The sequence below is a fragment of the Pseudonocardia asaccharolytica DSM 44247 = NBRC 16224 genome (genome assembly GCF_000423625.1).
Lineage (GTDB): Bacteria > Actinomycetota > Actinomycetes > Mycobacteriales > Pseudonocardiaceae > Pseudonocardia > Pseudonocardia asaccharolytica.
Genome location: NZ_AUII01000001.1, coordinates 1 through 227,742 on the forward strand (window position 1 = coordinate 1; position 227,742 = coordinate 227,742).

Annotated in this window: 221 protein-coding genes and 4 pseudogenes (1 of these 225 only partly in view); 154 read left to right on the plus strand and 71 right to left on the minus strand. The window is 72.7% G+C overall.

Features of this window, described 5'->3' with window-relative positions; genetic code table 11:
• The 3 genes from G567_RS0100005 to G567_RS0100015 form a co-directional block, all read left to right on the plus strand.
• Window positions 1–2,995 (plus strand): NAD-glutamate dehydrogenase domain-containing protein (locus G567_RS0100005; protein WP_028928334.1); only part of this gene is annotated, 2,995 nt, incomplete at its 5' end.
• A 175-nt stretch (window positions 2,996–3,170) separates the two neighbouring features.
• Window positions 3,171–3,308 (plus strand): hypothetical protein, encoded by a 138-nt coding sequence (locus tag G567_RS36765; protein ID WP_307724177.1) that lies wholly within the window; start codon window positions 3,171–3,173, stop codon window positions 3,306–3,308.
• 7 nt (window positions 3,309–3,315) lie between these two features.
• A complete protein-coding gene (locus G567_RS0100015; protein WP_245585479.1) occupies window positions 3,316–3,972 on the plus strand; it encodes a DUF8185 domain-containing protein in 657 nt (218 codons plus the stop codon).
• A 39-nt stretch (window positions 3,973–4,011) separates the two neighbouring features.
• Here G567_RS0100015 and G567_RS0100020 read toward each other — a convergent pair whose 3' ends face one another.
• The 4 genes from G567_RS0100020 to G567_RS0100035 all read right to left on the minus strand — a co-directional run bounded on the left by G567_RS0100020 (window position 4,012) and on the right by G567_RS0100035 (window position 9,281).
• Window positions 4,012–5,595 (minus strand): glycoside hydrolase family 13 protein, encoded by a 1,584-nt coding sequence (locus G567_RS0100020; protein WP_037055190.1) that lies wholly within the window; start codon window positions 5,593–5,595, stop codon window positions 4,012–4,014.
• Between the two features lie 15 nt (window positions 5,596–5,610).
• Entirely contained in the window at window positions 5,611–5,994 is a 384-nt protein-coding gene (locus tag G567_RS0100025) for a globin (RefSeq protein WP_028928337.1), read from the minus strand.
• Window positions 5,995–6,078: 84 nt separating this feature from the next.
• The gene (locus G567_RS0100030; RefSeq protein ID WP_037055193.1) at window positions 6,079–7,101 is read right to left on the minus strand and encodes a mechanosensitive ion channel family protein; all 1,023 of its coding nucleotides are present in this window, start codon (window positions 7,099–7,101) and stop codon (window positions 6,079–6,081) included.
• Between the two features lie 2 nt (window positions 7,102–7,103).
• The gene (locus G567_RS0100035) at window positions 7,104–9,281 is read right to left on the minus strand and encodes a prolyl oligopeptidase family serine peptidase (protein WP_028928339.1); all 2,178 of its coding nucleotides are present in this window, start codon (window positions 9,279–9,281) and stop codon (window positions 7,104–7,106) included.
• Window positions 9,282–9,535: 254 nt separating this feature from the next.
• Between G567_RS0100035 and G567_RS25860 the strand changes: the two genes are divergently transcribed.
• Genes G567_RS25860 through G567_RS0100050 form a run of 3 tightly spaced genes read left to right on the plus strand, consistent with a single transcriptional unit; the run spans window position 9,536 to window position 13,823 of the window.
• Window positions 9,536–10,423, plus strand: a complete 888-nt coding sequence (locus G567_RS25860) for a slipin family protein (RefSeq protein WP_186814220.1) — start codon at window positions 9,536–9,538, stop codon at window positions 10,421–10,423.
• On the plus strand, window positions 10,420–11,403 hold the full coding sequence (locus G567_RS0100045) for a universal stress protein (protein ID WP_084795602.1): 984 nt from the start codon (window positions 10,420–10,422) through the stop codon (window positions 11,401–11,403). The genes G567_RS25860 and G567_RS0100045 overlap by 4 nt, the downstream gene beginning before the upstream one ends.
• A gap of 38 nt (window positions 11,404–11,441) precedes the next feature.
• Window positions 11,442–13,823: a xanthine dehydrogenase family protein molybdopterin-binding subunit gene (locus tag G567_RS0100050; protein WP_084795701.1), complete on the plus strand. Its 2,382-nt coding sequence runs from the start codon at window positions 11,442–11,444 to the stop codon at window positions 13,821–13,823.
• 20 nt (window positions 13,824–13,843) lie between these two features.
• Here G567_RS0100050 and G567_RS0100055 read toward each other — a convergent pair whose 3' ends face one another.
• Window positions 13,844–14,539, minus strand: a complete 696-nt coding sequence (locus G567_RS0100055) for a pyridoxamine 5'-phosphate oxidase family protein (protein ID WP_028928342.1) — start codon at window positions 14,537–14,539, stop codon at window positions 13,844–13,846.
• A 70-nt stretch (window positions 14,540–14,609) separates the two neighbouring features.
• Between G567_RS0100055 and pdxR the strand changes: the two genes are divergently transcribed.
• Window positions 14,610–15,977: a MocR-like pyridoxine biosynthesis transcription factor PdxR gene (pdxR, locus tag G567_RS0100060; protein WP_028928343.1), complete on the plus strand. Its 1,368-nt coding sequence runs from the start codon at window positions 14,610–14,612 to the stop codon at window positions 15,975–15,977.
• Window positions 15,978–16,086: 109 nt separating this feature from the next.
• On the plus strand, window positions 16,087–16,443 hold the full coding sequence (locus G567_RS0100065; RefSeq protein ID WP_028928344.1) for a hypothetical protein: 357 nt from the start codon (window positions 16,087–16,089) through the stop codon (window positions 16,441–16,443).
• 21 nt (window positions 16,444–16,464) lie between these two features.
• Here G567_RS0100065 and G567_RS0100070 read toward each other — a convergent pair whose 3' ends face one another.
• Complete coding sequence (locus G567_RS0100070; RefSeq protein ID WP_051231989.1) at window positions 16,465–16,929, minus strand: MarR family winged helix-turn-helix transcriptional regulator; 465 nt, start codon at window positions 16,927–16,929, stop codon at window positions 16,465–16,467.
• A 57-nt stretch (window positions 16,930–16,986) separates the two neighbouring features.
• Here G567_RS0100070 and G567_RS0100075 point away from each other — a divergent pair, with 57 nt between their 5' ends.
• From G567_RS0100075 to G567_RS0100090, 4 genes are read left to right on the plus strand one after another with little or no spacing between them, the layout of a single operon-like run.
• Window positions 16,987–17,649: a maleylpyruvate isomerase family mycothiol-dependent enzyme gene (locus G567_RS0100075; RefSeq protein WP_028928346.1), complete on the plus strand. Its 663-nt coding sequence runs from the start codon at window positions 16,987–16,989 to the stop codon at window positions 17,647–17,649.
• 46 nt (window positions 17,650–17,695) lie between these two features.
• Complete coding sequence (locus tag G567_RS0100080; protein ID WP_084795604.1) at window positions 17,696–18,559, plus strand: PaaX family transcriptional regulator; 864 nt, start codon at window positions 17,696–17,698, stop codon at window positions 18,557–18,559.
• Between the two features lie 34 nt (window positions 18,560–18,593).
• Window positions 18,594–19,496: an isocitrate lyase/PEP mutase family protein gene (locus G567_RS0100085; protein ID WP_028928348.1), complete on the plus strand. Its 903-nt coding sequence runs from the start codon at window positions 18,594–18,596 to the stop codon at window positions 19,494–19,496.
• Window positions 19,497–19,524: 28 nt separating this feature from the next.
• A complete protein-coding gene (locus tag G567_RS0100090) occupies window positions 19,525–20,628 on the plus strand; it encodes a D-alanine--D-alanine ligase family protein (protein ID WP_147201146.1) in 1,104 nt (367 codons plus the stop codon).
• A 242-nt stretch (window positions 20,629–20,870) separates the two neighbouring features.
• On the opposite strand, the gene G567_RS0100095 is transcribed toward G567_RS0100090, so the two are convergent.
• A complete protein-coding gene (locus G567_RS0100095) occupies window positions 20,871–21,467 on the minus strand; it encodes a DUF3515 domain-containing protein (RefSeq protein WP_051231990.1) in 597 nt (198 codons plus the stop codon).
• On the minus strand, window positions 21,467–21,703 hold the full coding sequence (locus tag G567_RS0100100; protein WP_028928351.1) for an Lrp/AsnC ligand binding domain-containing protein: 237 nt from the start codon (window positions 21,701–21,703) through the stop codon (window positions 21,467–21,469). The genes G567_RS0100095 and G567_RS0100100 overlap by 1 nt, the downstream gene beginning before the upstream one ends.
• Window positions 21,704–21,859: 156 nt before the next feature.
• Here G567_RS0100100 and G567_RS0100105 point away from each other — a divergent pair, with 156 nt between their 5' ends.
• A complete protein-coding gene (locus G567_RS0100105; protein ID WP_028928352.1) occupies window positions 21,860–22,819 on the plus strand; it encodes a thiamine-phosphate kinase in 960 nt (319 codons plus the stop codon).
• Here G567_RS0100105 and G567_RS25865 read toward each other — a convergent pair.
• The 6 genes from G567_RS25865 to G567_RS0100135 form a co-directional block, all read right to left on the minus strand.
• Window positions 22,777–23,382 carry a DinB family protein gene (locus G567_RS25865; protein ID WP_084795606.1) on the minus strand — a complete coding sequence of 202 codons (606 nt, stop codon included), beginning with the start codon at window positions 23,380–23,382 and terminating at the stop codon, window positions 22,777–22,779. The genes G567_RS0100105 and G567_RS25865 overlap by 43 nt on opposite strands.
• Window positions 23,383–23,419: 37 nt before the next feature.
• The gene (locus tag G567_RS25870; RefSeq protein WP_051231991.1) at window positions 23,420–24,256 is read right to left on the minus strand and encodes an NAD(P)H-dependent flavin oxidoreductase; all 837 of its coding nucleotides are present in this window, start codon (window positions 24,254–24,256) and stop codon (window positions 23,420–23,422) included.
• Window positions 24,253–24,561 carry an ATP-binding protein gene (locus G567_RS31635; protein ID WP_028928353.1) on the minus strand — a complete coding sequence of 103 codons (309 nt, stop codon included), beginning with the start codon at window positions 24,559–24,561 and terminating at the stop codon, window positions 24,253–24,255. The genes G567_RS25870 and G567_RS31635 overlap by 4 nt, the downstream gene beginning before the upstream one ends.
• Window positions 24,562–24,843: 282 nt before the next feature.
• Window positions 24,844–26,163, minus strand: a complete 1,320-nt coding sequence (locus G567_RS0100125; protein ID WP_028928354.1) for a (Fe-S)-binding protein — start codon at window positions 26,161–26,163, stop codon at window positions 24,844–24,846.
• Window positions 26,160–27,317: an FAD-binding oxidoreductase gene (locus G567_RS0100130; RefSeq protein ID WP_028928355.1), complete on the minus strand. Its 1,158-nt coding sequence runs from the start codon at window positions 27,315–27,317 to the stop codon at window positions 26,160–26,162. Before G567_RS0100130 ends, G567_RS0100125 begins: the two co-directional genes overlap by 4 nt.
• On the minus strand, window positions 27,314–28,768 hold the full coding sequence (locus G567_RS0100135) for an FAD-linked oxidase C-terminal domain-containing protein (RefSeq protein ID WP_028928356.1): 1,455 nt from the start codon (window positions 28,766–28,768) through the stop codon (window positions 27,314–27,316). The genes G567_RS0100130 and G567_RS0100135 overlap by 4 nt, the downstream gene beginning before the upstream one ends.
• Window positions 28,769–28,958: 190 nt before the next feature.
• Here G567_RS0100135 and G567_RS0100140 point away from each other — a divergent pair, with 190 nt between their 5' ends.
• Together G567_RS0100140 and mbhE are read left to right on the plus strand one after the other, a co-directional pair.
• A complete protein-coding gene (locus G567_RS0100140) occupies window positions 28,959–31,139 on the plus strand; it encodes a malate synthase G (RefSeq protein ID WP_245585480.1) in 2,181 nt (726 codons plus the stop codon).
• Between the two features lie 39 nt (window positions 31,140–31,178).
• Complete coding sequence (mbhE, locus tag G567_RS35800; RefSeq protein ID WP_245585481.1) at window positions 31,179–33,539, plus strand: hydrogen gas-evolving membrane-bound hydrogenase subunit E; 2,361 nt, start codon at window positions 31,179–31,181, stop codon at window positions 33,537–33,539.
• Window positions 33,540–33,676: 137 nt separating this feature from the next.
• Here the strand turns inward: mbhE and G567_RS36965 are convergent.
• Window positions 33,677–34,675, minus strand: a pseudogene (locus G567_RS36965) (RNA-guided endonuclease InsQ/TnpB family protein); the annotation flags it as partial.
• On the opposite strand from G567_RS36965, the gene G567_RS0100155 reads away from it, so the two are divergent.
• Genes G567_RS0100155 through G567_RS0100190 form a run of 8 tightly spaced genes read left to right on the plus strand, consistent with a single transcriptional unit; the run spans window position 34,605 to window position 39,582 of the window.
• Entirely contained in the window at window positions 34,605–35,183 is a 579-nt protein-coding gene (locus G567_RS0100155) for an MnhB domain-containing protein (RefSeq protein ID WP_051231992.1), read from the plus strand. The pseudogene G567_RS36965 and the gene G567_RS0100155 overlap by 71 nt on opposite strands.
• On the plus strand, window positions 35,180–35,656 hold the full coding sequence (locus tag G567_RS25885) for a Na(+)/H(+) antiporter subunit C (protein ID WP_261763862.1): 477 nt from the start codon (window positions 35,180–35,182) through the stop codon (window positions 35,654–35,656). The genes G567_RS0100155 and G567_RS25885 overlap by 4 nt, the downstream gene beginning before the upstream one ends.
• Entirely contained in the window at window positions 35,653–37,185 is a 1,533-nt protein-coding gene (locus G567_RS0100165) for a Na+/H+ antiporter subunit D (RefSeq protein WP_028928360.1), read from the plus strand. The genes G567_RS25885 and G567_RS0100165 overlap by 4 nt, the downstream gene beginning before the upstream one ends.
• The gene (locus G567_RS25890; RefSeq protein WP_084795608.1) at window positions 37,182–37,727 is read left to right on the plus strand and encodes a Na+/H+ antiporter subunit E; all 546 of its coding nucleotides are present in this window, start codon (window positions 37,182–37,184) and stop codon (window positions 37,725–37,727) included. Before G567_RS0100165 ends, G567_RS25890 begins: the two co-directional genes overlap by 4 nt.
• Window positions 37,724–37,990 carry an MrpF/PhaF family protein gene (locus tag G567_RS0100175; protein ID WP_028928361.1) on the plus strand — a complete coding sequence of 89 codons (267 nt, stop codon included), beginning with the start codon at window positions 37,724–37,726 and terminating at the stop codon, window positions 37,988–37,990. The genes G567_RS25890 and G567_RS0100175 overlap by 4 nt, the downstream gene beginning before the upstream one ends.
• Window positions 37,987–38,364 (plus strand): monovalent cation/H(+) antiporter subunit G, encoded by a 378-nt coding sequence (gene mnhG / locus G567_RS25895; protein WP_037055202.1) that lies wholly within the window; start codon window positions 37,987–37,989, stop codon window positions 38,362–38,364. The genes G567_RS0100175 and mnhG overlap by 4 nt, the downstream gene beginning before the upstream one ends.
• A gap of 9 nt (window positions 38,365–38,373) precedes the next feature.
• A complete protein-coding gene (locus tag G567_RS0100185; protein ID WP_028928362.1) occupies window positions 38,374–38,898 on the plus strand; it encodes a gamma carbonic anhydrase family protein in 525 nt (174 codons plus the stop codon).
• A 3-nt stretch (window positions 38,899–38,901) separates the two neighbouring features.
• Window positions 38,902–39,582: a uracil-DNA glycosylase gene (locus tag G567_RS0100190; RefSeq protein WP_028928363.1), complete on the plus strand. Its 681-nt coding sequence runs from the start codon at window positions 38,902–38,904 to the stop codon at window positions 39,580–39,582.
• Between the two features lie 162 nt (window positions 39,583–39,744).
• Here the strand turns inward: G567_RS0100190 and rpmB are convergent, their stop codons facing one another.
• The gene (rpmB, locus tag G567_RS0100195) at window positions 39,745–39,936 is read right to left on the minus strand and encodes a 50S ribosomal protein L28 (protein ID WP_028928364.1); all 192 of its coding nucleotides are present in this window, start codon (window positions 39,934–39,936) and stop codon (window positions 39,745–39,747) included.
• A 124-nt stretch (window positions 39,937–40,060) separates the two neighbouring features.
• Here rpmB and G567_RS0100200 point away from each other — a divergent pair, with 124 nt between their 5' ends.
• The 3 genes from G567_RS0100200 (at window position 40,061) to G567_RS33790 (ending at window position 44,719) form a co-directional block, all read left to right on the plus strand.
• A complete protein-coding gene (locus G567_RS0100200; protein WP_037055204.1) occupies window positions 40,061–41,719 on the plus strand; it encodes a DAK2 domain-containing protein in 1,659 nt (552 codons plus the stop codon).
• Window positions 41,716–43,923 carry an ATP-dependent DNA helicase RecG gene (gene recG, locus G567_RS0100205; RefSeq protein ID WP_028928366.1) on the plus strand — a complete coding sequence of 736 codons (2,208 nt, stop codon included), beginning with the start codon at window positions 41,716–41,718 and terminating at the stop codon, window positions 43,921–43,923. Before G567_RS0100200 ends, recG begins: the two co-directional genes overlap by 4 nt.
• 340 nt (window positions 43,924–44,263) lie before the next feature.
• Window positions 44,264–44,719 (plus strand): glutathione S-transferase family protein, encoded by a 456-nt coding sequence (locus G567_RS33790; RefSeq protein ID WP_245585482.1) that lies wholly within the window; start codon window positions 44,264–44,266, stop codon window positions 44,717–44,719.
• Here G567_RS33790 and G567_RS31640 read toward each other — a convergent pair.
• Window positions 44,656–45,408, minus strand: coding sequence for a hypothetical protein (locus tag G567_RS31640; RefSeq protein WP_028928368.1), 753 nt, complete (start codon window positions 45,406–45,408; stop codon window positions 44,656–44,658). The two genes, G567_RS33790 and G567_RS31640, sit on opposite strands and share 64 nt — an antisense overlap.
• A 240-nt stretch (window positions 45,409–45,648) precedes the next feature.
• Between G567_RS31640 and G567_RS0100220 the strand changes: the two genes are divergently transcribed.
• From G567_RS0100220 to mutM, 9 genes are all read left to right on the plus strand, one after another.
• Window positions 45,649–49,035 carry a pyruvate carboxylase gene (locus G567_RS0100220; RefSeq protein WP_028928369.1) on the plus strand — a complete coding sequence of 1,129 codons (3,387 nt, stop codon included), beginning with the start codon at window positions 45,649–45,651 and terminating at the stop codon, window positions 49,033–49,035.
• A 53-nt stretch (window positions 49,036–49,088) separates the two neighbouring features.
• Window positions 49,089–49,649 carry a 16S rRNA (guanine(966)-N(2))-methyltransferase RsmD gene (gene rsmD / locus G567_RS0100225; RefSeq protein ID WP_037055208.1) on the plus strand — a complete coding sequence of 187 codons (561 nt, stop codon included), beginning with the start codon at window positions 49,089–49,091 and terminating at the stop codon, window positions 49,647–49,649.
• A 25-nt stretch (window positions 49,650–49,674) separates the two neighbouring features.
• Entirely contained in the window at window positions 49,675–50,157 is a 483-nt protein-coding gene (gene coaD / locus G567_RS0100230; protein ID WP_028928371.1) for a pantetheine-phosphate adenylyltransferase, read from the plus strand.
• A 103-nt stretch (window positions 50,158–50,260) separates the two neighbouring features.
• Window positions 50,261–51,004, plus strand: coding sequence for a F0F1 ATP synthase subunit B (locus G567_RS25910; protein WP_037055210.1), 744 nt, complete (start codon window positions 50,261–50,263; stop codon window positions 51,002–51,004).
• Between the two features lie 75 nt (window positions 51,005–51,079).
• Window positions 51,080–52,123, plus strand: coding sequence for a MinD/ParA family ATP-binding protein (locus G567_RS25915; protein WP_051231993.1), 1,044 nt, complete (start codon window positions 51,080–51,082; stop codon window positions 52,121–52,123).
• Between the two features lie 25 nt (window positions 52,124–52,148).
• Complete coding sequence (locus G567_RS0100245; RefSeq protein ID WP_051231994.1) at window positions 52,149–52,727, plus strand: YceD family protein; 579 nt, start codon at window positions 52,149–52,151, stop codon at window positions 52,725–52,727.
• A gap of 47 nt (window positions 52,728–52,774) precedes the next feature.
• Window positions 52,775–52,957 (plus strand): 50S ribosomal protein L32, encoded by a 183-nt coding sequence (rpmF, locus tag G567_RS32605; protein ID WP_084795610.1) that lies wholly within the window; start codon window positions 52,775–52,777, stop codon window positions 52,955–52,957.
• A 10-nt stretch (window positions 52,958–52,967) separates the two neighbouring features.
• Window positions 52,968–53,717, plus strand: a complete 750-nt coding sequence (gene rnc, locus G567_RS0100250; RefSeq protein ID WP_051231995.1) for a ribonuclease III — start codon at window positions 52,968–52,970, stop codon at window positions 53,715–53,717.
• Window positions 53,718–53,730: 13 nt separating this feature from the next.
• Window positions 53,731–54,603 carry a bifunctional DNA-formamidopyrimidine glycosylase/DNA-(apurinic or apyrimidinic site) lyase gene (gene mutM, locus G567_RS0100255; RefSeq protein ID WP_028928374.1) on the plus strand — a complete coding sequence of 291 codons (873 nt, stop codon included), beginning with the start codon at window positions 53,731–53,733 and terminating at the stop codon, window positions 54,601–54,603.
• Window positions 54,604–54,698: 95 nt separating this feature from the next.
• Here mutM and G567_RS0100260 read toward each other — a convergent pair whose 3' ends face one another.
• Window positions 54,699–55,730, minus strand: coding sequence for a magnesium and cobalt transport protein CorA (locus G567_RS0100260; protein WP_028928375.1), 1,032 nt, complete (start codon window positions 55,728–55,730; stop codon window positions 54,699–54,701).
• A gap of 495 nt (window positions 55,731–56,225) precedes the next feature.
• Window positions 56,226–56,897 carry a CAP domain-containing protein gene (locus G567_RS0100265; protein WP_028928376.1) on the minus strand — a complete coding sequence of 224 codons (672 nt, stop codon included), beginning with the start codon at window positions 56,895–56,897 and terminating at the stop codon, window positions 56,226–56,228.
• Between the two features lie 22 nt (window positions 56,898–56,919).
• Between G567_RS0100265 and G567_RS0100270 the strand changes: the two genes are divergently transcribed.
• The 6 genes from G567_RS0100270 to G567_RS25925 all read left to right on the plus strand — a co-directional run bounded on the left by G567_RS0100270 (window position 56,920) and on the right by G567_RS25925 (window position 66,842).
• Window positions 56,920–57,210 carry an acylphosphatase gene (locus G567_RS0100270; RefSeq protein WP_028928377.1) on the plus strand — a complete coding sequence of 97 codons (291 nt, stop codon included), beginning with the start codon at window positions 56,920–56,922 and terminating at the stop codon, window positions 57,208–57,210.
• Between the two features lie 43 nt (window positions 57,211–57,253).
• Window positions 57,254–60,826, plus strand: coding sequence for a chromosome segregation protein SMC (smc, locus tag G567_RS0100275; RefSeq protein WP_028928378.1), 3,573 nt, complete (start codon window positions 57,254–57,256; stop codon window positions 60,824–60,826).
• 67 nt (window positions 60,827–60,893) lie between these two features.
• A complete protein-coding gene (gene ftsY / locus G567_RS0100280) occupies window positions 60,894–62,513 on the plus strand; it encodes a signal recognition particle-docking protein FtsY (RefSeq protein WP_028928379.1) in 1,620 nt (539 codons plus the stop codon).
• 250 nt (window positions 62,514–62,763) lie between these two features.
• A complete protein-coding gene (locus tag G567_RS25920) occupies window positions 62,764–64,164 on the plus strand; it encodes an ammonium transporter (RefSeq protein ID WP_051231996.1) in 1,401 nt (466 codons plus the stop codon).
• A gap of 3 nt (window positions 64,165–64,167) precedes the next feature.
• Window positions 64,168–64,506: a P-II family nitrogen regulator gene (locus tag G567_RS0100290; protein WP_028928380.1), complete on the plus strand. Its 339-nt coding sequence runs from the start codon at window positions 64,168–64,170 to the stop codon at window positions 64,504–64,506.
• Window positions 64,506–66,842, plus strand: coding sequence for a [protein-PII] uridylyltransferase (locus G567_RS25925; RefSeq protein ID WP_037055215.1), 2,337 nt, complete (start codon window positions 64,506–64,508; stop codon window positions 66,840–66,842). Before G567_RS0100290 ends, G567_RS25925 begins: the two co-directional genes overlap by 1 nt.
• Before the next feature lie 20 nt (window positions 66,843–66,862).
• Here G567_RS25925 and G567_RS31645 read toward each other — a convergent pair whose 3' ends face one another.
• Window positions 66,863–67,549, minus strand: a complete 687-nt coding sequence (locus G567_RS31645; RefSeq protein ID WP_028928381.1) for an FAD-binding oxidoreductase — start codon at window positions 67,547–67,549, stop codon at window positions 66,863–66,865.
• 43 nt (window positions 67,550–67,592) lie between these two features.
• Window positions 67,593–67,781, minus strand: a complete 189-nt coding sequence (locus G567_RS34705; protein ID WP_028928382.1) for a hypothetical protein — start codon at window positions 67,779–67,781, stop codon at window positions 67,593–67,595.
• Between the two features lie 124 nt (window positions 67,782–67,905).
• On the opposite strand from G567_RS34705, the gene G567_RS25935 reads away from it, so the two are divergent.
• The 7 genes from G567_RS25935 (at window position 67,906) to rimM (ending at window position 73,578) form a co-directional block, all read left to right on the plus strand.
• Window positions 67,906–68,517, plus strand: coding sequence for an AAA family ATPase (locus G567_RS25935; protein WP_051231997.1), 612 nt, complete (start codon window positions 67,906–67,908; stop codon window positions 68,515–68,517).
• 2 nt (window positions 68,518–68,519) lie between these two features.
• Window positions 68,520–70,076 (plus strand): signal recognition particle protein, encoded by a 1,557-nt coding sequence (gene ffh / locus G567_RS0100315; RefSeq protein ID WP_028928383.1) that lies wholly within the window; start codon window positions 68,520–68,522, stop codon window positions 70,074–70,076.
• Window positions 70,076–71,173, plus strand: a complete 1,098-nt coding sequence (locus G567_RS0100320) for an amidohydrolase family protein (protein ID WP_028928384.1) — start codon at window positions 70,076–70,078, stop codon at window positions 71,171–71,173. The genes ffh and G567_RS0100320 overlap by 1 nt, the downstream gene beginning before the upstream one ends.
• A 49-nt stretch (window positions 71,174–71,222) precedes the next feature.
• Entirely contained in the window at window positions 71,223–72,041 is an 819-nt protein-coding gene (locus G567_RS0100325; protein ID WP_084795614.1) for a CPBP family intramembrane glutamic endopeptidase, read from the plus strand.
• A gap of 187 nt (window positions 72,042–72,228) precedes the next feature.
• Complete coding sequence (gene rpsP, locus G567_RS0100330) at window positions 72,229–72,693, plus strand: 30S ribosomal protein S16 (RefSeq protein ID WP_028928386.1); 465 nt, start codon at window positions 72,229–72,231, stop codon at window positions 72,691–72,693.
• A 74-nt stretch (window positions 72,694–72,767) separates the two neighbouring features.
• On the plus strand, window positions 72,768–73,007 hold the full coding sequence (locus G567_RS0100335) for an RNA-binding protein (protein WP_028928387.1): 240 nt from the start codon (window positions 72,768–72,770) through the stop codon (window positions 73,005–73,007).
• Complete coding sequence (gene rimM, locus G567_RS0100340; RefSeq protein WP_051231998.1) at window positions 72,985–73,578, plus strand: ribosome maturation factor RimM; 594 nt, start codon at window positions 72,985–72,987, stop codon at window positions 73,576–73,578. Before G567_RS0100335 ends, rimM begins: the two co-directional genes overlap by 23 nt.
• 18 nt (window positions 73,579–73,596) lie before the next feature.
• On the opposite strand, the gene G567_RS25940 is transcribed toward rimM, so the two are convergent.
• The 3 genes from G567_RS25940 to G567_RS0100355 are packed head-to-tail and all read right to left on the minus strand — an operon-like array spanning window position 73,597 to window position 75,049.
• Window positions 73,597–74,064 (minus strand): type II toxin-antitoxin system VapC family toxin, encoded by a 468-nt coding sequence (locus G567_RS25940; protein ID WP_051231999.1) that lies wholly within the window; start codon window positions 74,062–74,064, stop codon window positions 73,597–73,599.
• On the minus strand, window positions 74,061–74,309 hold the full coding sequence (locus G567_RS0100350) for a hypothetical protein (protein WP_211223804.1): 249 nt from the start codon (window positions 74,307–74,309) through the stop codon (window positions 74,061–74,063). The genes G567_RS25940 and G567_RS0100350 overlap by 4 nt, the downstream gene beginning before the upstream one ends.
• Window positions 74,310–74,368: 59 nt before the next feature.
• On the minus strand, window positions 74,369–75,049 hold the full coding sequence (locus G567_RS0100355) for an alpha/beta fold hydrolase (protein ID WP_028928390.1): 681 nt from the start codon (window positions 75,047–75,049) through the stop codon (window positions 74,369–74,371).
• Between the two features lie 118 nt (window positions 75,050–75,167).
• Here G567_RS0100355 and G567_RS0100360 point away from each other — a divergent pair, with 118 nt between their 5' ends.
• On the plus strand, window positions 75,168–77,282 hold the full coding sequence (locus G567_RS0100360; protein WP_028928391.1) for an alpha/beta hydrolase: 2,115 nt from the start codon (window positions 75,168–75,170) through the stop codon (window positions 77,280–77,282).
• On the opposite strand, the gene G567_RS0100365 is transcribed toward G567_RS0100360, so the two are convergent.
• Window positions 77,219–80,536 (minus strand): ATP-binding protein, encoded by a 3,318-nt coding sequence (locus tag G567_RS0100365; RefSeq protein ID WP_028928392.1) that lies wholly within the window; start codon window positions 80,534–80,536, stop codon window positions 77,219–77,221. The genes G567_RS0100360 and G567_RS0100365 overlap by 64 nt on opposite strands.
• 112 nt (window positions 80,537–80,648) lie before the next feature.
• Between G567_RS0100365 and G567_RS0100370 the strand changes: the two genes are divergently transcribed.
• Both G567_RS0100370 and G567_RS0100375 read left to right on the plus strand, forming a co-directional pair.
• Window positions 80,649–80,864: an HTH domain-containing protein gene (locus G567_RS0100370; protein ID WP_028928393.1), complete on the plus strand. Its 216-nt coding sequence runs from the start codon at window positions 80,649–80,651 to the stop codon at window positions 80,862–80,864.
• Between the two features lie 10 nt (window positions 80,865–80,874).
• A complete protein-coding gene (locus G567_RS0100375; RefSeq protein WP_028928394.1) occupies window positions 80,875–81,096 on the plus strand; it encodes a Clp protease N-terminal domain-containing protein in 222 nt (73 codons plus the stop codon).
• Window positions 81,097–81,122: 26 nt separating this feature from the next.
• Here the strand turns inward: G567_RS0100375 and G567_RS0100380 are convergent, their stop codons facing one another.
• Window positions 81,123–81,779, minus strand: coding sequence for an MgtC/SapB family protein (locus tag G567_RS0100380; protein WP_051232077.1), 657 nt, complete (start codon window positions 81,777–81,779; stop codon window positions 81,123–81,125).
• 105 nt (window positions 81,780–81,884) lie between these two features.
• On the opposite strand from G567_RS0100380, the gene trmD reads away from it, so the two are divergent.
• The 9 genes from trmD (at window position 81,885) to G567_RS0100425 (ending at window position 90,064) form a co-directional block, all read left to right on the plus strand.
• Entirely contained in the window at window positions 81,885–82,637 is a 753-nt protein-coding gene (trmD, locus tag G567_RS0100385; RefSeq protein ID WP_028928396.1) for a tRNA (guanosine(37)-N1)-methyltransferase TrmD, read from the plus strand.
• 170 nt (window positions 82,638–82,807) lie between these two features.
• A complete protein-coding gene (gene rplS, locus G567_RS0100390) occupies window positions 82,808–83,167 on the plus strand; it encodes a 50S ribosomal protein L19 (RefSeq protein ID WP_028928397.1) in 360 nt (119 codons plus the stop codon).
• Between the two features lie 157 nt (window positions 83,168–83,324).
• Complete coding sequence (gene lepB, locus G567_RS25945) at window positions 83,325–84,665, plus strand: signal peptidase I (protein WP_211223819.1); 1,341 nt, start codon at window positions 83,325–83,327, stop codon at window positions 84,663–84,665.
• 56 nt (window positions 84,666–84,721) lie between these two features.
• On the plus strand, window positions 84,722–85,483 hold the full coding sequence (locus tag G567_RS25950; RefSeq protein ID WP_051232000.1) for a ribonuclease HII: 762 nt from the start codon (window positions 84,722–84,724) through the stop codon (window positions 85,481–85,483).
• Entirely contained in the window at window positions 85,480–85,803 is a 324-nt protein-coding gene (locus G567_RS0100405) for a DUF2469 domain-containing protein (protein ID WP_028928398.1), read from the plus strand. The genes G567_RS25950 and G567_RS0100405 overlap by 4 nt, the downstream gene beginning before the upstream one ends.
• 185 nt (window positions 85,804–85,988) lie before the next feature.
• Window positions 85,989–86,345, plus strand: a complete 357-nt coding sequence (locus G567_RS0100410; RefSeq protein WP_028928399.1) for a YraN family protein — start codon at window positions 85,989–85,991, stop codon at window positions 86,343–86,345.
• Complete coding sequence (locus tag G567_RS0100415; protein ID WP_028928400.1) at window positions 86,345–87,856, plus strand: YifB family Mg chelatase-like AAA ATPase; 1,512 nt, start codon at window positions 86,345–86,347, stop codon at window positions 87,854–87,856. The genes G567_RS0100410 and G567_RS0100415 overlap by 1 nt, the downstream gene beginning before the upstream one ends.
• A complete protein-coding gene (gene dprA, locus G567_RS0100420; RefSeq protein WP_051232001.1) occupies window positions 87,853–89,025 on the plus strand; it encodes a DNA-processing protein DprA in 1,173 nt (390 codons plus the stop codon). The genes G567_RS0100415 and dprA overlap by 4 nt, the downstream gene beginning before the upstream one ends.
• A 115-nt stretch (window positions 89,026–89,140) precedes the next feature.
• A complete protein-coding gene (locus G567_RS0100425; protein ID WP_051232002.1) occupies window positions 89,141–90,064 on the plus strand; it encodes a tyrosine-type recombinase/integrase in 924 nt (307 codons plus the stop codon).
• A 36-nt stretch (window positions 90,065–90,100) separates the two neighbouring features.
• Here G567_RS0100425 and G567_RS25955 read toward each other — a convergent pair whose 3' ends face one another.
• Window positions 90,101–90,697: a M23 family metallopeptidase gene (locus G567_RS25955; RefSeq protein WP_084795620.1), complete on the minus strand. Its 597-nt coding sequence runs from the start codon at window positions 90,695–90,697 to the stop codon at window positions 90,101–90,103.
• 376 nt (window positions 90,698–91,073) lie between these two features.
• Here G567_RS25955 and rpsB point away from each other — a divergent pair, with 376 nt between their 5' ends.
• From rpsB to G567_RS0100460, 6 genes are all read left to right on the plus strand, one after another.
• On the plus strand, window positions 91,074–91,988 hold the full coding sequence (rpsB, locus tag G567_RS0100435) for a 30S ribosomal protein S2 (protein WP_028928403.1): 915 nt from the start codon (window positions 91,074–91,076) through the stop codon (window positions 91,986–91,988).
• A gap of 99 nt (window positions 91,989–92,087) precedes the next feature.
• A complete protein-coding gene (gene tsf / locus G567_RS0100440) occupies window positions 92,088–92,921 on the plus strand; it encodes a translation elongation factor Ts (protein ID WP_028928404.1) in 834 nt (277 codons plus the stop codon).
• Between the two features lie 17 nt (window positions 92,922–92,938).
• Window positions 92,939–93,703: a UMP kinase gene (gene pyrH, locus G567_RS0100445; RefSeq protein WP_028928405.1), complete on the plus strand. Its 765-nt coding sequence runs from the start codon at window positions 92,939–92,941 to the stop codon at window positions 93,701–93,703.
• Complete coding sequence (frr, locus tag G567_RS0100450) at window positions 93,700–94,257, plus strand: ribosome recycling factor (RefSeq protein ID WP_028928406.1); 558 nt, start codon at window positions 93,700–93,702, stop codon at window positions 94,255–94,257. The genes pyrH and frr overlap by 4 nt, the downstream gene beginning before the upstream one ends.
• 69 nt (window positions 94,258–94,326) lie before the next feature.
• A complete protein-coding gene (locus G567_RS0100455) occupies window positions 94,327–95,181 on the plus strand; it encodes a phosphatidate cytidylyltransferase (protein ID WP_028928407.1) in 855 nt (284 codons plus the stop codon).
• The gene (locus G567_RS0100460) at window positions 95,178–95,924 is read left to right on the plus strand and encodes a class I SAM-dependent methyltransferase (protein ID WP_028928408.1); all 747 of its coding nucleotides are present in this window, start codon (window positions 95,178–95,180) and stop codon (window positions 95,922–95,924) included. Before G567_RS0100455 ends, G567_RS0100460 begins: the two co-directional genes overlap by 4 nt.
• Window positions 95,925–95,959: 35 nt before the next feature.
• Here the strand turns inward: G567_RS0100460 and G567_RS0100465 are convergent, their stop codons facing one another.
• Entirely contained in the window at window positions 95,960–96,421 is a 462-nt protein-coding gene (locus G567_RS0100465; protein ID WP_028928409.1) for a QcrA and Rieske domain-containing protein, read from the minus strand.
• Window positions 96,422–96,545: 124 nt separating this feature from the next.
• On the opposite strand from G567_RS0100465, the gene G567_RS0100470 reads away from it, so the two are divergent.
• Window positions 96,546–97,097 carry a hypothetical protein gene (locus tag G567_RS0100470; protein ID WP_147201004.1) on the plus strand — a complete coding sequence of 184 codons (552 nt, stop codon included), beginning with the start codon at window positions 96,546–96,548 and terminating at the stop codon, window positions 97,095–97,097.
• 49 nt (window positions 97,098–97,146) lie between these two features.
• Entirely contained in the window at window positions 97,147–98,262 is a 1,116-nt protein-coding gene (rlmN, locus tag G567_RS0100475; RefSeq protein WP_028928411.1) for a dual-specificity RNA methyltransferase RlmN, read from the plus strand.
• A 55-nt stretch (window positions 98,263–98,317) separates the two neighbouring features.
• On the opposite strand, the gene G567_RS0100480 is transcribed toward rlmN, so the two are convergent.
• Window positions 98,318–98,746, minus strand: a complete 429-nt coding sequence (locus G567_RS0100480; RefSeq protein ID WP_028928412.1) for a MarR family winged helix-turn-helix transcriptional regulator — start codon at window positions 98,744–98,746, stop codon at window positions 98,318–98,320.
• 17 nt (window positions 98,747–98,763) lie between these two features.
• Here G567_RS0100480 and G567_RS0100485 point away from each other — a divergent pair, with 17 nt between their 5' ends.
• Entirely contained in the window at window positions 98,764–99,177 is a 414-nt protein-coding gene (locus G567_RS0100485) for a hypothetical protein (RefSeq protein WP_037055217.1), read from the plus strand.
• Window positions 99,178–99,223: 46 nt separating this feature from the next.
• Complete coding sequence (locus G567_RS0100490; protein ID WP_028928414.1) at window positions 99,224–100,291, plus strand: ATP-dependent DNA ligase; 1,068 nt, start codon at window positions 99,224–99,226, stop codon at window positions 100,289–100,291.
• A gap of 11 nt (window positions 100,292–100,302) precedes the next feature.
• Here G567_RS0100490 and G567_RS25960 read toward each other — a convergent pair whose 3' ends face one another.
• Both G567_RS25960 and G567_RS0100500 read right to left on the minus strand, forming a co-directional pair.
• Window positions 100,303–100,959, minus strand: coding sequence for a hypothetical protein (locus G567_RS25960; RefSeq protein ID WP_147201005.1), 657 nt, complete (start codon window positions 100,957–100,959; stop codon window positions 100,303–100,305).
• A 99-nt stretch (window positions 100,960–101,058) separates the two neighbouring features.
• On the minus strand, window positions 101,059–101,433 hold the full coding sequence (locus tag G567_RS0100500) for a hypothetical protein (RefSeq protein WP_147201006.1): 375 nt from the start codon (window positions 101,431–101,433) through the stop codon (window positions 101,059–101,061).
• 148 nt (window positions 101,434–101,581) lie between these two features.
• Between G567_RS0100500 and mug the strand changes: the two genes are divergently transcribed.
• A complete protein-coding gene (gene mug, locus G567_RS0100505) occupies window positions 101,582–102,187 on the plus strand; it encodes a G/U mismatch-specific DNA glycosylase (RefSeq protein ID WP_186814197.1) in 606 nt (201 codons plus the stop codon).
• A 32-nt stretch (window positions 102,188–102,219) separates the two neighbouring features.
• Here the strand turns inward: mug and ligD are convergent, their stop codons facing one another.
• Window positions 102,220–103,152: a non-homologous end-joining DNA ligase gene (ligD, locus tag G567_RS0100510; protein ID WP_028928417.1), complete on the minus strand. Its 933-nt coding sequence runs from the start codon at window positions 103,150–103,152 to the stop codon at window positions 102,220–102,222.
• Between the two features lie 15 nt (window positions 103,153–103,167).
• The gene (locus G567_RS0100515; protein WP_051232004.1) at window positions 103,168–103,428 is read right to left on the minus strand and encodes a DUF2631 domain-containing protein; all 261 of its coding nucleotides are present in this window, start codon (window positions 103,426–103,428) and stop codon (window positions 103,168–103,170) included.
• 70 nt (window positions 103,429–103,498) lie between these two features.
• Here G567_RS0100515 and dxr point away from each other — a divergent pair, with 70 nt between their 5' ends.
• From dxr to map, 8 genes are all read left to right on the plus strand, one after another.
• Window positions 103,499–104,674 carry a 1-deoxy-D-xylulose-5-phosphate reductoisomerase gene (gene dxr, locus G567_RS0100520; protein WP_037055219.1) on the plus strand — a complete coding sequence of 392 codons (1,176 nt, stop codon included), beginning with the start codon at window positions 103,499–103,501 and terminating at the stop codon, window positions 104,672–104,674.
• Window positions 104,668–105,873, plus strand: a complete 1,206-nt coding sequence (locus tag G567_RS0100525) for a M50 family metallopeptidase (protein WP_028928420.1) — start codon at window positions 104,668–104,670, stop codon at window positions 105,871–105,873. The genes dxr and G567_RS0100525 overlap by 7 nt, the downstream gene beginning before the upstream one ends.
• Entirely contained in the window at window positions 105,873–106,415 is a 543-nt protein-coding gene (locus tag G567_RS0100530; RefSeq protein ID WP_245585483.1) for a phosphatase domain-containing protein, read from the plus strand. Before G567_RS0100525 ends, G567_RS0100530 begins: the two co-directional genes overlap by 1 nt.
• Window positions 106,416–106,474: 59 nt before the next feature.
• Window positions 106,475–107,617, plus strand: a complete 1,143-nt coding sequence (gene ispG, locus G567_RS0100535; RefSeq protein WP_028928422.1) for a flavodoxin-dependent (E)-4-hydroxy-3-methylbut-2-enyl-diphosphate synthase — start codon at window positions 106,475–106,477, stop codon at window positions 107,615–107,617.
• Between the two features lie 105 nt (window positions 107,618–107,722).
• On the plus strand, window positions 107,723–108,556 hold the full coding sequence (locus G567_RS0100540) for a GNAT family N-acetyltransferase (RefSeq protein WP_028928423.1): 834 nt from the start codon (window positions 107,723–107,725) through the stop codon (window positions 108,554–108,556).
• 248 nt (window positions 108,557–108,804) lie between these two features.
• On the plus strand, window positions 108,805–110,637 hold the full coding sequence (locus tag G567_RS0100550; protein WP_245585484.1) for a penicillin-binding transpeptidase domain-containing protein: 1,833 nt from the start codon (window positions 108,805–108,807) through the stop codon (window positions 110,635–110,637).
• Between the two features lie 20 nt (window positions 110,638–110,657).
• Window positions 110,658–111,044 (plus strand): DUF3054 domain-containing protein, encoded by a 387-nt coding sequence (locus G567_RS0100555; protein WP_028928425.1) that lies wholly within the window; start codon window positions 110,658–110,660, stop codon window positions 111,042–111,044.
• A gap of 95 nt (window positions 111,045–111,139) precedes the next feature.
• Window positions 111,140–111,997: a type I methionyl aminopeptidase gene (gene map / locus G567_RS0100560; protein ID WP_028928426.1), complete on the plus strand. Its 858-nt coding sequence runs from the start codon at window positions 111,140–111,142 to the stop codon at window positions 111,995–111,997.
• Here the strand turns inward: map and G567_RS25965 are convergent.
• Window positions 111,984–112,700, minus strand: a complete 717-nt coding sequence (locus tag G567_RS25965; protein ID WP_483826397.1) for an alpha/beta fold hydrolase — start codon at window positions 112,698–112,700, stop codon at window positions 111,984–111,986. The genes map and G567_RS25965 overlap by 14 nt on opposite strands.
• A gap of 143 nt (window positions 112,701–112,843) precedes the next feature.
• Here G567_RS25965 and G567_RS25970 point away from each other — a divergent pair, with 143 nt between their 5' ends.
• Window positions 112,844–113,686, plus strand: coding sequence for a lysophospholipid acyltransferase family protein (locus tag G567_RS25970; RefSeq protein ID WP_147201007.1), 843 nt, complete (start codon window positions 112,844–112,846; stop codon window positions 113,684–113,686).
• Between the two features lie 135 nt (window positions 113,687–113,821).
• A complete protein-coding gene (locus tag G567_RS36970) occupies window positions 113,822–114,382 on the plus strand; it encodes a type IV toxin-antitoxin system AbiEi family antitoxin domain-containing protein (protein ID WP_161631648.1) in 561 nt (186 codons plus the stop codon).
• Here the strand turns inward: G567_RS36970 and G567_RS0100575 are convergent.
• Both G567_RS0100575 and G567_RS0100580 read right to left on the minus strand, forming a co-directional pair.
• Complete coding sequence (locus tag G567_RS0100575; RefSeq protein ID WP_051232005.1) at window positions 114,294–115,250, minus strand: acyl-CoA desaturase; 957 nt, start codon at window positions 115,248–115,250, stop codon at window positions 114,294–114,296. The genes G567_RS36970 and G567_RS0100575 overlap by 89 nt on opposite strands.
• Before the next feature lie 77 nt (window positions 115,251–115,327).
• Window positions 115,328–116,716, minus strand: coding sequence for a mycothione reductase (locus G567_RS0100580; protein WP_028928428.1), 1,389 nt, complete (start codon window positions 116,714–116,716; stop codon window positions 115,328–115,330).
• A gap of 104 nt (window positions 116,717–116,820) precedes the next feature.
• On the opposite strand from G567_RS0100580, the gene G567_RS0100585 reads away from it, so the two are divergent.
• From G567_RS0100585 to G567_RS0100595, 3 genes are all read left to right on the plus strand, one after another.
• Window positions 116,821–117,270, plus strand: coding sequence for a GNAT family N-acetyltransferase (locus tag G567_RS0100585; RefSeq protein ID WP_028928429.1), 450 nt, complete (start codon window positions 116,821–116,823; stop codon window positions 117,268–117,270).
• A 102-nt stretch (window positions 117,271–117,372) separates the two neighbouring features.
• Window positions 117,373–117,831 (plus strand): LapA family protein, encoded by a 459-nt coding sequence (locus G567_RS35805; RefSeq protein WP_084795628.1) that lies wholly within the window; start codon window positions 117,373–117,375, stop codon window positions 117,829–117,831.
• Window positions 117,831–118,928 carry a class I tRNA ligase family protein gene (locus G567_RS0100595; protein ID WP_028928431.1) on the plus strand — a complete coding sequence of 366 codons (1,098 nt, stop codon included), beginning with the start codon at window positions 117,831–117,833 and terminating at the stop codon, window positions 118,926–118,928. The genes G567_RS35805 and G567_RS0100595 overlap by 1 nt, the downstream gene beginning before the upstream one ends.
• A gap of 6 nt (window positions 118,929–118,934) precedes the next feature.
• Here G567_RS0100595 and G567_RS0100600 read toward each other — a convergent pair whose 3' ends face one another.
• From G567_RS0100600 to G567_RS0100610, 3 genes and pseudogenes are all read right to left on the minus strand, one after another.
• Window positions 118,935–120,281, minus strand: a complete 1,347-nt coding sequence (locus tag G567_RS0100600) for a DEAD/DEAH box helicase (protein ID WP_028928432.1) — start codon at window positions 120,279–120,281, stop codon at window positions 118,935–118,937.
• A 330-nt stretch (window positions 120,282–120,611) separates the two neighbouring features.
• Window positions 120,612–121,572, minus strand: a pseudogene (locus G567_RS25980) (serine protein kinase RIO).
• Window positions 121,573–121,754: 182 nt separating this feature from the next.
• Window positions 121,755–122,471, minus strand: a complete 717-nt coding sequence (locus G567_RS0100610) for a helix-turn-helix transcriptional regulator (RefSeq protein ID WP_051232006.1) — start codon at window positions 122,469–122,471, stop codon at window positions 121,755–121,757.
• Between the two features lie 118 nt (window positions 122,472–122,589).
• Here G567_RS0100610 and G567_RS0100615 point away from each other — a divergent pair, with 118 nt between their 5' ends.
• Together G567_RS0100615 and G567_RS0100620 are read left to right on the plus strand one after the other, a co-directional pair.
• Window positions 122,590–123,153, plus strand: a complete 564-nt coding sequence (locus G567_RS0100615) for a DUF2231 domain-containing protein (RefSeq protein WP_028928435.1) — start codon at window positions 122,590–122,592, stop codon at window positions 123,151–123,153.
• A 52-nt stretch (window positions 123,154–123,205) separates the two neighbouring features.
• The gene (locus tag G567_RS0100620) at window positions 123,206–123,673 is read left to right on the plus strand and encodes a hypothetical protein (RefSeq protein WP_211223805.1); all 468 of its coding nucleotides are present in this window, start codon (window positions 123,206–123,208) and stop codon (window positions 123,671–123,673) included.
• A gap of 4 nt (window positions 123,674–123,677) precedes the next feature.
• Here G567_RS0100620 and yaaA read toward each other — a convergent pair whose 3' ends face one another.
• Window positions 123,678–124,427: a peroxide stress protein YaaA gene (gene yaaA / locus G567_RS0100625; RefSeq protein ID WP_028928437.1), complete on the minus strand. Its 750-nt coding sequence runs from the start codon at window positions 124,425–124,427 to the stop codon at window positions 123,678–123,680.
• A 389-nt stretch (window positions 124,428–124,816) separates the two neighbouring features.
• Here yaaA and metX point away from each other — a divergent pair, with 389 nt between their 5' ends.
• From metX to G567_RS0100645, 3 genes are all read left to right on the plus strand, one after another.
• Entirely contained in the window at window positions 124,817–125,968 is a 1,152-nt protein-coding gene (gene metX / locus G567_RS0100635; protein WP_028928438.1) for a homoserine O-acetyltransferase MetX, read from the plus strand.
• A gap of 69 nt (window positions 125,969–126,037) precedes the next feature.
• Complete coding sequence (locus tag G567_RS0100640) at window positions 126,038–127,792, plus strand: proline--tRNA ligase (protein WP_028928439.1); 1,755 nt, start codon at window positions 126,038–126,040, stop codon at window positions 127,790–127,792.
• Between the two features lie 34 nt (window positions 127,793–127,826).
• Window positions 127,827–129,347, plus strand: coding sequence for a PucR family transcriptional regulator (locus G567_RS0100645; protein ID WP_028928440.1), 1,521 nt, complete (start codon window positions 127,827–127,829; stop codon window positions 129,345–129,347).
• Between the two features lie 36 nt (window positions 129,348–129,383).
• Here G567_RS0100645 and gabT read toward each other — a convergent pair whose 3' ends face one another.
• The gene (gene gabT / locus G567_RS0100650; RefSeq protein ID WP_028928441.1) at window positions 129,384–130,754 is read right to left on the minus strand and encodes a 4-aminobutyrate--2-oxoglutarate transaminase; all 1,371 of its coding nucleotides are present in this window, start codon (window positions 130,752–130,754) and stop codon (window positions 129,384–129,386) included.
• Window positions 130,755–130,927: 173 nt separating this feature from the next.
• On the opposite strand from gabT, the gene G567_RS25985 reads away from it, so the two are divergent.
• From G567_RS25985 to G567_RS0100670, 4 genes are read left to right on the plus strand one after another with little or no spacing between them, the layout of a single operon-like run.
• Window positions 130,928–134,185 (plus strand): NAD-glutamate dehydrogenase domain-containing protein, encoded by a 3,258-nt coding sequence (locus G567_RS25985; protein WP_051232007.1) that lies wholly within the window; start codon window positions 130,928–130,930, stop codon window positions 134,183–134,185.
• Window positions 134,182–135,693, plus strand: a complete 1,512-nt coding sequence (locus G567_RS0100660; protein ID WP_051232008.1) for an aldehyde dehydrogenase family protein — start codon at window positions 134,182–134,184, stop codon at window positions 135,691–135,693. Before G567_RS25985 ends, G567_RS0100660 begins: the two co-directional genes overlap by 4 nt.
• Window positions 135,693–136,865 (plus strand): CaiB/BaiF CoA transferase family protein, encoded by a 1,173-nt coding sequence (locus tag G567_RS25990; RefSeq protein WP_037055225.1) that lies wholly within the window; start codon window positions 135,693–135,695, stop codon window positions 136,863–136,865. The genes G567_RS0100660 and G567_RS25990 overlap by 1 nt, the downstream gene beginning before the upstream one ends.
• Window positions 136,862–138,034 (plus strand): acyl-CoA dehydrogenase family protein, encoded by a 1,173-nt coding sequence (locus G567_RS0100670; RefSeq protein WP_028928443.1) that lies wholly within the window; start codon window positions 136,862–136,864, stop codon window positions 138,032–138,034. Before G567_RS25990 ends, G567_RS0100670 begins: the two co-directional genes overlap by 4 nt.
• 159 nt (window positions 138,035–138,193) lie before the next feature.
• Here the strand turns inward: G567_RS0100670 and G567_RS35810 are convergent, their stop codons facing one another.
• Together G567_RS35810 and G567_RS35815 are read right to left on the minus strand one after the other, a co-directional pair.
• Window positions 138,194–138,676 carry an AAA family ATPase gene (locus G567_RS35810; protein ID WP_245585485.1) on the minus strand — a complete coding sequence of 161 codons (483 nt, stop codon included), beginning with the start codon at window positions 138,674–138,676 and terminating at the stop codon, window positions 138,194–138,196.
• Entirely contained in the window at window positions 138,670–138,954 is a 285-nt protein-coding gene (locus G567_RS35815; RefSeq protein ID WP_245585486.1) for an AAA family ATPase, read from the minus strand. The genes G567_RS35810 and G567_RS35815 overlap by 7 nt, the downstream gene beginning before the upstream one ends.
• Window positions 138,955–139,279: 325 nt before the next feature.
• Between G567_RS35815 and G567_RS32620 the strand changes: the two are divergent.
• Window positions 139,280–140,109: pseudogene (locus G567_RS32620) on the plus strand (transposase family protein).
• A gap of 199 nt (window positions 140,110–140,308) precedes the next feature.
• Here G567_RS32620 and G567_RS0100685 read toward each other — a convergent pair.
• From G567_RS0100685 to G567_RS0100695, 3 genes are all read right to left on the minus strand, one after another.
• On the minus strand, window positions 140,309–141,895 hold the full coding sequence (locus G567_RS0100685) for a purine-cytosine permease family protein (RefSeq protein WP_028928444.1): 1,587 nt from the start codon (window positions 141,893–141,895) through the stop codon (window positions 140,309–140,311).
• Between the two features lie 137 nt (window positions 141,896–142,032).
• The gene (locus G567_RS0100690) at window positions 142,033–144,024 is read right to left on the minus strand and encodes a hydantoinase B/oxoprolinase family protein (RefSeq protein ID WP_051232009.1); all 1,992 of its coding nucleotides are present in this window, start codon (window positions 144,022–144,024) and stop codon (window positions 142,033–142,035) included.
• A 3-nt stretch (window positions 144,025–144,027) separates the two neighbouring features.
• Window positions 144,028–146,064, minus strand: a complete 2,037-nt coding sequence (locus G567_RS0100695; RefSeq protein WP_028928446.1) for a hydantoinase/oxoprolinase family protein — start codon at window positions 146,062–146,064, stop codon at window positions 144,028–144,030.
• Window positions 146,065–146,234: 170 nt separating this feature from the next.
• Here G567_RS0100695 and G567_RS0100700 point away from each other — a divergent pair, with 170 nt between their 5' ends.
• Window positions 146,235–147,827, plus strand: coding sequence for a PucR family transcriptional regulator (locus G567_RS0100700; protein ID WP_084795630.1), 1,593 nt, complete (start codon window positions 146,235–146,237; stop codon window positions 147,825–147,827).
• A gap of 33 nt (window positions 147,828–147,860) precedes the next feature.
• Here the strand turns inward: G567_RS0100700 and G567_RS0100705 are convergent, their stop codons facing one another.
• Entirely contained in the window at window positions 147,861–148,667 is an 807-nt protein-coding gene (locus tag G567_RS0100705) for a DUF8017 domain-containing protein (protein WP_028928448.1), read from the minus strand.
• Between the two features lie 25 nt (window positions 148,668–148,692).
• Window positions 148,693–149,103, minus strand: a complete 411-nt coding sequence (locus tag G567_RS0100710) for a secondary thiamine-phosphate synthase enzyme YjbQ (protein ID WP_028928449.1) — start codon at window positions 149,101–149,103, stop codon at window positions 148,693–148,695.
• A 34-nt stretch (window positions 149,104–149,137) separates the two neighbouring features.
• Between G567_RS0100710 and G567_RS0100715 the strand changes: the two genes are divergently transcribed.
• Window positions 149,138–150,157 carry an aminotransferase class V-fold PLP-dependent enzyme gene (locus G567_RS0100715; protein WP_028928450.1) on the plus strand — a complete coding sequence of 340 codons (1,020 nt, stop codon included), beginning with the start codon at window positions 149,138–149,140 and terminating at the stop codon, window positions 150,155–150,157.
• 141 nt (window positions 150,158–150,298) lie between these two features.
• On the opposite strand, the gene G567_RS0100720 is transcribed toward G567_RS0100715, so the two are convergent.
• Window positions 150,299–150,760 (minus strand): ferritin-like domain-containing protein, encoded by a 462-nt coding sequence (locus G567_RS0100720; protein ID WP_037055231.1) that lies wholly within the window; start codon window positions 150,758–150,760, stop codon window positions 150,299–150,301.
• On the minus strand, window positions 150,757–151,272 hold the full coding sequence (locus G567_RS0100725) for a hypothetical protein (RefSeq protein WP_186814196.1): 516 nt from the start codon (window positions 151,270–151,272) through the stop codon (window positions 150,757–150,759). The genes G567_RS0100720 and G567_RS0100725 overlap by 4 nt, the downstream gene beginning before the upstream one ends.
• Before the next feature lie 135 nt (window positions 151,273–151,407).
• Here G567_RS0100725 and rimP point away from each other — a divergent pair, with 135 nt between their 5' ends.
• The 18 genes from rimP to G567_RS26020 all read left to right on the plus strand — a co-directional run bounded on the left by rimP (window position 151,408) and on the right by G567_RS26020 (window position 169,643).
• Window positions 151,408–151,953, plus strand: coding sequence for a ribosome maturation factor RimP (gene rimP, locus G567_RS0100730; protein WP_037055369.1), 546 nt, complete (start codon window positions 151,408–151,410; stop codon window positions 151,951–151,953).
• Complete coding sequence (nusA, locus tag G567_RS0100735) at window positions 151,950–152,990, plus strand: transcription termination factor NusA (RefSeq protein WP_028928454.1); 1,041 nt, start codon at window positions 151,950–151,952, stop codon at window positions 152,988–152,990. Before rimP ends, nusA begins: the two co-directional genes overlap by 4 nt.
• A 95-nt stretch (window positions 152,991–153,085) precedes the next feature.
• Window positions 153,086–153,367, plus strand: coding sequence for a YlxR family protein (locus G567_RS35820; RefSeq protein ID WP_261763829.1), 282 nt, complete (start codon window positions 153,086–153,088; stop codon window positions 153,365–153,367).
• 94 nt (window positions 153,368–153,461) lie between these two features.
• Window positions 153,462–156,428, plus strand: a complete 2,967-nt coding sequence (gene infB / locus G567_RS26005) for a translation initiation factor IF-2 (RefSeq protein ID WP_037055236.1) — start codon at window positions 153,462–153,464, stop codon at window positions 156,426–156,428.
• 61 nt (window positions 156,429–156,489) lie between these two features.
• Entirely contained in the window at window positions 156,490–156,786 is a 297-nt protein-coding gene (locus G567_RS0100745; RefSeq protein ID WP_028928456.1) for a DUF503 domain-containing protein, read from the plus strand.
• Window positions 156,787–156,807: 21 nt separating this feature from the next.
• Window positions 156,808–157,266, plus strand: coding sequence for a 30S ribosome-binding factor RbfA (rbfA, locus tag G567_RS0100750; protein ID WP_028928457.1), 459 nt, complete (start codon window positions 156,808–156,810; stop codon window positions 157,264–157,266).
• A gap of 62 nt (window positions 157,267–157,328) precedes the next feature.
• Entirely contained in the window at window positions 157,329–158,330 is a 1,002-nt protein-coding gene (locus tag G567_RS26010) for a DHH family phosphoesterase (RefSeq protein ID WP_051232087.1), read from the plus strand.
• Between the two features lie 77 nt (window positions 158,331–158,407).
• The gene (locus G567_RS0100760; protein WP_028928458.1) at window positions 158,408–159,016 is read left to right on the plus strand and encodes a class I SAM-dependent methyltransferase; all 609 of its coding nucleotides are present in this window, start codon (window positions 158,408–158,410) and stop codon (window positions 159,014–159,016) included.
• On the plus strand, window positions 159,013–160,383 hold the full coding sequence (locus G567_RS0100765) for an MATE family efflux transporter (RefSeq protein WP_028928459.1): 1,371 nt from the start codon (window positions 159,013–159,015) through the stop codon (window positions 160,381–160,383). Before G567_RS0100760 ends, G567_RS0100765 begins: the two co-directional genes overlap by 4 nt.
• 83 nt (window positions 160,384–160,466) lie before the next feature.
• Window positions 160,467–161,348: a tRNA pseudouridine(55) synthase TruB gene (truB, locus tag G567_RS0100770; RefSeq protein WP_028928460.1), complete on the plus strand. Its 882-nt coding sequence runs from the start codon at window positions 160,467–160,469 to the stop codon at window positions 161,346–161,348.
• Window positions 161,349–161,403: 55 nt separating this feature from the next.
• On the plus strand, window positions 161,404–162,330 hold the full coding sequence (locus tag G567_RS0100775) for a bifunctional riboflavin kinase/FAD synthetase (RefSeq protein ID WP_028928461.1): 927 nt from the start codon (window positions 161,404–161,406) through the stop codon (window positions 162,328–162,330).
• A 171-nt stretch (window positions 162,331–162,501) separates the two neighbouring features.
• A complete protein-coding gene (locus G567_RS0100780; protein ID WP_051232010.1) occupies window positions 162,502–163,074 on the plus strand; it encodes a helix-turn-helix domain-containing protein in 573 nt (190 codons plus the stop codon).
• Between the two features lie 177 nt (window positions 163,075–163,251).
• Window positions 163,252–163,521 carry a 30S ribosomal protein S15 gene (gene rpsO, locus G567_RS0100785; RefSeq protein WP_028928463.1) on the plus strand — a complete coding sequence of 90 codons (270 nt, stop codon included), beginning with the start codon at window positions 163,252–163,254 and terminating at the stop codon, window positions 163,519–163,521.
• Window positions 163,522–163,735: 214 nt separating this feature from the next.
• On the plus strand, window positions 163,736–165,997 hold the full coding sequence (locus G567_RS0100790; protein WP_028928464.1) for a polyribonucleotide nucleotidyltransferase: 2,262 nt from the start codon (window positions 163,736–163,738) through the stop codon (window positions 165,995–165,997).
• A gap of 5 nt (window positions 165,998–166,002) precedes the next feature.
• Window positions 166,003–167,349: a M16 family metallopeptidase gene (locus G567_RS0100795; protein WP_051232089.1), complete on the plus strand. Its 1,347-nt coding sequence runs from the start codon at window positions 166,003–166,005 to the stop codon at window positions 167,347–167,349.
• 24 nt (window positions 167,350–167,373) lie between these two features.
• On the plus strand, window positions 167,374–168,144 hold the full coding sequence (locus G567_RS26015; RefSeq protein WP_147201266.1) for an alpha/beta hydrolase family protein: 771 nt from the start codon (window positions 167,374–167,376) through the stop codon (window positions 168,142–168,144).
• A gap of 9 nt (window positions 168,145–168,153) precedes the next feature.
• On the plus strand, window positions 168,154–168,921 hold the full coding sequence (gene dapB / locus G567_RS0100805) for a 4-hydroxy-tetrahydrodipicolinate reductase (protein WP_028928466.1): 768 nt from the start codon (window positions 168,154–168,156) through the stop codon (window positions 168,919–168,921).
• Between the two features lie 125 nt (window positions 168,922–169,046).
• Window positions 169,047–169,643, plus strand: coding sequence for a rhomboid family intramembrane serine protease (locus G567_RS26020; protein ID WP_245585487.1), 597 nt, complete (start codon window positions 169,047–169,049; stop codon window positions 169,641–169,643).
• 68 nt (window positions 169,644–169,711) lie between these two features.
• On the opposite strand, the gene G567_RS0100815 is transcribed toward G567_RS26020, so the two are convergent.
• Complete coding sequence (locus G567_RS0100815; RefSeq protein WP_028928467.1) at window positions 169,712–170,269, minus strand: GNAT family N-acetyltransferase; 558 nt, start codon at window positions 170,267–170,269, stop codon at window positions 169,712–169,714.
• Between the two features lie 167 nt (window positions 170,270–170,436).
• Here G567_RS0100815 and G567_RS32630 point away from each other — a divergent pair, with 167 nt between their 5' ends.
• Both G567_RS32630 and G567_RS0100825 read left to right on the plus strand, forming a co-directional pair.
• Window positions 170,437–172,065 carry an RNA-guided endonuclease TnpB family protein gene (locus G567_RS32630; RefSeq protein ID WP_425414232.1) on the plus strand — a complete coding sequence of 543 codons (1,629 nt, stop codon included), beginning with the start codon at window positions 170,437–170,439 and terminating at the stop codon, window positions 172,063–172,065.
• A complete protein-coding gene (locus tag G567_RS0100825; protein ID WP_037055237.1) occupies window positions 172,062–173,318 on the plus strand; it encodes a winged helix-turn-helix domain-containing protein in 1,257 nt (418 codons plus the stop codon). Before G567_RS32630 ends, G567_RS0100825 begins: the two co-directional genes overlap by 4 nt.
• 32 nt (window positions 173,319–173,350) lie before the next feature.
• Here G567_RS0100825 and G567_RS0100830 read toward each other — a convergent pair whose 3' ends face one another.
• Window positions 173,351–174,295, minus strand: coding sequence for a DUF4097 family beta strand repeat-containing protein (locus G567_RS0100830; RefSeq protein WP_028928469.1), 945 nt, complete (start codon window positions 174,293–174,295; stop codon window positions 173,351–173,353).
• A 5-nt stretch (window positions 174,296–174,300) separates the two neighbouring features.
• Window positions 174,301–174,810 carry a toxin-antitoxin system HicB family antitoxin gene (locus G567_RS0100835; protein WP_028928470.1) on the minus strand — a complete coding sequence of 170 codons (510 nt, stop codon included), beginning with the start codon at window positions 174,808–174,810 and terminating at the stop codon, window positions 174,301–174,303.
• A 76-nt stretch (window positions 174,811–174,886) separates the two neighbouring features.
• Between G567_RS0100835 and thyX the strand changes: the two genes are divergently transcribed.
• From thyX to G567_RS0100855, 4 genes are all read left to right on the plus strand, one after another.
• Window positions 174,887–175,639 carry an FAD-dependent thymidylate synthase gene (gene thyX, locus G567_RS0100840; RefSeq protein WP_028928471.1) on the plus strand — a complete coding sequence of 251 codons (753 nt, stop codon included), beginning with the start codon at window positions 174,887–174,889 and terminating at the stop codon, window positions 175,637–175,639.
• A 30-nt stretch (window positions 175,640–175,669) separates the two neighbouring features.
• On the plus strand, window positions 175,670–176,296 hold the full coding sequence (locus G567_RS0100845) for a TIGR03085 family metal-binding protein (protein ID WP_028928472.1): 627 nt from the start codon (window positions 175,670–175,672) through the stop codon (window positions 176,294–176,296).
• 53 nt (window positions 176,297–176,349) lie between these two features.
• Window positions 176,350–177,357 carry a 4-hydroxy-tetrahydrodipicolinate synthase gene (gene dapA, locus G567_RS0100850; protein ID WP_028928473.1) on the plus strand — a complete coding sequence of 336 codons (1,008 nt, stop codon included), beginning with the start codon at window positions 176,350–176,352 and terminating at the stop codon, window positions 177,355–177,357.
• Between the two features lie 136 nt (window positions 177,358–177,493).
• On the plus strand, window positions 177,494–179,191 hold the full coding sequence (locus tag G567_RS0100855; protein WP_051232011.1) for a ribonuclease J: 1,698 nt from the start codon (window positions 177,494–177,496) through the stop codon (window positions 179,189–179,191).
• 43 nt (window positions 179,192–179,234) lie between these two features.
• On the opposite strand, the gene G567_RS0100860 is transcribed toward G567_RS0100855, so the two are convergent.
• Window positions 179,235–179,924 carry a TetR/AcrR family transcriptional regulator gene (locus G567_RS0100860; RefSeq protein WP_084795638.1) on the minus strand — a complete coding sequence of 230 codons (690 nt, stop codon included), beginning with the start codon at window positions 179,922–179,924 and terminating at the stop codon, window positions 179,235–179,237.
• The gene (locus G567_RS26030; RefSeq protein WP_373865921.1) at window positions 179,893–181,038 is read right to left on the minus strand and encodes an RNA-guided endonuclease InsQ/TnpB family protein; all 1,146 of its coding nucleotides are present in this window, start codon (window positions 181,036–181,038) and stop codon (window positions 179,893–179,895) included. Before G567_RS26030 ends, G567_RS0100860 begins: the two co-directional genes overlap by 32 nt.
• Here G567_RS26030 and G567_RS36975 point away from each other — a divergent pair.
• Window positions 180,929–181,507 (plus strand): annotated as a pseudogene (locus tag G567_RS36975) (FAD-dependent monooxygenase); the annotation flags it as partial. The gene G567_RS26030 and the pseudogene G567_RS36975 sit on opposite strands and share 110 nt — an antisense overlap.
• Complete coding sequence (locus G567_RS36980) at window positions 181,428–181,754, plus strand: aromatic-ring hydroxylase C-terminal domain-containing protein (RefSeq protein WP_425414230.1); 327 nt, start codon at window positions 181,428–181,430, stop codon at window positions 181,752–181,754. The pseudogene G567_RS36975 and the gene G567_RS36980, both read left to right, overlap by 80 nt.
• Before the next feature lie 15 nt (window positions 181,755–181,769).
• On the opposite strand, the gene G567_RS0100875 is transcribed toward G567_RS36980, so the two are convergent.
• Window positions 181,770–183,350, minus strand: a complete 1,581-nt coding sequence (locus tag G567_RS0100875; protein ID WP_245585488.1) for an aldehyde dehydrogenase family protein — start codon at window positions 183,348–183,350, stop codon at window positions 181,770–181,772.
• A gap of 41 nt (window positions 183,351–183,391) precedes the next feature.
• Window positions 183,392–184,699: an L-lysine 6-transaminase gene (gene lat, locus G567_RS0100880; protein WP_028928478.1), complete on the minus strand. Its 1,308-nt coding sequence runs from the start codon at window positions 184,697–184,699 to the stop codon at window positions 183,392–183,394.
• Window positions 184,700–184,780: 81 nt separating this feature from the next.
• Here lat and G567_RS0100885 point away from each other — a divergent pair, with 81 nt between their 5' ends.
• Both G567_RS0100885 and G567_RS26040 read left to right on the plus strand, forming a co-directional pair.
• A complete protein-coding gene (locus tag G567_RS0100885; RefSeq protein WP_161631650.1) occupies window positions 184,781–185,221 on the plus strand; it encodes an Lrp/AsnC family transcriptional regulator in 441 nt (146 codons plus the stop codon).
• 78 nt (window positions 185,222–185,299) lie between these two features.
• On the plus strand, window positions 185,300–187,864 hold the full coding sequence (locus G567_RS26040) for a DNA translocase FtsK (protein WP_051232014.1): 2,565 nt from the start codon (window positions 185,300–185,302) through the stop codon (window positions 187,862–187,864).
• A gap of 24 nt (window positions 187,865–187,888) precedes the next feature.
• Here G567_RS26040 and G567_RS0100895 read toward each other — a convergent pair whose 3' ends face one another.
• From G567_RS0100895 to G567_RS0100905, 4 genes are all read right to left on the minus strand, one after another.
• Window positions 187,889–188,368, minus strand: coding sequence for a tRNA (cytidine(34)-2'-O)-methyltransferase (locus G567_RS0100895; RefSeq protein ID WP_028928480.1), 480 nt, complete (start codon window positions 188,366–188,368; stop codon window positions 187,889–187,891).
• A 26-nt stretch (window positions 188,369–188,394) separates the two neighbouring features.
• Complete coding sequence (locus tag G567_RS34710; protein ID WP_161631658.1) at window positions 188,395–188,556, minus strand: VOC family protein; 162 nt, start codon at window positions 188,554–188,556, stop codon at window positions 188,395–188,397.
• Window positions 188,557–188,640: 84 nt separating this feature from the next.
• A complete protein-coding gene (locus G567_RS0100900) occupies window positions 188,641–189,468 on the minus strand; it encodes a helix-turn-helix domain-containing protein (protein WP_037055240.1) in 828 nt (275 codons plus the stop codon).
• A gap of 78 nt (window positions 189,469–189,546) precedes the next feature.
• The gene (locus tag G567_RS0100905; protein ID WP_147201080.1) at window positions 189,547–190,044 is read right to left on the minus strand and encodes an amino-acid N-acetyltransferase; all 498 of its coding nucleotides are present in this window, start codon (window positions 190,042–190,044) and stop codon (window positions 189,547–189,549) included.
• Window positions 190,045–190,178: 134 nt separating this feature from the next.
• Between G567_RS0100905 and rimO the strand changes: the two genes are divergently transcribed.
• The 4 genes from rimO (at window position 190,179) to G567_RS0100925 (ending at window position 193,814) form a co-directional block, all read left to right on the plus strand.
• The gene (rimO, locus tag G567_RS26045; RefSeq protein WP_037055383.1) at window positions 190,179–191,621 is read left to right on the plus strand and encodes a 30S ribosomal protein S12 methylthiotransferase RimO; all 1,443 of its coding nucleotides are present in this window, start codon (window positions 190,179–190,181) and stop codon (window positions 191,619–191,621) included.
• On the plus strand, window positions 191,618–192,232 hold the full coding sequence (pgsA, locus tag G567_RS0100915; protein WP_147201079.1) for a CDP-diacylglycerol--glycerol-3-phosphate 3-phosphatidyltransferase: 615 nt from the start codon (window positions 191,618–191,620) through the stop codon (window positions 192,230–192,232). The genes rimO and pgsA overlap by 4 nt, the downstream gene beginning before the upstream one ends.
• A 137-nt stretch (window positions 192,233–192,369) precedes the next feature.
• Window positions 192,370–192,774, plus strand: coding sequence for a helix-turn-helix domain-containing protein (locus G567_RS26050; protein WP_037055243.1), 405 nt, complete (start codon window positions 192,370–192,372; stop codon window positions 192,772–192,774).
• A 224-nt stretch (window positions 192,775–192,998) separates the two neighbouring features.
• Window positions 192,999–193,814 carry a PspA/IM30 family protein gene (locus tag G567_RS0100925; protein ID WP_028928484.1) on the plus strand — a complete coding sequence of 272 codons (816 nt, stop codon included), beginning with the start codon at window positions 192,999–193,001 and terminating at the stop codon, window positions 193,812–193,814.
• Window positions 193,815–193,875: 61 nt separating this feature from the next.
• Here the strand turns inward: G567_RS0100925 and G567_RS0100930 are convergent, their stop codons facing one another.
• Window positions 193,876–194,712 (minus strand): DNA-formamidopyrimidine glycosylase family protein, encoded by an 837-nt coding sequence (locus G567_RS0100930; RefSeq protein WP_028928485.1) that lies wholly within the window; start codon window positions 194,710–194,712, stop codon window positions 193,876–193,878.
• A 114-nt stretch (window positions 194,713–194,826) separates the two neighbouring features.
• Between G567_RS0100930 and G567_RS0100935 the strand changes: the two genes are divergently transcribed.
• From G567_RS0100935 to yidC, 6 genes are all read left to right on the plus strand, one after another.
• Window positions 194,827–195,732 (plus strand): ABC transporter ATP-binding protein, encoded by a 906-nt coding sequence (locus G567_RS0100935; RefSeq protein ID WP_028928486.1) that lies wholly within the window; start codon window positions 194,827–194,829, stop codon window positions 195,730–195,732.
• The gene (locus G567_RS0100940; RefSeq protein WP_028928487.1) at window positions 195,729–196,466 is read left to right on the plus strand and encodes an ABC transporter permease; all 738 of its coding nucleotides are present in this window, start codon (window positions 195,729–195,731) and stop codon (window positions 196,464–196,466) included. Before G567_RS0100935 ends, G567_RS0100940 begins: the two co-directional genes overlap by 4 nt.
• Window positions 196,467–196,479: 13 nt before the next feature.
• Complete coding sequence (locus G567_RS0100945; RefSeq protein ID WP_028928488.1) at window positions 196,480–197,742, plus strand: sensor histidine kinase; 1,263 nt, start codon at window positions 196,480–196,482, stop codon at window positions 197,740–197,742.
• Window positions 197,739–198,404: a response regulator gene (locus tag G567_RS0100950; RefSeq protein WP_028928489.1), complete on the plus strand. Its 666-nt coding sequence runs from the start codon at window positions 197,739–197,741 to the stop codon at window positions 198,402–198,404. The genes G567_RS0100945 and G567_RS0100950 overlap by 4 nt, the downstream gene beginning before the upstream one ends.
• Before the next feature lie 125 nt (window positions 198,405–198,529).
• Window positions 198,530–198,823, plus strand: coding sequence for a DUF6412 domain-containing protein (locus tag G567_RS26055; protein WP_051232015.1), 294 nt, complete (start codon window positions 198,530–198,532; stop codon window positions 198,821–198,823).
• A 154-nt stretch (window positions 198,824–198,977) separates the two neighbouring features.
• Window positions 198,978–199,970, plus strand: a complete 993-nt coding sequence (yidC, locus tag G567_RS26060; protein ID WP_037055247.1) for a membrane protein insertase YidC — start codon at window positions 198,978–198,980, stop codon at window positions 199,968–199,970.
• Window positions 199,971–199,990: 20 nt separating this feature from the next.
• Here the strand turns inward: yidC and G567_RS36985 are convergent, their stop codons facing one another.
• Window positions 199,991–200,218 (minus strand): GAF domain-containing protein, encoded by a 228-nt coding sequence (locus G567_RS36985; RefSeq protein WP_028928490.1) that lies wholly within the window; start codon window positions 200,216–200,218, stop codon window positions 199,991–199,993.
• A 162-nt stretch (window positions 200,219–200,380) separates the two neighbouring features.
• Between G567_RS36985 and G567_RS26065 the strand changes: the two genes are divergently transcribed.
• Window positions 200,381–200,962: a hypothetical protein gene (locus tag G567_RS26065; protein WP_051232016.1), complete on the plus strand. Its 582-nt coding sequence runs from the start codon at window positions 200,381–200,383 to the stop codon at window positions 200,960–200,962.
• A 299-nt stretch (window positions 200,963–201,261) separates the two neighbouring features.
• Window positions 201,262–201,678 (plus strand): hypothetical protein, encoded by a 417-nt coding sequence (locus tag G567_RS0100980; protein ID WP_028928491.1) that lies wholly within the window; start codon window positions 201,262–201,264, stop codon window positions 201,676–201,678.
• 49 nt (window positions 201,679–201,727) lie between these two features.
• On the opposite strand, the gene G567_RS0100985 is transcribed toward G567_RS0100980, so the two are convergent.
• Window positions 201,728–206,458, minus strand: a complete 4,731-nt coding sequence (locus G567_RS0100985) for an ATP-dependent helicase (RefSeq protein WP_028928492.1) — start codon at window positions 206,456–206,458, stop codon at window positions 201,728–201,730.
• Between the two features lie 106 nt (window positions 206,459–206,564).
• Here G567_RS0100985 and G567_RS26070 point away from each other — a divergent pair, with 106 nt between their 5' ends.
• A complete protein-coding gene (locus G567_RS26070; protein ID WP_245585489.1) occupies window positions 206,565–207,818 on the plus strand; it encodes an MFS transporter in 1,254 nt (417 codons plus the stop codon).
• A 9-nt stretch (window positions 207,819–207,827) separates the two neighbouring features.
• Here G567_RS26070 and G567_RS35055 read toward each other — a convergent pair whose 3' ends face one another.
• A complete protein-coding gene (locus G567_RS35055; RefSeq protein WP_169338700.1) occupies window positions 207,828–207,965 on the minus strand; it encodes a hypothetical protein in 138 nt (45 codons plus the stop codon).
• 406 nt (window positions 207,966–208,371) lie between these two features.
• Here G567_RS35055 and G567_RS0101000 point away from each other — a divergent pair, with 406 nt between their 5' ends.
• The 3 genes from G567_RS0101000 (at window position 208,372) to recX (ending at window position 210,852) form a co-directional block, all read left to right on the plus strand.
• Window positions 208,372–208,566 carry a DUF3046 domain-containing protein gene (locus G567_RS0101000; RefSeq protein ID WP_028928493.1) on the plus strand — a complete coding sequence of 65 codons (195 nt, stop codon included), beginning with the start codon at window positions 208,372–208,374 and terminating at the stop codon, window positions 208,564–208,566.
• Between the two features lie 195 nt (window positions 208,567–208,761).
• The gene (recA, locus tag G567_RS0101005) at window positions 208,762–209,808 is read left to right on the plus strand and encodes a recombinase RecA (RefSeq protein ID WP_028928494.1); all 1,047 of its coding nucleotides are present in this window, start codon (window positions 208,762–208,764) and stop codon (window positions 209,806–209,808) included.
• A gap of 48 nt (window positions 209,809–209,856) precedes the next feature.
• Window positions 209,857–210,852, plus strand: a complete 996-nt coding sequence (gene recX / locus G567_RS36770; RefSeq protein ID WP_307724141.1) for a recombination regulator RecX — start codon at window positions 209,857–209,859, stop codon at window positions 210,850–210,852.
• 217 nt (window positions 210,853–211,069) lie between these two features.
• Here recX and G567_RS0101015 read toward each other — a convergent pair whose 3' ends face one another.
• The gene (locus G567_RS0101015; RefSeq protein WP_028928495.1) at window positions 211,070–212,014 is read right to left on the minus strand and encodes a LysR family transcriptional regulator; all 945 of its coding nucleotides are present in this window, start codon (window positions 212,012–212,014) and stop codon (window positions 211,070–211,072) included.
• Window positions 212,015–212,102: 88 nt separating this feature from the next.
• Here G567_RS0101015 and G567_RS0101020 point away from each other — a divergent pair, with 88 nt between their 5' ends.
• The 6 genes from G567_RS0101020 (at window position 212,103) to G567_RS0101045 (ending at window position 219,257) form a co-directional block, all read left to right on the plus strand.
• Window positions 212,103–212,813, plus strand: a complete 711-nt coding sequence (locus G567_RS0101020) for a succinate dehydrogenase cytochrome b subunit (protein ID WP_261763843.1) — start codon at window positions 212,103–212,105, stop codon at window positions 212,811–212,813.
• Window position 212,814: 1 nt separating this feature from the next.
• Window positions 212,815–214,758 carry a fumarate reductase/succinate dehydrogenase flavoprotein subunit gene (locus G567_RS0101025; RefSeq protein ID WP_028928497.1) on the plus strand — a complete coding sequence of 648 codons (1,944 nt, stop codon included), beginning with the start codon at window positions 212,815–212,817 and terminating at the stop codon, window positions 214,756–214,758.
• Window positions 214,755–215,510 carry a succinate dehydrogenase/fumarate reductase iron-sulfur subunit gene (locus G567_RS0101030; RefSeq protein ID WP_028928498.1) on the plus strand — a complete coding sequence of 252 codons (756 nt, stop codon included), beginning with the start codon at window positions 214,755–214,757 and terminating at the stop codon, window positions 215,508–215,510. The genes G567_RS0101025 and G567_RS0101030 overlap by 4 nt, the downstream gene beginning before the upstream one ends.
• 243 nt (window positions 215,511–215,753) lie before the next feature.
• Window positions 215,754–216,554 carry a hypothetical protein gene (locus G567_RS0101035; RefSeq protein WP_028928499.1) on the plus strand — a complete coding sequence of 267 codons (801 nt, stop codon included), beginning with the start codon at window positions 215,754–215,756 and terminating at the stop codon, window positions 216,552–216,554.
• Between the two features lie 13 nt (window positions 216,555–216,567).
• Window positions 216,568–218,511 (plus strand): fumarate reductase/succinate dehydrogenase flavoprotein subunit, encoded by a 1,944-nt coding sequence (locus G567_RS0101040; RefSeq protein WP_028928500.1) that lies wholly within the window; start codon window positions 216,568–216,570, stop codon window positions 218,509–218,511.
• Entirely contained in the window at window positions 218,508–219,257 is a 750-nt protein-coding gene (locus tag G567_RS0101045; RefSeq protein WP_028928501.1) for a succinate dehydrogenase/fumarate reductase iron-sulfur subunit, read from the plus strand. The genes G567_RS0101040 and G567_RS0101045 overlap by 4 nt, the downstream gene beginning before the upstream one ends.
• Window positions 219,258–219,311: 54 nt before the next feature.
• Here the strand turns inward: G567_RS0101045 and G567_RS0101050 are convergent, their stop codons facing one another.
• On the minus strand, window positions 219,312–219,536 hold the full coding sequence (locus G567_RS0101050) for a hypothetical protein (RefSeq protein ID WP_028928502.1): 225 nt from the start codon (window positions 219,534–219,536) through the stop codon (window positions 219,312–219,314).
• A 245-nt stretch (window positions 219,537–219,781) separates the two neighbouring features.
• Here G567_RS0101050 and G567_RS0101055 point away from each other — a divergent pair, with 245 nt between their 5' ends.
• The 6 genes from G567_RS0101055 to G567_RS0101080 all read left to right on the plus strand — a co-directional run bounded on the left by G567_RS0101055 (window position 219,782) and on the right by G567_RS0101080 (window position 222,758).
• The gene (locus G567_RS0101055; protein ID WP_028928503.1) at window positions 219,782–220,540 is read left to right on the plus strand and encodes a hypothetical protein; all 759 of its coding nucleotides are present in this window, start codon (window positions 219,782–219,784) and stop codon (window positions 220,538–220,540) included.
• A 1-nt stretch (window position 220,541) separates the two neighbouring features.
• On the plus strand, window positions 220,542–221,060 hold the full coding sequence (locus tag G567_RS0101060; RefSeq protein ID WP_028928504.1) for a hypothetical protein: 519 nt from the start codon (window positions 220,542–220,544) through the stop codon (window positions 221,058–221,060).
• The gene (locus G567_RS0101065; protein WP_028928505.1) at window positions 221,057–221,668 is read left to right on the plus strand and encodes a hypothetical protein; all 612 of its coding nucleotides are present in this window, start codon (window positions 221,057–221,059) and stop codon (window positions 221,666–221,668) included. The genes G567_RS0101060 and G567_RS0101065 overlap by 4 nt, the downstream gene beginning before the upstream one ends.
• A complete protein-coding gene (locus G567_RS0101070) occupies window positions 221,665–221,862 on the plus strand; it encodes a hypothetical protein (RefSeq protein ID WP_028928506.1) in 198 nt (65 codons plus the stop codon). Before G567_RS0101065 ends, G567_RS0101070 begins: the two co-directional genes overlap by 4 nt.
• Window positions 221,863–221,967: 105 nt before the next feature.
• Window positions 221,968–222,429, plus strand: coding sequence for a hypothetical protein (locus G567_RS26080; RefSeq protein WP_161631651.1), 462 nt, complete (start codon window positions 221,968–221,970; stop codon window positions 222,427–222,429).
• Window positions 222,426–222,758: a hypothetical protein gene (locus G567_RS0101080; RefSeq protein WP_028928507.1), complete on the plus strand. Its 333-nt coding sequence runs from the start codon at window positions 222,426–222,428 to the stop codon at window positions 222,756–222,758. Before G567_RS26080 ends, G567_RS0101080 begins: the two co-directional genes overlap by 4 nt.
• Window positions 222,759–222,786: 28 nt before the next feature.
• Here G567_RS0101080 and G567_RS0101085 read toward each other — a convergent pair whose 3' ends face one another.
• Entirely contained in the window at window positions 222,787–223,698 is a 912-nt protein-coding gene (locus tag G567_RS0101085) for a helix-turn-helix domain-containing protein (protein WP_028928508.1), read from the minus strand.
• 78 nt (window positions 223,699–223,776) lie between these two features.
• Between G567_RS0101085 and G567_RS0101090 the strand changes: the two genes are divergently transcribed.
• Both G567_RS0101090 and G567_RS26085 read left to right on the plus strand, forming a co-directional pair.
• A complete protein-coding gene (locus tag G567_RS0101090) occupies window positions 223,777–224,472 on the plus strand; it encodes a M50 family metallopeptidase (protein ID WP_028928509.1) in 696 nt (231 codons plus the stop codon).
• A 17-nt stretch (window positions 224,473–224,489) separates the two neighbouring features.
• Window positions 224,490–225,428 carry an EamA family transporter gene (locus G567_RS26085; protein ID WP_051232018.1) on the plus strand — a complete coding sequence of 313 codons (939 nt, stop codon included), beginning with the start codon at window positions 224,490–224,492 and terminating at the stop codon, window positions 225,426–225,428.
• A gap of 43 nt (window positions 225,429–225,471) precedes the next feature.
• Here the strand turns inward: G567_RS26085 and G567_RS0101100 are convergent, their stop codons facing one another.
• The 3 genes from G567_RS0101100 to ppdK all read right to left on the minus strand — a co-directional run.
• Window positions 225,472–226,257 (minus strand): alpha/beta fold hydrolase, encoded by a 786-nt coding sequence (locus tag G567_RS0101100; RefSeq protein ID WP_028928510.1) that lies wholly within the window; start codon window positions 226,255–226,257, stop codon window positions 225,472–225,474.
• Window positions 226,258–226,268: 11 nt separating this feature from the next.
• The gene (locus tag G567_RS0101105) at window positions 226,269–227,519 is read right to left on the minus strand and encodes an LLM class flavin-dependent oxidoreductase (RefSeq protein WP_028928511.1); all 1,251 of its coding nucleotides are present in this window, start codon (window positions 227,517–227,519) and stop codon (window positions 226,269–226,271) included.
• A 202-nt stretch (window positions 227,520–227,721) separates the two neighbouring features.
• A protein-coding gene (gene ppdK / locus G567_RS0101110; protein ID WP_028928512.1) for a pyruvate, phosphate dikinase crosses the window boundary here: on the minus strand, window positions 227,722–227,742 show its 3' end. 2,715 nt of this gene lie beyond the right edge of the window; the window shows 21 of its 2,736 coding nt (coding positions 2,716–2,736); its start codon lies off the right edge, out of view; its stop codon occupies window positions 227,722–227,724.

Sequence of the window (227,742 nt, forward strand, 5' to 3'; positions counted from 1 at the left end):
CCGGTGCTGGTTGTACGACTTCGGGTTGCGGTTGGACGAGGCGACCCGCCGCGGGCTGGCCGGGCGGGAGGCGGCCGGGGTGGCGGCCGGGTTCTGCGCGGCGTTTCGGGCGGCCTGGGCGGGGGCGGCGGAGTCGGATCGGTTCAGCGCGCTGGTGCTGCGGGCCGGGCTGGACTGGCGGGAGGCGGCGCTGCTGCGCGCCTACGGGCGCTACGCCCGCCAGCTGGGGAGCCGGTTCGGGCTGGGGTATGTGGCCGAGGTGCTGGCCGCGCACCCGGGGATCGCCCGCGGGCTGGTCGGGTTGTTCCGGGCCCGGTGCGACCCCGCGGTCGCGGACCGTGCCGCGGTCGTGGACGCCGCGCTCGCCGAGGTCGGGGCGCTGATCGACGCCGTCGTCGGGCTCGACGCCGACCGCATCCTGCGGGGGTACCTCGCCCTGATCACCGCGACACTACGCACCAATTGGTTCCGCGGGCGCGAGTTCTTCTCGTTCAAGATCAACCCGGCTGCGGTGCCGGACATGCCCGCGCCCCGGCCGCGGTTCGAGATCTTCGTCTACGCGCCGCGGGTGGAGGGGGTGCACCTGCGGTTCGGGCCGATCGCGCGGGGCGGGCTGCGCTGGTCGGACCGGCCGGCCGACTACCGCACCGAGATCCTGGGGCTGGTCAAGGCGCAGGCGGTGAAGAACGCGGTGATCGTGCCGGTGGGCGCCAAGGGCGGGTTCGTGGTGCGCGCGCCCGCGCCGGGGCCCGAGGAGGTCAAGGCCGGCTACCGCAGCTTCATCGCGGGCCTGCTGGAGGTCACCGACAACCTGGTGGACGGCACGACCGTGCCGCCGCCGGACGTGGTGCGCCACGACGGCGACGACCCCTACCTGGTCGTCGCGGCCGACAAGGGCACCGCCCGGTTCTCCGATCTGGCCAACGCGGTGGCCGCGTCCTACCGGTTCTGGCTGGGCGACGCGTTCGCCTCCGGCGGCTCGGTCGGCTACGACCACAAGGCCATGGGGATCACCGCCCGCGGCGCCTGGGAGAGCGTGCGGCGGCACTTCGCCGAGCTCGGCGTCGACACCCAGAGCCAGGAGTTCACCGTCGTCGGCATCGGGGACATGTCCGGTGACGTGTTCGGCAACGGCATGCTGCGCTCGCGGCACATCCGGCTGCTCGCCGCGTTCGACCACCGCCACGTGTTCCTCGACCCGGACCCGGACCCGGCGACGAGCTACGCCGAGCGGGCCCGGCTGTTCGGGCTGCCGGGCTCGTCGTGGGACGACTACGACCGGGCGCTGATCAGTGCCGGCGGTGGGGTGTGGCCGCGCACGGTCAAAACGGTGCCGCTGGCCCCGGCGGCGCGGGCGGTGTTGGGGCTGGACCCGGACGTGGAGGCGCTCAGCCCGCCGGAGCTGATCGCCGCGATCCTGGCCGCCCCGGTGGATCTGCTGTGGAACGGGGGGATCGGCACCTACGTCAAGGCCGGTACCGAGACCCACGCCGCGGTCGGGGACAAGGCCAACGACGCCGTCCGCGCCGACGCCCGCGACCTGCGGGTCAAGGTCGTCGCCGAGGGCGGCAACCTCGGTTTCACCCCGCGCGGGCGGATCGAGTTCGCCCGCCGCGGCGGGAAGATCAACACCGATGCGATCGACAACTCCGCCGGGGTGGACTGCTCCGACCACGAGGTCAACCTCAAGGTCCTGCTCGACCGCCTCGTCGCGACCGGCCAGCTCGACCGCGCGGCCCGGGACCGGCTGCTGGCCGCGATGACCGAGGAGGTGGCCGGGCTGGTGCTGGCGCACAACCGGGCCCAGAACGCGGTGTTGGGGGTGGCCCGGGCGCACACGCCGGCGATGGTGGGGGTGCACGCCCGGCTGGTCGGCGAGCTCGTCGCCCGGCGCGGGCTCGACCGCGAGCTGGAGGCGCTGCCCGACCCGGCCGGGTTCGCCGCGCTGGCAGCCGCCGGCCACGGCCTGACCGGCCCGGAGCTGGCCACCCTGCTCGCGCATGTCAAGCTCGACCTCACCGCCCGGATCCTCGAGACCGAGCTGCCCGACGCGGCGGCGTTCGCCCCCCGGCTGGCCGAGTACTTCCCGCGCCCGGTGCGCGACCGGTTCGGTGCCGCGCTGGCCGGCCATCCGTTGCGCCGCGAGATCCTGACCACCCTGCTGGTCAACGAGATGGTCGACGGCGGCGGGCTCAGCTACGCGTTCCGGCTGGGCGAGGAGCTGGCCACCGACGCCGCCGACGCGGCGCGCGCCTACGCCGTGACCACCGCGGTGTTCGAGCTACCCGGGCTGTGGGCGACGGCCCGGTCCGCCGACATCCCCACCGCGCTGGCGGACCGGATCGTGCTGGAGTCGCGCCGGCTGCTCGACCGGGCCTCCCGCTGGTTTCTCACCAACCGCCCCCAACCACTCGCCGTCAACGCCGAGATCACGCGCTTCGCGACGGCCGTCGCCGAGTTGCGCAAACAGCTGCCCGAACTGCTCCGAGGCCGGGAGCGCGATGCCGTTGAGGCGCATGCCGAGGAGCTCGCCGCCGACGGCGCTCCTCCGGAGCTGGCCCGGCAGGCGGCGCAGCTGGTGTACAGCTACGGGCTGCTCGACGTCATCGACGTGGCCGAGCTGTCCGAACGCGACCGGGAACCGCGGGAGGCCCGCGAGGTCGCCGCGCTGTACTACGCACTCTCCGAGCATCTGGGCATCGACCTGGCGCTCACGTCCGTCACGGCCCTGGAGCGCGGGGACCGCTGGCACCAGCTCGCCCGGCTCGCGCTGCGCGACGATCTGTACGGCTCGCTGCGCGCGATCACCCTCGATGCGCTGCGGGAGACCGCGCCCGGCACACCCACGGTGGAGACGATCGGGCAGTGGGAGCGGGCGAACACCTCCCGGCTGCTGCGGGCGCGGGCGGCGCTGCAGGAGATCGGCACGGGCGGACAGCTGGACCTCGCCACGCTCTCGGTGGTGTCCCGGCAGCTGCGCGGGCTGGCCCGCTGACCTGGGCGTCCCTCGTGGTTCGAGAGGGTGTCCGGTGTGGCTCGCTACGTCGCACGGGTCCCGCTGCGCTGGACCGACCAGGACTCCTTCGGCCACCTCAACCAAGCCCGCGCGGTGACGTTGCTGGAGGAGGCCCGGATCGGGCTGTTCTTCGACCGAGGCCTTGGCCGCGGGCGTGACGAGCTTCGCCGCCGGGATCGTCGTGGCCGTCGGTGCGCGTACCCGGATGGCACTCTTCGATCTTGTCGCGCAGCGGCCCCGCCGCATCACCGCCGAGGAGCGCGCGTTCCTCGGCCGTTGGGCAGAGGCATGATGACGGCATGATGACCGCGACGGCCCTGCGCCTTGCCGACACCGTCGAGCGCGACGACCTCGGTGCCTTCACCGCGCGGGCGGTGCGGCTGGACCCGACCGCGCAGGTGCGGTTGCGGAGCGCGGGCGAGCGGGTGACAGCCTGGGCCTCGACCCCCTTCGACGTGCTGGCCACCCGATCGGTCCGGGGCACCATGAAACCCGAGGACGTGACGGTGCCGGGGTCGGCGCTGCTCACGGCGTTGGCGGTGGAGCGCGCCGAGACGATCGACCCAGGCCCGAGCGGCGGCCCGTGGCAGCCGTCGTTCCCGCCCGACGAGGGTTGGTCGATCGTCGGCGACGTCCCCGCGGCCGAGCTGGAGCGGCTCACCGAGCGCGGGCTGGCCTTGGCTCGTGAACACGCGGGCCCGCTCGGTCCGCCGACATCGCTACTGGACCAGACGGTGCTCACGGTGCAGGGCGAGTCCGGGCCCGCGGTGAAGGTACCGACGCGCTGCCTGTTCGCGCTGTCCGGGATGGGATTCCTCGGCGCCGCCGAGACCTGCGCACCGGAGCTGGTCCGGGTCTCCGCGACCCCGTCCTGGCTGCGTCTCGACGCGCGCTATGGCGCCGTGGTGCGCCGCCGGATCACGGCGCTGCCGCTCATGCCGCTCCGTAACCCGTGAGTGCGTAACAGTGTTCGAACACTGTTACGCACTCACGGGTTACGCTAGCCAAGCGGCGGTATTCGGGGGGAGCAGGCCGTCGGGGGCGAGCGGGCCGCTGGTCAGCAGCACGTCGCCGGGGGGCAGCGGGACCGGCGACTCGGAGGCGTTGAGCGCGCACACCAGCGTGCTGCCCGGTCGGCGGAAGGCCAGGCAACCCGGTGGGGCGCCGTACCATTCGAGACCGCTGTGGTTCGTGGCGAACCCGGCGTGGCTGTGCCGCAACTCCAGCGCGCGCCGGAACATCGACAACGTCGAGTCGGCGTCCTCCAGCTGGGCCGCGGCGGTCAGCTCGGACCAGCCGTCGGGCATCGGCAGCCACGGCTTGCCTTCGCTGAACCCGTATCCGGGTGGGCCGCCCTCCCACGGCACCGGCACCCGGTAGCCGTCGCGACCGCGCTCGGTATGCCCCGAGCGCTCCCACACCGGATCCTGCAGGGCCCAGCCGGGCAGATCGACGTCGGGCAGCCCGAGCTCCTCGCCGTTGTAGAGGTAGACGACGCCGGGCAGCGCGAGGGTCACCAGCGCCATCGCCCGGGCCCTGGCCAACCCCACCGCGCCCCCGCCGAAGCGGGTGACCGGCCGGGAGACGTCGTGATTGGACAGCGTCCACGTCGGACGGGCCCCGACCGATTCGACGGCCACGATCGAATGCTCGATCGCCGTGCGCACCGCGGTGGCGTCGAACGGGGTCTGCAGCAGCCGGAAGTTGAAGCCGAGATGCAGCTCGTCTGGGCGCACATAGCGGGCGAACCGCTCGTCGTCGTACACCCAGACCTCGCCGATCGCCATCCGCCCCGGGTAGTGATCGAGCACCGCGCGAATCATCCGGTGCACGTCGTGGACACCGTCGTCGTCGAAGCGGGGGTCGTCGGTGGTGTCGCCGAGCAGCCGGGCCTGTGCTCCGTCATCGTCGGGCAGCCCCTCGGGCTTCGCCATGCCGTGTGCGACATCGATGCGGAATCCGTCGACGCCGCGGTCGCACCAGAACCGCAGGGTCTTCTCCAGATCGGCCCAGACCTCGGGATTGGTCCAGTTCAGGTCCGGCTGCTCGGCGGCGAACAGGTGCAGGTACCACTCCCCGCCGGAACCGTCCGCACCCGACAGCCGGGTCCACGCGGGTCCGCCGAACACGCTCTGCCAGTTGTTCGGCGGTTCGGCGCCGTCCGGGCCGCGGCCTGGCCGGAAGTGGTAGCGCGCCCGCTCCGGGCTATCGGGGGCGGAGTCGAACGCCGCCCGGAACCATTCGTGCTCGCTGGAGGTGTGGTTGGGCACCAGATCGATGGTCACCCGGATCCCGTGCCGGTGCGCCTCGTCGACCAGTGCGTCGAACGCCGCCAGATCGCCGAACGTCGGGTCGACGTCGCGTGGATCGGCCACGTCGTAGCCGTGGTCGGCCATCGGGGACGGGTAGAACGGCGTCAGCCACACCGCGTCGACGCCGAGCAGCTCGAGATAGCCGAGCCGGCTGCGGACCCCGTCGAGATCACCGACGCCGTCGGCGTCGGAGTCACAGAAGCTGCGGACGTAGACCTGGTAGATCACCGCATCCCGCCACCACTCCACGGGAGGCCATCCTGCCATCCGCGGCACGGATCCTCAGAAGTCGGAATTGACCATGCTGGCCGCGGCGTAGGTCAGGTAGTTCCACAGCTGATCGCGGTGCGCCGGGTCCAGCCCCGCCTCGTCGATGGCGATCCGCATGCAGCGCAACCAGGCGTCGCGCTCGATCGGCCCGATCCGGAACGGGACGTGGCGCATCCGCAGCCGGGGATGCCCGCGCCGCTCGGAGTAGGTGCGCGGCCCGCCCCAGTACTGCTCGAGAAACATCCGCAGCCGGTCCTCGGCCGGGCTCAGGTCCTCCTCCGGGTAGAGCGGGCGGAGCACCTCGTCCTCGGCAACCTGCTCGTAGAACCGCGAGACGATCTTGGCGAAGACCGGCGCGCCGCCCACCTCGGCGTAGAAGTTCTGCGGGCTGCTCACGCCGGCTCCTCGCGGATGTTCGTGGTCGGGACTCGCCCGACCGCCGTGCCGGACGAGGAACTCACGTGCGTGTTCATACCCCCACTATCCCTTGCCCACACCCTTGTCGGCGGCGGGGGACTGCGGATCCAACATCGGCAGATGACTCAGTGGGCGGGGCACGCCCGCCTCGTCGAAGGCGTCGGTGATGGCGGCGTTGAGCGCCCGCTGTACCGCGAACTGCTGGCCGGGGTTGACCCGGACCGTCAGCCGCAGGACGACGCCCTCGGTGGTGACCTTGTCGACGCCGAGTACCTGCGGCGGCTCGAGCACGTCATCGGCCACGTCCTCCTGCTGCAGGCGTTCGGTCACGGTGCGCGCGGCGAGCTCGGTGGCCTGCGCGGTGTCGGCGGTATGCGCGAGCGGCACGTCGACCACGGCGACGGCGTAGCCCTGGCTCATGTTCCCGACCCGCAGGATCTCGCCGTTGCGCACGTACCAGACGGTGCCCTTGATGTCGCGCATCGTCGTGATCCGCAACCCGATCGCCTCGACCGTGCCGCTGATCCCGCCGAGGTCGACGACGTCGCCGACCCCGTACTGGTCCTCCAGCAGCATGAACATGCCGGACAGGAAGTCGCGCACGAGGTTCTGCGCGCCGAAGCCGACCGCGACGCCGACGATCCCGGCCGAGGCCAGGATCGGCCCGACCGCCACCCCGAACTCGCCGAGCACCATCGTCGCGGCGACGAGCAGCACGACCGCCGAGGTGATCGAGCGAAGCACCGAGCCGATCGTGCGGGCCCGCTGGGTGCGGCGCTGGGAGGCCGCCGGCGTGCCGGCCCCGCGCAGCCGCGCGGGCGCCCTGCGCAGCAGGGCGCGGGAGACCCGGCCGTTGGTGGCGCCCTCGATCAGCCGGGTGATCGCGCGGTGGATGAGCCAGCGAACCGCCAGCGCGACGATGATGATGAGCACGATCGCCGAGCCCTTGCTCATGATCGCGTCGGCGGACGTTGCCAGGAAGTCGTTGTTCGTCCACCGGTAGAAGCTGGCGCACCAGGTGCCGGGTTCGTTGACGCAGGAGGGCTGCATCGGCAGCAGCCCCGGAGGAGCGGGAATGATATCCATGATCAGCGCAGCTCCAGTCCGACATGAGCGGCGAGGAAGGACAGCTGGTCGACGGTCAGGCCGACGGTCCGGGAGACCGAGCGGCCGCCGTGCCCGACGTCGGTCTCCCGACGCAGCAGAACCGGGCGGCCGGCGATGTCGCCGGTCGTCGCGAACTGGAGAGCGGCACACGTCTTGCGGGCGTGCACCGGATCGACGCGGGTATCGGACTCGAACACGGTGAACAACACCGCCGGGTACCGGGTGCCCGGCCGGACGTGATGGTAGGGGGAGTAGGACAGCAACCAGCCGAGCTCCATCGGGTCGGCCGCCGTGCCGTACTCGTCGTTCCAGGTCCGGCCCAGCGCGAACTCCTCGTAGCGCACCATGTCCAGCAGCGGTGCGGAGCAGACGACCGCGCGGTAGCGCTCCGGCCGCTGCACCAGCGCGGCGCCGACGAGCAGGCCGCCGTTCGAGCCGCCCATGAGCGCGAGCTGCCCGGCGGTCGTGGTGCCGCCGTCGATCAACGCCGCCGCGGCGGCGTGCAGGTCGTCGAAAACGTTCTGCTTGTTGCCGCGGTTGCCGGCGAGGTGCCACGCCTCGCCCTCCTCGCCGCCGCCACGCAGCGACACCAGGGCGAACGCCCCGCCCGCCGCCACCCAGGCCAACGCCGCCGGGGTGTAGGCCGGTTCGCGGCTGATCCCGAACCCGCCGTAGCCGGTGACCAGCGCCGGGACCGGTCGCGCTGGCGCCTTCCCGACTGTGTCCCCGCCCGGGGTGAGGACGAACATCCGCACCGTGGTGCCGTCCGCGGAGCTGAACGCGCGCTGCTCGGTGCGTGCCGGGGGCACCTCGACGGCGCCTGGTGCTGCGGTCTCGAGCCGGGTTGCGTTCAGGGCGAGGTCGAAGCGCTGCACCTGCGGCGGGGTGACGAGGTCGGTCCAGCCGATCCAGACGCGTCCGCGCTGGTCGGGGGTGTCGCGGTCGGCGGTGCTCAACCCGGTGAGCGATCCGGTGCCGGGAAGGGGGATGCTGCCGCGCGGGGCGCCGTCGGCCGCGCTGTGCAGCGCCAGCTCGGCCACCGCGTGCCGGGACCGGGCCAGCACGAGCAGCGCAGCTCCCCCGTCCGCGGGTTCCAGCCAGCGCACGCCGTCCAGCACGGAGCCCGGATCCTCGGCGACCAGCTCGCGCCAGTGCTCGCGCTGCGGGGTGCGCGGGTCGGCCACGCACAGCCGCCAGCGCGGGGCGCTGTCGGTGGTGCGCAGGTAGAGCCGCCCGTCGCGCTCGACCCATGCGGTCGCCTGCACGTCGTCGGTCCGGGTCAGCACCGGGGTGAGCGGGCCGATCTTGCCGTCGGCCAGCTCGGCGAGCCAGAGGCTGTCGCGACGCGCGGTGCCGACGTTCGCGGTCACGACGAGCCAGCGGCCGTCGCGGGAGACCCGCACGCCGTAGTAGGTGTGCTCGTCGTAGAGCCCGGGGCCGTCGACGAGCTCGTCGCCGGCGGGATCGGCGCCGACGCGGTGCCGCCAGACGCGGCGGTGGAAGTCCTCCTCGCCGGCGGGCACCTCGCCCGGGGCGACCTTGCGCACGAAGAACAGCTCCTCGCCGCCGGGCAGCCAGGCGATATCGGAGTAGCGGCAGCGATCGATCGGGCCGTCGACCGGCTCGCCTGTCGCGACGTCGAGCACATGCAGGACCGACTGCTCGTCCCCGCCCCGGGAGATCTGGTAGGCCAGCAGCGTTCCCTCCAGGCTGGGTACCCAGGCGTCCAGCGTGGTCAGCCCGGTCGGATCGAGCTCGACGGGGTCGAGCAGCACCCGTTCACGGACCCCGCCCGCGCCGTCGGCCTCGCGGACCAGCACGGCGGCATGCTCCTGGTCGGGCCTGCGGCGGGCGAAGAACGCCCGACCCGCCCGCCACAGCGGCGCCGACACCGAACCCGACGACAGCAGCGCCCGCACCGTCTCGGTGAGCTCCGCGCGGCCGGGTAGCGCGTCGAGATGCTCGCGGGCGAGGCGGTCCTGCGCGGCGGACCAGGCGCGGGTGCGCGGGTCGTCGGGGTCCTCGAGCCACCGGTAGGGGTCGGCGACGTCGTGGCCGTGCAGCCGTTCGACCAGATCGAGACGCTCGGCCTCGGGGTAGATGGGGTGCGGGTGCGCGGCGGTGCTCGGCGGTCCGGTTTTCTCACTGCGCTCGCTCACGCGCGAGAAGATTACGGGACGGTCTCGGCCCGCGTGCCGACCGCTTCTGACCAGGTCGGACGCGGAGGAGGTGGGTGGCCGGGCTGAATACCGGGCGGCCGGAGTCGGCGCCGGATCCCGGCCGTGGCCGGTTCGGCGGTTCCGAATTTTATATCGTGCTACGATATAAAGTGCGGCTCGCCTCCGGACCGTGCTCCGGGATCTCGCGGTGGCGCGCCGTCCGGCCCGAACGGAGCGGGAACGCGGAGGGCATGATGATCGTCTCCTGGGTCCTGGTCACCGTCGTGGCACTCGGCCTGGTCGCGGCCGGCGTGCGCATCGTCCAGGAGTTCGAACGCGGGGTGGTCTTCCGGTTCGGCCGGGTCCGCCGCGAGACCCGCGGCCCCGGTCTCGCCCTGATCGTGCCGTTCGTCGACCGGCTGCAGAAGGTCAACCTGCAGATCGTCACGCTGCCGGTGCCCGCCCAGGACGGGATCACCCGCGACAACGTCACAGTCCGCATCGATGCCGTGATCTACTACCGCGTCGTCGACCCGGTGCGGGTGATCGTCGACGTCCAGGACTACGACGCCGCCATCCTCCAGGTCGCGCAGGCCTCGCTGCGGTCGATCATCGGCAAGAGCGAGCTGGACGACCTGCTGTCCAACCGGGAACGGCTCAACCAGGGCCTCGAACTGATGATCGACAGCCCGGCCGTGGGATGGGGCGTGCACATCGACCGCGTCGAGATCAAGGACGTGGTGCTGCCCGAGACGATGAAACGCTCGATGTCGCGGCAGGCCGAGGCGGAACGCGAACGCCGCTCCCGGGTGATCACCGCCGACGGCGAGCTACAGGCGTCCGCGCAGCTCGCGCGGGCCGCCGAGGTGATGGCTCGGCATCCGGCCGCGCTCCAGCTGCGCCTGCTGCAGACCGTCGTCGAGGTCGCCGCTGAGAAGAACTCCACCCTCGTGCTGCCGTTCCCGGTCGAGCTGCTGCGCTTCCTCGAACGCTCCACGCCTGCCGAGGGTGACGCGCGCCCGGCGGCCGGCGTCGCGACCACGGCTCCGGCGGACGGGCGAACGACATCCGGTGCGGGGACGGACGGGGGCCGACCGGCCGGGGACGGCGGCCCGGTCCCGGCCGTCGTGGTCGAGCGATGAGCCGCCGGAGCCGGGGCAACGACGCCCAGAGGCGACCCATCCCCGTCGTGGTCGGTGTCGACGCCGAGGCCACGACCGGCGACGCCGTGGCATGGGCGGCGGCCGAGGCGGCCGCCCGGCACTGCCCGCTGCGCCTCGTCCACGCCCTGCGCTGGACGCTCAGCGCGGGTCCCTTCGGCCTCGCCCTGCCGTCGGAGAACCTGTCCCTGGCCCAGGAGGCCGCCGAGCGACTGCTGGCCACCACGCTCGCCCGGACCCGCGAGGTCGTCTCCGACCTGTGCGTGTCGACGCGGCTGCTGCCCTGGCCGCTCGCCCGCACCCTGCTCGAGGAGAGCCGGCACGCCCAACTGCTGGTCCTGGGGGGTCGCTTCGACGGCACCGGCGAGCGGCGGACCCGGTCGGCCGCGGGCCGGATCGCCGCGGCCGCCGCCTGCCCGGTGGCCGTCGTCCGCGCGTTCGGGGACGTGCGTTCCGCCCGCTCGGCGCCCCGCGTGGTGGTGGGCGTCGACGGGTCCACCTCGGCCACCGACGCGCTGCGGTTCGCGTTCCACGCGGCCGCGCAACGCGGGGTCCCGCTCGTCGCGGTGCACGTGCGAGCACCGCGCGGGCCCGCCGACCTCGCCGCGGCCCGCGGCGTCCGGGCCGCCACCGAGGCCGCCGCACGCCGGACGCTGCAGAGCGCGCTCGCCCGCTGGCGGGACGAGTTCGCCGAGGTCCCCCTCATCGCCTGGGCCGGCTGCGGCGACCCCGCTCAGGCCCTGGTCGAGGAGTCCCGCGGCGCCGCCCTGACCGTCATCGGCAGCCGGAGCCGCGGGCGCTTGCACACGACGCTCGGCCCCGTCGCCCGCGCGGTCCTGCAGCGTGCCCGCGGTCCGATCGCCATCGTCCGGCACGACCGCCGTCCCGCGGTGCCGCGGCGGTCCTCCGCCCCCGCCCGATCAGTGTCCGAAGTGGATTCGAGGATGCCTGGCACGAGGTGAACGATGCCTGGCACGAGGTGAACAAGGAGCCACCACAGATGTCAATCACCATGGAACACTCGGGAACGACCGAGATCGGCTCGTCCCGGCGGCGCAAGGAGGACGCGCACCTGATCACGGGGCAGACCGTCTGGACCGACAACATCCGCCTGCCCGGGATGGTGCATCTGGCGTTCAAGCGCAGCCCGATGGCCCACGCCCGGGTCCGCGGCCTGGACGTCTCGCCCGCGCTCGGCCGGCCGGGCGTGCTCGCCGCCTACGCGGCCGCGGACCTGGCCGCCGACACCATCAACCTGCCGTGCGCCTGGCCGGTCACCCCGGACATGGTCCATCCCGACCACCATCCGCTGGCCCCCGATGAGGTGCGCCACGTCGGCGACCCGGTGGCGGTCGTCGTCGCCGCCGACCGGTTCGCCGCCGCCGACGCCGTCGAGGCGATCGAGGTCGAGTTCGACCCATTGCCGGCGGTGGTGGACATGGAAGCCGCCGTCGCCGACGGCGCGCCGCTGGTTCACGGTGACGCGGGGACGAACGCCTGCTACCGGTGGCCGTTCGCCACGGGGGACTACCAGGCGGCGAGGCGGGCCGCCGACGTGGTGGTCTCCCGCCGCTACGTCAACCAACGGCTGATCGCCTCGGCGATGGAGCCTCGTTCGGTGGTCGTGGTCCCGACGCCCGCGACCGGGGAGTTCACGGTCTACTCCGCCACCCAGGTGCCGCACATCCTGCGGCTGATGCTCTGCCAGCTCTGCGGGATCCCCGAGCACAAGCTCCGCGTCGTGGCCCCGGACGTCGGCGGCGGGTTCGGTTCCAAGCTCGACGTGTACGCCGAGGAGGTCGTCGCCCTGCTCGTCGCCCGCGAGCTGGGCGTGCCGGTGAAGTACACCGAGACGCGCAGCGAGGGCTGCCAGACGACGGTGCAGGGCCGCGACCAGATCCAGCGCATCGAGGTGGCCGCGCGGCGCGATGGGACGCTGCTCGGGCTCAAGGTCGACCTGCTGGCCGACATGGGCGCCTACCTGCAACTGGTCACGCCCGGAATCCCGGTGCTGGGGGCGTTCATGTATCCCGGCATCTACAAGATGGACGCCTACTCCTTCGACTGCACCGGCGTGTTCACCACCAAGACCCCGACCGACGCCTACCGCGGGGCCGGGCGCCCGGAGGCGACGTTCGCGATCGAGCGGGTGATGGACGATCTGGCCGCCGAACTGGGCATGGACCCGATCGAGCTGCGCCGCAAGAACTGGATCGCGCACGAGGAGTTCCCCTACACCACGATCGCCGGGCTGACCTACGACTCGGGGAACTACGAGGCTGCCACCGGCAAGGCGCTGCGGATGTTCGGCTACGACGAGCTGCGCGCCGAGCAGCGGCAACGACGCGACCGCGACGACCCGGTGCAACTGGGGATCGGGGTGTCGACCTACACCGAGATGTGCGGCCTGGCGCCCTCGCGGGTGCTCGGCTCGCTGTCCTACGGCGCCGGCGGCTGGGAGGCCGCCACGGTGCGGGTGCTGCCCACCGGCAAGGTCGAGGTCGTCACCGGGATCAGCCCGCACGGGCAGGGTCACGAGACCGGGTTCAGCCAGGTCGTGGCCGACACGCTGGGGGTGCCGTTCGAGGACATCGAGATCATCCACGGGGACACCAGGAGCGCCCCGCAGGGGATGGACACCTACGGCTCGCGCTCGCTCGTCGTCGGCGGTGTCGCGGTCTACCAGGCGGCGCGGCGCGTGCGGGACAAGGCGCGGCGGATCGCCGCGCACCTGCTGGAGGCCAACCCGGACGACGTCGAGTTCGCCGACGGAACGTTTCGGGTGAAGGGCGCGCCGGGGCCCGCGACGACCATGGCCGAGGTCGCGCTGGCCACGTTCACCGCGCACAACCTGCCCGACGGGGTCGAGCCGTCGCTGTTCGCCGAGTGCGTGTTCGACCCGGAGAACTTCTCGTTCCCGCACGGCACCCACCTGTGCGCGGCCGAGGTGGACACCGAGACCGGGCGGGTCACGATCCGCCGGTACGTGGCGGTCGACGACTGCGGCACCGTGGTCAACCCGCTGCTGGTCGAGGGGCAGGTCGTCGGCGGCATCGCCGAGGCGATCGGCCAGGCGCTCTACGAGCACGCCGTCTACGACGCCGACGGCAACCTGCTCACCGGCACCTTCGCCGACTACCTCGTGCCCGGGGCGCCCGACCTGCCGGCGATCGACACCGGGCTGACCCAGACGCCGGCCACGAGCAACCCGCTCGGGGTGAAGGGGGTGGGCGAGGCCGGCACCATCGGCGGCACCCCGTGCGTGGTCAACGCGATCGTCGACGCGCTGCGCCCCTACGACGTCACCGACGTCCCGATGCCCGCCACGCCGCAGACCGTGTGGCGGGCCATCCAGCAGGCGAAAACGGTGGGAACGCACTGAGAAAGGGTGGCCGCCCGCCCTCACACCCCTTGCGGACCGGCGGCGGGAGGGGCGGCGGCCCGGGAGCGCACATGCGCCGGAACCGGGACGCCGGGGGCGAGCCGTGGACACGGTTCGGGGGCGCCCCACATGGTGCGCAACGGCAGCACGCCCGCCCAGTACGACGGGTCGGCGACGTCGCGTTCCTCGTCGCCGGGAGGTCCGGTGCGGATCTTGACGCTGGACTCGGTGAGGTCGACGGCCAGCACGGCGGTCGCCGCCATCTCCTTGCCATCGGGCAGCCGGGCGTGGCTCCACGAGCCCGGGGCCAGGTGCTCGACGATCGCGCGCAGCCCGGCCATCCGCTCGGCCGGGTCGGTGACCAGCCGGGCGGCGCCGTGCACAACGGCGCTGCGGTAGTTCATCGAGTGGTGGAACACCGAGCGGGCGTAGACGATCCCGTCCAGCAGGGTGACGGTGACGCATACCGGGGCGCCGGCCATCGCGGCGCGTAGCGTGCCCGCCCCCGTGGAGCCGTGCAGGTAGAGCTCGTCACCGAGGCGTCCGTAGCCGGTGGGCAGCACGATCGGCGCGCCGCTCACGACCACCCCGAGGTGGCAGACCAGACCGGCATCGAGAACGGCGTGCAGGTCGGCGCGGTCGGTGCGCGCCCGGTTCTTGCCCCGTTTGAGAGTGCTGCGCTCGGTGGGGGAGAGCGATCGTTCCGAGACGGTCACACACTCAGCCTGACCCGAGAAGTGGCATCCTGGGAGAGCCAATTCGCGTCGATATCGGAGGGCCGATCGAGTGAGGGGTCCCGAGATCCCACCGATCGTTCTCGATCGCGCCGCCGCCGTGTCGCTCGGGGTCCAGCTCGCCGCGGCGCTGCGCGAGGCGGCGGCCACAGGGACGCTGCGGGCCGGCGACCGGCTCCCCTCCACCCGTGCGCTGGCCGCGACCCTCGGGATCAGCCGGACGGTGACGGCCGCGGCGTATGAGCAGCTGCTGGCCGAGGGCTGGGTCGCCGGGCGGCGGGGTTCGGGCACCTACATCACGGCCGCGCCGCCGTCCGCGCCGCCGGGCCGGACCACCCGGACCCCGTCCTCCGCCGGACCCGACGGCCTGATCGATCTGCGCGCAGGATCGCCGTGCGTCGAGGTGCTGGACCGGTCGGCCTGGCGGCGGGCCTGGCGGGCCGGGGCCGATCTCGCCCCCGATTCCGCCCCGCGGCCCGACGGCGACCCGGCGTTCCGCGCGGCGGTCGTCGAACATCTGCTTCGCCATCGCGGGCTGCCCGCCGATCCTGCCGACGTGCTCGCCACTGCGGGCAGCACCGCCGCGATCGGGGAGCTGGCGCGTACCCTGCCGCGCGGCGCCGCGGTCGCCGTCGAGGAACCGGGATACCGGCGGGCCGCCGCGGCGCTCGCGGCCGCCGGACTCGTGGTCGTCCCGGTGCGCGTGGACGGGCACGGCCTCGATGTCGAGGCGCTGCCGGTGGGCCTCGCCGCCGTGTACTGCACACCGGCCCACCAGTTCCCGCTCGGCGGGCGGCTCCCGGCCACCCGGCGGGTCGCGCTGGTCGAGCGGGCGCGCACCGAGGGTTTTCTCGTCATCGAGGACGACTACGACGGCGAGCTGCGCTACGACGTCGCGCCGCTGCCGCTGCTCGCCGCGCTCGGGCCGGACGTGGTGGTGCATCTGGGCACGGCCAGCAAGTTGCTCACCCCGACGCTGAGTGCGGGCTGGCTGGTCGCCCCGCCCGCCGTGCGCGCCGCCGTACTGGAGCACCGCGACCGCGCGGGCTCGCGCCCTTCGCCCGCCGGGCAGCGGGTGTTCGCCGCGCTGGCGGCGCACGGTGATCTCGCCCGCCACCTGCGGCGGCTGCGCCACGAACTGGCCGACCGGCGGGTCCGTGCCGTCACCGCCCTCACCGACGCCGGACGGGAGCCGCGCGGGGACGCGGCGGGCGCACACCTGGTCGTCCCGCTCCCGCATCCCGGCGCCGAGGAGGCGGCGCTGGCCGCGGCCGCCGCCCGCGGGGTGGTTCTCGACGGGCTCATCCGCCATTACGGTGGGTCAGCACCGCGCGCGGGTCTGGTGCTCGGCTACGCCGGGCCCGCGCGAGCCGATCTGGAGCAGGCCCTCACCGTCGTCGCCGACGTCCTGCGCCGTTGACCAGCTGCGGCCGTTTCCGCCGTTGCTGGTCCGGCGAACCGGATGGCCCGACAATGGTCGGCCTGGTGCAGCGATGCGGCCCGACGGAGTCGGCTGTGAGGAGGACGGCATGGGTCTGACCGGACTGTGGATCAAGACTCTGCACGACGGACTGGTCCGCGCCGACCAGGTCATCGGCATCGAGTCACACAGCACGCCCGAGCTCGCCGGGAAACCCCCACACTGGCTGTTGAACGTGGTGCTGGCGGTGCCGACAGGCTGCGGCGGCCGGCACGGCTGGGACATCACCGCGTTGCATCGCACGCTCGTACAGTCCTCGACGGAGGCCGTCGATGCGCCGGTCGAGCTGGCCAAGGTGCTGGCGCAGCTGGGGACCAGCACCGCGTGCGGGGTGGTGACGGCGTCCGAACGGAGCGGAACGGTGCGGTTCGCCTTCGAGCCGTTCGAGGTGCCGGCGCCGGTATAGCGGGCCTCCGCGCGGAGTTCCTCAGCGGTAGGGGTCGGTGATCTCCCGCAGCCGGGTGAGCGCCGCGCGTAGCTGTGCCATGCGTCGCTGCCCGAGGTGCGCGGCCCACTCGGCCTCGATCTCGGCGATGACCCTCGCCCCGATAGGGATCGTCGCGGCACCGCGCTCGGTGACGCGGACCAGCCTGGCGCGGGCATCGGTCGGGTCGGGGATCCGCTCGACGTACCTGGCGCGCTCGAGCCGGTCGACCAGGAAGCCGGCGGTCTGCTTGGTGATCTGCGCCGCCGCGGCGAGGTCGGTGAGCCGACTGCCGTTCGGGCCGATCCGCTGGAAGACCCGGGCCTGCGCCGGGGTGACGTCGCCGTAGCCCGCCTCGGCCAGCGCCGCGAACACCCGCTCCTCCAGGGCGCGGTACGGGATGTAGAGCAGTAGGCCGATGTTGAGTTCATCGGCCGGGACGTCCTCGGGCACGGCACTCCTTGACATTTCAGTCAGTGTAACTGACCATATTAGTCAGAGAAGCATACTAGATGGGGGTGTGAGGTGGAGCGCGCCAGGAGGTGGCAGGCCCTCGACGCCGAGCGGGCCGGCATCGCGGACCTGCTCGCGTCACTGACCCCGGTGGAATGGGCGCACCCGTCGCTGTGCGTCGGCTGGACCGTGCGGGAGGTCGCCGCGCACCTGACGCTGGCGCCGCGCACGAGCGTCGCGGCGGCGGCCGTCGAGTTCGTGCGGGCCCGCGGCAGCTTCGACCGGATGATCGACGCCTCGGCTCGCTGGCACGCCACCCGGGGCACCGACCAACTCGTCGCCGACCTGCGCGGGATCGTCGGCTCGCGTCGGCTCGCGCCCGGCCAGCGGCTCGCCGACGCGCTGATGGACGTGCTGGTGCACGGCCAGGACATCGCGCTGCCGCTCGGACGGCGCCGCGAGATGCCGGCCGAGGCGGCCCGCGCCTCGGCCGATCACCTGTGGCGGATCGGGTTCCCGTTCCACGCGCGCCGGCGGCTGCGCGGGTTCCGGTTGCACGCTCCCGATGTCGACTGGACCGCCGGCGAGGGAGCCGAGGTCAGCGGTCCGATCACGGCGATCCTGCCACTGCTGGCCGGACGCAGCGCGACCGTGCCACTCCTGGCAGGCGACGGCGCCGTCGAGCTCGCCGCGCGCCTGGCCCCACGGCCTCGTATCGGCCCCGGCGGCGGGTGAGGGAACGGGGCCACGGGCTACGCGCAGCGGCGGCTATCGTGGATCGGTGACCGTCGTCGAGGATCCGGTGCGCGGCGGGCGGGCTTTCGCCGCGAACCAGCCGTGGCAGCTGATCGTGACCCTCTACGGGCTCTACGCGCGGCAGAACGAGGGTTGGCTGTCCATCGCCTCGGTGGTGCGGCTGATGGCCGATCTCGGGGTCGACGGGCAAGCGGTCCGGTCATCGATCTACCGGCTCAAACGGCGCGGCCTCCTCGTCGCCGAGAAGGTCGGCGGGACCGCGGGCTACACGCTCTCGCCCACCGCCCGGCACATCCTGGCCGAGGGGGACGCCCGCATCTTCGGACGCAGGCGGGCGACGCTCGACGACGGATGGCTGCTCGTCGTCTTCTCCGTCCCGGAACCGGAGCGCGACAAGCGCCACCAGCTCCGTTCGCAGCTCACCCGGCTGGGCTTCGGCACGGTCGCGCCGGGGGTCTGGGTGGCGCCCGGCCACCTGGAGACCGAGGCGCGCGAGGTACTGGAGCGGTGGCGGCTCGGCGTGTTCGCCGAGGTCTTCCGCGCGCAGCACGTCGCGTTCCGAGACCCGCGGGAGAACGTCCGCAGCTGGTGGGACCTCGAGGCCCTGCGCCGGCTCTACACCGACTTCATCGAGCGGTACCGGCCGGTGCGGGAGCGCTGGTCGCGCGGGCCCGAGCGGGACGCGGCGCGGGCGTTCGCCGACTACGTGGAGGTCCTGACGGCCTGGCGCAGGCTACCCTACGCCGACCCCGGCCTGCCGCTGGAGCTGCTGCCGGCCGACTGGAACGGGTTGGCGGCCGAGACGCTGTTCACGGCGCTGCGCGAACGGCTGGCCGGCCCGGCGGGTGAGCACGCCCGGGCGGTGCTGATGCGGCCGGCGCGGGCATAGCGTGCGCGACGATGCCACGGTGGGGTGAGGATCGGTGGCGGATCTGCTGAGCAACCCGGGGGCTGCCCGGGCTCGGCTGCGCGAGCTGCTGCGCACCGCGTCCGACGACGCGCCGCTCGTCGCGCCCGGCGCCTACGACGCGCTGTCGGCCCGGCTCGTCGAGCAGGCCGGGTTCGCGGTCGTCTACATGACCGGTTTCGGCACCACGGCGTCGCTGATCGGTCGCCCCGACGTCGGCCTGCTCACCGCCACCGAGATGATCGACAACGCGCGACGCATCGTGGCCGCCGTCGACGTCCCGGTCATCGCCGACGCCGACACCGGCTACGGGAACGCGATCAATGTGGTGCGCACCGTGGCCGGCTACGAGCAGGCGGGGGTGGCCGGCATCCACCTCGAGGACCAGGTGACGCCGAAGCGGTGCGGACATCTGAGCGGCAAGCAGGTGATCCCCGCCGGGGAGATGGTCGGCAAGATCCGGGCGGCGGCCGCCGCCCGCCGCGACCCCGACTTCGTCCTGATCGCCCGCACGGACGCCGCGGCTGTGCACGGGCTCGACGAGGCGATCAACCGGGCGCGGGCCTACGCCGACGCGGGGGCCGACCTGCTGTTTGTCGAGGCTCCCACCAGCGAGGACGCACTCAAGACGGTGGCGTCGCAGCTGCGGGGGCTGGCGCCGCTGGTGTTCAACTGGGCCGAGGGCGGACGAACGCCGCCGTTGTCGCTGGAGCGGATCGGGGAGCTCGGGTACTCCCTCGTCCTGTTCCCGATCGGCACGCTGCTCGCGGCGACATCGGGTATCCGGGCGTTGCTGGAGACCGTGCGCCGGGACGGGACGCCGGCCGCGGCGTTGTCCGGTTTGCCGACCTTCGAGGGTTTCACCGACCTCGTCGGGCTGCCCGAGATCGGCGCACTGGAACAGCGCTTCGGGTCCTGACTCAACGGCGCCGCTACCCTCGGCGCCCATGAGCGCAGTGGATCGCAAGGTGCGGGTGGCCATCGTCTTCGGTGGCCGCAGTAGCGAGCACGCGATCTCGTGCGTCTCGGCCGGGAGTGTGCTGTCGCACCTGGACAGTGAGCGCTTCGAGATCGTCCCGGTCGGCATCACCCGGGAGGGCGCCTGGGTGCTCGGTTCCCGCGACCCGGCGCGACTGGCGATCAGCGGCCGTCGGCTGCCCGCCGTCGACGCCGCGGGCACGGCGCTCGCGCTGCCCGGCGATCCGACCCGCGGCGGGCTGGTGCGGCTCGACGCCGGCCGCCGCGGCGAAGTCTTCTCGGGCGTCGACGTCGTGTTCCCGGTCCTGCACGGCCCCTACGGCGAGGACGGCACGCTGCAGGGGCTGCTGGAGATGGCCGGCGTCCCCTACGTCGGGGCGGGTGTGCTGGCCAGCGCCGCAGGCATGGACAAGGAGTTCACCAAGAAGCTGCTCGCCGCCGAGGGCCTGCCGGTGGGCGACCGGGTTGTGCTGCGGCCCGGTGCCACCACCCTCACCGGCGCCGAGCGCGAACGGCTGGGGCTGCCGGTCTTCGTCAAGCCGGCCAGGGCCGGCTCGTCGGTGGGGATCACGAAGGTCTCTGACTGGGCTGATCTCGCCGACGCCGTCGAGGCAGCCCGGGCGCACGACCCCAAGGTGCTGGTGGAGGCCGCGATCGTCGGTCGTGAGGTCGAATGCGGGGTGCTGGAGTTCCCCGACGGCTCGGTCCGGGCCAGCGTTCCGGCCGAGATCCGGATCGTGGGGCCCGGGCCGGAGTTCTACGACTTCGAGGCGAAGTACCTCGACGACGTCTGCGAGTTCGATATCCCGGCCAAGCTCGACGACGCCGTCACCGAGCAGGTGCGCGAGCTTGCGGTCGCCGCCTTCCGGGCGCTGGACTGCCAAGGGCTCGCCCGCGTCGACTTCTTCGTGGGCCCCGACGGCGAGCTGACGATCAACGAGATCAACACGATGCCGGGCTTCACCCCGATCTCGATGTACCCCCGGATGTGGACGGTCACCGGGGTGGACTACCCGACGCTGCTCGCCACGCTGGTGGAGACGGCGCTCGCGCGGGGGACCGGGCTGCGCTGAACCCGCCCGGGGCCGGGCCGCGCTGAACCCGCCCGGGACCGGGCCGCGCTGAACCCGCCCGGCGGGCGGGCGGCCATTCTCGGGCCACTCCGGAGCCATGATCGGCAATTCGGCGGGCGCAACCGTGCTGCGCGCGGCTCGTGCCGCCCGAACGCTGATCATCACCCTGGACGGGTCCCCGCCCCGAGGCACGTGACCACCCCGCCTCGCGCCCAGAAATACCCCGCCTCGCGGGGAGGGGATCAGCGGACGGCGATCGGGGTGGCGGGCAGGGTTGCGCGGACCGCGTCCGACACCGCTTGCAGCGGACCGCTTCCGACCGAGGACGGGGCGGTGAGCACCACGTAGACCGGGCGGTCGACAGCCACGTAACTGCTCACGACCGGCTCCGGGGCGTCATCGGGGAGCTGCAGCCAGTTCACCCCGTTGATCTCGATGAGCGGCGAGGTCGGGGTGAGCTCGACGGGGCGCGGCAGCCCGCAGCGCAGCACGACGGGGCGCGGCGCAGCCACCCAGGCTCGCACCCCGGCCGGGGCCGGGGCCGACAGCGGTCGGGTCGGCAGCGGTTCATCGGCGCCCGGGAGCTCCGCCGGGACGGCGCCCAGTAACGCCGTGCACTCCGAGGTGCCCGCATCGGGTGCGTCGACCGGCGCGACGGCCAGCGGCCCGGTCTCGGCGGGAGGCGCGGTGTCGGCGCCGTCCACGCCGAGGATCCGGACGACGATCGCGATGGACGCGACCACGACGGCGAGCAGCACCGGCAGCGTGATCGCGACGATGATCGCAGGCCGGGGCCGCTCCCGACGTTCGGTACGGTTCTCGGGCGCCACCATCGGCATCAGCTCAGCTTGACGACGGGGCAGGTCAGGGTGCGGGTGATGCCGCTGACCCCCTGCACCTGGGCCACCACGAGCTGTCCGAGCTTGTCGACGTCGTCGGCCTCGGCCCGGACGACGACGTCGTATGGTCCGGTGACGTCCTCGGCGGAGATGACCCCGGGGATACCGGCGATCGAAGCGGCCACGGCGGCCGCTTTGCCGACCTCCGTCTGGACCAGGATGTAGGCGTGAACCACGGCGTGTTCCTTCCGCGTCGGGATATTCGTCGCGTCATCCGATGGCGCGGCGGTCGTGTTGGGTAGGAAAGTCGGAAGCCGAACGTACCGGAGGTGGCCGCTGTGCCTATATCGTCGAGGGCCTCATCCGGGGGACCCGAGGGGGTGAACCCCGCGATCACCCCCTCGGACACGCTTGCCGAGCTGGGCGAGTTCGGCCTGGTCGCGCGGGTCACCGCCGGTCGGTCGCATCCGCCGGGCACGCTGCTCGGCCCTGGCGACGACGCCGCGGTCGTCGCGGCGCCCGACGCCCGGGTCGTTGCCTGCACGGACGTGCTCGTCGAGGGGGTCCACTTCCGGCTGGACTGGTCCACCCCGGAACAGGCAGGCCGCAAGGCCGCGGCGGCGAACCTGGCCGATATCGCGGCGATGGGCGCGGTACCGACGGCACTGCTGGTCGGGCTGGCGTGCCCGGTCTCGACGCCGGTCGCGACCCTGGAGGGCCTCGCCGACGGGCTCTGGGCCGAGGCCAGGGCGTCGGGGATCGGCGTGGTCGGCGGGGACGTGGCGGCGTCGACGGCGCTGGTGATTTCCGTCACGGCGCTCGGCTCGCTGGAGGGCCGCGAACCCGTGACCCGCGGGGGCGCCCGCCCCGGTGACCTTGTCGCGCTGTGCGGGCGGATCGGCTGGGCCGCCGCCGGTCTGGCCGTCCTGCATCGCGGGTTCCGTTCGCCGGTGGCGGTCGTGGGGGCGCATCGGGTGCCCGAGCCGCCCTACGCCGCCGGGCCGGCCGCGGCGCTGGCCGGGGCCACCGCGATGATCGACGTCTCGGACGGGTTGCTCGCCGACCTCGGGCATGTCGCGGAGGCGTCGGGGGTGCTCGTCGACGTGCGCGGCGCCGCGCTCGAGGTGCCGATGCGGCTGCGTGAGGTGGCGTCCGCGCTGGGCACCGACCCGCTGCACTGGCTGCTCACCGGCGGCGAGGACCATGCGCTGGTCGCGACCTTCCCGCCGGGGAGCACGCTGCCGTCGGGCTGGACGGTGATCGGCACGGTCCGCGAGGGGGTCCCGGCCGTGCTCGTCGACGGCCGCCCCTACGCGGGCCCGGGGGGCTGGGACCACTTCACGCGCGGCTGACCGAGGTACTCAGCGCGCTCCCGCCGGAACAGGTCGCGCAGCAGGAGAACCTCCGCCCCGTGATGGATCGCCTCCCGGTTGATGTGCAGCACGAGCTCGGCCATGGGGCGGTCGGCCCACGGACCCTCGGCGGGCCCGACCGGGGCGGCCAGCGCGTCCGGGCCGAGGCCGCGGACACCCGCCGTCCACGCGCGATAGACCTCGTCGAGCTGGCGAAGCGCCTCGGCCGCGGTGCCCGCGTAGCCGAACGTGGGGTACTCGACCGGCGGACCGCCGAAGTGGTTGCCCACCCGGGCCCCGAAGACCCCGACGATCAGGTGCGCGAGCCGCCACGAGATCGTCGTGACCGGCGGCGGATCGGGCTCCGGGAACGCGAAGTCGATCGTGAAATCGCCGCTGCCGGCCTGCACGGGTGCGGTGGACGTTCCGCGCGGGCGCACGTTCCACGCGCCCGGCGCGGGCTCCCAGAAGTACTCCGCGTTGGTCAGGCCCTCGAACTTCGGGCGCACCTGCCCGGTCCAGTGCCGGTCGAGCTGGGTGACGAGCTGCTCGGTCCAGTCCATGCCTGCAACGCTAGAACCGGGCACCGACGGTTCCGGGTCACTTCACGTGCACGGCCGCGTCGGCGAGCGCCGCCTCGGCCTCCTCGACGACCCGGCGGACGATCTCGGCGGCGGGCAGCAGCTCGTGGATCAGCTCGACCGACTGGCCGGCGAACGGCAGGTACTCGTCGCCGCGGCCGCGGCGGATGGCGGCCAGCAGCTCGGGCCCGGCGACGGCGGGATCGACCTGTTTGGGGTGCTCCCGCAGCAGGTCGATCAGCGGGGTACGCCGCGCGCGACCCTCGGTGCGCACGCCCGGCCGGCTGTAGGGCGGAAGCAGCGCATTACCGTCGACGACCTTGACGGCGTCGAGCGCGTCGGCGGCGAGGATGCGCTGCTTCCGGTCCCGGTGCACGGATGCCTCGGTGCTGGCGAGGAACCGCGTCCCCATGCTCACTCCCTGCGCGCCGAGCGCGAGGGCGGCGGCCAGCCCGCGCCCGTCCGCGATCCCGCCCGCGGCCAGCACCGGGACGGCGCCGGCGACATCGACGACCTGCGCAACCACGACCATGGTCGACACCCAGCCGCCGTGCCCGCCCGCCTCGCTGCCCTGGGCGATGAGTACCTCGACCGCCGCCTCGGCCTGGGCCCGGTCCATCGCCGGGTCGAGCTCGGCGAGCGCGGCGGCGTGGCGCAGCGGTGTCGCCGAGCCGAGCAGCGCGACCGCGCGGGCCAGTCTGCCGGCGTCCGGGCCGAGGCGGCGCAGCACCGCCGCCGACACCGACGCCGGCCCGAGTTCCCGGACCCGGTCGGCATCGGCGCGCTCGATGTCGACCCCGTCGGCACGCAGCGCCGCGAGCAGCTCGCGCAGCAGGTACGGGTTGCCGACCCTCACCGCGTGGCAGGCCGCGACGAACTGCGGGGTGGGCGGGCCCGATCACCGCCCGGACTCCGCCCGGGGGTGAGCGGCGCGGGGCGTAGCGCGGCGTCACCCCGGGCGGCCCGCAGCGCCGCACCGCTCCCGGTCGCGGTGGGCCGGGCGGCCACCACGAGCAGCACCGTCAACCCGTCGAGCCTGCGCGCGAGATAGTTGAGAAACCGCAGGGACGCCGGATCCGCCCAGTGCGCGTCGTCGACGGCGATCAGCAGCGGGTCGCGGGCGGCGAGGTTCGCCGTCAGCCAGTACAGCCCGTGCAGCATCGGCCGTTTGAACAGCTGCAGGACGACGCCGGAGGCGAGGTCCCCTCGAGCTCGCCGCCCAGGGCGCGCAGCATCCGCAGCCCCCGGTGCCGGGCCGTCGCGACGGTCGCCGCGACCAGCTCGGTCTTGCCGATCCCGAGAGGACCTTCGACGTCGAGGACACCGCCGTGACCCGCGGCCGTCGCGGCGGTGTCCTCGACATCGTCCGAGCGCGTTATGGCTCCATAACGCACTCGCCCGGCCCTCCCGCGCGACAGTATGGCTCCATAACGTCGTCGGACGTCACCTCACGGGCACCGCCGTCCCACGGATCGAGGCGTCCAGCAGCTGCATCGGGTGCAACAGCGGCAGATCGGTGCCCAGGTGCCGGCCGATCTGCAGCAGGCAGCCCGGGTTGGCGGTGACGACCACCGTCGGCCCCACCGACCGCACGTTGGCCGCCTTGCGCTCCCCGAGCTGCGCCGCGGCCTCCGGGGCGACCAGGTTGTAGATGCCCGCCGAGCCGCAGCACAGCTCCGCCTCGGGAAGCTCGACCAGCTCCAGCTCCGGGATGGAGCGCAGCACCGCCCGCGGCTGGGTGCGGACCCGCTGCGCGTGCCCCAGATGGCAGGCGTCGTGGTAGGCGACCCGGCCGCGGAACGGATGCCGCGGGGCCCGCGGGCCGCCGTCGTCGAGCAGGTCGGCCAGCACCTCGTGCACGTCGCGCACCCGGGCGCTGAACACCCTCGCGCGCTCGACCCACTCCGGGTCGTCGGCGAGCAGGTGCGCGTACTCCTTCATCGACGAGCCGCAGCCGGCCACGTTGGTTACCAGGTGGTCGACGTCGAGCCGCTCGAAGGTCTCGATCGTGCGTCTGGCCCGTCCGAGCGCGGGGTCCTCGCGGCCGGCGTGCAGCTCCAGCGCCCCGCAGCACACCTGGTCGCGGGGCACCAGCACGTCACAACCCTCCGCGGCGAGCACCCGGACGGTGGCCTCGTTGACCCGGTGGAAGAACACGTCCTGCACGCAACCCGACAGCAGCGCGACCCGCGCCCGACGCTCACCGACGGCCGGGGTGTGGGCCGGAAGGGTCGCGAACGCCTCGCGCACGTTCACCGGTGGCAGCAGCGACTCCAGCGCGCCGAGCCTGCCGGGCAGCCTCGCGGCGAGCCTGCGCACCGCGGGCACCCCGCGCAGCCGCTGGTACAGCGCACCCGGTAGCGCGGCCGCGCGCAGTCTGCGCTTGTACGGGAACAGCGCGAAGATCGCGTTCCGGAAGAGCCGGTCGCCGCGTGAGCGTTCGACGTTGCGCTCCAGCTGCGGACGCACCGACTCCAGCAACCGGTCGTACTGCACCCCGGACGGGCAGGCCGTCACGCAGGCCATGCAGCCCAGGCAGCGGTCGATGTGCTCGTGGAACGGGCCCTGCAGGCCGATCTCGCCCTTCTCCGCGAGGTTCATCAGGTAGATCCGGCCGCGCGGGGAGTCCATCTCCTCGCCCCACAGCTGGTAGGTGGGGCAGGTGGGCAGGCAGAACCCGCAGTGCACGCAGTCGTCGAGCAGGTCGCGCTCGGGTGGGCGGTGCGCGTCGAACGCGCCGCGCCCGGCGGGGGCGGTGGTCATATCCAGGGGTCGAAGCGGCCGGGCCCGAGCCGGGCCTCGGGATCGAGTGCGGTCTTGACGGCCTTGAACACGCGCAACGCGGACGGCGGCGGGCCCCAGGCGGGCGCACCGAGCCCGGCGGGCCGGTCACGCAGCACCGAGGTCCCGCCGGCGGCGTGCACCGCGTGGTGCGCGGCCACCACGTCCTCGGCGGAGGCGGGCAGCGCCGCGGTGGCGACGCCGGTGCCGACGCCCAGGGTGAGGGCGGCGGCGTCGGTGGCGGCGCCGGGCAGCGCGGCGAGCAGGCCGGGGAGGGTCGAGGGCCGGGCGCCGAGGCGCAGCACGGCCTGCTCGGGGCGTCCCCGCACGCGTTCGGCGTGCGCGGCCCACTCCTGCGCTCCGGCCTCGGTCGCGCCGGAACCCAGCGCCCGCAGCAGCCGCCGCGCCCGCGCGCCCAGCGCGTCCGGGGTGGCCTCGATGCGTACCAGGAGCCTGCCCGCCTCGGTGGCGGCCGGTCCCGAACCATCCCCGCTCGAATGCGACCGCCACTCCACGGCGACCGGCTCGTAGGGGCCGTCGAGAACCGGGGCGGCACGCCCGGCGGCCTCGGCGAGCGGGCAGTCCAGGGCGAGCGTCGCGGTCTGCTTCGGAACCGGATGCAGCCGGAGCACGACCTCGACGAGCACCCCGAGGGTTCCGTAGGAGCCGTGCAGGAGCTTCGCCAGGTCGTAGCCGGCCACGTTCTTGATCACATGTCCGCCGCTGCGGGCGACGGTGCCGTCGGCCAGCACCACGGTGGCGCCGATGACGAGGTCGCGCATCGAGCCGCGGGCCAGCGCGGCCGGGCCGGCGTCGGCGGTGGCGATCAACCCACCGATCGTCGCGCCGCGCGCCACCCTGGCGGCGTCGAGGGCCACACGCTGCCCGTGCGCCGCCAGCGTCTCGTTCAGCTCGCGCAACGGCGTGCCGGCGTACGCCGAGACGGTCATATCACCGGGGTTGTGCGCGATCACCCCGGTGAGACCGGTGGTGTCGAGCACGGCGTCGACGGGGTGCAGGTCACCGGCCCAGGCGGCGGTGCCTGCCCCGGCGATGGCGAGTGGACCCGCGGAGTCGAGGACGGCGTCGCGGACGCCGCGCAGATCCGTGGGCCGCAGCGCGGTCGGCGTACTCACAGGCGCTCGATCACTCCTGCCTCCTCCAGGGGGTGGGGTCGGTAGGGTCCCGGGCGTTCGCCGCACAGCCGCGGCGTCGGCAGCACCTTGCCCGGGTTGCACAGGCCGTCCGGGTCGAAGGCGTCCCGGACCCGCTGCATGACGGCGAGATCGTCGCGGGAGAACATCTTGGGCATCGAACACGCCTTGTCGGTGCCGATGCCGTGCTCGCCGGACAGCGAACCGCCCAGCTCGACACACAGCTCGGCGATCTGGGCCGAGAGCCGCTCGGCCCGCTCGGTCTCGCCGGCAGCGGCGTTGTAGAGCACCAGCGGATGCAGGTTGCCGTCGCCCGCGTGAAACACGTTCGCCACCCGCAGCCCCGCGGCCTTGCCCATCGCGGCGATCCGGTCGAGCACCTCGCCGAGCCGGGTGCGGGGGACGACGCCGTCCTGCACGAAATAGTCGGGCGAGATGCGTCCGACCGCGGCGAAGGCCGCTTTGCGCCCCCGCCAGATCGCCGCCCGCTCCTCGGCCGAACCCGCGATATGCAGCCGGGTGCAGCCGTGCCGGTCGCAGATCCGCTTGACCTGGTCGAACTGGACCTCGCACTCCTCGACCGGCCCGTCGAGCTCGACGACGAGGGCCGCGGCCACCCCGACCGTGTAGCCCGCGTGCACCGCCTGTTCGGCCGCCTCGATCGCGAGGGTGTCCATCATCTCGACCGCGGCCGGGACGATCCCGGCGGCGACGATGTCGCTGACCACGTCCCCCGCGGCGCCGATCGACGGGAAGTCGGCGAGCAGCGTGCGCACCGTCTCCGGGGTCGGCAGCAGCCGCACGGTGATCTTGGTGGTGATGCCGAGGGTGCCCTCGGAACCGACGAACACCCCGCGCAGGTCGGGCCCCGCCTGCTCGGGCGAGTCGCCGCCGAACGTGACGATCGAGCCGTCGGGCAGCACGACCTCGGTCGCCAGCACGTGGTTGGTGGTGAAGCCGTACTTGAGGCAGTGCGCGCCACCGGAGTTCTCCGCCACGTTGCCGCCGATGGTGCAGACCTGCTGGCTGGACGGGTCGGGCGCGTAGTACAGCCCGTGCGGCGCGGCGGCCGCGGTGATCTCCAGGTTGGTGACCCCGGGCTCGATGACCGCCCGCCGGTTCACCGGGTCGATCTCCAGGATCCGCCGCAGCCGCGAGAGCGAGATGACCACCCCGTCGGCCACCGGAAGCGCCCCGCCGGAAAGACCGGTGCCGGCGCCGCGTGCCACGAACGCCACCCCGTGTTCCGCGCAGACCCGCACCGCGGCCGCCACCGCCGCGGCGTCGCGGGGCAGCAGCACCAGATCGGGTACCACCCGGTAGCCGGTCAGCCCGTCGCATTCGTAGGCTCGGCAGCGTACCGGGTCGTCGATCACGTTCTCCGGCCCGGTCGCGCGGGCGAACGCGCTGTGGATCGTCTTGTCGAGCGCCACCGGTACACCTCCACTCACGTTGCCCGCGCTCAACGTAGTCCCTGCGGGACGGTCGGTGCGGCGGTGAACGACCGGCCGCGGGAGGAGCGACGGGGATTCGACCGGGACTGGTTCCGCTATGCGGAAGGGGCGCCACCGGGCTGATACAAAGGTACTGCTCAACGAACGGTGATCTGGGATGGTGAATACGGTGAGCGCCGATCAGGCGACCGGCGGGCTGCGGGTCGACGCTGCGCTGCGGGCCTTCGTGGCCGATGAGCTGCTGGCGGGGCTCGATGACCTGTCGCCCGAGCGGTTCTGGGCGATGCTCGCCGGGTTGCAGCACCGCTTCGCCGGGCGGATCAACCAGCTGCTGGCGCGCCGCGACGAGCTGCAGGCCCGGATCGACGCCTGGCACACCGCGCATCCGGACGCCGATGCGGCGGCCTGCGAAGCCTTCCTCACCGAGATCGGCTACCTGGTTCCGCCGGTCGAGGCGCGGATCGAGGTCGCGGGCGTCGATCCCGAGATCGCCGAGGTCGCGGGGCCGCAGCTGGTGGTTCCCGCCACCGTCCCGCGGTATGCGCTCAACGCCGCGAACGCGCGGTGGGGCTCGCTGTATGACGCCCTCTACGGAACCGATGAGCTGCCGCTCGACCATGAGCCCGCACCCGGATACGACGAGCGGCGCGGTGCCCAGGTGATCGCCGAGGCCGATGGGCTGCTCGACGAGCTGTTCCCGCTCGCGCAGGGGAGCCACGCCGAGGTCACCGCGTATGCCGTCACGGGCGGGGCACTCGTCGCCGAGATGGCTTCCGGGCAGACCGCACTCGCCGATCCGGCGCAGCTCGCCGGGCACCGGGAGGCGAGCGCCGACCAGGGGGCCGCCGTCCTGCTGGTCCGCAACGGCCTGCACGTCGAGCTGACCATCGACCGCGAGCATCAGGTCGGCCGCCAGCACCACGCCGGCGTCACCGACGTCGTGCTGGAGGCCGCGGTCACCACGATCGTCGACCTGGAGGACTCGGTCGCGACGGTGGACGGCGAGGACAAGGCGGCCGCCTACCGCACCTGGCTCGGGCTGATGACCGGCGAGCTCGTCGCCGTCTTCGACTCCGGCGGCCGGAGGGTCGAGCGCCGGATGCATCCTGATCGGCGCTACACCGCACTCGACGGGTCCCCGCGCACATTGCCGGGCCGGTCGCTGCTGCTGCTGCGGACCGTCGGCCATCACATGACCACCCCCGCCGTGCGCACCGCCGAGGGCGCCGAGATCGCCGAGGGGCTGCTCGACGCGCTGGTCGGGGCCGTCGCGGCCCTGTATGACCTGCGCGGGCGCGGTCGCCACCGCAACTCCCGTGCCGGCAGCGTCTACCTCGTCAAGCCCAAGCAGCACGGCCCGGACGAGGTCGCGCTGACCGTCGAGACCTTCGCCGCCGTCGAGGAGGCGCTGGGCCTCGCGCCGGGCACCCTCAAGATCGGCATCATGGACGAGGAGAAGCGCACCTCGGTCAACCTGGAGTCCTGTATCGCGGCCGCCGCCGACCGGGTCATCTTCGTCAACACCGGATTCCTGGACCGCACCGGGGACGAGATCCACACCTGTTTCGCCGCCGGTCCGGTCGTGCGCAAGGCCGAGATGAGGTCGACGACCTGGCTGGGCGCCTACGAGGACCGCAACGTCGACGTCGCGCTGCGCGCCGGGTTCGCCGGTCGCGCGCAGATCGGCAAGGGCATGTGGACCAAGCCCGCGGCGATGGCCGACATGATCGCGCAGAAGATCGCGCACCCGCGGTCGGGCGCGAGCACCGCCTGGGTGCCCTCGCCGACCGCCGCGACGCTGCACGCGCTGCACTACCACCGCGTCGACGTGCGGGCCCGGCAACGCGAGGTGGCGGCGCGCCCGCTGACCGAGCGCCGCAGGCTGCTGGAGATCCCGGTGCTGAGCGCGCAGGCCGCCGCCGGGCTCACGGCGGCGGCGCGGCGGCACGAGCTGGAGACCAACGCGCAGTCGATCCTCGGCTACGTGGTGCGCTGGGTGGGCCTGGGCATCGGCTGTTCCACGGTGCCCGACCTGGACAACGTCGGGCTGATGGAGGACCGCGCCACGTTGCGGATCTCCAGCCAGCACATCGCCAACTGGCTGCACCACGGCCTCGTCGATGAGGAGGCCGTGCGCGAGACCTTCGCCCGGATGGCCGCGCTGGTCGACGAGCAGAACGCCGGGGAGCCCGGCTACCGCCCGATGAGCGCCGACCTGCAGGGAAGCGAGTCCTTCCAGGCCGCGCTCGAACTGGTCTTCGCGGGCCGCACCGAACCAGGCGGCTACACCGAACGCATCCTGACCAACTGGCGGCAAATGGCCAAGAAGACGAGGCCTGTGAGTGCGTAACAGTGTTCTAACACTGTTACGCACTCACAGGTGGGGGAGGTGTGCGTGCTCGGTCTCGTCGTCGCGCATCTGGTGATGGCCGCGGTTCTGCCCGCTGTCTCGGCGCGAAACCGACGAGCCGCCTTCGGAGTGGCCGCTGTCCTCCCCGCGGTGACGCTGGCCTGGGCGCTGGGCAACGCCGGGCAGGCCCTCGGCCCGGGTCTGGACTCGACGACGTCGTGGGCGCCCGAACTGGGCCTGGCGTTCGACTTCCGGCTCGACGCGCTGGGCCTGGTGATGGTCGTGCTGGTGTCCGGGCTCGGCGCGCTGATCCTCGCCTACAGCGCCTGGTACTTCGGCCGGCGCAGCCGCGACGCCACGCGCACCGCCGCCCTGCTGCTGTTCTTCGCCGGCGTGATGCTCGGCCTCGTCCTCGCCGATGACCTGCTGACTCTGTATGTGTTCTGGGAGCTGACGTCGATCGCGTCGTTCCTGCTGGTCGGGCAGAGCGGCGAGCACCGGGCCAACCGGCGCGCGGCGTTGCAGGCGCTTCTGGTCACCGTGTTCGGCGGGCTGGCGATGCTGCTGGGCATCGTGCTGCTCGGCACGGCCGCGGGCACCTACCGGATCTCCGAGATCGTCACCGATCCGCCTACGGGTTCCGCGGTCACGGCCGCGCTGGTGCTGATCCTGCTCGGCGCGCTGACCAAGTCGGCCCAGCTGCCGTTCCACCCGTGGCTGCCCGCGGCGATGGCGGCGCCGACGCCGGTCAGCGCCTACCTGCACGCGGCGTCGATGGTGAAGGCCGGGGTGTTCCTGGTGGCGCGGTTGTCACCCGCCTTCGCCGAGCGGGCCGTGTGGTGGGTGCCGATCGTGGCGCTCGGGCTGGGCACGATGCTGGTCGGCGGCTGGCGCGCGCTGCACGAGACCGACCTGAAACGGCTGCTCGCCTTCGGCACCGTCAGCCAGCTGGGCTTTCTCATGGTGCTGTTCGGCACCGGTGGGCGGATCGCCGCGATGGCCGGGCTGGCCCTGCTGCTCGGGCACGGTCTGTTCAAGGCGCCGCTGTTCCTGGTCGTCGGTATCGTCGACAAGGTCACCGGAACCCGGGACGTCGGGAAGCTCTCCGGGCTCGGTCGCCGGCTGCCGTCGCTCGTGGTGGCCTCGGTGCTGGCGGCCGCGTCGATGGCGGGGCTGCCGCTGCTGCTCGGTTTCCTCGGCAAGGAGGCCGCGTTCGAGGCGTTTCTGCACGACGGCGGGGTCCGCAACTGGCTGGTCGCTCTCACGCTGCTCGCCGGCTCCACCTTCACCGTGGCCTACAGCGCCCGGTTCCTGTGGGGCGCGTTCGCCACCAAGCCGGGCCTACCCGCGACCGAGGCGGACCAGCCGTCACGCGGGCTCACCGTACCGGTGTGGATCACGGCGCTGTCCGGGCTCGTACTGGGCACCCTCGCCCCGATCGTCGACGGGCTGGCGCGCCGCTACGGCGCGGCCTACCCCGCGCAGGACGCCGTCGAACGCGACTACCACCTTGCGCTCTGGCACGGGTTGAACCTGCCGATGCTGTTCTCCGCGGCCGCGGTCGGACTCGGCGTGCTCGCGCACCTGCGCCGCGACGCGCTCACCGCGCTGCACCGGCGGCTGTCCCACCCGGTCAGCGCGCAGCGCGGCTACGAGCTCGTCGTCGCGGGCCTCGAACGGTTCGCGGTGCGGGTGACCGGCCGGCTCCAGGTCGGCTCGCTGCCCGCCTATCTCGGGTTCATCCTGCTCACCGTGCTGGCTCTGCCGGGCGGCGCGCTGCTCGCCGGCGGCTCCTGGCCCGCCGACCAGGCCGCGTTCCACACCGCGATCCAGCTGCCGCTGGGCCTGATCGTCGTCATCGCGGCGCTGGCCCTGGTGCGCGTCCACCGGCGGTTCACCGCGGTGCTGCTGGTCGGGGCGATCGGCTACGGCATCGGCGGGCTGTTCATCGTCGACGGCGCCCCGGACCTCGCGCTCGCGCAGTTCCTCGTCGAGACGCTCACCCTTGTCGCGTTCGTGTTCGTACTGCGCCGCCTGCCCGCGCATTTCACGGAGAAACGGCCGCCGCGCCGGGTGATCGTGCCCAAGGCGGTGCTGGCCACGACCGCCGGGATCCTGTTCGCCGTTCTCGGCGTGGTGGCCAGCGGCGCGCGGACGGCGCCCGCCACGGCGAGCGAGGAATTCGCCCGGCTCGCCCCGGAAGCGGGTGCCACCAATGTCGTCAACGCGATCCTCGTCGACTTTCGGGCCCTGGACACCCTCGGCGAGATCACCGTGCTGCTCATCGCGGTCGCCGGAACCGTGAGCCTGGTGCTGGCCACCCGCCACGACCGCAGGCGCGGAACCCAGGTCACCAGCGGTTCGGGCACCCCGGAGCATGAGGAGGAACTGCTCGGTTGACGTCCTCCCCGCCGTGAACGGTGGGGATTCCGGCGATCACGCCCCGAGGAGGAGACGCAGTGCCGAGGTTCGCGGTTCGCCGCGGCGGGCCACCCCGCCGCTCCCCGCGCGGCCCGTCCGGCCGCGATGTCCCGCGCCGCGTTCGGGTCGGCGTCGCTCGTGTGCCCGCGGGCCCCGCAGGCGAACAGCGCTTGGCTCTGGCGATTGTCCGCCGCGACATGCCCGCAGACCGAGCAGCGCTGGCTGGTGAACGCGGGATCGACTCGTTCCGCCCGGCCGGGCGCCTTGTCCCCCAGGCGACGGGCCAGCAGCCCCCACCCCGAGGCGAGGATGGCCCGGTCGAGCCCGGCCTTCTGGCGCGCGTTCTGGCCCGGCCGCTCGAGCGTGCCGCGGGCCGAGCGGATCATATTTTTGATCTTCAGGTTCTCGATCCGGATCACGTCGTAGCCGCGGGCGATCGCGGGGCTGGTCTGCTCGGCCCAGTCGCGGCGCCGGTCGGCGTCACGGGCGTGCGCCCGGGCCAGCGCCGCCTTCACCTTCTCTCGGCGGCGGGCCCGGGCCAGGGTGCGGCGAAGCTTCACCCAGCCCACCTTGGGGATGAGCACCCGGCACCAGCGACGGTTGAGCTTCTCCACCCGGCGGGCCTGCGGGCCGACGATGCGGAACCCCTCGTGGCGGCCATTCTTCCGCGATCTCGGGGGCCATGAGTTTCCACTGAGCCAGTGGCGTTTGGTCTGGGCGACGTCGCGCAGCGCCTGCTGCTGCACGGTGTGCGACCCCGCGGCCGGCCACGGGAAGGCTGCGCGGGTCTCGGTCAGCTGCCGGGACTGCTCCACATACCCGGGCGGCAGCCGGTCCTGCACCCGATAGCCCAACTGCTCGACCGCGAGGTTCCACACGAACCGGGCGTGCGCGCAGGGGCCGAGCAGCCCCTGCTCCTGCGCGCGGGTGGGATACAGACGGAACCTCACCCGCGCACCGTCCCATGGCCCACCGACAGTCTCGCGAAGGGAGGAAGGGCTGGGAGACGCCCGCTGAAGCGGGCGGCCTCCCAGCCCGAATCGGATGAGCGTCCCGGAACGCGGGCCCCTGAGCGAGCCTGCGAGCGAACAATCGGCGCTGTGGCTGGGGGACACTCCGGACGAGGAGTGGACACCGCCCGGCAAGACCCCCGTCGGCGCCGGACGCACGCTGATGCTGGAGATGGCGGCGCGGGTCCTGTTCCCGACCGTGCTCGTGTTCTCGGCCTATCTGTTGCTGGTGGGGCACTACGGTCCCGGCGGTGGCTTCTCCGGCGGGCTGGTGGCCGGTCTGGCGTTCGTGCTGCGCTATATCGCGGGCGGCGGCTCCGAGGGGGCGGAGATCGTCGCGCGGCTGCACATCCGGCCGCGGCAGCTCGCCGGGGGCGGGCTGACCCTTGCCGTCCTCACCGCGCTGGCGCCTATGTTGTTCGGGCAGCCGGCGCTGACCAGCGCGAAGCTCAGCGCGCAGGTGCCGGTGATCGGTGAGCTCGACCTGGTCACGAGCCTCGTGCTGGACGTCGGGGTCTACCTGCTCATCGTCGGGGTCGTGCTGGAGCTGATCCGCTCGCTGGGCGCCGGGATCGAGCGCGACGCGCGCGACGCGGAGGAACCGGCTCGGTGAACGCCGTCAACCTCAGCATGACGGTGGTGCTCGCCGTGCTCTACTCGGTCGGGTTCTACCTGCTGCTGCAGCGTTCCCTGATGCGGGTGCTGCTGGGAATCGTGGTGCTCGGCCACGGCACGAACCTGCTGCTGCAGCTGATCGGGAGCCCGCCGGGGCGGGTCCCGATCCTGGGCATCGCCCTGCCGTCGGAGTTCACCGACCCGTTGCCGCAGGCGCTCGCGCTGACCGCCATCGTCATCACCTTCGCGCTGACCACCTATCTGCTGGCATTGGGCTACCGGTCCTGGGTCCTGGTGGGCCACGACGAGGTACAGGACGACCTCGAGGACCGGCGGATCGCGCAGCGCGAGCGGCCCGAGGCCTCGATGGGCGAGGAGACCACCGGCGAGGACGACGCCGAGGACGATCCCGGCTCCGCCGCGGCCTCCGGTGACCCGGTCGACCCGGCCGACGTAGGCGGTGAGCGGTGAGCTCGTTGGTGACCTTGCCGGTGCTGTTGCCGATCCTCGGCTCCGCGCTCACCGTGCTGGCCGGGCGGTCGGCCCGGGTGCAGCGGGTGATCGGCGTGGTCGTGCTCACCGCGGTGTCGGCGGTGGCGGTCGCGCTGCTCGCTGTGGCGGACCGGAGCGGACCCGTGGTCGCCGAGATGGGCGGCTGGCCAGCCCCGGTGGGGATCGTGCTCGTCGCCGACCGGCTCTCGGCGCTGCTGTTGCTCATCTCGACACTGGTGACGCTCGCGGTGCTGGTCTACGCGATCGACCAGCGCATCGCCGACTACGGCCGGGAAGCGGCCAGCACGACGTTCCATCCGGTCTTCCTGCTGCTGTCGGCCGGGGTCTCGCTGGCCTACCTGACCGGCGACCTGTTCAATCTCTTCGTCGCGTTCGAGATCATGCTGGCGGCGTCCTACGTGCTCATCACCCGGCGCACCAACGCGTCCCGCATCCGCTCCGGGATGACCTACGTGACGGTCAGCCTGACGTCGTCGCTGCTGTTCCTCACCATGATCGCGCTGATCTACGGGGCCACCGGAACGGTCAACATGGCCGATCTCGCCGGCCGCATCGGCGAGCTGCCCACCGGGCTGCAGACGGTACTGGGGTTGCTGACCCTGGTCGTGTTCGGGATCAAGGCCGCGATCGTGCCGCTGCATTTCTGGCTGCCCGACAGCTACCCCGACGCGCCCGCGCCGGTCACCGCGCTGTTCGCGGGACTGCTGACCAAGGTGGGGATCTACGCGCTGCTGCGAACCCAGACGTTGATCTTCCCCGATGATCGGCCCTCGGTCGTGCTGCTCGTGCTCGCCGGGCTCACGATGATCGTCGGCGCGCTCGGCGCCCTCGCCCAGGACGACCTGAACCGCCTGCTGTCGTTCCTGCTCGTCAGCCACATCGGGTTCATGCTGTTCGGGCTGGCGGTGTTCGACGCCGCCGCGGTCGCCGGAACCGCGCTCTACATCGTCCACCACATCACGGTGCAGGCTACGTTGTTCCTGGTCAGCGGACTGATCACGCGCCGGACCGGTACGGTGTCGATCGAGGCCATGGGTGGGCTCGCGCGGATGTCGCCGTGGCTGGCGGTGCTGTTCGCCGTCCCGGCGCTGACCCTGGCCGGCATCCCGCCGACATCGGGGTTCGTGGCCAAGCTCGCGCTGCTGCAGGCCGGGGCGGGCGCGGGGGCCGCCGCCACCCTGGCGGCCGGCGTCCTGATCGTCGCCAGCCTGCTCACCGTGTACGCGATGGCGCGGGTGTGGGTGCGCGTGTTCTGGGGCGCGGTCAGACCGCCCCTGCCCGATCCCGATCCCACCGACGAGCTCGTCGTCGGGACCGCGCGAACGGCGAAGCCGATGTACGTCGCGACCGGCGCGCTGGTGGGGGTCAGCATCGCGATCGCCGTCGCGGCCGGGCCGCTGTCCGCGATCACCGCGCGGGCCGGGCACGATCTGCTCGACCGCGGGCCGTACCGGACCGCGGTGCTCGACGTGGAGCCGCTGCGGTGAGCACGGTGTGGCTCCGGCGTGTGCCGCAGGTGCTTCTCCTGACCGTGGTGTGGGTGCTGCTGTGGGGCACGGTGTCGGTGAAGATCGTGCTGGGCGGGCTGCTCGTCGGGGCCGCCGTCGCGTTCCTGTTCCCGTTGCCCGTGGAGAACCCGGCGATGCCGATCCGCCCGTGGCGGCTGCTGCAGCTCGCCGGCTATCTGCTCGCCGACCTGGTGATCTCCGGTGTGCAGGTCAGCTGGGAGACGCTGCGCTACGGGTCGCGGGCGCGCGCGGGGATCGTCGCCGTGCCCCTGCTGTCGCGATCCGGGCGGGTGGTGACCGTCGTGGCGGGCGGGGTCGTGCTCACCCCGGGCAGCTACGTACTGCAGATCGATCAGCGCGGTGGCCTCGCCTACGTCTACAACCTGGGGCTGCGCAGCGCGGCAGACGCCGAGCGCGCCCGGCGGCAGGTGCTGAAGCTGCAGCTGCGGGTGATCGCCGCGTTGGGCAGCGCCGACGAGCTCGTCGCCTGTCAGCGAGCCCTCGACCGGAGCGGCCGATGACCGCCGTCTTCGCCGTCGCGCTGGGCATGCTCTGCCTGGCCGCGCTGCTGACGCTCGTACGACTGCTGCGTGGGCCCGGCACCCTTGACCGGGTCGCGGCGCTGGACGTCCTGGTCATCCTCATCGTCGCCGCCACGGCGATCTACGTGGCGATCTACCGGGACGGCTCGAATCTCCCGCTGCTGCTCGCGGTCGCGCTCGTCGGGTTCGTCGGGTCCGCCACGGCGGCGCGGCTGGTGGAACGGTGGGAGCGGCACCGATGAGCGGGATCCTCGACGTCGTCTCGGCCGTGCTGCTGCTCGCCGGGGCGACCTCGTGCCTGCTCGGGGCGCTGGGGCTGCTGCGGCTGCCGGACCTGCCCGCCCGGTTGCAGGCGGGGACCAAACCGCAGACCCTCGGCGTGCTGCTCATCCTGCTCGGCACCGCCGTGCGCCTGGAGTTCGCCAGCGCGTCCACGTTGATCCTGGTGGTGCTGTTCCAGATGCTGACCTCGCCGGTGATCTCGCAGATCATCGGGCGTTCGGCTTATTCGACCGGCACCCTGCGCCGCGACGAGCTGGTCGTCGACGAGCTCGCGGAGCGGATGCGTGAGGACGGCGACGAGTCCGGTCCGCCAGCCGGTCCGCGGCCGTCCTAAGCTCGCCGCGTGCCCATCTACGCGCTCGGTGACGTCGAACCGGATATCCACCCCGACGCCTACGTCCACCCCGACGCCGTGGTCATCGGCGACGTGCGGCTCGGTCCGCAGGCCTCGGTATGGCCCACCGCCGTGCTGCGCGGGGACGACGGCTACATCCGGATCGGGGCCCGCACCAGCGTGCAGGACGGCACGATCGTGCACTGCACGCTCACCGAGCCGACGATCATCGGCGACGACTGCACGGTTGGCCACAACGTCCACATCGAGGGCGCGACGATCGCCGACCGGTGCCTGATCTCGTCCGGCTCGATCGTGCTGAACGGCGCCGACATCGGTGCCGGCGCGGTCGTCGCGGCGGGCGCAGTGGTCTCGCCCGGGGCGCGGATCCCGGCGCGGGCGATGGCGCTGGGCGTCCCTGCCCGCATCCGGGAGGGCCACTCGGTGCCCGAGGGATACAGCCTTCCCGCGGTGGAGTCCTACATCCAGCGCGGCAAGCGGTTCCGCGCCGAGCTTCGGCTCGTGGAGGGCTGAGTCGTGGCAGCACGGCCGCTGCACGAGGTCGTCGAGGCGGGATGGGCACGGGCGCTCGCGCCGGTGGCTCCCGTGGTCGCCGAGATGGGCGATTTCCTGCGCGCCGAGCTCGCCGCGGGCCGGCGCTACCTGCCGGCCGGGCCGAACGTGCTGCGCGCGTTCACCCAGCCCTTCGACGACGTCCGCGTGCTCATCGTCGGCCAGGACCCGTATCCCACGCCGGGGCATGCGGTCGGGCTGTCGTTCTCGGTCTCGCCCGGGACCCGGCCGCTGCCGCGCTCACTGGTCAACATCTTCCGCGAGTACAGCGAGGACCTCGGCCATCCGATGCCGTCGACGGGGGACCTGACCCCGTGGACCGAGCAGGGGGTGCTGCTGCTCAACAGGGTGCTGACGGTGGCACCGGCGGCGCCGGGCTCGCATCGGAACAAGGGCTGGGAGGCCGTGACCGAGCAGGCCATCCGCGCGCTGGTCGCCCGGGACGCCGCGCCGCTGGTGGCGATCCTGTGGGGCCGCGACGCGCGTAGCCTGGAGCCGCTGCTCGCGGACGTGCCGTGCATCTGCTCCGCGCATCCGAGCCCGATGTCGGCCGACCGGGGATTCTTCGGCTCGCGGCCGTTCAGCCGCGCCAACGGGCTGCTCGCCGAGCTCGGTGGCGAGCCGGTCGACTGGAAGCTGCCCTGATCTCGTCGCGCCGCGGATCCCGCGGTCGGGACGGAGCGGCAGCTCGGACCCCCCTGTGAGTGCGTAACAGTGTTCTAACACTGTTACGCACTCACAGGGGGGAGCCACCAGGAAAAGAAACGGGGCGGCCCCGGTGGGGCCGCCCCGAACCAAGCCGCAGCGTCAGGCGCGCGCGACCTTGCCGGCCTTCAGACACGAGGTGCACACGTTGAGGCGGCGGCGGTTGCCACCGTCCTGGCGCGCGCGCACGGTCTGGATGTTCGGGTTCCAGCGGCGGTGGGTGCGGCGGTGCGAGTGCGAGACGGACATGCCGAAGCCCGGACCCTTACCGCAGACGTCACAGACGGCAGCCACGTCGGTCACTCCTAGCGGGTAGACGAGCAGTGCTCAGGCAGGGTTTGGGCCCTGGCCAGTGAGCTCAAGGGTACCGAGCGCGTCCGGCACCCCGAACACCGCCCGGTCGCTACCCTCTCGCGGTGTGGCCCGGATCATCGACACCGCCGTGATCACCCGATGGACGGCGGCCTCGATGGCGGCTCTGGAGCAGCGGTGCGCCGAGATCGACCGGATCAACGTCTTCCCGGTCGCCGACCGGGACACCGGCACGAACATGCTGCTCACCCTGCGCGCCGCCAGCGACGAGCTGCACCGTGGGCTGCGCGCCGACGAGTCGGCGCCGTCCTGTGCGGCGGCCGCCGCCGCCCTGGCCCAGGGCGCGCTGGTCGGTGCGCGCGGGAACTCCGGGGTGATCCTCTCGCAGGTGCTGCGCGGGTTGTCCGAGGCGATCACCGAGGCCGCAGGCCCGGTCGGCGGGACGGCGCTGCACGCGGGGCTGGAGCGGGCCAGGCGGCTGGCCACAGCGGCGGTCGCGCAGCCCCGGGAGGGGACGATCCTGTCCGTGCTGGCCGAGGCCGCGCGGGCCGCGGCGAGCACCGGGTCGGGGTCGGTGGAGGAGGTCGCGGTCGCTGCTGCCGAGGCCGCCGCCGTGGCGTTGCGCGCCACCACGGCACAGCTTCCCGACCTGGCCAAGGCCGATGTCGTCGACGCGGGCGGGTTGGGGCTGCTGGTGCTGCTCGACGCGCTCGTCGAGGTGCTCACCGGCCGTCCGAGCTCGACCCGGCCGGTCCGGCCCGTGGCCGCCGGTGCGGGCGGTCCGGTCCGGTGCCGCGAGGCGCTGCTGATCGAGCGGGAGAGCGGCTCGACGGAGTTCGACTACGAGGTGATGTATCTGCTCGACGGCAGCGATGACGGTCGGATGGCCGCGCTGCGCGGCGAGCTCGAGCGGGTCGGGGACTCGGTGGCGGTGGTCGGGGACGGCACCCCCGGCGGCGCCGGTCTGTGGAACGTGCACGTGCACTGCACCGATATCGGCGCGGCGCTGGAGGCGGGCATCGCCGCGGGACGGCCGCACCGGATCACCGTGCTGCGGTTCGCCGATCAGATGGAGGCCGCGTCCCCGGCAAGGCGATTCGTGCGTGAGCGCGCCGTGCTGATGGCGGTGGCCGCCCCGCAGGCGGCGGAGCTGGCCCGCGAGGCCGGCGCCGATGTACTCGAGTTCACCGCGGGCCTGCCTCCCGACGAGGACGAGATCACGGTCGCGCTGGCCGGGACCAGGGCGCGGCACGTCGCGCTGCTGCCCGGCGACGCCGGCCTCACCGCGACCGCCGAGCGCGCCGCCGCCGAGGCCCGCCGCACCGGCCAGGAGGTCGTGGTGGTGCGGTCGTCGTCGGCGCTGCAGGGGCTGTCGGCGCTGGCCGTGCACGATCCCGCACGACATGCGGGCGACGACGTCGCCGCGATGGCCGAGGCCGCGGCGGCCACCCGCACCGGTGGGCTGCTGGTGGCCGAGTCCGAGGCGCTGACCTGGGTGGGTCGCTGCCAGCCGGGGGAGGTGCTGGGCCTGTCCGACGGGGAGGTGGTGCTCATCGCCCCCGATCTGGCTGTCGGTGCGCTGTGGTTGGCTCATCGCATGCTGGCACCCGGCGGCGAGCTCGTCACCGCCCTGCTGGGGGCCGACGCCGATGACGAGCTCGGCGAGCGGCTGGCCGAGGACCTGCGGCGCACCCACCCGGAGGTCGACGTGCTCGTCTATCGGGGTGGCCAGACCGACTACCCGCTCATGCTGGGGGTGGAGTGAGTATCGATCTCGACACGTCGCTGCGAGACGTCCTCGGGAAGGCGTCGGCCGCCGGGCTGGCGAACAAGCTCGACCTGCACACCGTCGGCGATCTGGTGCGCCACTATCCGCGCCGCTACGTTTCCCGTGACGCGCTCACGCCCATCGCCGAGCTCACGGTCGGCGAGCACGCCACCTTGGTTGCCCGGGTGGAGAAGGCGACCGTGCGGCCCATGCGCAACCGGCCGGGCAAGCTGATGACCGTCGTCATCCGCGACGATCACGGTGGCAGGCTGAGCTGCACGTTCTTCAACCCGCAGAAGTTGGCGCATCTGATCACGCCGGGGCGGCGGGCTCTGTTCGCCGGCAAGGTCTCGAGATTTCGCGAGGAGCTGCAGCTCACCCATCCCGAGTTCGATCCCCTCGACGAGGGCGAGGACGTCCGGCCGTTCGTGTCGGTCTACCCGGCCGCCGTCAAGTTCGGGTCCGAGGTCGTCGCCCGCTGCGTCCGACACGTGCTCGACCTGCTCGATGACCCGACCGACCCGCTGCCCGCCTACATCCGGCGCGCCGAGCGGCTGCCGGAGCTGGGCCGGGCGCTGCGCCGGATCCACGTGCCCGAGACCGAGGCCGACTACCGCGCCGCCCGGGCCCGGCTGATCTGGGACGAGGCGCTGGGGGTGCAGCTGGCGCTCGCGCTGCGCCGCCAGCAGTCCCTGGAGCGGCCCGCGGTGGCCTGCCCGCCCAAGCCCGCCGGCCTGCTCGACGGGTTCGATGCCGCGCTGCCGTTCACGCTCACCGAGGGCCAGCGCGAGGTCGGTGCCGAGATCGCCGCCGATCTCGCCCGCGAGCTGCCGATGAACCGCCTCGTGCAGGGCGATGTGGGCGCCGGCAAGACCGTCGTCGCCCTGCGGGCGATGCTGCAGGTCGTCGACGGTGGGCGGCAGGCCGCGATGCTCGCGCCCACAGAGGTGCTCGCCGCGCAGCACGCCCGCTCGCTACGCACGCTGCTGGGCCCGTTCGGCCGGGCCGGCGAGCTCGGCTCGGCCGAACGGGCCACCCGCGTCACGTTGCTGACCGGGTCCCTCTCCACGGCCGCGCGGCGCCAGGCGCTGCTCGACGCGCAGTCCGGTGCGGCGGGCATCGTGGTCGGGACGCACGCGCTGATCCAGGACCGGGTCGAGTTCGCCGATCTCGGGCTCGTCGTCGTCGACGAGCAGCACCGGTTCGGGGTCGAGCAGCGCGACGTCCTGCGCGGCCGGGGAGAGCGCACCCCGCATCTGCTGGTCATGACCGCGACCCCGATCCCCCGCACCGTCGCGATGACCGTCTACGGCGACCTGGAGGTCTCCGCACTGCGCGAGCTGCCCCGCGGCCGATCGCCGATCAGCACGACGGTTGTTCCGGCGGGGGAGAAGCCGGCCTGGCTGCAGCGGGTGTGGCGGCGGATCCACGAGGAGGTCGAGGCCGGCCATCAGGCCTACATCGTGTGCCCCCGGGTCGGCGGGGACGCCACGAAGCGGGGCGGCGCCCCGGAGGACGAGGACGCCGAGCTGATCGACCTCGCCGATCCGGACATCGGCGCCGAGGCCGACGACGGCGCGGCGCGCCGTCCCCCGCTCGCGGTGCTCGACGTCGCGCCCGGGCTGGCCGAGGGACCGCTGGCCGGGCTGCGACTGGGCGTCCTGCACGGGAAGCTGCCGCCTGAGGAGAAGGACGCCGTGATGCGGTCCTTCGATGCGGGTGAGCTCGACGTGCTGGTGGCCACGACGGTGATCGAGGTCGGCGTCGACGTGCCGAACGCCACCGGCATGGTTATCCTCGACGCGGATCGGTTCGGGCTGTCCCAGCTGCACCAGCTGCGGGGCCGGGTGGGTCGTGGTTCGGCGCCCGGGGTGTGCCTGCTGGTGACCGACGCCCCGGCGGGTACCCGCGCCCGGGAGCGGCTCGCCGCGGTCGCCGGCACCAGCGACGGCTTCGAGCTCGCTCGGCTCGACCTGGAGCTGCGCCGGGAGGGCGATGTGCTCGGCGCGATGCAGGCGGGCCGGCGGTCCGGACTGCGGCTGCTGTCGCTGCTGCGCCACGAGGAGATCATCTCGACCGCGCGCGGGTATGCGACGGACCTCGTCGCGGGGGATCCGGGGCTGGCCGGGCATCCCGCCCTGCGGGAGCTGGTCGACGAGATCGTCGGCGAGGGCCAGGCGGAGTACCTGTCCAAGGTCTGACTCGCGAATCGGGGTATTTCCGAGCGCGAGTCGCGGGATTCTCGTGCTCCGGTGTCCTGTCTCCCACGGTCCGGGCGTCGTGCGAACCGTGGGTCTTCCCGGTACGTACGGCCCGCGGCGGTACTCGGTCGCGATGCCGACGGGATCCGGCGCCTGCCGGAGGATCTGGCGGCGCATCGTTCGCCGGGCAGGTTTGTAGATCACCGGCCACCCGGATCCGCCACGCGCGCCGCTCGGCGTCCAGGAGCGGATCACCGCCGACGGCATCTCACCCTGGCCCGTCGTGGCGGGATGCTACCGGCTCGTTGTCGCCCGTGCCTGCCTGTGGGCAAACCGGATCGTGATCGCCCGCCGGCTGCTCGGGCTCGAGGGCGCGATCTCCATGGGCATCGCCGGGCCGCTGCACGACGACCGCAGCCGGCGCTTCCACAACGACCCCGACAACCGCGATCCCGTGCTGGGCATCGAGTATCAGCGCGAGGCCTACGAGAAGACCGTGCCCGGCTACGACAAGGGCGTCACGGTGCCGGCGGTGATCGAGATCGCCAGCGGCAAGGTCGTCACCAACGCCTACGAGGAACTCGAGTTCGACGTGCACCACGAAGTCGATCGCGGCCTCGCCCGTGTCTGCATCCCAACGGCGCACTACGGGGTTCGTACACCGTGGCCTATACGGCGAAGGCCTGCGACGAGCTGTACGCCACCCTCGGCCGAGCGGCGCAGGATGACCGATCAGGCGGGGAGCTGGCCCCGGCCGGCAGCGTCCAGGACGGCCTGGGCGGTGCGCGGCATGTGAATCACCCCGGCGCGCTCCAGCCGGGCCAGCTCATTGCGGGCCATGGCGTAGGCGGTCAGCCGTTCGGCATCGCTGTCGGTGTCGCGCGCGGTGGTCAGCAGCTTGATCGCCCGCTCGACGCCGCTGCGTTCGCTCGGCGACAGCCCGGACAGTCGGATGCGTTCGGCAGCGTCGCGGGCGGCCAGCCACGCCCGTTCGGCCCGCTCCACGGCCGCGATGAAGGCCTCCGCATGCCGGCGCGGCGGGCGGGCGTCGGTCTCCAGGGCCTGGGCCTCGGCGAACGCCTCGACGAACCGGCCCGTGCTGGTCACCGAGACGTCCGCGAGCGCGGGCAGCCGTAGCACCTCCATGGGGTCGCATTCGTAGGCCACATACTGCTGGCGCAGCGCGTCGAACCGGGCCCGGGCCTGCGGCCACGGCGGCTCGGCGGGACGTCGGGCCACCGGTGCGGTGCCGGGGGCACGACGGCGGACGATCAGCCCGGCCGCGGCGAACAGCACCAGGGCCGGTATCGCCATCGACAACACGATCGAAAGGACGAAGGCGAGCATCGTGAACACCGCGGAGCCTCCGATCACGATGATGGCCGGGACCAGCAGCCACGCGACCGGGAACCGGGGCGGGCCCGGGATCGGCGTCCATGTGTCGCCCCACGCCGGATAGCGTCGACGAGCCCGCGTCGCCGCCAAACCCCGCCACCCCACGGGGCCGGCGTGGCGGTACCGCGGGCGGGCGCGGCCGGGCGATCCTGCTGGTCGGGGACGACGCCTCATCCTTCCTTGGTACCCGATCGGGGGGCCGGTTCGCATCGGCCGGAGCCGGGAATCCTGAGCTGAGCCGCCGGGCACGCACCCTTCCCGCGGTCGGCGCCCGCCGAACGCCATGCAACCATCACGCCCGCAGCCGTCCTGACAGATCCAGGGAGCCCGATGTTCCGCAAGTTGTTGGTCGCCAACCGTGGCGAGATCGCGATCCGGGCGTTCCGGGCGGCGTTCGAGCTGGGAACCTCCACGGTCGCCGTCTTCCCGTACGAGGACCGGAACTCGCTGCATCGCGCGAAGGCGGACGAGTCGTACCAGATCGGCGAGCCCGGTCACCCGGTGCGGGCGTACCTCTCGGTCGACGAGGTGATCAAGGCCGCGCGCAAGGCCGGGGCGGACGCGATCTACCCGGGCTACGGCTTCATGTCCGAGAACCCGGACCTGGCCAAGGCCTGCGAGGATGCTGGAATCACGTTCGTCGGGCCGCCGCCCTCCGTGCTGCACCTGACGGGTAACAAGGCCCGCGCGGTGGCGGCGGCGCGGGCGGCCGGGGTCGCCGTCCTGCGCTCGTCGCAGCCGTCCGCCGACGGCGACGCCCTCGTGGCGGCCGCCGAGGACGTCGGGTTCCCGCTGTTCGTGAAGGCCGTCGCGGGCGGGGGCGGGCGCGGTATGCGCCGGGTCGCCGAGCCGGGCGAACTGCGCGAGGCCATCGAGGCGGCGATGCGGGAGGCGGAGTCGTCGTTCGGCGACCCCACGGTGTTCCTCGAGCAGGCGGTGGTGAACCCGCGCCACATCGAGGTGCAGATTCTCGCCGATGCCGAGGGCAACGTCGTGCACCTCTACGAGCGGGACTGCTCCGTGCAGCGCCGACACCAGAAGGTCATCGAGATCGCTCCGGCGCCGAACCTCGACCCGGCGTTGCGCGAGCGGATCTGCCACGACGCGGTGGCGTTCGCCCGCCACATCGGCTACGTCAACGCGGGCACCGTGGAGTTCCTGCTCGACGAGCGCGGCAACCACGTCTTCATCGAGATGAACCCGCGGATCCAGGTCGAGCACACGGTCACCGAGCAGGTCACCGAGCGCGACCTGGTGATCGCGCAACTGCGCATCGCGTCGGGGATGACCCTGCCACAGTTGCGGCTGAACCAGGAGGACGTGCAGCTGTTCGGGTCCGCGCTGCAGTGCCGGGTGACGACCGAGGATCCGGCGAACGGGTTCCGCCCCGACACCGGGGTGATCAGCAACTATCGGTCGCCGGGCGGCCCTGGGGTGCGCCTCGACGGCGGCACCACCCACACCGGCGCCGAGGTCAGCGCCCATTTCGACTCCATGCTGGTGAAGCTGACCTGCCATGGCCACGACTTCGCCAACGCCGTGCGCAGGGCCCGCCGCGCGCTCGCGGAGTTCCGGATTCGCGGCGTGGCGACGAACCTGCCGTTCCTCTCGGCGGTGCTGGCGGATCCGGACTTCCAGATCGGGAAGGTGACGACGAGCTTCATCGACGAGCGCCCCCAGCTGCTGCGCGCCCGCCAGCCCGCGGACCGGGGCACCCGGCTGCTGACCTATCTCGCCGATGTCACGGTCAACAAGCCCAACGGGCCGCGTCCGGCGGTCGTCGAGCCGGTCGACAAGCTGCCGGTCGCCAGTCTCGGCGCCCCGCCGCCCGACGGATCCCGGCAGCTGCTGCGCGCAATGGGCCCGAAGCAGTTCGCGGCCCACCTGCGCGCGCAGACGGCCGTCGCGGTGACCGACACGACCTTCCGCGACGCGCATCAGTCGCTGCTGGCCACCCGCGTCCGGACCCGCGACCTGCTGGCCGTCGCGCCGCACCTGGTGCGGACGGCCCCGCAGCTGCTGTCCCTGGAGTGCTGGGGCGGGGCGACCTACGACGTGGCGCTGCGGTTCTTGGCCGAGGACCCGTGGGAGCGGCTGGCCGCGCTGTCCGCCGCGGTGCCGAACATCTGCACCCAGATGCTGCTGCGCGGACGCAACACGGTCGGGTACACGCCGTACCCGGTCGAGGTGACCGACGCGTTCGTGGCGGAGGCGGCGGCGACCGGGATGGACATCTTCCGGATCTTCGACGCGCTCAACGACGTCGAGCAGATGCGCCCGGCGATCGACGCGGTCCGGGCCACCGGGACGGCAGTCGCGGAGGTCGCGCTCTGCTACACCGGCGACCTGTCCGACCCCGGGGAGAAGCTCTACACCCTGGACTACTACCTGCGGCTGGCCGAGCAGATCGCCGAGGCGGGCGCCCATGTGCTGGCGATCAAGGACATGGCCGGACTGCTGCGCCCACCCGCGGCCCGCGCGCTGGTGTGCGCATTGCGGGAACGGTTCGACCTGCCGGTGGCGCTGCACACCCACGACACCGCGGGCGGCCAGCTCGCCACGTTGGTCGCGGCGATCGAGGCCGGGGTCGACGCGGTCGACGCGGCCGTCGCGTCGATGGCGGGCACCACCAGCCAGCCGTCGCTGTCGGCGCTGGTCGCCGCGACCGACCACACCGAGCGGGCCACCGGTCTGGACCTGCAGGCCGTCTCCGACCTGGAGCCGTACTGGGAAGCGGTGCGCAAGGTCTACGCGCCCTTCGAGTCGGGGCTGGCCTCGCCGACGGGGCGGGTCTATCACCACGAGATCCCCGGCGGGCAGCTGTCGAACCTGCGCCAGCAGGCGATCGCGCTCGGCCTCGGTGACCGCTTCGAGCTGATCGAGGACTGTTACGCCGCCGCCGACCGGATGCTCGGGCGACTGGTCAAGGTGACGCCGTCGTCGAAGGTGGTCGGCGACCTGGCGCTGCATCTGGTCGGCGCCGGGGTGAAGCCCGCGGACTTCGAGGCCGACCCGGGCAGCTTCGACGTGCCGGACTCGGTGATCGGCTTCCTGCGCGGGGAGCTCGGCGACCCGCCCGGCGGCTGGCCCGAACCGTTCCGCACCCGGGCGCTGGACGGCCGCCCCGCGGAGAAGCAGACGCCCGAGCTGAGCATCGAGGACCGCCGCGGCCTTCGCGACGCCCGCCGGGCCACCCTCAACCGGCTGCTGTTCCCCGGTCCCACCACCGAGTTCGAGGCGCACCGCGAGACCTACGGCGACACGTCGGTGCTGTCGAGCAAGGACTTCTTCTACGGGCTGGAGCCCGAGCTCGAGCACACCGCGCAGCTCGAGCCCGGGGTCACCCTGCTCATCGAACTGGAGGCGATCTCCGAGCCCGACGAGCGTGGGTTGCGGACCGTGTTGACGATGCTGAACGGTCAGCTGCGTCCGATCACCGTCCGCGACCACTCGATCGCCACCGACGTCAAGGCCGCCGAGAAGGCCGACCGCGGGAACGACCGGCACGTCGCCGCCCCGTTCGCCGGCGTGGTCACCCTCCAGGTCGGCGAGGGCGACATCGTCGCGGCCGGTCAGACCGTCGCCACGATCGAGGCCATGAAGATGGAGGCCTCGATCACCACCCAGCGGGCGGGCACCGTCGCCCGCCTGGCCATCGGTGCGGTCCAACAGGTGGAGGGCGGCGACCTCCTCGTCGAGTTGGCTGATGCCCCGTGAGTGCGTAACAGTGTTCTAACACTGTTACGCACACACAGGCGCCGGAGGCGCACATGAGGATCATCGCGGGGCGGGCCGGCGGCAGGCGGCTGGAGGTGCCGGCCCGGGGCACCCGTCCGACGCCGGACCGGGTGCGCGAGGCGCTGTTCAGCGCGCTGGAGGCCGGCCCGGGGCTGGCGGGCGCCGCCGTGCTCGACCTGTGCGCGGGTTCGGGCGCGCTCGGGCTCGAGGCGCTGTCGCGGGGTGCGGCGCATGCGCTGTTCGTGGAGTCCGACCGGCGCGCGGCGGGTGTACTCCGGCGCAATATCGCCGCCCTCGGGCTGGGCGGAGCGGTGCGCGCCGCGCCGGTGGCCACGGTGCTCGCCGGGCCCGCCGATCGCAGCTACGACATCGTGCTGGCCGACCCGCCCTACGCCGTCGGCGACGACGAGGTGGCCCGCTGGCTGGCCGCCGCCGAGCGGGGCGGCTGGTACGCCCCCGAGGCGACTGTCGTCGTCGAGCGCGATATGCGCTCGGGCCCGTTCCCGTGGCCCGAACCGCTGCATGGGGGGCGTGAGCGACGTTACGGAGACACCACGCTGCACGTCGGGCTCCGGTACGGTCCCGGCGTGTGAGGCCACGTGTGAAGGCGGTGCGGCGGTGAGACGCGCGGTCTGCCCCGGTTCATTCGATCCGGTGACCCTCGGTCACCTCGACATCATTCTTCGTGCGGCCGACCTCTTCGACGAGGTCATCGTGGCGGTTTTGATCAACAAGAACAAGAAGAGCCTGTTCACCGTGGAGGAGCGCATGGCGATGCTGCGCGAGACCACCACGGACATGCCGAACGTGTCCGTGGACTCGTTCCACGGGCTGCTGGTCGACTACTGCACGGCCCACGACGTGCGCGCCATCGTCAAGGGGCTGCGCGCGATCACCGACTTCGACTACGAGCTGCAGATGGCGCAGATGAACCAGCGGCTCTCCGGTATCGACACGCTGTTCGTCTCGACGAATCCGGAGTACAGCTTCCTGTCCAGCTCGCTGGTCAAGGAGGTCGCCACCTACGGGGGTGACGTGGCCCATCTGCTGCCCGAGAGCGTCCACCGCCAACTGCTGGACCGGATCGCCGAGCACTCGTAGCCCGGGTCTCCACAGGTGATCATGAATCACCCGGTGGGAACTTGACACGCGGGCGACGCGGCAATTCGGTGGTTCCGCGCCTCCTGGTGCGAGGATGCGTCCCGTGTACCGGGTCTTCGAGTCGCTGGACGCGCTGGTGACGGTCGTCGAGGAGGCGCGAAGCGTCCCGATGACCGCCAACTGTGTCGTCCCCCGCGGTGACGTCCTCGACCTGCTCGACGACGTCCGGGAGGCGATCCCGGGCGAACTCGACGACGCCCAGGACGTCCTGGACCGGCGGGACGAGATCATCTCCGCTGCCGAGCAGGAAGCCGAGGAAGCTCGCTCGACAGCCACCGAGGAGGCCGAGCGGCTGCTCACGCAGGCCCGGACCGAGGCCGAGCAGATGGTGGCCGACGCCCGGGCCGAGGCCGAGCGGACCGTCTCCGATGCCCGGCGCGAGGCCGAGCGCACCCTGGCCGAGGCCCGCAGGCAGAGCACCGACCTGACCGAGCGGGCCCGCGCCGAGGCCGACCGGCTCTCCGAGGCCGGGCGCGCGGCCCATGACCGCTATATCGCCGACGGGCAGGCCGAGCAGGCCCGGCTCGTCGCGCAGGCCGAGGTGGTCCATGCCGCGCACGCCGAGGCGACTCGGCTCGTCGACGACGCCACCGCCGAGTCCGATCGGCTGCGTTCCGAATGCGACGGCTATGTCGACGCCAGGCTCGCCGAATTCGAGGACACGTTGTCCAAGGCGCTGCGCACGGTCAGCCGGGGCCGCAGCCAGCTCTGGCGGGGTGCGCAGGGCGGCGCGCCCGCGCCGGTGCTGCACGGGCGTTCGGGCACCGGGATGGATCTCATCGACTGACCGGACGCGCCGCGACGTCCACGACGCGCGGGCCGAGTCCCTGACGCTGCGTGTTCATCACGCTACTGTACGCATGTGCCGCGCAGCATCGAGCCCGATCCGACGACCTGGTGGGAGCGCTACGGTCATCGGCTGTCTCGCAACGGCGTCTCGGAGGATCCGGTGGGGGAGCAGACGATTCGGCCGATCCATCCGGTGACCGCCGCGGAGCTGACCGAGGACACGATCGTCCGCAACCGCACCGACCGGCCCGAGGAGGGCTGGCGGCGGCTGGTCTTCGCGGGCAGCCGCGGGCTGGTCAACCCGGGGCCGAGCGAGGCGGAGCAGCACCGCCGCGCCCGGCTGCGCCGGATCCACGCGACGCTCACCGGGGCGCACCGGGTGGCCGTCACGTCGATCAAGGGCGGGGTTGGTAAGACCACGGTAGCCACCTGCCTGGGTCTCGCGCTGGCCGAGAATCGAGGCGACCGCGCGGTCGTGCTGGATGCCAACCCGGATGCCGGGACGCTGGCCGACCGGTTGACCGGCGAATCCTCGGTAACGGTTCGCGAGCTGCTGCGCGACTACGACCGGATCGGCTCGTGGGCCGACGTCTCCCGGTACACCAGCCTGGCCGGGCGGCTGCAGGTGCTCGCCTCCGCCCAGGACCCCGCATCGAGCGACGCGTTCAGTCGCGAGGAGTACGCGCAGGTCTGCGCGCTGCTCGCGCGCTTCTTCAACATCATCATCACCGACTCCGGAACCGGGCTGGTGCATTCGGCGATGGAGGGGACGCTCGGGCTGGCCGACGACCTGATCGTCGTCGGGGCGCCGACCGTCGACGGGTCGAGCCGGGCATCCAAGACACTGGACTGGCTCGTCGCGCACGGCTACGCCGAGCTGGCGGCCAACGCCGTCGTCGTGCTGTCGTGCGACCGAGGCAGCGCCGAGATCGACCGAGGCCGGGTTCGGGACCATTTCGCCGCCCGTTCCCGGGCGGTCGTCGAGGTGCCCCGCGACCCGCACCTGGCCACCGGCGGCCGCGTCGAGCTCGCCCGGCTGCGGCGCCCGACCCGTGACGCGTTCCTCGAGCTCGCGGCGCTCATCGCCGACCGGTTCACCGCCGACCCGCAGAGCTGAGCCGCGGACTATCCTGGCGACGGTCATGACTACCCACCGCACCCCCACGCATCGCCCGGAAGCGGCGAGCCCGTGGGTCTTCAGTACTCGGGAGCTGGGCCGCAGGCCCGGGGCCATGCGCACCGTCTCCCGCAGCATCGCCGCGCCCGACGCGCCGAAGGCGATCGGGCTCGAGGGCGTCATCGTCGTCCCGGCCGGGTCGCCGGTGCTGCTCGAGCTGCGGCTCGAAGCCGTCACCGAGGGCGTCTACGTCTCGGGAACGGCCTCGGCGGAGCTCGCCGGCGAATGCTCCCGCTGCCTCGAACCGCTGACCGACACCATCGAGGTCGACGTCGCCGAGCTGTACGCCTACCCGGACAGCGCGACCGACGAGACCACCGACTCGGACGAGGTGCCGCGGCTGGTGGACGAGCGCGTCGACCTCGAGCAGGTCGTCCGGGACGCGATCATCCTGGAGCTCCCGCTCGCCCCGCTCTGCGAGCCGGACTGCCTCGGGCTGTGTTCCGAATGCGGCGGGCGGCGGGCCGATCTCGGCCCCGACCACGGGCATGAGAGACTGGATCCTCGGTGGGCCGCTCTGCGCGAGCACCTGCCGTCGGAATGACACAGTCATTCGACTGATATCCCCGAGCACCATCTAGGAGTTTCGCCGTGGCCGTACCCAAGCGCCGGATGTCGCGGTCCAACACGCGCTCGCGCCGGGCGCAATGGAAGGCGGCTGCGCCGACTCTCGCCGCCTGCTCGAACCGCGCCTGCCGGGCCCCGAAGCCCCCGCACGTGGCCTGCCCGACATGTGGAACCTACGACGGCCGTCAGGTCGTCCGCCCGGCCTGATCGCGTCCGCGTGGCGGAGCGAGGCGTGCAGGGCCCCGTGGAGGACCGCGGGCCCCTACTGAGCGCGCTCGGCGCCGAGATCGACGACGACCTGCTCACGCTCGCACTCACCCACCGCTCGTACGCCTACGAGCGCGGTGGGCTGCCGACCAACGAGCGCCTGGAGTTCCTGGGCGACGCGGTGCTCGGCGTCATCGTCACCGAACGGCTGTACCGGGACCATCCCGAGCTGCCCGAGGGGCAGCTCGCCAAGCTGCGTGCCAGCGTGGTCAACATGCACGCCCTGGCCGGGGTGGCCACCGAGCTGAGCCCGGCCGGGTTGGGCGCCTATCTCTATCTCGGTCGGGGAGAGGAGCTCACCGGTGGGCGGGCGAAGGCGAGCATCCTCGCCGATGCCACCGAGGCGCTGATCGGAGCGGTGTACCTGCAGCATGGCCTGGAGGCTGCGCGTGGGCTCGTGCACCGGCTGTTCGGTGGGCTGCTGCGCAGCGCTCCGCTGCTGGGCGCCGGCCTCGACTGGAAGACCAGCCTGCAGGAGCTTACCGCCGCCTCCGACCTCGGCGTGCCCGAGTACCGGATCGCCGAGGAGGGGCCCGACCATCTCAAGGTGTTCACGGCCACCGCCGTCGTCGGCGGTCGTGAGCTGGGGTCGGGCGACGGGCGCACCAAGAAGGAGGCGGAGCAGAAGGCCGCCGAACTGGCCTGGCGAACGCTGACCGCCGAGGCCGACGGCCCCGTCGGGCAGGCCGGCCCCGGCTGAGTCGCCATCCACCGTGCCCGAACTTCCCGAGGTCGAGGTCGTCCGCCGCGGACTCGCCGACCATGTGCTCGACCGGCGGATCGCCGCCGTCACGGTATGGCATCCGCGCGCCGTGCGCCGGCACGTCGCCGGTGCGGCCGATTTCGCCGGCCGGCTGGCCGGGCGCACCGTCACCGCCGCCCGCCGCCGCGGAAAGTACCTCTGGCTCGAGTTGGACGCGGGAGACGACGCCATCCTCGCCCATCTGGGGATGAGCGGGCAGCTGCTGGTCGCCGACGTCGGCCGGGCGGGCGAGAAACACCTGCGCGTGCGCATCGGGTTCGACGACGACGGGCCCGAGCTGCGGTTCGTCGACCAGCGCACGTTCGGCGGGCTCTCGGTGCATCCGCTGGCCCCCGCCGCGGGCGGCGGGCTGCTGCCCGAGCCGGTGGCGCATATCGCCCGCGATCCGATGGACCCCCTGTTCTGCCTCGACGAGGCCGTAGCGGCGATCCGGCGCAGGCGCACCGGGCTCAAACGCGCCCTGCTCGACCAGACCGTGGTCTCCGGGATCGGGAACATCTACGCCGACGAGGCGCTGTGGCGGGCGCGGCTGCACTGGGCACGGCCGACCGAGACGCTGACCCGCGCCCAGGGCCGCACGGTGCTGTCGGCGGCCGCCGAGGTGATGGCCGAGGCCCTCGACCAGGGCGGTACCTCGTTCGATGCGCTGTATGTCAACGTGAACGGGGCCTCGGGCTACTTCGACCGCTCGCTCAACGTCTACGGTCAGGCCGGCCGGGCCTGCCGGCGCTGCGGCACCCCGATCCGCCGCGAGCCGTTCATGAACCGGTCGTCGTTCAGCTGCCCGCGCTGCCAGCCCCGCCCGCGCCGGGCCCACGGATAGTCCGCAGTGGAACGACCACCGGGGAGGCGACGCGCCGCAGGGCGTTGTCGATGGTCGGCGCCGCACAGGCGCTGCCAGCCCAGCAGGTTCCGCCGCTACAGCCAGCCGCGACGCTTGAACAGCAGGTAGAGCACCAGCGCAAGCCCGAACATGAGCCCCAGCGCGAACGGGTACCCCAGCGTCCAGTCCAGCTCGGGCATCCGCGTGAAGTTCATGCCGTAGATCCCGGCCACCACCGTCGGAGCGAACAGGATCGCCGCCCACGACGAGATACGCTTGAGCTGCTCGTTCTGGTCGTAGCCCGCCTGGGCCAGCCGGGCCATCTCCTCGTTCTGGCGCTGCGCAACGAGCGTGGAGTTGACCACGAGGATGTCGCTGAGCAGTTGGCGGAACCCCTCCGTGCGCTCCAGCACCCGGGTGGCGTGGTCCGCGACGTCGCGCAGGGCCCGGCTCAGCTCCAGGTCGGCGTTCGTTCCCTCGCCGCCCACCCGCTGGTGCAACGCGGCGATCAGATCCTGCAGCGGCTCGACAGCGCGCTGGAAGGCGATCACCTCGCGGCTGAGCTGGTAGATCCGCTTCGAGACGCTCGGGTCGCCGTCGAAGACCTGGACCTCGATCTGGTCGATGTCGTCCTGCAGGCCGGCGAGCACCGGTCCGTAGTCGTCGACGACCTTGTCCAGCACGGCGTACAGCACGGCGAACGGTCCGTGGGCGAGCAGCTCGGGATCGGCCTCCATGCGGTGGCGGACCGCGCCGAGGTCCGGCTCGGTGGCATGCCGGACCGTGACCACGAAGTCGGGGCCGAGGAACAGGTGGATCTCACCGATCTCGATGATCTCGACCGGGTCGACGTATCGGGCGGGCCGCAGCACCACGAACATCGTCTGGCCGTACCACTCCAGCTTGGGCCGCTGGTGAGCGTGCACGGTGTCCTCGACGGCGAGCTCGTGGAACTGGAACTCCTTGGCGACCACGTCGATCTCGTCGCGATCGGGTCGCAGCAGCCCGATCCAGCCGAAGCTGCGCCCTCCCGGGCAGCGGCGGAGCTCGGCGAAGGTCTGGTCGAGCGAGGTCGGCGAGGCGGCACGGGTCCCGTCGACGTAGACCGCGTTGTCGACGACGGTCACGGCGGGGTCTCCGTTCACTCGCGTGGTTGGGCAGATTCGCAGCGTAACGGTGTGGCGGCGGTCCTGCTCCCGCACGTGATCGCCGTTTGAGGGACATCCACGCCGCCGGCGGCGCCATGCCCCCAACGGGCGATCATGCGGCCGGGCCGGCGATCGTCGCGACGATCTCCTCGAGCACCCGGCCCGGGTCACCTGCGAGGTCGTGCCAGGGGTGAACCGCAGCAGATCCCATCTCGCGCGGACCAGAGCATTGCTCTTGCGCCGGTCGCTGCGGAACCGCTCGGCGTCCACATGCCAGGCCCGGCCGTCGACCTCGATCGCCACCCGTGGTTCCGGGAAGGCCAGATCGATCGTGTTTGGGCCCAGGAGATACCCGAGCACCCACCCGGTGAGACCGGCGCCGCGCAGGATTCCGACCAGCAGGCGTTTGGCGGCCGAGTCGGCTCGGTCGGCGGTGTCCCTGAAACGATGATCACGGAGAAGGCCGTGCTCCGGTCAGCGGCCGAAGTCCTGGGTCCAGTAGTTCCCGCGCGGGTCGTGCCCGACGCCGACCGTGGTGAGCGAGCAGTTGAGGATGTTGGCCCGATGCCCGGGCGAGCCCATCCAGGCCTCGACGACCGTCGCGGCGTCCGGCTGGCCCCGCGCGATGTTCTCCGCACCGGGAGCCGGGTAGCCCTCCGCGCGGATCCGTTGATCGAAACCGGTGCCGTCCCGGCTGTCGTGGGCGAGGTAACCGGCATCGGCCATATCGGCGCTATGCCCCTCCGCGGCCGCGGTGATCCGATGGTCGACACGCAGCGGCCCGCAGCCGTGCCGGGCGCGCTGCTCGTTGGTCAGCGCGACGACCTGCGCCGCCGGTCCCGGGGCCGCCGTGGGGGCGGGGGACGGTCGCGCACTGGTCGACGGCGCCGGGGCACGGGCCGGGGGCTTCGTGGGAGCCGGGGTGGAGGTTGGCGACGCCGCGGTCGGCGAAGCCGCGACGACCGGCGCCGGGGAGGCGGTGGCCGGGAGGTACCCGTCGGGGGCCTCGCGGGGAGCCGGAATCCGGGCCGTCGGCGACACGGGAGCATCCACCGTGGACACCGTCGAACCGATGCCGGCGAACAGGCCGCCCGCGGCCATCCCGACCAGCAGTGCGGCGCCGCTCCGACGCGTCCAACGGATCACGGCGCGGTAACGTAGCAGTATTGTGAGTATCAACTTCGGATCCGCCGTTCGGCTCACCGCGTGGGTGCACGGGAGGGTGCAGGGGGTCGGTTTTCGCTGGTGGACGCGGTCGCGGGCGCTCGAGCTCGGCCTGGTCGGGCGGGCCGAGAACCTGCCCGACGGCAGGGTCGCCGTCGTGGCGGAGGGACTGCGCGCGGACTGCCAGCGGTTGCTTGACACGCTGCGCGGCAGCGGGACGCCCGGCCGCGTCGACCAGGTCGTGGCGCAATGGACCGAGGCCCGCGGCGGGTTCGACGGCTTCACCGAGATATGACCGGTAGCCTCCGGGATCACCGTGTTCGGGGGAGCCGCCGGCTGTGCATCTGAAGAGTCTGACGCTGAAGGGCTTCAAGTCCTTCGCCTCATCGACGACGCTGCGCCTGGAGCCCGGGATCACCTGCGTGGTCGGCCCCAACGGTTCGGGCAAGTCCAATGTCGTCGACGCGATCAGCTGGGTCCTCGGGGAACAGGGGGTCAAGGCGCTGCGCGGCGGCAAGATGGAGGATGTGATCTTCGCCGGTACAAGCGGCCGCGCGCCGCTGGGGCGCGCCGAGGTCACGCTGACCATCGACAACTCCGACGGCGCGCTGCCCATCGAGTACTCCGAGGTCTCGATCACCCGGCGGATGTTCCGCGGCGGCGCGGGCGAGTACGAGATCAACGGCTCGTCGTGCCGGCTGCTGGACATCCAGGAGCTGCTCTCGGACTCCGGGATCGGCCGCGAGCTGCACGTCGTGGTGGGGCAGGGCCAGCTCGACTCGATCCTGCAGTCCAAGCCGGAGGATCGGCGCGCCTATATCGAGGAGGCGGCCGGTGTCCTCAAGCACCGCAAACGCAAGGAACGGGCGCTGCGGAAGCTCGACGCGATGCAGGCCAACCTCACCCGGCTCACCGACCTCACCGCCGAGCTGCGTCGCCAGCTCAAGCCGCTGGGCCGCCAGGCCGAGATCGCGCGGCGCGCCCAGGCCGTCCAGTCCGAGCTGCGGGACGCCCGGCTGCGGCTCGCCGCCGACGACCTGGTGACCCTGCGCGACTCGCTGGCCCGCGAGGAGGCCGACGAGGCCGCGGCGCGGGCCCAGCGCGCCGAGGTCGAGGAGCAGCTCGTCACGGTCCGCGAGCAGTTGTCCGGGCTGGAGGCGGCGCTGGCCGCGGACGCGCCCCGGCTGGCCGCGGCGCAGGATGTCTGGTATCGGCTCTCGGCGCTGGCGGAACGGTTGCGCGGCACGGTGCGGCTGGCCCAGGAGCGGGTCCGCCACCTCGCCGACGCCGGGTCCGACCCGGGCCGCACCCGGGGCCGTGATCCGGAGGATCTCGAGCGCGAGGCCGACGCCGTCGCCGAACAGGAGGAGGAGCTGGTCGAGGCCGTGGCCCAGGCGCGGCGGCGGCTGTCGGAGGTTCTGGAGGAGCGCGCCGGGCACGAGCGCACCCTGGCCGCGGCCGAGCGCGCGCATCTGGCGGCGGTCCGCGCGATCGCCGACCGCAAGGCGGGGATCGCGACGCTGGCCGGCAAGGCCGAGGCGCTGCGCAGCGGCCTCGCGGCGACCGCCGAGGAGATCGAGCGGCTGTCGCAGGCTCTGGCCGAGGCCCAGGAGCGCACCGCGCAGGCCGCCGCCGAGCTGGAGACGGCCCGCGACGAGCTGGGGATGCTGGATGATGTCGCAGGCGACGGCCTCGAGGGGCGGGTCGCCGCCGCCGTCGAGGCGCACGAGAGCTCGCGCGCACGGGTCGCCGAGCTGGTGAAGCGGGAGCGCGAGGTCGAGCAGCAGCGGGCGCACTGGCGGGCCCGGGTGGACGCCCTGTCGGTCGGGCTGGCGCGCAAGGACGGGTCCGGCGCGCTGCTGCACGGCGGCCACGCCGGGGTCCTCGGCCCGGTGTCCGGCCTGCTCACCGTGGTTCCCGAGGCGCGGACCGCGGTCGCCGCGCTGCTCGGCGAGCTCGCCGAGGGGGTCGTGGTCGACTCGGCGCTCAGCGCGGTCGCTGCCCTGCGGATGCTGCGCGACACCGACGCGGGAAGCGCCGCGATCCTGATCGGCGGCGCGGCGAATGGTGTTCGGCAGGGCGATCCGCCCGCGGGACGCTGGGCGGCGTCGCTGGTCAGCGCCCCACCGCCGTTGGGCGACACGGTGACCGGGATGCTGCGCGACGTCGTCGTCGTCGAGGATCTGGACGCCGCGCGCGCCGTCGTCGCGGCAGCTCCGTCGCTCACCGCGGTGACCACCGACGGGGACGTGCTGGCCGCCGATCGGGCCCGCGGCGGGTCCGGTTCGGGATCGAGCGCGCTGGACCTGCAGGCCGATGTCGACAGCGCCGTCGAGTCGCGCGAGGCGGTGGAGCAGGAGCTGGCCCGGCTGCGCCCCGCGCTGGAGGGGGCACGGGCCGAGGAGGCGGCCCGGCTGGCCGAGCTCGAGGGCGCGAAGCAGGAGCGCCGCGCCGCCGAGTCGCGGCGGGCGGCCGCGGGCGCGCAACTCGGGCGGCTGGAGCAGGTCGTCCGCTCGGCCGAGGCCGAGGCCGGGCGGTTGCGCGAGCGTCGCGACTCCGTGGAGTCGCGACGGTCGGACGCCCTGCTCGCGCTGGAGGCGGCCGAACAGCAACTGTCGGTGGCCGAGGGCGAGCCGCTGGAGGAGGAACCCGATACCGAGGTCCGCGACGCCGCGGCCGACGCGCTGGCGCAGGCCCGCTCGGCGGAGGTCGAGGCGCGGCTGGCCCTGCGCACGGCCGAGGAGCGGGCGCACGCGATCGCGGGTCGGGCCGAGTCGCTGCGCAGGCAGGCCGCGTCGGAGCGGCAGGCCAGGGTGCGGGCGGCGGCGGCGCGGGCCGAACGCGAGCGCGCCGCGGCGGTCGCGGCGCTCGTCGTCGAGGCGGGGGAGAACGCGCTCAGCAGGCTGGAGGTCTCGCTGGCCGGGGCGGCCGCCGAGCGCGACGGCGCCGCCGCGGACCGCACCGAGCGGGAGGCGGCGCTGGCCGAGACCCGCACCACCGCCGGGCGGCTGACCGCGTTGCTGGAGAAGCTCACCGATGCCGTGCACCGCGACGAGGTACTGCGCGCGCAGTCCCGGGTGCGGATGGAGCAGCTCACCGAGAAGATCCTCGCCGAGCACGGGATCGGGGTCGACGACCTCGTCGCCGAGTACGGGCCGCAGGTGTCGGTTCCGCCGTCGGCGGCGGAGCTGGCCGAGTACGAGGCGGCGAAGGAGCGCGGCGAGGACGTCGTGGCGCCGCCCGCGATGTCCTATGACCGGGCCACCCAGCAGCGGCGGGTCACCCGAGCGGAGAAGGATCTCTCGCTCCTGGGCAAGGTCAACCCGCTGGCGCTGGAGGAGTTCGCGGCGCTGGAGGAGCGCTACCGGTTCCTGTCCACACAGCTGGAGGACCTCAAGAACACCCGGCGCGACCTGCTGACCGTGGTCCGGGAGGTGGAAGACAAGATCCTCGAGGTCTTCACCACCGCCTACGCCGACGTGGCCCGCGAGTTCGAGATCGTGTTCGCCACGCTGTTCCCGGGCGGGGAGGGGCGGCTGCGGCTCACCGACCCCGAGGACATGCTGGCCACGGGCATCGACGTGGAGGCCCGCCCGCCGGGGAAGAAGGTCAAGCGGCTCTCGTTGCTGTCGGGCGGGGAGCGGTCGCTGGCCGCGATCGCGCTGCTTGTCGCGATCTTCCGGGCCCGTCCGTCGCCGTTCTATGTCCTCGACGAGATCGAGGCCGCGCTGGACGACGTCAACCTCCGGCGGCTGATCGGGCTGATGGAGGAGCTGCGCGCCACCTCGCAGCTGATCGTCATCACCCACCAGAAGCCGACGATGGAGGTCGCCGACGCGCTGTACGGGGTGTCGATGCGCGGGGATGGGATCACCGCCGTCATCTCGCAGCGGTTGCGCCCAGCCTCGTAGCGTTGCCGGTCGGCCCCGAGGCCGGTCTGGAGGACGCGCGGGGCGGACGGCATGACAGGCTTGTCGGGTGACCACGGAGACCCTGTGGATCGTCGTGGCGGTGGTCGCGGCGGTCCTGTTGATCGCCCTCGTGCTCGGCCTTGTCGTCGGCCGGCGCCGCCGGATCAGCCTGCGCGAAACCGAGCAGCTCAAACCCGAGGAAGGCCCGGAGGCGCTCCCGCCGCGGCGCGGCGGCACGTACCAGACCGAGCGCGGATTCAGCTTCGCCGCCGGTGCCGACACCGCGACCCGTCCGGAACCGGCGGACACCGCGCCGCCGCCGGTCAAGGATTCCGCGCCGCCGGTCGAGGCGCCGCCGAGCAGGCCCGAGCCCGCCGCGCCGGAACGCCCGGCCGAGGCTGCGCCGGAGCGGCCTGCCGATACGACCGCGGCGCCCGAGCGCCCGGCCGAGCCTGCCCCGGAGCCGTCCGCCGACACGACCGCCGCGCCGGAACGCCCGGCCGACACGACCGCCGCGCCGGAACGCCCGGCCGACACGACCGCCGCGCCGGAACGCCCGGCCGACACGACCGCCGCGCCGGAACGCCCGGCCGACACGACCGCCGCGCCGGAACGGCCCGCCGAGCCCGCCCCCGCCCCGCCCGCTCCGGCCCCGGACATCAGCGGCAACGGTGCGGCGCCCGCCGTCGCCGCCCCACCCGCCGAACCCACCGCCCCCGCAGCACCCGCCGAACCCACCGCCCCCGCAGCACCCACCGAACCGATTGCCCCCACCGCTGGCCGCCTCGAACGGCTGCGCGGCAGGCTGGCGCGCTCGCGCACCGGATTCGGGCAGAGCCTGCTCGGTCTGCTCGGCGCGGGCGAGCTCGACGAGGAGTCGTGGGAGGACGTCGAGGCCACGCTGCTGCAGGCCGACCTCGGCCCGGAGACCACGCTGGAGCTCGTCGAGACCCTGCGCACCGAGCTGGCCTCCCGCGGCGTGCGCACCGCCGAGCAGGCCCGGCAGCTGCTCAAGGACGTGCTGACCGGGGAGCTGCACACCGAACTGGACCGATCGGTGCGGGCGCTGCCGCACGACGGGCGTCCGGCGGTGGTGCTCATCGTCGGCGTCAACGGAACCGGGAAGACCACGACGACGGGCAAGCTCGCCCGCGTGCTCGCGGCCGACGGCCGGACCGTCGTCCTCGGCGCGGCCGACACGTTCCGGGCCGCCGCCACCGAACAGCTCGTCACCTGGGGCGAACGCGCCGGGGCCGCGGTGGTGCGCGGGCCCGAGGGCTCGGACCCGGCCAGCGTCGCGTTCGACGCCGTCAAACGTGCCACCGCCGACGGCGCGGACGCCGTGCTGCTCGACACGGCGGGCCGGCTGCACACCAAGACCGGGTTGATGGATGAGCTGGGCAAGGTCAAGCGCGTCGTGGAGAAGCAGGCCGAGGTCGACGAGGTGCTACTGGTTCTCGACGCCACGACCGGTCAGAACGGGCTGATGCAGGCCCGGGTGTTCGCCGATGTCGTCAAGGTGACCGGGATCGTCCTCACCAAGCTCGACGGCACCGCCAAGGGCGGCATCGTGTTCCGGGTGCAGCGCGAGCTCGGGGTCCCGGTGAAGCTCGTCGGCCTCGGCGAGGGCCCGGACGATCTGGCGCCGTTCGAGCCCGCCGCGTTCGTCGACGCGCTGCTGAACTGATCCTGGGCGCCCGGCGTCCGGCCGCCATGATCGACGTTTCGGCGCCGTGGGCCGCGATCCGCGCGGCCGCGGGCTCCCAAGCGTTGATCATGACGGCCGGGTTCCGCGCCACACCGCCAGGCCGGCGCAACCGTAATGCCGACGTAACGGCCGGGCGGGGCTCGTTCACCCGGCGGAAACACCGGGCGCCGGTCGTTGAAACATGTCGCAATGAGGATTCCCCCAGCCTGGATGACAGCTGGAGGGAATCGTGGTCAACGCAGGGAACACCGCCTGGGTACTCGCGAGCGCCGCGCTCGTGATGCTCATGACGCCCGGTCTGGCGTTCTTCTACGGCGGGATGGTCCGCAGCAAGAACGTGCTGAACATGCTGATGATGAACTTCATCTGCCTCGCCGTCGTGGGCGTCCTGTGGGCCCTGTTCGGCTACAGCTGGGCCTTCGGCGACGACGTGTTCGGCGGTCTCATCGGGGGCAACGAGTTCGCCGGACTGGGCTCGACGATCGGACACCTCGTCGGCTACGAGTCGACCGACCCGGCGACCGGGGCGGTCACGCCGTGGCCGGGCGGCGACGCGCTGCCCACCACCGCGTTCGTCATGTTCCAGCTGATGTTCGCGGTCATCACGCCGGCCCTGGTCTCGGGCGCGATCGCAGACCGGACGAAGTTCTGGGCGTGGACGGCGTTCGTCGCGGGCTGGGTCACCCTCTGCTACTTTCCCGTCGCCCACTGGGTGTTCTCCTTCGACGGGTTCACCGGACCGGACAACACCGGCGGTTGGATCGCCAACGTCCTGAAGGCCGAGGACTTCGCCGGGGGCACCGCGGTCCACATCAACGCCGGCGCCGCCGCCCTGGCACTGGCGATCGTGCTCGGCCGCCGCAAGGGCTGGCCGCGCGAGCGCATGCGCCCGCACAACCTCCCGTTCGTGCTGCTGGGCGCGAGCCTGCTCTGGTTCGGCTGGTACGGGTTCAACGCCGGATCGGCGCTGGCCGCCGGCGATCTCGCCGGGCTCGCCTTCACCAACACCACGCTCGCGACCGGCACCGCGGTGCTGGGCTGGCTGCTCGTCGAGCAGCTCCGCGACGGCAAACCCACCACCCTGGGTGCCGCCTCGGGTGCGGTGGCGGGCCTGGTCGCGATCACCCCGGCCTGCGGGTTCGTCAGCCCGCTCGGCGCGCTCGCCATCGGGGTCATCGCCGGTGCGGTCTGCGCGCTGGCCGTCGGGCTCAAGTACCGGTTCGGTTTCGACGACTCGCTCGACGTCGTCGGCGTCCACCTGGTCGGCGGGCTCGTCGGCACCCTGCTCATCGGCTTCTTCGGCACCAACAGCGTGAACCCGGCCGCGCCCGGGGAGAACGGCCTGTTCTATGGCGGAGGTCTCACCCAGCTCGGTCGTCAGGCACTGGCCGCGGGTGCGGTGATGCTCTACTCCTTCCTCATCGCGCTCATCCTTGGTTACCTCATCAAGGCCACCATCGGTTTCCGGGTCAGCGACGACGCCGAGGTGATCGGCGTCGACGAGACCGAGCACGCCGAGACCGGCTACGACTACTCGGGCCTCGGTGGCGTCGGCGGGCTGGGGTCGACCCGGCCTCGGCTCGCCTCGTCCGAAGGCCCGGCCCGGGCCACCGCAGGCAAGGAGAACTGAGTGATGAAGCTCGTCACGGCGATCGTCAAGCCATTCGTTCTGGAGGACGTCAAGTCCGCCCTCGAGCAGATCGGCGTGCTGGGGATGACGGTCAGCGAGGTACAGGGGTACGGCAGGCAGAAGGGCCACACCGAGGTCTACCGGGGCGCGGAGTACGCTGTCGACTTCGTGCCGAAGGTCCGGGTGGAGGTCCTGGCCGACGACACCCTCGCGGACAAGGTGGTCGATGCGGTCGTCGAGGCGGCCCGCACCGGCAAGATCGGTGACGGCAAGGTCTGGGTCACCCCGGTCGACACCGTGGTCCGGGTCCGCACCGGTGAGCGGGGCAGCGACGCGGTCTGATGGTCGACTCGGCGGATGACCTCGTCGCGGCGAAGGCCGCCCTGCTGCGCACGCCGGGCGGCAGGCGGCGGCTTCGCCCGGAGGCCCTGCGCACCGCGCTGGTGGACCTCCACGACTTCTGGTTGTCCGCGCGGGCCGCGGCGGCCGGGTTGGGTGCGGGCGTCGCGCTGGTGGCGGTAGGGGCGCTCGGTCGCCGCGAGCTCGCCCCGCATTCCGATCTCGACCTGGTGCTGCTGCACGACGGGCGGCACGAGATCGAGCGGCTGGCCGAGCGGCTCTGGTACCCGCTGTGGAACGCGGGGATCGGGCTCGACCACTCGGTCCGCACCCCCGGCCAGGCCGTCGCGGTCGCGGCCGGTGATCTGTGCGCCGCCATGGGGCTGCTGGAGGCCCGGCACATCGCCGGCGACGCGGAGCTGTCGGGCACGCTGCACGCCGCCGTCCGCCGGGCCTGGCGGGCGGGTATCCGCGGCCGTTTCGACGAGATCACCGACGCCGCCGCGCAGCGCTGGCGCACGGCAGGCGACGTCGCGCACCGGGTGGAGCCGGACCTGAAGAACGGTCACGGCGGGCTGCGCGACGTCCAGCTGCTCGACGCGCTGGCCGCGGCGCAGCTGGTCGAGCGGCCCGGCGGCGAGGTCGCCGCGGCCCACGCCCTGCTGCTCGATGTGCGCACCGAGCTGCACCGGCTCGCCGGCCGGCCCCGCGACGTGATGCGGGCCCAGGACGCCGACGAGATCGCGGCGGTCCTGGACCTCGGCGACCGCTTCGAGCTGGCCAGGGCGCTGTCCGGGGCGGCCCGGGCGGTGGCGTTCGCCGCCGAGGTCGGGCTGCGCGCGGCGCGCGGCGGGCTGCCCCGCCGGGGGCTCGCCGCGCTGCGCAGGACCCCGGTGCGCCGCCCGCTCGGCTCCGGCGTCGTCGAACACCTCGGAGAGGTCGCGCTGGCCAGGGGCGCCTCGGCGACACGCGACCCGGCGCTCGTGCTGCGGGTGGCGGCCACCGCCGCGCGGACCGGGCTGCCGATGGCCCCCGCGACCCTGCACCGACTGGCCGACACCGCCCCCGAGCTGCGCGAACCCTGGCCCCGCCCGGCGCTCGACGAGCTGCTGTCGCTGCTGGGCGCGGGCCGCGGCACCGTGGGGGTGGTCGAGGCGCTGGACCGGACCGGGCTGTGGGGCAGGCTGTTCCCCGAGTGGGGCGCGGTACGTGACCTTCCGCCGCGCGACCGCGCACACCTGTGGACGGTGGACCGCCACCTCGTGGAGACCTGCGCCCAGGCCGCCCGGCTCACCACCCGGGTGGCGCGGCCCGACCTGCTGCTGGTCGGGGCGCTGCTGCACGACATCGGCAAGGGCCGCGGCGGCGACCATTCGGTGGTCGGGGCGTCGCTGGCCACCCGGATCGCGGGCCGGCTCGGCCTCGGCGCGTCCGACGTCGCCGTGCTCGGCGCGCTCGTCCGGCATCATCTGCTGCTGCCGCACACCGCCACCCGCCGCGATCTCGACGACCCGGCGACCGTCACCCGCGTCGTCGACGCCCTCGGGGGCAACGGGCTGGTCCTCGACCTGCTCGACGCGCTCGCCGAGGCCGATGCGCTCGCCACCGGCCCGGGGGTGTGGAGCCCGTGGAAGCAGCGGCTGATCCGCGATCTCACCGGCCGCGCCCGGGCGCTGATGGCCGGTGAGCCGCTGCCGGGTCCCGGCCCGCTCAGCGCGGCGAACCGGGAGCTCGCGGCGGCGGTGCTCGCCGACGGACGACCCCAGGTCCGGATGAGCGGAACGGAGGCCGCCAGCGTCGTCGTCGCGGCCCCCGCGGCCGCCCGGGTGGAGGGGCCGGGCCCGCTGTCGGCCGCCGCGGGCGTGCTGGCCCTGCACTCATTGCAGGTGTACGCCGCGGAGCTGCGTACCGAGGGGACCGTCGTGGTCCACGAGTTCCTGGTGTCCCCGCGGTTCGGCGGGCTGCCCGATCCCGCGCTGATCCGGGCCGATCTGATCCGGGTGCTCGACGGCACGCTGGTCCTCGCCGACGCGCTGGCCCGCAAGGAGCGCGACTATGCCCCGGCTGCCCCGGCCGCCCACGACGCGGCCCCGCCGCGGGTGCTCTGGTTCGACGACGAGGCCAGCGGTGTGGTGGTGCTCGAACTGCGCGGGACCGACCGCATCGGGCTGCTGCACCGGGTCGCCGCGGCGCTGGAAGGCTGCGGGATCGAGCTGCGGTGGGCGCGCGTGTCCACCCTCGGCTCCTCGGTGGTCGACTCGTTCGGCGTGGGCGGCCGCAGGCCGGCAGAGACCGAACGCCGGAGGGTGGAGCAGGCCGTGCTGGCCGCCGCGGGGTGAGAAGACGGCCCCCTGGACCGTCAGCTCGCCGGTTCGATGTTCTGGTTGAGGTGGAAGAAGTTCTCCGGGTCGAAGGTGGCCTTGACCTGTTGCAGGCGCCGGTAGTTGCGTCCGTAGTTCTCCGGGGCCCGCACCATGTCGTCCTCTGCCATGAAGTTGATGTAGTTGCCCTCGGTGCCCGAGTAGGGGTGGACGGCGGCGTAGTAGTCCCGCACCCACCGGATGTCGGCCTCGTCGTCGGTTGGTTCCGGCCGGAACGATCCGAGGACCATCGCGTACCTCGCGTCGCGGTGGCCGAACGCCGTCTCCTCCGGGTCGACCCGCGCCGTTGATGGGGTAGAGGTTCTCGTCGAGGCGACGGTCGGCGTCCGGGGACCGTGCTCGACGTGCGCCGCGATGACCTCGTCGGGCCGCTCGCGGACGAAGCCCGCCTTCCAGTACTGCCGGATCCCCTTGGGTACAGCTCGTCGAAGGCCGCGCCCGATCGTCGCCGCGACCTCGACCAGCCGGCGAGCGTCGGGCGGCAGTTGCAGGAGCCGGGCAGTGATCATGGGGTGGTCCGTGGGGGTGCGGGCTGGGCGCGCCGCGGAGTCCCCGAAACCCGTCCGCACGGCCTCGGCCACGAACAGTGGGTTGCCCTCGGTCTCCTTCCACAGACGCGCCGCGGCGGCGGTGTCGAGGACCTTCCCACCCACCGCCGCAGCCATCTCCGCCGTGGCCCCGGGTCCAGAGGCCCGAGCGCACCCGCTGTCAGGCTTCCGGCCTGGCTGAGGCATCGGCGCAGCCGCGCCAGTGGGTGAGCTTCGCGACCTCCTCGTCGCGCGCCGTGCCGCCCAGCAGCACCGGGGCGGTGGACGAGCGCTGCAGTCGGACGTCGACGGCTGGTCGCTCGTCGGCCAGGCGTGCATGGATCCCCGCTGCGGTGGCGCTCCAGTGCACACCCGGTCGCGCCGACGGGCAAGCCGTTCGGCGAATCGGGATCCCCGGCCGGGCCGGGCGGGCGGCCGGCCCGGCAAGAATGGTTGCGACGGAACGAATCGCTCGTCCGACGCGTTCTCGACCCATGACCCGCGGTCCCGCCTCGCCCGGCCCGGTCCGGCTCACGCTGCCCGGGCGGTCGCTCGTGCTGCTCGCGGGGGTCCCCGGCGCGGGGAAGAGCACCCTGCTCGCGGGGCTTCCGGCGGGCCCGGACGTCGCCCTGCTCGACTCCCAGACCCACCGCGACGCGCTCGCCCGGCGGCTGCCCGCCGGGACGCCCTACCGGCGCTACCGGCTGCTGGTACACCTGCTGCACCGGCTCGCGATCGTGCGCGCGGCGGCCCTCGGGCCCTCCGTCGTCCTCGTCCACCTGCCGGCGACGTCGGTGGCGTGCCGGCAGATGGTCGCGCTGCTCGCGGCCCTGACCGGACGTTCGGCGCATCTGGTCTGGCTCGACGTCGAGGCGGCCGACGCGCTGCAGGGCCAGGCCGCCCGTGGCCGGGTGGTCCCTTCGGCGTCGTTCGCCGCACATGCCGGGCGCGCGGCGGGGCTCGCCGAGTCGTTCCGCGCCCACGGCCCCCCGCCCGGTTGGTCGGACGTCACCGTGCTCGACCGGGCGGGTGCCCGCCTCGGCCTGGGCCTGGACGTGTCGACCGGACCACGGGACGTCCCCGCGACCCGGCAAGTAGGCTCATAGGGGTGTTCGACACCCTCTCCGAGCGTCTCAGCGGGACGCTGCGCGACCTGCGCGGCAAGGGCCGGCTGTCCGAAACCGACATCGATGCCACCGCGCGGGAGATCCGCATCGCGCTGCTCGAGGCCGACGTCGCGCTGCCGGTGGTGCGGTCCTTCATCGCCAAGGTCAAGGAGCGGGCCAAGGGCGCTGAGGTCTCCCAGGCGCTGAACCCGGCCCAGCAGGTCGTCAAGATCGTCAACGAAGAGCTCATCGGGATCCTCGGTGGCGAGACCCGGCGGCTCGCGCTGGCGAAGGAACCGCCGAGCGTGATCATGCTCGCCGGCCTGCAGGGTTCCGGTAAGACCACGCTGGCCGGCAAGCTTGCGTACTGGCTGCACAACCAGGGACACACCCCGCTGCTCGTCGCGGCCGACCTGCAGCGCCCCAACGCGGTCAACCAGCTGCAGATCGTCGGGGAGCGGGCCGGGGTGCCCACGTTCGCGCCCCATCCGGGTGCGTCGGCGACCGCCGGGGCCGACCCGAGCCTCGGCCCCGGCGATCCGGTCGAGGTCGCCCGCCATGGCGTGCAGCACGCGCGCGACAAGATGTACGACGTCGTCATCGTCGACACCGCGGGCCGCCTCGGCGTCGACGAGGAGCTGATGCGCCAGGCCGCCGACATCCGCGACGCGGTGCAGCCGGACGAGACGCTGTTCGTCGTCGACGCCATGATCGGCCAGGACGCGGTGGCGACGGCCGAGGCGTTCCGCGACGGCGTCGGCTTCACCGGCGTGGTGCTCACCAAGCTCGACGGTGACGCCCGCGGTGGTGCCGCGCTCTCGGTGCGCGAGGTGACCGGCCAGCCGATCCTGTTCGCCTCCAACGGCGAGAAGCTGGCCGACTTCGACGTCTTCCACCCCGACCGGATGGCCAGCCGGATCCTCGGCATGGGCGATCTGCTCACCCTCATCGAGCAGGCCGAGCAGGTCTTCGACGCCGAGCAGTCGGCCAAGACCGCGGCCAAGATCGGTACCGGGGAGCTGACGCTGGAGGATTTCCTCGAGCAGATGCTGGCCATCCGCAAGATGGGCCCGATCGGCAACATCCTCGGAATGCTGCCGGGCGCGAACACCGGTCAGATGAAGGATGCGCTGGCCCAGGTCGACGACAAGCAGCTCGACCGGCTGCAGGCCATCATCCGCGGCATGACCCCGGCCGAGCGGGCCGACCCGAAGATCATCAACGGCTCGCGGCGGCTGCGGATCGCCAACGGCTCCGGCGTGACGGTCAGCGACATCAACGACCTGGTCAACCGCTTCTTCGAGGCCCGCAAGATGATGAAGCAGATGGCCGGGCAGCTCGGCTTCGGCGGCACGCAGCGGCAGTCGAAGAGCCGCAAGGGCCGCAAGGGCGCCAAGGGCCGCAAGAGCCCGACGCAGCCGAAGGTGCGCGGTGGAACGCCCGACCTCTCGCGGATGCCACCGGGCCCGCAGGAACTGCCGCCCGGGCTCGGCGGACTCGACCAGCTGCCGCCCGGCTTCGACCCTTCGAAGCTGAACTTCGGCAAGAAGCCGCGCTGATGGTGCCCGAGGTTCCCGCCGCCGGCTACCGGCTCCGGGGCGTGCTGCTGCCGTCCGGCGACAGCACCGAGCTGTTCGTGGACGGCGCGGGACGGATCAGCGCCGAACCCCTGACCGCCGCCGAAACCCTGCTCGACGGCGGGTGGATCGTCCCCGGCCTCGTCGACGCGCACTGCCACATCGGGCTGGGGCCGTCCGGGCCCGTCGAGCTCGACGAGGCGGAGGAGCAGGCCCGCACCGACCGGGACGCGGGGACGCTGCTCATCCGCGACTGCGGCTCGCCGGTCGACACCTCGCCGCTGCAGGCTCGCGCGGACCTCCCGCAGATCATCCGGGCGGGCCGGCACATCGCGCGGCCCAAGCGCTATATCGGCGGCCTCGCCGTCGATCTGGACGATCCGGCGCTACTGCCCGAGGTCGTCGCCGAGCAGGCCGCGGCCGGCGACGGCTGGGTCAAGCTCGTCGGCGACTGGATCGACCGTGGCGTGGGCGACCTGGCGCCGCTGTGGCCCGACGACGTGCTGGCCGAGGCCATCGCGACGGCGCACGAGGCCGGTGCCCGGGTCACCGCGCACGTCTTCGGAACCGACGCCCTGCCCGGCCTGATCGGCGCGGGGATCGACTGCATCGAGCACGGTACCGGGCTGACCGACGACCTGATCGCCGAGATGGCCCGCCGCGGCACGGCGCTCGTCCCCACGTTGATCAATGTCGAGACGTTCCCCGGCATCGCGGAGCGCGCTGCGAAGTACCCGGCCTACGCCGCGCACATGCGCGAGCTGCATCGCACCGCGGGCAGCGTGGTGCGATGCGCCGTCGAGGCCGGGGTTCCGGTGTTCGCGGGCACCGACGCCGGCGGCGGGATCCGGCACGGCCGGATCGTCGATGAAATCCTGGCCCTGCACGCCGCCGGGCACACCGACGCGATCGGGGCTGCGAGCTGGGCGGCGCGGGCGTGGCTGGGCAGACCGGGGCTCGACACCGGCGCGCCCGCCGATCTCGTCGTCTACCGGAGTGATCCGCGGGCCGACCCGGCCGCGTTGCGCGAACCGGCGCTCGTGCTGCTGCGCGGCCGGGTGGTGCACGCAACGGGCTGAGCGCCCCGCCCGGCAGGCCGTTGCGCCGTTCGGCCGGTAGCGTCGAGACGTGCGATCACCGGAAAGGGACCAGGGTCCGTGGCCGGGTGACAGCGGGTCGCCCGGGCAGGCCACACCCGAACCCGGCCCGTCGCCCGGCGCACCGCCGTCCCAGCCCCCTGCACAACCCCCTGCCCGGCCGCAGCACCGCTGGGGCCTGGGGGCGTACGCGCTCGCCGCGGCGGTGTTCCTGTCGGTCTCGGCGCTGCTCGGGCTGCTGGTCTTCCGCCGCGGCCCACCGTCCGTGGCCGGGCTGGCCGTCGGGCTCGCGGTGCCGACCGTGCTCGCCGCGGCCACGGCGATCCTGAGCACCGTGGTGCGCGGCAACGGGCCGCGCCGCGATCTCGGGCTGCGGTTCTCCTGGCGCGACGTCGGCCTCGGTCTGGCGTTCGGCTTCGGCGGCCTGGTGCTCACCATCCCGGCGTCGCTGATCTACGCGAGGATCCTCGGCCCGGAGCGCGCGACCTCCGCGGTCGGGGAGGTGTTCGCCGGGCTCAGGGCGGGCGCCGCGGGTGCCGCGGTGGTGTTCGTGATCGTCGTGCTGCTGGCCCCGCTCTGCGAGGAGATCGTCTATCGCGGGCTGCTCTGGGGCGCGCTGGAGAAGCACGGGGCCGATCGCTGGCTCGCGTTCGCGCTCACCACGGTGCTGTTCGCCCTCGCACATTTCGAGTTCACCCGCACCCCGCTGCTTGCGGTCATCGCGATCCCGATCGGGCTGGCGCGGGTGGTGACGGGCCGGCTGACGGCCAGCATCATCGCGCACCAGATCAACAACCTGCTGCCGGGCATCGCGCTGCTCCTGACGCTGCTCGGCGTCTCGCCGATCTGAGGCCACCCGGCTCTGTTCGTCCGGCAGGCGGCCGTCTGGCAGAATAACCGACCGGCCCCCGGCTGGCCCTCTACCGTGCCGCGGCCGTAGACGTCGAGTGAGCGCAGCCCGTAACCCCACGCGAGCCGCGTTGACTCAGCAGAGCACGATCCATCGAGACATTCATGGGCGAGGAGCAGTTAGCAGCGTGGCCGTCAAGATCAAGCTTATGAGGCTGGGCAAGATCCGTCAGCCGTACTACCGCGTGGTCGTCGCCGACGCCAAGACCCGGCGCAGCGGCCGGGCGATCGAGACGATCGGCAAGTACCACCCGAAGAATGAGCCGAGCCTGATCGACATCGACTCGGACCGGGTCCAGTACTGGCTCGGTGTGGGCGCGCAGCCGACCGAGCCGGTGCAGCGCCTGCTCGAGATCACCGGTGACTGGCAGAAGTTCAAGGGCCTGCCCGGCAGCGAGGGCATCCTCAAGCCGCAGCCGGAGAAGGTCGACAAGCTCGCCCGGTTCCAGGCGGCGCTCGCCGCGGCGAGCGAGGAGCCGACCACCGAGGCGACGACGCCGAAGAAGAAGGCCGACCGCCGTCCGAAGGCGGACTCGGCGGGCGAGTCCACCGCTGGCGAGTCGAACACGGCCGCGGAGGCCACCGAGTCGTGAGCGAGCTTGCCGATTTCACCGCCGTCCGCAGCGGTGATGCGAGTACGGCCGCCAGGTATGAGTGAGGAGGACCTGTGAGTGTCCTCGCGGACGCGCTCGAGCATCTCGTGCGGGGCATCGTCGACCATCCGGACGAGGTGCGCGTCGATCTCGTGACGAACCGGCGCGGGCGCACTCTCGAGGTCCGGGTGCACCCCGATGACCTCGGTAAGGTGATCGGTCGCGGTGGGCGCACCGCGACCGCCTTGCGCACCGTCATCGGCAGCATCGGTGGTCGCGGCGTGCGGGTCGATGTCGTCGACACCGACCGGTAGGAACCCGGTCTCCGGCAGCACCGCGCTCCTCGTCGGCATCATCGTCCGGGCGCACGGCCTGCGCGGTGAGCTCGTTGTCGAGGTGCGGACCGACTCCCCGGAGCAGCGGTTCGCCCCCGGCGCGGCGCTCACCGCGCGGAGCGCAGGCGGAGCGCGCGTCGATACCGCGCGGAGCGCAGGCGCCCCGGATTTCGGGCTGACCGTGGAGTCCTCCCGGCCGCATTCGGGCCGGCTGCTGGTCCGGTTCGCCGAGGTGCCCGATCGCACCGCGGCCGAGGGGCTGCGCGGCACCCAGCTGCTGATCGATTCGGCCGAGCTGCCCCCGACCGGCGACCCCGACGAGTTCCACGTGCATCAGCTGGAGGGCCTGCGCGCCGAGCTGGTGGACGGGGCCGTCGTCGGCATCGTCCGCGAGGTCGTGCACGGCCCTGGTGGCGAGCTGCTGGTGCTGGCCCGCCCGGAGCTGCCGGACGCGCTGGTGCCGTTCGTGCGCGCGATCGTGCCGACCGTCGACCTCGACGGCGGACGGATCGTGCTCACCCCGCCGGAGGGGCTGCTCGACCCCGGGTGAGCCGGCTTTTCGCGCCCGCTACCCCTGCGCAGACCGAGGGGATCGGGGTTCCCCTTCGTCCCCCGGCGACAACAGCGTGGCCACCCCGGCCTGGTCCGGGAACACCACGGGAAGGTCGTCGACCTGCGTGAAGGCGCGGTCCGCGGTGACAACCGCCCGGCACCCGGCGCGCAGCGCAGCGGCTGCGAGAACCGCGTCGAACGCGCCCAGCGAGGCGTGCTCGCCCAGCAGGGAGAGTGCGTCGTCGACGGCCGCGTCGGGAACGTCGAGCAGCGGCCTCAGCAGGGTGAGATAGGAGCGCCCCAGGCTTACCGCCTCGGACCGTGGTCGACGTCGGCTCCGGACATGGACGAACTCCTGGATCACCCCGGCCGTGGCGGTCAACGCGAGTCGTTTCGGCGCAGCCAGGAGGCGCCGACACGGCTCGCGCAGCTCGTGCTCGGTGCCGACGGCGTAGAGCAGCACCGTCGTGTCCAGCACGATCACCGCAGTCTGCTGCGAAGTTCGTGCAACTCGGCGACCAGCTCGGCCGGGTCGTCAGGGACAGGGGCAGGCTCGGCGGACAGGATGCGCTGCAGGGCGGTCCCGCGCTCGTCGTCGTCAGCGGGTAGTCCGCGGTCGATGGCCTCCCGGATCACGGTTGCCACCGAGGTGCGCCGGGCCCGGGCCGCGGCGGCGACCCGCTGGTAGCGATCCTCGTCGAGGAGGATCTGGAGCCGCCGGGTCATCATCCGCCTACAGTAGCATGTGTAAGTAACAATGATCGACCGTTCCGCTGTCGAGCAGCGAGTCAGGGCAGGCGGATGAGGATCGCGGCGAGGCCCTGGGGGCCGACGAGCATCGGGACGTGCGAGGTCGCCATGCGCTCCACCCGGTCGGCTCGGGTGGCCATCGCCTCCTGCGCCGCCGGCGGGAGGGCGTTGTCCCGCTCCAGCACCACGTAGGTCGTGGGGTGGGTGCGGGCCGGCGCGGTGCTCGGGGTGCCCATGGCCGAGGTCGACGACCACATCAGGGAGGCGTGCCACTCCGGTACCCGCGCGGGGTCGAGGTCCGCGCACAGCGCCTGCCGGGCCGCCTCGACGTCGTCGGTGACCTTCATGGCCGCTCCGTCGGGCGCGAGCTCCAGCCACTTGGACCCGGGCCCGAACAGGTCCGCCAGGGACTGCCCGCGCGCGGGCCAGAACGCCGAGACGTAGACGGTGTGCGCGATCGCGGGGTGGTCGGAGACCTCCGTCAGCACCATGCCGCCGTAGGAGTGCCCCACCAGCACCACAGGCTCGCCCGCCGTGTCCAGCAGCCGCCGGACCGCGGCCGCGTCGTCGGCCAGGCCGCCGAGCGCGGCCGGGTCCCTGCCAGTGCTCGGCAGGTCGGCCAGGTGCACCCGGTGTCCCTCCTTCTCCAGCAGCGTCGCGGTCTCGCCCCAGTACCAGCCGTCGCAGAACCCGCCGTGCACGAGTACGTAGTCGGTCATGACGTCCTCCTCGTATGGATCCGGTCGCCGGGAGCATGCGCCGCCGCGTTGCGACCGCGTTGCAGCGCGGCTGCAATGGCCGGGGACACGATGGCGACCTCACCGGCGGGAGGTCGCGATGCGTGCGAGGTACCCGGACGCCGAGGACTGGGTGGAGCGCGACGGCGTGCGGATCGGCTACGAGGTCTACCGGGCCGAGGACCCGGGACCGGGCAGCGGCACCGCGGAGCCGACGATCCTGCTGCCGACCTCGATGCCGCTGGTGCACGCCCGGCAGTGGAAGGCCCAGGTGCCGTTCCTGGCCCGGCACTTCCGGGTGGTCGTGGTGGACATGCGGGGCAACGGGCGCAGCGACCGGCCGGTCGGCCCGGCGGCCTACACGATGGAACAGGACGTGGCCGACCTGGTCGCCGTGCTCGACGCCACCGGCACCGACCGGGTGGTGGCCGTCGGGCTCTCCGGTGGCGGGCGGCGGGCGCTGGAGCTGGCCGCCGCACATCCCGATCGGGTCGCGGGTGTGGTCGCGATCGCGCCGACTCTGATCCTGGACCATTTCACCGGCTTCGAGGAGATCCGGGACAGCTACCAGGGCCCCGAGAAGGTCAATCGGCACTACATCGCCAAGGACGTCGACGGCTTCGCCGCGTTCTTCCTCGCGGCCTGCCACTCCGACCCGCACTCGACCAAGCAGTACGAGGATGCCATCGGCTGGTCCGCGGGCATCACCGCCGAGGTCATGCTCGACTCCCTCGACGGCTACGGGTGGCCGACCCGCGAGCAGGCCCGCGACCTGTGCGCCGCGGTGCGCTGCCCGGTGCTGGTCGTGCACGGCAGCGACGATCTGCTGATCCCGCACGCGGATGGGGCGGCCGTGGCGGAGTGGACCGGCGGCACCCTGGTCTCGCTGCCCGGCGCCGGACATGTCCCGAACGCCCGCGACCCGGTGCGGGTCAACCTGCTGATCCGCGACTTCGTCGACGGCCTGGCCGGCCGGTCGCGGCCACCGAGCACGTGGGCGCCGGCCTGGTCGCGGCCGCGCCGGGCGCTGTTCCTGTCCTCGCCGATCGGGCTCGGGCATGCCCGCCGCGACCTGGCGATCGCCGACGAGCTGCGCGCGCTGTGTCCGGACGTCGAGGTCGAGTGGCTGGCCCAGCACCCCGTCACGGAGTTGTTGCACACCCGCGGCGAGTGCGTGCACCCGGCGTCGCGGTGGCTGGCCAGCGAGGCGGGGCACGTCGAGGGGGAGTCCGGCGAGCACGACCTGCACGCGTTCCAGGCGCTGCGCACGATGGACGAGATCCTGGTCGCGAACTTCCACGTGCTCGCCGAGCTGGCCGAGGCCGAGCACCACGACCTGTGGGTCGGCGACGAGGCCTGGGAGCTCGACCACTTCCTGCACGAGAACCCCGAGCTCAAGGGCGCGGCGTACGCCTGGCTCACCGACTTCGTCGGGTACCTGCCGATGCCCGGCGGGGGCGATCGCGAGGTGGAGCTGACCGCCGACCACAACGCGCAGATGATCGAGCAGGTGCAGCGCTACCCGCGGCTGCGCGACCGCGCCCTGTTCGTCGGTGACCCCGAGGACGTCGTGCCGGACACGTTCGGCCCCGGGCTGCCGTCGATCCGGGACTGGACCCGCGACCACTACGCCTTCCCCGGGTACGTCACCGGCTTCGACCCGATCGACCCGTGTGACCGCGCGGGCATCCGGGAGGAGCTGGGCTGGCGGCCGGGGGAGCCGGTCTGCCTGGTGACGGCCGGGGGCACCGGCATCGGGCTGCCGCTGCTGCGCCGGGTGGCCGCGGCGTTCCCGGCGGCCGCGCGGCTGGTGCCCGGGCTGCGGATGGTGGTGGTCGCCGGCCCGCGGATCGACCCGGAGACGGTGCCGCCGGCACCCGGGTTGGAGGTGCACGGCTGGGTGCCCGACCTCTACCGGCACCTCGCCGCCTGCGACGTCGCGATCACCCACGGCGGGCTGACCACGACCATGGAGCTGACGGCCAACCGGCGCCCCTTCCTGTACGTGCCGCTGCGCCGGCACTTCGAGCAGAACCTGCACGTGCCGCACCGGCTGGCCCGGTACCGGGCCGGGCGGCGGATGGACTGGGCCGACCTCGCCCCGGACGCGCTGGCGTCGACGATCGCCGAGGAGATCGGCCGGGTGGTGGACTACCGGCCGGTGGATCCGGGTGGGGCCGCGCGAGCCGCGGCCCGGCTGGCCGAGCTGCTGTAGCCGCCGCGCAGCCGGTCGCGGGCGCGGGCCGCAACAGTCGGCATGCCGTGCCGCTCGGCGAGCGCGAGCGCCCGCCGGACCTGCCGCGCCGCGCCGTCCGGGTCGCCCAGCCCGGCCAGCGCGGCGGCGTCCTCCACCGCGCCCGCCGCCTGCCACGGCAGCCAGCCGTGCCGGTCCGCCGCGTCCAGCAGCGGCGCGAGGGCGGCGCGTGCCCGGACGGGCTCGTCGCGGGCCAGCCAGGCGCGGGCCACGGAGAGATAGGCGTCGCCCCCGGCGAGCCAGGCACACTCGTGCGGGGCGCGGACCCCGCCCAGCAGGACCTCGGCCTCGGCGAGGACCGCCGGGTCGCCGGTGGCCTCGGCCAGCGGGGCCAGGCAGCGCAGCAGGTAGCCCTCGGCGCCGCCGCGCTCCGCGGCCGATCTGGCCTCGGTGAGCAGCGCCACGGCGTCCGCCACCTCACCACGCTCCAGCAGGGTGGTGGCGAGCAGGGCGTTCGCCGTCGAGCGCCACCAGTCGTGCCCGGCCGCCGCCGCGAGCCCGACCGCGTCGTGACCGAGCGCGACCGCCTCGTCGAGGCGACCGCGCAGCCGCGCGATCCAGCCCTGGTGGGCGACCAGCCAGGCCCGGTGCACCCGGAACCCGCTCCGCTCGTTGATCTCCATCGCCTCGGCGACCCGAGCGGTCGCGGTGTCCCAGTCGGCGGCGGCGACGGCGGGCAGGGCCGACTCGAAGACCGCCCAGGAGAGCAGCCGCAGGTCACCCCGCCGCCGCAGCAGCGGTTCGAGCCGGCCGAGCACCGGGGTGAGCCGCGCGGTGTCCCCGAGGTAGGCGTAGGCGGTCTTCAGCCCGTCCAGGCCGGCGCCGAGCGCCTCCTCGGTGCCCGCCGCCCGGCCGGCGGTGACCGCGCGCCGCCCGAGCTCGATGGCGTCGGTGAAGCGCAGCTGGTTCGCGGCGACGACGGCCTGCCAGCCGTAGAGGTCGGCCTGCGCTCCCCGGTCGCCGAGCTGCATGGCGATCCGCAGCCCGGCGTCGAGCCGGCGGGCCCGCTCCGGCAACCCGAGCGCGGAGGTCAGGTCCCCGGCGTAGTGGCGCAACGCGGCCATCTCCAGCCCGCGGTCCCCGGCGGCGCGGGCCGCCGCGAGGGCGGCCTCGAGATCCGCGACGGCGGGCCCGAACGCTCCGAGCGCCTCCCGGGCCCGGGCCCTGGCCAGGTGGACGCGCCCGGTCAGGGCCGCCGCGTCGACCCGCCCGGCCGCGTCGAGCGCCTGGGCGAGCAGGGCCTGCGCGTCGGCGGCGGCGAACCGGCCGAGCGCGGCCTCGCCTGCCCGCAGCCAGGCCCGCGCCGCGCGCGGCCAGTCGGCGACCGCCGCCGCGTGCGCCGCTTCCGCCTCCGGATGGTCGGCGAGCAGGTCGGCGGCCCGGCGGTGGTGCGCGGCCCGGGTGGGCGCGGGCGTGGTCGCGAGCAGGCTCTCCTGGACCAGGTCGTTGGCGAACTCGTAGGCCTCCCCGGCCGGCACCAGCAACCGGGCCGCGGCGGCCTGCTCGCAGCGCTGCACGACCTCCGGCAGCGGCAGGTCGAGCAGCGCGGACACGATCTGCGGTGGCACGGCCGCGCCGAGGACGGCCCCGGCGCGCAGCACCCGTTCCACCTCCGGGTCGGCCCGGCGCAGCCGGGCGAGCACCGCCGCCTGCAGCGACTCGGGCACGCCGGCCTCCCCCGCGGCCAGCCCGCGCAGCGTCTCGACCACGAAGAGGGTGTGCCCGCGGGTGCGCCGGAGGATGTCCTCGGCCAGCCGGGGGGCGCCGGCCCGGCTGGCCAGCAGCGCGACCGCCGCGGCGGAGAGCGGCCCGACGTCGAGCCGCCCGCACACCTCGCCGAGCGTGTCCAGGACCGGCGCGCCCTCCTCGGTGCGCACCGTGGCCAGCACCAGCAGCCGGGCGGTCGCCGGGCGGCGCACCAGGTAGTGCAGCAGTTCGAGGGTGGACACGCCCGCGTTGTGCAGGTCGTCGAGGACCAGCAGGACGGGCCGTTCGGCCGCGAGCGCCCGCAGCAGCCCGATGATCGCGTCGCAGGTCCGGCGGTGCACCAGCTCGGCGCTGCCCCGGTCGAGGGCGGGCTCGCCGGGTGCCGTCACGGCCTCCGGCAGCAGCGCCGCGAGGACGCCGGCGCCCGCCCCGGCCAGCTGCCGCACCGCGCCGGGTGGTCGGGTCCGCAGCGCCGGGCCGAGCGCGTCGAGGACGGGCTGGAGGAGCAGCGACCGCTCGGCGGCGTAGCAGCGGGCCTCGAGGACCTGCCCGCCGGTGGTGCGGGCGAGGCCCGCGGCCGCGGCGGCCAGCGTGGTCTTGCCGATCCCGGCCTCGCCGGTGAGCAGCAGTGCGGCGGTGCGGCCGGCCGCGGCCGCCGACCAGGCCGCGCGCAGCGTTTCCAGCTCGGCCTCGCGCCCGGCCGGGGTGGGCGGCGCCGCAGGCACCGCGATCGGGGGGCGACGGGGTGGGTCCACCCGGGTCCCGCGGAGGATCTCCAGGTGCAACGCGCGGGTGTCGGGGGCCGGATCGACGCCGAGCTCGTCGGCCAGTGCGCCCCGCAGCTCGGCGTAGGCGGCCAGCGCGCGGGCCGGCTCGCCGGCGGCCTGATGGGCCGTCATCAGCAGCCGGTGGGCGCGCTCGTCGAGCGGGTCCGTCCTGGTCGCGGCGCGGGCGGCGGCCGCGGCGACGCCCGGGTCGCCGGCCGCCAGCGCCGCCTCGGCGAGGGTGAGCCGCAGCGAGCGCAGCAGCGCGGCCGTCGCGTCGCGCACCGCGTCGATCCAGGCGGCGCCGGGCTCGCCGACGAGGACCTCCCCGTCGCCGAGCAGGTCGAGCCCGCGCCGGGCTGCCGCGGCCGCGGGTGCGACGTCGCCCGCGGCGGTCCGGCGGCGCGCCTCGGCGTCGAGGGCGGTCGCCTCGTCGACGTCGACCCGGACCGCGGGCGGGCGCCCCAGGTGGTAGCCGGCCCGGCCGCCCAGCACGACCCCGTCGCCGAGGGCGGCGCGCAGCCGGGAGACCAGGGTGGCGACGTTGTCCTCCGGCCGGCGCGGGCGTTCCCCCGCCCAGAGCGCATCGACGATCTCCCGGACGTCGACGACGCGGCCCCGGTGGGCGGCGAGCAGGGCGAGCAACCGGCGGGCCTTCCGGCTGCCGATCGGCACGGCGGAGCCCGGCGCGGCGCCGCGGGTGACCGCGAACGACCCGCACAACCGGAGGGTGACCTCGTCCACGCCTGCTCCCGAGGCTGGTGCGGTGCCGGTTGTCCCATGCACCCGGGGTGCCATGCAACCTGCTGTCAACACACGTTGACAGATGTGGGGTTGTCAACGTAGGTTGACGGACATGGCGGATGCGACGAGGGTCGCGGCGGCGGCGTCCAGCAGGGATCCGGCCGTCGGATTGGCGGCGGTGGCGTCTCTGCGGGGACTGCTGGAGTCGTTGGAGGAGCTGCAGGTTCGCAATGCGCGCGGGCAGGGCTGGTCCTGGCAGCAGATCGCCGAGGTCTTGCAGGTCAGCAGGCAGGCGGTGCACAAGAAGTACCGGCGGTTCGGGTTCTGAGGGGGCGGAGATGTTCGAACGGTTCACCGACAAGGCACGACACGTGGTGGTCCTGACGCAGGAGATCGCTCGCGAGCGGCGCGACGAGGCGATCGGCACCGAGCATCTGCTGCTCGGTCTGCTGTACACCCAGACCGGCACCGCGCAGCAGGTCCTCGCGGCGCGCGGAATCACTCTCGACCAGATGCGCATCGCGGTCGCCGATCTCGGCCGCGGTGCGGCGAGCGGCTGACGCCGCGGCGGCACCCCCGCGCGGCCTCACTCGACCGGATCCTCGTGACCGGCCGCCGCGCTGCGGACCCCGGGCAACTCGGCGAGCTCACCGGCGAGCCCGGATACTTCGCCGCGGCCCTCCAGTAACAGGGTGACCGCGGCGATGCGCTGACCCTCGTCGGTCACGCTCGCCCGCTCGACGGAAACATGCTGCACCGACCAGCCGCGCTCGGTGCACACCGAGAGCACCGTGCGCAGCACCCCACGGCCGTCGACATAGCTCAGATACAGCGTCGGCGGCTCGCGGCGGAGTCTGCGGATGATCCGCGACAGCGGCGGAAACCCACGCGCGACGAGGAAGTGCACGGCGGTTGCGCCGATCCCCAGGACGGGAAGGCCCGCCCCGCAGGCCATGCCCACCGCCGCGGCGACCCAGACGGTGGCCGCGGTGGTCAGCCCGCGCACGACGTCCTGCCGGACGAAGATCAACCCGCCACCGATGAAACCGATTCCGGAGACGACCTGCGCGGCGACTCGCGACGGGTCGATGGAGACCTGCTCGATGCCCAGCAGGTCGGCGAATCCGTACTTGGACACCAGCATGAACACAGCCGAGCCCACACCGACCAGCGTGTGCGTGCGCAGCCCCGCGCTCTTCGCCCCGGCCTCGCGTTCGAGGCCGATCACCCCGGTCAGCACCATGGCCAGCAGCAGCGGTGGCAGCAGCGCCCACTGCCCTCCCGTGGACCAGACGGCATACACGGGCACCTCCTTCGAGTCGGCAGCGGTTCTGCGAGGATCCGGCCGGTGCGGATCGACGTGGTAACCATCTTCCCCGGCTACCTTGCGCCTCTGCGGGAGTCGCTGCTGGGCCGGGCGGCCGACGCCGGGCTGATCGAGGTCGCTCTGCACGACTTGCGGAGCTGGACCCACGACGTGCACCAGACCGTCGACGACGCTCCGTACGGTGGTGGGCCCGGCATGGTCATGCGGCCGCAGGTCTGGGGTGAGGCGCTCGACGCGGTGATCGCGTCCGACTCCCGGCCGCCACGGCTGGTCGTCCCGGCACCTGCGGGACGGTCGTTCACCCAGGCCACAGCGCGCGCCTACGCGACCGAGCAGCGGCTCGTGTTCGCCTGCGGTCGCTACGAGGGTATCGACCAGCGAGTTGTGGATCATTATAGCCGACAGTTCCCGGTGGACGAGGTGAGCATCGGCGACTACGTCCTGGTCGGCGGCGAGGCCGCGGTGCTGGTGATCGTCGAGGCGGTGGCCCGGTTGCTGCCCGGAGTGCTCGGCAACCCGCGCTCGGCGGCCGAGGACTCCTTCTCCGACGGACTGCTGGAGGGCCCGGCCTACACCCGCCCCGAGGTCTGGCGCGGGCAGGCGGTGCCCGAGGTGCTGCGCAGCGGCAACCACGGCGCCATCGCCCGCTGGCGTCGCGACCGGGCGCTCGAGCGCACCGCGAAGCGGCGGCCGGATCTGCTGGCCGCGCTGCCCGAAGACCGACTCGACGCGGCCGACCAGGCGTTCCTTGCCGGGCTCCGCGAGGAGCCCTGAGCCGGCGGGTCGGGCCGGCCCGCCGGGCCGGTTGCGCTGTGCAAACGGCGGTCTGGCACTATGGACGAGTTGCCAGCGCCCGACGCCTGCGTCGGGGCCGCCGGGCGCCACCCGTCGAGTGGAGCGGCGCCCCAAGCATGACCGCAATCAGACGAGGACGGACCTGCGCGATGAACACCCTGGACGCACTGGACGCACAGCTGCTGCGTTCCGATATCCCCGCCTTCCGGCCGGGTGACACGCTCAAGGTGCACGTGAAGGTCATCGAGGGCACCCGGTCCCGGATCCAGATCTTCCAGGGCGTCGTCATCCGCCGGCACGGTGCCGGCGCGCGCGAGACCTTCACCGTCCGCAAGGTCTCGTTCGGCGTCGGGGTCGAGCGCACGTTCCCCGTGCATTCGCCGAACATCGACAAGATCGAGGTGTTCACCCGCGGGGATGTTCGCCGGGCGAAGCTCTACTACCTCCGTGACCTCCGCGGCAAGGCCGCGAAGATCAAGGAGAAGCGGGAGACCCCGACCGCGTCGTGACCGTCACCCTCCCGTGATGGTTCGGTGACGTAGCCTCGTGGGCGTGGCGCTACCCGAGCTCCCCGACGACCGGCGGGCCCCGCCCCGGCGGCACGGTCCGGCGAACCCGGCTGCGTCCTCGAGTTCTTCGACTCCGGGGCGCCGCGCCGCCCAGCCGATGCCCGGACTGCCGGAACCCCCGCCGGTCGGCCCGCGCAACGGTCGGCCGCTGCCGCCGTCGGGTCCCCCGGGATTCTCGAGCGGGGGCGCTCCGTCCGGTCCGGTCAATGGCCGCCGGGCGCCGGGCGGTCACCCGGCGCCGAGCCGAAACGGCCACTCCGGTCCGCCGCCGCCACGCGAGGCTGCCCCGCGGTACCCGGGCAACGAGGGTCCTCCGCCTCGGGACGAGGCCGAGCCGACCCAGCCGGTTGCCCGGCAACCCGCTCCGCCCCCGCAGCTCGCGGAGGAGCAGGCCGACGACCGCCCTGCCGCGCCGAGGACCTCCGCCGAGCGGGCCACCAGCCCGGGTCGGCACCGCAGGCGGGAAGCCGAGTCGCCTTCGGGTCGTCCGGCATCGTCCTACCAGCAGGAATCCCGTTCGGATTCGACATCGCGCCGCCCGCCGCGGGGCGGACGCCGACGGCGCGCGTCGTTCTGGAAGGAACTGCCGCTGCTCGTCGCGGTGGCGCTGCTGTTGACCTTCCTCATCCAGACCTTCATCGCAAAGGTCTACGTCATCCCCTCCGGGTCGATGGAGACCACGTTGCACGGCTGCACCGGCTGCAACAACGACCGGGTCCTCGTCGACAAGGTCGTCTATCGGTTCTCCGACCCGCAGCCGGGCGATGTCGTCGTCTTCCGGGGTCCGGACAGCTGGCGCAGCGAGGCGCCCGTCGCGCAGCCGTCCAGCCCGCTGGGTCGGGGCCTGCAGCAGCTCGGCTCGCTGATCGGCCTCGCACCGCCGGATGAGAAGGACTTCGTCAAGCGCGTCATCGCCGTCGGCGGCCAGACCGTGTCGTGCTGCGACTCGCGCAACCGCGTTCTGGTCGACGGGGAGCCGCTCGACGAGTCCTATCTCTACTATCTGCCCGAGGCGGGCCCGGCCCGGCAGATCCCGTTCGGGCCGATCCAGGTGCCGGCCGCTGAGCTGTGGATGATGGGCGACAGCCGCAACAACTCCGCGGACTCCCGGGTGCCCGGGCATGGCCCCGTCCCGATCGAGAACGTCATCGGCAAGGCCCGGATGGTCGTGCTGCCCTTCGACCGGTTCGGCTGGATCGACTCCGCCGACCCGCAGGTCCGGGCGATCGGCATGTCCGAGACGGGGATCGGTGGACCTGGAGCGCCGCTCGCGCTCGGTCTGCTCGGTACACTCCCGCTGGCCACCGGGTGCCGGTGGCGCAGGTGCTGGGAGAACGGGGATGGTCCGGTGAGCGACTTTCTGCCGACGCTGCCTGGGCCCGCGTGGCATGGCCGTGGCGGTGCCGGGCCTGGTTCCCGGCTCGGCGGTCGGTGCTGACGGGACGACCCGTGCCGGCACGTCCCAGCGGCTCTTCCCGCCGCGCACCGAGAACCGTGCTGCCCGCCCAGTGGCGACCCGCGCGCGCCGTCGTCCGCCGGTCGGCCGGCAGTTGGACCTTGCAGAGCACGCTGCACCGGCACGGCCTCGGCCCGGTCGCCGGAGTCGACGAGGCCGGCCGTGGGGCGTGTGCCGGCCCGCTCGTCGTGGCGGCCTGCGTACTGCGGCCCGGCGACGGCAAGCGGCTGGCCGGGCTGACCGACTCCAAGCTGCTGAGCCCCGCCGTCCGCGAGGAGTTCCACCGGCTCATCACCCGGCACGCCGAGGACTACGCGGTGGTGGTCATCCCACCCGCCGAGGTCGACCGCCGCGGCGTCCACGCGGCCAACATCCAGGGCATGCGCCGGGCCGTGGCCGGACTCGCCGGCCCGCCCGGGTACGTGCTGACCGACGGTTTCCCGGTCCGCGGCTTCGGCCGTCCGGCGCTCGCGGTGCCGAAGGGCGACCAGGTTGCGGCGTGCGTCGCGGCGGCGTCCGTGCTGGCCAAGGTGACCAGGGACCGGATCATGGTCGAGCTCGACGCGCGGCTGCCGCAGTACGGATTCGCCCTGCACAAGGGCTACTGCACGCCCGTCCACGCCGCGGCGCTGGCCGAGTTCGGGCCCAGCGCGGAGCATCGGTACTCGTTCGTCAACGTCTCGGGGGCCGCCGCCATCCGCGCCGCCGTGGAGGACGCGGAGGCGCTGGTCCACAATGGGGACCTCATGCCGGAGGCGGTGTCGGCGGAATCTGCCGTCGCGGGGGGAGTGGAGCTGTGAGCGCCGAGGATCTCGAGAAGTACGAGACCGAGATGGAGCTCACGCTCTACAAGGAGTACCGGGACATCGTGGCTCAGTTCTCCTACGTGGTGGAGACCGAACGCCGCTTCTACCTGGCCAACTCGGTCGACGTGGCTCCGCGCAACGCCGAGGGCGAGATCTACTTCGAGGTTCGGATGTCCGACGCGTGGGTGTGGGACATGTACCGACCCGCGCGGTTCGTCAAGAACGTCCGGGTCCTCACGTTCAAGGATGTGAACATCGAGGAGCTCGACAAGCCCGATCTGCGGCTGCCCGGGGGCGCCACCTTCGGCTCCTGACGGGCGCCGTGGCCGCAACCATGCCGGCATCGCGTCGCGCGTACGTGCGCGCCCTACACCCACGCCCCGACAGCCGCGGCCCGTCGCGGCCGTGACGGCCCTGGTCATCCACATCGGGGCCGGGTTGTCCACAGCCGGGCCGATGCCTCTCCCGCGGCCGGGCCAGCGCCGCGATCGTGGATGCCATGGCAGCCAAGGATGCGCTCGGCCGCCGCGGCGAGGACGTCGCGGTCGAGTACCTGGAAAAACGCGGACTGGTCGTGCTGACCCGGAACTGGCGGTGCCGGGACGGGGAACTCGACGTCGTCGCCACCGATGCCGACAAGCTCGTCGTCTGCGAGGTCAAGACCCGGTCGGGCACGGGTTTCGGTGAGCCGGCAGAGGCCGTGACGGGTCGCAAGGCCGCGCGGATCCGGCGCGTCACGCAGGCCTGGCTCGCCGCGCACAAGGTGCGGTGGTGCGAGGTCCGGTTCGACGTCGTCGCGGTGCTGATCGAACCGGGACACCCGGCCACGTTGCAGCACTACGAGGCGGCGTTCTGATGGCCGCACTCGCCCGCGCGTGGTCAGTGGCGCTGCACGGGGTCGAGGGGCATGCCGTCGAGATCGAGGCGGCCATCGGCGGTGGGCTGCCGGGAATCCACCTGGTCGGGCTGCCCGACGCCGCGCTGCACGAGTCCAAGGACCGAGTCCGCGCGGCGGTGGTGAACTCCGGGCGCTCGTGGCCGAACGAGCGGATCGTGCTGGCGCTCTCGCCTGCGACGCTGCCCAAGGCCGGCTCGGGATTCGATCTCGCGCTGGCCTGCTGCGTTCTTGCGGCCGCCGGTGTCGTGAGCCAGTCGGCGCTGGAGCGGACCGTCCTGCTCGGGGAGCTCGCGCTCGACGGCAGGCTGCGCCCGGTCCGCGGGGTGCTGCCCTGCCTGCTGGCGGCGCGGGCGGCCGAGCTCGGGCGAGTGGTGGTGCCGGCCGCGACGCTTCCGGAGGCCGCGCTGGTCGACGGCCTCGACGTGCACGGCGCCGAATCGCTTTCCGAGGTGCTCGCCTGGCTGATGTCCGGCCGGCCGTTGCGTCGCCCCGGGTCCATCGCACCGTGCCTGCGGACCGAACCGCCCGACCTCGCCGACGTCGTCGGGCAGCCCGACGCGCGGCACGCCCTCGAGGTCGCCGCCGCGGGCGGACACCACCTGCTCATGGTCGGTCCACCGGGCACGGGCAAGACGATGCTGGCCCAGCGGATCGTCGGCCTGCTGCCCGCGCTCGAGCCCGATGACGCGCTGGCGCTCGCCGCGATCCGGTCGGTGGCCGGACGGCTGCCCGAGGACGAGCCGCTGAGCACGGCAGCCCCGTTCGTGGCGCCCCACCACTCGACGTCGATGGCGGCGCTGGTGGGTGGGGGAAGCCGGACCGCGAAGCCCGGGGCCGTATCGCTGGCCCACCGCGGGATCCTGTTCCTGGACGAATGCGCGGAGTTCGGTCCGCATCTGCTGGAATCACTGCGCACCCCGCTCGAGGAGGGGGAGGTGCGGCTGGCCAGGGCCGAGGGCACCGTGCGCTATCCGGGGCGCTTCCAGCTCATTCTCGCGGCGAACCCGTGCCCCTGCGCGCCCCCGCACGACCGGGACTGCATCTGCCCCTCCCTGGTACGCCGTCGCTATCTGGGCCGGCTGTCCGGGCCGCTGCTCGACCGGGTCGACCTGCGGACGCGCATGCAGCCGGTCACCGCGCTGACCGGCGCCGGCGAGGCCGCGGAGGACACGGCGACGGTCCGGGCGCGTGTGCTCACCGCCCGCGCGGCGGCCGCCACCCGCTGGGCCGCGCACGGTTGGCGGACCAACGCCGAGGTGCCGGGCCCGGTCCTGCGCACCCGGTTCGCGCTGCCCCGCTCGGCGACCCGTCCGCTCGACGCGGGCCTACGTGTCGGGGAGCTCACCGCGCGCGGTGCCGACCGGGCGCTGCGGGTCGCGTGGACGCTGAGCGATCTTGCCGGCCTCGACCGTCCCGAGCGCGAGACGGTCGAGATGGCCCTGTACTTCCGGGACCGGAGGGCGTCGTGAGCCCGCCGGAGCCGGCGGTCGCGGCGGCGTGTGTCGAGCGCGGGGTGCTGCTCGCCCGCGCCTATCTCTCCCGGGTCGCCGAGCCGCCCGCGGCCGCGCTGGCGGCCTTCGTCGAGGACGTCGGGGCCGTCGAGGCGGCCGAGCGGGTCCGCCGCGGCGCGGTCCCGGAGAAGGTGGCCCGGCAGACCGAGGCCCGCCGCGGCGTCGATCGTGCGCAGACCGACCTCGCCTGTGCCGAGGGCATCGGCGCCCGGTTGCTGGTGCCCGAGGATTCCGGCTGGCCACGGTGGCCCTTCGCCGCCTTCGCCCTCACCGGCGATCCAGATCTCGCCCCGCCGCTCGCGCTGTGGGTGCGGGGACCCGCGCGGCTGGCCGAGCTGAGCGAACGTGCCGTCGCCGTGGTGGGCGCGCGGGCGGCGACGGGGTACGGCGTCCACATCGCATGCGATATCGCCGGCGGGCTGGCCGAACGGGAATGCACAGTCGTCTCAGGCGCCGCGATCGGCATCGACGGCGCTGCGCATCGCGGGGCGCTCGCGGCCGGCGGGCCGACGGTCGCCGTTCTGGCCTGCGGCATCGACCGGGCCTACCCGGCGGCGCACGCTGCGCTGCTGCATCGGATCGGAGAGTCCGGGCTCGTCGTCACCGAATACCCGCCCACGGCGGTCCCGGCCCGGCATCGCTTTCTCGTCCGCAACCGGCTGCTCGCGGGGATGGCCGGCGGCACCCTTCTCGTCGAGGCCGGCCTGCGCAGCGGGGCCCAGCGCACCGCCGCCGACGCCCTCGCCCTCGGCAGGCTCGTCATGGCCGTTCCGGGCCCGGTGACATCGGGAATGTCCGCGGGCTGCCATGAGCTCATCCGCAAGGGCGCGCTTCTGGTCAGCAGGGTCGAGGAGGTGCTGGAGGCCGTCGGCAGGCTGGGCATCGACCTGGCCGCCGAGCCGGATCGGCCGGTGCAGCCGACCGACGGGCTGGATCCGGTGCAGGTACGGGTGCACGACGCGCTGCCCGCGCGTGCCGCCCGCGACATCTGCTGGCTGATGCTGGAATCGGGGTTACCGATCGAGGTCGTCCGGCCCGCACTGGTCGAGCTGGAGCGCCGGGGTCTCGCGGAGTACCGCGAGGGCCGGTGGCAGCGTCCGTCGTGGCCGCGGACGGGGCAGCGGTGAACGCGCCGGGAGCGGGCCGAGCGCGCGGAACGGTCGTCCACCGCGTGCTGGGCGCCGGTGCGGTGAGGGCGTGGCGGTGCTTGACCGGGCATGACCCGGCCTGCACTGTCGGATCATGGTCCGCCCCGCACCCGAGCTCGCCCCGGAGCCCGCCGCGGCGTTGGAGGCGTTCCTCCGGTACCTCGCAGTGGAGCGCGGCCGTTCGCCGAACACGGTCCGCGCGTATCGGAACGATCTGACCGCCCTGCTCGCGCGGTTGCCCGGCGTCGAGCTCGCCGCGCTCGACCTGAGCATGCTGCGGGGTTGGCTGGCCGGGGCGCATGCGGCGGGCGTCGAGCGGGCGACGCTGGTCCGCCGGGCCGCCGCGGCCCGTACGTTCACCGCGTGGGCCCACAGAACCGGCCTGCTCGCCACCGACCCCGGCATCCGTCTGGAGTCTCCGCGTCCGACCCGGAAGCTACCTGCGGTCGTGACCGCGCGGCAGGCGTCCGACCTGCTCGACGCGGCCTGCTCCGGAGCCGCGGAGAACGACCCGGTCGCCCTGCGCGACCTGCTGCTGCTCGAGTTGCTCTACGCGACGGGGGTCCGGGTCGCGGAGGTATGCGGTCTCGACGTCGCCGATGTGGACGGGGAGCGGCGAACCCTGCGCGTGTGTGGCAAGGGCGATCGTGAGCGGACCGTGGTGTACGGCGTCCCGGCGGAGCGGGCGCTGACTCGATGGTGGCAGCTGGGCCGTCCGGCGCTGGTGCGGGCGGGATCGCCGCCCGCGCTGCTGCTGGGGGCGCGCGGCGGGCGGCTCGACCCGCGGGTCGCCCGATCGGTCGTGCACCGGGCGGTGTCGGCCGTGCCGGGCGCCCCGGACATCGGGCCGCACGGGCTGCGGCACGCCGCGGCGACGCATCTGCTCGACGGTGGCGCGGATCTCCGCTACGTCCAGGAGCTCCTCGGGCACGCCACGCTGTCGACGACGCAGCTCTACACGCATGTGACCGCCGACCGGCTGAAGGTGGTCCACGACCGGGCGCATCCCAGGGCGTGATCGGTTCCCGGTCTCCGGGACGCAGGTCGAGCAGCGTCACCGGGCGGGCCAGCCGGGCTCCCGCTCCGGGACCGGAAGCAGGCGCAGCCGGGTGGGGCTCACCAGCAGGAGCGGGTCGAGGTAGTCGGCCTCGCCGCGACGGACCCCCCAGTGCAGGCAGGCCGGATCCGGGCAGCCCGGATGGCCCGGTTCGAGGCCGCCGAGGACCTCGCCGCGACGGACGACGGCCCCCGCGGCGACGGCGGCGGTCACCGGCTCGTAGGTGGTGCGCAAGCCGTCGTCGTGCTGCACGGAGACGACCCCGCGCCCGGCGAGGGGTCCGGCGAACACGACCGTGCCCTCCCGGGCGGCGCGCACCGACTGGCCGGGCCGGCCGACGAGGTCGACCCCCCGGTGCCCGGGACCGTAACGGTGCGCTGGCTCCCGGAACGGGTTGCCGACCGCCGGTGGGGGATCCAGCGGCCAGCCATAGCCTGGTTCGAGCGCGGGTGCGCCCGGGTCGGACGGGGCCGGGCGGGGCTGGTCCGGCGCGGCGGCAGCGACCCCGCCGAGCCCGCCCAGGGCGGCCGCCGCCACCAGCGCGACGGCAGCCGCCAACCCCCGGGCACCCGTCCGTGTCGCCCCCGCTGCCATGGCCCCAGCGTGGCCGGTCGACGCGCCCGCGGACACCGTCGCACCCGCGGTTGTGGACGGCCGGATCCGGTTGTGGACAACCGGGGCGGCTCGCGGAAGTCCGGATGAGCTCGATCGGTGCCGACGCGTACACTTGCGCTGCACCTTGAGGCTCTCGAGGTGACTACGCGCGCTCGCGTGCCCGGTGCCGGCCGCCTCTCGGCGGCCCGGTGAAGGGAACGGTTTCCGGGCGGTCCCGCGAATCCACGGCTCGCACGACCGGTGCCGGGGGAGCGGGTCCGGACGCCGACGCGGCGCCAGGATGGCCGTCAACCGGCGGCCTGTGAACCGCATGCGCGGCGAGTCGCCGCGCCCGAGCGAGAGGTGAACATCGGCAATGGCCGTCGTCACCATGAAGCAGCTGCTGGACTCCGGTGTGCACTTCGGGCACCAGACCCGCCGCTGGAACCCGAAGATGAAGCGCTACATCCTCACCGAGCGCAACGGCATCTACATCATCGACCTGCAGCAGACGCTCTCCTACATCGACCGCGCCTACGAGTTCGTCCGGGAGACGGTCGCGCACGGCGGGTCGGTCCTGTTCGTCGGCACCAAGAAGCAGGCGCAGGAGGCCATCGCCGAGGAGGCCGGCCGAGTCAACATGCCGTACGTGAACCAGCGCTGGCTGGGCGGCATGCTCACCAACTTCCAGACCGTGCACAAGCGGCTGCAGCGCCTCAAGGAGCTGGAGTCGATGGAGCAGACGGGGGGTTTCGAGGGTCGCACCAAGAAGGAGATCCTCATGCTCACCCGCGAGAAGGACAAGCTCGAGAAGACTCTGGGCGGCATCCGGGACATGTCCAAGGCCCCGAGCGCGGTCTGGGTGGTCGACACCAAGAAGGAGCACATCGCCGTCGGTGAGGCCCGCAAGCTGGGCATCCCGGTCGTCTCCATCCTGGACACCAACTGCGACCCCGACGAGGTGGACTTCCCGATCCCGGGCAACGACGACGCCATTCGCTCGGCGGCGCTGCTCACGAAGGTGATCGCGCGCGCCGCGGCCGACGGTCTGATGGCCCGTTCGGCCCGCAGCGGTGGCCGGGCCGCCGACGGTGAGGACAAGCCGGAGGCGGGTGTGGCCAGCGACGAGCCGCTGGCGGAGTGGGAGCAGGATCTGCTCGCGGGTGGCAGTGAGGTCGGATCCGACGGCGCGAGCCTGTCGGGCGCGGGTGCCAACGCCGACGCGCCCAACGCCGCGTCCAACCCGGCGCCGACCAGCACCAGCAACGGCACCCAGCAGACCGCCGGCTGACCAGTCCCGCAACGGTGGCGGCCGGTCCGTCGTGCTCTCGGACCGGCCGCCACCCGTCATCCCGATCCGCATCGACAAGAGGACGAAGAGACCACAGCGATGGCGAACTACACCGCCGCCGACGTCAAGCGGCTCCGCGAGCTCACCGGCTCCGGAATGATGGACTGTAAGAAGGCCCTCGAGGAGTCCGACGGCGACATCGAGAAGGCCGTCGAGTTGCTCCGTATCAAGGGCGCGAAGGACGTCGGCAAGCGCGCCGAGCGCACCACCTCCAACGGTCTGGTCGCGGCCAGCGTCGACGGGGCCGGCACCATGGTCGAGCTCGACTGCGAGACCGACTTCGTCGCCAAGAGCGCCGACTTCCAGGAGCTCGCCGACCAGATCCTGCAGGTCGCGATCGACCGCAAGCCCGCCGACGTCGAGAGCCTGCGCGGCGCCGCGCTCGGCGACGCAACGGTCGAGGACGCGATCCAGGCCCTTTCGGCCCGCATCGGTGAGAAGCTCGAGCTCAAACGCTACGTCCGGCTCGACGGCCCGGTTGCGCTGTATCTGCACCGCCGCGCCACCGACCTGCCGCCCGCCATCGGCGTGCTGGTCGCCTACGACGGTTCCGGTGACAGCGCCGTGCAGACCGCCCGCGATATCGCGATGCACATCGCCGCCGCCCGCCCGGGCTACACCACCCGCGAGGAGGTGCCTGCGGACGTGGTCGACAACGAGAAGCGCATCGCCGAGGCCACCGCCCGCGAGGAGGGCAAGCCGGAGAACGTTCTGCCGCGCATCGTCGAGGGTCGCCTCACGGGCTTTTTCAAGGACGTCGTACTGCTGGAGCAGGCGTCGGTGCAGGACTCGAAGAAGACCGTGAAGGCGCTGCTCGACGACGCCGGTGTCGCGGTCAAGACCTTCGTCCGTTTCGAGGTAGGCCAGGCCTGAGGCCGGGCCGGGCAGCGATGAACGAGCACGGGATCGACGCCAGCACCCCCCGCCCCGGTTTCCGTCGCGTGCTGCTGAAGCTCGGCGGCGAGATGTTCGGCGGTGGGGGTCTCGGCGTCGATCCCGTGGTCGTCGAGACGGTCGCGCGGCAGATCGCCGAAGTCGTCCACAGCGGTGTCGAGATCGCCGTGGTGATCGGGGGCGGCAACTTCTTCCGCGGTTCGGAGTTGCAGCAGCGCGGGATGGACCGGGCCCGCGCCGACTACATGGGCATGCTCGCGACCGTGATGAACTGCCTTGCGCTGCAGGACTTCCTGGAGCGTCAGCACCGCATCGACACCCGCGTGCAGACCGCGATCACGATGGGGCAGGTCGCCGAGGCCTACATCCCGCGGCGCGCGATGCGGCACCTGGAGAAGGGCCGCGTCGTGATCTTCGGCGCAGGGGTGGGAATGCCCTACTTCTCCACCGACACGGCCGGGGCCCAGCGCGCCCTGGAGATCGGGTGCGAGGCATTGCTGCTGGCCAAGGGCGTTGACGGCGTCTACACCGCCGACCCGAAGACCAACGGAGACGCGGAGCTGTTCAGCGAGATCACCCACCGCGAGGTTCTCGAGCGCGGACTCAAGGTCGCTGACGCGACGGCGTTCAGCCTGTGCATGGACAACCGGATGCCGATCATCGTGTTCAACCTCCTGACCGAGGGCAACATCGCGCGAGCGGTGCGAGGTGAGAGGATCGGCACGCTGGTCAGCACGCCCGAGAGCAGGGAGCAGCCATGATCGACGAGGCCCTTTTCAACGCCGAGGAGAAGATGGAGAAGGCCGTCTCGGTGGCAAAGGACGATCTGGCGAGCGTCCGCACCGGGCGGGCGACGCCCGCGATGTTCTCGCGGGTGGCCGTCGACTACTACGGTGCGATGACGCCGATCAACCAGCTCGCCTCGGTGACGGTGCCCGAGGCCCGGATGGCGGTGATCAAGCCCTACGACGCCGGCCAGCTGGCGGCGCTGGAGAAGGCGATCCGCAATTCCGACCTCGGCGTCAACCCGACCAACGACGGCCAGATCATCCGGGTGGTGATCCCGCAGCTGTCCGAGGAGCGTCGTCGCGAGATGGCGAAGGTCGCCCGCGCCAAGGGCGAGGAGGCCCGGGTCACGATCCGCAACATCCGCCGCAAGGCGATGGAGGAACTGCACCGCATCGTCAAGGAGGGCGAGGCGGGCGAGGACGAGGTCGGCCGCGCCGAGAAGGAACTGCAGGCCACCACCGACCGCTACGTTCACCAGGTCGACGAGCTGGTCAAGAACAAGGAAACCGAGCTCCTCGAAGTCTGATCGCGTTCGGTGAGTACGTCCCGTGAGTCCGCGGCTGCCGCGGCGCCGATGGTGCCGACGGTCGGTCCCATGAGCCCGGGCCTGTCCGACGCGGCGCCGCCCTCTCGTTCGTCGCGGCTTGGCCGCAACCTCGCCGCGGCCATCGCCGTCGGCCTCGGGCTTGGCGCGGTGATCCTGCTGGCGCTGTTGTTCGTCCGGCAGTACTTCATCGTGGTGCTGGCCGTGGCCGCGGCCGTCGGAACCTGGGAGATCGCCGGGGCGCTGCGCCGTGGCGCGGGCATCCGGGTGCCGCTGCCCGTGTTGCTCGTCGGCGGGCAGGCCATGGTCTGGTTGAGCTGGCCGTTCGGGTTGTCCGGGCTGGCGGTGTCGTTCGCGGCGACGGTGCTCGCGTGTCTGCTGTGGCGGATGCGCGGCGGGGCCGCGGACTACCTGCGCGACATCGGGGCCAGCGTGTTCACCGCGGCCTATGTGCCGTTGTTCGTCTCGTTCGCGACGCTGCTGGTGGTCCCGGCCGACGGAGTCGGAAGAACACTCACGTTCCTGATCTGCGTGGTGGCCTCCGATGTGGGCGGTTACGCGGCCGGTGTGCTCGCGGGCAGGCATCCGATGGCTCCGATGATCAGCCCGAAGAAGTCCTGGGAGGGCTTCGCGGGCTCGCAGGTGACCGGCATGGTCGCGGGCTCGCTGTGTCTGGTGTTGCTCCTGGACGCCCAGTGGTGGCTCGGGGCGATCACCGGCGCCGTGCTGGTGACCACCGCGACGCTCGGCGACCTCATCGAGTCGTTGATCAAGCGTGATCTCGGGATCAAGGACATGGGCGCGCTGCTGCCCGGGCACGGGGGGCTGATGGATCGGATGGACTCGCTGCTGCCGGCGGCTTTCGTGTCGTGGGCGGTGTTGAGCATCGCCGTGCCGGTGGGGTGAGGAACTGGTTCGCGGGCTTCGGCGGGCAGCTCAAGCCCGGACCGGCGATACCCAGCCCGAACATCTGGAACTGGCCGGACATCTACGAGCGGGAGAACGCCGCCCAGGACGCCGACCGCGAGATCTGGGCGGTGCTGCGCGAACTCGCTTCGTGGGCCGGGACGGACGTGCTCGACATCGGCTGCGGGGACGGATACCACCTCCCGCTTTTCGCCGCCGAAGCCAGGTCGGTCATCGGCATCGAGCCGCATCCACCGCTGGTCGATCGGGCCCGTGCCCGCACCGCCGGGCTGGCCAGGGTACGGGTTTTCGAGGCCGGAGCCGCGGCGCTACCGCTGCCCGACCGCAGCATCGACCTCGCGCATGCGCGCACCGCGTACTTCTTCGGCCCTGGCTGCGAGGCCGGGCTTGCCGAGGCTGACCGGGTGCTGCGTCCCGGCGGCGCCCTGGCGATCGTCGACCTCGACTTCACCGCGGCTCCGTACGGCGACTGGCTGCGGGCCGATCTGCCGCGCTACAACCCGGCCGCGGTCGAACGTTACTTCGCCGTGCGTGACTTCACGATGCGCCGGGTGCCGACGGTCTGGCGCTTCGCCGACCGGCCCACGCTCGAGGCGGTGCTGCGCATCGAGTTCTCCGCGGCGGTGGCCGAGCGGGCCATCGCCACGACGCCCGGGTTGACCATTCCGGTCGGCTATCGGGTGCACCTCCGCCGCAAACCGATCCGCCCTGTGAGTGCGTAACAGTGTTCTAACACTGTTACGCACTCACAGGGCCGCTAGGCCAGGGAAATCTCTCCGTCGTTGACCGTGATCGGCTGGGGTGCCAGGCCGCTCGCGGCCGGGCCGCTCGTCACCGAGCCGTCGAGGGCGAAGACGCTGCCGTGGCACGGGCAGATGAGCGAGGTGCCCTGGACTCCGTTGATCTTGCAGCCCTGATGCGGGCACACCGTGGAGAATCCGGCGAACTCTCCGGCAGCTGCCTGGGTGACGACCACGCCCTGAGTCCGGTAGACCTTCGCGCTTCCGACCGGGACCTCGGCGGTGGGGCCGAGGACTGTGCCGGCCCCGCCGGTCCCACCGGTCCCGCCGCTGCCGGCGGCTGACCTCGGTGTCGTCGAACAGCCGGTGACGGCGAGGGTCGCACCGATCGCGGCGGCGCCGGCGCCGGTCACCACGGCGCGACGGCTGAGCGGGGCGGGGTAGGCACCGGCTGTGGGCTCGGTGTCCTGATCGGACATGGATCCTCTCCTTCAGTGGGCTGGGCGGTGGCCGTGATCGGCAGGCTGTTCCACGATGCCATCCCCGGGATGCGCGCCCGAGGGGTGGCACCGTCCTGCCGGCCGGGGTGGATACCGTGGTTGCATGACACGCCCCTATCGCGTGCCCGACCAGGTCGTCGTGCCCTACCTGGAGGTGATCATCGGCGCGGCGTGGTGGGTGGCCGGAACGCTCGCCCTGCCGTCCGGCATCGGGACGGTGCTGATGGCAGCGGGTCTCGGCGTCACCGGCGCACTCTGGACCACCGCCCGGCGCCGCTTCGGTTCGGGCGCGCGGCTCGGCTCGGAGCGTCGGTCGCGGCTGCTGCGGCTCGTGCTCGCGGCGCTCGGGCTCGTCGTGCTGGCGATCGTCGGACTCGGTGCGACCGGCTGGACGGAGCTGGCGACCCCGGTGGTGTGCGGGATCGTCGGAGCGGCGCTGTTCCCGCTGGCCTCGCTGCTGCAGGAACGCTCCTACGTCGCGGTCGGTGGGCTGCTGCTGGTGCTCGGTGCCGCCGGGGCGCTGCTGGCGCTGGACGCGGCGGGCAGCACCGGGCCGCAGGGCCTGGTCGGCATGGGCGCCGCGGCGGTGCTGTGGATGGCCGGAGCGGTCCGGCTCGGTCTGCTGGCGGACGTGCGGGACCGGGGGCGGCGCTGAGCGGAGCTCGGTCGGGCGGAGCAGCCGCAGCTGGCACAATCGAGGGGCCATGACCTCCCTTCCGCTGGTCTTCGAGGCGCCCCAGCGCGCCATGCCGCCCCGCCATCTCGCCGATCTCGACCCGACCGAGCGCCGGGCCGTCGCCGGCGAGCTCGGTCTGCCCGCGTTCCGGATCGACCAGCTCGCCCGGCACTACTTCGGCCGGTTCATCGCGGACGTCGAGGCGATGACCGACGTCCCGGCCGCGGGACGTGAGCGGCTGCGCGTGTTGCTGCCCACGCTGGTCACCCCGGTCACGGTGCAGACGGCCGACCGCGGCGCCACCCGCAAGACGCTTTGGCGCGGCCTGGACGGCACGCTGACCGAATCGGTGTTGATGGGCTATCCGGACCGGGCGACGGTGTGCATCTCCAGCCAGGCCGGCTGCGGGATGGCCTGCCCGTTCTGCGCGACCGGGCAGGGCGGGCTGAAGCGGAACCTGTCCACCGCGGAGATCGTCGATCAGGTTCGGCAGGCCGCCGCGGCGGCCCGGGACGGTGCCCTCGGCGAGCCGACCCGGTTGTCCAACGTCGTGTTCATGGGGATGGGCGAGCCGCTGGCCAACTACAAACGCGTGGTCGCGGCCGTTCGGCGGATTATCGATCCGTCGCCGAACGGTCTGGGGATCTCGGCCCGGGGAGTCACGGTGTCCACGGTCGGGTTGGTCCCGGGGATCGAGCGGCTCGCGGCCGAGGGACTGCCCGTCACCCTCGCCGTCTCCCTGCACACCCCCGACGACGAGCTGCGCGACACGCTGGTCCCGGTCAACAACCGGTGGAAGGTCGAGGAGGTGCTCGCCGCCGCGCACCGCTACGCGCGGACGACCGGGCGGCGGGTGTCCATCGAGTACGCCCTGATCCGCGACGTCAACGATCAGCCGTGGCGCGCCGAGCTACTCGGCACGCTGCTGCGCAGACACATCGGTGCCCGGCTGGTCCATGTCAACCTGATCCCGCTCAACCCCACCCCGGGCAGCGAATGGGACGCTTCGCCGCGTCCGGTACAGGACGAGTTCGTCGCCCGGGTCCGCGCCGCCGGGGTCGCGTGCACCGTCCGGGACACCCGGGGCCGGGAGATCGACGCCGCCTGCGGCCAGCTCGCCGCCTCCCCTCCCGTGAGTGCGTGACAGTGTCAGAACACTGTCACGCACTCACAGGCCTCGTCGATCTGCGGCGCCGCGCTCAGAGCCCGGCGACGAAGCGCGTGAGCAGCCGGGCGAATTCTGCCCGCTCGGCCGGGGTCCAGCCGTCCATCGCGGCGGCGAAACGGGACCGGCGGTGCCGGTGTACCGCGGCCAACCGCTCGCGGCCCATCTCGGTCAGCATGAGCCGGGACCGTCTGCCGTCGTGCTGTTCGGCCTCCCGGCGCACGAACCCGGCAGCCACCGCCCCGGCCGCGAGCTTGCTCGCCCGCGGCTGATCGACGCCGAGCGCCGCGGCGAGCGCCGTGACGCCCAGGCTCCGGCCGGCCTGCTCAGCCTCCTCGATGGTGTCCAGCACCTGCTGGACCGTGTCATCTGCCGCCCCGGCCTCGCGGGCGAGCGTGCGCCGCGTCTGCCGCCGCCGCACGGCGATCATCGCCGCCTCGACCTGATCGATCGCGTCGCGCATGGAACATAATTCTAGACATGTACATACCTGAAGACAACAAACCGATCGGCTGGTGGCTGCGTCACGTCGACGGCCTCATCGAGCGCGGGTTCGAGGCCGCGCTCGTCGACGAGGGCGCCACGCGGCGGCAGTGGCAGGTGCTCAACGTGCTGGCCGACGGCGCCGCCGAGGTGGCGGCGATCGAGGCCGCGCTCGCCCCGTTCCTCGCCGAAGCCGGCGATGCCGAGGCGGTGCTGGCCGCGCTCGCCGCCCGTGGCTGGGTGCGCATCGACGGGCCTTCCGTCGCGCTCGCCCCGGACGGCGCGGCCGCCCGGGAGCGGATGACGGCGGCCGTGCGACGACACCGGGCTCGGACGGTCCAGGGCATCGGCGAGCAGGAGTACGCGTCCCTGATCGCGACGCTGCGCCGGATGGCCGACAACCTGTCGTGACGGAGCGGGGTGGTCACCGTGGCCGATCACCAGACAGACTGGGCGGGTGTGCCTGCCTGTGACGCCGCCCGTCGCGCCGATGCTGGCCAAGCCCATCGACGACATCCCCGCCGGCCAGATCTACGAGCCGAAGTGGGACGGCTTCCGGTCCATCATCTTCCGGGACGGCGACGAGGTGGAGATCGGCAGCCGCAACGAGCGGCCGATGACCCGATACTTCCCCGAGATCGTCGAGGCCGCCCGGGCGAACTTCCCCGAGCGCGCGGTGATCGACGGGGAGATCGTGGTGGCCGATACCGGGCGCAACACCCTCGACTTCGAGGCGCTCCAGCAGCGCATCCACCCCGCCGCGAGCCGGGTGACGCTGCTCGCCGAGCAGACCCCGGCCAGCTTCATCGCCTTCGACCTGCTCGCTCTGGGCGACGACGACCTCACCGAGAGGCCGTTCGAGCAGCGCCGGGCGTTGCTGGAGGAGGCGCTGACCGGGGCCGCGCCGCCGGTGTACCTCACCCCGGTCACCCGCGACCTCGAGACCGCGCGCCGATGGTTCGAGCAGTTCGAGGGTGCCGGCCTGGACGGGCTCATCGCCAAGCGGCTCGACCTGCCCTACCAACCCGACAGGCGGGTGATGAGCAAGATCAAGCACGAGCGGACGGCCGACTGCGTCGTCGCGGGGTACCGGGTGCACAAGTCGGGGCCGGACGCGCTGGGCTCGCTGCTGCTCGGGCTCTACGACGAACGCGGGGTGCTGAACTCCGTCGGCGTCGTCGGCGCGTTCCCGATGGCCATCCGCAGGGAGCTGTTCGTCGAGCTCCAGCCGCTGGTCACGACGTTCGACGGGCACCCATGGAACTGGGCCGCCCACGAGCAGGGCGAGCGGACGCCCCGCAAGAACGAAGCCAGTCGCTGGAACGCCGGCAAGGACCTGTCGTTCGTCCCGCTGCGGCCCGAGCGGGTCATCGAGGTGCGCTACGACTACATGGAGGGTCAGCGGTTCCGGCATACTGCGCAGTTCGTGCGCTGGCGACCCGACCGCGACCCGATCTCATGCACCTATGAGCAACTCCTACGGCCCATCCGCTTCGACCTCGCCGACGTGCTCACCAGCGGCTGAGCGCAGCGCCGTCATCGTGAGCGAGCCGGTTCGACACGGGTCCCCGGGGGCTTCCTGAGCCACGCGGTCGACTCGCTGTCCCAGCCGTCCATCTGAAAGACTCCGCGCGGCGTTTCGACCCGCACGCCGTGCGTGTGCACCAGCCCGCGGGTCGTCAGCCGGACCGCGTCGTAGTCCTCTGCCACGCGTTCCCAGTAAACCCGGACGTTGTCGCGCCGGGAATCCGGATATCGCAGGCACAGCCGACGGTAGTCCTTCAGCGAGTCGATCTCATAGCATCGTATCTCCGTCTCGCGGAAGAACACCGAATGCAGGTGTCGCCCCCGACCGAAGAACTCGAATTGCTCGCCGTATTCCCAGGCGCTCTGTCCATTGGCCTGATAGGACGAGGTCCACCTGGCACCCATTGGTTTGTCGGGCATCGTGCGGAGGGCGGGGGTCAGGCTCACCGGCCCGAAGTTGGGTGCTGTGGAGTACCAGGCCTGCGGCGACCTGAGGGGGAGCGCGAACCATCCGGCGCGCAGCCGCTCGTCGAGCACTGTCGCGAATTCGTCGGGGACGCGGTCGGGAAAGTCCGGCGCCGTCGCGTCGCTGGACAGGAAGAAGGACGCGATGACGATGCTCTGGTAAAGATCGAGATCGTCGAGGACGGCGAGCCGGGAAACCATCCGTTGGAACGTGGAGTACAACCCGCGGACAACGGGCGCAGCGGAGAGGGACACGTGATCAGTCCTGGAATTGATCGTGGAGCAGGTGCGGCCCGATCCTCAGCAGTTCACTACGACGGCGGGCGACCATTGGTCGAACCGCTCGTAACGCTGGCCGCCATCCACGATCAGGAAGTTGGCCTTCGACTTGTAGCGTGCACCGTTGATACATGGCTCGTTGGCTGCCGCGTTCACGAATTTCGCGTCCTCGTCCTTCCCGGCGCTCGAATTCACGAGGTAGAAGTACCCGGGCTGCGTCTCCCGGTACAGATACGACTGCACACCAAGATACTCCTTCGGAGTCGTACAGCTGATGACCTGGAGGGCGTTGGTGCGTCCGGGCTCGTGGTGGGAGTGGTGCGGGTGGCCGAGCTTGAGCTTGCTGGCCGCCACCGCGGTGGCCAGAGCTGTGAACTGGACGAACACTCCACGCATCGATCTCTCCGAACCGTCGTCATTCTGAATGATCTTGAGAATATTGATCTTCAGCTCACGAGGTCACTCCACAACGGTGGGACCGCACGCCATACGGAGAGTGACGAATCGGCGGCTTGCCTCTCCTATCCATGCGGCCGTCACCGGGATGGGCGAGGATCGGCGACGTGTTTGTAAGCGGTGTGCCGTGGCCCGGCTGAGCGCGGACGATCTGCAGGCGGCGCGCGACCGGACCGTCGGCGACGTGCTGCCCGGCCCCGCCGATCCGCCGCTGCGGGTGCTGTTCTGCGGGATCAATCCCGGGCTGGTCTCCGCGGCGACCGGATATCACTTCGCCCGGCCGGGCAACCGGTTTTGGCCGGTGCTGCACGCGTCCGGCTTCACCCCGCGGCGCCTGATGCCCGCCGAGCAGCGCGAGCTCGCCACGCTGGGGCTGGGCATCACGAACCTGGCGGCCAGGGCCACCGCGCGGGCCGACGAGCTGACCCGCGACGAGCTCGTCGCGGGTGGACGGCGGCTGCGGGCCCTGGTGGCGCGGCACCGGCCGCGATGGCTCGCGGTCGTCGGCATCACCGCCTACCGGGTGGCGTTCGCCGAGCCGAGGGCCGCCGTCGGCCCACAGGAGCAGGGGTTTGGCGACACGCGCGTGTGGGTGCTGCCCAACCCCAGCGGGCTCAACGCGCACTGGTCACGCGAGGCGATGACCGAGGAGTACACCCGGCTCCGTATCGCCGCAGCTCAACGCCGATTGTGAGTGCGTAACAGTGTTAGAACACTGTTACGCACTCACCGGGGGTCGCGGTCGGCCCATTCCAGCAGCTCGTCGAGCAGGAACACCGCGTCGTCGATCCCGGTGTGCACGTCCCCCAGCTCGGCGAACCGCGCGGGCACGGTGGCGATGGTGAATTCGCGCGGGTCGACGTCGGCGATCTCGTCCCAGCGGACCGGGGTGGACACCACGGCCTCGGGCACTCCGCGCACCGAGTAGGCGCTGCGGATGGTGTGGTCGCGGGCGTTCTGGTTGTAGTCCACGAAGATCGACTTCGGGTCGCGGTCCTTGCGCCACCAGGTCAGGTCCACCAGGTCACCGGCGCGGCGCGCGACCTCGACGGCGAACGCGTGGGCGGCGCGCCGGACGTCCGTGAAGCCCCAGTGCGGCTCGATTCGCACATAGACGTGCAGACCCTTGCCGCCGGAGGTCTTCGGCCAACCGACCGCGCCGATCCCGTCGAGCACCTCCTGGACCACCCCCGCGACCCGCCGGACGTCGGCGAAGCTCGCCTGTGGCATCGGGTCGAGGTCGATGCGCCACTCGTCGGGTTGTTCGACGTCCGTGCATCGCGAGTTCCAGGGATGAAACTCCACCGTCGACATCTGGACGGCCCACACCACGTCCGCGACGTGGGTCACGCACAGCTCGTCGGCGTGCCGGTTCCACCGGGGAAAATGGACCCGTACCGTGCGCACCCAGTCCGGCGCGCCGTGGGGCAGCCGCTTCTGGTGGACCTTCTCCCCAGTGACACCGGTGGGGAAGCGGTGCAGCATACACGGCCTGTTGCGGAGCGCACGCACGATCCCGTCGCCCACGGCGAGGTAGTAGCGCGCCAGATCCAGCTTGGTCTCCCCGCGGGCCGGGAAGTAGACCCGGTCCGGGTTGCTGATCCGGACGGTCCGGTCGCCGATCTCGAGTTCGACGGCCGGACTCGTGCGCTCGGCGATGGCGGCCGCCCGCGGTCAGCGCCGCCAGGCGTGGCGCTTGCGAAGCGCGCTGTTGATCAGTCCGAACACGATGACCAGCGCGGGGATGACCATCCAGAGGATCTCGGTGTAGCTGACGGAGTGACCGATCAACATGAGCGGCAGCAGGATCGCAGAGATGATCCCGGCGATGACGGTGCCCTTCGGGAACCCGCCGTGCCAGCCCCACTCCGCGGACGGCTCGTCCATCGGATCAACCTGCGGCCGCTTCGCCAGCTCCCGAGAATTGCTCGCCACGCCGTCCTCCCAACGCCTGTGTGTGCGGGCTCATCGTCGCACAACGCCGTACCGGGGATGATGTGTGGTGATGAGTGACGCGCACACCCCCCGGTCCGTCCTGGTGCTGGGCTCCACCGGGTCGATCGGCACCCAGGCCCTCGACGTCATCGCTCACGCCGGTGGCCGGTTCGCCGTGGCCGGGCTGGCCGCGGGCGGCGGCGACCCGGCCCTGCTCGCCGCGCAGGCTCGCGTCCACGACGTGCGGCGCATCGCCGTCGCCGATCCGGTCGCGGCCGCCGCGCTGCGCGCCGAGCTGACCGGGGTCGAGGTGCTCGACGGCCCCGACGCCGCCGCCGAGCTCACCGCCACCACTCCCGCCGACGTCGTGCTGAACGGCATCACCGGCTCCCGCGGTCTCGGCCCGACGCTGGCCGCACTCAAGACGGGGGCGACCCTCGCGCTCGCGAACAAGGAGTCCCTGGTCGCCGGCGGACGGCTGGTGACGGGCGCGGCCCGGCCCGGGCAGATCGTGCCGGTCGACTCCGAGCACTCGGCGCTCGCGCAGTGCCTGCGCGGCGGGGCCGAGACCGAGGTGGCCCGGCTCGTGCTCACCGCGTCGGGCGGGCCGTTCCGCGGGCGGCGTCGCGGCGACCTGGTACACGTCGGGCTCGACGACGCGCTCAAGCACCCCACCTGGGACATGGGCCCGGTCGTCACCATCAACTCCGCGACGCTGGTCAACAAGGGGCTGGAGGTCATCGAGGCGCACCTGCTGTTCGGGGTGCCCTACGAGCGGATCGACGTCGTCGTGCACCCGCAGTCGATCGTGCACTCGATGGTCACCTTCGTCGACGGCTCGACGATCGCGCAGGCCAGCCCGCCGGATATGCGGCTGCCGATCGCGCTGGCGCTGGGCTGGCCCGACCGGGTCCCCGGCGCCGCGGCGGGGTGCGCCTGGGACACCGCGCAGAGCTGGGCCTTCGAGCCCCTCGACGACGAGGCCTTCCCCGGGGTGCGGCTGGCCCGCGCGGCCGGGACTGTGGGCGGCGGGCTGCCCGCGGTGTTCAACGCGGCCAACGAGGAGGCGGTCGCGGCGTTCGTCGGGAGCGCGCTGCCGTACTTGGGGATCACCGAGGTCGTCGAGCGCACCCTGGGCGCGGCCGACGGCTGGCGGGGCGATCCGGCTACCGTGGCGGATGTGTTGGCCGCTGAGGACTGGGCCCGGGCACGCGCCCGCGAGCTGGCGGGAAGGCTCGGATCGTGAGCTTTCTGATCGGGGTCGTGCTGTTCGCGCTCGGTATCGCGATCTCCATCGCGCTGCACGAGGCCGGGCACCTGCTCACCGCCAAGGCGTTCGGCATGCGGGTACGCCGCTACTTCATCGGCTTCGGGCCGACGATCTTCTCCCTCCGCCGTGGTGAGACCGAGTACGGCCTCAAGGCCATCCCGGCCGGCGGGTTCTGCGATATCGCGGGGATGACCGCGCTGGACGAGGTCACCCCCGAGGAGCGGCCACGGGCCTTCTTCCGCAAGCCGACCTGGCAGCGGGTCGTGGTGCTGTCGGCCGGGTCGGCCATGCACTTCCTCATCGGGATCCTGCTGATCTTCGTGCTCGCGGTGACCTCCGGGCTGCCCAACTCCGAGGATCTCGCGGTGGCCGGCCAGGTCAGCTGCGCGTCGAACCAGGACCCGGCGACCGGGAAGCTCCAGCCGTGCGGCCCGGGGGTGCCCACGCCCGCCGCCGACGCCGGTTTCCAGACCGGCGACCGGATCGTCTCGGTGGCCGACGCGCCCGTGACGACGTGGCTCGACGCCGTCGCCACGATCCAGGCCGCCGACGGGCCGACGCAGATCGTCGTCGAGCGGGACGGCCGCGAGGTGTCGCTGACGGTCGATGTGGCGCCGGTGCAGCGGATCGATGCGCAGACCGGGCAGGTCCGCACGGTCGGTGCCATCGGGCTCGGTCAGCAGTTGATGTTCACCTACGGCCCGCTCGCGGCCGTGCCGGCCACGCTGGACTACACCGGCACGATGTTCGGCAATGTCTGGACCGGCCTCAAGATGTTCCCGGAGAAGATCCCGCGGCTCATCGACGCGATCGGCGGGGGTGCGCGCGACGAGAACACCCCGGTCAGCGTGGTCGGGGCGAGCATCATCGGGGGTGACGCGGCCGAACGAGGGTTGTGGAGCCTCTTCGTCCTGCTGCTCGCGCTGCTGAACTTCTTCGTCGGCGTGTTCAACCTGCTGCCGCTGCTGCCGCTGGACGGCGGGCATATCGCGGTGAACCTCTATGAGCGGGTCCGGGACTGGGCGCGGGCGAGGCTGGGCAAGACGACGATGCCGCCGGTCGACTACACCCGGCTGCTGCCGCTCACCTACGCGGTGATCCTCGTCGGCGGTGCGATCAGTCTGCTCACCCTCACCGCCGACATCGTGAACCCGATCAGGCTGCCGACCGAGTAGTGGCCGTCGATCAGATGCCGGACCAGCCCCGCGACGGGTCCGGAGCAGCAGCGGCGCGAGATGGGGCCCGGGCGCTGGCCGTGTTCGACATCGACGGCGTGCTCGCCGACGTCACCCACCGGCTGCACTTCCTGGACGCCCGTCCGCAGCGCTGGGAACGGTTCTTCGCGGCGGCGGACCGGGACCCGTTGCTGGAGGAGGGCGCCAAGCGGCTGCGTGTCGCGCTGACCGCCCACGACGTCGTCTACCTGACCGGGCGCCCGGAGCGGAACCGCCGGCTCACCGAGCGCTGGCTGGCCCGGCACGGCCTGCCCACCGAACCGCTGTACATGCGCCCGGACGACGACCACCGCCCGGCGCGCATCGTCAAACGGGAGGTGCTGCGCGGGCTCGCCGGCTCCCGCACGGTGGCGTCGGTGATCGACGACGACCCCGCGGTCGTCGCGGTGCTGGAGGCCGAGGGCTGGCCGGTGGAGCTGGCCACCTGGCTGCCGCATTCCTCGACGCTGCGGGACGCGCAGGAACGCGCAGGTCGCACCTGACTGTGGGTGCGTAACAGTGTTAGCACACTGTTACGCACCCACAGTGGAATACTGGGACCGTGAGTGTCTCCCTGGGCATGCCCGCGACCCCCGCACCCACCTTCGCGGCTCGCCGGAAGACCCGGCAGCTACAGGTCGGCCCGGTCGGGGTCGGCAGCGACCACCCCATCTCGATCCAGTCGATGACGACCACCCTGACCGCCGACGTCAACGCCACCTTGCAGCAGATCGCTGAGCTCACCGCGACGGGATGCGACATCGTGCGCGTCGCCTGCCCCAGCCAGGACGACGCCGACGCGCTGCCCGCGATCGCCGCGAAGTCGAAGATCCCGGTCATCGCCGATATCCACTTCCAGCCGAAGTACGTCTTCGCTGCGATCGAGGCGGGCTGCGCGGCGGTCCGGGTGAACCCGGGCAACATCAAGAAGTTCGACGACAAGGTCGCCGAGATCGCGCGGGCCGCCCGCGACCGGGGCACCCCGATCCGGATCGGCGTCAACGCCGGCTCGCTCGACCCGCGGCTGCTCGCCAAGCACGGCAAGGCCACACCGGAGGCGCTGGTGGAGTCGGCGCTGTGGGAGGCGAGCCTGTTCGCCGAGCACGACTTCCACGACATCAAGATCTCGGTCAAGCACCACGACCCGGTCGTGATGGTGCGCGCCTACGAGCTGCTCGCCGAGACCTGCGACTACCCGCTGCACCTCGGCGTCACCGAGGCGGGCCCGGCCTTCCAGGGCACGATCAAGTCCGCGGTCGCGTTCGGGGCACTGCTGTCGAAGGGCATCGGGGACACGATCCGGGTCTCGCTCTCGGCCCCGCCGATCGAGGAGGTCAAGGTCGGCACGCAGATCCTCCAGTCGCTGAACCTCCGCCCGCGCAAGCTCGAGATCGTGTCCTGCCCGTCGTGCGGACGCGCGCAGGTCGACGTGTACAAGCTCGCCGACGAGGTCACCGCGGGCCTGACCGGGATGGAGGTCCCGCTGCGGGTGGCCGTCATGGGCTGCGTCGTCAACGGGCCGGGCGAGGCCCGGGAGGCCGACCTCGGTGTCGCCTCCGGTAACGGCAAGGGCCAGATCTTCGTCAAGGGGAAGGTCATCAAGACGGTGCCGGAGCACGCGATCGTCGAGACGCTGATCGAGGAGGCGCTCAAGATCGCCGAAACGATGGACGCCGAGGGCGAGCCCCGGGTGACCGTCGGATGAGCCGGCGAACCCGCGCGGACAGCACCGTCGGATGAGCGGGTGAACCGCGGCAAGATCGCCCAGGCGCACGTGGGCAGGGCGTCGGCCATATGGCACGGTGAGAAGGTGCTCAGAGTTGCCGGAGCCCGGTTGCTCGACGACCGTGACCGCGGCGGCGTGCGGGCGGCCCTCGAGGCCGATCCCGTCGCCGCGTGCATGGTCGCGGCCCGGGTCGAGGTCGCCGGACTGGATCCCTGGCGCCTCGGCGGCGAGATCTGGGCCGTGGGCTCCCGGCTGGACGGGCTGTGCTTCTCCGGGGCGAACCTCGTCCCGCTGCGCGGCCAGCGTTCCGCGCTGCGCAGCTTCGCGGACCGCGCCCGCCGGCAGGGCCGAAGCTGTTCCTCGCTCGTCGGCCGGGCCGAACTCGTGCTCCCGCTGTGGAACGAGCTCGCCCCGATGTGGGCCCCGGCCCGCGAGGTGCGCCCCGACCAGCCGCTGATGGTGCTCGCCGGGCCACCCGCGGTGACGCCGGATCCGGCGGTGCGGGCCGTGCGCCCCGGGGAGCTCGACCGCTACCTTCCGGCGGCGATCGCCATGTTCACCGAGGAGGTGGGCATCGACCCCCGGGGCAGCGACGGCGGGGCCGGATACCGGTCGCGGGTGGGCGAGCTGGTGTCCGTGGGCCGCGCCTTCGCCCGGTTCGAGGACGGCGAGGTCGTCTTCAAGGCCGAGATCGGGGCACTGTCCTCGCAGGTCGGGCAGATCCAGGGGGTGTGGGTGCACCCGGAGCGGCGAGGCCGGGGGCTGGGAACGGCCGGCACCGCCGCGGTGGCCGAGCGGCTGGCGGCGCTGGGCCGGGTCTCGAGCCTGTACGTGAACGGCTACAACCACGTCGCCAGGGCGGTCTATGAGCGGATCGGCTTCACCCAGATCGGGAGCTTCGCGACGGTTCTGTTCTGATCAGCGCGGTTGCCGGTATCGGCCGACCAGCACGGCGAGGTCGACCACCGACCCGGACATGTCGGCGGCACTGCGCCCGATCAGCGGGGCGCCGCGGGCCACCGGCATCGACCGGAACCGGTCGGTCGCGCCGAGGGCGCGGCCGGCGGCAACGACGGAGGGTCGGCCGCGCTGGTCGCGGAGCGCCGTGACCGAACCCGCTGAGTCCGGAGGCGGAGTTGTCGGACGCGATCGGCATACTCGCGGCTGTGCGCCCGATCGACCCGTCCCGCGGCCCGACCCGCGCCCGCATCGTGGGGGTGGGCGCGGCGCTCCTCATGGTCATGACGGGCTGCGGTCTGCTGCGCGACGACGGCCCACAGACGGCGGCCGAGGCGTTCCTCGCGGCCTGGTCCCGCGGGGACGACGCCGCGGCCGCGCAGCTCACCGACAACCCCGACGCGGCCGGTGCGCTGCTCGCCGAGGTTCGCACGGCGCTCGCCCCGGCGGGGCTCGCCGCCGGGCTCGGACAGGTCCGCACCGCCGCGGAGCAGGCCACTGCCTCGGTCGAGGTGAGCTGGGATCTCGGCGAGGGCCGCCGATGGTCCTATCTCGGCGAGCTGGAGCTGCGCCCGGCGCCCGAGGCCGCGGCCGGCTGGGAGGTGCACTGGGCGTCGACGGTCGTCCATCCGCAGCTCGCCGCGCGGCAGCGGCCGGTGCTGCGCACCGACGCGCCCGAGCCCGCCCCCGTCGTCGACCGGTCCGGGGTGCCGCTGCTCGCGCCTGGGAACGTCGTCAACGTGCTGCTCGATCGACGGGCCGCGGGCGACGAGCTGCCGGCAGTGGCCGGGGCGTTGGCCGGAGCGCTCTCACCGTTCGCTCCGGAGATCACCACGCAGTCGATCATCGACGGCGCGGCACGGGTGCCCGATGGGCAGGCGTACTCCGTCGCGGTGCTGCGCGAGACCGATTTCCAGAGCGTCCGAGCCGCGATCTACGACCTCCCCGGTGTTCGCTTCACCAGGCAGTCGCGGCTGCTGGCCCCGTCGGCCGGGTTCGCCCGGCAGGTGCTGCCCGGGGCCCGCACGGAGGTGGCGGCGCGGGTCGACGGTGTCGCGGGCTGGTCGGTGACGGTGGTCGACGCCGCCGGAGCCACCGTGACGACGCTGGTCGAGCACCCACCGACACCGGGCAGCACCGCGATGCTGAGTCTCGATCGGACGCTGCAGGCGGCCGCGGAGGACGCCGTTGAGCGGCTGCCACAGCAGGCGATGCTGGTCGCCGTGCAGCCCTCCACCGGGGACCTGCTCGCGGTCGCGCAGAACGACCCGGCGGACGCGGCCGGGCCGCTGGCGCTCACCGGTCGCTACCCGCCGGGCTCCACCTTCAAGATCATCACGGCGCTGGCCGCGGTGGCGGAGGACGGGCTCACCGCGGCGACGCCGGTCGCCTGCCCGGCGACGACGGCCATCGACGGTCGCGTGGTGCCCAACCTCGGCCGGTTCGATCTGGGCACCGTGCCACTCGGACGCGCGTTCGCCCGGTCCTGCAACACGACGTTCGCACAGCTCGGGTCGCGACTCGGGGCGGACGCGCTGCCCGCGGCCGCGCGCACGCTCGGGCTGGGCGCGGACTATCGGGTCCCGGCGCTCACGACGATCACCGGGTCGGTCCCGCAGGCGGCCGACCCGGTGCAGCGGGCCGAGAACGGGTTCGGTCAGGGCCAGGTGCTCGCCTCCCCGCTGGGCATGGCGCTGGCCGCGGCCACGGTGGCCCACGGTGCCCCGGTGGTCCCGCAGCTCATCCGGGGACATCCCACCGAGGTGCTCGCGGCGCCCGCCGGGCCCGATCCGGTGGCACTGCAGCAGGTGCGATCGATGATGCGCCAGGTCGTCACCGAGGGCACCGCGACGCGGCTGGCCGGGCTGGGGGAGGTTCACGGCAAGACCGGCACCGCGGAGGTCACGAACGACGGCCGCCATTCGCACGGCTGGTTCGTCGGGTACCGCGGCGACGTCGCCTTCGCGGTCCTGGTGGTGGACGCGGGGTCGTCCGAGCCCGCGGTCGGGGTGGCGGAGCGGTTCCTCGGCGCGACCGCGTGACGAGAAGCTACGCTGATCGAGTGGTTCACGGACAGCACAGCCGGATTCCGGCGCTCGCCCTGGTGGCCGACGCCGTTGCCGTCGTGGTGTTCGCGGCGCTGGGGCGGCTCAGCCACGATGAGCCGGGCGACCTGGTCGGCCTGCTCGGCACCGCCGCGCCGTTCCTGGTCGGCCTTGCCGCGGCATGGGCCACGCCGTGGGTGCGCGCCCGCCCGCTCGACCTGAGATCGGGCGGCCTGGCGCTGGCCGGCACCGCGGTGCTCGGCCTGCTGCTGCGCGCCGCCTTCACCGGGCGGCTACCGGCCAGCTTCGCGATCGTCGCCAGCGTGTCACTGGCGGTGCTGTTCCTCGGCTGGCGCGCGATCGCGCTGCTCGTGTCCCGCCGCCGCGACCGCGAGATGCGCTGAGCGGAGCCGGCGGAGCGAACGATCAGCGCCCAGCGGCACGGGTGGCGACCCGCGGCACGAGACGGCGCGGGCGACCGAGCACGTAAGGTGGAACCATGCCCGTTCGTTCCCTGCTGACCCCCGGTACGCAGTCGCCGCCTCGCGCGGTTCCGGCACATATCCCGCGGCCGGAGTACGTCGGCAAGGATGCGCCGTCCCTGAGCACCGACCCGTGGGTGCAGACGCCGGAGATCATCGAGGCGATGCGGCGGGCGGGCCGGATCGCGGCGCAGGCGCTGCGGGCGGGCGGCGCCGCGGTGACCCCGGGCGTCACCACCGACGAGATCGACCGCGTGGTGCACGAGTTTCTCATCGACCACGACGCCTACCCGTCGACGCTGGGCTACCGCGGCTACCCCAAATCGTGCTGCACCAGCCTGAACGAGGTCATCTGCCACGGGATCCCGGACTCGACCGTGATCCAGGACGGGGACATCGTCAACATCGACGTCACGGCCTATATCGGCGGGGTGCACGGCGACACGAACGCCACCTTCCTCGCCGGGGCGGTGTCCGAGGAGGACCGGCTGCTCGTCGAGCGGACCCGCGAGGCGACCATGCGGGCGATCAGGGCGGTGCGGCCGGGGCGCGAGCTCAACGTCGTGGGACGCGTGATCGAGTCCTACGCCCGTCGGTTCGGCTACGGCGTCGTCCGCGACTTCACCGGCCACGGCATCGGCCGCTCGTTCCACAGCGGTCTGGTCGTGCTGCACTACGACCAGCCCGATGTGCACACGGTCCTCGAGCCGGGCATGACGTTCACCATCGAGCCGATGATCACGCTCGGCACCGTCGACTACGACATCTGGGACGACGGATGGACCGTCGTCACCAAGGACCGGCAGCGGACCGCGCAGTTCGAGCACACCGTCCTGGTGACCGCGGACGGGGCGGAGATCCTCACCCAGCTCTGACCGCCAGACCGTCGGGCGCCTGCCGGCGCATGGCCTCGCAGATCCGCCGGTCCTCGGGTTCGATCCCGAGCTCGCCCAGCAGGAAGCCGCGGGCCAGCGAACTCCATTCGGCCGGCCGCCGCACCATGGCGTGGCCGTCGCCCGGCACCTCGAAGCGGCAGGTGCGCTCGGTGACCTGTTTGGCGCGCAGGGCATAGGCGTAGGACTCGCGCGGGTCGGTCCAGCGTTCCTGGTCGCCGTGGGCGATGAGCACGCTGCGCTCGGCGAGCTGTTCGACCGGGTCGCTCCCGTCGAGCCATGGCGCCAGCGCGCACACCGCGACGACGTTCGACGCGCCGGCCGCCCGGAGCGCGGCCCGCCCACCCATCGAGTGGCCCAGCAGCGCGGTGGGTGCGCCGGGGTGCCGGCGCCCGATCTCGCCCAGCGCCCACCGGGCGTCGAGCAGGGCGTCCATGGCCGGCGCGTTCCAGCCGCGGTACCGGTAGCGGAGCACGTACACGGTGAGGCCGGCATTGCCCAGCATCAGCGCGAAGGGGAGCATGCGCAGGTAGGCGAGCCGCCTGCGGCGTCCGGCAGGTTCGTGGCTGACGGCCCGGCCCCCATGCAACACGAGGACGACGGATTCCGGGCAGGCGGGTCCGCCGCGAACCCGTTCGAGACGCGGTTGCGGGGTGGGGGAAAGATCAAAAGCGCCGAGCCTCACGGGGCGATGCTTGACCGCGGCAGGCTGCCGAAACGGGCGGTGGGAGCGAACTCACACCGTCGGGCCGCGCGCGGTGGGGCACGATCCGCGACGACCATGACGACATCACCTCCCGCCCCGGGTGGTGGGCGAGGAGGACGATGATGACCGGACCCAGGCCGGGCCGGGTGTTGACCATGCGTGAGATGGTGTCGCTGACGCTGCGGCGGCGCCGCCGCGGGGCGGGCTTCTGGTTCGGCCTCGCCATCGAGCTGCTCTGGCCGTTCGTGATGGCCGGGATCCGGATCGGCTGGCGCGGCGGCGAGCATGTGCCGCGCACCGGCGGCGCGCTGCTGGCCATCAACCACGTCTCGTTCGCCGACCCGATCTTCGACACGGCGTTCGTCCTCTCGCACGGCCGGATCCCCCGCTATCTGGCCAAGTCGGAGCTGTGGTCGACGCCGGTGGTGCGGTCGGTGCTCGACGGCGGTGGGCACATTCCGGTCCACCGGGGCTCGGTACGCGCCGGGGACGCCTACCGTGGCGCGATCGAGGCGCTCCGCCGCGGCGAGCTGGTGGTGTTCTACCCGGAGGCCACCTACACCCGTGACCCCGGGGGCTGGCCGATGAAGGCCATGAACGGGATCGCCCGGATCGCACTGGTGACCGGTGTCCCGGTGATCCCCGTGGCGAACTGGGGAACCCAGGATGTGCTGCCGCCCGGGAGCCGCAAGCCGCGGCTGTGGCCCCGGCGCCGGGTGACGGTGGTGGCCGGGCCGCCGGTCGACCTCTCCGAGTTCGCGGGAAAGTCGCGCACCCGCACCAATCTCGACCGGGCCACGGCCACGATCATGGCCGAGATCACCGCACTGGTGGCGCAGGTCCGCGGTGAGCAACCGCCCGCGGACGGCGTCCCCGGAACCGATCCGCCACCGGACGCTGCGGCCGGTCCGGCTCCGCGACAGGGCCATGACACGGACCTGCAGCGGGAGCGCCCGGCCAGCTGAGCCCGGCCCCCGCCGTGATCGCCGGAACCGGGACGTACGCCGCGTGGGTGCGGCCATTGTCCCGGTTCCGGCGATCACGAAGGCCGGTTTGGCCGTTCGGGCCCGGCGGCGGTGCCCGTCGTCGATCCTGGCGCGGTGCGACTGGAACATCTCGTCGAACGGCAGGCCGGGGTTCTCACCCTGGCGCAGGCCCTCGCCTGCGGGATGTCCGCCGATACCGTGCAGCGGCGGGTGCGCGACGGCCTGTGGACCCGGCTGCATCCCCGGGCCCATCTCGTCGGCGGGCACCGGCTGACGGACGAGGCGCGGGTGTGGGCGGCGTGGCTGTGGACGGGCGTTCTGCCGCAACGTCGGCCGCGCCGGGTTCGCCGCCGCGGGTCGGCTGGAACGTCGACATCGAGCGGTTTCGCCGCGACCGGCATGGGCGACGCGCTGGTCCGTGGAGGATGGGTGCTGATGCGGTTCACCTGGCACGACCTGGCGAACGAACCGGCCAGGGTGCTCGCCGCGATCCGGCCCGCCAGCCGCATCGCCTCGATGATCTCCGAAAACGGGGCCTCCGCCGCACGGGTGCGGCGGAGGCCCCGTTCCTGGCGATCTTCAACGATCAGCCGGTCTTGGTCAGCCGCTCCAGCCTGCGCGTGGTGGGCCAGCGCACCGAATGCGCCCAGCCCAGCTTCTCGAAGATCCAGATGATCCGGGCGGAGATGTCGATCTGGCCGCGCTGCACGCCGTGCCGGGCGCACGTCGGGTCGGCGTGGTGCAGGTTGTGCCACGACTCGCCGAACGACGCGATCGCCAGCGGCCAGAAGTTGGTGGAGCGGTCGCGCGCGGCGAACGGCTGGTCGCCCCACATGTGGCAGATCGAGTTGATCGACCAGGTGATGTGGTGCAGCAGCCCCACGCGGACCAGCCCGGCCCAGAAGAACGCCGTCACCGCGCCCCACCATGACCACGTCAACAGGCCGCCGAGCAGGGCCGGGACCAGCAGGGTCGCGGCGCTCCACAGGATGAACAGGGCGTCGATGCGACGGATGTCCTTATCGGCCAACAGATCGGGGGTGTAGCGCTGCGCGTTGGTCATGTTGCGGTTGAACAGCCAGCCCGTGTGGGAGTGCCAGAAGCCCTTGAGCAGGGCGGCGGGGCCGGTGCCGAACAGCCACGGCGAGTGCGGGTCGCCCTCCTTGTCGGAGAACGCGTGGTGCCGGCGATGGTCGGCGACCCAGACGTGCACCGGGCCCTGCATCGCGAGGCTGCCGGCGATCGCCAGCACGATCCGCAGCGGCCGGCGGGTCTTGAACGAGCCGTGCGTGAAGTAGCGATGGTACCCGATGGTGATGCCCAGGCCACTGACCACGTAGAACACCGCGGCGATCGCGATATCCGTCCAGCCGAGGCCCCAGCCCCAGGCGAACGGAACGGCGGCGATGAGCGCCAGCAGCGGGACGAGGACGAAGACATAGACGCCGACCTGTTGCGGCAGCCCGCGGGTCCCGTCGAGGATGGGTTTCGGCCCGGATGTCTCTGGATCCCTGGACCGGATCGGGCTGTCGGCAACGGTCATTGGCGAGCACCTCGTGGATTGGGTCGGAAGCAGAGCCGGGTGCGTGAGTGGGGATACCCCGGTAAGGCGAACCTACATCACGAGGAGATATCGGTCTCGAGTCCGAGCAGTGCGTTCTCCACCACCTCGGGCAGCGCGGGATGGATCCAGTACTGCCCGGTGGCCATCTCGCGCGCACCCAGCCCGAACGTCATGGCCTGGATGAGCGGCTGGATCAGGGTGGACGCCTGCGGCCCGAGCAGGTGCGCGCCCAGGAGCCGGCCCCCGCGGCGTTCGGCGATGATCTTGCAGAGGCCGGTGGTGTCCTCCATGGCCCAGCCGTAGGCGACGTCCCCGAAGGCCTGCACCTTCACGGTGTAGTCGAGGCCTTCGGCCCGGCACTGCGCCTCGGTGCGTCCGACCGTGGCGATCTGCGGATCGGTGAACACCGCGCAGGGGACGAACCGATGGTCGGTCTCGCGGGGAGCATCGGGATGGGTCAGGTTGTGCGCAACGACCCGCGCCTCATGGTTGGCGACGTGTTTGAGCTGGTACGGCGAGCTGATGTCGCCGAAGGCCCACACCCCCTCGACCGGGGTGCGCTGCTGGGCGTCGACGACGATCCGGCCGTCCGGGTGCACCGGGATGTCCGCCGCGGGCAGGTCGAGGCGGTCGCTGTTGGGGATCCGGCCGGTCGCGACGAGCACGGTGTCCCCGCCCAGCTCGGTGCCGTCGGTGAGCCGCACGGTGATATCGCCCGCGACGCCGCTCAGCCCGGTCACCGGGTTGCCAAGGTGCACGTCCCAGCGCTGCGCGGCCAGCTCGGTGAACCGCCGGGAGAGAGTCTCGTCCAGGCCGCGCAGCAGCACGCCGCTACGAGCGACGAGCGAGACCCGGCTGCCCAGCGCGGAGAACACGTGCGCGAACTCCGTGGCGATGTAGCCGCTGCCCAAGATGATCAGCCGTTCGGGCACCGCGTCCAGCCGCATGATCGTGTCGGAGGTCTCGTACGGCACGCCCGACGCCGTCACCTCGGCCGGCACGTCCGGGCGGCCGCCCGCGGCGATCACGATCCGGTCGGCGCTCAGCTCGTCGACGCCGCTGCCGTCGGAGCGTTCCACCCGCAGCGTCTTCGGGCCGCTGAACCGGGCGTGCCCCAGATAGACCGTCACGTTGGGACAGCGCTCGGCCCGATACTCCCGCCCGGCCGCCGCGATCGGATCGATCCGGTCGAAGACCCGGTCCCGGATCTGGGTCCAGCGCACCTTGTCGACCGTCGCGTCGATGCCGTAGCGACCCGATCGCCGGATGGTCTCGGCGACATCGGCCGCGTAGACGTACATCTTGGTCGGGATGCAGCCGACGTTGAGACAGGTGCCGCCGAAGGTGCCGTGCTCGATGATCGCGACGTCGAGATCGTCGAACCGGCTGTCGATCACCGAGTTGCCGGAGCCGGTGCCGATGATGACGAGATCGTGATGACGCACACCAGGAAGGCTCACACCGGCAAGGCTACGACGGGCGCCGGGTGGCGGCGCCCGCGCCACCCCCCGGTGTGATCTGGTAGGCATTCCTAATGTCCGGCCAAACGATGAGCGCGACGGTCCGCCGGTCCTGGGCCGCGGACCTGGACCCGGAGACCCTCTACGAGCTGCTGCGGCTGCGCGTCGACGTGTTCGTCGTCGAGCAGGCCTGCGCCTACGGCGAGCTCGACGGCCGGGATCTCGAGCCGAGGGCACGGCACTATTGGCTCTCCGGCCATGGGCAGTCCGCACCCGTGCTCGGCTGCGTCCGGCTGCTCAAGGAACCCGATGGCGGCTATCGGATCGGGCGGCTGTGCACCGCCCGGGACGTCCGCGGGCGCGGGCTGGGCCGCCGGCTGCTGCAGGCCGTCCTCGCGGAGGTCGGCGACCGTGCCTGCGTGCTCGACGCTCAGGAACATCTCGCGGGCTTCTACCGCGGCTTCGGCTTCGAGCCGACCGGGCCTGCCTACGACTGGGCGGGCGTCGCGCACCTCCCGATGCGCAGGCCCGGTCGCTGATTCCCTCGACGCCGTCGCGCGATCCGCCCGATCGTGCGGCGTCGCCGGGCGTCGTGCGAGATACTTCGCGGCGAACGGCGACGAAACACGAGAGGAGTCGCGATGAGCGACGACCGGAGCCGTCCGGCGAACGCGGGACCGGTGCGGCCCGGCAATGTGGGCCAGGCCGACCCGACGGCTGATCCCGCCACGGATCCGTCGCTGCCCAGGGTGGTTCGTCCCAATCCGGCGGACGAGCCGACGGTGCCCGTCCCGGCCGAGCCCCCACCGCGGACGGGCGAAAGCGCGCCGGCGGCGAAGCCGCGGCGGACCCGGGTCAGCGGGATGTGGGTCGGGCTGATCCTGTCCGCGCTGGTCCTGCTGTTCCTGTTGATCTTCATTCTGCAGAACCTCGGCCCGATCCAGATCAACTTCCTGGGCGCGTCGGGCACCCTGCCGACCGGCGTGGCGCTGCTGCTGGCGGCGATCGCCGGCGTGCTCCTGGTGGCGATCCCGGGCACCGGCCGGATCGTGCAACTCCGCCGCGCGGCTCGCCGGGCCGGTCCGGGGCAGGTGCGCTGATGCTGCACATCGGCGGGACGCCGCTGCCGGTCATCGGCCGGGCACGGATGTACATCTGCGGGATCACCCCCTACGACACGACCCATCTCGGGCACGCGGCGACGTTCGTGTGGTCCGACGTCGCGGTGCGGGTGCTGCGCCACCTCGGGGTCGAGGTCGACGTCTGCCGCAACGTCACCGACGTCGACGACGTGCTGGAGGCGGCCGCCGCCCGCGCCGGTGCCCGGTTCGACAGCTACGCGGCCGTTCAGCAGTTCCGGTTCGATCGCGATATGGCCGCGCTCGGGGTGCGCAGGCCGACCCATGAGCCGCGAGCGCATGTGCACATCCCGCAGGTCATCACGCTGGCCGCGGCGCTGCTGGAGAACGGCGCGGCCTATCTGCGCGACGGGACGGTCTGGTTCCGCGGGGCAGGAGTGCCCGAGCGCGCGGGGCTGGACCCCGACACCGCCCGCGAACTGGCCGCCGAGTTCGGCGACACCGAGGGTCCGGACGGGCGCGAGCACCCTGCCGACGTCGTGCTCTGGCGTGCCGCAGTGCCCGGTGAACCCGCATGGCCCAGCCCGTGGGGCGAGGGGCGTCCCGGCTGGCACGCCGAATGCGCCGCCATGTCGCTGACGACGTTCGGACCTGCGCTGGACCTGCATGCCGGCGGGGCCGACCTGCGGTTCCCGCACCACGCGTACGAGTCGGCGATGGCCGAGGCGGTCACCGGCGTGCGGCCGTTCGCCCGGGCCTGGCTGCACGTCGGGACGGTACTGGTCGACGGGCAGAAGATGGCGAAGTCGGCGGGCAATCTCGTGCTCGTCTCCGAGGTTCTGGAGAGCGTGCCCGCGGCCGCGCTGCGGCTGCTGCTGGTGGACCGGCCATGGGCGCAGGCCTGGGACTACCGGCCCGAGGACCTCGACGCGGCCGGCACCCGGCTGGAGCGGCTGTATGCCGCGGCGGCGCGGGGCGCCGAGGACGATGCCGCCGTCGCCGCCGTCGACGCCGCGTTCCAGAACGACCTCGACGTGCCGCGGGCGCTCGGGGTGGCCGAGGAGGCGGGCGGCGCCGCCGCGCGGGTAGCGCTGACGGTGCTGGGTCTGGGCGGCTGACCGGGCTCAGGCCGCGGCGCTGCGCCCGCGGCGCCCACCCTCGGCGGTTCGCCGACGCCGCCCGCCGCCCGCGTCGGTGCGGTTCCGGCCGCCACCGCGGCGGCCGCCACCGCGCGGGTTCTGCTGCGGACGCTCGGGCTCGGGGACCGGAAGGCCCTGCGGCGCACGCGCCCCGGTGATCCGGGTGAGGGCGGCATCGCCGGGGGACACCTCGGTGAGGGTGGGGCGCACCCCCGCCTGCCGGGTCAGCTGTTCGACGTCGCGGCGCTCGGCCGGGGTCACCAGCGTGACGACGGTGCCGGACTCGCCGCCGCGGGCGGTCCGCCCGGCGCGGTGCAGGTAGTCCTTGGGGTCGGCGGGCGGATCGACGTGCACCACGAGGCTCACGTCGTCGACGTGGATACCGCGGGCGGCGACGTCGGTCGCGACCAGCACCGGGCTGCGTCCGTCCCGGAACTCGGCGATCGCTCGGTTGCGGGCGTTCTGCGCCTTGCCGCCGTGCAGCGCCGCGGCGGCGACACCCTCCCGGCGCAGGTTGCGCACCAGCCGGTCGACGCCGTACTTGGTGCGCACGAACAGGATCGTGCGGCCGTCGCGGGCGGCCACCTCGGTGACGACGCGCGGCTTGACCGCGCCGTCGACGAGCAGCACGTGGTGGTCCATGGTTGCGACCGGCGCCGCGGCGGGTGCGACGGCGCGGGTCACCGGATCGTGCAGGTAGCGGTCGACGAGGGCGGCCACGTCGCCGTCGAGGGTCGCGGAGAACAGCAGTCGCTGCCCGTCGGCGGGGGTGAGGTCGAGGATCGCGCGGACCTGGGGAAGGAAGCCCATATCGGCCATCCGGTCGGCCTCGTCGATCGCGGTGATCTCGATTCCCGAGAGGTCGCAGGTGCGCTGGGTCGTGTGGTCGGTGAGCCTGCCCGGTGTGGCGACGAGCAGGTCGACCCCGCGCTGGAGCACGGCGACCTGCCGGTTGAACGACACGCCGCCGACCACCGCGGCGATCGTCAGGTTCAGCGCGCGGGCGAACGGGGTCAGCGCGTCGACGACCTGCTGGGCGAGCTCGCGGGTCGGCACCAGGACCAGACCGCGCGGGCGGCGCGGCTGGGCCCGGCCACCGCCGAGCCGCGACAACAGCGCCAACCCGAAGGCCAGCGTCTTGCCCGAGCCGGTCTGGCCGCGGCCGAGCAGGTCGCGGCCGCGAAGGGTCTCGGGCAGCGTCGCGGCCTGGATCGGGAAGGGCTCGGCGAAACCCTCCGCGTCCAGCGCGCGCACCACCGGCCGGGGCAACCCGAGCTCGGTGAAGGAGGGCATGCCCGCCTCGGGAGCGGTCCACAGGACCTCGGGCGGCATCGCATTGCGCGGGCTCGCCGACCGGGCGGAGCGGTCGGTGGCGCGGGATCTGCCGCCGCCGCGGCGGGGGCCGGTGCGCCGGCCACGGCGGGTTGAGCCTGACGGCTGGGATGGCGCAGACGGGAATTCCACAGCGGACCTCCGGGGACGTGGCACGTCTCGCGGAGTAGCCGCACGATGCGCGAGCGGATGATCACGGCGACGAGCCCGGGCGCGACACCGCGCCCTGGTGGTGAAGCTTCGGACGCGCTCGGCGACGTCGCGACGGGGGATCGGTCGCCGGGCCGGGCGCTAGATCAGCCTACCGGAACGCCCGGCCCGGCCATGGCCCTACCGCTGAGCTGCGGCTCCGCCCATCCAGAGCTCGATCCGCAGCACGTCGAGCAGCTCCTCGCCCGCCGTCCGCGGCAGCCCGCGCGCGGCGAACCACTCCGCGACCCGCCGGACGTCGCGTTCGAGGAACGCCGGGCCCTGCGGGTTTCCGATGACGTCGACGACCTGCGGCAGGTCGATCAGGACCAGCCGGGCGTTGTGGACGAGCAGGTTGTAGGCCGAAAGGTCGCCGTGGTGAGGCCGTGGCGGGCCAGCCCGAGGAGCGCCTCCACGAGCTGGTCCCACAGCTCGGTGAGCTCGGTGAGCTCGGCGGCATCCGGGCGCAGCTGGGCGAGTCGCGGCGCGGCGCCGCCGTCGTGGCCGCCGATGAACTCCAGCAGCAGCTCGGTGCTCTCCAGTTGCACCGGATAGGGGACGGGCAGTCCTGCCGTCCACAGCCTGGCGAGCGCGTCGAACTCGGCGCGCGCCCATTGCGCGCGAGCAGTTCGCGACCGTATGCGGTACGGGTGGCCATCGCCCGGGTCTCGCGGGAACGGCGGACCCGGCGGCCCTCCAGATAGCCCGCGTCGCGGTGGAACATGCGGTGCTCGGCGCCGCGGTAACGCTTGGCGGCGAGCAGGGTGGCGCGCCCGGTCCCGGGCACCGCGCGTTCCAGGAGGTGGACGTCGGCCTCCTTGCCGGCCTTGAGGATGCCGAGCTCGGTGTCGACCGCGGCGTTCTCGGTCACCACCCAGGCCGGTCGCGGCGCCGGGCCGTGCTTCGCGCCGTCCCATGTGGACCATCGATCGCCGGTGGGCGGGCCGTCGTCGGTGCCGCTGCGGCCGTCGAGCTCGGGTGGCGCGGGGCGGTCGCGGCGCCGGGTGCGGGGCGGGTCGTCGTCGAGGCGGCGCCTGCGCCTGCGCCCCGGGGTGGGGTCCGGAATATCGCTGAAGTCGTCGAGGAAATCGTGCGAGCGCACTGGTGGGGTTTCTCCTGGATGAGGCGCCCCACCGGAAACGTCAGCCGGCCGGGGCGGGTGGACGGGGGCGGGCAACGTCCCGGGCGGCGGTCACCACTGGGTCATCTCCTCCCATCCGGACGCTCAGCGGGTCGGTGTGCACGATGCCGGACGCCCGCGACGGCGGGCAACGGATTTATCGGTCAGTTCGCGGTGAACTCCACACAGCAGCACCCGGGCCTCGGCACGAGCTCGGCGGTGACGGTCGTGGCCTCGAGTCCCTCCAGGAGCCCGGAGAGCAACGCGTGGTTGATCGCGCAGACCAGCTGCGGGGCGTCGCCGGCCAGCGGCTGGAACGGGCAGTTGCGCAGGCTCAGCTGGGACGGCCCGTCCCGGTGGGGCTCGAACCCGTACTCCGCGAGCACCCCCGCGGCCAGCCCGAGGGCGCGTTCGGCGCCGAGCCTGCCCGGCCGCAGCCGCTCCCGTTCGGCGGCCCCCAGCGCCACACCGCGCCGGTGCGCGGCGGCCAGCGCGGCTTCGCGCACCGTGGTCCCTTCGCGGCCCTCGGCGAGCACGGCGTCGAGCAGGATCGCGGCGAGCAGGTCGTGGTGGCGGCCCGGAATGGTGATCCGGACGTCGACCTCGGCAGGTTCGTAGACCTTGGGTGTGCGGCCGACCTTGCGGATCCCGCCGACCGGTTCGAACCTGGCCCGCAGCAGGCCGACCTCGACCAGCTTGTCGAGATGGAACGCGGCCAGCTTGCGGGAGATGCCGGCGCTGGCCGCGGCCTCCTCCCGGCTCACCGGCCGCCCGGCGCGCCGTACGAAGTCGTGCAGCCGCCGTCGCGACTCGTCGCTGAGCGCGGCCACGGCCGCCACAGCCGCGAGGGGGAGCGGGGATCCGGCCACGACTGAGTCCATTGCCCCACAGTAACGCCTATCGAGAGATGCGAAAGAGAGATCTACCCAGCTCTTGACCCCGACAGATTAATAGGACCAAACTTTGCTGGTGTAATTCCGCGGAGGTCGGGAGAGTCTCATGACGAGCGAGCTTCAGCAGCAGGCCAAGGAACCGGTGAGCGCGGCCATGGCCGGCCCCTACGGACATCCGCTGCACCCGATGCTGGTGACGGTCCCGATCGGTGCGTGGGTGGCCAGTCTGGTCTTCGACGTGGCCTCCTATCTCGTCGGCGACCCGGCGTTCCTGGTCAAGGGCTCGCTCTGGTTGATCGCGGTGGGCGTGCTCGGGGCGCTGGCTGCGGCGCTGGTCGGCTTCCTCGACCTGTTCGCCGTGCCCACCGGCACCCCCGCCCACCGCACCGCGCTGGTGCATATGGCGCTGGTTCTGGCCGTGACCGCGGGATACGTCGTCGGCTTCCTGTGGCGGCGAGGCACGGTCGAAGCCGCGGGCCCGGTGGGTCTTGGGCCGCTGCTGCTGTCGGTGGGCTGCCTGCTCGCGCTGGCCGTCGCCGGATTCCTGGGCGGCAAGCTGGCCTTCCGCTACGGCGTGCGGGTCGCCGACGAGGCGACCCAGGCCGAGGGCTACCGGCGCCCCGCGGAGCCGACGGCGCCCGCGCAGGACCGGTCCACCGTCTCGCCGTGATCTCGGGGCCGGACGGCGGGCCCCGGTTGTTGTCGTCGAAAGGAGCGAGGTCATGAGTTCGCTGGGTCTCATCGGACTGATCCTGTGGATCATCACCGCCCTGGGCGGTTTCGTCATGCTCGGCCGCTGGATCTCCCGCGGCGGCCTGCGCCAGCAGCGCTCGGGGGTGACCAGGTTCCCGGCCGGGGCCGTGTTCTCGCACTTCGCGCTGGCCGCGGCCGGGCTGGTGCTGTGGATCATCTACCTGGTCCTCGACGCCCAGGTGCTCACCTGGGTGTCGCTGGCCGTGCTGGTCGTGGTGGCCGGGATCGGCTTCGGCCTGTTCTCCCGCTGGCTGCCGGTGTACCGGGGCCGCGCGGTGGCGGCCACCGGCGGTCCGGGCGCGGCCGGCGCCACGGCGGCGTCCGCGGAGCCTGCCGAACGGCATCTGCCGGTGCCCGTCGTCCTCGCCCACGGTCTGTTCGGAGCGGCGACCCTGGTCGTCGTGCTGCTGGTCGCGCTCGGCGTCGGCGGAAGCTGAGGGCTCAGGCCGGCACGACGATCGACAACTCGGTGCTCGCCGGGCACTCCACCCGCATCCCGGCCCGGCGAGCGATGGTCGCCACCGCGGCGGCATCGGCAGGTTCGGCGCGGCTGCTGGCCAGCAGCCGCGCCAGCCTGCCCTTGTGCGTCTTGTTGTGGTGACTGACGACGCGCCGTGAGCCGTCGGGTCGTTCGGCGAGCACGGTCACGGTGACCGCGCCGGGCAGCCTGCCCAGCGCCGCATAGGAGCCCGACCGCAGGTCGACCACGAGCCCGGCGTCCGCGAGCGTGGCCAGCACGGATTCGAGCAGCGGCCGCCAGCGGGCGGCCAGCGCCGGCCTGCCGGGCAGCGCCGAGCCCGCGGAGAGGCGGTAGGCCGGAACCGGATCGGTCGCGCGGATCAGCCCGAACAGCGCCGAGCCGATCGCCAGCCGGCCGGCGGCCCGCGCCGCGGCCGCGCCGCGCAGCGAGGCCACGTCGAGGGCGTCGTAGAGCACCCCGGTATAGCGGTGCCACGCCGGCAGCGTCGGCGCCGACCAGAGCGCGACGTTGTGCGCGATCTCGGCGTCCTGCCGGGGTGAGAGACCCAGCGCGGCCCGGCTCGCCAGGACGTCCCCGGCCAGCTCGACGAGCTCGTCGACGAGCTGCTTGCGGAGCGGGTCGAGCTCGGCGAACGAGAGCGTGCCCAGATACAGCGGCGGCCCGTCGCCGCCGCCGCGTTTGGTCTCCGACGGCGGAAGCAGCACGAGCATCCCGTCACGCTAGCCCGCCAGGGTGACGAGCCGAATCCGGCCGGGGTGTCGGCCGGGGTGTGATTGTGCCCCCGACACCCCCCGGGATACGGTCGGCCGATGATCTGCCTCGTGGCGCGCCGGCATGTCGACACCATGCGGGTGACGAGCGCGGCCTGTCCGGGCCGCTGACTCGTCGCGCCGCTGTCCGCCGCGCCCACGCGGGCACCGTGGCGGGGCGTACCCGTCGGCCCGGCCCGCCGACGTCCACCGTGGCCCATCAGCGAGCGGATCCGAAGGAGTGCTGTGACCGAGTCCTACCCTGCCCACACCGGCGACGCCCGCAGCGAGGACGGCACGACCGGCCTCGACGCGCGGCCGCGCGCCACCGAGGACCGGTGAGGGATCGCTTGAGCACGGACATCCTCGTCCACCCTCCCGCGAGCGGCGGCTGGCGGGAGGGCGACCATCCGGGCCGGCGGCAATGGATCACGCTCGGGGCGCCGTTGCCGCTGGAGGCAGGCGGCGAGCTGCCCGGCGTCCGGATCGCCTACGAGACCTGGGGGACCCTGCGCGTCGACCAGCACGGCGCCTCCAACGCCGTGCTCGTGCTGCACGCCCTCACCGGCGACAGCCACGTGGCAGGTCCGGCGGGCCCGGGGCATCCCACGCCGGGCTGGTGGGACGCGTTGATCCGGCCGGGTGGCGCGCTGGACCCGCAGCGGTGGTTCGTCGTCGCGCCCAACATCGTCGGCGGCTGCCAGGGTTCCACCGGGCCGTCCTCGTCCGCCCCGGACGGGCGGGCGTGGGGCAGCCGATTCCCGCTGGTCACCGTGCGCGACACGGTCGCCGCCGAGACCGCGCTGGCCGATGCGCTGGGGATCGGCCGGTGGGCGTGCGTGGTCGGCGGTTCGATGGGCGGCATGCGCGCCGTGGAGTGGGCGGCCTGCGAACCCGAGCGCGTCGAGCGACTGTTCCTGCTGGCCTGCACCGCGGCCGCGTCGGCCGACCAGATCGGCTGGGCCGCGCCACAGCTAGCCGCCGTTCGCAGCGATCCCGGCTGGTGCGGCGGGGACTACTACGATCTCCCCGCCGGGGCCGGGCCGCACACCGGGCTGGGCATCGCGCGCCGGATGGCGCATCTGAGCTATCGCAGCGGCTACGAGCTCGCCACCCGCTTCGGCCGGTCCGCCCAGGACGGCGAGGACCCGTGGCGCGGCGGCCGCTACGCCGTCGAGTCCTATCTGGACCATCACGCGAGCAAGCTCGTGCGCCGCTTCGACGCGGGCTCCTATGTCCGGCTCACCGAGCTGATGAACGCGCACGACGTCGGCCGCGGGCGCGGCGGAACCGCCGCCGCGCTGCGGCGGATCACCGCGCGCACGCTGGTCGCCGGGGTGAGCTCCGACCGGCTCTATCCACTGGAGCAGCAGGCCGAGCTGGCCGCGGGCATCCCGGACGCCACCGAGCCGCGCGTGATCGACTCGCCGTACGGGCACGACGGCTTCCTCGTCGAGGCGCCGACGGTGGGCGCGCTGCTCGCGGAGCTGCTGGCGAGCTGACCGGCGCCGGCTCGCACCCGGCTCCGACCGGGGGGACGCGCCGGCTGCGGCGTCGCTACCCTTCACCGCGTGTTGACCAGGATGTCGTCGCTGTTCCTCCGCACCCTTCGCGAGGACCCGGCGGACGCGGAGGTGCCCAGCCACAAGCTGCTGGTCCGCGCCGGCTACGTCCGCCGCGTCGCGCCGGGCGTGTACTCCTGGCTGCCGCTCGGGCTGAAGGTGCTGCGCAACATCGAGCGGGTGGTGCGCGAGGAGATGGACGCCATCGGCGCCCAGGAGATCCAGTTCCCGGCGTTGCTGCCGCGCGAGCCCTACGAGGCGACGGGCCGGTGGACCGAGTACGGGCCCAACCTGTTCCGGCTGCGCGACCGGAAGGGCAACGACTACCTGCTCGGGCCCACCCACGAGGAGCTGTTCACCCTCGCGGTGAAGGGGGAGTACTCCTCCTACAAGGACTACCCGGTGATCCTCTACCAGATCCAGGCCAAGTACCGCGACGAGGAACGGCCGCGCGCGGGCATCCTGCGCGGCCGGGAGTTCCTGATGAAGGACTCCTACTCCTTCGACCTGTCCGACGAGGGTCTGGCCGAGTCCTATGCCAGGCACCGCGCGGCGTACATCAAGATCTTCGACCGGCTCGGGCTGCGGTATGTGATCGTCTCGGCGACGTCGGGGGCGATGGGCGGCTCGGCGAGCGAGGAGTTCCTGGCCGAGTCCGAGACCGGTGAGGACACCTTCGTCCGGTCGCCGGAGTCGGACTACGCGGCCAACGTCGAGGCGGTCGTCACGCCGGTGCCGCCCGCGCAGCCGGTGGCGGACAAGCCGTCTGCGCAGGTGCACCACACCCCCGACACCCCGACGATCGAATCGCTGGTCGCGTTCCTCAACGGCGCCGGGCTGGGGCGGGAGTTCGCCGCCGCCGACACGCTGAAGAACGTCCTGGTCAAGATCCGGCAGCCGGGATCGGCGGACTGGGAGCTGCTCGGGGTCGGCGTGCCCGGCGACCGGGAGGTCGACATGAAGCGGCTGGAGGCCTCGCTGGCCCCGGCCGAGGTGGCCCTGCTGGAGGAGGCCGACTTCGCCGCCAACCCGTTCCTGGTCAAGGGTTACATCGGGCCGGGGTCGCTGACGGCGAACGGGGTGCGCTACCTCGTCGATCCGCGAATCGTCACCGGCACCGCGTGGGTGACCGGGGCGGACAAGCCCGATCACCACGTCGTCGACCTCGTCGCGGGGCGCGACTTCACCCCCGACGGCACCATCGAGGCCGCCGAGGTGCGCCACGGGGATCCCTCGCCCGACGGCTGCGGAACGCTGGAGGCGGCGCGCGGGATCGAGATCGGCCATATCTTCCAGCTCGGCCGCAAGTACGCCGATGCCTTCGCCCTGGACGCCCTCGGACCGGACGCCAAGCCGGTGCGGATCACGATGGGCTCCTACGGGATCGGGGTGTCGCGGCTGGTCGCGGCGATCGCCGAGCAGAGCCACGACGAGTTCGGGCTGGTCTGGCCGCGCTCGGTCGCCCCCTTCGACGTGCACGTCGTGATCGCCGGAAAGAACGAGGAGATCACCGCGGGCGGCGAGCAGCTGGTCCGCGAGCTCGACGCCGCCGGGCTGCGGGTGCTCCTCGACGACCGCAAGGTTTCTCCCGGGGTGAAGTTCGCCGATGCCGAGCTGCTCGGGGTCCCGACGATCGTCGTGGTCGGCCGCGGGCTGGCGAACGGGCTGGTCGAGGTCAAGGACCGGGCCACCGGCGAGCGCAGCGAGATCCCCCGCGCCACCGCCGTCGCCCACCTCACCCGTGAGTGCGTAACAGTGTTCTAACACTGTTACGCACTCACGGGGGGAGGTGAGGCGAGTGGGGGTTCCGGTTCGGTGGTTGCTGGACCGGCCGGAGCTGGGCCTTGCGGTGCTGGCGGGCGCGGACGCGCTGGACCGGCCGATCACCTGGGCGCACAGCATCGAGCTGGCCGATCCGGTGCCCTGGCTGCGCGGCGGGGAGCTGCTGCTGACCACCGGACTGCGGCTGCCGACCGACCCCGAGGGGCAGGGCGTCTACGCGCGGTCGCTGCACGGGGTGGGCGTGGCCGCGATCGGCTTCGGGGTGGGGCTGTCGCATCAGCGGGTTCCCCGGCCGCTGATGTCGGCCGCCGATGAGCTGGGGCTGCCGCTGCTGGAGGTACCGCTGCCCACCCCGTTCGTCGCGGTCGTGCGTGCGGTGACCGAGCGGCTGGCGCAGCAGCAGTACGAGGGTTTCGTGCGGGCCTCCCGGGTACAGCCGCGGATGACCAGGGCCGCGGTCCGGGGTGGGGCCGCGGCCGTGGTGCGGGAGCTGGCCAAAGCCGTGGGCGGCAACGCGCTGTTGCTGAGCCCGGACGGGGCCGTGCTGGCGGGGTATCCGCCGTCGGCGGCGGGGATGGCCGCGACGGCGGTGGCGCGGCTGGGTGGACTGGGCGGCGAAACGGCGGCGAGCACGGCCAGCGTCGACCCGCAGGGGGCGGTCACCGCGCAGGTGGTGCGGGTCGGACGCCGGGTGCACGGCCATCTCCTGCTGGTCACCGAGGCCGGGCTGGGGCCTGCGGACCAGCTGCTGCTCGGTCATGCGGTGTCGCTGGCGGGGCTGGAACAGGAAAAGCCCCTTCGGGTGCGGGAGGCCCAGAACCGGCTGACCGCGTCGGTGCTCCGGCTGACGCTGGACGGCGGGCTCTCCGGTCCGGCCGCCGTCGAACAACTGCGAGCGGCGGGCTTCCCGGACAGCCCGCGGATGGCCGCCGTGGCGATCGGCGGAGTGGCGCCGTCGCGGGTGCTGGCGGTGGCGGACCGGGTGCTCGCCGAGCAGGGGGTGCCGTGCGTCGGCGTCGAGCGGGACGGGTTCGCGCTGCTGCTGCTGCCCGGGGAGCCCGCAGGGCTCGCCGAGTCGATCATCGCCGAGGCCCGCGGCGGACGCGGCCGGATCCGCGCCGGGCTCGCCCGTGCGTCGCCGCCGGTCGAGATCGCCGACGTGGCGGCGCGGGCGCTGAGCGCGGCCAGGGTCGCGGCGGCTCGCGGCACCGAGCTGTTCGACGCGGCCGGGCTGGCCGGGCAGGTGCTGGCGGGCGAACCGGCGACCCGGGCGGTGCTGGCCGGGCTGGCGCGGGCCCGGCTCGGCCCGCTGGCCGAGCACGATCGACGGACCGGTGCCGAGCTGGTCGCATCGTTGCGGGCCTTCCTGGAGCACCACGGTCAGCTCGAGGCCGCGTCGGCCGAGCTCGGGGTGCACCGGCACACCCTGCGCGCCCGGATCGACCGGATCCGCGAGCTGCTCGACGTCGACCTCGGTTCGGCGCATGTGCGGGCCGAACTCCTGCTCGCCCTCGTCGCCTGGTCCGACCGCCGCTGATCGGCGGCGGTCGGACCGGCCGGGCAGCCGCGGTGCTCAGGCCTGCGCGTCGAACGCGTCGGCGAGGATCCCCAGACCCTCCTCGAGCAGGTCCTGAGGCAGCGAGAGCGGGGGCAGGAAGCGCAGGACGTTGCCGTAGGTGCCGGCGGTGAGCACGAGCAGGCCCGCGGCGTGACAGCTGCGCGCGATCCGTCCGGTGAGCTCGGCGTCCGGGGTGTGGTCGCCGCCCTTGACCAGCTCGATCGCGATCATCGCGCCGCGGCCGCGGACGTCGCCGATGACGTCGTGGCGCTGCCGCATCCGGTCCAGTGCCGGCAGCATGGTGGCCTCGATCGCCCGGGCGCGGGCGAGCAGGTCGCCCCGCTCGATCTCCTCGAAGACACCGAGGGCGGCCGCGCAGGACACCGGGTTGCCGCTGAACGTCCCGCCGAGCCCGCCGGCGGGGGCGGCGTCCATGAGCTCGGCCCGGCCGGTGACCCCCGCGATCGGCAGCCCGCCGCCGAGGCCCTTGGCCGTGGTCACCAGGTCCGGCTGGACGCCCTCGTGGTCGATCGCGAACCACCGGCCGGTGCGGGCGAGGCCGGACTGCACCTCGTCGGCGATGAGCACGATGCCGCGGTCGCGACAGATCTGGGCCACCGCGGACAGGAAGCCCGGCGCGGGCACGATGAATCCGCCCTCGCCCTGGATCGGCTCGATCAGCACGGCGGCCACGTTCTCCGCCCCGATCTGGCGATCGACGAGCTCGACCAGTGCGTCGGCCGCCTCCCGCGCGCACTGCTCCGGCCCGGTCGGCCAGCGGTACGCATACGCCATCGGCGCGCGGTACACCTCCCCGGCGAACGGCCCGAACCCGTGCTTGTAGGGCCGGTTCTTCGCGGTGAGGGTCATCGTCAGCAGGGTGCGGCCGTGGTAGGCGTGGTCGAACGCGACGACCGCGGGCCTGCCGGTGGCCGCGCGGGCGATCTTCACGGCATTCTCGATCGCCTCGGCGCCGGTGTTGAACAGCACCGTGCGGGCCGGGCCCGCGACGGGCGCCCGCCGGTTGAGTTCCTCGCAGACGGCCACATAGGACTCGTACGGGTTCACCAGGAAGCAGGTGTGGGTGAACCGCTGCAGCTGCGCGGCGGCCCGCTCGACGACGCCGGTGGCGGCGTTGCCGACCGTGGTCACCGCGATCCCGCTGCCGAAGTCGATGAACGAGTTGCCGTCGGCGTCGACGACGACCCCGCCGCCCGCGGCCTCGACGAACACGGGCAGGGCGGACCCGACGCCCGCCGGCAGCGCCGCGCGCTGCCGCTCCTGCAGCTCCCGCGAGCGCGGGCCCGGGATCTCGGTGTGGATCCGTCTGCGCTGGGGCAGGGCCGGTCCACCGAGAGCGTGGGTGGTGTCGGGAGCGACGGTCATATCGGCCTCCGGGGTCCGCTGCGGCTGGTGGTGCACGCGCAGCGCATCATCGCGGGCTCCGCGACGGCCATGGCCGAGATGGAGTGTCGTCGGCTCTGGGACAGGACGAGACGTCCAGTGTGTCGGCTGCGCGTGCAGGTCGACGATGAGCCGTCCGACGAGGAGGGACGGCCATGGGATCGACTGTCGCGACGCAACCCGATGTCACCGAACCCGCTGCCGGCGATCTCGCGCCGGCGCTGCGCCGGCTACACGCGCAACCCGGCCTCGGTGCGGGGCCGCGGGTCGCGTTCCTCGCCGCGGACACCGACGTCGCCGGTCCGGTGTGCCTGGCGCGCTGGCCGGGGCGGCCCCCGCTGCTGGCCGATATCGTGCCGCTGTTCGAGCAGTTCGGGCTGCGGCTGGCGGCCGTCATCGGGCTCCCCGGCGAGGACGCCGTGCGCAGGCTCGACTTCGCCCGCCCGCCCGACGGCTGGGACGCGGAGCTGACCACGCTCGTCGAGGGGGCGTTCCCGGACGCCGCGCACCCGGGTGTGGTCGGCGACCCGTTCGCCAAGCTGGTGGTGGCCGCCCGGCTGCCATGGCGGGACGTGGAGCTGATCCGTGCGGCGGCGAGCTACCTCAACCAGGCGGGACTCGGCCACTCGGACGGGTACGTGGTGGCGACCCTCGGGCGGCACCCGCGGTTCGTCCGCGCGCTCGCCGCGCTGTTCCGCGCCCGGCTGCACCCGCACCTGACGAACCGTCCGGCGGCGGTGGACCACGCCCGCCGCGAGCTCCACAGCCTGCTCGAACGGTCGACGACGCTCGACGAGGACCGGATCCTGCGCGGTGTGTCGTCGTTCGTCGACGCCATCCTGCGGACGAACTGGTACCAGCGCGGCCAGGACGGCGGGCCCAAGCCGTATCGCGCGTTCAAGCTCGACGCGGCGCGGCTGAGCCTGCGCGGTCCCGACGCCCCGCTGCGGGAGGTGTTCGTCCACGCCCCGGATGTGGCGGGGATCCACGTCCGCGCCGGACTGGTGGCCCGGGGCGGCGTGCGCTGGTCGGACCGGCCCGAGGACTTCCGGGTCGAGGTGCTGCAACTGTTGAAGACCCAGCGGGTGAAGAACGCCGTGATCGTCCCGGACGGCGCCAAGGGCGCATTCGTGGTGCGCGGCGGGGCCGACCCGGCGGCCTGCTACGACACCTTCGTCCGCGGCCTGCTCGACGTCACCGACGATCTCGTGGACGGCGAGGTGGTCACCGCGCCGGACACCGTCGCCCACGACGGCCCGGACCCGTACCTGGTCGTCGCCGCCGACAAGGGCACCGCCCGGTTCTCCGACCGGGCCAACGCGATCGCCGCGCAGCGCGGGTTCTGGCTCGTCGACGCGTTCGCCTCCGGGGGATCGGCGGGCTACGACCACAAGGCGATGGGCATCACCGCCCGCGGCTCCTGGGTGGCCGTGCGCCAGCACCTCGCCGAGCTGGGATCGGACCCGGATGTCGACGAGATCACCGTCGCGGGCATCGGCGACATGTCCGGCGACGTGTTCGGCAACGGGATGCTGGAGTCCCGCCGGATCCGGCTGGTCGCCGCGTTCGACCACCGGCACGTCTTCCTCGACCCCGACCCGGACCCCGCGACCTCCTACCGGGAACGGGAACGGCTCGCGCGGCTGGCCGCATCGTCCTGGGCCGACTACGACCCCGCGCTGATCTCGGGGGGCGGCGGGGTGTGGCCGCGCACCGCGAAACGGATCGAGCTGTCCCCGCAGGCGCGGCGGCGGCTGGGCGTCGCCACCGCCTCGCTGCCGCCCGACGAGGTGATCAGGGCGATCCTGCGCGCGCCGGTGGACCTGCTGTGGAACGGTGGGATCGGCACCTACGTCAAGGCCGGGGCCGAGACCCACGGCGAGGCCGCCGATCCCGCCAACGACACCGTCCGGGTCGACGCCGAGCAGCTGCGCTGCCGGGTCGTCGGGGAGGGCGGCAACCTGGGGGTGACCCAGCGGGGCCGGATCGAGTTCGCCCGCGGCGGCGGCCGGATCAACGGCGACTTCATCGACAACGCCGCCGGTGTGAACACCTCCGACCGCGAGGTCAATCTCAAGATCCTGCTCGCCGCGGCCGAGTCGGCGGGCGAGCTGACCCGCGCGCAGCGGGACCGGCTGCTCGCCCGTGCCGCCGACGAGGTCGCGGCGGCCGTGCTCGACGACAGCGCGCAGCAGGTGCTGGCGATCAGCCTCGCCGAATCGCAGTCCCCGTTCCTGCTCGACCGGCACGCCCGGCTGGTGCGCCACCTCGAGCGGGTGCACGGGCTCGACCGGACCCGCGACGTCCTGCCCGACGACGAGGAGCTGGCGGCCAGGGCCCGGCGCGGGCACGGCCTGACCCGCCCGGAGATCGCGGTGCTGCTGGCCCACTCCAAGAATGTCGTGCGGGCGGACCTGCTGGCCTCCGAGATCCCCGACGACCCCGCGTTCGCCGAGCTCCTCGCCGGCTATTTCCCGGCGAGCCTGCGCGAGCGCCTCGCCCGGTGGGTCCCCGGGCACCGCCTCGCCCGGGAGATCGTGGCCACCCGGCTGGCGGGCGACCTGATCAACCACATGGGGCCGGGCTTCGTCATGCGGATGGAGGAGCGGTTCGGCGCCTCCAGCGCCCGGGTCGCGGTCGCCATCGCCGCCGTGCGGGCGGTGTTCGACAACGACCGGCTGTGGCAGGCGGTGACCGCGCGGACCGATGTTCCGTTCGCGGCCCGGGTCGTCCTGCTGCGCCGGATCCAGGAGTTCGTCGAGCGGGCGGCGGCGTGGCTGGTACACCGGCGCGGGCCCGCGCTGCGCCCGTCCGTGGAGCGGCGCACGCTGCGGCCGATGATCGACGCGGTCCACGCCGCCCTGCCCGGGCTCGACGGCGGAACCGCGCCCACCTGCGTCACCGACGGGATCGGGGAGCTCGTCGCCGCCGGCTGCCCGCGTGACCTCGCCACCGAGGTGGCGGCACTGCCGGTGCTGGCGGACGCGCTCGACGCGGCGGACGTCGCCACCGGGCTCGGGCGCGACGTCGCCGATGTGGCCGGCGCCGCGCTGGAGCTCGACCGGGCGCTGGAGCTGGGCGTCCTCGCCGAACGGCTCACCGACGTCGCGGGCGCCTCGCACTGGGAGTCGATGGCGATCTCGATCCTGCGCGACGAGCTGTCGGGCGCCCGCCGGGCGGTGCTGACCGCGGCGCTGGGCGACGCCGCCGCCCCAGGGGCGGCACGGGTGCGCGCCTGGCTCGACGAGCACCGGACCGAGACCCAGCGGCTGCGTACGACCACCGACGAGCTGCACGCCTTCCCCCGGCTCGACGCGGCGATGGCCGCGACGGTGGTCGCGCAGCTGCGGCTACTCGCCGGACCGGATGCGGTGCCCGCGCTCGCGGCCCGCAGCGAAGGGAGCACGAGATGACCGAGATCGTCCAGACCGAACCGCGTGCCGCGCGGGACGGCGCCGCGGCGCCGGTACCGTTGCGCCAGCTCGTCGGCGGCCGGTGGGTGAGCGGCGCGGGCGCCGAACTGGTGGACCGCAACCCGGCCCGCCCCGACGAGCTCGTCGCGGTCGGGCGGCTGGCCGGCCGCGACGACCTCGACGCGGCCGTCGCCGCCGCCGCTGCGGCCTTCCCCGGCTGGGCGGCCATGCCGTTCCCGGTGCGCGGCGAGATCCTCGCGCGGGCCGCCGACGTGCTCGTCGGCAAGGCCGACGCGTGGGGGGTGGAGCTGGCGCGCGAGGAGGGCAAGACCCGTGCCGAGAGTGTCGGTGAGGTCCGGCGCGCGGCGGAGATCCTGCGCTTCTTCGCCGCGGAGGGGCTGCGCCCGGTGGGGGAGGTGTTCGCCTCCGCCCGGCCCGGAGAGCAGATCCAGGTGCTGCACCGTCCGGTCGGGGTGGTCGCGGTGGTGACCCCGTTCAACTTCCCGATCGGCATCCCGGCCTGGAAGATCGCTCCGGCGCTGGCCTACGGCAACACGGTGGTGTGGAAGCCGGCGAGCACCGTGCCGCTGCTCGCGATGCGCCTGGCCGAGGCGCTCGTCGCCGCGGGCCTCCCCGACGGGGTGCTGTCGCTGCTGATCGGGCCCGGATCGGTCGGGGCGGCACTGGTCGAGCATCCCGGGGTGGACCGGGTGAGCTTCACCGGCTCCACGGCCGTCGGCCGCGACCTGATCGCCCGCTGCGGACGGCTGGCCCGCCCGATCCAGACCGAGATGGGCGGCAAGAACGCGGCCGCGGTGCTCGCCGACGCGAACCTCGATCTCGCGGTGGACGAGGTGGTGGCGGGCGCGTTCCGCTCCACCGGGCAGAAGTGCACGGCGACCTCGCGGCTGATCGTCACCGACCGGGTGGCCGGGGAGTTCCTGGCGCTGCTGGTAGAGCGGGTGACCGCGCTGCGGGTCGGCGACCCGCTCGACGCCGACGTCCAGATGGGGCCGCTGATCACCGCGACGGCCCGCGACGACGTGCGGGCCGCGGTGGAGCAGGGCCTGCGGCGACCGGGGGTGACCCTGCTGGTGGGCGGCGAGCCCTACCGCGACGCGCGGCGGGCGGACGGGGCGTTCCTCGCCCCGACGGTGGTGGAGCTGGCCGGGGACGATCCGCTCTGGCGCGAGGAGCTGTTCGGCCCGGTACTGGCCGTGCGCCGGGCCCGCGACGACGCCCACGCACTGGAACTGGTGAACGACAGCGCGTTCGGGCTCTCGGCGGCCGTGTTCACCGACGACCTGCGCGCGATCACCGCGGCCACCCAGACCTTGGACGTCGGCGTGCTGCACATCAACTCCGAAACCGCGGGCGCTGACCCGCACGTCCCGTTCGGCGGGGCGAAACAGAGCGGTTTCGGCCCGAAGGAGCAGGGAAGGGCCGCGCGGGAGTTCTACACCACGACCACGACGGTGTACCTGCGGGCATCGGGAGGAGTGTCTTGATGAGCCTGCCACTCGACGGGGTGCTGGTCGCCGACTTCGGCCGGGTCCTCGCCGCCCCCTACGCGACCATGCTGCTCGGCGATCTCGGCGCCGATGTCGTCAAGATCGAACATCCGGCGGCCGGCGACGACACCCGGGCCTGGGGTCCCCCGTTCGCGGCCGGAGAGGCCACCTACTTCCTTTCGGTCAACCGCAACAAGCGGTCCTTCGCCGCGGACCTGCGCGACGCGGCGACCCGGGACGGGGTCGTCGAGCTCGTCCGGCGCGCCGACGTCCTCGTGGAGAACTTCCGCCCCGGCACCATGGCCCGCCACGGGCTGTCCTACGAGGAGGTGCGCGCGCTCAACCCGCGGCTGGTCTACTGCTCGATCACCGGCTTCGGGTCGGGTAAGGGCGCGGCGCTGCCGGGCTACGACCTGCTGGTGCAGGCCGTCGGCGGGCTGATGAGCATCACCGGGCCCGCGCCTGGGACCCCGGTGAAGGCCGGGGTGGCACTGGTCGACGTGCTCACCGGGCTGCATGCCACCGTGGGGATCATGGCCGCGCTGCGCGCCAGGGAGACCACCGGCGAGGGCCAGCTCGTGGCCATCGACCTGCTGAGCACGCTGTTGTCCAGCATGGTCAACCAGAGCGCCGGGTTCACCGCGGCGGGCGCGGTCCCGGGCATCCTCGGCAACCGGCACCCGTCGATCGCACCGTACGAGGTGTTCCCGACCGCCGACCGCCCGATGGTCATCGCGGTCGGCAACGACCGCCAGTTCGCCGCGCTGTGCCAGGGCCTCGGCGTCCCCCACCTGACTGCCGACCCCCGGTTCGTCACCAATACCGACCGGGTGGCACACGTCGACGCGCTCGCCGAGGTGCTCGCCGCCCAGCTCTCGGCGCGTCCGGCCGGCCAGTGGTTCGACCTGCTCACCCCGCTCGGGGTGCCCTGCGGTCCGGTCAACGACCTGGCGGCGGCCTTCGAGCTGGCCGAGGACCTGGGGCTCGGGCCGCGGGTGCGGGTCGGCGACGGCGCCGATGCCGTCGACGTCGTCGCGAACCCGATCGGGCTGTCCGCGACGCCGCCCCGGTACCAGACCCGGCCGCCGCGGCTGGGCGAACACACCGCGCAGCTGCGCGCGTGGCTGTCCACCTCACCCGACCCTCTCACCGATAGGAGCATCCGATGAGCGCACCGATGAAGGACCCGTTGGACCTGCTGGACCTGTCCAGCCAACTGGACGAGCAGGAACGCGACATCCAGCACACGGTCCGGGACTTCCTGGCCGACCGCGCCCGTCCGCAGATCGGCGAATGGTTCGAGGACGCACACTTCCCCCGCGAGCTGATCCCCGAGCTCGGCAAGATGGGCCTGCTCGGCATGCATCTGCAGGGCTACGGATGCGCCGGGGTGAACGCCACCAGCTATGGTCTGGCCTGCCTCGAGCTCGAGGCCGTCGACTCCGGTCTGCGCAGCTTCGTGTCGGTGCAGGGGTCGCTGTCGATGTTCTCCATCTGGCGCTACGGGTCGGAGGAGCAGAAGCAGGAGTGGCTGCCGCGGCTGGCCGCGGGCGAGGCGGTCGGCTGCTTCGGGCTGACCGAGCCGGACGTCGGCTCCGACCCCGGGCGGATGCGCACCCGCGCGGTGCGCGACGGGGACGACTGGATCCTCAACGGCTCCAAGATGTGGATCACCAACGGCGGGCTCGCCGACGTCGCCACCGTGTGGGCGGGCACCGAGGACGGCATCCGCGGGTTCCTCGTCCCCCGCGGCACGCCGGGGTTTTCCACCAGCGACATCAAGCACAAGATGTCGCTGCGCGCGTCGGTCACCTCGGAGCTGTCCTTCGACGATGTGCGGCTGCCTGCCTCGGCGCGGCTGCCCGAGGCCCGCGGTCTGGGCGCGCCGTTGTCGTGTCTGAACGAGGCCCGGTTCGGCATCCTGTTCGGCGTCGTCGGCGCGGCACGCGACTGCCTGCAGGCGGCGCTGAGCTACGCCGACTCCCGCATCCAGTTCGGCAAGCCGATCAGCGCATTCCAGCTGACCCAGAAGAAGTTCGCCGACATGGCCGTCTCGCTGAGCACCTCGATGCTGCTCGCACTTCACCTGGGCAGGCTCAAGGACGCCGGCACGATCCGGTCCGAGCAGGTGAGCGTGGGCAAGCTGAACAACGTGCGGGAGGCGCTGGGGATCGCCCGCGAATGCCGCACGATCCTGGGCGGCAACGGGATCTCGCTGGAGTACGCCCCGCTGCGACACGCCAACAACCTGGAGTCGGTGCTGACCTACGAGGGCACCAGCGAGATCCACACCCTCGTCGTCGGGCAGGCGCTCACCGGCCAGGCGGCCTACCGCTGAGCCTTCCGCCCGCGCCCTTTCATCGCATTATGGCTCCATAACGCGCTGAGGGATGGGGCAGCGGAACGTCATGGAGCCATGATGCGGCCAGATCGAGGACGGCGATGGCGAGGAAGCCGGTTGCCGCCCCGGCCGGAGGCGTGACCGCGCCCGAGGGCCTCAGCCGTCCTCGATGAGCAGGTGTCGCAGGAACCGTTCGGGTGCGGCCAGAAAGTCTCGGGTCAGTCGCACCGGCAACGCCCGGTCGTAGTCCACGCATGCGATCTCCCCGCTCTCGGCGATCTCGTAGATGGTGGCGCCGGGCAGCGCGAGCAGGATCGGGGAATGCGTGGCCACCACGATCTGGCTGCCCTGCCCGGCCAGCTCGGCCAGCCTCGCCAGCACGGCCATGCACCCGCGCACCGACAGCGCCGCCTCCGGCTCGTCCAGTACGTAGAGCCCGCCCGGTCCGAAGCGGTAGGTCATCAGGTCCACGAAGGACTCACCATGGGAGCGTTCGTGCGGGGAGGCCCCGCCGTAGGCGGACAGCAGCGGCCATCCCGACGCGCGGTCGAGCCGTTCGATCTCGGAGGCCACGTTGTAGTAGGACTCGGCCCGCAGGAAGAACCCGGTGCGCGGCTTACGTCCGGTCCGACTCAGCACCAGGTGGTCGCCCAGTGAGGACCGGTCGCGCGGGTGGCGAAGCGGAAGTTCTGGCTGCCGCCTTCCGGGTTGAACCCACAGGCCACCGCCAGCGCCTCCACCAGGGTGGACTTTCCCGTCCCGTTCTCCCCGACCAGAAACGTCACCCCGGGATCGAGCCCGAGGCCCCCGGCCTTCGCGAGAGCCCGCACCACGGGGAGGGTGAAGGGGTAGCGGCCGGTATCGGCGTGGGGGTCCAGCCGCATCCGCCGCACGAATCCGCCCGCGGCGTGGCTCATCGTGCGCTCCCGAGCACCCAAGACGAGGCGGTCTGCGTGTGGTGTGTGCCGTCGACGAACATCATGTCCTCGATGGTGCCGACGTGCCCACCGACTGGCCAGCACCGGCCGCACGCGCGGGCCGACGAACGGTCCGATCGGGTGGCGGCTCCGACGCGAGCGGGCGTCCCATCCCAGTCAACCCATTGACGCAATGAGCCTTCCCAGTAGTCGTCGGGGCAGTGGTGGGCGACCCGCCGATGATGCTGGGATGGTCGGGACGAGGACGGGACCTCGATAGAAGAGTCGGTCCGCCTAAAGATCGACCTGAACACCGAGGTCCCGCATGTCCGATCCGGTCACTTACACCGCCGTGCTCCCGATCCGGCCGGCCACGGTGAGGTTCCTGTCGAGCCTTCTGGCCGGTGAGCGCGCTCGTCGAGGGACCCGGGAAGGCCGGCGTGCGCTCGGCTGCCACGATCAGGCCGTGCTGGTGCTGCGCTGGTTCACCGATGGCACCCGAGTCGCTCAACTCGCGATCGACAACGCCCTCGGTGAGTCCACCGTCGACCGGTATCTGCACGAGGGGATCGACGTGCTCGCCGAGCGCGCCCCTGGTCTGCCCGGTGCCCTGCTCGCCGCCCGCGCCGCCGGGCATACCCACGTCCACCTCGACGGCACCCTGATCCGCACCGACCGCTCGCGCGGTCGGCCCGACCGCGAAGGTGGACCCGTGGTGGGCGGGCAAGCACCGCCATCACGGCGGGAACGTGCAGGTCCTCACCGCCCCGCACGGCTGGCCGCTGTGGACCTCGCCCGGTGCGCCCCGGCCACGAGCACGACACCACCTGCGCCCGGGCCCATCCCGGGCTGCTCGAGGGGCTCGACCGGTGGACCGACACCGCGCACGCCGTGCTGGCCGACCTCGGTTACGAGGGCGAGAGCACCCGGCTGACCTACCCGATCAAGACCATCCGTGGCCACCGGCTGACGGCTGACCAGCGCATCGTCAACGCCCTGCACGCCGCGACCCGCACCCTGGCCGAGCGCGGGAACTCGCTGCTCAAGACCACCTTCAAGGCCCTGCGCCGAGTCAGCCTCTGCCCGTGGCGCATCGACGCGATCACCGCCGCAGCACTGGTTCTGCTCCACCACGAACACGACCGAACCACCTGATCAATCCGCTACTGGGAAAGGCTCATTGTGGAGCCATGATGTCGTTGATGACGTCCCATCCAATGCACTATGGAGCCATAACGTGCTGGAGTGCGGCGCTCCAGCCACGTTATGGCTCCATAATGTGCTGTGGAGATGTGCGGCGCCTGCGTTATGGCTCCATGTTATGGCTCCATAACGCAGCCAGGGGGTACTGCCGCTACCGCCGGGTTGCCGCGTCGAGGAAGGCCGAGTTGCTGCTGGCGCAGTCGGCGCAGATCGGGGTCAGGTCGGAGGTGGACGGGTCGCGGTCCATCTCATGGGCGATGTAGCTGCGGTCGCAGCCGCCGCACCGCACCCGGACCTGCCAGCTGTCCTCGACCTCGTCGCGGGGATCGTTGCCCCGGCCGATCGCCGCGGACTGCTGGCCGGTGAGCGCGCGCAGCCCGACGTACAGGACGGCGGCCAGGACGAAGGTGATGATCGAGCCCCAGGCGCCGACCCACGCCATCCCGGACTCCACGAGGCCGATGCCCACGGCGGCCGAGCCGATCCACGCGACGAGCCCCGGGGTCCACAGCGAGCGCACCCGGCCCGGCCGGAACTCCACCTGGTCGGGGGCGACGCCGGCGCGGCGGCTCAGCAGGATGTGCATCAGCGCGATCGCCACCCAGCCGGTCACCAGCGCTCCCTGCCAGGCCAGCGCGACCAGCAAGTACTTCAGCACCGGCGTCAGCATCAGCAGGTAGATGACGGCGCTGGAGACGAGCACCCAGACCCAGCGGGGCAGATGCAGCTTGAAGGCGCGGGCGGCGAAGCTCTCCAGGTTGCTGGAGGCGAGGTAGTAGTTCGCGGTGTTGATCCGGGTCTGGGACACCCACACCAGGGCCACCCCGACGATCCCCATCAGCGTCACGATGCCGACCGCGACACCACCCTCGGTGGCCTCGGTGCCGGTCGCGTGGACGAGGTAGATGCCCGCGACCCCGTTCGCCCCGAAGGCGAGCAGGTAGTAGACCCAGCCGAAGGTGACCGTCGCGTGGTAGCGCGCGTCCTCCGGCTTGGCGAGCCGGGCGAAGTCCATCGTGTACATCATGAGGATGAATACGCCCAGGTAGGCGCTGAAGCAGGCCAGCCAGTTGGGGCCCCCGGCACTCAGCGGCAGGGCCGATGCGGCACCGGCGTTGGTCAGCCACTCGCCGTCGTAGCCGTGCGCGGACACCGCCCAGACCACCGCGGCCACCAGGCCGGTCCAGTACAGGGGCAGCAACACCCCGTTGATCTTGTCCAGCCAGCGGCGCACGCCGCCGATGACCAGCGGCGTGGAGTAGAGCACCACCACGAGGTACCAGACGGCCAGGCTGCCGCCGAAGTACGTCTGGAAGGCGACGCCGATGATGCTGCCTTCGAACACCGCGTAGTAGATCGCGGTCGCCGCGAAGACCAGCGCGGCCAGCGCCGCGCCCGCCCGGCCCAGCAGCGCCCGGGAGAACAGGGCCACGGTGAGCCCGGTCTGGGCGGCGAACCGGGAGAGCACGGCGTTGATCGCCCCGTACACCACGATCGTCAGACCGAGCCCGATCAGGGCGTTGACCGTGCCGTAGGCGGCGGCGAGGCTCGCCGCGATATAGAGGAAGAACATGGCGCTGACCAGCGCGTACCACGCCATCGTGAGATTGCCCCGGCGGAGCCGCCAGGAATGGGGGGCGACGTGCAGCGAGTAGTCCTCGGTCGCCGCCTCGGCGAGAACCCGCGGATCGTCGCCGGTACTGGTCTCCAGCGGGGTGATGAGCGTCTTCGTGTCCATGGAGGTCTCCGGTGTGCTGATGTCGTTCTGGCAGCGCAGGACGACATGCCGGATGAAAGGGGGAAGATCAGACCGACCCTGGGTCGGCGAAGCCGGCCGGGCGGCAGACGCCCGGCCGGTGCGGCGGGGCCGGTGCGTCAGGCCCAGTAGGCGGCGGAACGCCGCTGCATCAGCTCGCGGTACTGCTCGGTGGTGCGCTCGTGCAGCTCCCCGGTACCCCAGTCGACGATGACGCCGTAGCGGCGGACGAGGTCGAGCATATCCAGTTCGCCCGCCCGGTAGCGGCGGGCCACGTCCTGCGGATCCTCCTGCAGCCAGTCGCTGCGCTCCGCCGCGATCGAGGCCCGCAGCGACTCGGTGGCCGGCTCGTCGATCTCGTACCGGTCGAGCTCGGGGTCGATGACGGTGATGACGACGCCGTAGTCCTTCGCCGCGCGCTCAACGGAGACGTAGCCGTCGACGACGTCCTCCACGACGGCCGCCGGGTCGCGGGTCAGCGGGTCCCCGAGACCGCCGCCGCCCGCGGACGGCCGGGTGAAGGAGTCCCCGGGCTTGATCGGCACGCCGGAGAAGGTGACGCCGAGGAAGCGTTCGGCATCGGTGCCCTTGTTGAGCCAGACCCCGTGCGGCACAGAGGGAAGACCGCCCTCGATGCCCCAGGTGATCGAGCGCGCCCGGTCGCAGCAGTAGGACATCACGGTGTTCTCACAGTCGGTGAGCACGCCGCCCTTCTCCAGCCCGCAGCCGCCGCGGTGGCGGCCCGGTCCGCCGGAGTCGGTGACGATGCGGTGCGCGCTGGTCAGCACGGGCGAGAGCCGCTCCTGCCCCTCGACCGGCTGGACCGCGAGGCCGACGCCGAAGACCGGTGCGGTGGCCCCGGAACCGTCCTTGGTGGCACGGCCGCCCCAGCCGCCGGCCATCCAGTCGTACCACATGAAGTACGGGCGGTCGGTCGTGCGCGCGTCCCGGCCGCCGACCAGCAGGTATTCGAGGTTGAACGCGCAGGCCATCGCGCGTTCCGGCATGACCTTCGACCAGATCTCGAAGATCCCGTTCATCAACTTCTCGTAGGGACCCGAGCAGAAGCCGGTGACCGCATGCGGCCATCCGGCGTTGACCACGGTTCCCTCCGGGCCGATCTCGGCCTGCACCACCCGGTAGAAGCCGGAGTTCAGGGCCACCTCGGGGAAGAACGTCTTCGTCCCGGCGTACAGCGCGGAGTGGGTGGTGCCGTAGCCGGAGTTGAGGAAGGTCGAGACGGCGGGCGCGCTGCCGCGCAGGTCGTAGTGGATGCCCTCGTCGTCGATCGTCATCTTGATCGAGATCGGGACGAGGCCCTCCGGCTGTCCGGGGTCGGCATCGAGGTAGTCGACGGCCGTCCACTCACCCTTGGGCAGCTCGGCGAGCCGGTTGCGCACGATCCGTTCGACGTAGTCCTGCACCCCGGCCATCGCGGCGACCACGACGTCGGTGCCGTAGCGCTCGACCAGCCGCAGGATCTCCCGTTCGCACACCGCGGTCGCCTCGGCCTGCGCGTTGAGATCGCCCATGCTGGAGTACGGCGAGCGGGTGTTGGAGACCAGCAGCTGCGCGACGTCGTGCAGCAGCCGTCCGCGGTGCCACACCCGCACCGGGGTGATCCGCAGGCCCTCCCCGAAATGTTCCTTCGCGTTCACGTCGAACGAGCCGGGCACCGTCCCCCCGATATCCGCCCAGTGGCCCTTGTTCTGCGCGAACCCGATGATCCTCGGACCGACGAAGATCGGCCGGATGAAGCTGACGTCGTTGAAGTGGGTGCCGCCGCGGTACGGGTCGTTGACCGCGAAGACGTCCCCGGGGTTGATGTCGTCGCCGAACTCCTCCAGCACGGCCTTGCACTGGAAGTGCAGGGTGCCCACGTGCACGGCGATATCGCCGGTCCCCTGCATCACCGTGTTGCCCTCGGCATCGCACAGCGCCGAGGAGAAGTCGCGCGCGTAGATGACGAACGAGTAGCAGGTCCGCATGATCTGCTCGCTCATCAGGTCGACCGCGGTGACGAAGGCGTTCTTGAGGACCTCGAAGGTCACCGGGTCCAGCGGACCCGGGGTGATCCCGCCGGCGTGGTGTTCGGGCATGGTCTGGGTCATCGCTCACGCCTCCGTCAGGTGGATCCGGATGTTCAGCCACTCGTCGACCTCGGCGCGGGTGCCGGGCGGGACGACCGTGGTGGAGTCGAGCTGGTCGATGACCGCGGGGCCGGTCAGCTCGCTGCCCGCGGGCAGCGCGTCGCGGTCGTGGACCGGGGTGTCGAGCCAGCCGTTCCCGTCGAAGTACACCTTGCGGGTCTTCAGCGGCGCGGGTGCCGGCTTACGCGACGCATCGTGCGGGGTGAACGCCGGCTTCGGGGTGGTGCCGACCGCGGTCAGCCCGAGCTGGTAGATCTCGACCGGCGTGTCGTCGCGCCGGAAGGCGTACTCGCGCTCGTGCTGCTCGTGGAACAGCTGCACGGCCTCGGCCAGCGCACCGCGCCCGCTGCCGCATCGGACGTTCAGCGACCGCCACTGGCCCAGGTAGCGCATCGAGACCAGACGCTGGAGGACCGCGTCCTCCGGGGCGACGCCCTCGTGGCGCAGCCGGGCCGATGCCTCGGCCTCCAATCCGGCGAAGGCGTTCTCGAACTCCTCCTCGTCGGCCTCGTGCGCCAGCGCCCCGAACATGGCCGACAGGTCGTGGCGGATGTCCACGAGCAGGCAGCCCAGCGCCGAGGTGACCCCTGGGTTCGCCGGGACGATCACGGTCGGGATACCCAGCTCACGCGCCACCTCGGCGCCGTGCAGGGCACCCGCACCGCCGAAGGCCACCAGTGCGAAGTCGCGCGGGTCGTAGCCCCGGCGGATCGAGATCAGCCGCACCGCATCGGCCATGTTGGCGTTCGCCACCTTGAGGATGGCGCTGGCGGCCTGCTCCACATCGAGCCCGAGCGGCCGGGCGACGCCGTCGAGGATGGCCTTCTCGGCAAGCTCGGGCCGCAGCACCTTGGCGCCCCCGGCCAGTGAGGTGCCGAGCCGGTTGAGCACCAGGTTGGCGTCGGAGTTCGTGGGCTCGGTGCCGCCGCCTGCGTAGCACGCGGGGCCCGGGTCGGCCCCGGCTGACTGCGGACCGTTGCGCAGCGAACCGGCCTCGTCGATATAGGCGATGGAGCCGCCGCCGGCCCCGATCGTCAGGACCTCGATCGACGGGAAGATGATCGGGTAGCCGTACTCGACCGACCATTCCTTGGTGACCCGCAGCTCGCCGCCGTGGACGAGCGAGATGTCCGTGCTGGTGCCGCCCATGTCCAGACCGATCGCGTTGGCGTAACCGCATTGGGCCGCGACGTGCCGGGCCGCGATCGCGCCTGCCGCGATGCCCGACGCGGCCAGCCGGACCGGGTAGCGTTCCACCATCCGCGGCGTCATCGACCCGCCGCCGGAGTGCAGCAGCAGCAGGTCACCGGCGTAGCCGCCCGCGCCCAGCTGCTCGGCGAGCCTGCTGACGTACCCGCTGACCAGCGGCGCGAGCACCGCGTTCGCCACGGTGGTGGTGAACCGGTCGTGCTCGAAGATCTCGGGCAGGATCTCGGCGCTGGTCGAGATCGTCGCGTCCGGCAGCTCCTCCTCGAGGATCTCCCGCATCCGGATCTCGTGCGCCGGGTTGACGTAGGAGTTCACGAAGCACACCGCGACGGTCTGCACCTCGCGTTTGCGCAGCAGGGCGGCGATCCGGCGGGCCTCCTGTTCGTCCAGCGGTGTCACCACCTGGCCCGAGTAGTCGATCCGCTCGCTCACCTCGAACCGGTCGCGGCGGCGGATATAGGGCGGGGCGACGTCGTGATAGGCGTCCCACAGATCGTCCTTGGTGCCGTCCCGGATCTCGATCACGTCCCGGAACCCGGTGGTGGTCACCAGGGCGGCCGGGCGGAAGTTGCGGGTGATGAGCGCGTTGGTGGCCACGGTCGTGCCGTGCGAGAACAGCGAGACCGCGGCGAGGTCGACGTCGGCCCGCGTCACCCCGTCGAGGACCGCCCGCATGGGGTCGCTCGGGGTGGACGGCACCTTCGTGACGCGGACCTGGCGTGTTGTCTCGTCGAAGATGCACACGTCCGTGAACGTGCCGCCGACGTCGACGGCTACGCGTTGTTTCGACATGTTGCCCCTCGTGGGTCGGGAAGTGTGACTGATGTCCCGCTGCCGGCCGCGGTTGCTGGAGACTGTGCACCGACCCTGTGCGGCCGGTCACTGTAAGAACTCCAAAGTCTTGCGTGATCGATCTGTACGGTAGGACAAATCATGGGCCCAACGTTGCGCCGGAACCGGGCATGAGCCGGTCCATCGGTCAGCGACCGATGGGGCCGCTGACCCTGCGGCAACTCGTCGACGAGCCGAGCCTCGGGCTGGCGGTCGCTGAACCGGGTGATCTCTCGACGGTGGTGCGCGGGGCGCACTCGATCGAGATCGAGGATGCGGCTCGGTGGTTGCGCCCCGGGTGGATCATGCTGACCACGGGCTTGCGCTTCCTCGAACGGCCGGAGCACGAGGCGCCGCAGGCGCGGCTCGTCGACCAGCTCGTCGACGCCGGGGCCGCCGCCCTGCTCTTCGGCATCGGCGTCCATTTCGACGAGGTGCCTGCCGGCCTGCGCGAGGCGGCGCGCGAACGCCGCCTCCCACTGCTCACGGTGAGTGCGGGCACCCCGTTCGCCGCCGTCGAGGACTTCGTCAACCGGGGGACGCTGTCCTCGGAGACCTACCTGCTCAAGCGCACGGTCTGGCTGCAGAACGACCTGCTGAAGGCGCTCTCGGCCACCGACCCCGCCACCGCGCTCGTCACCCGGCTGTCCACGCTGAGCAAGGGGACGGCGGCCCTCTACGAGTCCTCCGGCCGGATCATCGCGTCGACCGGCCACGGGCCGCTGCGGCTCATCTGGGAGGAGATCGCGACCAGGGAGACGGCGCCACAGCGCTTCTCGGTCGGGCGGTGGGCGGTGGCGACCCGTCCCTTCCTGCTGCGCGGCTCGGGCTTCCGGCTCGCCATCGCCTCGCAGAACAGCCCGCTCATCGACGACCTCGGACCGGACCTGCTCGAGACCGCCGAACATGTGCTGGCCGCCGCCAACGCGGTCCGCGACCTGACCATGAACCAGGAGCGCGCGGAGGCGGCGCGCCTGGTCTCGGCGTTGCACGCCGGCGTGCCCGCCTCGCGCGTCCGCCAGACCTGGGATCGGTTGCGCCCGTTCCGCTTCCGGGTCGGGGGCGAGCTGCGGGTGATCTCCGCGAGTCCGCTGGCGCCGCGGCGGGCGTCGATCGATCCCCGCCGCCCCTCCGACGTGCTGCTGGAGGAGGCGCATCTGGAGGGACTCGGACTCATCCTCTCCGAGGAGGACGAGTCCGACACGTTCGGCAGCCCGCTGACGGCCGTGCTCGCCGACGGCCCGGCCGCCGACGGCTGGCTCGCGTTGCTCTCGGGCACGCATCTCACCGGTGTCAGCGGCCCGTTCGGGGATCTCACCGTCGCCCCGCAGTACTTCCAGGAGGCCGTCACCGCGCTGCGGGTGGCCGTCCGCCGCCACGACGTCGGCGCCGGCACCCGGATCGTGCGGCTCGACGAGGTCGATTTCGCCACCTGGCTGCTGACCCGGCGCGACGACGCGCAGGTCGCCGCGCGGTTCGACCGGCACTTCGGGGCGCTGGTCCGGGCCGGCGGCCTCGCCGAGACCGTGATCACGTATCTGGCCTGTCAGCAGGATGTCAAGAAGACGGCCGAGCGGCTGTTCGTGCATCCCAACACCGTGCGCTACCGGCTGCACAAGGTGGAGCAGCAGATGGGCGCCCCGATCAGCGCCGCAAGCGTGGTCGCCAACCTCTACCTGGCCTTCCAGGACGAGATCCTCGCCCTCTCCCAACCCCGCCGGTGAGCTCACAGGTGGGGGTGAGCTGGGGAGATGACCTCACGTGCCGGTGAAGTGCACGCCGGCCAGGATCTGCTCGAGCGTCGTCCGGCTGGGCGAGGGCGGGTCGGCCGGGCCACCGGACACGTCGCCGTTGACGACGAACACCGCGACGGCCGGCTCTCCCACCCGGGAGGTCGTCGGGATCGCGAGCACCAGCACCGTGCCGGTGGTGGCCAGGCAGCCGTCGTCCGACGGAGTCGTCGCGGTGGCCTCGACCAGGGTGGCCGGCACGCCATCGACCTCGCGTTGCTCGGGTGCCCCGAGCGCCACCTGCGGCGGAGAACCGTCGATGCCGGTGTAGTAGCGGCGGCCCAGCCCCTGGGCGAAGATCTGCGCGACCTCCACCGGCGTGGCCGACGCATCGACGATGAGCGCGCTGGACACCGTCCCACGCACGAAGTCCGCACCGCCGCACGAGTAACCCGGCGCCTCGGCGGCACCCTGGAACGTCACGCCGAACGTCTGCGGGAAGCCGCCCTGCGGAGTGGTGGTCCAATCCGGGGGCACGGCATAGACCAGCGACGGGGTGCGGACGGGCTGGAAGTCCGCCGGGGTCACCGTCCCGCCGCCGCGCAGCAGCAGAAACCCGCCGAGCCCCAGGCCCGCGAGCACCACCGCGATCACCGTGACCAGTGCGATGATCTTGCCTCGGTGGTTCTCCGGCGGCGCCGGCTGCGGCCAGTGGGGCGGGGGCGGCGGACCCCATACCGGTGGGGGTGGATGGCCGAGCACGGGGTACTGCTGGCCCGGGTGTTCGGGGGCGCCGTCGCCGTCGTCCGGCGGCCTCCCGACCGGCGTCGTCACGACGGGCAGCGTAGCGCGCGGCGGATCAGCCGGTGAGGAACGAGAACCGGACGTTCCGAACGGGGTTGTCGCGGTTGGTGTCGACCAGGCACACCGATTGCCAGGTGCCCAGCGCCGGACGCCCACCCAGTACAGGCACCGTGATCGACGGCGCGATGATCGCGGGCAGGACGTGGTCGCGGCCGTGACCGGGGCTGCCGTGCCGGTGCTGCCAGCGGTCGTCGGCCGGCAGCAGGTCACGCAGGGTGGCGATCAGGTCGGCGTCGCTGCCCGCCCCGGTCTCGATCACCGCCAGGCCGGCGGTGGCGTGCGGCACCCAGACGTTGAGCAGCCCGTCGCCGGCGTCGACCCCGCGGAGGAAGGACGTCACCTGGCTCGTCAGGTCGACCACGATCTCCGCCGCGCCGGTGCGGACCTCGATCAGTTCGCTGTGCACGGACGCGACACTACGGACCCGTAGGGTCGAACTCATGCGTACCGCCTTCGGCCAGCAGTTCGACGTCCCCGACGGCTACCTGAACACCGCGAGCATCGGAACGCCGTCCATGGCCGTCGCCGAGGCGGTCGAGCGGGCGGTGCGGGAGTGGCGGACCGGCGCGGGGCACGCCGAGGAGTTCGACGAGCCGGTCGCGCTCGCCCGCCGCGGCTTTGCCGAGCTCGTGGGCGTCGAGGCCGACCGGGTCGCCATCGGCGCCGCGGTGTCCCCGCTGATCGGGATGGTGGCCGCGAGCGTGCCGGACGGCAGCCGGGTGCTCGTTGCGGCGGGCGAGTTCACCAGTGTGAGCTTCCCGTTCGCCGCGCAGGCCGGGCGCGGGGTGACCGTCACCGAGGCACCGCTGGACGAGATCGGAGCGCGCGCGGCGGACTTCGATGTCGTGGCGGTGAGCGTTGTGCAGTCCGCCGATGGACGCATCGCCGACCTCGAGGCGCTGCGTTGCGCGCGCGCCTCCGGAACCCGGGTGGTCCTCGACGTCACCCAGGCGGCCGGTTGGATGCCGCTGGAGCTGGGCTGGGCCGACGCGGTGGCAGGAGCGGCGTACAAGTGGCTGCTGAGCCCGCGGGGTGCGGCCTGGATGGCGGTGCACCCCGAGCTGGAGCTCGTTCCGCACGCCGCCGGTTGGTACGCGGGGGCCGACCCCTGGAGCAGCGTTTACGGCCTGCCGCTGCGGCTGGCCGCCGACGCCCGCTCGCTCGACACGTCCCCGGTGTGGTTCGGCCATGTCGGGGCCGCCGTCGCGCTGCCCTGGCTGGCCGGGCTCGATCTCGAGGCGGTCCGGTCCCACTGTGTGGGGCTGGCCGATTCCTTCCGCGCGGCCATGGGTCTGGAACCTGCGGGTTCGGCGATCGTCACCGTCCAGCGGCGCGGCGCGCTGGGTCGGCTGGCGGAGGCGGGCCTCGTCGTCGCGGGTCGGGCGGGCGGGGCGCGGCTGTCGTTCCACCTCTACAACACCGACGCCGACGTGACAGCCGCCCTCGACGCGCTGCGCTGACCGTCTCGTTCCTGATCGGCGTCTGGGCCCGGAGAACCGCGCTCATCGCGGTTGCCGCTGCCGAGATGCCGATCATGACGCGCGGGGCGGCCGGACAACCCCGGCTCGCGCTCGGAAATACCGCGACTCGCGGGGGAGGGGCTAGGGACGGAGGCCGGGGAAGACCGGGACGGCGGGCGTCTGGCCCGCGCTCCGGCGCCAGCGCGTGCAGCGCAGGGTTCCCTCGACCAGTGCGTCGAGGGCGGCGGCGCGCAGCGGGGCGTCGGTCGTGTGCTCCAGCACCGCGCGCCAGGCGCCGAGCGCGTCGGTCTCCGCGACGACGGCGAGTGCGGCGGCCGACCGCGCATCGGTCACCGGCCGCGGGGGGGCGTAGGCGGGCAGCGCGGACACCGGGCGCGCGCCGATATCGGTCAGTGTTTGCTCGATCGCGGCGCGCAGCGCGCGGTGGGCCTCGGCATCGGCGCGGGCCTGCTTGGCCTGGTCGGCGGGCAGGAAGACGACGATCAACGGGTACACCCACAGCGCGGCGTGCTCGGCGGCCAGCGCGTCCTGCAGCGCATCGGCGGCGGCCTCGTCGATCGTCGAGACCGGCGATGGGCTCATCCGAGCACCACCGCATGGGTGGCGCAGCACGCCGCCACCGCGGCGACGAGCCCGACGCGCTCGACGGGCAGGGCCGCGACGAGGCCGGTGGCCGCTCCGGCCGAGGCGGTGAGCGCGTCGGTCACCGCGGTCAGCGTGGGCGGTGTGCCGGACGGGGTGGGCGGCGGGGCGGGGGTGCTGGACGCCGCCGGGTCGAGCCGCGCGACCTCGGTGTCGAGGGCCGCGGCGTGCTCGGCGCGGGCGGCGCGCACGAGTTCGAGCCGGTCGGCCAGTGCCGGTTTCGCGGCGATGGCGGCGGCGACGAGCGCCGCATCCGCACGGGCCTGGTCGGCCAGCGCGATGAGCGGGTCGGGACGCCCGGACCCGGTCGCCATGGCGGAGCAGCCGCCCAGTGCGGCGATCCCGGCCGGGGCGAGCGCGGCCAGCGCGAGCAGACGCCGCCGCGAGAGCGCCGGACCCGGCCCTCGGGACGGGGCGGGCGCACCGTCCATTAGCAGGTCCCGGGTGCTCACGACGGCCCATCCTGCCAGGCCGGTACCCGGGTACGGCGCGATACCCTGAGCGACCACCCGGTCGTCCGGTGATCCTGCGAGGATCCGGCCGCCGGGTGGCCACCAGCCGGCCCCTCGATCCGTGGAGTGATCCTGATGCCCACCCCAAGCCCCGAGCAGCTCACCGGGCAGCTGCACGGGGTGCTCGAGCCGATCGTCGCCGCGGCGGGCCTCGAACTCGACACGCTCGACGTCCGCGCGGCCGGTCGCCGGCACACCGTGAAGGTCGTGGTGGACTCGGACAACGGCGTCGACCTCGACGACATCGCACGGCTGAGCCGCTCGGCGTCGGCCGAACTCGATCAGCACCAGCATCTGATCGCGGGCTCCTACACCCTCGAGGTGACCTCGCCGGGCGTCGACCGCCCGCTCGCCGGCCCGCGGCACTGGCGACGGGCATATCTGCGGCTGGTCCAGGTCCGGCTGCATGACGGGCAGACGGTCACCGGACGGGTCGGTGAGGCCGGCGAGGACACCGTGCAACTGCTCGTCGACGGGACGCTGCGCCGGCTGCACTACGCCGATATCGCGCACGCAGGCGTGCAGGTCGAGTTCCGACCACCGCCGGAGTCCGAGATCGCGCTGCTGGGTGGCCGGGGCGGGCAGGGTCCGCGGGCGGCCGAGACGGAGGACGAGGCATGAACGTCGACATCGCCGCCCTGCGCGCGATCGAACGTGACAAGGACATCCCGTTCGAGATGGTCATCGAGGCCATCGAGACGGCGCTGCTCACCGCGTACAAGCACACCGAGGGTCACCAGGCGCACGCGCGGGTCGAGATCGATCGCAAGACCGGCCAGGTCCGGGTACTGGCGCAGGAGCTCGACGCCGACGGCGCGGTTCGCCACGAATGGGATGACACCCCGGAGGGCTTCGGACGGATCGCCGCGACCACGGCCCGCCAGGTGATCGTGCAGCGGCTGCGCGACGCCGAGCACGAGCGGACGTTCGGCGAGTTCTCCGCGAAGGAAGGCGAGATCGTCGCCGGTGTGGTGCAGCGCGACGCCCGCGCGAACGCCCGGGGTGTCGTGGTGGTCTCCCTTGGTTCGACCGAGGGTGTGCTGCCGCAGGCCGAGCAGGTGCCCGGGGAGAAGTACGTCCACGGCGAGCGGATTCGTTGCTATGTGGTCGGGGTGACCCGGGGAATGCGCGGCACTCAGATCACGTTGAGCCGAACGCATCCCAATCTCGTGCGCAAGCTGTTCGCGCTCGAGGTGCCGGAGATCGTCGACGGTTCGGTGGAGATCGTGGCGGTGGCCCGCGAGGCCGGGCACCGCTCGAAGATCGCGGTCCGCTCGACGGTGCCGGGGGTCAATCCCAAGGGCGCGTGCATCGGTCCGATGGGGGCCCGGGTGCGCGGGGTGATGAGCGAGCTGGCCGGGGAGAAGATCGACATCATCGACTGGTCGGATGACCCGGCGACGTTCGTCGGCAACGCGCTGTCGCCCTCGAAGGTGGTGTCGGTCACGGTTCTCGATGCCCGGACCAAGACCGCACGGGTCGTGGTGCCGGACTTCCAGCTCTCCCTCGCCATCGGCAAGGAGGGGCAGAACGCCCGGCTGGCGGCCCGTTTGACGGGGTGGCGCATCGATATCCGCAGCGATTCCGATCCGCGCAACGCCGTCGACACGCACCCCTCGGAGATCGCGAGGGCCTCGGGTACGGAGTCGATCGGCTGAGTCGCGACGCGCTACACTCGTCCTCGGCCCATCGCCAGGGCACGACTTCCGCACGCCCGGCCACCGGAGCCGGTTTCGCTCCGGTTCGAACGTGCGTGGGATGCCGGACCCGGGCGGCGGCCGATGGTCTGTTGCGTGTCGTCGCGGTGGACGGGGTGCTCATCCCGGACCCGCGGCGGCGGCGCCCCGGCCGAGGTGCCTGGTTGCACCCCGATCTGGAGTGCCTCGGCCGTGCCGAGCGTCGCTCGGCGTTCTCGCGCGCACTTCGTGTGCCGGGACCGCTGGACGTCTCCGAGGTACGGTCCCACCTGCAGTCCAAAGGGTCACGGGAGACGCCCGTGTCCGTCCGTCACGAAGGCAAGGTCGACCCGTCATGAGCCAGTCGTGAAGATCGCACCATGAACGCGCTTCGACACTAGGTTCGAGGTCGAGCGGGACACGCCGCCCGGCCTCCGGATTACAAGGAGAGCAGTGGCAGGCAAGGCCCGCGTACATGAGCTCGCGAAGGAGCTCGGAGTCAGCAGTAAGCAGGTCCTCAGCAAGCTGCAGGACCTGGGTGAGTATGTGAAGTCCCCGTCCTCCACCGTGGAGGCCCCGGTCGCGCGCAAGCTGCGCGAGGCAATGGCAGGCGGTGGCGAGGGCGGCAACGGCGCGCGGCGCGGCCGTCCCGGCGGCGGTGGTCGCCCGCGGCAGGGTGCGGGCTCCGCGCCGGCTCCCGGTCCTTCGGCGAGCCCGAGCGCGCCCCGATCCGGCGGCACTCAGGGCCCGCGGCCGGGCCCGCGGCCCGGCCCCCCGCAGCGACCCGCCCAGCCGGCCGAGTCCGTGGCACCGGCCGAACGTCAGCCGCGCCCGGCCGGCGGCCCGCGGCCCGGTCCGCGTCCCGGCCCGCCCCAGCGTCAGCAGCCCGCGGCCGCCCAGGCCCCGGCCCAGCCCACCGCCGCACCTCGTCCCGGCCCGGCCGCCCAGCGTCCGGACGCCGCAGGCCCGGCGCCGTCGGCGGCCGGCGAGGCCCAGACGGTGCCGCCGCGCCCGCAGGCGCCCAAGCCCGGCCCGCGCACCCCGCGGGTCGGTAACAACCCGTTCGGTGTCGGTTCCGGCGCTCCGCCGCGCTCGGGGCCCGGCTCGATGCCGCCGCGTCCCGGCCCGTCGCCCAGCCAGGGCGGGCAGGGTCAGGCCGCTTCCGGCCAGCCCGGTCCTCGTCCCGGCCCGCCCGCCGGTGGCTCGCGTCCCGGTGAGGCCGGTCGCGGTGGCCCGCGTCCGTCGCCGGGCAACATGCCGCCGCGCCCGAACCCGGGCATGATGCCGGCGCGTCCGGCCGGTCGCCCTGGGCCGGGCGCCGGTGGCCGTGGCGGTCCCGGTGGCCGTCCGGGTGGTCCCGGTGGCCGTCCGGGCGGTGGCGGTCGTCCCGGCGGCGGTGGCTTCCGTCCCGGTGGCGGTGGCGGTGCCCCGGCTGGTGGCGGTGGCGGCTTCCGGGGAGGCCCTGGCCGTCCCGGTGGCGGTGGCCGTGGCCGCGGCGGCGCGGCCGGTGCCTTCGGTCGTCCCGGGGGTCCGGCCCGCAAGGGTCGCAAGTCGAAGCGGCAGAAGCGCCAGGAGTTCGACTCGATGCAGGCCCCCACGGTCGGCGGCGTCCGGCTGCCGAAGGGCCGCGGCGAGACCGTCCGGTTGCCGCGTGGTGCCTCGCTGACCGACTTCGCCGAGAAGATCGGCGCGAACCCGGCGTCGCTGGTACAGGTGCTGTTCCACCTGGGCGAGATGGTCACCGCGACCCAGTCGGTCTCCGACGAGGTGCTCGAGCTGCTCGGCACCGAGATGAACTACGCCGTCCAGGTCGTCAGCCCGGAGGAGGAGGACCGCGAACTGCTCGACTCCTTCGACATCTCCTTCGGCGAGAACGAGGGTGGCGACGAAGATCTCGAGGTTCGCCCGCCGGTCGTGACCGTCATGGGTCACGTCGACCACGGCAAGACGCGCCTGCTGGACACGATCCGCAAGACCAACGTCCGCGAGGGCGAGGCAGGCGGGATCACCCAGCACATCGGCGCGTACCAGGTCATGACCGACCTCGACGGCGAGGGGCGGCCGATCACCTTCATCGACACCCCGGGTCACGAGGCGTTCACCGCCATGCGCGCCCGCGGTGCGAAGTCCACGGACATCGCGGTGATCGTGGTCGCGGCCGACGACGGCGTGATGCCGCAGACGGTGGAGGCGATCAACCACGCCCAGGCGGCCGACGTGCCGATCGTGGTCGCGGTGAATAAGATCGACGTCGAGGGTGCGAACCCGGCGAAGATCCGCCAGCAGCTCACCGAGTACGGCTTGGTCGCCGAGGAGTACGGCGGCGACACGATGTTCGTCGACATCTCCGCCAAGCAGGGCACGAACATCGAGGCGCTGCTTGAGGCGATCCTGCTGACCGCCGATGCCACGCTCGACCTGCGGGCCAACCCGAACATGGACGCGCAGGGCGTCGCGATCGAGGCGCATCTCGACCGCGGGCGCGGCCCCGTCGCCACGGTGCTGGTGCAGCGCGGCACGCTACGTGTCGGCGACTCGATCGTCGCGGGCGACGCGTCCGGCCGGGTGCGCCGGATGGTCGACGAGAACGGCGAGGACGTCACCGAGGCGACCCCGTCGCGGCCGGTGCAGGTCATCGGGTTCACCTCGGTGCCCGGCGCGGGCGACACGTTCCTCGTCGTCGACGAGGACCGGGTGGCTCGGCAGATCGCCGACCGCCGCCGCGCCCGGGAGCGTAACGCCGAGCTGGCGAGCCGTCGCAAGCGGGTCAGCCTGGAGGACCTGGACGCCGCGCTGAAGGAGACCAACACCCTCAACCTGATCATCAAGGGCGACAACTCGGGTACCGTCGAGGCACTCGAGGACGCGCTCATGAAGATCGATGTCGGCGACGACGTGGAGCTGCGGGTGATCCACCGTGGCGTCGGTGGGATCACCGAGGGTGATATCAACCTCGCCATCGCCGACAACGTCATCGTGCTGGGCTTCAACGTCCGGGCCGAGGGCAAGGCCACCGAGCTGGCCAACCGCGAGGGTGTCGAGATCCGCTACTACTCGGTGATCTACCAGGCCATCGAGGAGATCGAGCAGGCCCTCAAGGGCATGCTCAAGCCGGAGTACGAGCAGGTCGACCTCGGCCGGGCCGAGGTCCGCGAGGTCTTCAAGTCCTCCCGGTTCGGCACGATCGCCGGTTGTCTGGTGATGAGCGGGGAGATCCGGCGTAACGCCAGAGGCCGGCTGCTGCGTGACAACGTGGTCATCGCCGAGAACCTGCCGATCAGCTCGCTGCGGCGGTTCAAGGACGACGTGGTCGAGGTCCGCGAGGGCTTCGAATGCGGTCTGACGCTCGGCAGCTACAGCGACATCAAGGTCGGCGACGTGGTCGAGACCTTCGAGATGCGCGAGAAGCCGAGGAGCTGACGCCTCGTGAGTGCTGGGTACCGTTCCAGCGGTACCCAGCACTCACGGGCGCGGAGCGCACATGTATGTAGGTGCCCTGGAGCTGGACGTGCTGCTCGGAGACGTCCACTCGTTGAAGGAGAAGCGGTCGGTGGTGCGGCCGGTCGTGGCCGAGCTGCGCCGGAGGTTCGAGGTCGCGGTGGCCGAGGCAGGTCATCTCGACCTGCATCGGCGCGCGCTGATCGGGATCAGCTGCGTGGCCCCGGACGCCTGTCATGTCACGGCGCTGCTCGACCGCTGCGAGCGCTTGGTGGCCGACCGCCCCGAACTGCAGCTGCTCTCGGCCCGGCATCGGATGCTGGGCCCCGAGGACGAATAGCCTGACCGAAGGAGGGCCATCGTGGTGGACCATGCCCGCGCGCGGCGGTTGGCCAAGCGCATTGCCCAGATCGTGGCCGCCGCCCTCGAGCACGAGGTGAAGGATCCGCGGCTGTCGATGGTCACGGTCACCGACGCCCGCGTCACCGGCGACCTGCGCGAGGCCACCGTCTTCTACACGGTGCTGGGACGTTCGGTCGACGAGGCACCTGACACCGCGGGCGCCGCTGCCGCGCTGGCCAGCGCCACCGGCGTGCTGCGCACCATGGTCGGCCAGCAGACCGGCGTCCGATACACCCCGAGCCTCGCGTTCGTGCTGGACCAGGTACCGGACGAGGCGCGGCGGATGGAGGAGTTGCTGGCCCGCACCCGGGAGTCCGACGCCGAGGTGGCCCGGCTCGCCGCGACCGCCCGGTTCGCCGGCGACGCCGACCCCTACCGGTCGCCGCGCGCCGCCGACGACCTCGACGCCGCCGAGTGAGCGGCTACCGCGGCCCGCAGCCGGGCTGGGACTCGGCAGGTCCGGCGGGCCCGGCCGCGGATGTGGCCGCGGCGGCCGCGCTGCTCGCCGACGCCCGCGACGTCACGCTGCTGGCGCACGTCCAGCCCGACGCCGACGCGCTCGGCAGCGTGCTGGCGCTGGGGATCGCGCTGCGGCGGCGCGGCGCGACGGTCCGGGTCTCCTTCGCCGATCCCGACGTCATGCCCGAGTCGCTGCGCCCGCTCGACGTCCTGGGCCTGTTCGTGCCCGCCGCCCAGGTACCCGCGGTACCCGACGTCCTGGTGGCCTGCGACACGGCCAGCGTGGGGCGGCTGGGTGGGCTCGCCGACCGAGTGCCCGCGGCCCGCGCGACGCTGCTCGTCGACCACCACGCGTCGAACGATGGGTTCGGCACCCACCAGGTCGTCGACCCGAGCGCCGAGGCCACCGTCGTGCTCGTGCACCGCATCCTCACCGCACTGGGTACGCCGATCGACGAGGCCATCGCGAACTGTCTCTACGTGGGGCTCGTCACCGACACCGTCGGGTTCCGCACCGCCGGACCCGGGGCGCACCGGCTGGCCGCGACGCTGCTGGAGGCCGGGGTGCAGGTCGAGCCGCTCATCCGGCCGATCACGGACACGCATCCCTTCGCCTGGCTGGGCGCGCTCGCCGACGTGCTGCGCGACGCCGTGCTCGACCTGTGCGCCGCGGGTGGGCACGGGTTGGTCCACACGATCGTCCCCGCCGAGCTGATCGCCCGCTTCCGGTTCGAGGAGATCGACAGCGTGATCGACCAGATCCGCTGCGCCGCCGAGGCCGAGGTCGCCGCCGTACTCAAACAGGTCGGCCCGCGACGCTGGACGGTCTCGTTGCGGGCCAAGGGGACCGTCGACGTCGCGGCGGTCGCGGTCGCGCTCGGCGGCGGTGGGCACCGCAACGCCGCGGGGCTCACCTGGGACGGCGAGCCCGGTGATCTCCTCGACGCGCTGCGCGCCGCGCTCGACGCCGCGGCCCCGACCGGCCTTGCGGGTCACCGCTCGATCTCCGGTCCCGACCGCTAGCGTGTGCGCCGACTCGAGGAGGAGAAGTGGCATCCGCACCAGGGCCGACATCGGCACCAGGGCCGGGAACCGGACCCATGGACGGACCGGCCGCGCGGCGGGCCTTCCTGGCCGCCGTGCTACGCCGTCCCGCCCGGATCGGCGCGGTCGCGCCGAGCTCGCCGGAGCTGGGCGCGCTGCTGGCGTCGATCGTGCCGTGCCACGGCACCCCGGTCGTCGTCGAGCTCGGCGCGGGCACCGGGGCGATCAGCGACATGATCGCCGCCCGGCTGCCGGCCGGGGCACGTCATCTGGCGGTCGAGGTCGACCCCGCGCTGGCCGAGTACCTGCGCCGGTCCCGACCGGGCCTCGAGGTCGTGGAGGGTGACGCGACGCAGCTCGCGGCGCTGCTCGCCGAGCGCGGGGTGGCCGCGGTCGACGCGGTGGTCAGCGGTCTGCCGTGGGCGCTGTTCGGCAGCGCCGCCCAGCGCGCCATCCTCGGTCATGTCGCCGATGTGATCGGGCCGACCGGCGGCTTCACGACCTTCGCCTACCGGCACGCCATGCCGATGGCGGCGGCGCGACGATTCCGGCGGACCCTGCACGAGGTCTTCGACGAGGTCCTCGTCACCCGGACGGTATGGCGGAACGTGCCGCCTGCCTTCGGTTACGTCTGCCGCCGTCCCGCCCCCGCCGCCGTGCGGTGAGCGCGGCCGGCTCGGCGGCCGCCGGACCGGTCTCGGCCCGCGCGGTCCTCCGGCTCGCCGCTCCGGCGTTGCCGGTGCTGGCCGCGGAACCGCTCTACCTGTTGGTCGATACCGCGGTCGTCGGGCGGCTCGGTGCCGTCCCGCTGGCCGGCCTCGCGGTCGCGGCGGTGATCTTCGCTCAGGTCACCACGCAGCTGACGTTCCTGTCCTACGGCACGACGGCGCGCGCGGCTCGGCTGCAGGGCGCCGGACGGCGGTCGGCCGCGGTCGCCGAGGGCGTGCAGGCCACCTGGCTGGCCATGGCCGTGGGGCTGGTGGTGCTGGTGGTCGGCCAGCTGGTCGCGCGGCCGGTGGCCGGGGTGCTCGGCGACGGCGGCGCGGTCGCCGACGCCGCCGTGTCCTGGCTGAGGATCGCGTTGTTCGGTGCCCCGCTGGTGCTGGTCACGCTGGCCGGGAACGGCTGGATGCGTGGGGTCCAGGACACCGCGCGTCCGATGCGCTACGTGCTGGCCGGCAACGGGCTCTCGGCGCTGGCCTGCCCGTTCCTGGTGCACGGCGCAGGCTCGTGGCAGGGGTGGGGCCTCGAGGGCTCGGCGGTGGCCAATGTGCTGGCCCAGACGGTCGTCGCCGGGCTGTTCCTCGCCGCGCTGTGGCGGGAACGGGCCGCCGCGCCGCCCGATCAGCCGGTGCGGCTGCGTCCCGAGCTGCGGCTGCTGCGCGCCCAGCTCGGCCTCGGCCGCGACCTGGTGCTGCGCAGCCTGTCGTTCCAGGCCTGTTTCCTGTCCGCGACGGCGGTGGCCGCCCGGTTCGGCGCCCCGTCGGTCGCGGCGCACCAGATCGTGCTGCAGCTGTGGGTGTTCCAGGCCCTGGTGCTGGACGCCGTCGCGATCGCCGCCCAGGCGCTGGTCGGCGCCGCGCTGGGAGCCGGGGGAGCGGACCGGGCGCGGGCGCTGGCCCGGCAGGTCGCGCGGTACGGGCTGTACCTGGGGGTCGGGTTCGGAATCCTGTTCGCCGCGCTGAGCACGACGTTGCCCGCGGCGTTCACCAGCGATGCCGCGGTGCTCGCCCTCGTCCCGGTGGCGTGGTGGTTCTTCGCCGCGATGCAGCCGGTGGCCGGGGTGGTCTTCGCGCTGGACGGGGTGCTGCTCGGCGCGGGCGACGCCGCGTTCCTGCGGAACTCGACGCTGCTCGCCGCGGGGCTGGGGTTCCTGCCGCTGATCTGGGTGTCGCTGCTGGCGGGCTGGGGGCTGGCCGGGATCTGGACGGGGCTGACCGCGTTCATGCTCATCCGGCTGGCCGCGGTGACCCTGCGGACCCGATCCGGACGCTGGGCGGTGACCGGAGTGAACGTGGCGCATCCCGCATAGCCCGCGAGTCGCGGTATTTCCGCGAGCGAGTCGGGGTGGGGTCCCGGTGGGCCCGCGGAGCCCAGCAGGCAGGATCGGTCGACGTGCCTCCTCCTGGACTGGTGATCGTCGACAAGCCGGGCGGGTTCACCTCGCACGACGTGGTGGCCCGGCTGCGGCGCATCCTGGGTACGCGCAAGATCGGTCACGCCGGCACGCTCGACCCGATGGCGACCGGCGTGCTCGTCTGCGGTGTGGAACGGGGGACGAGGCTGCTCGGTCACCTCGCGCTCGATACCAAGGCCTACACCGCGACGATCCGGCTCGGCGCCGCGACGACGACCGACGACGCGGAGGGAACACCGGTCGGCGGCACCGACGCCGCGGGCGTCGAGGAGACCGCGGTCCGCGCCGGGATGGCCGCGCTCAGCGGCACGATCCAGCAGGTGCCCAGCTCGGTGAGCGCAATCAAGATCGACGGCAGGCGGGCCTACGCGCGGGTGCGGGCGGGGGAGGACGTGGTGCTGCCGGCGCGTCCGGTCACGGTGTCCGTGTTCACCCTGCGCGAGTTGCGGCGCGGGGACGCGGTGACCGATCTCGACGTCGAGGTCGAGTGTTCCGCGGGCACCTACGTCCGGGCACTGGCCCGTGACCTCGGAGCGGCGCTCGGTGTCGGGGGCCACCTGACCGCGCTGCGCCGCACCAGGGTCGGGCCGTTCACCCTGGACCATGCGCGCACGCTGGAGTTGCTGGCGGCCGAGCCGGGGCTGTCGCTGTCGCTGGCCGGCGCGGTGGCGCTGGCGTTCCCGCGCCGGGAGGTGGATCACGCGGCCGCCGTGGCGCTCGGCCACGGCCGGCCGTTGGCCCCCGTGGGGTTGACCGGCACCTATGGGGTGTTCGATCCCGACGGGCGGGTGCTCGGCCTCGTCGCCGAGCGCGACGGCGCGGCTCGTCCGCTGGTCGTCCTGGCCCCGGCCGGTGGCTGAGATGTTGCCGATGTCGCCCGACGGGCGGGCCGGGCCGTTCCGTAGGCTCCGGGACGTGCAGCGCTGGCGTGGACTCGAGGCCGTGCCCACCGACTGGGGCCGTAGCGTGGTCACCATCGGGATCTTCGACGGAGTCCACCGCGGCCATCAACAGCTGATCGACCAGGCGGTGGCCCGGGGCCGGGAGCGAGGGCTGCCCACGGTCGTCGTGACGTTCGACCCGCATCCCGCCGAGCTGGTTCGGCCCGGCAGCCACCCGGCTCGGCTGACGAGTCTGAGCAGGCGCGCCGAGCTGATCGCGGAGCGGGGGGTGGACGCGTTCTGCGTGCTGCCGTTCACCGTCGAGCTCTCCCGGATGGAACCGGCCGAGTTCGCGCACGAGGTGTTGGTCGAACGGCTGCACGCGGTGCTGGTCGTGGTGGGCAGCAACTTCACCTTCGGCTACCGCGCCGCCGGGGACGTCGACAAGCTGGGCCGGCTGGGCAGGCGGTTCGGCTTCGGGGTCGAGGGCCTCGACCTGATCACCGACGACGGTGTCACCTTCTCCTCGACCTACGTCCGGGCCTGCATCGACGCGGGTGACGTCGTCGCCGCGGCGGCCGCGCTGGGGCGGCTGCACCGAGTCGAGGGGGTTGTCGTGCACGGGGCCCGCCGCGGGCGGGACCTGGGTTTCCCCACCGCCAACGTGTCGTGTCCCCCGTTCACCGCGCTGCCCGCCGACGGCGTCTACGCCGGGTGGTTCCTGCACTGCGGGCGGCGGTTGCCCACCGCGATCTCGATGGGCACCAACCCGACCTTCTCCGGTCGGGAGCGCACGCTCGAGGCCTATGTCCTCGACGTCGACGAGGACTTCTACGGCCACGAGGTCTCGATCGAGTTCGCCCACCGGCTGCGCGGGCAGGAGCGCTACGACGGGGTCGACGCGCTGGTGGAGCAGATGCACCGGGACGTCGCCCGGACCCGGGAACTGCTGACCGGCTGACGGGTCTCGCCCCGCCGTGATCGGCGCTTCGGCGGCGGGAGCCGCGAGGTTCGCGGTTGCGACCGCCGGATCGTGGATCTCCGAGCGGGACGGCCGAGCCGCGAGCGGGGCGGGCGGGCGGATTGCGCCGAAACCGCCCGGAACGGCGCATCCGGCTGCGAGCATGCAGCCGTGGACAACACGTGGGCGGGCTCCGGCCAGTTGGCGGCCAACCGCGGTCGGCAGCGGGAACTCTACGGCGCGCCGCTCGGTGACCGGATCCGCAGGCTGACCCGCGCGCTGGGCATCACCCAGAGCAGGCTCGCCCGGACCCTGGGTCTGAGCCCGGCCATGCTGAGCCAGCTGGTGAGCGGCCGCCGGGTGAAGATCGGTGACCCTGCGGTGCTCGCCCGGCTGATGCTGCTCGACGAGCGTTGCCCGGTGGCCGATCCGCCGCCCGGACCGGACGCGGTCGAGCGGCTGCTCGCCGAGATCCGCGACGCCCGGCTGCACTGGGCGGGCGGGGGGCCGCAGCCGGCCGCTTCCCCAGCTGCCCCGACCGATCCGGCGCCGCCGCGCGGTCCGGACGACCAGCCGCGGTCGGCCGGGCGCCGGCCCCGCCGCCCCGAGCCCCGCCGCACGGCGGCCGACGCGCTGCGGGCCGTCGCCGGACCGTCGCGGCTGGTGGCCGCGGCGGCGCGGCTGGACCCGATGTTCCCGGATCTGGCCGAGGTGTTCCGCCAGGCCGCGGCGGGACCGCGCTGACCCCGACGCGCAGACCCGACAGCGAAGCGCCGCCGAAGGGCCGCCCGGCCCGCACTGGTAGCCTGACTGACTGGGTCCGGCTGCGGTCCGTGGCGGCCGACCTGGAATCTCCGCCGCCCGGAGCCTCTCCCGGCGCGGGCGGCAGCACACGGCACATACGAATGAGGAGCACCATCCGTGGCCCTGGACGCCGCTGAGAAGAAGACCATCCTGGACGCCTACGGGGTCCACGAGGGTGACACGGGTTCGCCCGAGGCGCAGGTCGCGCTGCTGACCAAGCGGATCAGCGATCTGACCGAGCACCTCAAGCACCACAAGCACGACCACCACTCGCGCCGCGGATTGCTGCTCATGGTCGGCCGCCGTCGGCGGCTGCTGAAGTACCTGGCGTCGGTCGACATCACGCGCTACCGATCGCTGATCGAGCGTCTCGGCCTGCGCCGCTGACCCACCCGGCCCCCGGGCGGCCGACCGGCCGTCCCGGGGCGCCGGTCACAACTCAACCCAGCACCGTGCCACCGCGCCGGACGATGATCCGCCGGTCCTCGGTAGTGGTTCCCGGACTCGTTTCCTGCCGGGGGCTTCGATCGAAGACCGGCTCCGCCGAGGATCTGCCGGGAGTGGTGGTTCGCGTGCTCCTCTCGTGAGGGGATACCACTCCATGACCGATCCCATCCAGAGCGACGTGCACGAAACCACCGCCGTCATCGACAACGGCAGGTTCGGCACGCGCACCATCCGGTTCGAGACCGGGCGGCTCGCCCGTCAGGCCGCCGGATCCGTCGTCGCCTATCTCGACGACGAGTCCATGCTGCTGTCCGCCACCACGGCGTCCAAGCAGCCCAAGGAGCATTTCGACTTCTTCCCGCTGACGGTCGACGTCGAGGAGCGGATGTACGCCGCCGGGCGCATCCCGGGCTCGTTCTTCCGTCGTGAGGGCCGCCCGGGCACCGAGGCGATCCTGATCTGCCGGCTGATCGACCGCCCGCTGCGCCCCTCGTTCGTCGACGGCCTGCGCAACGAGATCCAGATCGTCGTCACGGTGATGTCGCTGCACCCGCAGGACCCGTACGACGCGTTGGCGATCAACGCCGCCTCGGCGTCCACCCAGCTGGCCGGGCTTCCGTTCTCCGGGCCGATCGGCAGTGTCCGCGTCGCGCTCATCGACGGTCAGTGGGTCGCCTTCCCGACCTACGAGCAGCTCGAACGCGCCGTGTTCGACATGATCGTGGCGGGCCGCGTGGTCGGCAGCGCCGCAGACGGCGGCGACGACGTGGCGATCATGATGGTCGAGGCGGAGGCCACCGGCACGACGATCGGCCTCGTCGCCGACGGCGCGCCGGCGCCGACCGAGGAGATCGTCGCCGCCGGGCTCGAGGCGGCCAAGCCGTTCATCCGCACGCTGGCACTGGCTCAGCAGCAGCTGGCCGACGCGGCGGCCAAGCCGACCGGTGAGTTCCCGCTCTACCCTGCCTACCAGCCCGACGCCTTCGAGGCCGTCGCCGCGGCCGCGTCCGATGACCTGGCTCAGGCCCTGACCATCGTGGGCAAGCAGGAGCGGGAGGCGCGGCTCGACGAGATCAAGCTCGCCGTCCTGCGCCGGCTCGGCAGCGAGTTCGAGGGCCGGGAGAAGGAGCTCGGCGCCGCGTTCCGGTCGCTGAACAAGAAGCTGGTCCGCCAGCGCATCCTGCGCGACAAGATCCGCATCGACGGCCGCGGCATCACCGACATCCGGCCGCTGTCGGCCGAGGTGGAGGTGGTCCCGCGGGCGCACGGCTCGGCGCTGTTCGAGCGCGGCGAGACACAGATCCTGGGCGTCACCACGCTGAACATGCTGCGCATGGAACAGCAGATCGACTCGCTCGGGCCGGAGACCCACAAGCGCTATCTGCACCACTACAACTTCCCGCCGTACTCGACCGGGGAGACCGGCCGGGTGGGCTCGCCGAAGCGCCGGGAGATCGGCCACGGCGCGCTGGCCGAGCGGGCGCTGATCCCGGTGCTGCCCAGCCGCGAGGAGTTCCCCTACACCATCCGGCAGGTCTCGGAGGCGTTGGGCTCCAACGGATCGACGTCGATGGGCTCGGTCTGCGCCTCGACGATGTCGCTGCTCAACGCGGGCGTGCCGCTCAAGGCCCCGGTGGCGGGCATCGCGATGGGCCTGGTGTCCGACGAGGTCGACGGGATGACTTCCTACGTCGCGCTGACCGACATCCTCGGCGCCGAGGACGCCTTCGGCGACATGGACTTCAAGGTCGCCGGGACCGCGGAGTTCGTCACCGCGCTGCAGCTGGACACCAAGCTCGACGGGATCCCGAGCGAGGTGCTGGGCGCCGCGCTCCAGCAGGCCCGGGACGCCCGGCTGACCATCCTCGAGGTCATCGACGAGGCGATCGACCGCCCCGACGAGATGAGCACCTACGCGCCTCGGGTCACCGCGATCAAGGTGCCGGTCGACAAGATCGGCGAGGTCATCGGCCCGAAGGGCAAGATGATCAACTCGATCACAGAGCAGACCGGTGCGGACATCTCGATCGAGGACGACGGCACCATCTACGTGGGCGCAGCCGACGGCCCCTCGGCCGAGCAGGCCATCGGCATGATCAACGCGATCGCGAACCCGCAGCTGCCGAAGGTCGGCGAACGCTTTCTGGGCACGGTGGTCAAGACCGCCGCGTTCGGCGCGTTCGTCTCCCTCGTGCCGGGCAAGGACGGCCTGATCCACATCTCGAAGCTGGGTAACGGCAAGCGGATCGGCAAGGTCGAGGACGTCGTCAACGTCGGGGACAAGATCCGGGTCGAGGTCACCGACATCGACAACCGCGGCAAGATCAGCTTGCTCCCGGTGGCGGAGGAGAGTCCTGCCGAGGATTCCGCGGAGGGCGCTCCCGCCGACGAGGCGACGGAGGTCCCTTCGAGTTGACCGGCCTGGTGACGCCGGGGGCGGGAGCGAGCGGTCCCGCCCCCGGCGCACGCGGCGTGGGCGGTGTCGCCCGCTCCGATCTGCCCGGCGGGATCCGCCTGCTCACCGAGGCCCTGCCGGGCGTGCGCTCGGTGGCGCTGGGAATCTGGATCGCCATCGGCTCCCGCGACGAGCGGCCCGAACAGGCCGGCGCCGCGCACTACCTCGAACACCTGCTGTTCAAAGGGACCGGGCGGCGGAGCGCGGCGGCGATCGCCGAGGAGATCGATGCCGTCGGCGGCGAGCTGAACGCGTTCACCGCCAAGGAGCACACCTGCTACTACGCGCATGTGCTCGACGCCGACCTGCCGCTGGCGGTCGACGTGCTCGCCGACGTCGTCACCGATGCCCGGCTCGCGCCCACCGACGTGGAGCTCGAGCGTGGGGTGGTGCTCGAGGAGATCGCGATGCGCGACGACGATCCCGAGGACCTGCTCGGCGAGCTGTTCGACGAGGCCCTGTTCGCCGGGCATCCGCTGGGCAGGCCGGTGATCGGTTCCGAGCAGTCGATCCGCGCGATGAGCCGCGACACCCTGCACGAGTTCTGGCGCGGGGAGTACACGACGCCGCGGATGGTCGTCGCCGCGGCGGGGTGCCTGGCGCACGAGCAGGTCGTGGAGCTGGTCGGCGCGGCGCTGGCCGCGGCGGCCGCCCGCTCGGATCCCGGTTCGGCTCCGGTGGCACCGCGGGCCGGCGGCGCGCCGGTGCCGGCCGGGACCGGGCCGCGGCTCGTGCTGCGCGGCGACGACACCGAACAGGCGCATCTCATGCTCGGGGTGCCCGCGCTGCACCGGCACGACCCGCGGCGCCACGCGCTCATGGTGCTCAACACCGCGCTGGGCGGCGGGCTGAGCTCGCGGTTGTTCCAGCAGGTCCGCGAGCAGCGGGGACTGGCGTACTCGGTGTACTCGGCAGCCACCACCTACGCCGACGTGGGAAGCCTCTCCGTTTACGCCGGATGCGCGCCGGAGCGGCTCGGCGAGGTCGTCACGGTCGTCCGCGGCGTGCTCGACGCGGTGGCCGCCGACGGGCTGACCGAGGCTGAGCTGGTGCGGGCCAAGGGTTCGCTGCGCGGCGGGCTGGTGTTGGGTTGCGAGGACACCGCGTCGCGGATGAACCGGCTCGGCCGCTCCGAGCTCGATCACGGCAGGCAGCGCAGCATTTCCGAGAGCCTCGACCGGATCGCCGCGGTCACCGGCGACGACGTGTCGGCGGTGGCGCGCGAGCTGCTGTCCGTACCGCAGACCGCCGCCGTGGTCGGGCCCTACGCCGAGATCGACGAGCTCCCGGCGGTGCTGCGGGAACTGGCCTGACCGCGTCTGGTGGGAGTCACCGCCATGTCCGAGGATCGATCGGTTCTGACCCGCGAGGCGCCGCCGCCGGACCGGGTGCTGCGCTACGGGCCCGAGCCCGACCACGTCGTCGATGTCCGCGACGGGCGGGGGGACGAGGGCGCCCGCCCGCTCGTCGCTCTTGTGCACGGCGGCTTCTGGCGCCCCCGGTACGACCGGCTGCACGTGCGGCCCATGACGGCGGCGCTGGCCGAGGCCGGATGGTCCACCGCGGCCATCGAGTATCGTCGCATCCCCGGCAGGCCGGACCTGAGCGTCGCCGACGTCGCCACCGCATTGCACGGACTGGCGGAGCTCACCGGACGGCCGTTGCTGCCGGCGGGCCATTCGGCCGGTGGGCACCTGGTGCTGCACGCCGCGGCAGAGCCGGTCGCGGCGTTCGCTGGCGTGGTCGCACTGGCCCCGGTGGCGGACCTGCTGCTTGCCGAGCGGCAGGGACTGGGCGACGGCGCCGTCGCCGCCTTCCTCGGCGCGACCGCGGCCTCCCGCCCGGACCTCGACCCGGTGCGCCGGGCGGCCCCGGCGTGCGCCGTGCAGATCGTGCACGGGGACGCGGACGAGATCGTCCCGGTCGCGGTGAGCGAATCCTACCGGCGTGCCCATCCGGCGGCCGTGCTGCACCGAGTCGACGCCGGGCATTTCGCATTGATCGACCCGCGGAGCCCGGCGTGGGCCGCTGTGCTGTCGGCGCTGGCCGACCTCGATCCTACCGGGCCGGACGAGGGCAGCGGCGGGCAGGAGCGCGGGGCGTCCTAGGCTGCCCGGGTGGGGAACGCGAAGTCGAACCAGATCCGGGTGGCCGTGCTGGGCGCCCGGGGCCGGATGGGTGTCGAGGTGTGCAAGGCCGTCGACGCCGCCGAGGACCTTCAGCTCGTGGCGAGCGTCGACGTGGGCGACCCGCTTTCGGCGCTTGCCGATGCCGGCGCGCAGATCGCCGTCGATTTCACCCGGCCCGATGTGGTGATGGACAACGTCCGGTTCTGCCTCGACCACGACATCGCCGCGGTCGTCGGCACCAGCGGCTTCGACGAGGACCGGTTCGGCACCATCCGCGGCTGGCTGCAGGACAAGCCGGGCGCGAGCGTGCTGGTGGCTCCGAACTTCGGAGTCGGCGCGGTGCTGTCGATGCATCTCGCCCGGCAGGCCGCGCGGTTCTTCGACTCCTGCGAGGTCATCGAGCTGCACCACGCCGGTAAGGTCGACGCCCCCTCGGGCACCGCGGCGCGGACCGCGTCGCTGCTGGCGGCCGCGCGTGCCGAGGCCGGCGCCGGGCCGGTGCCCGACGCCACCACCCAGGAGCGCCCGGGCGCCCGCGGCACCGATGTCGACGGGATCCGGGTGCATTCGGTGCGGATGCCGGGTCTGGTCGCCCACCAGGAGGTGATCCTCGGCACCGAGGGCGAGGTCCTCACGATCCGGCACGACTCGATGAACCGCGCGTCGTTCATGCCCGGGGTGCTGCTGGCGGTGCGAGCCGTGCGCGACCGCCCCGGGCTGACCATCGGGCTGGAGCCGCTGCTCGGGCTCAGCTGACCACCGAGCCGGGCGGCCGTTACTGGTCGACTACCGATGGGGCCGCGAACCGCGCCAAGCGTCTGCAACATCGGCCTAGCATGGCGGGCATGGGGTGTGCCCGACCGCGGGGCCAGAGGGAGGCGGTGGTCGATCAGCTGGCCCATGCGGTGGGTACCGGACGTCGTGGATGGCCGGTCGCGACGAGCGCCGTGTTCGCGGTGACCGCGGCGGTCAGCGTCGCGCAGCTCGTCCACCCTTCGGTCTTCCACGCCCTGCACCGGGATCCGGCCGGGTTGGCCGCCGGACAGTGGTGGCGGGCGGTCACGTGGATGTTCGTCCAGGACGGGTGGCTGGCCGGGACGGTGTTCAACCTCGCCATCCTGGCGGTCGTCGGCAGCGCGTTCGAGCGGGTCTTCGGGTCGGCGCGCTGGTTGCCGACCTACTTCGTGGTCGGGCTGATCGCGCAGATTCCCGGCTTCTTCTGGAACCCGTACGGGGCAGGCAACTCCGTCCCGGTCGCCGTGCTGTTCGGCGCGCTGGTGGACCTGCTGATCGTCGGGCCGCGATGGTTCGGCGCCCGGATACCGGCCGCGGTGCGGATATGGGCGGTGATCGTGCCGGTACTGGCGGCCGTGGACACGGTGCTTCGGGACAACCACGGGATCGCCGTGTTGCTCGGCATGTTGGTCGGCCTCGCGATGCTGTGGCGCCGTCGTGGCGCCGGCGCGGAAGGTCGCTGATGGCTCGCCGCGGCCGCCCGGCTCGGTGCGCACCCGGTTCGGCACCGCACCGGCTTGCCGTCCCGCGGCTACGAGTCGGTGGGCGCGGGAGGCTCGGCGAAGCCCTCCAGCCGCAACTCCATCGTCCCGGCGAGGCGGACCTCGCGCAGCGGACCGTCCCCGGTGTCCAGGGTGCGGACGGCGCCGTCGGGTTCCCAGCCCGCGCGGGCGTAGAACCGTCGGGAGACGAGATCGGCCTCGGGCACCCAGGCGTGTCCCCGTTGCGCGCCGTCCTCCCGCAGGTGCCCCGCGGCCGCCGCGAGCAGCCTTCCGCCATGACCGCGCCGACCCCACCGCGGCTCCACCAGCAGCGTGTTGACCTCAGCGAGCACCCCGCCCTCGCCGATGTAGCAGGCGGCCGCGCAGAACCCGACCGTCCAGGCGCCCTCGCTGGCCACCAGCACGTGGTAGCCCGGACCGGCATCCAGTGCCGCCGCCCATGCCTGGCGGGCGGCGGGGCCGGCGAGCTGATCGAGCGCCTCGGCCGGGACGAGCTCGGCGTAGGCGGTGCGCCAGACGGCCGCCTGGATCCGGACGATCTCGTCGACGTCCTGAGCGACTGCGGGACGGACCGCGGCGATGGCCATCAGGCGCTGCGCGGAGGGACCGTCGCCTTGAAGCGATGGGGGAATCCGCGCTCCCTCCTTTCAGCGATAGATGTGCGTGACGGGTAGAATGATCGTGTGGCACGTGACGTGCAGGTTTCACCCGGTGGGGTGTACGACCTCGGCCTACACGTCGTGCGATGCCCGAAATGCCGTCGGCCGGTCCTGCCCGGCGCCGTCGCTGTTCGCCTACGGGAGTTGCTCGACGCCAAGGCCGCCGAGCACGATCGAACCGCCGCCGGAAGGCCCGTGCTCGGGTGGCGAACCTGCACCGCCGGGTGCGCCGCCAGCGGTGCGACCACGCCCACAAGACCGCCGACTGGCTCGCCGCCCACCACGACGTGATCTGCCACGAAGCGCTGCGGATCACCAACATGTCCCGCTCCGCGCGCGGCACCCTCGACCAGCCCGGCAGCCGGGTTGCGCAGAAGGCCGGGCTGAACCGGTCGATCCTCGACGCGGGGTGGGGGGTGTTCCTGTCGATCCTGACCGCCAAGGCTGAAAGCGCCGGACGCGAGCTGATCGCAGCTGACCCCCGCAACACCTCCCGCACCTGCCCGTCCTGCGGGCACTGCGCCGCGGACAACCGCGTCGCCCAGGCCGAGTTCCGCTGCCTGCGGTGCGGCCTGGACACCCACGCCGACCTGGTCGGCGCGGTCAACGTGCTGCGGGCAGGGCTTGCCCGTCGCGACGCTGCTGCGGCGGCTTGGCGAGAAGCCACCGCCTCCAGGCGGTGGAGGAGTCACGGCTGCATGCATACCCGACATCCCGGGGCGCCGAACGCGCGGCCCGGTCGCGCCGGACTGGTTTGCTATGGCAACGTCATCGACGTGACGAGCGCCCGCGCCCCGGCCTCGCTCGCGTGGATCGCGCTCGGCGTGGTCTACGTGCTGTGGGGTTCGACCTACCTGGCCAACCGCTACATCATCCTGACCGTCCCGCCGCTGACCGCGGGCGCCTACCGCTTCCTGGTCGGCGGCCTGCTGCTCGGGATCGTGGTCTTCGCGGTGGCCGGGACGCGGGCGTTCCGGATGACGGCGGCGCAGTTCGGGACGACCGCGCTGTCGGGGCTGCTGCTGCCGGCGTGGGGTAACGGGTTGGTCGTCATCGGCCAGCAGCACGTGGCGTCCGGGCTCACCGCGCTGCTCATCGCCTCGGTGCCGCTGCACATCGTGGTGCTGCGCGCGCTGACCGGCGACCGGCCGCGCCGCGCGACGGTCGGCGGCGTCGCGGTCGGCGTCGTCGGCCTCGCGGTGCTCGTGCTCAGCGGACCGTCGGAGGGGGCCGGTGGGGTGTTCGGCAACGCGTGGTGGGGACCGTGGGTGGTGCTGCTCGCCGCGCTGGGGTGGGCGACCGGCACGTTCGCCACCACCCGGCTTCCGGTGCCGCCGAACCCGTTCGCGCTGGCCGCGGTGCAGATGCTGACCGGCGGCGTGATCATGCTGGTGGCGGGGGCGGCGGCCGGGGAACGGCTCGACCTCGCCGCCGTCACCGCGGAGTCCTGGTGGGCCTGGGCGTATATGGCGGTCGTGGTGTCGCTCGGCGCGTTCGGTGCCTACGCCTACGCGCTGGCCCAGCTGCCGGTCTCGACGGTCGCGACCTACGCCTACGTCAACCCGGTGATCGCCGTGGTGCTCGGCGTCGTCATCGCGGGGGAGCGGTTCTCCGCGATGCATCTGCTCGGCGGCGCGGTCGTGCTGCTCGCGGTGGTGCTGGTCATCCTCGCCGAGCGGCGCGCCCCGGATCGTCGGGGGGCACTGGCAGCATCGCGTTCGTGACCGCACCGCCCGCCGTCGAGCCCCCTGCCGAGACTCTCAGCCCCGCCGTCGCCCGGCGTATCGCGCTGGCCGCGCAGGGCTTCGCCGACCCGCGTCCCACCGCGGCGGTGACCCGGCGCCACCTGGCGAAGGCGATCGGGCGGATTCGGCTGCTACAGCTCGACTCGGTCAATGTCGCGGTCCGGGCGCACTACGCGCCGCTGTTCAGCAGGCTCGGCAGCTACGACCGGGCGCTGCTCGACGACGCGGCCTGGACGCATTCGGCCCGCCGACCGCGGCTGTTCGCCGAGTACTGGGCGCACGAGGCGAGCCTGGTTCCGCTGCTGGACTGGCCGCTGCTGCTGTCCGGGGCCAAACGGCCCGGCTGGTGGTCCCACTACGGTGCGCTGGCCGACCGCGAGCCCTGGCTGGTCGAGGACGTGCTGACCGCGGTCAAGGAGCTCGGCCCGGTCGGTGCGGGGACACTGGAGTCCGCGCTCGGCGGTCGTGGCGCGCCGCGTCCGGCGGGGGCGTCGTGGTGGCAGCGTTCGGATGTCAAACGGATCTGCGAGTTCCTTTTCGGGGTGGGCCGGCTGACCACCGGTGCCCGGGTCAACTTCCAGCGGCTCTACGACCTCACCGAGCGGGTGCTGCCGCCCGACGTGCTGGCCCGGCATCCGGCCGACCCCGAGGAGTCGGCCCGCGGGCTGGTCCGCCAGGCCGCGGCGGCCCTGGGCGTCGCCACCGAGCCCGACCTGCGCGACTACTACCGGCTGGCCCCGCAGCGCAGCAGGCAGGCGGTCGCGGAGCTGGTCGAGGAGGGAGAGCTGGAGCCGGTCGAGGTTCGCGGCTGGCGGCATCCGGCCTACCGGCACCCGGCCGCGCGCGCCCCGCGGCGGATCGCCGCCCGGGCGCTGCTGTGCCCGTTCGACCCCCTGATCTGGAAGCGGGCCCGCACCGAGCGGATCTTCGGCTTCCGCTACCGGATCGAGATCTACGTGCCCGAGCGGGCGCGCGAGTTCGGCTACTACGTCTTCCCGTTCCTGCTCGACGACGCGCTGGTCGCGCGCGTCGACCTCAAAGCCGACCGCGCGGCCGGGGTGCTGCGGGTGCCCGGCGCGTTCGCCGAGCCGGGCAGCGATATCCGCAGGGTCGCCGCCGAGCTCGCCGCCGAGCTTCGGCTGATGGCCGGCTGGCTCGGTCTGGACGGCGTGCGGGTCGGCGACCGCGGCGAGCTCAGCGCCCCGCTGGCCCGGGCGCTGAGCGGAACTTGAGGAGCGAACCTCGGCGCTGAGCTGAGCCTGGCTCAGACGACGATCGAGGCGCGGGTGACCAGGATGTTGCCGGTGCCCGTGCGGCCGCGGATCTGCAGCGCCGCGGGCTGCTCCGGGGCCACGTGGCCGACCTCGAGGTCGCTGCGTGTGCGGCCCGAGCCCGAGGAAACGTCGAGCTCGGCCGTCACCCCGGAGCGCACCCCGATCCGCAACCCGCCCGACCCGGTCGTCAGATCGAACTGGCCGGACACCGCGTCCGCCACCGTGACCTCCCCGGATCCGGTGCGCACGCCGAGGTCGCCGGTCACCTCGCCGAGCCGCACGTCGCCGCTGCCCGCCTTGATCTCGCTCCGCCCGGCCAGCGCGGCCACCGTGATGTTCCCCGATCCGGTGCGCACCCGCGCGCGCCCGCTGATCGGACCCAGGTCGACCTCGCCGGAGCCGGCCGAGACGTCCGCGTCCCCGTCGATCGCCTCCAGCCGGGCGCTGCCCGAACCGGTGCGCACCGCGGTCCAGCCGGCTTGGCCGGTCACCCGGACGTCGGCGGCACCGACGCGGATCGCCAGCCGCGACCGGGACGGCGCGCTGACCGTGACGGCCAGCGGCACCATCCGCAGCGGAACCTGCTGCGGGGAGCGCACGACCAGTCGCCTGCCGGTTTCCGACCAGCTGATCTCGGTCGCCCGCACGGCCTGGTTGGCCATGTCGGCCTGGCCGGTGAACAAGCCCTCCGGTGCGCCGGTGGCGCTGCCGATCCAGTTGAACAGCCCGCTCAGCCCCTGGGCCCACAGGTTGCCCGCGGACGGGTCGTGGCGCATCTCGACCCGAACCTCGTCGATGTCCTCCAGCGCCACGCCGACCCGGCCGACGTCGATCGAGAGTTCGAGCTCGGCGGTGCCGTCGGCCGGCCAGCTCTGCTGGCGGACCACCTCGTGCTCCGGCTCGTCCGCCGCACCGTTCATCGCGTCCTCGGTCATTCCGTCTACCCCCGTACCCAGCCGCGCACGCGGCGTCCGTCATCGCCACGACCCCAGTCGCCGCGGCTGCCCCGCTTGCCGGCCTTGCCCGACAGCGCTCCCTGCACGGCCTGTGACAGCCATGCGTTCAGCGACACTCCCTGTGCCGCCGCGGCCTGCTCGGCCTGGCCCTTGATCTGCTCGACCAGCCGCAGCGTGATGCGGCTGATATCGCCGGCATCCGCGCCGGTGGGCGGGAAATGCGACGCCGGCGACTCGGCCTCGTGCTCCGTCGGCTCCGGGCTGACCGAGATGCGCACCTCACGCCCGTCGAGCCGGGCCTCGACGACCCGGTCGCCCAGCGCCGCGGTCACCTCGGCGGCGAGGTCGGCGAGGGCGTTCATGATCGCCAGGCGCGCGGCGGGTTCGAGCGCCGCGCCGAGCAGCGCGGCGGTCCGCCGGGTCTGTTCATCGCCGGCGGCCGCAGCCGCCGAGAGATCCTCACGCAGCTGCGTGACGTACTGGCTGACATCCATGACGCCATTATGGCGTCTATATGACGTCACCGCAAGCGCGGTCTGCGCTGTCAGAGCTCCCGGCTACGCTCGCCGCATGCCGGACACCGTGCCCCTGCGTGTGCAGTTGGTCGCCAAGACGGAGTTCTTCCCGCCGGCCGACGTGCCCTGGAGCACCGACGCCGAGGGCGGGGAGGCGCTGGCCGAGTTCGCCGGCCGGGCCTGCTACCAGTCGTGGGCCAAACCCAATCCCGTCACCGCCACGAACGCCGGATACCTGCGGCACATCCTCGAGGTCGGACATCTGTCGGTGCTCGAACACGGCACGGTCAGCTTCTACCTGACCGGTGTCTCGCGCAGTCTCACCCACGAGCTGATCCGGCACCGGCACTTCTCCTACAGCCAGCTCTCGCAGCGCTACGTGCCCGAACGCGACGCCGCGATGGTGGAGCCCGACGTCATCGCCGAGGACCGGGAGCTGCACGCGCAGTTTCTCGAGGCCACCGCGGCTTCGGTCAAGGCCTACGAGGAGCTCCTGGCCGGCCTGGAGCGGCGCTTCGCCGACGTCCCGAACGCCACGCTGCGCCGCAAGCAGGCTCGTCAGGCGGCCCGCTCGGTGCTGCCCAACGCCACCGAGACGCGCATCGTCGTCACCGGCAACTACCGCGCCTGGCGGCATTTCATCGGGATGCGCGCCACGGAGCACGCCGACGTCGAGATCCGCGGCCTTGCCATCGCCTGCCTGCGCGAGTTGCAGCGCGAGGTGCCCAACGTCTTCAACGACTTCGAGATCCAGTCGCTGGAGGACGGCACGGACATCGCCTCGAGCCCGTATGTCACCGAGGGGTAGGGACAACGCCGCACCGGTAGGTTGGGGCGCGTGAGCCTCGCGACCACCGAACGAGCAGCGATCTGCGACGAGTTCGAGCGATCCGGCCCCGACCGGCCGACGCTCTGCGCGGGCTGGACCACTCGCGACCTGCTGGCGCACCTGCTCGTCCGGGAGCGCCAGCCGTGGGCGACGCCCGGCATCGTGCTGTCCGCGTTCGCCCCCGTCACCGAGCGCGCCATGCAGGGCTACGCCGACACCCCGTGGCAGAGCATGATCGACGAGCTGCGCGAGGGCCCGCCGCCATGGTCGCCCTATCGGGTCGGCAAGATCGACGAGCTCGTCAACGGCGCGGAGTTCTTCGTGCACCACGAGGATGTCCGGCGCGGGGAGCCGGGCTGGGAACCGCGCGAACCCGACGCGGACCGCGACGCCGAGCTCTGGGCGCTGCTCGGGCGGATCGGCCGCATGCTGCTGCGCCGCGTTCCGGTCGCGGTGCTGCTGCGCAGACCCGACGGCGAGCAGCAGGTCGTGCGCACCGGGCGCGGCCTCGTCACGGTCGTCGGTGAGCCCGCCGAGCTCGTGCTGCACGCCTTCGGGCGGTCCGCGGCGCGGGTCGAGCTCCTGGGCTCGGCCGCCGACCTCGACGCGTATCGCGGCGCCCGGCGCGGCGTGTAGCGGGGCGGTCCGCTGACGTACTTTCGGTCGCCCGAGCGGTACGGTCTGAGACCATGAGGCCGACCCCAGCTCAACAGCGTCCACCGGGCCGCCCGTTCGGTCAGGTGCTGACCGCGATGGTCACCCCGTTCGACTCCGATGGGGCGCTCGACCTCGCGAAAGCCGAGGAGCTGGCCGGCCAGCTCGTCGACCTCGGCAACGACGGCCTCGTGGTCAACGGCACCACCGGGGAGAGCCCGACGACCACCGACGCCGAGAAGTCGGAGCTGATCCGCGCGGTGGTCGGCGCGGTCGGGGACCGCGCGACGGTCGTCGCGGGCGCGGGCACCTATGACACCGCACACAGCGTGCACCTGGCCCGGGCGGCGGAGAAGGCGGGCGCGCACGGCCTGCTCGTGGTGACGCCGTACTACTCGCGTCCACCGCAGTCGGGTCTGGTGCTGCATTTCACCGCGGTGGCCGACGCGACCGACCTGCCGGTGATGCTCTACGACATCCCGCCGCGCAGCGTGATCCCGATCGAGGTCGAGACACTGCAGCGACTCGCCGAGCATCCCCGGATCGTCGCGGTCAAGGACGCGCGCAACGACCTGCGCGTCGGGGCCGAGGTACTGGCGACGACGACGCTGGCCTACTACTCCGGCGACGATCCCGTGAACCTGCCGTGGCTGTCGGTCGGCGCGGTCGGTTTCGTCAGCGTGATCGGCCACGTGATCGCCGATCGGCTGCGCGCCATGCTCGTCGCCTACGAGGCCGGTGAGCACGATCGGGCCCGCGCCCTGCACTACGCGACGCTTCCGGTGATCCGGGCGATGGGCCGGGTCGGCGGGGCGGTGTTCGCCAAGACGGCGCTGCGGCTGCGCGGGCTGGACGTCGGCGAGCCCCGGCTGCCGCTGCCGCCGGCGACCGAGGAGCAGGTCGCGGCGATCGCCGCGGATCTCACCGCGGCCGGTGTCGTCCTCGACCAGGATGTCTCGCCGCACCAGGACGACCGGCGCGGTCACGGGGCGCTCGGGGCGCGCGCCGCGGCCGATCTCGGCGCGGAGGTCGCGCTCTCGTGATCGATACTGCCCGCGCATCCGGCCGCCCGGTCACACCGCAGGAATCACGGTGAGCCGCCCGCCCGGCCGGTCCGACCGTTCCCGGTCGGACCGGCGGTCCCGCCCGCCCCGGCGGGAACGCCAGGCGCCCAGACCGGTGGACGAGGCCAATCCCGACGAGCTGCCCATCGAACCACCGCCGCCGCTGCCCGACGGCGGGCTGCGGATCTTCGCGCTCGGCGGCATCGGCGAGATCGGCCGCAACATGACCGTCTTCGTGTACGACGGCCGGCTGCTGATCGTCGACTGCGGCGTGCTGTTCCCCGCCGAGGACTCGCCCGGGGTCGATCTGATCCTGCCCGACTTCCGGGCCATCGAGGACCGGCTCGACGATATCGACGCCCTCGTGCTCACCCACGGCCACGAGGACCACATCGGCGCGGTGCCGTTCCTGCTGCGCCAGCGGCCGGACCTGACGATCGTCGGATCGCGGTTCACGCTCGCGCTCGTCGCGGCCAAATGCAAGGAGCACCGGCTCACCCCGCATCTGCTGGAGGTGGCCGAGGGAGACCGGCTGCGGCATGGGCCGTGGGACTGCGAGTACTTCGCGGTCAACCATTCGATCCCCGACGCGCTGGCCGTCGCGATCCGCACGCCGGCGGGGCTGGTGCTGCACAGCGGCGATATCAAGCTCGATCAGCTCCCGCTCGACGGGCGGCTCACCGATCTCGCGGGCTTTTCCCGGCTCGGTGACGAGGGGGTGGACCTGTTCCTGGTCGACTCCACCAACGCCGACGTGCCCGGTTTCGTCACCCCGGAGCGGGAGATCGGCCCGATCATCGACGGGGTGTTCCAGCGGTCGCCGTCGCGGATCATCGTGGCCTGCTTCGCCAGCCACGTGCACCGGGTGCAGCAGGTGATCGACGCGGCGGTGGCGCACGAGCGCCGCGTGTGCCTGGTCGGCCGCTCGATGGTGCGCAACATGGGCGTGGCGGCCGAGCTGGGGCTGCTGGAGATCCCCGACGGGCTGCTCGTCGAACTCGACGAGGCGATGACGCTGCCCGACGACGAGCTGGTCCTGGTGTCCACCGGGTCGCAGGGTGAGCCGCTCTCGGCGCTGTCGCGGATGGCGCGCGGCGAGCACCGTTCGGTGCGGATCCGGCCGGAGGACACGATCATTCTGGCCAGCTCCCTGATCCCGGGCAACGAGACCGCCGTCTTCGGGGTGATCAACGGGCTGATCCGGCTCGGCGCGACCGTGGTGCATCAGGGAAACGCCAAGGTCCACGTCTCGGGCCACGCCTCCGCCGGTGAGCTGCTCTTCCTCTACAACGCCGTGCGGCCGTCGAACGTCATGCCCGTCCACGGGGAGTGGCGGCACCTGCGGGCCAACGGCAGGCTGGCGGTGCGGACCGGGGTGCCGGAGGAGTCGGTGGTGCTCGCCGAGGCCGGTGTCGTCGTCGACCTCGTGGACGGGTGCGCGCGGATCACGGGCCGGGTGGAGGTCGGGCGGGTCTACGTCGACGGGCTCGCGGTCGGCGACGTCGGCGAGACCACACTGACCGACCGGCTGGTGCTCGGCGAGGGTGGGTTCATCGCGATCACGGTGGCGGTGGATGCCCATACCGGGCGGGCCAGGTCGCGGCCGACGCTGTCCGGGCGCGGGTTCTCCGACGACCCCAAGGCGCTCGACGCGGTGCTTCCGCTGGTGGAGGACGAGCTGTCGCGCACCGAGATCGAGGGCATCACCGACACCCACCGCATCGCCCAGTCCGTGCGCCGCGTGGTGGGCAAGTGGGTGGGGGAGACCTACCGCCGCCGCCCGATGATCGTGCCGACGGTCATCGCGGTCTGAACGCCCCTGCCAGTGACCTTGCCGCAACGGGGATGCGGCAAGGTCACCGCCTTCCGTAGTCGCCGATCCCGTGTTCCAGCAGGTCGAATGCCTCGTCGATGATGCGCGCCTGGTCACGGCGCACCTCCTCGACGTCGTCGCCGTCGAGGAGGCGCTGCACGGCGGTGCCGAAGATCGCGCCGACCGCCGCTGCGAGCAGGCTCGCCACGAGCCGGGCGCGCCGGGGGTCGCCGAACTCGTCGGCCAGCACCGCGGCGAAGGCGTCCTCGATCTCGCGGCCCTGCTCGTGCATGCGGCTCACGAGCGCGGGGGTGGACCGCAGGATCTGCCAGAACCAGCGGACGCCCTCGGTGGCGCCCGAGAGCGGGTGGCGGGCCTGGAGCAGGTCGTGGTGGTGGCGGCGTAGGGCCGTGGCCACGGAGACGCCGGCCGGGCGCTCGCGGATGACCCGCTCGAGGCCGGCGACGCGGTCGGCGTGCCGGTCGAGGAACAGGTCCTCCTTGCGCGGGAAGTAGTTGAAGACGGTCATCTTCGACACGTGCGCGGCCTCGGCGATCTCGGCGACCGTCACGTTGTCGAATCCCTTGGCCACGAACAGCGCCGTGGCGACGTCGGCGATGTGCCGGCGCGTCGCCTGTTTCTTCTGCTCCCGCAGTCCTTTGACGTCCTCCCCGACCTGAAGGACGGGGATTCCTACGCGGCTACGCCGCGTCTGGCGTGGTTCCTGCTTCATCGCCGACCGCCACCCTTGTGAGTGGACTTACACCGGCTCCACAGGCGTTTAGCTTCTCCGCCCGTCCGGCGGCGAGAATGTTCTTCGCGGCGTTGTGGTCCCGGTCGTGCACCGCCCCGCACGCGCACGTCCACGAGCGCACGGCTAGCGGCATCGACTCTTGGACGGCTCCGCACGCCGAACACAGCTTCGACGACGGGAACCAGCGATCGATCTTGTGGACCGTGCGGCCGTACCGCTCGGCCTTCTCCTCCAGGATTCGGACGAGCCGGCCGAACCCGGCGTCGGAGATCGCGCGCGCCAACCTGCGGTTGCGCACCATCCCGGCCACGCTCAGGTCCTCCACGTACACCGCTTGGTTGTCGCGGATCAACGCGAGGGCCTGCTTGTGGTGGTAATCCCGACGAGCCCGAGACACCTTGCCGTGCTGGATCGCGACCTTGCGTCGCGTCTTGGCCCGGTTCGTGCCGCCCTTGGCCCGGCGAGACTTCTCCCGCTCCAACCGGCGCAGCTTCCGCAGCTTGCGACCGAGATGCTTCGGGTTCGCCACGTCGATTCGGCCACCCGCTGAGGTGGCGACCGTCGCCAACCGTGACACCCCGAGATCCACCCCGCACTCTTGTGCTGCGACCGGCAACGGTGTCGGGTCGACCTCGACCACGAACGAGGCGTAGTAGTGCCCGTCCGGCTCCCGGATGACCGTGACCGACGACGGGACGGACGGCAGCTCCCGGGACCAACGCACCCGAACGTCCCCGATCTTCGCCAGGTACAGGCGGCCGTTCGGCCGGAGTGTGAACCCGTTGCGGGTGAGCCGGAACGACTGCCGGTTGTCCTTGCGCGACTTGAACCGTGGGCAGCCGACCCGACGCCCTTTCCGGCGCCCGGTGAGCGAGTCGAGGAAATTCGCATGCGCGCGGTGTGCGTCCCGCACCGACTGCACCAGCGCCACCGACGCGACCTCGCCCAGCCACGCCCGTTCCGGGGTGGTCTTCGCCTGCGTGATGATCCGGCGCTGCACCTCGGTCGGGCTGATCTTCTCCGACACACCGGTGACCGCGACGGAGCTGCAGGAGAGCCTGCGGCGGGTCTCGGGCGTGGACGTGACTGTCACGAAGGTGCGGTCCGCCACCCGCTACACCGACAACGTCCGGCAGGCGAGCACCTACCGCCTCGGCCGGGTGCTGCTCGCCGGCGATGCGGCGCACGTGCATTCCCCGTTCGGCGGCCAGGGTCTCAACCTCGGCATCGGCGACGCGATGAACCTGGGGTGGAGGCTCGCGGCGACCGTGCAGGGCCGGGCGCCGGAGGGGTTGCTCGACGGCTACACGCGCGAGCGACACCCGGTCGGGGCATGGGTGCAGGACTGGACGCGCGCCCAGGTGGCCCTCATGCGCCCCGACGTGCGCACGCGCGCCCTGCAGCAGGTGGTCGGTGACCTGCTCGCGACCGGGGACGGCGCCACCTACCTCGCGAAGAAGCTCTCCGGCGTGCTGCATCGCTATGACCTCGGCGACGGGCACCCGCTCGTGGGGGCCGGCGCGCCGGACATCGCGCTCGCCGACGGGACCCGGCTGGGGGAGCACTGCCACGACGCCCGCCCGCTGCTGCTCGACCTCGCCGACTCCGCGGCCGTGCGCGAGGCCGCCGCGGGGCTGGGGCGAGCGCGTGCACGTCGTCACGGCGAAACCGGCCGAGCCGTCCTCGTTCACCGGGCTGCTGATCCGCCCGGACGGCTATGTCGCCTGGGCGGACCAGGACGCCGGCGCGGACGGGTTGGCCGATGCGCTGTCGTCGATCACCCGCAAGCCGGTGGGCGTGGCCACCTGAACGCGCGCCCCGGTCTCACGGGAGTCGGAAGCCGGGATCGCCGGGCAGCACCGCCGTGTCCGTCTGGGCCTTCTGGAGGCGACCCGCGTAGTCCCAGTTCATCGACTGCCAGCGGGTGAACTGGTCGAGCACCCAGATCCCCGACTGGCGGCTGCCGTTGCCCGAGCGTCCGTTGCCGCCGAACGGAAGGTGGGCCTCGGCGCCCGAGGTCGAGTTGTTCACGCTCACCATGCCCGCGCTCACCCGCTCGCGGAACCGGAACGCGTGCGCCGGCGTCTCGGTGTAGATCGCGGCGGAGAGCCCGTAGCCGTGGTCGTTGGCCAGCGCGATGGCCTCGTCGAACGTCTCGAACGCCGCCACCCCGACGATCGGGCCGAACGTCTCGGTGCGCGCGATCTCGTCGTCGCCGCGCACGCCGGACACGATCGTCGGGTGGGCGTAGAGGCCGGCCTCCGCGTCGCCGGCGAAGCCCCGCCGCGGGTTCGCCGCGGTGATCCGGCCGGTGCCGGTCGAGCCGTGCAGCACGTGGTGGGGGCCGATCAACCCGAGGTGCTTCTCGAACGACGCCAGGAACCGCTGCGAGATCATCGGCCCGTAGAGCACGTCCTCGCGGGTGGGATCGCCGATCACCGCGGAGCGCACGGCGGTGTCGAACCGGCGCAGGAACTCGTCGTGCACCGAGGCATCCACGATCACGGTGCCCAGCGACGTGCAGCGCTGCCCGGCCGTCCCGAACCCGGAGAACAACGCGCCCTCGACAGCCAGGTCGAGGTCGGCATCGGGCATGACCACCAGCGGGTTCTTGCCGCCCAGCTCCAGGCACGGGCTCTGCAGATGCCGCCCGGCCAGCTCGCCGATCCGCATGCCGACGGCGGACGAGCCGGTGAACCCGATCTTGTCGACGAGCCCGGCGGCCAGCGCCGTCGACAGCCCGTCGAACGCGGTGGGCCCGTCGGCGAGCACCGTGCCCAGCACCCCGGCGGGCAGCCCGGCGTGGACGAACAGCTCGGTGAACGCCTCCGCGATCGCCGGCGTGTACTCGGCGGGCTTCCACACCACGGCGTTGCCGCAGAGCAGCGCCGGCACGAGGTACCAGGACGGGACGGCGACGGGGAAGTTCCCGGCCGTGACGATCGCGGCGACCCCGACGGGCACGCGGAAGGTGAACAGCTGCTTGTCGGGCATCTCGCTCGGCACGGTCTGGCCGTAGAGCCGCCTGCCCTCGCCGGCGAAGAACGCGCAGGTGTCGATCACCTCCTGCACCTCGCCGCGGGACTCGGTGACGGGTTTGCCGATCTCGCGGGTGACGAGCGCGGCGAGCGCCTCCTTGTTCGCCTCGACGAGCCGTCCGATCTGCTCGATCATGCGCCCGCGCACCGGGGCGGGCACGGCCGCCCAGGCTCGCTGCGCGGCCTGGGCGGTGCGGCAGGCCTCGGCGAACAGGCCGGCGTCGGCGAGCAGGGCCTCGGCGACCGGCTCGCCGCGGGCCGGGTCGACGGAGGTCAGCCGCCCGCCCGGGGCGTCGTCGCGCCAGGTGCCGCCGATGAACGAGCCGATCTCCCGCGGCCGCCGTGTGCTCGTGCCCGGCGTTCCCACCGGAGGAAAGCCACCATGCTGCGGTTGGGGACGTGCGCGGGTCATGACCGCGCCGCCCGCGCCAGAGCCGCGACCGCGAGGTCCAGCTCGTCCTCGCCGATCGTCAGCGCGGGGCGGAACCGGATCGAGCGTTCCCCGCAGCCGAGCATCAGCACCTTCTCGTCGCGGCGCAGCCGGGTCAGCACGGCGTCGCGCGCCTCGGGCGTGGGCAGGTCGGCCGCGACGAACAGGCCGCGCCCGCGCACGTTGTCGACCTCCGGGATCGTGGCCAGCTCGTCGAGCAGCCGCTTTCCGAGCACGGCGGCGCGTTCGATGAGTCCCTCGGACTCGATCACCTCCAGGTAGCGCCGGGACCGCACCATGTCGGTGAGCCCGCCGCCCCACGTCGAGTTGATCCGCGAGGACACCCGGAAGACGTTGTCGGGCACCTCGTCCACCCGGCCGCCCGCCATGATCCCGCAGACCTGCAGCTTCTTGCCGAACGCCACGATGTCGGGCTGCACGCCGAGCTGCTGGTAGGCCCACGGGGTGCCGGTCATCCCGCAGCCGGTCTGCACCTCGTCGAGCACGAACAGGGCATCGTGCTCGCGGCACAGCTCCTGCATCGCCCGGAGGAACTCGCCGCGCATGTGGTTGTCGCCACCCTCGCCCTGGATCGGCTCGGCGATGAAGCACGCGATGTCGTGGGGATGCGCGGCGAACGCGGCGCGGGCCTGGGCGAGTGCGCGGTGCTCGGCGGCCTCGACCTCGGCGACGTCGATCGGGAACCGGATCGCGGGCACGTCGATGCGCGGCCAGTCGAACGTCGGGAACAACGCGGTCTTGCGCGGGTCGGTGTTGGTGAGCGAGAGCGTGTAGCCGCTGCGGCCGTGGAACGCCCGGCGCAGGTGCAGCACCCTCGTCCCCAGCTCGGCCGGTCGGCCGCACAGCGCGTTGTGCCTACGCTTCCAGTCGAACGCGGTCTTCAGCGCGTTCTCGACGGCCGGCGCCCCGCCCTCGACGAGGAACAGGTGCGGCAGCGCCGGATCGCCCAGCACCCGCTCGAAGGTCGCCACGAACGCCGCCAGCTGTGTCGTGTAGACGTCCGAGTTGGACGGTTTGTTGACGGCGGTCTCGGTGAGCTCGTCGAGGAACGCCCGATCCTCGGTGAGCGCCGGATGGTTCATGCCCAGCGGCGCGGAGGCGAAGAAGCTGAACAGGTCCAGGTGGCGGCTTCCGTCACGGGCGTCCACCAGCCAGGACCCGCGGCTGGCACGGGTGTCGAGCACGAGATCGAAGCCGTCCACGAGCAGGTGGCGGCGCAGCGTCTGGTGGACGCGCCCGGGCGGAACGGGGAGGGTGACGGGCATGCCTCCAGTGTGGACGCGCTCGGCGCCCGCACACCGACGCCGAGCGTCGGTATTGCCCGGCGGAGTGCCACGATGTCGGCTGTGCCACCGACGGATCGTCAGCTCGATGACCTCGACCGCAGGCTGCTGGCGCTGCTTGCGGCCGACGGGCGTGCCCCGATGGCGGAGCTGGGGCGCACGGTCGGGCTGTCGCGCACGGCGGTGCTCGCCCGGGTCCAGCGCCTCGAACGCGACGGGGTGATCCGCGGCTACCACGCCGACGTCGTGCTGCCGGGCGTCGCGGCGGCGCACCGGGCCCGGGTCGGCATCATCGTCCGCACCGCCGATGTCGCCGGGTACGTGCGGCGGCTGGGCGGGCTGCCCGGTGTCACCGACATCGAGACGGTCACGGGGGAGTACGACCTGATGGTGCTCGTCACGGCGCCCAGCGCGGGCGAGCTGGACGCGGTGCTGGACCGGATCTCCGGCTGGCCGGAGACGGTCCGCACGACGACCTGGGTGGTGCTGACGCGGTACGCGTGAGCCAGCCGTCTTCCGGGCGGCCGCGGTGCCCGGGTGTCGGTCCCCCGAGCGGGGCGATCTCCCGGATACCGTGGGTGCATGGCACGACGGACGACCGCAGGCGGCAGGCCCACCGCGGCCCGGTCGGCCCGGAGCACCGGGAGCGGCGCCTCGTCCGGGCGGTCCGGGACCCGTCGCTCGTCCGGGTCGACGCGGCGTCCCGCGCCCCGTAAGCCGTCGCCCCGGCGCGGCCCCGACCTGCTCGACCGCGGGATCGACGCGGTCGGGCGCGGGGTGGTCAGGCTCGGGAGGTCGGCCGGGCGAGCGGTGGGCCGGGCATGGGAGATCGATCCCGCGCATCGGCGCGACGGCCTCGGCGTCGCCGTCATCGTGCTCGCCGTGGTGGTGGCCGCGGGGGTCTGGTGGGGGGCGGGCGGGCCGGTGGGGCGCGGGTTGTCCGTAGCCATCGGCGCGGTCCTCGGGGTGACCGGGGTATTGCTGCCGGTGGTGCTGCTCGGTGTCGGGATCGTGCTGATGATCTCCGAGTCGCATCCGCAGGCGCGGCCGGGGATGGTGCTGGGGACCTTGCTGCTCACCCTGGGCGCGCAGGGTCTGGTGCACCTGTTCACCGGTCTCCCGGACGACCCCGCTATGTGGTCGCAGGGCGGCGGCGCGATCGGCTATCTCGCGGCAGCGCCGCTGGCCAGCGGGCTCACCGGATGGGTCGCCGCGCCGGTGCTGGTCCTGCTGTCGGGCTATGCCTTCGGGGTCCTGACCGACACGCCGGTGCGGGAGCTCCCCAACCGGGTCTTCCGGCTGTTCGGCCGTCCCGTCCCGGACGCCGGGGACGCCGACGACGAGGCCGCGCCGGACGGGCCGGACCCGGTGCTCGAGGCCGAGGTCGAGCCGCTGCGGCGGCCGTCGCGGCGCCGGCCGTCGCGACGACGCCAGGCCCGCGAGGCCGACGCGTTCCGTGACGACCACGACCGCGACGATCACGACAACCGGGACGATCACGACGACCGCGACGACGAGGGCCCGGGCCCAGCGGCGAACGAGAGCGCAAGCCCGCCCAAGGCCGGCCCGACCGCCGCGGTCGCGGCGTCCACACCCGAACCCGAGCCGCCGCAGGCCGCGGACGAACAGCTCGCCATGGCCATCCGGGAGCCGGTGAGCGAGTCGGAGTACCTGCTGCCGCCCGCGGATCTGCTGCCGACCGGCCCGGCGCCCAAGACCCGCAGCCGCGCCAACGACGCGATGATCGAGGCGATCACCGGCGTGCTCGAGCAGTTCGACGTCGACGCGCAGGTCACCGGATTCACCCGCGGCCCGACCGTCACCCGCTACGAGATCGAGCTCGGGCCGGGCGTGAAGGTCGAGAAGATCACCCAGCTGACCCGCAACATCGCCTATGCGGTCGCCACCGACAACGTCCGGCTGCTCGCGCCGATCCCCGGCAAGTCGGCCGTCGGCATCGAGGTGCCCAACACCGACCGTGAGATGGTGCGGCTCGGGGACGTCCTGCGCAGCGCCCACGCGCGTTCCGAGCAGCATCCGCTGGTCATCGGGCTCGGCAAGGACATCGAGGGGCATTTCCTCGCCGCGAACCTGGCGAAGATGCCGCATCTGCTGGTCGCGGGCTCGACCGGCTCCGGCAAGTCCAGCTTCGTCAACTCGATGCTGGTCTCGCTGTTGTCGCGGGCGACGCCGGACGAGGTCCGGATGATCCTGATCGACCCGAAGATGGTCGAGCTCACGCCGTACGAGGGCATCCCGCACCTGATCACGCCCATCATCACCCAGCCGAAGAAGGCGGCCTCGGCGCTGGCCTGGCTGGTGGAGGAGATGGAGCAGCGCTACCAGGACATGCAGGCCAGCCGGGTGCGGCACATCGACGACTTCAACCGTAAGGTGCGTTCCGGGGAGATCTCGGCGCCTCCGGGTAGTGAGCGGGAGTATCGGCCTTACCCCTACATACTTTGTATCGTCGACGAGCTCGCCGACCTGATGATGACCGCGCCGCGCGACGTCGAGGACGCGGTCGTGCGGATCACCCAGAAGGCCCGTGCCGCGGGTATCCACCTGGTGCTGGCCACGCAGCGGCCGTCCGTCGACGTCGTCACCGGGTTGATCAAGACGAACGTGCCGTCCCGGCTGGCGTTCGCCACCTCGTCGCTCACCGACTCGCGGGTGATCCTCGACCAGCCGGGCGCGGAGAAGCTCATCGGCATGGGCGACGCGCTGTACCTGCCGATGGGTGCGAGCAAACCGGTGCGGATGCAGGGCGCGTTCGTCGGGGATGACGAGATCGCCGCGATCGTCGCGTTCACCAGGGAGCAGGCCGAGCCCACCTACACCGACGGCGTCACCGCGGCCAAGGCCGGCGAGCAGAAGGAGATCGACCCCGATATCGGTGACGACCTGGATGTGCTGCTGCAGGCCGCCGAGCTCGTCGTCACCTCGCAGTTCGGCTCGACGTCGATGTTGCAGCGCAAGCTGCGGGTCGGGTTCGCGAAGGCGGGCAGGCTGATGGACCTGCTGGAGTCGCGCGGTGTCGTCGGACCGTCGGAGGGATCCAAGGCCCGGGAGGTTCTGATCAAGCCCGATGAGCTGGAGAACGTGCTCTGGCTGATCCGAGGCGGCTCCGGCCCCGAACCCCCGTGAGTGCGTAACAGTGTTCTAACACTGTTACGCACTCACGGGCGGCGTCGATCTGCGGAAACCCTGTTGGCGCCACGCCTCGTAGACGGCGACAGCGACAGTGTTGGACAGGTTGAGCGACCGGGAATCCGGCAACATCGGCAGCCGCACCCGATCGGTGATCTGCGGAGCCTGCTGCACCGCCGCGGGAAGCCCGGTCGATTCGGCACCGAACAGGAGGACATCGCCCGACGCGTAGGCGATATCCGCGTAGCAGCGCTCCGCCGTCGTGGCGAACGCGAAGACCCGCGCCGGTAGCAGCGCGGCCCACGCGGCGTCGAGGTCAGCGTGCACCCGCACCTCGGCGAGCTCGTGGTAGTCCAGCCCGGCCCGGCGCACGTCGCGGGCGCCCAGGGAGAAGCCGAGCGGCTCCACGAGGTGCAGCTCGGCGCCCGTGTTGGCCGCCAGACGGATCGCGTTGCCGGTGTTGGGCGGGATCTCGGGGGCGAGCAGTACGATCCGGAACATCTGGTCGATCCTGCTCCCGCGCCGGTTCAACGCCAGTACGGGGTCCCGAAGCTCCAGACGTTGCCCTCGGGGTCGCGCACCGCGAAGGTGCGGCTGCCGTAGTCGGTGTCCTCGAGCCCGCGAATGACGGTGGCGCCCGCCGTGACCCGGGCGAACAGCGCGTCCGGGTCTGCGACGACGACATGGATGGGACGGTGCTGTCTCGCTGACTGCGGTCAGGGGGAAATCGTGGGGGCCATGGCCGTCGGCCGTCGTGGACGAATGGGAGATCCTCAGCTCGGCCGCTCGGCCAGCCACGCGGTGGCGGTGATACCGGCGAGGTCGCGGAAGTCGCGAGCCAGATGTGCCTGATCGACATAGCCACATTCCGACGCGACCGCGGCGAGTGCGGGCCGGCGCGCGGCGCGCAGCATGTCGCAGGCTCGCTCGAAGCGGATGACGCGGGCCGCGGCCTTGGGGGCCAGGCCGATCTCCCGGCGGAACCGGTCGGCCAGATGCCGCCGGCTCCAGCCGACCTCGCGGGCGAGCTCCTCGATTCGCAGCATGCCCCCGGCCGCCGCCAGCCGATCCCAGGCGTACCCGACCTCGGGCGGCGGTTCACGGCGCCGCCGCATGGCCAGGCGGGTCAGCGTGGCGTCGAGCAGGGCGAACCGCTCGGCCCATGAGGGGGCGGTGGCGAGACGGTCGAGCAGAGGGCCGATGCGGTTTCCCAGCAACGCACCGAGGTCGACGACGTCGCCTGCCAGCAACCCGGCCGGGGCATCGAGCAGCGCCCGGGCGCCGCGCCAGGTCAGCCGCAACTGCAACCCGGTCTGCGGGGGGCCCTGCGCGATCACCGCGGGCGCGTTGTGCAGGCCGCCGACCATGGCCGAGAACGAGCCGGGAGAGCGGGCCGGGTCGGGCATCCGCAGCAGCTCGACGGTGCCGTCGAGGCAGAGCAGCAACGTCAGATGCGCCGAGGGAACGCCCTGATGGGTGGCGGGTTCGGTGGGGGCGATCCGGTAGCCGATGCAGCCGGTGACGTAGTCGCGCAGCGCAGGCGACGGCCGCGTCCACACCAGCTCGTCGCGGGTGTGGGCAGCGGCCAGGGGTGTGCCCATAGGCGCAGGGTACGGCCGACTATCCGCAGCTCGACGCGGCCTGTGAGTGCGTAACAGTGTTAGAACACTGTTACGCACTCACAGGTGAAGCATCATCCGAACGTTGCCGAGCGTGTTGGGCTTGACATGGGCGAGGTCGAGGAACTCCGCGACGCCGGCGTCGTAGGAACGCAACATCGCGGCGAAGACGTCCGGCGACACCGGCGTCCCATCGATCTCGGCGAACCCGTGGCTGCCGAAGAAAGTCCTCTCGAACGTCAGCACGAACAGCCGGCTCAGCCCGAGTTCGCGGGCATTGGCGATGAGCCCGTCGACGATCGCGTGCCCGACGCCCTGGCCCAGAATCTGCGGGTGTACGGCGACGGTGCGGACCTCGCCGAGGTCCTCCCACAGCACGTGCAACGCACCGCAGCCGACCACCTCGCCGTCCAGCTCGGCGACCAGGAACTCCTGCACCGACTCGTAAAGGGTGACGATTTCCTTGGCCAGCAAGACCCGCCCGGCATAGGCGTCCATCAGGGACTTGATGGCCGTCACGTCGGTGGTCCGAGCTCGCCGCACGAGCACCTCTGCCACGGCAGGTCAGGGTAGATCACCGGACGACGGATACCCTGACCGGCGTGTCCACACCCAGTCGTGCCGATGGGCGCTCCGCTGACGCTCCGCGCCGTGTCGATGGGCGCTCCGCTGACGCTCCGCGCCGTGCCGCCCTGCTGACCCTCGGCTGTGCCCGCAACGAGGTCGATTCCGAGGAACTGGCCGGCCGGTTGGTCGGGAGCGGCTGGGAGCTGGTGGCGGCCGACTCGTCCGCGGGCGGCCCGGCGCCGGACGTCATCGTGGTCAACACGTGCGGGTTCGTCGAGCAGGCCAAGAAGGACTCGATCGACACCCTGCTGGCCGCGGCGGACGTCGCCAAGGACGGTGGCGCGAAGGTCGTGGCGGTGGGGTGTCTGGCCGAGCGCTACGGCGCCGAGCTGGCCGAAAGCCTCCCCGAGGCGGACGCCGTGCTCGGCTTCGACGCCTATCCCGACCTCGCCGACCGCCTCGGCGATCTGCTCGGCGGGCACGCCCCCGCCCCGCACGTCCCCACCGACCGCCGGACGCTGCTGCCGCTCGCGCCGGTGCAGCGCCCGGCCGCCGCAACCGACGTCTCGGTGCCCGGGCATGCGTGGGTCCCCGATCTGTCGCGGCGCCGGCTCTCCGACGGCCCCGTCGCACCCCTCAAGCTGGCCTCGGGCTGCGATCGGCGCTGCGCGTTCTGCGCGATCCCCTCCTTCCGCGGCGCCTTTGTCTCGCGGCCGCCGGACGACGTCGTCGCCGAGGCCGCCTGGCTGGCTCGCCAAGGCGTCCGGGAGGTCGTGCTGGTGAGCGAGAACTCGACGTCCTACGGCAAGGACCTGCCCGGCGGCACACGGTCACTGGTCGAGCTGCTGCCGCGGGTGGCGGAGGTGCCCGGCATCGACCGGGTCCGGGTGAGCTATCTGCAGCCCGCCGAGCTGCGGCCGGACCTGCTGCGGGTCATCGCGGACACCCCGGGCGTCGCGCCGTACTTCGACCTGTCCTTCCAGCACGCCAGCCCGTCGGTGCTGCGCCGGATGCGCCGGTTCGGCTCCAGGGCCGACTTCCTCGATCTGTGCGAACGGATCCGCGCGATCGCGCCCGAGGCCGGCATCCGCAGCAACGTGATCGTCGGATTCCCCGGTGAGACCGAGGACGATCTGGCCGAGCTGGAGACGTTCCTCACCGCGGCCAGGCTCGACGCGGTCGGGGTGTTCGGCTACTCCGACGAGGAGGGCACCGAGGCCGCGGGCTATGACGACAAGGTGCCCGCCGAGGTCATCGCCGCCCGGGTGTCGCGGATCTCCGCGCTGGTCGACGAGCTGATGGTCCAGCGTGCCGAGGATCGCGTCGGTACCGAGGTGACCGTACTCGTCGAGAACGGGGAGGACGAGGATTTCGAATGCACCGGACGGGCCGAACACCAGGCTCCCGAGGTCGACGGCGAGTGCATCATCGAGCGGGGCTCGGGGCTGGCACCCGGTGACCTCGTGCGGGCGGTGGTCGTCGACACCGAGGGTGCCGACCTGGTTGTCTCGCCGCGTGAGGTTCTCGCGTCCGCGCAACGGGAACCCGCGATACCAGGGTCGACGTGACCGTGGAAGCGTCCAGCCCGTCGGGCAAACCGGTGCCGCTGCTCAACATCGCCAACGTGCTCACCGGGCTACGTCTGCTGTTGGTCCCGGTGTTCCTGGCCGCGCTGCTGGTCGAGGAGGGCCGCAGCGTGGACTGGCGGCTCACCGCGTTCGGCGTGTTCGCGGTCGCCGCGTTCACCGACCGGCTCGACGGCCGGATCGCGCGCAGACGGGGACTGGTCACGGCCTTCGGCGCCGTCGCCGATCCGATCGCCGACAAGGCACTGACCGGGGCGGCGTGGATCGGGCTCTCGCTCCTCGGGCTCATCCCGTGGTGGGCCACCTTCGTGATCATGGGAAGAGAGCTGGCCATCACGTTGCTGCGCTTCTGGGTACTGCGCCACGGCGTCATCCCGGCCAGCCGTGGCGGGAAGGTGAAGACGGCGGTGCAGTCCCTGGCCATCGGCCTGTACCTGGTGCCGCTCGAGCTGTTCGGCGACCTCGCCGTCATCCTGGCCGTGCGCTTGACGGTGCTCGTGCTCGCGATCGTGCTGACCGTCGGCACCGGGCTGGACTACGTGTTGCAGGCGATGCGGTTGCGCGCCGCCGCGACCCTCCACGAGAGTCCCTGAGCCACCTGCGCGTTCGCCGTGGGCGAACGCCTCGCGGCGGCATGATCGCAGACGCCTGTCAGCCGGAGTCGGTACGGTGAGTCCACCGGCGCCGGTCATGGCCGGGCCGGTCCCACGGGCGTGATGAGGAGGGTGGCATGGCGGTGCTGCTGCGTGAAGCGATCGGCGGCAGCCTTCGGCGCGCCCGGACCGTACGGCGACGGACCCTGCGCGAGGTGTCCCGGAGCGCGCGGGTGAGCCTCGGCTACCTCTCGGAGGTCGAGCGCGGGGTCAAGGAGCCGTCCAGCGAGCTGCTGGCCTCGATCTGTGCAGCTCTCGATATCACGCTGCCCGATCTCCTGGCGGCCGCGGCCGAGGACATGGCGGCCTCGATGCGGCTCCCGATGGTCGTTCCGATCGGTCAGCGTCACGCCGAGCTGCGGATCGCGGGCACCATGGCCTCCACATCGTCGCCGGACCGGGCCTCGCCGAACCCGCTGGTCAGCCCGCAGCCGACGGCCGCACCGCCGGCTCCGGCGACGCAGGTCAGTGCGGCGGCCTGAGCGCCGGCCGCCGGCGGCGACGCCCGACTGCGCTCCCTTACCCGATTCGGTAGCCTGGCCTCCGGGCCGCCCCGAAGGCGGCCTCCGGAAGATCCCCGATATCGTCGGCGGGTGCTGGAAAGCGGGCCCGGCGCGGTGCCACGATGGGCGGAGCGCGCACCGGTACCGCGGGGCCGGCATGGCGCGGTGACAGACGGTGTCGCACTCGGAGGTAGGCGGAACAGATGGCCAACCCTTTTACCAAGGCCTGGAAGTACCTGATGGCGCTGTTTTCGTCGAAGGTCGACGAGTACGCCGACCCCAAGGTGCAGATCCAGCAGGCCATCGAGGACGCCCAGCGGCAGCACCAGGCACTCTCCCAGCAGGCGGCGGCGGTCATCGGCAACCAGCGGCAGCTGGAGATGAAGCTCAACCGGCAGCTCGGCGAGATCGAGAAGCTGCAGGCGTCGGCGCGCCAGGCGCTCGTGCTGGCCGATCAGGCCCGCGCCGCCGGTGACGAGACCACCGCGCAGCAGCGCGAGCAGGCCGCGCAGGCGTTCGCGACCCAGCTGGTCACGGCCGAGCAGTCGATCGAGGACCTCAAGACGCTGCACGACCAGTCGATCCAGGCCGCGGCGCAGGCCAAGCAGGCCGTCGAGCGCAACTCGATGATGCTGCAGCAGAAGATCGCCGAGCGGACCAAGCTGCTCAGCCAGCTCGAGCAGGCCAAGATGCAGGAGCAGGCGGCGGCCTCGCTGCGGCAGATGAGCGAGCTGTCCGCGCCGGGCAATACCCCCTCGCTGGAGGATGTCCGCGACAAGATCGAGCGGCGCTACGCCAATGCGATGGGCTCCGCCGAACTCGCGCAGAACTCGGTGCAGGGCCGGATGCTCGAGGTGCAGCAGTCCACCGTCGACATGGCGGGGCAGAACCGGCTCGAGCAGATCCGCGCCTCGCTGCGCGGTACCCCGGTCGCCGGCGAGGTCACCGCGGGCCAGCCCGCCCCGGCCCAGCCGGCGCCCGCGCAGCCGCAGGGCCAGCAGCAGCCCGGCACCGCCTGAGCCGCGCTCGCCCAACCGCGTTATGGCTCCATAACGCGGTTCTGGCCCGCTTGGAAGGATGTCATGGCTCCATGGCGCGGGTGGCTCCATGGCGCGGGGGAGGGGCCGGACCCGGCTGACAGCGCGGGCACCAGTAGGCCGCCCGCGCGTGGACCCCGTCGCCCTGCTTCGCCGAGCGGATCCGGGTGCCGCAGCGGCGGCAGCGTTGGCCCGCCCGCCCGTACACCCACTGCGCCTCACCCGCGCGCGTCGATCCGGTGGTGCTCTGCTGGGGCCGATCGGCGTTGCGCCGCAACAACTCGCGCGCCAGCGCGATCGCGGCGGGCGGGTCGGGCACGTCGCGCACCAGCGTCCACGGCGAGAGCCCGAGGAGGAAGCACACCTCGGTCTGGTAGAGGTTCCCTACCCCCGCCATCACCCGCTGCTCCAGCAGCGCGAGCCCGATCTCCTGATCGGGTCGCGCGGTGAGCCTGCGCAGCGCCGCCGCGGCGTGCCCGTCGTCCCAGCCGGGGTCGAGCAGGTCGGGGCCGAGGTGGCCGACCAGCCGGTCCTCGTCGGCGGTGGGGAGCAGTTCCAGATCGTGCAGGGCGAACCCGACGGCGACCCGGTCGCCGGTCTCGAGCACCACCCGCGCCTGGTGGGCCGGTCGCCGCCAGCGCATCCCTGGCCGGTAGAGATGCCAGGCACCGTCCATCTGGAGATGGCTGTGCAGGCTGCGGCCGTCGTCGAAGCGGGTGAACAGGTGCTTTCCGACGGTGGCGACCCCGGTGACGGTCCGGCCTGCCAGGTCGTGCTCGACCCAGCGCGGATGCCGTAGCTCGCCCCGCCGCAGCCGGTGGCCGACCAACGCGGCGCCCAGCCGCTTGCCGGCGAGGTGGACGGTGTCGCCCTCGGGCACGGTTCGACGGTACGCGCATCCACCGATCGGTGGAGTGACGGTCCACCGGGGCGATCGGCATCGCGCGGCGCGCGGTCGATCCCCTGACGCGCGTGGCCCGCGAGTCTGGTGGACATGGCGGTCATCGAGGTCAACGGACTACTCAAACGCTACGGCGCCCAGGTCGCGGTGGATGACGTCTCCTTCACCGTGGCGGAGGGCGAGATCTTCGGCGTGCTCGGCCCGAACGGCGCCGGGAAGACGACGACGGTCGACTGCATCACGGGACTGCGCGTCCCCGACCGCGGCACGATCGAGGTGCTCGGCCTGGACCCGCGACGCGACGGCGACACGCTGCGCCGTGTGCTCGGTGTGCAGTTGCAGCACGGCCGGCTGCCCGAGCGGATGACGGTGGGAGAGGCGGTGGCGCTCTACGCCTCGTTCTACACCGATCCCGCCGACGGCGACGCGCTGCTCGAGCGGCTCGGGCTCGACCGGATGCGGGCCACCCGCTTCGGTGCGCTCTCCGGCGGGCAGCAGCAGCGGCTGGCGATCGTGCTCGCGCTGATCGGACGTCCGCGGATCGCCGTGCTCGACGAGCTGACCACCGGGCTCGACCCGCAGTCGCGCCGCAACACGTGGGAGCTCGTCGAACAGATCCGCGCGGACGGGGTCACCGTCCTGCTGGTCACGCACTTCATGGAGGAAGCCGAGCGGCTCTGTGACCGGCTGGCGCTCATCGACGCCGGACGCGTTGTCGCGATCGACACGCCGGACGGCCTCGTCGAGCGGGTCCGGGCACCGCAGGTGATCCGATTCCGGCCCTCGGAGCCGGTGCCCGATGCGGTGTTGCTCGCCCTGCCCGAGGTTGCCGCGGTGACCCAGCACCAGGGGTGCGTCGAGGTCACCGGCACCGGTGACGTGCTCGCCGCCGTGACCACCGCGCTGGCCCAGCGCCGGATCGTCGCGGCCGAGCTGCGGATCACCCAGCCTCGGCTCGATGACGCGTTCGTCGCGCTCACCGGGGAGACCGGGCGATGAAGGGGCTGTGTGCGCTGACCATCTCGGAGACCCGGCTGTTCCTGCGCGACCGCGCGAGCGCCTTCTACACCCTCGCCTTCCCGGCGCTGCTGCTTGCGGTGCTCGGGTCGATCCCGTTCTTCGGCGAGCCGGTCGCGCCCGATGGTCCGCGGCTGATCGAGGTGTACGTGCCGGTCGTGATCGCGCTGGTGCTCGCCGCGGTGGCGCTGCAGGGCCTGCCGTCGCTGCTGGCCTCCTACCGCGAGCAGGGTGTGCTGCGCAGGCTGCGGGTCACACCCGTGCGGCCGGAAACGCTGCTCACCGCCGTGCTGATCATGATGCTGGGCGTCACGGCCGTGTCGACGGTGCTGGTGCTGGCCGTCGGCCGGATCGCGTTCGGGGTCGCGCTGCCCGCCGCCCCGCTGGCCTTCGCCGTCGCGCTGCTGTTCACCGCGGCCGCGATCTACGGGCTCGGGCTGCTGGTTGCGGCCGTCGCGTCCACGGGGCGGGCCGGGAACGCGATCGGCTCTCTCGTGTTCTTCCCGATGCTGTTCTTCGGTGGAATGTGGCTACCGCGCGACGCGATGCCCACGCTGTTGCGGACGATCAGCGACTTCACGCCGCTCGGCGCCGGGGTCGGCGCGGTCCAGGCGGCCTCGGCGGGGGCGTGGCCGCAGCTGGTACACCTCGGCGTGCTGCTCGCCTGGGCGGTGGCCGCGGGTGCGCTGGCGGCTAGGTTGTTCCGCTGGGAGTAGGAGGAGACCGCGGATGGTCGGGCAACGCGCCGAGGACCGGCTCGACGCCGTCGAGCGCCGGGCGGAGATGATCATCGATCGCTTCACGCCGTTCCTCGGACTCGGTCTCGGGCTGATCCTCACGATCGTCGTCCTGCCGTCCGAGGGGCCTCGGTTCTGGGCGGTGACCGGTGCGCTGGTGGCGGCGACGCTGGCCTGGACGCTGCTGCTGGCCGTGCTGCCGCCGGTCCGGGCGGACGAGCCGCGGCTCGGCGCCGTCTATATGGTCGGGATGCTCGCGTTGACCGCGGCGCTCACCTGGCTGTCACCATTGTTCGCGTTCCTGGTGCTCGCCGTCTACGGTCACGCCTTCCGCTTCCTGCGCGGCCACTGGCGCTTCGCGGCGGTGGCGGTCGCGGCGGCCGTCGCCGCGTACTCGCAGATGGGCGGCAGGCTCGCCGAACCGAGCCCAGGTTGGTGGGCCGGTCTGGCCGCGCTGGTCGTGGCCAACATGCTGGTCGCCGGCGGGTTCAGCTGGTTCTTCGCGCTGAGCGACCAGCAGACCGAGCGGCGCAAGCAGATGATCGCCGAGCTCGAGGAGACCAACGCCCGGCTGGCAGCGGCGCTGGAGGAGAACGCCGGCCTGCACGCACAGCTGCTGGCCCAGGCTCGCGAGGCCGGGGTGCACGACGAGCGCCAGCGGATGGCCCGCGAGATCCACGACACCCTCGCCCAGGGACTGACCGGGATCGTCACCCAGCTCGAGGCGGCGATGGCCGCGGGGGACGACGAGCTGCGCGACCGGCACGTCGGCCTCGCCCGCGGTCTGGCCCGGGAGAGCTTGCGCGAGGCCCGGCGCTCGGTCGAGGCGCTGCGCCCCGAGCCGCTCGAGGCCGCGCAGCTGCCCGACGCGCTCGCCGACCTGGCGCACCGCTGGTCGGAGATCTCCGGGGTGGCGGTCCGGCTGGACACGACCGGGGTGGCGCGCGCGCTGCTGCCCGAGCTGGAGGTGACGTTGTTCCGGGTGGCGCAGGAGGCGCTGGCCAACGTCGCCAAGCATGCCGAGGCGACCACGGTCGGCCTCACCCTGTCCTATATGGACGAAGTGGTGGTCCTCGATGTGCGCGACGACGGCATCGGGTTCGCCCCGGGCGAGCGGCGCGGCGGGTTCGGTCTGACCGCGATGGAGCAGCGGGTGCGCCGGGTGTCGGGCAGCTGCTCGATCGAGAGCGCGCCCGGCGAGGGGACCGCGCTGAGCGTGAGTGTGCCGGCGATACCGGCGGAGGTGCAGGTGTGAGCGGGGTGACGGGGGACGGGCCGGCGAACCCGATCCGGGTGCTGATCGTGGATGACCATCCGGTGGTCCGCGACGGCCTGCGGGGGGTGCTGTCGGGTGCGCCGGACATGGAGGTCGTCGGCGAGGCCGGACACGGCGCCGAGGCGCTGGCGCGGGTGGCGGCCATCCCGGTCGACGTGGTGCTGATGGACCTGCGGATGCCGACGATGGGTGGGGTCGAGGCGACCCGTGAGCTGCGGCGCACCGCCCCGTCGGTCCGGATTCTGGTGCTGACGACGTTCGACACCGATCGTGACGTGCTGCCGGCGATCGAGGCCGGGGCCACCGGATATCTGCTCAAGGACACCCCACGCGAGGAGCTGCTGCGCGCCGTGCGGGCGGCGTACCGCGGCGAGGCGGTGCTGTCCCCGGCGGTGGCGGGGCGGCTGATGGGACGGCTCCGCGTGTCGGACGAGGAGCCCGAGGAGCCACTGAGCGGGCGGGAGCTGGAGGTGCTGCGGCTGGTCGCGGGCGGGGCGACGAACCGCGAGATGGCCCGGCAGCTGTTCATCAGCGAGGCGACGATCAAGACCCATCTGTTGCACATCTACGCCAAGCTCGACGTTCGCGACCGCGCCTCCGCGGTCGCTGCGGCCTACCGGCGTGGCCTGCTGCCCCCCTGAGCGAGCTTGCGAGCGAACAATCGGCGCTGACCACCCGCCGGGCCGAGCCCCGGCGCGACCGGCGGAGCTTCCGGTACCGTACGAGACGCGAGCGCCATCAGGCCGAAGCCCATCGGGAGGGCCGCATGCTCCGCACGAGCACGACCGCGCAGGCCATCGCCCTGCTCGTGCTCGGCTATGTCCTCGTCGCGGGTGAGCCGGGCGTGCTCATCGGCGTACTCGGCGCCGCGCTCTGGGCGTGGGGCCTGGTCAGGCATACCGCGGCGGGCCTGCGAACGGCCCCCGGCGCCGGCCCGGCCGTCCTCGCGCGGGCGCTGCGCCAGTCGCGGTCCAGGGCCGCGGTACCTCGTCAGCAGGATCCGGACGCGGCCGGGCATGCCCGCCCCCGCGCGCCGTCGGGGCTGGTTCCGGCGGTGTAGCCCCCGTCGTGCCCGGTCGCGGGCAGGGTGGGCGGCGGCGCACCGCCGGGGTCGAGATGCCCTGATCGTCCCGCGGAACGCCCTGGAGCGCCGGCATGCCCCTGCCCATCATGTCCCTGCCCATCCGTCCCGTCCGGCCCGGCGAGGTGCCGGCGTGCTGAACTTCCTCTACTACCCGATCTCGGCCGTCATGTGGTTCTGGCACCAGGTCTTCGGCCTCGTGCTCGGAGCCTCGAGCGGTGTGGCGTGGGCGCTGTCGGTGATCTTCCTCGTGCTCACCCTCCGGGCCCTGATGATCAGGCCGTTCATCTCGCAGGTCCGGTCCGGCCGCAAGCTGCGCGTGCTCGCCCCGCAGCTCGCGGAGCTGCGCAAACGTCATGCCGACGACAAGCAGAAGCTCGTCGAGGAGACCCAGCGGCTGCAGCGCGAACACGGCGTCAACATGATGGGCGGTTGCCTGCCGATGCTGATCCAGGCGCCGGTGTTCATCGCGCTCTATCACGTCCTGCGCTACTTCAACCGGCCCGGCCTGAGTTTCGAGCAGAACGCGGCGATCCCCAACTACGTGTTCAGCCCGGACGAGGTCCGATCGTTTCTCGAGGCCCGGCTGTTCGGGGCACCGCTGTCGTCCTACATCTCGATGCCCCAGTCGCTGCTCGACTCGTTCGGCGCGCATGTCGAGCGCTGGGAGGTGGTGGCCGTCGCGGTGCCGCTGGTGGTGCTGGCCGCGGTGGCTACGCATCTCAACGCCCGATTCTCGGCCCGCCAGCAGCAGGCCCAGCCGCTCGACGCCGGCGGTCAGGCCGGTCAGCTCGCGTCGATCGTGCGGTGGACTCCGTGGATCTTCCCGCTCGGTGTGATCGTCGGCGGGCTGTTCTTCGCGTTCCCGATCGCGATCCTGCTCTACTGGCTGACGAACAACGCCTGGACGATGACCCAGCAGCACCTCGTCTTCCGCAGGTTGGACGCCGAGGAGGCCCGGTCCGCCACCGAGGGGGCGGTCTCGGTGCCCGCGGAGCACGGTCCACACCGGACCGTCGCGCGGGCCGGGGCCGGCCGCCCCGCGTCCGGGCAGCCGACGCGGCGCGGGGGGAAGGCCGCCGCTGGCCGCAAGCGCTCCCGCACGCGCAAGGGCGGCCGCCACTGAACGCGCGTCAGGGGCCCGCGTCAGGGACGCGGGGCCAGGCCGAGCGCAACCGCGAAGTGGTCGGCGACGCCCTGTGCGGTCGTGACGTACTCCTTGTCCAGCTCCACGCTCCGGTCGTAGTACATGCTGACCGTGGCGACCAGTGAGTCGCCGTAGAGCAAGGGGAGGGCCAGCAGGCTGACGTAGCCCTCCGCCCGCACCAGGTCGTGCGCCGCGGCCATCAGCGGGTCGGTACGCGCGTCGGCCACCACGACGTACTGTGCCGGGTCTTCCAGACGCGCTTGATCACGCCGTCGGTGCGACCGTCCTGGATGCGGCGGATGAGCGCCTCCAGATAACGCTCGGAGATCCGGTGCCGCCTCGCCACCCGCGACGTCGAGATCATCGCCTCGGAGGCGGCGGCCGAGCTGATGACCCAGGAGGCGGTCGACCAGCTGGTCCGGGTCGAACGGATGAACGTCCCGACCGGTGACTTCGTCCGGTCGATTCATGGTCGAGGGTTATCCGGCTCTCCGCCATGGTTCGACGACGTGTGGAACGGGGTGTTCGACCGCATCGGCAGGCTCGGCGGCGCCGTGCCGCAGGACGTCGAACTGGGTTTCCACCTCTGCTACAGCGACTACCAGCACCAGCGGCAGGTGGAGCTGGCCGACGCGAGCACCCTCGTCCGCATGGCCGACGCGTTCACCGCCGTCGTCCCCCGGCGGATCGACTTCCTGCACCTGCCGGTGCGCGAGGACGTCGACGCGGGGCGCTACCTCGCTCCGCTGGCCGATCTGGCGCTCGACCCGGCCACCGAGCTGTACCTCGGACTGATCACCGACCGGGACGGTACCGACTCCGCCTTCTCCCGGATCGCCACCGCCCGACGGCACATCGCCACCTTCGGGATCGCCACGGAGTGCGGGATAGGGCGAACACCGGTCGAGTCCGTGCCACCGCTGCTGCAGATCCACCGGGACGCGTCAGCCCGGCGTCGACCAGACGAGTGACGACCGACCTGGACGCCTGATCTGTCCCCGGCCGGACAGCGGTCACATGTCCCTCGCGACGATCATGGCGATCATTCGTCGGGCGCGCTGACTCGTGGAGAGAACCCGGCAGATGAGGGGTTCGGGATGCTCGCACACACACCGCGGTGCTCACGCATCGGGCGGAGCCTGTGTGCCAGCATCGCGATGTGTGTGCGAGCACGCCACGACACCGATACCGCCCCGGCGAGGAGCCGGACTGTCATGTGCGCTCGCTCTTAGGCTCGGAGCGAGCCCGGTCGGGTCTTCCAGCCTTGGTCGTGGCGGCGCTGCTCGTGGTGATCGGTTGCGCGCCGGCGCCGGGCGGATCGGGCGCGCCGGGCGCGCCGCAGGCCGCCTCGTTGACGCATCTCGTGCGGAAGCTCGGCTCGATCGCGAAGGACGAGTGCCAGACGCATCCCGCCGCGGACATCTATCCGCGGTGTGCCCGGTTCGTTGCGCAGGTGGAGAACGCAGCGGCTCAGGCCCGGTCGGTGGTGGAGGGACGGCCGCAGGAGGCGACGATCGACGCCGCGGCAGGCCGGGTCGGAGGGGCGATCGACCGCTTCACCGGCGATGGCTGCCTGCCCGGTCCGGGCGGCGAGCCCCCGTCGTCGCCCGAGATCTGCGGGCCGGACCTGGCGCGGCTGCAGGAGGAGCTGCGTGGCCTGCTCGGCGCGCTCGGCCCGGCCCGCTGAGCTCGTCCGGGCGGTGGGTCGGCGTCTCCCGGTGCGGTGGCGCGGCGGGTCAGGCCCGGAGCCGCAGGCCCTTGGGCGTGACCCGGAACCCGGCCTCGGTGAGCACGTCGGTCAGTTCGGAGCCTCGCGAGTCGACCCCGTCGGCGCGCTCCACGGCCAGCGATCCCAGCCAGCCCTCGTGCACGGCTCCGGCCAACGCCTCGGCTCCGGCGCGCAGCTCGTCGCGGTCGGTGGTGAACGACAGCAGCGAGCGACCGCCCCGCTCCACGTAGAGCGCGGGCGCTCCGTCGACCAGCACGACGAGTGCTCCGGCCTTGCGGCCGGGCCGGTGCTTGGTTTCGCCGATGGTTTCAGGCCAGGCCAACGCCGCGCCGTAGGGCTGGGCGGGGTCGGCGGCGGCGAGTACCACGCCCGCCGGGCCATCGGGTGTGCGGCGGGTATCGTGCAGACCTCCGGGCGGTCCGCCGTCGGGCCGGGACAGCGCGCGCAGCCGGTCGATCGCGCCCGGTACGGCGAACTGCGCCGCGCCAAGGCCGTCGATGACGTATCCGCGCCGGCAGCGGCCGGAGTCCTCCATCGCGCGCAGCACCCGATAGACCCCGGCGAACCCGCCCGTGCTCCGCTCGGTCGACAGCGCGCCGCGGGTCAGCACCCCGTGTCGTTCCAGGAACGCCTCGGCGAGCGCGTGCGCGCGCCGGGTGGGATCGGGTTCGCGCGCGACGGTGAGCGACCAGCGGCCGCCGACCGACGGGGGACCGGCGCGGCTGGGCATCGCCGGGCGTCCGGCACGCAGCTGCGCGTACCGGCCCCGAGGCGCCGACCGCCGGGTCCGGTGCGTGCCACCGCGCCCGCCGGACAGCCGCGCGCGCAGCGGGCCGAGCGTGTCGTTGGTCAGCAGCCCGGCCCACACGAGATCCCAGATCGCGGTGACGACGGCGTCGTCGGCCGGGGCCGGTTCCCCGGCGTCGACCAGGGTGCGCCCGGCGCGGTCGGCGAGCTCCCGGAAGAAGACCGCGCCGGAGAAGGCGCCCATCCCCGGGGACGCGTCGAGGTCGGACAGCCCGAGCGCGGTGAGCAGGGCCCGGTGCAGCGGCGCCGCCGCGACGTCGGGCGCGGGCTCGGGCAGCAGGAGGTCGGCCACGTCGGCCGGGGCGACGGCCAGCCAGCCGTCGGCACCGGTCAGCGGACCGCATCCGGTCCAGGTGACCTCGCCGGCCGCGGTCAGCTCGTCGAGCAGCGCGGGGGAGTAGCCGGGTAGCCGGGCGGGCAAGATGCGCGACTCCAGGGCGCTGGCCGGAAGCGGCGCCCCGGCCAGCTGCTCGATGACGCCCAGCACGTCCTCGGCCCCCGGCGCCCGGCGCATCCGGCCCCGATGCCCGACACCGCCGGAGACGGTCTCCACCCCTTGCCAGGCCGGCAGGAACCGGCCCAGCGCGCGCTGTTCGACCGGCTCGACCTCGGCCCGCAGCCGGGCCAGGGACGCCCGGCGCAGCCTGCGCAGCACCTCGGCGTCGCAGTACTCCACACCCGCCGCCCCCGGTGCGCCACCCGGGCGCTGCGTGAGCAGCCCGGGTGGCCGCAGCTCGCCCCGGACCAGCCGGCCCGCCCCGGTGAGCCGATCGAGCACCCCGGTCACGACGGCGACGCCCAGCCCGAACCGTTCGGCGCATTCGGCCGCCGGGAAGGGTCCGTGAGTGCGGGCGTAGCGGAGCACGAGGTCGCCCAGCGGGTCGGCCACCGGCTCGGTGAACGCCTCGGGGACCCCGACCGGCAGCGCCACGCCCAGCGCATCGCGCACCCGGCCCGCGTCCTCGATCGCCAGCCAGCGCCGCTCGCCCGCGAGACGCACCTGGATCGCGCGCCGCGCCGCTCCCAGCTCGGCCAGCCATTCCGGCCGCACCCCGCGGTCGGCGGCCTCGGCCTCGGTGAGGTCGCCGAGGAAACGCAGCAGGTCGGCGGCGCCCTCGGCGTCGCGGGCGTGCCGGTCGGCGGTGCGCCGCTGCAGCGTCGCCTCGACCTCGGCCACCACCTCCGGGTCGAGCAGCTCGCGGATCGCCTCGGAGCCCAGCAGCTCCGCGAGCAGCGTGGAGTCGAGCGACAGCGCGGCGGCCCGGCGCTCGGCCAGCGGCGCGTCCAGCTCGTAGAGGAACATCCCCACATAGCCGAACAACAGGCTGCGGGCGAACGGGGACGGCGCAGGCGTGGCCACCTCCACCACCTTCACCGTCCGCGCGGCCACCTCGGCCATCAGCTCGCGCAGCCCGGGCAGGTCGTACACGTCCTGCACGCATTCGCGCATCGCCTCGAGGGTGATCGGGAACTGCTCGTACCGGCCGGCGACGGTGAGCAGCTGCGCGGAACGTTGCCGCTGCTGCCACAGCGGGGTGCGCCGCTTCGGGTCGCGGCGCGGCAGCAGCAGCGCGCGGGCCGCGCATTCCCGGAACCGGGAGGCGAACAGCGACGAGCCACCGAGCTCGGCCACCACGATCTGCTCGATCTCGGCCGGGTCGAGCAGCACGTCCTCCGCGGTGGGCACGATCTCGACCCCGTCGTCGTCCAGCGCGTCGGGCAGCCGCAGCACGATGCCGTCGTCCGCGCTGGCCGCGTGCACCTCGACTCCGCGCCGCTCCCGCATCCGGGCCGCGATCGCCAGCGCCCACGGCCCGTTGACCTGCGACCCGAACGGTGAGTGCACCACCAGCCGCCAGTCGCCCAGCTCGTCGCGGAACCGCTCGACGAGGAGCGTCCGGTCGCTGGGCACGTGCCGGGTGGATTCCTGCTGCTCGCGCAGGTAGGCGAGCAGGTTGTCGGTGGCCCACTCGTCGAGCCCGGCCAGCGCGGCGCGGGCCTGCGCCGCCTCCTCGTCGAGCCCGGCCATCTCCCGGACGAACGCGCCGACCGCCCGGCCCAGCTCCAGCGGCCTGCCGATCGACTCGCCCTTCCAGAACGGCATCCGCGCGGGCTCGCCGGGCGCCGGGATGACGATCACGCGGTCGTGCGTGATGTCCTCGACCTTCCAGCTGGACGTGCCGAGCAGGAACGTGTCACCGACCCGGGACTCGTAGACCATCTCCTCGTCCAGCTCGCCGACCCGCGAGCCGCGCCCGTCGGCCCCCCCGGGCGTCATCACGGTGAACAGCCCGCGATCCGGGATCGTGCCTCCGGAGGTGACGGCGAGCCGCTGGGCGCCGGGCCTGCCGTGGAGCTGGTCGGTGGCCCGGTCCCAGGTGATCCGGGCGCGCAGCTCGCCGAACTCCTCGCTCGGGTAACGCCCCGCGAGCATGTCGAGGGTGGCGTGCAGCGCGGCGTCGGGCAGGGCGGCGAACGGGGCAGCGCGGCGCACCACGGCCGCGAGGTCGCCGAGCTGCCACGGCTGCAGCGCCACCATCGCCACGATGTGCTGGGCCAGCACGTCGAGCGGGTTGCGCGGGTAGCGCAGCGACTCGATCGCACCGCCGGCCATCCGTTCGGCGACAACCGCGCAGGAGACCAGGTCCCCCCGGTACTTCGGGAACACCACCCCGCGCGACACCGCGCCCACCTGATGGCCGGCGCGCCCGACCCGCTGCAGGCCCGACGCCACGCTCGGCGGCGCCTCCACCTGTACGACGAGGTCGACGGCACCCATGTCGATGCCCAGTTCGAGGCTGGAGGTGGCCACCACGCAGGGCAGTCGACCGGCCTTGAGCCCCTCCTCGACCAGGCTGCGCTGCTCGCGCGACATCGAGCCGTGGTGGGCCTTGGCCACGACGGGCAGGGCGCCGCCCGCGACGCCGGACTGGCCGATCGCCTCCGCCGGGAACGCGCCGGGCTCCGCTGTGCCCTCGATCTCCTCGGCCACCAGCTCGTTGAGCCTGGCCGTCAGGCGTTCGGCCAGCCGCCGGGAGTTGGCGAACACGATCGTCGAGCGGTGCGCGCGGACCAGGTCGAGGAGCCTGCGCTCCACAGCGGGCCAGATCGACGGCCGCTGCGCCGCGCCGGCCGCCGACCCGATGACCTCCTCGTCGGCGGTGCCCGGGGCGGGCCGCTCGTCGAGCGCCGCGAGGTCGGGCACCGGAACCTCGACGGCGATCTCGATCGTCTTCGGGACGGCCGGCTGGACCAGTTCGACGGGCCGGGCCCCGGCGAGGAACGTCGACACCTCGTCGACGGGGCGCACCGTGGCCGACAGCCCGATCCGCTGCGCCGGGGCGTCGAGCAACTCCTCGAGACGTTCGAGGGACAGGGCCAGATGCGCCCCGCGCTTCGTGCCCGCGACGGCGTGCACCTCGTCGAGGATCACCGTGCCCACGCCGCGCAGCGACTCCCGCGCGGCCGAGGTGAGCAGCAGGAACAGCGACTCGGGCGTTGTGACCAGCACATCGGGTGGGGTGCGGGCGAACTGCCTGCGCTCGTCGGCGGGGGTATCGCCGGTGCGTATCCCGACGGTGATGTCCGGGACCGCGACACCGAGCCGCTGCGCGGCCTGCCGGATCCCGGCCAGCGGGCTGCGCAGATTGCGCTGGACGTCGACCGCGAGCGCTTTCAGCGGGGAGACATACAGGACCCGGCACCGGTGCCTCGGTTGGGCCGGGACGGGTTCGCGGGCCAGCCGGTCGAGCGCCCAGAGGAACGCGGCCAGCGTCTTGCCCGACCCGGTCGGCGCCACGACCAGCGCGTGCCGGCCCGCCTGCGCGGCCCGCCACGCGCCCTCCTGAGCGGCGGTGGGCGCCGCGAAGGCCCCGCGGAACCACTCCTGGGTGGCGGGGGAGAAGCCGTCGATCGCGTTCACGCGACCCATGGTGCCGCGTCCCACCGACAATCTCGGGCGCCGGGGAGACCGCACCGTCGCGCTTCTCACGCGCGGATCGCTGCCCACCGTCGCGGCGGCCAGGCAGGATCGAACCGTGGGCACCACATTGACGACCGCGGCGGTCGCCGCGGCCCAGCGCCGGGTCCTCGTGACGCTCTCGCTGAGCCAGGTGCTCGGCGGCGTCGGCGTCGCGACGGCGATCGCCATCAGCTCCCTGACGGCGTCCCGGCTGTCCGGGTCGGAGGCCGTCGGTGGTGCGGCGCAGACGATGGTCGTGCTCGGTGCCGCGGCGTCCGCGCTGGTGACCGCCCGGGTGGCGACGCGCGGCGGACGCCGTCCCGCGATCACGGTCGCGTATGCGGGCAGCGCGCTCGGCGGTGCGGGCGCCATCGTCGCCGTGACGATCGGGAACGCGGCCGCGCTGCTGGCTGCGCTGGTTCTCGTCGGCGCCGCGACGGCCGCGGGCCTCGCCGCGCGGTTCGCCGCCACCGACCTGGCCGCGCCGGAACGGCGGGCCAGGGCGCTCGCGATGGTCGTCTGGGCGACGACCGTCGGCGCGGTGGCCGGGCCGAACCTCGCCGGTCCCACCCAGGACGTCGCGCAGCGGCTCGGCTGGGAGCCGTCGACCGGTCCGTTCGTGCTCTGCACCGGGGTGTTCGCCCTCGCCGCGGGGATCTCCTGGCTGGGGCTGCGGCCCGATCCGCTGCTGCTGGCGCGCGCCCGCGCCGACGACGGGGCCGCGCGGGCCGTCGTTTCCGGTGCCCAGGTACGTGCGGCGCTGCGCGCGAGCCCGGCCGCCGTGCTCGGGCTCGTCGGTGTGGCCCTCGGGCACCTGGTCATGGTCGCGATCATGTCGATGACCCCGGTGCACATGGACCACGGCGGGGCATCTCTGCAGGCCGTCGGGTTGGTGATCAGCCTGCACGTGGCCGGCATGTACGCGCTCAGCCCCCTGTTCGGATGGCTCGCCGACCGCCTGGGACGGCGTCCGGTGCTGGCGCTCGGGGCGGTCCTGCTGGTCGCTTCCGGCATCCTCAGCGCGATGGCGGGCAGCACCGACCACGCGCTGCTCACCATCGGGCTCATCCTGCTGGGGCTCGGCTGGTCGGCCGGGCTCATCGCCGGTTCCGCGCTGCTCACCGAGTCGCTCCCGGTCGAGGTGCGCCCGCGGGCGCAGGGGCTGTCGGACGTGACGATGAACGTCGCGGGCGCCGTGGGCGGCATCGCCGGTGGTCTGATCGTCGCCGCGACGTCGTTCGGCGTGCTCGGCGTGGTGTCCGCCGTGCTCGTGCTGCCTTTCCTGGTTGCGGCCGGAGCCTCGGTGCTGCGCCCGGCGCGCACCGCCTGAGCGGTCGGGTCAGCGCTTGCGCTGCTGCCACCACCACCGCAGCAGCACGACCAGCGACGCGAGCAGCGCGAGCAGGACGACGACACGTCCGAGCGGCGAGGAGAAGCCGGTCGGATCGGCCTGTCCGAGCCAGCTGAGAACCGACATATCGACCACGTTACGGCGTGCGCGGCAGCCAGGCCGGTTCCGCGGGCGCCGAACGTGGGCGCCGGGGCGGGCCAGTGCAGGGAACGCCCGTCGACGGTGCCGGGCGGGGAGACGATGGTGAGCAGGCCGTCCGGCACCGCGATCTGTTCGCAGTACGGGTCCGGGTCCACCTCGGAGGCCACGACCCGTCCGGCGCGGGGCTGGGCCAGCAACCAGCGCGGCTCCGACCGCGGCCGCGCCCACCGCGGTGACCGGGAACGCCGGGCTCAGCGTGTCCGCCGGACCGGTGAGGCCCAGCCGGTGGGTGTCCCCGGGCGCGCCGCCCACCGCAGCCCAGGCCTCGTCGAGCAGCCGCCGCAGCCCGTCCTCCGCCTGCCACCCCCGGAGGGGGCCTACCCTCGGATGGGTGCGACTGAGCCATTTCCGCGAGCTGATGGAGGGCGAGTTCGGCCGGATACGGGCGGGCTCGCTCGCCCGCGACCACGTCTTCTCCGCGCTGGGCGGCCGGACCGTCGAGCAGGCGATCGAGGACGGGTTCGACCTGCGGAAGGTGTGGCATGCGGTGTGCGACGACTACGACGTGCCGCAACAGCGCCGCTGACCCGCTCGGCCGGCCCGCCGGGGTGCGATCGAACACGCGTTCGTATAGACTGTGGTTCGCATCGCGGGCCAGTTGTCCACAGCCGGCCGAGCGATCGGCGGAACTGTCGGTCGGACCCAATACGGTTCATCCGTGGCTCCCCGCAAGACCTCAACAGCCAAGACCGAGCGCACATCAGCGAGGTGGCAGACCGAGATGACCGCACCCGACCGCGAGAAGGCGCTCCAACTCGCCCTCGCTCAGATCGAGAAGAACCACGGCAAGGGCTCCGTGATGCGCCTCGGCGACGACACGCGGCCGCCGATCGGCGTCATTCCCACCGGCTCCATCGCGCTCGACGTCGCGCTCGGGGTCGGCGGGCTGCCCCGCGGCCGCGTCGTGGAGATCTACGGACCGGAGTCCAGCGGCAAGACGACCGTGGCGCTCCATGCCGTGGCCAGCGCCCAGGCCGCGGGTGGGATCGCCGCCTTCATCGACGCCGAGCACGCGCTGGACCCGGAGTACGCCAAGGCGCTGGGGGTCAACACCGACGACCTGCTGGTCTCCCAGCCCGACACCGGTGAACAGGCCCTCGAGATCGCCGACATGCTGATCCGCTCCGGCGCGCTCGACATCATCGTCATCGACTCGGTGGCCGCCCTGGTGCCCCGCGCGGAGATCGAGGGCGAGATGGGCGACAGCCACGTCGGCCTGCAGGCCCGGCTGATGAGCCAGGCGTTGCGGAAGATCACCGGTGCGCTGAGCAACTCGGGCACCACAGCGATCTTCATCAACCAACTGCGGGAAAAGATCGGTGTCATGTTCGGCTCCCCGGAAACGACGACCGGCGGTAAGGCGCTGAAGTTCTATGCCTCGGTACGGCTCGACATCCGCCGTATCGAAACGCTCAAGGACGGCACCGACATGGTCGGCAGCCGCACCCGGGTCAAGGTCGTGAAGAACAAGGTGGCGCCGCCGTTCAAGCAGGCGGAGTTCGATGTGCTCTACGGCGTGGGTATCAGCCGGGAGGGCTCGCTCATCGACGTCGGTGTCGAGCAAGGCATCATCCGCAAGTCCGGTGCCTGGTACACCTACGAGGGCGACCAGATGGGCCAGGGCAAGGAGAACGCCCGCAAGTTCCTCAAGGAGAACCCGGACATCGCGGCCGAGATCGAGAAGCGCATCAAGGAGAAGCTCGGTATCGGGGCCGTGCTCGACGCCGACGGCGAGGCCGCGCCGCTGCCCGCCCCTGTCGACTTCTAAAGCCCGGTGCCTGATCCGAGCGCAACCGATCCGGGACGGTCGGCGCGGGTGGCCTCGCTGGAGGGCCTCGACGCCGACCGGTCCGGGGAGCGGCCTGCCGTCGCGCGCCTCGATGCTCTGCGGGAGCGCGACCCCGAGGCGGATGCCGGGGGAGGAGATCGCCCGACATCCGTGGACCGCGGGGCCGAGCACCCTCGGGGGGCCCCGCTCGACGGCCTCGACGCGCCGGGCCCCTCGCGCCCGGTTGCCCTGTTCGACGACGCGGATCTCGCCGGCGATCGGCCCGCGGTCCGTACCGCTCGGTTCGACGGCACGACGCCCGGCGCGACCCGCCGGCCGAGGAGGGTGGCCTCCGACGACGGGCCGCGCGAGAAAGGGTCGGGCGCGGCCAGGTCGAGCGAGCCCGGGGGGCGTCCGGTGGGCCGGCGCCGGACCGGTGGCGCATCGACGAACAACACCCCGAGGCAGAGTCGACGCGCCGCAGAACCGATCCGGGATGCCGATCCGCACCGGGCGGCCGGTGAACCCGCCGCGGATGCCGATCCGGAGGCGGTGGCCAGGTCGATCTGCTTGCGGCTGCTCACCGACCGGGCCCGCACCCGCCAGGAGCTGGCCCAGGCGCTGCGCAAGCGCGGTGTTCCCGATGATGCGGCGAACGCGGTGCTCGAACGGTTCAGCGAGGTCGGCCTGATCGACGACGCCGCGTTCGCGGAGCAATGGGTGCGTTCCCGGCACTCCTTCCGTGGCCTTGGCCGCCGGGCCATCGCGGTCGAGCTGCGCCGCAAAGGCGTCGACGAGGAGACAGCGGGCGAGGCGCTCGCCGAGGTCGATGCCGAGGCCGAGGAGCGGCGGGCCCGCGAGCTGATCGACCGCAAGCTGCGCACGCTGCGCGGCACGCCAGATGAGGCGGCCGCTCGACGGCTGCTGGGCATGCTCGCCCGGAAGGGCTATCCGGCCGGTATCGCCTACCGCGTCGTCAGGGAGGCGCTGGCCGAGCACGCGTCCGAACTGGCCGAGCAGCTGCTCTCCGGCGAGGACGACTGACGAGGACGGCAAGCGCGCCGTCGGCGTGCTTCTGCCGGAGTCTTGCCGGCGATCCTGACGGAACATCTTTACCGGAGATCGTTGCCGCTCAGATGGCTCCGGCTCCCACGTCAGCTACTGCCACCGGTATGCCCATGATCACCGGATCGGCGGCAGGAACCGCGCTATTCGCGGCTCCCGGCTCCCCAACGGCGATCATCCTGGCGGCTGGCGGCTCTCATCCATCCCGCCAGCGGTGCAGCACCTGCACATCGGCCGACAACCCCCCGCTGGCGGCGACGTCGCCGATGAACGACAGCATCGTCGCGCAGAACGCCTCGGCGGCGTGGGTCGCCGCGATGTCGGCGCGCCGGGCCAGAGCGACGGTGCGGTAGAGCGGCGGGGTGAGCACGGTGCGGCGCAGCCGGGGGCGTCCGGCGAACACGAGGTCGGGCACCACGGCCACCCCGGTGCCGGCCTCGACCATCCGCAGCACCGCGTCCATCTCGCCGCCCTCCACGGCGAACTTCGGCTCCACGCCGGCGTCGGCGTAGGCCTGCAGGGTCACCTCGCGCAGGTCGTAGCCGCGGCGGAACATCACCAGCGAGCGGCGGGACAGCTCGGTCACCGACATCGATCCGCGGCTCGACGGCGGCCGGCCCGAGCGGGGCGAGGCCACCGAGAGCCGCTCCCGCAGCAGTGGGGTGATGTCCAGGGTCGGATCGAGGCCCTCCCGCGGCACCACGAGCACCGCGACGTCGAGCTCGCCGCGGACCAGCGCCCGTACCAGCGGCTGCGAGCCGTTCTCGGCCAGCTCGAGGTGGACGTCCGGGTGCTGCTCGTGAAAGATCCGCAGCACGTCCGCGACCACGCCGATACACAGCGACGGGGTGGCCCCGACCCGGACCCGGCCGCTGCGCAGCCCGATGAGCTCGGCGACGGCGGTGCGGGCGCTCTCGGCGTCGGCGAGCATCCGGCGGGCCAGCGGAAGCACCGCCTCTCCGGCCGGGGTGAGGCCCAGCTCGCCGCGTCCGCGGTTGATCAGTGGGGCGCCGAGATCGTCCTCCAGAGCCTTGAGCTGCCGGGAAAGTGTGGGCTGCGCGACACCCACCTGCTCGGCGGCCCGAGTGAAGCTGCGCACGTTCGCCACGGCAACGAAGTACGCGAGCTGCTGAAGTGTCACAGCTATAGCCTACGTGCATCGATCATGTCGCCATGATGCATTGGACGGCAGCGCGCTGCGGTAGTCGACTGCCCACGTGGTGACAACAGTGGCACGCGGAGCCCGGACGGCCGGCGGCGCACCTGCGCAGCGCCGGGCCGGGGTGCCGTCGGTTCTGCTCAAGTACGTGATGGCCGTGACCGGCGCGATCATGCTGCTCTATCTGGTGCTGCACATGATCGGCAACCTGAAGATCTTCTTCGGTCCCGAGGCGCTCGACGGCTACTCGGAGTGGCTGCGCACGCTGCTGGAGCCGGCGCTGCCCCGTACCGGCATGTTGTGGATCGTCCGCGTGGTTCTGGCCGTGTCGGTGGTCGCGCATATCGTCGCGGCGATCGTGCTGGCCCGGCGCGCCCGCGCGGCCCGCCCGGTCCGCTACGCCCACCGCCAGCCGGTACAGGGCAGCTACGCGGCCCGCACGATGCGGTGGGGCGGGGTGATCATCGCGCTGTTCGTCGTCTACCACCTGCTCGACCTCACCGCGGGCACGCTCAACCCGAACGGCGTACCCGGCGCGGTCTACGACAATGTGGCCGCGGACTTCGCGCCGTCGCACTGGTACGCGACCCTCGCCTATGTCATCGCCGTGGTCACCGTCGGTTTCCACGTGCGCCACGGTGTCTGGAGCGCCCTGCAGACGATCGGACTTTCTAACGCCGCGACCCAGCACGCGTTGAAGACGTTCGCGCTGGTCTTCGCCGTGTTGCTGACCGCGGGCTTCCTCGCCGTCCCGTTCGCCGTCACCTTCGGATTGGTCTGACATGAGCTATCTCGACTACACGGTCGGTGCGCCGGTCGTCGACCGGGCCGCCCCCGACGGGCCGATCGAGACCCGCTGGGAGCGCCGCCGGTTCGGCGTCAAGCTGGTGAACCCGGCCAACAAGCGCAAGATGCACATCATCGTCGTCGGCACCGGCCTGGCCGGCGGTTCGGCGGCGGCCACCCTGGCCGAGCTGGGCTACCGGGTCAGCTCGTTCTGCTACCAGGACAGCCCGCGGCGCGCGCACAGCATCGCGGCACAGGGCGGGATCAACGCGGCGAAGAACTACCGCAACGACGGCGACAGCGTCTACCGGCTGTTCTACGACACGGTCAAGGGCGGCGACTTCCGCGCCCGTGAGTCGAACGTGCACCGGCTCGCCGAGATCAGCCGGCAGATCATCGACCAGTGCGTCGCGCAGGGCGTCCCGTTCGCCCGCGAGTACGGCGGCCTGCTCGACAACCGCTCCTTCGGCGGCGCCCAGGTCTCGCGCACCTTCTACGCGCGCGGCCAGACCGGCCAGCAGCTGCTGCTGGGCGCCTACCAGGCCCTCGAACGCCAGATCGACGCCGGCGGGGTCACGATGTACCCGCGGCACGAGATGCTCGAGCTGATCGTCGTCGACGGCCACGCCCGTGGGATCGTCGCCCGTGACCTGATCACCGGTGAGATCCGCAGTCACCTCGGCGACGCCGTCGTGCTGGCCACCGGCGGCTACGGCAACGTCTTCTACCTGTCGACGAACGCCAAGGGCTGCAACGTCACCGCGAACTGGCGAGCGCACCGCAAGGGCGCCTATTTCGCCAACCCCTGCTACACTCAGATCCATCCGACCTGTATCCCGGTCTCGGGGGAGCACCAGTCGAAGCTGACGCTGATGTCGGAGTCGCTGCGCAACGACGGGCGGGTGTGGGTGCCGGAGCGCAAGGGCGACGACCGCAATCCCAACGACATCCCCGAGGGGGAGCGGGACTACTTCCTGGAACGCCAGTACCCGGCGTTCGGCAACCTCGTGCCCCGCGACATCGCCTCCCGCGCCGCGAAGAACGTCTGCGACGACGGGCGCGGCGTCGGCCCCGGCGGACTGGGGGTCTATCTCGACTTCGCCGAGGTCATCGCCCGGCTCGGCCGCCCGGCCGTCGCCGCGAAGTACGGGAACCTGTTCCAGATGTACCAGCGCATCACCGGCGAGGATCCCTACCAGGTTCCGATGCGGATCTACCCGGCGGTGCACTACACGATGGGTGGACTGTGGGTCGACTACGACCTGCAGAGCACCGTTCCTGGGCTGTTCGTGATCGGCGAGGCCAACTTCTCCGACCACGGCGCCAACCGGCTCGGCGCCTCCGCGCTGATGCAGGGCCTCGCCGACGGCTACTTCGTGCTGCCCAACACCATCGGCGAGTACCTGGCCACCAACGGGCACATCCAGGTGGACCAGGATGCACCCGAGGTCAAACAGGCCGAGGCGGACGTCGCCGAGCGGATCGACACGCTGCTGTCGATCGGCGGCGAGCGCACCGTCGACTCCTTCCACCGCGAGCTCGGCCACATCATGTGGGAGCACTGCGGCATGGAGCGCACCGACGCCGGTCTGCGCAAGGCGCTCGACCGGATCCCCGAGCTGCGCAACGAGTTCTGGGAGAACGTCCGGATCCCCGGTACGGGCGTCGAGCTCAACCAGAGTCTCGAGCGGGCCGGCCGCGTCGCCGACTTCCTCGAACTCGGCGAGCTGCTGTGCCTGGATGCCCTGCACCGCACCGAGTCCTGCGGCGGTCACTTCCGCGCGGAGAGCCAGACCCCCGAGGGGGAGGCCGCCCGCGACGACGCGAGCTTCACCTATGCCGCCGCGTGGGAGTACACCGGCCGCGGTACGGCGCCGATCCTCCACAAGGAGGACCTCGTCTTCGAACATGTCACCCCCAGCCAGCGGAGCTACAAGTGAAGGTGCATCTCAAGGTCTGGCGGCAGCGCAGCGCCGGGGACCCGGGCAAGATCGTCAACTACGACGTCGCCGACGCGTCGCCGGACATGTCCTTCCTCGAGCTGCTCGACGTGCTCAACGAGCAGCTCGTGCTGGCGGGCGAGGACCCGGTCGCGTTCGACCACGACTGCCGGGAAGGCATCTGCGGGGCCTGCAGCATGGTCATCGACGGCCAGCCGCACGGGCCGGAGAAGGCGACGACCACCTGCCAGCTGCATCTGCGGCACTTCCGCGACGGCGACACGATCACGATCGAGCCCTTCCGGGCCGGCGCCTTCCCGGTGATCAAGGACCTGGTCGTCGACCGCGGTGCGTTCGACCGGATCATCCAGGCCGGCGGCTACATCAGCGCACCGACCGGCGCCGCCCCGGACGCCCATGCGACGCCGGTTCCCAAGGACCACGCGGACCGGGCGTTCACCGCGGCGGCCTGTATCGGCTGCGGCGCCTGCGTGGCGGCCTGCCCCAACGGTTCGGCGTCGCTGTTCCTCGGGGCGAAGATCACCCACCTCGGTGAGCTCCCGCAGGGCCAGCCCGAACGCGACAGCCGGGTGACGGCGATGGTCGCCCAGCACGATGCCGAGGGCTTCGGCGGCTGCACCAACACCGGCGAATGTGCCGTCGCCTGCCCGAAGGAGATCCCGCTCGACGTGATCTCCCAGCTCAACCGCGACTACCTCGCCGCCCGGAAGGCGCGCCGCCGCAGCGCCTGACCGCGGGCGGCGCAGGGCGCCGCGATCCGAGCAGCCCGGCCCCGCTGGGGGCCGGGCATTTCGGCGTTCCCGCAACGCCGCATCAGTGGTGTGATGCCGGTCTCTGTTGTGATTTTGTTCTCACCCGGGTCCGGCCCGGATGTGACTTCCGTCGTACGCTCCGTGAGATCCATACGGCCCGGCGTCGCGGCGTACCTGATCCAGGACCTCGTCGGCGCCTGGAACAGATGAGGACTCCCCGACGTGTCATCCACCACAGACGCGTCCGCCGGCCGGGCGCAGATCGCCGAACGGACGCTCCGCACGGACCGCTGGTGGCTCCCGCCGCTGGCCACTCTCGTCGGCCTCTCGGCGTGGGTCATCTACGCCACGGTCCGGGTGTTCCTGCAGCAGTGGTACTTCGTGCCGGACCACAACTACCTGTCGCCGTTCTACTCGCCGTGCATCTCCTACGGCTGCGTGCCCGAGGCGGCGCATTTCGGCCGCGTGCTGCCGGACCTGCCGTGGCTGCCCTATGCCGCGGTCTCGCTGCCGTTCCTGCTGCTGTTCCGGCTGACCTGCTACTACTACCGGAAGGCCTACTACCGCTCGTTCTGGGCGTCCCCGCCTGCCTGCGCCGTCGCGGAGCCGCACCGCCGCTACACCGGGGAGACCCGGTTCCCGCTGCTGCTGCAGAACGCCCACCGGTACTTCTTCTACATCGCGCTGATCATCACGGTGATCAACACATATGACGCGATCAAGGCATTCCAGAACGCCGACGGCAGCCTCGGGTTCGGGCTGGGCAACATCATCCTGGTCGTCAACGTCGTGCTGCTGTGGATCTACACCGTGTCCTGTCACTCCTGCCGCAGCATCATCGGTGGCCGGCTGAACCACTTCTCCCGACATCCGCTGCGGTACCGGCTGTGGGGACTGGTCTCCCGGCTCAACACCAGGCATATGGAGTGGGCCTGGATCACGCTGGCGACCCTGGCCATCACCGACTTCTACATCATGGCCGTCTCGGCGGGCTGGTTCGCCGACCCGCGCATCATCAACTGAGGAGGGTGGCGCCATGGCTCAGAGCACTGAGATCGAGCGGCACGCCTACGACGTCGTCGTCATCGGCGCCGGTGGATCGGGGTTGCGGGCCGCCATCGAGGCCCGCGCCCGGGGCAAGCGCGTCGCGATCATCTCCAAGTCGCTGTTCGGCAAGGCGCATACGGTCATGGCCGAGGGCGGATGCGCCGCCGCGATGGGCAACGTCAATCCGAATGACAACTGGCGGGTCCATTTCCGCGACACGATGCGCGGCGGGAAGTTCCTCAACGACTGGCGGATGGCCGAGCTGCACGCCAAGGAGGCGCCGGACCGGGTCTGGGAGCTGGAGACCTACGGTGCGCTGTTCGACCGCACCGAGGACGGGAAGATCAGCCAGCGCAACTTCGGCGGCCACACCTATCCGCGGCTGGCGCACGTCGGCGACCGGACCGGCTTGGAGCTGATCCGCACCCTGCAACAGAAGATCGTGTCGCTGCAGCAGGAGGACCACCGCGCCACCGGCGACTACGAGTCCGGCATCCGCGTCTTCCACGAATGCACCATCACCGAGCTGTTCAAGGCCGACGGCCGGATCGCGGGCTGCTTCGGCTACTTCCGCGACGACGGCCGCTTCGTCCGGTTCGACGCGCCCGCGATCGTGCTGGCCACCGGCGGGATCGGCAAGAGCTACTCGGTGACGTCGAACTCCTGGGAGTACACCGGCGACGGCCACGCGCTGGCCCTGCGGGCCGGCGCCACACTGATCAACATGGAGTTCCTGCAGTTCCATCCCACGGGGATGGTCTGGCCGCCGTCGGTCAAGGGCATCCTCGTCACCGAGTCGGTCCGGGGCGACGGCGGGGTGCTGCGCAACTCCGAGGGCAAGCGGTTCATGTTCGACTACATCCCCGAGGTGTTCAGGGAGCAGTACGCCACCACCGAGGAGGAGGGCGACCGCTGGTACACCGACCCCGACGACAACCGCCGTCCACCGGAGCTGCTGCCGCGTGACGAGGTGGCCAGGGCGATCAACTCCGAGGTCAAGGCGGGCCGGGGGAGCCCGCACGGCGGGGTGTTCCTCGACGTCTCCACCCGGCTCAAGCCCGAGGAGATCATCAGGCGGCTGCCGTCGATGCACCACCAGTTCAAGGAGCTCGCGGACGTCGACATCACCGCCGAGCCGATGGAGGTCGGCCCGACCTGTCACTATGTGATGGGCGGTATCGAGGTCGACCCGGACACCGCGATGTCGACCGTGCCCGGTCTGTTCGCCGCGGGGGAGTGCGCGGGCGGCATGCACGGCTCGAACCGGTTGGGCGGCAACTCACTGTCCGACCTGCTGGTCTTCGGGCGGCGCGCCGGCCTCGGTGCGGCGGAGTACGCCGACTCGCTCGGCACCCGTCCGGCGGTCGAGCAGGACACCGTCACCGCCGCCGCCAACCGGGCGATGCTGCCGTTCTCCAGCGCCACCGATGGCGGGGAGAACCCGTTCGTCGTCCAGCTGGAGCTGCAGAAGACGATGCACGAGCTCGTCGGCATCATCCGCAAGGCCGACGAGATGGAGACGGCGCTCAAGAAGCTCGAGGGCATCGCCGCGCGCGCCCGGACCGTCCGGGTGTCGGGGCACCGGGAGTTCAACCCGGGCTGGCATCTGGCGTTGGACCTGCGCAACATGCTGCTCGTGTCGCTGTGCGTCGCGAAGGCGGCGCTGGAGCGGCAGGAGAGCCGCGGTGGGCACACCCGCGACGACTTCCCGGTGATGGATTCCGAGTGGCGCAACGTGCTGCTGGTCTGCTCGGCGTCGGTGGGAGGCGAGGACAGCGACGACCCGGTCGAGATCGTCCGCAAGGAGCAGGTCCGGATGCGATCGGACCTTTTCGACCTGTTCGATCTCGATGAGCTCAAGAAGTACTACACCGGCGAGGAGCTGGACGGCCACCGAGCCGATGGCGCGAGCTCCGGGGAGGCGAAGCAATGAGCTACTGGGCGCATTTCCGGGTCTGGCGGGGCGATTCGGAAAAGGGCGAGCTCGTCGACTATCCGGCGGAGGTCAACGAGGGCGAGGTCGTCCTCGACATCATTCACCGACTGCAGCAGACCGAGGCGGGCGACCTGGCCGTCCGCTGGAACTGCAAGGCGGGCAAGTGCGGCTCGTGCAGCGCGGAGATCAACGGCAGGCCACGGCTGATGTGCATGACCCGGATGTCGACCTTCGAGCCCGACGAGGTCATCACGGTCACCCCGCTGCGGACGTTCCCGGTGATCCGGGACCTGGTCACCGACGTGTCGTTCAACTACACGAAGGCGCGCGAGATCCCGAGCTTCGCGCCGCCGCCGGACCTGGCGCCCGGCGAGTACCGGATGCAGCAGGTGGACGTCGGCCGCGGCCAGGAGTTCCGCAAGTGCATCGAGTGCTTCCTGTGCCAGAACGTCTGCCATGTGGTGCGTGACCACGAGGAGAACAAGCAGGCGTTCGCCGGCCCGCGATTCTTCATCCGCCTCGCGGAGCTGGAGATGCACCCGCTCGACGTCGGCGACCGCACCGAGGCGGCGCAGGACGAGCACGGCCTGGGCTACTGCAACATCACCAAGTGCTGTACCGAGGTCTGCCCAGAGCACATCAAGATCACCGATAACGGGATCATCCCGATGAAGGAGCGGGTGGTCGACCGCAAGTACGACCCGCTCATCTGGCTGGGCAACAAGATCCGTCGCCGCCGCTGACCCCCCTGTGAGTGCGTCACAGTGTTCTAACACTGTGACGCACTCACAGGAGGATCAGCCCAGGGACTTCCGGATCTGCTCCAGCCGGTCCTTCGCGGCCTTCTCGCGGTCCTCCTGCTGCTCGGCCAGGGAACGCGCCGCCTCGGTGTCCTCGGCCAGCTCGCCCGCTCCCAGCGACGTCGCGTACCGGCCTTCGATCTTGTCCCGGACGAAGTCGAAGCCGGGGACGCCCTTGTCGTCGTAGTCGGGGGCGGGCGGCTGCTGTCCGGACTCGTTCATCGGGTGACCTCCCGGTTGGGGGGAACGGCGTACTGCCACGCTACCGACGTCGCAGCCTGGCGGTGTCGTCTCGCACCACTCGTCCCCGTTCGTCCGGATCGCACTAGGCCAATCCGGTGGTCGCCTCCCCTGCAGCGTGACGCCCGTGCGGCTCGGTCGTTGATCAGCACGGAGCGCGAGGACGACGTCCCGGGCCCGTCCGCATCCCGGCCGCAGCGGCCCGGCACCCGATGAAAGGCAGGCAGATGGCGGCTACGGAGCTGTCCGTGGGGAAGATCGACGTCTCGCGGGTCGCCGCATCAGGGTCCCCGGTCGATCTGACGCTGCCCGCGGCCTTCGGCCCGTTCCGCTGGTACGGCAACACCCGGTTCACCGGTCCGCGGATGGCCCGTCAGTTCTTTCTCGCGCCGGCGGGGGAGCACCGGGTGATCCCGACCCACGTCCTGCCCGGCGCCGTGCAGACCCGACGCTCGTTCCGCGGCTACGACGCCGTGCTGTTCTCCGCCCCCGACCGGTCGGATGCCGCGCTGGTGTTCGCCGGCCCCTACAACGAGGCGACGACCTGGTTCGGCGGCCCCGCCCCGGACGACGCGGGGCTGTCGCGGCTGCTCGCCACGTTCAGCTTCGCCGACTCGCCGATCGGGGCGACCCTGAGGCCGACCTCGGACCTGCTCGTCCGCCAGGCGGACGACACGCTGATCGGGCGCGCCCCCGCCGCGACGCTCATGGTCCGGCCGGCCGCCGACGCACTGCCCACGCTCCCGGACTGGGCCGGGCTGCGCCTGCCCGGTGGCGAACTGTGGCGCGGCGAGCGGCTGCTCGACCCCGGGCTGGCCGCGCTGGTCGCCGGCACCCCGCACCAGTGGCGCTATCTGCTGGCCGGCGACAGCGCCGTGATGGATCTCGTGCTACAGGGCCCGGAGTCGGGCCGTTCCACGATCGAGCTGACCGAGGAGCGGATCGTCGACGCCCTGGGCGCGATCGCGGTGCGCTGGAGCCGTTGAGGTGTCGGTGCCGCTGGCCATCGCCCTGCTCGCGCTGCTGATCGCCCTGTTTGCGCTGGTGGCGCTTGTTGCCGTGTATGCCAGGGTCCGGGCGCTGGAGGCGGGCCGCCGCGCGGAGCTGTCCGGGTATGCGCCGCTCGTCGGACGCCCGGGTCCGGCCGCGGTCCGGCCGGGTCCGGGCGAGCGGCTCGCCGTCGTCGCCGTCCTCGACGGCGACTGCGCGCTCTGCCACGGGGTGTGGGACGCGGTCCGGGCGGCCGCCGCCGAACGTCGGGACGCACGGTTCGTGGGGCTCGTCGACCGGGTCGGCGACCTGCCCGACGCCGGGGCCGGCGGGCGCGCCGAACTGCTCGCCGATCTCACCGCCCGCGCCGATCTCTACGAGGGCTATTCGCCGACCGTGCTCGTCGTGGACGCCGCCGGGACGATCGTGCATCGCAGCTTCGTCTATCCGGACACGAATGTCCGATCGCTACTGTTGGACCTGACCCGAGCACAAGAGGTGACCACCCGGCCATGACGCGCCTGGACGACATCCCCAGCATCGCGGCCCCGCCCGCAGAGGCACGGCCGAGTGCGGTGGTGGCGCGCATCCGGTCCTACCGGCCGAGCCGGCGGACCGTCCTGCGCGGTCTCGTGATCGCCGCCGCGGCGAGCGCGCTGGTACCGCTGGACTGGTGGCTCAGCCGCCGCGGCGCCACGGCCGCTCCCGAGGGGGGCACCGCCAGCGGCGACCGCTCCGAGTTCCTGTCGTGCATGCCCGAGTCCTACGACGAGGAGGCCAACAACTGGTGGTCGGGCGGCCCCGCGGTCTGCTACGGAGGGTGGCGGCGAGGCAGCTATCCCTGCTCCGGTGGTTACCACCGGGAGGGTGAGCACAGCGCCCGGGACGAGCGGTATGTCTCGACCCGGCTCGCCACGAACTGCGACGGTCGCAACGCCTGGCGCTGGCACGGTTATCGCTGCTCCGACGCGGTCACGACCGCGAGATGGCCCGATGGCACCGAGTACACCAGCCTCACCATCGCGGCATGCGAGCTGCCGACCGACGCCCCGGCCGAGGCGGCGCCGGCGCCGGAGCCGGCTCAGCCGCCGAAAAAGCCGGTGCTCGGCGGGCTGTTCGGGTGAGCCTGCCGACGCCGCGGAGGGCGCGCTGGCCGCTGCATCCGCTCAGTACGGCCCTCGCGTTGCTGGCCATCGCGGGGGTGGCGACGGCCTCGGCGTTCACCGCGGAGCACGGGGTCGCGGTGGCTGCGGCGGTGCTGCTGCTCGTCGCGGTCGCCGGCGCGGCCGCCGGGTTCGCCAACTCGGGCTCCACCTGAAGCCACAACTCGGCATTCCTGCTGAGCGCGTCGGTCTGGCGCGACAAGCCCGTTCTCCCGTACTTCGGTGCCGGTCTGCTGCTGGGCGCGGTGACGGTGGCGTTCGTGGGCGCGGTCGCCGGCGCGCTGCCGCAGGCGCTGGTGCCCGCCCCGGTGCGCTGGGTGATCTTCGGCGTCGCGGCGCTGATCGTGCTGGCCCGCGAGGTCGGCGTGCTGCGGTTTCGGATCCCTCAGAACGCCCGGCTCGTGCCCGAGCGGGTGCAGCATCTCGGCGAGTGGGGCGCGCTGCAGTTCGGCTTCGAGATGGGCACCGGGATGCGCACCTACTCGCCCTCGGCGCTGCCGCATCTGGCGCTGCTGGCGGTCGTGCTGGTCGTGCCGTTCCCCACGGCGTTCGCGCTGGCCGCCGGGTTCGCGGTGGGCCGGTTCATGATGCCGCTGCTGTCCAACGCGTGGAGCGACGACGGCGGCTGGTCGGATCTGTGGGCGCGCGCCGAACCGGTGGTGCGTCCGGCGCTGGCCCTCACCTGCGTGGCGGCGCTGACGGTTGCGACGCTGCACGCATGACCCGCGGTATCCGTGAACTCGTGGTCGTCTACGACGTCGGCTGCCCGCACTGTTCCCGGATCGCTCGCGAGCTGCCGGACTGCGTGTCGGTCCGGGTCAAGGTGCGCTCGTGCCGGGACCCACAGCTGCCCGGCATCTATCCGAACCTGCGCGCGCACCCGGCCGTCACCGCGTGTGCGGCACCCGCGATCGGCGTCGTGCGCCGGGACGGCTCGGTGCGCTGGTGGCCGGGGCTGACCGGGGCGGTCGGCGTGCTGCCGGTACTTCGCCCCGGGTCCGCCCGGCAGGCGGTCCGGCTGCTGCGCAGTGCGCTGCGCGCCCGTGCGTGAACAGGACCGCCAGTGCGTTACGCAACGCTCACAAGGCGCGCAGCGCCGCGATGAACCACTCGAACGCCGGGACGGACGCGGGCCGCTGCGGCCAGCCGTTGAGCCTGCCGAACAGGGTCCAGTACCGCTCCACGCGGCGGTCGGTGAACGTGGCGATCCGCTCGGCGACCTCGGCCCGCGCGGACGGGTCGAGATCCCCGACCCCGATCCGCTCCAGCACGGCCGCGGCCTCGGGCGAGCCCGGATCGACACCGGCGGCGAGCGCACCGCCGGCATGCTCGGCCACCGCGGCGGCGTCGACCTGCGGGGATTGCTCGGCCGCCGAGCCGGCCACCGCCATCTCCCGGGCCCTGGCCCGGAAGGACGGGTCGGCGACCAGTTCGGCCAGCTCCACCCAGGCCTCGACCTGCTCGGTCGTCGGCTCCTCGGGCAGCTCGGCCGGCAGCTGACGCATCGCGGTCGCGATTCCCGCCCCGGGTGCCTCCGGATCGGTCCCCGTGAAGACGTGCTCGACGAAGTCGTCGATCACCTGCTGGCGCTGCGCGGCCGACAGGCGCGCGAGATCGTTCATCAGGGCTATCTCCCGTTCGGTGTGCCCGCCGCGGGCGAGCAGCGTGCACACGGCGCGCTGTACCCGCAGAGCACGGATCTGGCTGTTGATGGCGTGAATGTGCGTGGCGGCGACCTCGTCGACGCGCCTGCGACGCAGCAGCACCGCGCGGATCTGGTCGAGGCCCAGCCCGAGCTCGCGTAGGGTGCGCACGAGGTCGAGCCGCGCGACCGCGGCCGCGTCGTAGCGGCGGTATCCGCCGGTCGATCGGTCGGTCGGCGGCAGCACACCGGCGTCCGACCAGAACCGGATGGTGCGGACCGGTACGCCTGATCGGCGGGCGAGCTGGCCGATCGTGAGCAGCGTGGGCCCCGCGGTCGTTGAGGTCATGGGAACACCCTGAAGGTTCCAGTGGCTGGAAGGTCAAGTGGGAATCGCCGGCTCGGATCGCGCTGACAGACTGGGCCCGTGCTCGAGGACCTCCCGCTGGCGCTGCAGACCGCCGCCGACCGCCCCGCCGTGCTGGGCGCCGGGGTTTTCGCGCTGGTCGTGGTGCTGTGGACGGCATCGTGGCGGCTCACCCGCACCGTCGTGACGATCGCCCATGAGGGTGGCCACGCGATCTCGGCCGTGCTCACCGGCCGCGGGCTGACCGGCATCCGGCTGCACGCCGACACCTCCGGGGTCACCCATTCCACCGGCGCGGGTCACGGGATCGGCCTGGTCCTCACCTTCCTCGGTGGCTATCCGGCACCCTCGCTGCTCGGATTGGCGGGGGCGCTGCTGGTGGCCGCCGACCGGGCCGGCGTGCTGCTCTGGATCGCCACCGGGCTGCTCGTCGCGACGCTGATCCACATCCGCAACGCGTTCGGGGTGCTCGCGGTCGTGGGCACCGGCGGGGTGGTCGGGGCCGTCGCCTACGCCGCCCCGCCGGACGTCCGGATCGCCTTCGCCGCCGCGCTGTGCTGGTTCCTGCTGTTCGGCGGGCTGCGCGCGGTCCGCGAGCTGCAGCGCGGCCGGCGGCGCGGGCGCTACCGCGATTCTGACGCCGATCAGCTCGCCCGGCTCACTGGGGTTCCGGCCGGAATGTGGGCCGCCCTGTTCTGGTTGCTGAGCACAGCGGCACTGATCATCGCGGTGTGGGTGCTGCTGGTCCGGATCTGACGGAAAGGGCAGCAGGCTTGTACCCAGAGCGCACACTGTCGGCCGGTTTCGGGCTCGCGGTGCTCTCCGCGGTCTCGTTCGGGCTCTCCGGCCCGGTCGCCAAGGCGTTGATCGAGGCCGGCTGGTCGGCGAACGGGGCGGTGCTCGTGCGGCTGGGCGGCGCCGCGGCCGTGCTGCTGGTGCTGTTCGCGGTGCTGCGGCCCGGCGTGGTCGCGGCGGTTCGCGCCGACGGGCCCGCGCTGCTGACCTACGGCGTGCTCGCGATGGCGGGCATGCAGGTGGCCTTCTTCAACGCGGTGCGCTACCTGCCGGTCAGCGTCGCGTTGCTGCTGGAGTACCTGGGCCCGGTGCTGGTGGTCGCCTGGGTGTGGCTGGTGCGGCGGCAGCCACCCAGCGGACGGACCCTGCTCGGCGGGCTGGTCGCGATGATGGGGCTTTCGTTCGTCGTGGAGATCTGGACGGGGGGCGGGCTGCGCTGGGAGGGCGTGGCCTGGAGGCTGGCGGCCGCGTTCTGCCAGGCGTCGTACTTCCTCGTCGCCGACCGGGCTCAGGCCGCGACCCCGCCGCTGGTGCTCGCCGGGGTGGGGATGAGTGTCGGCGCGGTGACGGTGGCGCTGCTCGGCGCGGCCGGGCTGCTGCCCATCGTCGTCGACCCGGCCGTGACGGGGGTGGTGCTCGGCGGCACCGACGTCGGCTGGTTCGCGGCCACCGCGGTGCTCGTGCTGGTCTCCACCGTGCTCGCCTATCTGACCGGGGTCGCCGCCATCGTCCGGATCGGCGCCTCGCGGGGCTCGCTGGTGGGCCTGCTCGAGGTGGTGGCCTCGGGGCTGGCGGCGTGGCTGTTGCTGGCGGAGGTTCCGGGATCGGCACAGGTGGTCGGCGGGGTGCTGATCCTCGCGGGCGTCGTCGCAACCCGAAGCGCCCAACCGGCGGCGTCCGCCCTCCGATCGTTTTGACGAGCCCCCGGGCGGCCTCGGCCGCCCGGGGGCGTGCCGCGGCTCAGCTCAGGAAGCCGAGCACGTGCGCGCGCACGGCGTCCGGCGCCTCCAGCTGGGGGAGGTGCCCGGCACCGTCGATGATCTCCAGCCGCGAGTCGCGCAGCCGGGAGCGGAACTCCTCGGCGTAGACCGGGTCGACCAGCTTGTCCTGGGCGCCCCAGATCAGCAGCGTCGGCGCGCTCACCCGGTGGATGCGGCGCTCCAGGCCCTTGTCGGGGATCGGCCAGATGAAATGCAGAATGCTGGCCATCCGCATGGCGGCCTCGAACAGCGCCTGCGGGTCGTCCGCAGGCGGGGTGAGCATGGCGGCGAGCGGGCTGGTCGGGTCGGCCAGCACGAGTCCGGGCAGCGAGTCCGGCGGGATGCCGGCGATGTCCGGGATCGGGGTGTCGTCGCGCCAGAAGCCGATCGGCGCGACGAGCACGAGCCTGGTGACCCGTCGCGGGCTGTTGGACGCCAGCTCGGCGGCGACCATGCCACCGAACGAATGCCCGACGACCTGAACCGTGTCGAGCCCGAGAACGTCGAGCAGTTCGTCGTAGAACAGCACAAGCTCCCAGATCCCGGGCAGGTGGGTCAGCGCGTCGGAGTCGCCCCCGCCGGGATGTTCGACGGCGTAGACGGTGTGCCCGGCGGCCAGCGCGTCGAGGAACGGGTCCCAGAACAGCCCGCCGGCGCCGTGCAGGAACAGCACCGGGTCGCCGGTGCCGGCCACCAGGACCCGGGCCCGGATCTTGCCGACCTCGACGATGCGCTCGCTGACCTCGGAGGTTGCGGTGGTGGTCATGGCGGTTCTCCTCAGGCCTTGGCGCCGGCGGGCGCTGCGGTGGCGGCACGGTCGGCGGCACCCTCCGGCCACCAGCGGTGGGTCCAGCCCTCGTCGTCCCAGATGTGCCGGATGCGGGGCAGCACCTCCTCGGCGAACAGGGTGATGTTCTTCTTGGTCAGCTCGTGCGGCATCGAGCCGATCTGCAGCAGTGCGTGCAGGTTGCCCACCCGCAGGGTCTTCGCGGCCTCGATGAGGCGGTCGGCGACGGTGGCCGGGCTGCCGCCGATGATGAAGCCCTGCTCGTTGAGGGTCTTCCAGTCCTTCTCCAGCGCCGCGGCCGCGGCGATATCGCCTGGCTGGTTCGTCTTGATCGCGAACTCGGTGCTCTTGCGGGTCCGGTAGCCGGGGGCCTCGAAGAAATACGGGGGAATGTGCAGGCATTTCTTGAAGAAGTACGAGCAATGCTCCAGGTATTCTTTCTCGGCCCGCTCGTCGGTCTCCGAGACGCAGATCTGCTGGGCGAACCCGGCGCGGAACGGATTCCGGTCGACGCCCATCTCGTCCATCTTGTTCCAGAATCCGTCCATCAGCTTCTTGCCGAACTTAGCCCCGAAGAACGACAGATAGCTGTAGGTGTAGTCCTTCTTCCCGGCCAGTTCCCAGGTCTCCACGGACCCGCCACCGGCCAGCCACACCGGCGGGTGGGGTTTCTGCAGCGGCTGCGGCCACGGGTTGACGTAGCGGAGCTGGTTGTAGCGGCCGTTGAAGCTGAACGGGCCCGGCCGTGTCCATGCCTGGATGATCAGGTCCTCCGCCTCGCGGAAGCGCGGGCGGGTCTGGGTCGGCGGAACGCCGTAGCAGAAGTTGACGTCCATCGAGGTCCCGACGGGGAAGCCGGCAGCGAGCCGTCCGTTGGAGAGCACGTCGATCATCGCGAACTCCTCGGCCACCCGGGTGGCCGGCTGATACAGCGCCAGCGTGTTGCCCAGCACCATGATCGCGCTGTTGTTCGGCGTCCGCCGGGCCAGGGCGGCGGCCATGATGTTCGGCGAGGCCATGAACCCGTAGCCGTTCTGGTGGTGTTCGTTGACCCCGACGCCGTCGAAGCCGAGCCGGTCGGCGAGCTCGAGTTCGTCGAGATTCCACTGATAGTACTGAGCAACCTGTTTCGGGTCGCACAGCTCGGTATTGGGTGGGGTTACCCAAATGCTCTCGTAGCGTGTCTCGAAATCCGCAGGCAGGTCGCGGTAGGGCATAAGATGGAAGAAGATCGACTTCATTGTCATCCCTTCGTGGGGCCATGCCGGTGGGTCTGGAAGTGGTTCTCGCCGGTCTCTGGACACGACAACGCAACGCCCCGTCACCGGTCTGTGATGCCGGACACGTTCGTCGAGTCAAACAACCTGCTACGCAGTTGTCAATGCTTACCGACAGTCGACCGCATTACTCGCGAGACAAGATCCACCTTTGTCCGGCGAATGGTCACGCGGTGGCGTCCCCCGG

Coding starts and splice junctions, on each gene's coding strand:
- G567_RS0100790 (WP_028928464.1), top strand. CDS start 163,736: ATGACCGATCCCATCCAGAGCGACGTGCACGAAACCACCGCCGTCATC.
- G567_RS35805 (WP_084795628.1), top strand. CDS start 117,373: ATGAGCGACGACCGGAGCCGTCCGGCGAACGCGGGACCGGTGCGGCCC.
- G567_RS25935 (WP_051231997.1), top strand. CDS start 67,906: ATGACCCGCGGTCCCGCCTCGCCCGGCCCGGTCCGGCTCACGCTGCCC.
- nusA (WP_028928454.1), top strand. CDS start 151,950: ATGAACGTCGACATCGCCGCCCTGCGCGCGATCGAACGTGACAAGGAC.
- G567_RS0100320 (WP_028928384.1), top strand. CDS start 70,076: ATGGTGCCCGAGGTTCCCGCCGCCGGCTACCGGCTCCGGGGCGTGCTG.
- rplS (WP_028928397.1), top strand. CDS start 82,808: ATGAACACCCTGGACGCACTGGACGCACAGCTGCTGCGTTCCGATATC.
- G567_RS0100720 (WP_037055231.1), bottom strand. CDS start 150,760: ATGAGCCCATCGCCGGTCTCGACGATCGACGAGGCCGCCGCCGATGCG.
- G567_RS0100020 (WP_037055190.1), bottom strand. CDS start 5,595: ATGGCAGGATGGCCTCCCGTGGAGTGGTGGCGGGATGCGGTGATCTAC.
- G567_RS26065 (WP_051232016.1), top strand. CDS start 200,381: ATGACCCAGGAGGCGGTCGACCAGCTGGTCCGGGTCGAACGGATGAAC.
- G567_RS0100600 (WP_028928432.1), bottom strand. CDS start 120,281: ATGCCGCCCGAGGTCCTGTGGACCGCTCCCGAGGCGGGCATGCCCTCC.
- G567_RS0100700 (WP_084795630.1), top strand. CDS start 146,235: ATGAGCCGGTCCATCGGTCAGCGACCGATGGGGCCGCTGACCCTGCGG.
- G567_RS0100090 (WP_147201146.1), top strand. CDS start 19,525: ATGAGCGCAGTGGATCGCAAGGTGCGGGTGGCCATCGTCTTCGGTGGC.
- dapA (WP_028928473.1), top strand. CDS start 176,350: ATGAGGCCGACCCCAGCTCAACAGCGTCCACCGGGCCGCCCGTTCGGT.
- G567_RS0100670 (WP_028928443.1), top strand. CDS start 136,862: ATGAGCGCACCGATGAAGGACCCGTTGGACCTGCTGGACCTGTCCAGC.
- G567_RS0100410 (WP_028928399.1), top strand. CDS start 85,989: ATGGCAGCCAAGGATGCGCTCGGCCGCCGCGGCGAGGACGTCGCGGTC.
- G567_RS0101045 (WP_028928501.1), top strand. CDS start 218,508: ATGAGCTACTGGGCGCATTTCCGGGTCTGGCGGGGCGATTCGGAAAAG.
- G567_RS0100030 (WP_037055193.1), bottom strand. CDS start 7,101: ATGGATATCATTCCCGCTCCTCCGGGGCTGCTGCCGATGCAGCCCTCC.
- G567_RS0100425 (WP_051232002.1), top strand. CDS start 89,141: ATGGTCCGCCCCGCACCCGAGCTCGCCCCGGAGCCCGCCGCGGCGTTG.
- G567_RS25970 (WP_147201007.1), top strand. CDS start 112,844: ATGACCGGACCCAGGCCGGGCCGGGTGTTGACCATGCGTGAGATGGTG.
- G567_RS0101025 (WP_028928497.1), top strand. CDS start 212,815: ATGAGCTATCTCGACTACACGGTCGGTGCGCCGGTCGTCGACCGGGCC.
- thyX (WP_028928471.1), top strand. CDS start 174,887: ATGCCGGACACCGTGCCCCTGCGTGTGCAGTTGGTCGCCAAGACGGAG.
- G567_RS0101100 (WP_028928510.1), bottom strand. CDS start 226,257: ATGACCACCACCGCAACCTCCGAGGTCAGCGAGCGCATCGTCGAGGTC.
- mnhG (WP_037055202.1), top strand. CDS start 37,987: ATGAGCGGGATCCTCGACGTCGTCTCGGCCGTGCTGCTGCTCGCCGGG.
- G567_RS0100245 (WP_051231994.1), top strand. CDS start 52,149: ATGACTACCCACCGCACCCCCACGCATCGCCCGGAAGCGGCGAGCCCG.
- G567_RS0101055 (WP_028928503.1), top strand. CDS start 219,782: ATGGCGGCTACGGAGCTGTCCGTGGGGAAGATCGACGTCTCGCGGGTC.
- G567_RS0100690 (WP_051232009.1), bottom strand. CDS start 144,024: ATGACCCAGACCATGCCCGAACACCACGCCGGCGGGATCACCCCGGGT.
- G567_RS0100935 (WP_028928486.1), top strand. CDS start 194,827: ATGGCGGTCATCGAGGTCAACGGACTACTCAAACGCTACGGCGCCCAG.
- G567_RS0100860 (WP_084795638.1), bottom strand. CDS start 179,924: ATGAAGCAGGAACCACGCCAGACGCGGCGTAGCCGCGTAGGAATCCCC.
- G567_RS31635 (WP_028928353.1), bottom strand. CDS start 24,561: ATGCTGCACGGGCTGTACTGGCTGACGGCGAACCTCGCCGCCCGCGAC.
- map (WP_028928426.1), top strand. CDS start 111,140: ATGCCCGTTCGTTCCCTGCTGACCCCCGGTACGCAGTCGCCGCCTCGC.
- G567_RS0100355 (WP_028928390.1), bottom strand. CDS start 75,049: ATGACCGACTACGTACTCGTGCACGGCGGGTTCTGCGACGGCTGGTAC.
- G567_RS0100895 (WP_028928480.1), bottom strand. CDS start 188,368: ATGTTCCGGATCGTACTGCTCGCCCCCGAGATCCCGCCCAACACCGGC.
- G567_RS25985 (WP_051232007.1), top strand. CDS start 130,928: ATGGGATCGACTGTCGCGACGCAACCCGATGTCACCGAACCCGCTGCC.
- G567_RS0100350 (WP_211223804.1), bottom strand. CDS start 74,309: ATGATGACCCGGCGGCTCCAGATCCTCCTCGACGAGGATCGCTACCAG.
- G567_RS0100470 (WP_147201004.1), top strand. CDS start 96,546: ATGACACGCCCCTATCGCGTGCCCGACCAGGTCGTCGTGCCCTACCTG.
- G567_RS0100985 (WP_028928492.1), bottom strand. CDS start 206,458: ATGGGTCGCGTGAACGCGATCGACGGCTTCTCCCCCGCCACCCAGGAG.
- rimM (WP_051231998.1), top strand. CDS start 72,985: ATGTCGTCGACACCGACCGGTAGGAACCCGGTCTCCGGCAGCACCGCG.
- lat (WP_028928478.1), bottom strand. CDS start 184,699: ATGCCCGTCACCCTCCCCGTTCCGCCCGGGCGCGTCCACCAGACGCTG.
- G567_RS0100940 (WP_028928487.1), top strand. CDS start 195,729: ATGAAGGGGCTGTGTGCGCTGACCATCTCGGAGACCCGGCTGTTCCTG.
- yaaA (WP_028928437.1), bottom strand. CDS start 124,427: ATGCTCGTGCTGCTTCCGCCGTCGGAGACCAAACGCGGCGGCGGCGAC.
- G567_RS0101050 (WP_028928502.1), bottom strand. CDS start 219,536: ATGAACGAGTCCGGACAGCAGCCGCCCGCCCCCGACTACGACGACAAG.
- rpsB (WP_028928403.1), top strand. CDS start 91,074: ATGGCCGTCGTCACCATGAAGCAGCTGCTGGACTCCGGTGTGCACTTC.
- G567_RS0100760 (WP_028928458.1), top strand. CDS start 158,408: ATGGACGGACCGGCCGCGCGGCGGGCCTTCCTGGCCGCCGTGCTACGC.
- rsmD (WP_037055208.1), top strand. CDS start 49,089: ATGAGGATCATCGCGGGGCGGGCCGGCGGCAGGCGGCTGGAGGTGCCG.
- G567_RS26040 (WP_051232014.1), top strand. CDS start 185,300: ATGGCACGACGGACGACCGCAGGCGGCAGGCCCACCGCGGCCCGGTCG.
- G567_RS25990 (WP_037055225.1), top strand. CDS start 135,693: ATGAGCCTGCCACTCGACGGGGTGCTGGTCGCCGACTTCGGCCGGGTC.
- G567_RS0100415 (WP_028928400.1), top strand. CDS start 86,345: ATGGCCGCACTCGCCCGCGCGTGGTCAGTGGCGCTGCACGGGGTCGAG.
- G567_RS0100155 (WP_051231992.1), top strand. CDS start 34,605: ATGAGCGTCCCGGAACGCGGGCCCCTGAGCGAGCCTGCGAGCGAACAA.
- G567_RS0100595 (WP_028928431.1), top strand. CDS start 117,831: ATGCTGCACATCGGCGGGACGCCGCTGCCGGTCATCGGCCGGGCACGG.
- G567_RS26055 (WP_051232015.1), top strand. CDS start 198,530: ATGCTCCGCACGAGCACGACCGCGCAGGCCATCGCCCTGCTCGTGCTC.
- G567_RS36980 (WP_425414230.1), top strand. CDS start 181,428: ATGACCTCGGCGACGGGCACCCGCTCGTGGGGGCCGGCGCGCCGGACA.
- G567_RS0100585 (WP_028928429.1), top strand. CDS start 116,821: ATGAGCGCGACGGTCCGCCGGTCCTGGGCCGCGGACCTGGACCCGGAG.
- frr (WP_028928406.1), top strand. CDS start 93,700: ATGATCGACGAGGCCCTTTTCAACGCCGAGGAGAAGATGGAGAAGGCC.
- G567_RS0100830 (WP_028928469.1), bottom strand. CDS start 174,295: ATGACCGAGGACGCGATGAACGGTGCGGCGGACGAGCCGGAGCACGAG.
- G567_RS0100045 (WP_084795602.1), top strand. CDS start 10,420: ATGAGCCGCCGGAGCCGGGGCAACGACGCCCAGAGGCGACCCATCCCC.
- G567_RS0100455 (WP_028928407.1), top strand. CDS start 94,327: ATGAGCCCGGGCCTGTCCGACGCGGCGCCGCCCTCTCGTTCGTCGCGG.
- G567_RS0101105 (WP_028928511.1), bottom strand. CDS start 227,519: ATGAAGTCGATCTTCTTCCATCTTATGCCCTACCGCGACCTGCCTGCG.
- G567_RS25960 (WP_147201005.1), bottom strand. CDS start 100,959: ATGGTTTCCCGGCTCGCCGTCCTCGACGATCTCGATCTTTACCAGAGC.
- G567_RS0100370 (WP_028928393.1), top strand. CDS start 80,649: ATGGCGGATGCGACGAGGGTCGCGGCGGCGGCGTCCAGCAGGGATCCG.
- G567_RS31645 (WP_028928381.1), bottom strand. CDS start 67,549: ATGGCTGCGGCGGTGGGTGGGAAGGTCCTCGACACCGCCGCCGCGGCG.
- G567_RS0100480 (WP_028928412.1), bottom strand. CDS start 98,746: ATGCGCGACGCGATCGATCAGGTCGAGGCGGCGATGATCGCCGTGCGG.
- G567_RS0100015 (WP_245585479.1), top strand. CDS start 3,316: ATGATGACCGCGACGGCCCTGCGCCTTGCCGACACCGTCGAGCGCGAC.
- G567_RS35055 (WP_169338700.1), bottom strand. CDS start 207,965: ATGTCGGTTCTCAGCTGGCTCGGACAGGCCGATCCGACCGGCTTCTCC.
- recA (WP_028928494.1), top strand. CDS start 208,762: ATGACCGCACCCGACCGCGAGAAGGCGCTCCAACTCGCCCTCGCTCAG.
- G567_RS0100070 (WP_051231989.1), bottom strand. CDS start 16,929: ATGTCAAGGAGTGCCGTGCCCGAGGACGTCCCGGCCGATGAACTCAAC.
- G567_RS0100660 (WP_051232008.1), top strand. CDS start 134,182: ATGACCGAGATCGTCCAGACCGAACCGCGTGCCGCGCGGGACGGCGCC.
- G567_RS0100925 (WP_028928484.1), top strand. CDS start 192,999: ATGGCCAACCCTTTTACCAAGGCCTGGAAGTACCTGATGGCGCTGTTT.
- G567_RS0100220 (WP_028928369.1), top strand. CDS start 45,649: ATGTTCCGCAAGTTGTTGGTCGCCAACCGTGGCGAGATCGCGATCCGG.
- G567_RS25925 (WP_037055215.1), top strand. CDS start 64,506: ATGGTCGACTCGGCGGATGACCTCGTCGCGGCGAAGGCCGCCCTGCTG.
- rlmN (WP_028928411.1), top strand. CDS start 97,147: ATGACCTCCCTTCCGCTGGTCTTCGAGGCGCCCCAGCGCGCCATGCCG.
- G567_RS0100715 (WP_028928450.1), top strand. CDS start 149,138: ATGCGTACCGCCTTCGGCCAGCAGTTCGACGTCCCCGACGGCTACCTG.
- G567_RS25860 (WP_186814220.1), top strand. CDS start 9,536: ATGATCGTCTCCTGGGTCCTGGTCACCGTCGTGGCACTCGGCCTGGTC.
- G567_RS0101065 (WP_028928505.1), top strand. CDS start 221,057: ATGACGCGCCTGGACGACATCCCCAGCATCGCGGCCCCGCCCGCAGAG.
- lepB (WP_211223819.1), top strand. CDS start 83,325: ATGCCCGGACTGCCGGAACCCCCGCCGGTCGGCCCGCGCAACGGTCGG.
- dxr (WP_037055219.1), top strand. CDS start 103,499: ATGAGTGACGCGCACACCCCCCGGTCCGTCCTGGTGCTGGGCTCCACC.
- G567_RS25955 (WP_084795620.1), bottom strand. CDS start 90,697: ATGGCAGCGGGGGCGACACGGACGGGTGCCCGGGGGTTGGCGGCTGCC.
- G567_RS25865 (WP_084795606.1), bottom strand. CDS start 23,382: ATGGACTGGACCGAGCAGCTCGTCACCCAGCTCGACCGGCACTGGACC.
- G567_RS0100900 (WP_037055240.1), bottom strand. CDS start 189,468: ATGGGCACACCCCTGGCCGCTGCCCACACCCGCGACGAGCTGGTGTGG.
- G567_RS0100945 (WP_028928488.1), top strand. CDS start 196,480: ATGGTCGGGCAACGCGCCGAGGACCGGCTCGACGCCGTCGAGCGCCGG.
- G567_RS0100695 (WP_028928446.1), bottom strand. CDS start 146,064: ATGTCGAAACAACGCGTAGCCGTCGACGTCGGCGGCACGTTCACGGAC.
- G567_RS0100290 (WP_028928380.1), top strand. CDS start 64,168: ATGAAGCTCGTCACGGCGATCGTCAAGCCATTCGTTCTGGAGGACGTC.
- G567_RS0100575 (WP_051232005.1), bottom strand. CDS start 115,250: ATGACCGTTGCCGACAGCCCGATCCGGTCCAGGGATCCAGAGACATCC.
- G567_RS0100050 (WP_084795701.1), top strand. CDS start 11,442: ATGTCAATCACCATGGAACACTCGGGAACGACCGAGATCGGCTCGTCC.
- G567_RS0101080 (WP_028928507.1), top strand. CDS start 222,426: ATGACCCGCGGTATCCGTGAACTCGTGGTCGTCTACGACGTCGGCTGC.
- G567_RS0100815 (WP_028928467.1), bottom strand. CDS start 170,269: ATGGCCATCGCCGCGGTCCGTCCCGCAGTCGCTCAGGACGTCGACGAG.
- G567_RS0100610 (WP_051232006.1), bottom strand. CDS start 122,471: ATGGACTCAGTCGTGGCCGGATCCCCGCTCCCCCTCGCGGCTGTGGCG.
- G567_RS0101085 (WP_028928508.1), bottom strand. CDS start 223,698: ATGACCTCAACGACCGCGGGGCCCACGCTGCTCACGATCGGCCAGCTC.
- G567_RS35815 (WP_245585486.1), bottom strand. CDS start 138,954: ATGAGCCACGCCGCGGGCGGATTCGTGCGGCGGATGCGGCTGGACCCC.
- G567_RS0100465 (WP_028928409.1), bottom strand. CDS start 96,421: ATGTCCGATCAGGACACCGAGCCCACAGCCGGTGCCTACCCCGCCCCG.
- G567_RS0100745 (WP_028928456.1), top strand. CDS start 156,490: ATGTATGTAGGTGCCCTGGAGCTGGACGTGCTGCTCGGAGACGTCCAC.
- G567_RS0100615 (WP_028928435.1), top strand. CDS start 122,590: ATGACGAGCGAGCTTCAGCAGCAGGCCAAGGAACCGGTGAGCGCGGCC.
- G567_RS0100095 (WP_051231990.1), bottom strand. CDS start 21,467: ATGCCGATGGTGGCGCCCGAGAACCGTACCGAACGTCGGGAGCGGCCC.
- tsf (WP_028928404.1), top strand. CDS start 92,088: ATGGCGAACTACACCGCCGCCGACGTCAAGCGGCTCCGCGAGCTCACC.
- G567_RS0100065 (WP_028928344.1), top strand. CDS start 16,087: ATGGGTCTGACCGGACTGTGGATCAAGACTCTGCACGACGGACTGGTC.
- pyrH (WP_028928405.1), top strand. CDS start 92,939: ATGAACGAGCACGGGATCGACGCCAGCACCCCCCGCCCCGGTTTCCGT.
- G567_RS0100175 (WP_028928361.1), top strand. CDS start 37,724: ATGACCGCCGTCTTCGCCGTCGCGCTGGGCATGCTCTGCCTGGCCGCG.
- G567_RS0100500 (WP_147201006.1), bottom strand. CDS start 101,433: ATGCGTGGAGTGTTCGTCCAGTTCACAGCTCTGGCCACCGCGGTGGCG.
- G567_RS0100685 (WP_028928444.1), bottom strand. CDS start 141,895: ATGGACACGAAGACGCTCATCACCCCGCTGGAGACCAGTACCGGCGAC.
- G567_RS0100380 (WP_051232077.1), bottom strand. CDS start 81,779: ATGGTGCTGACCGGGGTGATCGGCCTCGAACGCGAGGCCGGGGCGAAG.
- mug (WP_186814197.1), top strand. CDS start 101,582: ATGGGCGAGGATCGGCGACGTGTTTGTAAGCGGTGTGCCGTGGCCCGG.
- G567_RS0100620 (WP_211223805.1), top strand. CDS start 123,206: ATGAGTTCGCTGGGTCTCATCGGACTGATCCTGTGGATCATCACCGCC.
- rimP (WP_037055369.1), top strand. CDS start 151,408: ATGCCCACCCCAAGCCCCGAGCAGCTCACCGGGCAGCTGCACGGGGTG.
- G567_RS26050 (WP_037055243.1), top strand. CDS start 192,370: ATGGCGGTGCTGCTGCGTGAAGCGATCGGCGGCAGCCTTCGGCGCGCC.
- G567_RS0101040 (WP_028928500.1), top strand. CDS start 216,568: ATGGCTCAGAGCACTGAGATCGAGCGGCACGCCTACGACGTCGTCGTC.
- G567_RS0100375 (WP_028928394.1), top strand. CDS start 80,875: ATGTTCGAACGGTTCACCGACAAGGCACGACACGTGGTGGTCCTGACG.
- G567_RS26015 (WP_147201266.1), top strand. CDS start 167,374: ATGTCCGAGGATCGATCGGTTCTGACCCGCGAGGCGCCGCCGCCGGAC.
- G567_RS0100125 (WP_028928354.1), bottom strand. CDS start 26,163: ATGACCACCGCCCCCGCCGGGCGCGGCGCGTTCGACGCGCACCGCCCA.
- G567_RS32630 (WP_425414232.1), top strand. CDS start 170,437: ATGCCGTCGGCCGGTCCTGCCCGGCGCCGTCGCTGTTCGCCTACGGGA.
- G567_RS0100485 (WP_037055217.1), top strand. CDS start 98,764: ATGTACATACCTGAAGACAACAAACCGATCGGCTGGTGGCTGCGTCAC.
- G567_RS0100360 (WP_028928391.1), top strand. CDS start 75,168: ATGCGTGCGAGGTACCCGGACGCCGAGGACTGGGTGGAGCGCGACGGC.
- G567_RS0100835 (WP_028928470.1), bottom strand. CDS start 174,810: ATGGATGTCAGCCAGTACGTCACGCAGCTGCGTGAGGATCTCTCGGCG.
- gabT (WP_028928441.1), bottom strand. CDS start 130,754: ATGACCGTCGCTCCCGACACCACCCACGCTCTCGGTGGACCGGCCCTG.